The sequence below is a fragment of the Gottfriedia luciferensis genome, assembly GCF_002156865.1.
Classification (GTDB): domain Bacteria; phylum Bacillota; class Bacilli; order Bacillales; family Bacillaceae_G; genus Gottfriedia; species Gottfriedia luciferensis.
The window spans coordinates 1-187,075 of record NZ_NCTA01000014.1; the positions used below are offsets into that span (position 1 = coordinate 1).

Sequence of the window (187,075 nt, forward strand, 5' to 3'; positions counted from 1 at the left end):
CGAGCATCCTTTCGTTCCAATCAACTCATTCACCAATACGAGTATTCATTAAAAAACGATTTAAATATCCTTTACTTAGAACAAGTTACTAAACAGTTGAATTCTTTTATCTAAAGATTAGTATTTAATATTTTAAACTAATGATAAAAATCAAAGAGATGATTTGAATTTGATGGTTTTATAAATACGATTAACATTTCTATTCATAAATAGATGCAAAAATACTAACTTTATTTTCAAAAATGTTCACTTAATGACATTTTTCATATTGACCGATATATATTTCAACACTCTGAAAAAAGTTACTACTTAAAATAGTAGCTTTTTTACTTCGTCGTTATTTATATTGGATATCATCTCTAAGTGATTCAACTTTTGCTAATGCTTGATCAATGTCAGCTTCAGTTACACCAAAATGAGCTAATGCATCATGAAGATGTGTAGCAATTGCATTAAAATGCTCGGGTTGAATATTCATTCCTTGGTGTGCTTTTGACATTGATTTGCCTGTGTATTGATTAGGTCCACCTAAAGCGAAACTAATAAATTTTGTTTGATGGCGGCGTTGCTTTTCCATATCAGTTTTTTCGAAAAAAGGGTTTACTGTTTCATCTTTTAGGACTAATTCATCGTAAAAATAATCTACTACTTTTCCAACTGTGTCTTCTCCACCATATTTTTCATATAAAGTTTGATCCATCATCTAACATCCTTTCATATTAGCCTAAAACTAGAATCCCCGAAGAAACCTGCAAATATTACTAAATTTTAACTGTATATAACTAGTTAATTTAGTAAGCTATGGCATTTATATCTTTATATTTAACTAAAATTTGGTAAGATGGCAATGCATTTCCTAGCATTTTTTAGTAGTAGAGAATGCATTTATGTATCGTTACTACTAAGAAGAAAATCGTGAAAAATGTCGTTTTAGTTCGAAAGATATATTTAGACTGTATTTTCTGAATATTATATAATTTAAATATTACGATTAAATTAGCAATTAATTTAAGTTTAGGAGAGATAAAATGAAGAAAAAAGGAAACAAATTGATGTTAACAATGTCAGCAGCATTAATTGCTTCTGCATTAGTTCCGACATTATCCAGCGCAGCTACAAAACTAGCGGTTAAAAAAGTAACATTTGTGAACTTAAAAACAGTAACTGTTGAATTTACTGGTGCCGTAGATAGCAAAACAGCGTTAAAAGTAGCTAACTATAAGTTTACAAGTGGTGTGACGGTTTCAAAAGTTGCATTATCAGGAAACAAAGCAACTTTATTCCTAAAAGGTGCTGAAAGTAAGACTACATCATTTAAGTCGACTTTAACTGTGTCGAATATAAAAGATAAAAAAGGAAACGCAGTCACTCCTTTTAAAACAACAGTTAATTTTGTCGTACCCTCTAAACCAGTCGTGTTTACGAAAGCTCAAACTTTGGATGTAAACAAAAACGGTAAAGTTGATGCAGTTGCTGTCACTTTAAATCAAAATGTAACTGGTGTCGATAAAACTGATTTTAATGTTGCTGGATACAAAGTAACAGGTGCTTCTACGAAAGGTTCAGTGGCAACGCTTACACTTGAAGAGCAAACGCCAACTATTGCAAACGTTAAACCAACCGTTTCGTTAGTTGGAGAAATAAAAGATTCAAGTGGTAAAGCAGTAAAATCGGTAAAACCTGTACAAGCTTCACTTGGGTTCTTATCGGTAAATTTAGGTGGAGAACGCTTTAATTTTAATCCAACTCAGCAATTTGCAGTAAAAATAAAGCTAGTTGATACATTTGAAAGACCGGCGGGTTCTCAACTAAGATTTAAAGTTGAAATTAAGAGAGATGGAAAACCAGTTAAAAATTTACCATTTAATTATGTTATTGATGATTCATCAACTGATGAAAATGGGGTTGCATACATACCAAATAATAGAGAAATAGAAGATATGTATTTATCGCTATTTAAAATTGGTGATGGATTCCCAGTTAATTTTACATTAGCACTAAAAACACCAGGACTATATGACATAAGTGTGGCACTAGTGGATCATAATAAAAATGATAGTTTGGTAGATGGTGCTTCTTATCAGTACTCAGTGACTAATTAAGTTAGGAAAGCTAAAGGTTGAAAAAATCTTTAGCTTTTTTCTTCATGAGATGAACTGAAATATTTACTAGTGGAATGACATATAAAGTGATCCCTCTAATATATTAATGATATAGAATCTATTATTTAGTGGTAGGGTGTGAAAATATGGGACAAAAAAAACAGAGGAAAAAAGGATTCTACATTGTTACTCTTGGATTATTGATTTTAATAATTAGCACATTGGCCTACTTCAAATTTTCTTCGACAGCTAGTACAGCTCCTCACATAACAACCGTACAGTTAGATTTATCCAATAAAGAACTGACAAAGACAACTGATTTAATCTATTTAAAGCAAAATGAAAAAAATGGTACACCGTTTGAGATAAAACATATTTTAGAAAATAGCGGAAATAAGGATATAACTAGAATTAATTTGGAAGGTCTACTTCTTCAAAAAAAGAATCAAAATGAAGCACAGTTTTTATCGATTAAAACGATTAAGTTTGGACATCAGCTTTACACTTTAAACGATTTAAAAAATCTTGGAATTGATTTAAATAAAGATGGTAAAGTTTCATTAGTTGAATTTTCGAGAAATCAGTTTCCTTTAGGTAGTTTAGTTAAGGGTAGTAAGCGGGAGTTTGTTCTTAATGGAGAATACTTAAAAGGTTTGCCACCATTTAATAGTGGGAATGAGGAAGCTAGGGTTATTTTGGATTTGTCTTATAAGATTGAGTAGGAATAAATCGCAATGAAAGTCACTACCTAGTCTAGTTATTTAGTGTTAAATTTTATCGTTAAAAAAATCTCTCTTTAATCGGAGATTTTTTTTGTTAAAACTGTATTATGTACGCCTAATCAATTCGTATTGAACAAATTGATTAGAACTTTAATCAGTTCAACTGTCTGAGAATGTCAGATAGTAACAAAGAAAAATTAATTACAGTTGAACTCAATTAGAAATTGCTATTTAAGAGACTGTGTTGTTTTTATTAATGTCTTTAGATGTTAGTGCAAGTGTGTTATTTATTAAAGTGTTGTTTTCAACATCATACGGAGGTGCACCAGTTCCACCATTCGTTGTGTCAATTCCAACTCTTTTTACTTTAGAAGTTAATTTGTTTCCGTTGATTGTAGCTCCTTTCACTTGGCTTGGGGAGTTTTTCCACGCGTCACGGCCAATTTGAATAATTGGATGATCTGCAGTAATTGTTACACTGTCGTTAATTGTGTTGTTAAGAAAGGCAAAATTTGTTGCATTATTGACTAAAATAATATTGCCAGGTACCGCTTTGTCAAAGTTAAATGTTGAATTTGAGATAGAGACATCTGGATATCCATTGTCATTATCAAGAACAAACGTAGCATTTTTAAACTGTCCTTGATTTATAGTCACTTTTCCAGTACTGAAATTTAAATTTCCATTTGTAATAACTGGATTATTATAAGTTCCAGCCGCTAAGCGAGATTCAACAGGATTCGTAAAAGTAACATTGGAATAGACATTCGATGCAAGACCAGTGCCAGCGATCGCATTGTTTCCTTCTATATTAATATTATTAATTGTTAATGGCTTGTCCCCCCATATAGCGAAACCATGAAGCTCTGTATCTTGTCCAGATGAAGTAAAGGATAGATTAGAAGCGTTTATACCATTTACAACCGTTTGGGTAAAACTTATATCCGAATCTATGCCAATAAATCCGTCTATTACTATATTTTCTCCACTATCAAATACTGCGCCGCCACTTGTAAATTTGTTATTCACAAAAGTAACATTAGATGAGCCATCACTACTTACAAAAGTTGAACCATCGAAATTATTATTAGAAGCAGAAACACCACCCCAGCTAGTTGATGCAAAACTAGCGCCAGGACCAAAGTAATTATTATTCGCAATTGCATGGCCACCATAAGCAAGTACCAAGTGAATTTTATTATTCAAAAACTGATTATTGCTAATTTCTGTATTTATGCCAGGGTAAAAACCTGGTTCCAAATCGACTCCACTACCTGGAGCAATTCCACCTATGTCATGAATTTTATTATTTAAGATTTTCACTCCATCTGTACCAACTAAACTAATACCTTGTCTACGGTTATTACCAATATCACAGTTTTGAATGAGTAAATTTTCCGTAACTGCAACGGTCATCATTTGGACGCCTACATTTGCAGTACTACTTGCGTTAAAGACTGCTCGCCAAGAAACTGCTTCGTCTGGTATTTTAGAATAACCAAATGATGAGTTAAAATCTTGATCCTTATCAACTTTAATTAAGCTTCCATCATTGCGGTAATAATATAGATCATATTTACCGTTTAATCCGTCTGGATTCCACATCATTATATTACGGTAATGAGGATTTTGATATGCTGGGTCGCTAAGTGCAATTTGCTTTGTGCGAATTTTTCCTGTTTGGCTAATAGGATTGCCATTTGCATCTAATCCACCTAGTTCTAAGTTTGTTGAATCAATTGACACACCTGTGATGGTTGTACCACCAGCTTGAATGCCATCACCTGTAAAATCTGAAAACTTAACACCATCGATTGTGACATTAAGGGCTCCTTCTGATAGAATCCCAAATCCCCATTCATGTGTACCTGTTGTATAAGGACCTACATAAGTGTAGTCATGAGTAGTTCGATCTCCTTTTAAAGTCCCACCCTTAATTGCTACATTGATAATTTCTCTACCAAGTGAAATAACTGCGTATTGTTCCCACTTATTTGTTTCTTTTTGAATAACTGTATCGGTGTCCATTAAGAATGTCATATTACTAACCATATTTATTTGGGCGTTATTATCTCGATCTTCTATCCCTTTTGCAATTAAATAGGTTCCACCAAGTACGTGGAAGGTAGAATAGCCGTTTGCTTGTGCCCATTGAAGTGCGCTATTAAAACCGTTCGTTGTTTCAATTGGATGAGTCCCATCATTATAGATTCCCCATCTAGTTCTTTCTGAAGAAGTTAGCTCATAGATTGTTCCTGGTGGAGTGACAATCGTAGTGTCTTTTTTAACAACTGTAGAATTAGTAGAAGAATTTCCGTATGCGTCTCTAGAAACGGCTTTAATTGTGATGTTCCCATCATTAAAAGTACTTACATTAAACGTAGCTGAGAAATTGCCACTTGAATCTGCAGTTGTATCTTTCGATAGAGAATGAGTGCCATCACTAACAGTGAGACTTACTTTTTGATTAGCTTCAACCTTTCCATTAACTTGATATGCACTCTGATTTTGTATTGTAACATTGGTGACACTAAATAGAATCGATGGCCCAATCGTATCTTTTAAAACAGAAAGCTTAGTTTTCCCACTTGTATTTCCTTTTGTATCCTTTTGATATGCTTCGAAACTTAGTTGTCCATCTTTTAAGCTGCTTAGATTTAATTTAGTAGAGAAGCTACCGCTTGAGTTTGCCTTTACAGTAGTAGATACCGTCTTGCTGTTTGAGTCTTTAAAAGTTAAATAGACTGTACCATTTGCTACGCCACTACCACTTACTGGGTATGAGTTAACATTTAAACTTGTTACAGTTAATAACTTATTAATGACAGGATTACTAATCGCCAAATAGCATTACACTCCTTATTAAAATAGAATATTTATAAAAATAGTATATTTTTTAGAGAACAGATTGCTTGTACAAATTAGTAGAAATAAAAAGATAGTGAAAGAATCTATTATAAAGAGGAGAATAGGAGATTATTACCCCGGTGTTCATTCAAGAGAACAACTTTAGTCACACTTTCATCTATTTACTTATACGGAGAGTGGTAACATTAATAGGGATTTCTAATTAAATAAGCACGAGTTAATGGTAGATTGAGTTAGTAAAAAAGATGTAAATTTACAGAAAATATTATTGACTTGTTCTTTATAAAGAATTAGAATTAAATTCATAATTAATGAAATTTTCAGTTTTTGTAAGAAAAAATGTCATATTAAATAAAAAGACCAAATAAATATAGTACAACTCATTTTTTTTTAGGGGAGTGTTCGTTATATAGAATCTAGCAGTTGTTTTTTAATAAAATAATTTAGTAAAGGTGGTTCCAATGAATTTAGGGAAACAGGACATTTCAATTAAAAATGTAAGAGCGAAGGAAATTGATGTAAGAGAGTACTTTGATGTCATTAAAAGTAGATTTTGGATAATTATTGTTTTTACACTTTTAACAACGTCAGCGGGCTACCTTTATCAAAAATATTATAGTAATTATATTCCAATTTATAAATCGTCTACGAGAATAATGATTAATGCAACCAATGATTTGAGTACGTTAGCCGTTATGATTAATGATCCAACCGTTTTAGATAAAGTTAATAATAATTTACAATTAAATCGTTCGACAGATGCCTTAGCAAATCAATTAGTAGTTGAAAGAATAGCAAATTCAACTGTTTTTAGTATTACAGCGCAAGATACAAATCCAGCTGTAGCGAGTGAGATTGCGAATGAAACGGCAAGAGTATTTAAAGAAGAAGTTAGTAATCTACTAAATTTTAAAAACGTCCAGTTATTAACACCTGCAAAAGAAAATCCTAATCCGATTAACCAGCAGAGTAATAAAATGATTATGATTGCGTTCGTACTAGGTATTGTTATTAGTATAGCTTTAGTATTTTTATTGGACTCATTAGACCAAACAATAAAAAGACAAGGTGAGGTTGAGGAAATTTTAGGAGTGCCTGTAATTGGTATTGTATCGAATATGAATAAGAGAAAGTTATTAAGTGAGAAAAAGAAATACAAATTCATACAGACTGCGGGTGAGAGTATTGATATTTAGTAAAAGAAAACCAACCCCAACAAGTAAGAAAAGAAATCTTGTAACTTTTACAAATCCAAATTCGCTAATATCTGACCAGTTTCGAACGATCCGAACAAACCTACACTTTTTAACCGAAGAAAGAAAGAATAAAGTCCTTTTAATTACTTCAACGGGTAAGGGAGAAGGTAAATCGACAATTACAGCTAACTTAGCTGTTTCAATGGCTCAACAAAAAGAGAGAGTTTTATTAATAGATGCTAACCTGAGAGAAGCTTCTATCCACAAAATTTTCAAAGTTTCAAACAATATTGGATTAACAGATTTGTTAACGAGACAGCTAAATCTTGAAGAAGTTGTGACAAAAACTGAATTTGGAAATTTAGATGTGCTGACTAGCGGTGCGATTTCATATAATCCAGTTGAGCTTTTGGCTAATTCTACAGTTAAAGAATTGTTTAAAAAAATAATGGATTCTTATGATATTGTCCTAATTGATTCACCTTCAATAAATGAATTTACAGAAACAAGAGTACTTGCAAATCAATGTGATGGCGTTGTTTTAGTATTAAATCGTGGTAAAACCGACATTGAAAATACAAACGAGGCAAGTAGAATCATTGAACTGTCTCACGGGAAATTAATCGGTGCAATCTTTAATGAGAAGTAAAAATTTTACTTCGTTGTTCTTTATTAAGAATCAAGATTTTTTTTACTAACTTAATAAATTTGGTGATGTCTACTTTCCGTTATCTATGTAGGCACTCGATCATGCTGTGGGTTGAAATAAACCTTAGACGCCGGTCGTCGAGAGTGTGGTGTGAGGATGGGTTAAATGCCCGTATTATTTAATTTACTTAAAGTACATATGTATGGGTTTTAAAAGAACCTATACATATGTATTTTAAAAAACTACTACTGGAGTGTTTTAATTATGGAAAATTATAATCCACCTAAATCAGTAAAAAAAGTGATTCGGTTTATTCATCAAGATGCTTCCAAGGATCAATTAATTGTCATTCAAAAATTACTGGAGTATGCGATTAATAGTCGAATAAAAAAATTAGACTCGATAAAAAGAATGATGGGTTAGAAAGGAGTAAACAAATGACTTATAAACAAAGGCTATCATTATTTTTAATCGTAGATTCCATTATTGTTTTAACTTCCGTATTTATAAGCTATTTTTTAGTCCAAGCAACAATCTATGTTTTTGAATCTGCAATTATTATGATTTCTTTAGCATTGCTTTTTAGCCATCATTTTTTTTCGATAAAGCTTAACCTATATAAGAAATCATGGGAATATGCAAGTATTGGAGAGTTAGTCATTATTTTAAAGGTTGTTTCATATTCAATCATAACAGCATACTTGGCCCAATATATTCTTTATCCAAAATCATACTTTCGACTTTTTGTCGTTACGTGGCTATTACATATGCTATTAATTGGCGGGTCAAGATTTATATGGAGAATGTACCGCGATTTCGTATTCAATAAAAAAGACCAAAAGAAAAGAACTTTAATCGTCGGCGCTGGATCGGCGGGTACGATGGTTGCAAGGCAATTGTTAAAAAATAGTGAAAGTGATCTTTTTCCAGTAGCTTTTATTGATGATAATGTAAAAAAACATGAACTACATATTCTTGGTATTCCGGTAAAAGGCGGAGTAGGAAATATTGTAGAGATTGTAAATGAGCTATCCATTGAAAATATCATTATCGCTATACCATCTTTAAGAAGAAGAGAATTAAATACGATTTACCAGGAGTGTGCAAAGACAAAAATTAGTACAAAAATTCTTCCGATGATTGAGGATTTAGTAACTGGAAAGGTTTCAGTTAATCAGTTTCGTGACGTACAGGTTGAAGACCTTTTAGGAAGAAATGAAGTAGATATGGATATCGAAAGCATTTCTGATTCGATTACAAATAAAGTTGTGTTAGTTTCTGGAGCAGGAGGATCAATTGGATCTGAAATATCTAGACAAGTATCACGTTTTAATCCAAAACAACTAATTTTATTAGGACATGGTGAAAATAGTATTTATTCAATCGAAATGGAGCTTAAAGAAAGATATAGCGGCTCAGATATACAATTTATAACTGAAATTGCTGATTTACAAGATGCTAAAAAAATGATGGCAGTTATGGAAAGATATAATCCGGATGTAGTATACCATGCAGCTGCACATAAGCATGTACCACTAATGGAGCGAAACCCGGAAGAGGCTTTTAAAAATAACGTAGTTGGAACGATGAACATTGCAAAAGCAGCAAGTTGGTATGGTGTAAAATCCTTTGTCATGATTTCTACTGATAAAGCCGTTAATCCAACTAGTGTAATGGGAGCATCTAAAAAACTCGCTGAAATGATCATTCAAGATATGGATACGAAAAGTGATACAAAATTTGTTGCTGTTCGATTTGGGAATGTTTTAGGAAGTCGTGGAAGTGTGATTCCATTATTTAAAAAGCAAATTGAAAAGGGTGGACCAGTAACAGTTACACACCCAGAAATGGTACGTTATTTTATGACAATCCCGGAAGCTTCAAAGCTTGTTATTCAAGCAGGTGCGTTGGCAAAGGGTGGAGAAATATTCATTCTTGATATGGGTGACCCGATAAAAATAGTCGATTTGGCAAAGAATCTAATTCTGTTATCAGGTAATTCTATTGAAGAAATTGGTGTGGAATTTACTGGTATGCGCCCAGGAGAAAAGCTATTTGAGGAACTCTTAAAAGCGGATGAAGTCCATGAAGAGCAAATTTATCCAAAAATATACATTGGAAAAACGACAGAATTATATACACAAGAAATTGAAGAGTTAATTAAAAATTATTCAACGTTAGATCAGGACACACTGAGAGAAAAATTATTGGATATCTCAAACTATCGAATAAAAGCTCAATCACCAACAGTTTTACCAATTTCAGGTTAAAAGGAGACCGTAAAAATGAAGGTAAGAAAAGCGATTATCCCTGCTGCTGGCCTAGGTACTAGATTTCTACCAGCAACAAAAGCAATGCCAAAAGAGATGTTACCAATTGTAGACAAACCTACAATTCAATATATTGTTGAAGAAGCAATTGAATCAGGTATTGAAGATATTATTATTGTAACTGGTAAAGGTAAAAGAGCAATTGAAGATCACTTTGATCATTCTTTTGAATTAGAACAAAATCTATTCGAAAAAGGTAAATTTGAATTATTAAATGCTGTTCAAAAATCATCAAAGCTTGTAGATATTCATTATATTCGTCAAAAAGAACCAAAAGGTTTAGGGCATGCAATTTGGTGTGCTCGTAAATTTATAGGAAATGAGCCGTTTGCAGTATTATTAGGGGATGATATTGTAAAGGCTGATACACCTTGCTTAAAGCAAATGATTGATCAGTACAATCGATATAACGCTTCAATCTTAGGGGTACAAACGGTAGATAAAAAGGATGTTTCTAGATATGGAATAGTAGATGGCAGTTTAATAGATAATCAGTTCTATAATGTTCACAGTCTAGTAGAAAAACCGAAACAAGAAGATGCACCATCAAACTTAGCGATTCTAGGTCGTTATATCTTAAGCCCGAGAATATTTGATATATTAAGTAATCAGAAGCCTGGAGCTGGAAATGAGATCCAACTGACTGATGCGATTGCAGAACTTAATAAATATGAAGCAGTTTATGCTTACAACTTTGAAGGAACTCGTTATGACGTAGGTGAAAAGTTAGGTTTTATTAAAACTACACTTGAGTTTGCCCTTAATCGAGCAGATTTGAGAGAAAGTGTACTAGATTATTTAACAGCGTTATTGAAAAATGAATTAATTTAGCAAACTAACTAGATAGAAAATTTTTGTTAATGGGTGAAAGAAATGGCTAAAAAAGTACTTTTTTGTGCAACTGTAGATTATCACTTTACTGCATTTCATATGCCGTATATAAAATGGTTCAAGGATAAGGGATGGGAAGTACATATAGCTGCAAAAGGAGATATACAAATCCCCTATGCAGACCAAAAGTTTAATCTATCCATTCAGAGATCTCCAATTAATTTAGGAAATATCAAGGCTCTAAAACAACTGAAAAAGATCATTGATCAAAATCATTACGATATCATACATTGTCATACACCAATGGGGGGCATTCTGACCCGTCTTGCAGCTCGTAAGGCTAGAGCTAATGGAACCAAAGTTATTTATACAGCCCATGGCTTCCATTTTTGTAAGGGTGCTCCAATGCTTAATTGGATAGTCTATTATCCAATTGAAAAAATCATGGCTCATTTTACTGATTGTTTAATAACAATTAATAAAGAAGATTATGAACTAGCTAAAAAAAGTTTGAAAGTAAAAAATATCGAACATATTCATGGAGTTGGAATCGATACGGAGATTTTTAAACCAATCGATGAACCGGATAAAAGAGTCTTAAAAAAGTCATTTGGTTACGATCCAGATGACTTTTTACTTTTTTATGCGGCCGAATTCAATAAAAACAAGAATCAACAATTTCTACTCAACTCATTGGCATTAATAAAAGATGAGTTACCGAATGTAAAGCTTTTACTCGCAGGCGAAGGAGCCTTACTAGATGAATGCAAAAAATTAGCAAATCGTCTCGGTATCTCCCATATGGTAGACTTTTTAGGCTTTAGAAAAGACATAAAGGAGATTCTACCAATGTGTGATGTTGCAGTCGGTTCAAGCCTACGTGAAGGATTACCAGTCAATATCATGGAGGCTATGGCATGCGGGTTACCGATTTTAGCTGTAGATAACAGAGGACATAGAGAACTTGTTATTAATAACAAAAATGGATGGATTGTCAGGAGAAATGACTTAAATGGCTTTTCGAATGCCCTTAAAGACCTCGTGAATAGAAAAAGTCTAAGAGAGAGATTAGGTTTTAGTAGTAGAAAAATTGTTCTGAGAAAATATAGCATCGAGAAAGTAATGATGAGAAAGAGTAGGGTTTATAAAAGCTATATGAATGAAACGGAGGATACTATGTGGGCTACCCTTTAAGAATCTTACATACGGTTGTTAATATGAACCGAGGTGGAGCAGAAACACTAATTATGAATTTGTATCGAAATATTGATCGAACGAAAATACAATTCGATTTTTTAACGTGTAAAGAAGGGGCATATGACGCTGAAATAATCGCTTTAGGAGGAAAGATTCATAGAATCCCTTATGTAACGGAAGTTGGCCATTTAGGCTATATAAAAAAGCTAGAAAAATTTTTTAGAATCAATTCAAATTATAAAATTGTCCACTCACATATGGACAAAATGAGCGGTCTAGTTTTAAGAGAAGCTAAGAAAGCAAATATTCCTACTCGAATTGCACATAGCCATAATACAAAAAGTGAAGGTGGAGTTGCATCCCAAATTTACAAATGGTATGCAGGAAAACAGATCGAGTCAAATGCTACACATTTGTTTGCTTGTTCTGAATCTGCAAGTAAGTGGTTATTTTCTAAACGCTCGAATGAATCACTAATTTTGAAAAATGGAATTGAATGTGAAAAGTTTCATTTTTCAATGCAGTTAAGAGAGCAAATTCGAGAGGAATTAACGATCTCAAGTGATTCTTATGTGATTGGACATATTGGCCGATTTAATCATCAAAAAAATCACCTTTATTTATTGGAGATATTTGCCGATCTACTGAAGAAAATGCCTAATGCAACATTAATTTTAGTTGGTGGAGGCACACTTCAAGCAAAGATCGAATCGAAAATAAAAGAACTGCAAATCGAGAAATATGTAAAGCTACTTGGGATTAGGGATGATATTCATAAGATTCTTCAAGCAATGGATGTTTTCGTTTTTCCATCCTTACATGAAGGTCTACCAGTAACTTTAATTGAAGCGCAAGGTGCTGGTTTACCTTGTATTATTTCAGATTCGATTACAGAAGAAGTAGATATGGGAATGGGATTAATACAGTTTTGCTCCTTGTCTGAAAAGGAAAAATGGATTGAGAAAATTTTAGACGGGGCAAAAAGAGAATTTCCACGTAAAAATGCTGAAAGTGCATTGAATCAAAAGGGATATAATATCCGAAGAACAGCCGAGATTACGGAAAAGACATATATCTCTCTAGGGCGTACGACATGAAGAAACTCACTGTATTTACGCCAACTTATAATCGAGCGTATTGTCTTCATAATTGTTACGAAAGCTTAAAAAATCAAACATGTAAAGAATTTGTGTGGTTAATTATTGATGATGGTTCATCTGATGAAACAAAGGAATTAGTTGAAGGATGGATTTTAGAAAATGTAGTGGAAATAAACTATGTTTGGCAAAAAAATCAAGGAATGCATGGGGCGCATAATACGGCTTACCAGCTAATAAAGACCGAATTAAATGTTTGCATTGATTCAGATGATTATATGCCAATAGATGCGGTGGAAAAAATTATTGGTTTTTGGAATCAATATGGTAACGATCACGTAAGTGGCATCATTGGTTTAGATGCATATACAGATGGCAGAGTAATTGGTACAACACTTCCGGTTGATAAGAAGCAATCGAGATTATTTGATTTATACAATAAATATGGTGTAACTGGCGATAAAAAGCTAGTTTATCGTACTGAACTAACAAGACAATTTCCATATCCACTATTTAAAGATGAGAGATACGTAGGCTTGGCATATAAATATCATATGCTTGATAAACAACATGAGATGCTGTTAATGAATGAAATTTTATGCTATGTCGAATACCTTGCTGATGGCTCATCATTAAATATGTTCAGTCAGTATATTAAAAACCCTAAAGGATTTGCATTTTATCGAAAAGAAATGATGAAATTACCGTTTGCGAGTCTATCATTTAAATTTCGGCAAGCTATTCATTATGTTTCTAGTAGCTTAATAAGTAGAAATTGGAATTTCTTAAGTGAAACACCGAATAAGAGTTTAACAGTTTTAGCCATACCATTAGGTGTGACGTTATATTTTTATATTACAACAAAAACAAAGACAAAAACCGCCTAATAGGAACGGTTTTGTTTTTTTGGAAGGATATTTGTGATATGACAATATTCTGGTTCAATCTTGCAATTGTATTTTTATTTTCATACATGGCTCGTGTTGCAGCAAGACCAACTTTCGCTAGTATGACAGCAATCACATCAGTCTATATAAAACCAAATAAAATGTTAGTATTCATTGGTCTATTAACATTAGTTTGTGTATCAGGCCTCAGATCTAATATAGGTGATACATTTGCATATATCGATATTTATAAAAGACATGATTTTACATGGAGTTATGTCGTTAGTACTAAGGATCTAGGATTTGGCATACTTCAAATGATTTTGAAACAATTTTCTTCAAATCCACAGATTATGATTTTTGCATCAGCTTTTATAACAAATGTATTAGTTATCTATACTTTATATAATTACTCAAGAATTTTTGAATTAAGCGTATATGTCTATATTACGGGTGGTTTATTTTTAGTCTCAATGAATGGGATTAGACAAATGCTTGCCGGAGCAATCGCTTTTACAGGCATACGGTTTCTATTAGAGGGAAGTTGGAAAGGATATATTTTCGTTATACTCATTGCTTCTCTATTCCATCAATCTGCACTAATCTTAATTCCAATTTATTTTCTTGTTCGTTTTAAAGCATGGTCGAAGGTAACTATTGCTCTTTTATTATTTGCGATTATATTCGTTATGGGATTTAATCAACTTTCGGTTTATTTATTTAATGCAATACAAGATACCCAGTATGCAGGCTATAAAAATTTCCAAGAAGGTGGCGCTAGCATTATAAGAGTTGCTGTAACTGCTGTTCCTCTGTTGCTTGCCTATCTAGGTAGAGATCGACTAAGAGAAATTAATCCAAAGAGTGATATTGTTGTAAACATGGCCTTGCTTGGATTTATCTTTATGTTAATCTCAACCCAAAACTGGATCTTTGCGAGAATCTCTCTTTATTTTAGTTTCTATCAATTAATCCTTATTTCATGGGTAGTAAAGTTATTTAAATTGAAAGATCAGAAACTTATATACTATGGCATATTAGTTTGTTACTTTTTCTATTACTACTATGAAAATGTAATTAGTTTACAAATAAATTATTTAAGCAACTATTTAAATATTAACTGGTAAAAGCAAAGGAGAAAAATATAAAAATCTAGAACGCATAGACTTATTTAGATTTTTTGGGAGGAAGAGAATATGACTATTCTTGTAACTGGAGGAGCTGGATACATAGGAAGTCACACATGCGTAGAGCTGTTACAAAGTGGATATGAAATTATCGTTTTAGATAATTTCTCAAATAGTAAGCCCAAATCATTAAAAAGGGTTTCAGAGATAACGGGTAAGTCCTTTAAAACGTATCAAATCGATTTAGTAAATAGAAATAAATTAGAAGATGTTTTCTCACAAAATAAGATAACAGCTGTCATCCATTTTGCCGGACTTAAAGCTGTCGGTGAGTCTGTTCAAATTCCACTTGAATACTATCATAACAATCTAACTGGTACGATTAATCTTTGTGAAATGATGAGAAAATATGAAGTGAAAAAACTCGTTTTTAGCTCTTCTGCTACTGTTTACGGGTCAACTGGTGATTTACCGATCGCCGAAAACAGCCGTTTAGGAGCAACGAATCCATACGGACGGACTAAGCTTATGATTGAGGAAATCTTAAGGGACTTATACGAATCCGATCATAATTGGAGTATAGCGTTATTAAGGTATTTTAATCCAATTGGTGCACATAGCAGCGGGCTAATCGGTGAAGATCCAAAAGGTATACCAAATAATTTAATGCCATTTATATCGCAAGTAGCTGTTGGTAAATTAGAATGTTTAAATATTTACGGGAATGATTATTCAACAAAAGATGGTACAGGAATAAGGGATTATATTCATGTAGTAGATTTAGCAATTGGACATATAAGAGCACTTGAGAACTTGGAAAATAACAATGGAATTGAAGCATTCAACCTTGGTACGGGCACAGGATACAGTGTGCTAGATCTTGTTAATGCGTTTGAGAAAGCAACTGGTGAAAGTATACCTTATGTAATGAAAGAAAGGCGTCCAGGTGATGCAGCCGTGTGCTTCGCAGACCCTACAAAAGCTATGGAGCAGCTTGGTTTTAAGGCAACTAGAAGCATTGAAATGATGTGTGAAGACACATGGAGATGGCAAAAAACGAATCCGAATGGATACACAGGAAATTTAGAATTAAACAGAAAAGATCAAGCTACGGTGCTATAATGCAGCGTTTTTTTTAATTTAGGAGGAAAGTATGGACTCAATAAATTTATCACAACAACAATTAATGGACATTCTCAATCTGTTTTATCAAAGAGGAATTCACTCCAACGAAGTAAACACTATTGAGTTTATAAATGAAATGAAAAAAACGATTTTAATGTTCAGTACAGATAATTTAGTAGAAACGAAGTAAATAATTTTTAGGAGTAAACGTCAAATGAAGAGAGTAATCGATTTAATCGTATCAGTATCTATCTTAATATTGCTATCCCCAATTCTAATCGTTACAGCGATCATGGTTAGGCTAAAATTGGGCGCTCCTATTTTGTTTACTCAACAACGCCCAGGATTGCATGGCAAACCATTTAATTTGTACAAATTTCGTACGATGAGTAATTTGCTTGATTCGAAAGGACAGCTTTTATCTGATGAGTTGCGTTTAACAAGCTTTGGAAAACTATTAAGAAAATATAGTCTGGATGAATTTCCTCAACTAATAAATGTGATTAGAGGTGAGATGAGTCTAGTCGGTCCGAGACCCTTTTTAATGGAATATTTGCCATTATATTCGAAAGAGCAAATGGCCAGACATAATGTAAAACCAGGAATAACTGGTTGGGCTCAAGTAAATGGACGGAATACACTGACATGGGAGGAGAAATTTAAAATGGACGTATGGTATGTGGAAAATCATAATCTACTTTTAGATTTAAAAATCCTTATGAAAACGGCAATTAAAGTTTTAAAGAAAGAAGGAATTTCACAGCAGGGACAAGTAACGATGGAAAAATTCACTGGCTCAAATGAAGTGATGTAAAATGAAAGTTATCATTTTAGGTAATGGAGGACACAGCAGAGTAATCCAGGAAATGCTTCTTTCGATACAGGGATATGAAATCATTGCAATCTTAGATGATAAATATCGTGACGAGGAGCAAGAGAACGGTGTTTACTATGCACCTTTTGCTTCTCTACAAAAATTTATCGCTAAGGATGTAAAAGTCATTATTGCAATCGGTGATAATAAACTTAGAAAAAAAATAGCTGGTTCAATTGATCTTAAAAAGGATCAGTACTTAACGATTGTTCATCCTTCTGCAGTAGTAAGTCATTCTTCTAAAATTGGGAATGGAACAGTCGTCATGCCAAATGCAGTGATTAATGCACATGCAGAAATAGGTGAGCATTGTATTATAAACACCGGAGCAATCATCGAACATGATAATCGAATCGGTGACTATACACATGTCTCCCCGAATGCTACTTTAACAGGAAATGTTTCTGTTGAAGAAGGTGTTCATATTGGTGCCTCCGCGACGATTATACCAGGTGTAAAGGTAGGTTATTGGTCGATCGTAGGAGCAGGTTCGACGGTTCTGCAGCACATTCCTTCTTTAAGTACAGTAGTAGGCTGTCCGGCGAAAATCATAAAAAATTTAAATTTAATTGTTTGAATATTTAGTAAAGGTGGTTAATGAGTTGTCATTTTCAAGAATTTATTTATCTCCTCCACATATGAGCGGGAATGAACAAAAATATATACAAGAAGCATTCGATACAAACTGGGTTGCACCACTTGGACCGAATGTCGATGAATTCGAAAGAGAGATTGTTAATTACATTGGAGCCAATGAAGCACTTGCTGTTAGTTCAGGCACAGCGGCGATTCATTTGGCTCTTTCTTTATTAAATATAGCAAAAGGAGATAGCGTATTTTGTTCTAGTCTTACTTTTGTAGCAAGTGCTAATCCAATTCTTTATCAAGGGGCCGAGCCAGTATTTATTGATTCAGAACCTGATACGTGGAATATGTCACCAGTAGCACTTGAAAGAGCATTAAAAGATGCATATTTAGAAGGAAATCTTCCAAAAGCAGTGATTGTTGTTAATTTATATGGTCAAGTTGCGAAGATGGATGAGATTCAATCCTTATGTGCTAGATATGATATTCCAATCATTGAAGATGCAGCGGAGTCATTAGGGTCTACATACAAGGGCAGGGTAAGTGGTACTTTTGGTGAATTTAGTATTTTTTCTTTTAATGGAAACAAAATTATCACGACATCCGGTGGTGGAGCACTCGTTTCACCGCATACTGAATTAATCCAAAGAGCTCGATTTTTAGCAACTCAGGCAAGAGATGTTGCTCCGCATTACCAGCATAGTGTAACAGGTTATAACTATCGAATGAGTAATATACTAGCGGGAATAGGGAGAGCACAATTACAAGTACTAACTGACCGAATAGAAGCTAGAAGAAAAATTTTTGAACGGTATGATCAGGAATTAAAGCAACTACCAGGTGTTACATTTATGCCCGAGCTTGTAAATACAAGAAGTAATCGATGGCTTACAGCATTAACAATTAATGAAGAAGAATCTGGCATAACTGTAAAAGAACTTTTAGAAACACTAGGAGAAAGTAATATAGAAGCAAGACCAGTATGGAAACCATTACATATGCAGCCTTTATTTAAAGGTAATCGTTATTATCCACATGATGAGAATAACCATGTTGCAAAAAGGCTATTCCAAACTGGGATCTGTTTACCGTCAGGATCAAATTTAACAGTTGAAGAACAGAATAGAGTTATAAACTGCATTAAAAAGACGTTTTTTAAAGTTACTAGCCAGGGAGGCATTCTATGATGGTTAAGGTTTCGAATGTGATTGGAAAAAACATTCAAGAAATTCGTATGAAAAAAGGACTAACTCTGTCAGAACTTGCCGAGCAAGCGAATATTTCAAAGTCTTATTTAAGTAATATTGAGCGTGAATTAAATGATAATCCTTCGATTCAAGTAGTTGAAAAAATTTCAAAAGTATTAGGGGTTGATTTCAGAACGTTACTCGGAACGAAACAAGAAAATTACAGCTTAGATAATGATTGGATTGATCTTGTGATGGAATTACAAGAAATTGGGATTAAAAAAGAAGAAATAGGTGAGTACAAAAAAGTTTTTGAATTTGTAAAATGGAACTTTGAAAAATCAAAATAATAATAAATTGATTGGTTAGAAAGATAAAAGGAGCTAAAGATGAGAAAAGCCAAGCATTTAAAGGTTCTTCATGTCGTGGGGGCAATGAATAGAGCGGGAACAGAAACAATGCTAATGAATATTTACCGAAACATCGATCGAAAAAAAATTCAATTTGATTTCATATCATATAGTCAAAATGAAGCACATTACGATCAGGAAATAGAAAGTTTAGGCGGGCGCGTTATCCGATTAACAAAAACACAATCAGTAAAAGAGATATATAATGCCATTAAAAAGTATGGCCCGTATGATGTGGTTCATTCGCATACTTTATTTCATTGTGGAATTGCTAATTTAGCAGCTCAATTAGCAGGAGTTAAAATTAGGATTGCACACGCACATACAACGCTAGATACAAATGAATCATTTATTAGAACAATTTACAAAAGTTTAATGCGAAAGCTAATTCATTTCACATCAACCAAATTATTAGCTTGCAGTAAAGGAGCAGCGCAGTATTTATTTGGAGATAAAGATTTAGTAAAAATAAAAGATTCATATTTTCCAAATGTAGTAGATTATACAAAGTTTCTAAAAAAACCTATTAACGAAGTGGTTGAATTCAAGAGAAAAGAAGACTTAGAAAATAAAATTGTGATCGGACATATTGGAAGGTTTATGGATGCAAAAAATCATTCGTTCTTAATTGAGACCATGAAATGCATTTTAAAAAAGGATAATCGATTTACATTGTTATTAGTAGGAGACGGTGAGTTAAGGGAAAGTATTGAAGATGAAGCCAAAAAGTCCGGAATCGATTCACATATAAGATTTGTTGGAATCAGGGATGATATTCCTACTCTATTACATAGTATGGACCTCTTTGTTTTTCCTTCATTATATGAGGGGTTGGGCTTAGTTCTTTTAGAGGCACAAGCTTGTGGGATACCTTGTATTGTATCAGAAGCGATTCAGCCTGAAGCCGATTTAAAGATTGGTCTGATGACGCAGCTGATGCTCAATAAAGGGCCTGAAGTATGGGCAGACACGATCCGAACTGGTTTCTACAAAAAAGAAGAAAATATAAAAAACATTCTAAATGGATTTGAAAAAGAAGGATATTCCCTTTCAAAAGGAATTTCCAATTTAATGGCTATTTATCAATTTTCTACGGGTGAGTCGAATGAAGAATATATTAGTAGCATCCTTTGATATGGAGATTGGCGGGGTTGAGAGAAGTTTAGTTAGCATGTTAAATAATTTTGACTATCAAACATATTCAGTTGATCTAATGCTTTATAGCCACACAGGTGAATTTATGAGATTACTACCTGAAAAGGCAAATTTACTTAAGGAAAATAAAGCTTATAAAACGTTTAGAATGCCTGTTTTAGAAGTCATTAAAAGTGGGAATTTTGGTCTTGGTTTCTCTAGGCTATTGGCAAAGTTTTTAGCTAACAAAGATCAATCTTCAGAAAATGGGTATAAACAAATGCAATATATGTGGAAATACGCGATTCCTTTACTTCCAAAAATGGATAAGGAATATGATGTTGCCATTAGCTATTTGTGGCCACATTATTTTGTTGCCGAGAAAGTAGAGGCAAAAACAAAAATTGCATGGATTCATACAGATTTTTCAACGGTCGAAACGGATATTGAAATGGACGTAAAAATGTGGAGTAAGTTTGACCATATAGTAGCCGTATCAGAAGAATGTAAAAAAGCATTTGTTCGTAAATATCCAGCTTTAGGGGAACGAGTTATTGTAATTGAAAATATAACGACTCCTGAACTCATTCATACATTAGCGACTGAAGGATCAAATAACCCAATGATAAATGATACAAGATTTAAAGTTATAACAGTCGCTAGACTTTCATATGCAAAAGGAATTGATACAGCGGTTAAGGCACTAAAAATATTAAAGGATAGAGGCTACGATCATATTTGTTGGTATGTTGTTGGCTATGGCGGGGACGAACAACAGATTAAAGAATTAATCGTCGAAAATAATGTAACGGACCAATTTATTCTTTTAGGAAAAAAAATTAATCCGTATCCTTTTATAAAAGAAGCTGATTTATATGTTCAGCCATCTAGGTATGAAGGAAAGGCAGTTACTGTAGTCGAGGCACAAATTCTTTCAAAGCCAGTTCTGATTACAAATTATCCAACAGCTAACAGCCAAGTTAAGGACGGTTTTGATGGAACAATTTGTGAGCTTTCAGCTAAAGGGATTGCGGATGGTATTGAAAAACTTTACCTTGATTCCCAGTTGAGAGAGCAGCTAGCAAATAACTGTACTAGTTCCGTTTATAGTAATTTAAATGAATTAAACAAGCTTTATAGCTTAATTTAATGAAAGTAGTATTGGAAACCTTTAGTAAGGAGGTTTTATATGACGAAAAAAAATATGCTCTTTGTAATCGATTCATTACATGTTGCAGGAGCAGAAAAAAGTTTAACAACGCTTTTAAATTTATTGGATTTCTCGAAGTACTCCGTCGATCTAATGCTATTTGCACACGGTGGTGAATTTGAGAAACTAGTCCCAAAAGAAGTAAATATATTGAGACCACTTAACTATACAAAATTTACTGAGTTAAGCTTTACTGACTCAGTAATTAATTCAATTAAGAAATTTCATTTTAAAATGCTGCGATCAAGACTAAAGTATTCTTTTAGAATAAGGAAAAAAAACTATAGTATAGCTGAAGAGGCGAGAATATTTTGGCAAAGCGTTTCAAATGTAATTGAAAAAAATGAAAAAAAATATGATATCGCCATTAGCTACGCACAAGGAATTCCTACTTATTATGTAGCAGATAAAGTAGACGCTACTGAGAAGTATGCTTGGGTGAATGCAAGTATTCGACTTAACGAAAAGGAAAAAAACTATCAAAAGTTGTTTTATAACAAATTTAAAAAGATTGTAGCTGTATCAGATTCAGCACATGAAATCTTCATAGAAACCTTTCCTGAATATTCGTCTAAAATGGAAGTCATCTACGATATAAATAATCCTGATTTTATCTTACAGATGGCACATAGTGGAGAGAGCTACGAGGATCAATTTAATGGAATTAAATTATTAACAATTGGAAGATTAGCATACGAAAAAGGCTACGAAATCGCATTAGAGGCATGTAAGAATTTAAAAGAACAGGGCATTAATTTTAGATGGTATGTTTTAGGTAAAGGCCCATTACAGCAGGAGATTGAGAAATATATAAAGGATCATGATTTACAATCAAACTTTATACTGTTAGGTGTAAAGTCAAACCCATATCCATATATAAAAGATGCAGACGTATATGTTCAAACTTCAAAGTTTGAGGGATTTGGACTTGCAATTGCCGAAGCGCGTATGTTAAATATCCCAGTCGTTACGACGAGATTTGATGCAGTTTATAACCAAATGATTGATGGGAAAAACGGACTGGTTGTTGATATGACAGCAGATGCTGTCACCGATGGAGTACTGAAATTAATAAAAAATAAAGAGTTAAAAGAGAGTATCGTAAGTTATCTACATGTAGAGAAAAAAGGAAATGTTGAAGAGTTAACAAAGTTTTATAAGTTAATAGGTTAATGTAAAGATGAGAGTGAGTGGCCTATGAAAATAAAGATTTTATTTATGGTAATCAATATGAATATTGGTGGGACTGAAAAAGCGCTACTAAATATGATTTCCGAAATGGATGAAGATAAGTACGAGATTACAATCCTAATGTTAGAAGAACTCGGTGGTTTTCTAAACGAGGTACCCAAAAACGTTAGAATTAAATATGTAAAAGGTTATGATGAGATGAAAGGTCTAGTAAACAATCCTCCATTAATGGAAGCAAAAGCTAGACTAAAGCAAGGTAAACCGATTCGGGCTATAAATATAATGTTTCATCAGTTACGATCAAAGATAATGAAAGATAGAAGTTCATTTTTTAAATATGTATTGAAAGACTATAGAATATCTGAGGACGAATACGATATTGCGGTAGCTTATGCAGGTCCAATGGATTTCATAAGCTATTTTATTATGCATAAAATAAATGCCAAAAAGAAAGTTCAATGGATTCATTTTGATATAACGAAAATATCCTTTAATCATAAACTTGCAATGAACCTATATAAAAAATTTGATCATATATTTGTAGTATCGAATGAAGGGAAGGAAAAGTTACTCTCAAGATTATCCCAATTTAGGAGTAAGATTGATACATTCGGTAATATTATTTCGTCTAGTTTAGTCGAGAAAATGGCTGAAAAGGGCTCAGGGTTTGAGGATGATTTTAAGGGAATAAAAATTCTCACTGTTGGAAGACTTTCAATTGAAAAAGGGCAGGATTTAGCAATTAAAGTATTATCAAAACTAAAAAATGAAGGATACAACGTAAGATGGTATTGTATCGGAGATGGGAATGCTAAATTAGAGTATCTCAAACTAATTGAGCAATATAATCTGTCAGAAGAGTTTAGATTGTTAGGGGCAAAAACAAATCCATATCCGTATATGAAGCAATGCGATTTATACGTTCAGCCATCACGACATGAAGGGTATTGTATTACACTTTCTGAAGCCAAGTGCTTTAATAATCCAATCATTACAACAAATTTTACTGGTGCAAAAGAGCAATTAAAGAATCGTGAGACAGGTTTAATTGTTAATTTTGACGAGGAAGAAATGTATAAAGCAATAAAAGAGTTAGTAGACAATGATCAGCTAAGAAATGAAATAAAAACAAATTTACAAAAAGAATGCGTAGACACCACAAAAGAAATCGGAAAATTAGATATAATCTTAAATGAAAAATTTACCTCATTTATTTCTTAACCTAGAAAAAATGAGGTTTTTTTATTCTCATTTTTTGGAGTGAATAATGTGAAGAAAAAAATCCTATTTATGCTCAGTAGTATGAATATAGGCGGCGTAGAAAAATCCTTTTTATCGTTATTATCGGTCATACCAAAGGATAAATATGACATAACCCTTTTACTTTTAGAGAAGAAAGGTGGGTTTTTAGGGAAGATTCCAGATTGGGTTAAAGTAGAAGAAGCTTCTTGGTATGCAAAAATTAAGGATATTATACTACAGGCACCGCACAAAACAGTAAGGAATTATCTAAAAAATAAACAGTACACAAAAATGGGATCTTTTCTAGGGGCATATTTAATTTCTAAACGACTTTCAGATCGAAATATTTTTTATGATCATATTTTTAAAGAAGTTCCAAAAAATATTACTAGCTACGATGTAGCAATTTCCTATCAAGGACCTACTGATATCATTGATTACTACATCGCTAAAAAGGTCAAAGCAAAGAAAAAAATATCATGGATTCATTTTGATGTTTCAAAACATCTAATTAATACAAAATTATATAAAAAGCTTCATAAAAAGTTTGATAAGATTTTTGCGGTTTCAGAAGAGGCAAAAAATAAATTAGTAGAAAAATTACCACAGGATCAAAATAAAGTAGAAGTTTTTAAAAACATCCTTTCATCTAGTGTAATTAATGATCTGTCACATGCTGAGGTTGACTTTGATAATAGTTTCATAGGAATAAAGATTTTGACAGTTGGAAGGCTAGCGAATGAAAAGGGGCAAGATGTAGCTATAAAAGTATTATCAAAATTAATTGAAAGTGGCTATAACGTGAGATGGTATTGCATAGGTGAGGGAGAAGATCGAAAACAGTATGAACAGTTAATTCGAGAACTGGGATTAGAATCTCAGTTTATTTTATTGGGTTCAAAACAGAATCCTTATCCGTACATAGCAAACTCTGATATTTATGTACAAACATCTAGGCATGAAGGATTTTGTCTTACTTTAGCTGAAGCAAGATGCTTGCATAAACCAATTATTACGACAAATTTTACAGCAGCATATGAACAAATTATTAATAATTACGATGGCTTTATTGTTGATTTCGACCAGGAACAATTATTTGAGAAAATAACCTATTTAATTGACAATCCTGAAAAAAGTAAAGATTTAACTAAAAATTTACTAAATAATAGCGTCGATACAACTTCAGAAATAGATAAGCTTTATCAATTTATTGGATAAAATGAGGTGAAGTAATGAATCCAAAAATAAGTATTATTGTACCTGTATATAAAGTAGAAGCATATATTCATCATTGTATCAATTCAATATTAACTCAAACTTTTACTGATTTTGAGGTTATTTTAATAAACGATGGCTCGCCAGATAAGTGCGGTGAAATTTGTGATTATTACGCAACGATTGATCCAAGAGTAATCGTAATTCATAAAGTGAACGGTGGGCAAGCTAGTGCAAGGAATGCTGGTTTGGATATAGCAAGGGGAGAATACATAGGGTTTGTCGATAGTGATGATTATATCGATCATGATATGTTCGAATTGCTATATAAAAATGCCAAACAGTATGATGCAGATGTTACTGAATGTGGCATAAATATTGTAAAGGATTGTAGTATAGAACCTATTCAAAATAATAACGAATTTGAGAATGGAGATAATTTAGTTGCATTAAAAGGCTATTTAAACAACGGTTATCGGAATTGTGTTTGGAATAAGCTGTATAAAAAAGAAATCTTTGAAACTTTGAGATTTCCTAATAAATTATATGAAGATGGTTTTTTAGCTTTTAAAATATACTATTTGACTAAGAAATACATATTCATTGGAAAAAGTAAGTATTACTATATTCAGAGAATTAACAGCACGATGTCAAAGCAAGAAAGCTTCTCTTTAAGGAATTTAGATGGGTTAGAGTGCCATGAGGAAAGATATCATTTTTTAAGAGAGCGGATTAACGAGCCATCAGTACTCACTTTATCTGAATTTCATTTTTTTCTAGCAATCTTAACAGCCTATCAAAATCTACTTAACAATACACAAATCGATCCGGATAAGAGATATAGAAATGATTTGAAGAACAAAATAGAAAAAAATTACGATGATTTTTTACTAAATCCAAACTTGAAGAAGTTTTATCCTCTAGTAAAATCTTCGAAATTAAGTATTAACGTGTTCAACTTCATTTTTATGAATTACATGAATGGGTTAAATTATCTTTTAAGAACGTACTCTACTTTTCGAGAATTATATAATTTTAAACTCAATAATAAAAGTTGAATAATTAATAGTGATAGAAAGGATAGGGTGTAAATGAATCCGAAAATAAGTATTATTGTACCGGTATATAAAGTAGAACGATATATTAATAAGTGCGTGGACTCGATTCTATCTCAAACGTTTACTGATTTTGAACTTATTCTTGTTGACGATGGTTCACCGGACCGATGTGGAATCATTTGTGATGAATATGCAAATAAGGACGAACGGGTAAAAGTCATTCATAAACAAAACGGTGGTCAAGCAAGTGCAAGAAATATGGCATTAGACATAGCAAGGGGAGATTATATAGGATTTGTTGATAGTGATGACTGGATTGAACCGGATATGTATGAATTACTATATGCAATTTCGATTGAGAATGATTGTGACATTGTAAATTGTACGGGAATTGTTCATTTTGAGGATAAAACAATCATAAAATCTTCACATCCATTAACGATCCATAACAGAAGCCAAGCGATGAAAGCTATTTTTGAAGGGGAATTATATGATGAGGTCGTTTGGAGCAAATTAATAAAGAGGGAGCTTCTAGAAAATCTTAGATTCCCCGAAGGAATAATGTACGAGGATACAGCCTTTACATATAAACTAATTAATAAGAGTAAAAAAGTAGGCTATATAGGTGAGGCAAAGTATCATTATATTAAACGGGAAAATAGTACGATGGATAGAGCAGTAAAGAATAAGAGTATTGATGCAGTACTAATCTATGATGAAATTTATCAGTTCATCAGTCAAAATTACCCGGAACTAAAACCAATTGTAACACTGAAATTAGCCAATAGCGCGATGGCCATTTTAAGCATCATTTCGCTAGATCCAAATAGCATGCTATATAAGAAAGAATACGATAAAGTTGCAATGATCTTAAATAACTATTTTACAAAAACAATGAAGCTCAAAGAGTTTGTCACTAATATAAAAATATTATTAATTGCAACAAGAATTCACCCAATATTTTATAGGTTAATAATAAACTTCTTATCAAGGAGAAGAAAAGCATGAAAAAACTATTTCAAAAAGGCTACGTTATGGGTTCAAAAGTTAAAAACAGAAGTATTGAACAGGTCACTATTCTATTTAATAGAATAGTTTTTTTATTATCTAGTCAACCGTTAGTTCGAACAACAGATGAAAGTTTAAATTTAATCGTACAAAATAAGTATTCAATCAGTAGATATGGTGATGGGGAATTTAACTTAATGAATGGAAAAAGTTTACGATTTCAGCCATATTCACAGGATTTAAGTAGTCGATTAAAAGAAATCATCAAGAGCAACCAGGAAAATCATGAAGTATTTATCCCAAATATTTTTAATAACGTCGATTGGTGTACTGATCGATCAAGAAACTATTGGATAAAGTACTTAAACTTAAATCGCTATAAAATCTATAAGTTACTACAAATGGACAAAGTTTATTATGATGCGCTAGTCACTCGCCTCTATATAGACTATAAAGATAAGAGTCAAGCCGAATTTAGGTTTAAGACGTTTAAAAAGCTGTGGGATAAAAAAGAAGTCATTATTGTTGAAGGAGAGCAAAGTAGATTAGGAATCGGAAATAACTTGTTTGATAATACAAAATCAATCGAAAGAATACTTTGCCCAGCTACTGATGCTTTTGCAAAATATGACCAAATACTTGAAGAAGTAAAAAAACATGACAATTCAAAATTAGTATTACTTGCACTTGGACCGACAGCCACTGTACTAGCTTACGACCTAGCAAAAATTGGTTATCATGCAGTCGATATTGGTCATATTGATGTTGAATACGAATGGTTTTTAAATAAAGCCTTAGAAAAGGAAGCTTTAAAAAATAAATATGTTAGTGAAGTTCCAGAAGGTACTGATGTTCAAGTGGTGAAAGACAAAAAATACGAAAGCGAAATTATCACTAGAATATCGTAATTCTTAAGTAGGAGGATATGGTATGAATTGTGAAATATCAATAATCGTTCCTGTCTATAAAGTAGAACAGTATTTGAAAAAATGTATTGATTCAATACTTGGTCAAACATTTAAGGACTTCGAATTAATACTTGTAGACGATGGATCTCCAGATCTTTGTGGGAAAATATGTGATGAATATGCAGAGCTAGATAATAGGGTAAAGGTAATTCATAAAGAAAATGGAGGATTATCATCAGCAAGAAATGCAGGGATTAAAATAGCAAAAGGCAAATACATTGCGTTCGTAGATAGTGATGACTTCATCCATTTAAAAATGTATGAAATTTTACATAACTATGCTGAGAAACATTCATCAGATATTGTGATCTGTGATTACTTGGAAGTAGATGAAGATGAGGTAATTGATACAACTAGTTTGAATGAGCAGTTTAATGAAGAAAACTATACGAACATCGAAGCGCTATACGAATTATACACAAACATGGGAGTCCAATTTGTTGTTGTTTGGAATAAATTGTTCAAAAGACACTTATTTGACAATCTAAATTTTGAGGAAAATAAAATCCATGAGGATGAGTTTATTGCACATAGATTACTTTATAACTGTTCAAAGATAACATACCTTCCTATTAAATTGCACTATTACCTACAAAGAACAAATAGTATTACACAGGCTAAATTTAATATTAAACACCTCGACTTTATTAAAGCTTATAAAGAGAGAGTTAATTTTTTTAGGAAGATCGAGCAGTTTGAATTACAAAAGAAAGCGGAATATCGGTATATACCTTTATTTTTTAAATATTATTTTAAAGCAAAAAATGAAGTTCCAAATAGTCATCGCGAATTAAGGAAGTTAAAAGTGGAATTCTTCCTGAGTTTATTTTCATATTTAAATAATCCGCATTTTATAACAAAAGAAAAAATAAGTTGGTTTATTTTTATGATTAACTCGAACTTATTCGATATGTTAGTTCAAAAAAGACTTAGTAATCCTTTATAAGTTGTATGGGTTACTGAGTCTTATTTTATTAAAAGGGTGATCAATTTGAAGTATTCATTAAAAAAATTATTAGTGCTATTTAATAAAAGAGAAAAGAAAAAATTACTATTACTATTTCTTATGATGATCGCTGCAGCGGTATTTGAAACGCTTGGGATAGGGGCAATTTTCCCGTTTGTAGGCATTTTAACTGATCCTGGTGTAATTAAAGAACAAGCAATTTTATCGTTCGTATATAAATTTTTAAACTTCCATTCTATAAATGGATTCATCATTTTTGCAGGAATCGCATTATTAGGAGTCTTTTTTATTAAAAACATTTATTTATTGTTTTTTAACTATTTACAAGTGCGTGTCATTCTTAATCAACAAGTCAAATTATCTAGAAGCTTGTTTAAAGAGTATTTAACGAAACCATATGAATTCCATTTGCAAAGAAACACATCAGAATTACTTCGCAATATTAATTCAGAAGTTACAAAGATCTTTCAAGGCATTATCATATCAGGTTTTCAATTATTAACAGAAATACTTGTTACTTCGTTCATCTTGGTTTTGTTAATTGTTACGGCGCCTATAGCGACAATCATCGCTTCAACATTATTAGGAGGAAGTGTTTTTCTGTTTTTTAGATTCTTTCGTAAAAAAATTAGCCATTTAGGTACCGAACAACAAATAGTAAATGCTGCAATGATTAAATGGGTAAATCAAGGACTAGGAGCTAGTAAAGAGGTTAAAGTATCGGGTAAAGAGGATTTCTTCGTTAATGCCTTTACGAATCAAAGTCAAATAAGCGCAAAAAATAGTCGTCAAATAGGCATGCTAAACCTAGTTCCAAGGTATTTTATTGAAACAATTATGGTAACAATCGTTTTAATTACGATGTTATTTATTGTCATTCAAGGTAGTAATACGACTAGCCTAGTATCAACAATGGCACTATTTGCTATGGCAGCATTTCGTCTAATGCCATCAATCACTCGCATTGTGGGACTAGTAACAACAATTCGTTATTCACAACCGGCATTATCGATTATTCATGAAGATCTGTTTTTAAATAATGATCAACAAATCAATCGAAGTAATCCAGTTGTTGAGAATTTCCCACTACAAGCAACGGATGAAAAAGTTTATACCGACTCAATAAAATTGAATGAAGTCTCTTATCGATATCCTGGTCAAAAGGATTTTTCAGTGAAAGATGTATCCTTAACGATTCCGATTGGTCAGTCTGTTGCGTTTATTGGGGAATCTGGTGCAGGAAAAACAACATTAGCTGATATCATTCTTGGCTTATTTCAACCCGAAAAAGGAGAAATAGTAGTTGATGGAAAAAATTTAAATGAGCAAATGGCTTTATGGAAGCAGAAAATTGGATATATCCCGCAATCGATCTTTTTATCAGACGATACGATTCGAGGCAACATCGCTTTTGGTTTAGAGGAACATCAAATTGATGATAAAGCGGTATGGAGAGCACTAGAACAAGCGCAATTAAAGGAATTTGTCGAGTCGCTACCTGATAAATTAAATACAACAGTCGGAGAACGGGGTGTAAGACTCTCAGGTGGACAACGTCAACGAATTGGAATTGCTAGAGCTTTATATAACAACCCAGAAATAATCTTCATGGATGAGGCAACATCAGCGCTAGATAATGAAACTGAAAAGGAAATTATGAAGGCGATTGATGGTTTAAAAGGTGAGAAAACATTAATTATTATTGCACACCGTTTAACGACAATCGAAAATTGCGACATTGTTTTCAAAATGAATAAAGGTAGACTAGTAGCGGTTGACCATAAGTTAAAGCACTCAGTTATTTAAGATAATCATTTTAGTGAGGATGGGAAATTTATGATAAGGAGAACAGTAGGAAGAATAAAACATAAAGCTGCTAAAGCTTGGTATTGGAACAGATTCTATGCCAAATTAATTAAGGAAATGGAAAAGAAAGCAAAAGCAAATAACGGTCAGATTGAACACCCGTTTAGTAATAAACCTGGTATTGCATTTTCGTTTGATGATAGTTTTAGGGTAGAGCAATGGCATAAATACGGAATGAAAATGTTTGGTTATTATGATGTGAAAGCAACGTTTAATATCAATGCTTTTCATCATTTTGAAGGGAAAAGAGAGCATACTCAAAAAGAAATTGATCTGTTACTCGAGTTACAAGCAAACGGTCATGAAATTGCCCATCATGGTTTAAATCACGAAAACGCAAAATCTTATTCTAGCTTTCATGGCATATCAAGGTGGATTGAAGATGAAATTGAATCTTTATTTCAGTGGATGGAATCGCAAGCTCATTCTAAAACGAAAGAAAAATTTAAAGTACCCGTTACATTTGCATTTCCATTTGCTGAGTACAACGAAAAATTAGTAGACGCCTTAGTTTCTAAATTTTTTAAAATAGTAAGAGGACATTTGCATGATAGCTATTTAACGCCTTTTAATCATACTGGTTTTGCTTCTTCTATTTGCATCGATCGTACATTTTTAACAAATGAAAAATATATAAAAAGAATTCTGAGGGTCGCAAAAAAAACGGGTTGCAACTTAATTTTAATGTGTCATTCAATCTTGCCAGAAGAGGAAAATTGGGAAGATTTTGGGTGGGGAAGTGAATCAATACCCGCAGGAGAATGGAGAACCTCTCCTAAAATGATTGAAGGAATTATTCAAGAAGCTAGAAAACTAGGGATGGAATTTTATACAACAGCGGAACTAGCTGGAGTTGCTACTTTCATCGATAAGAACTTAGAGAATTGTATAAGAAAACAACTTTTGAATCCAAATGAAAAGTGGATCTCTATTTCTGAATTGAAATCAATTAAAGAATTAGATTTAAGTGGGCAAAACATCTCAAATCTAGATGGAATACAATATCTTTCTAATTTAGAAAGGATTAATTTAATTGACAATCAGATAACAGATTTTAGGTTGTTAGAAAAACTAGAAAATTTAAAAGAAATAGAGATAGGGAATGAAAAAGTTTCTTCTAGGACAGGATCATGATTGAAAGAAACGCCAGCCAATTGAAAAATTTCACTAAAGAGGTTGAGGAGACATGACAATAAAGGACATCTTAAAGAGTAATAAGGTCACATTTTTCTTTTATGATCACATTAGGAGATTAAGATATGATTTTATTCCTATGATTCGACCAGTCTATAAACCAATCATTCTATTTAACTTTAAAAAGGTATTAAGGGTAACTCGTATTAATAGAAGAAGCAAATTTGAAAAGTTAAGAAACATAAAGAATAAGCATTTAGGTGAAAGGTGTTTTATTGTCGCAACAGGTCCGAGTTTAAAAATTGAGGATTTAGATAAATTACATGGTGAGATTACGTTCAGTATGAATTCCATCTGTCTTGCCTTTGACGAAACAGACTGGAGACCAACATATTACGGTATCCAAGATATTGGTAACTATTTGGAATTTGAAGAATGCATTAAAAACTTGGATTTAGAATGCAAATTCATCGGTGAGCCTATTTTAAAGCATACAAATGTACCAAATGAATTTTATATTTACCCAATGAATATGCTTAATCATTATTGGATGCATAAAGAATATAATACAAAGTTTAGTGATGATGCATTTGCAGTTGTATACGATGGCTATACAATTACTTATTCGCTGATTCAAATAGCAGTTTATATGGGATTTAAAGAAATTTATTTACTTGGAACGGATTGTAATTACTCGAGTGATTTGAATCATCACTTTAAAAATTACAGCTACTTTGATCCGTCTTATTCCGTTGCAGGATTAAAAATGATTCATGCATTCAAAGTAGCAAAGGAATATGCGGATTCAAATAACATTAAAATTTATAATGCTACTAGAGGAGGAATGCTAGAAGTATTTGAAAGAGTGGATCTTGATACAGTAGTAGGAAAAGTGAACAAAGATGAAAACTTATATTCGTTAACTTAATGGATATTAGTAATGTAGATCGTATCAAAAAAAGAATAATTGACACATTTTTAAAAAGATGATAATTTTTGAGGTAAGACGTTCATTATTAAGAATATTTTGAACAGTTTATTTTCAATCTCCTTATTTAAATGATCGTGTCTGTTCAATATAATGAACAGAACCTTTCATAACCTTAAAATAGTCGTCATATCAAAGAAGGGGTGCTAAATGGAGGAGTGGACCTATATTTATTTAGATAATTTCCTATATAGCTCACTTTATATTAATTTAGATCAAGGTTTAGTAAGTCTTATGTATTTTCTCTATTTTTATGGTAAACCATTTGGATTTCTTGAGAGGAAAACAAATCGTCATTTTATGAATCGTTTCCTACCATTTGTTAGACTCATGCGAGTTTTACAATTTACTTATGTATTTTATCGAAAGAAGAAAATATATAAAAAGTCTAACAGCTCTTTTCCAATCCTGTCTTCATCTCATTACGGGAATTGTTTAATTTTAGTAGGTGATGGTGAGCATAAAATTGTCAATTTTAAAAAGAAGAATGTAACAACTGTTTTCCCACACTATTTTTCAACTTCCGAGATGAATGATCGAATAAATAAGCTAAGAGATGCACAAAGTTGTCATTTATCTCCTAAATTGCTTGATTCGGATCTTCACAAAAGATTCATGAAGGAAAGTTATTTGAATTTAAAACCTGCATCTTGGGAATCAAACGACCTAAAAGATTTTTATCTCGATATTCTACCTATATTAAAAGAGATTTTAGTAAGTAAAGAACATCAAGTGATTACACTAAGACAACATAGAAAGAGTGTTATAAAAAGAATAGAATTGTTGTTAAATCCTTTTATACTAGAAGATTCTAAATCTATTCATAGCATAAAAGTGATTATGGAGTTTATTTCGAATATACATCAAGAGCTTCAAAAAGAATGCCCAAAAGTAGAAATTCTTTTAGGATTTACACACGGAGATTTTTGGGAAGGAAATATTCTTAAGAATAAAAAAATAACAAAGGTAATCGATTGGAATACTTTAGGAACTAGAAGTTCTTTTTTTGATTTTTACTTTATTACGTTTGATAAGATTTCCAAATTGAAGGAGCCAGACTTCAGTTTATTGACGAAAGAAATCGAAATCGCATTTAAAACATTTACAAATCGTTATTTAGAAGAAGATTACGTAAACGCTAGGATGGCAGAAGAAATGGTAAAACAGTCAGACATATATAGACAGATATTTTACTTAGAATTCATTCTTCAAAGATTAAAGGAAAATCCTTTGAGAGAACAGAAGTATTTAGAGTATCTCGTAAATCGAATTAACTTCTTTCAAAAGTTTGAAAGAAATAAGAGTGAATTAGAGCATGTTGACCATTTAGTTGGAAAAGTACAATAAAATTTTTTGTAGTGTTGTTCTTTAAAACGAACAATTAGTTGGATATCTTGTTCGCTAAAATAGATTGGAGGAATAAGTAGTATGAAAATAATCGGTGTCATCCCAGCTAGATATAATTCGTCAAGATTTCCAGGTAAACCACTAGCAGATATTAGCGGAAAACCAATGATCTGGTGGGTTCATGATCAACTAAAAAGAATAGAGGAATTAAGTGAAGTATTTGTAGCGACTGATGATCTACGAATACAAGAGGTTTGTGAGAACTATGGTATAAAAACGATTATGACATCGGATCAACATAAAACACACCTGGACAGACTGTATGAAGTTTCTACAAAGATTGATGCTGATTTTTATATTAACGTAAATGGTGATGAGCCATTAATTGAGCCAGAAGCTATTAGAAGGATATTACCTGTTGCTATTGATCCAAATTCTACTTATGTATCAAACCTAATGACTGAATTAAAGAATCCATTAGAAGCGGTTGATTTTTCAAAAATCAAAATTGCAACCGATGTGTATGGTTACGGATTATATTTGGCGAGAAGTCCAATTCCATATCCAAAAGGTACATATGATTTTTATTTTAAAAAATTCGTAGGTGTGCAGTGTTTTACGAAAAGTGCACTTGAGTTTTGTTATGCTGCTCCAAGAGGACCTTTAGAAGCGGCTGAAGACATTGATGAATTTAGATTTTTAGAAAATGGACAGAAAATAAAGTTTATCGAAGCAAATGTCATGACACTATCAGTAGATACTCCAAAAGATTTAGAAAAAGTTAGAGAGATCATAAAAAATCGTGTAGAAAGTGTGGTATTAGAGTGAACAATATAAAACTGCTCGACTGTACTTTACGTGACGGTGGTTATATTAATAACTGGAATTTTGGAGAAAGAACGATAAAAAAAATAATTGAAAAGTTAGCACAATCCAACATTGATATTATAGAATGTGGATTTATTAGAGAGGTAGATTACGATAACGATACATCGATCTTTAACGAGGTTGAGAAGATAAAAGAATTGATTGAGCCAAAGAACAAAAATATTACGTATGTCGCTATGATTGATCAACCATTTATCTCAATCGACAAGATTAAAGAGTACGATGGAACTTCAATTGATGGAATACGTTTAACATTTCACGATAATGCGAAGGAAATTGCTGAAGCATTAGAATATGGAAAAAGGTTAATCGAAAAAGGATACAAAGTTTTTATCCAACCAGTTGGTACGACTAGTTATACCGATGCAAGTCTAATCGCTTTAATTGAAAAAGTAAATGAATTAAAACCATATGCATTTTATCTAGTTGATACACTTGGGATTATGTATAAAAACAATCTCCTAAGAATGTATCATCTCCTAGACCACAATCTCGATAAATCAATTAGCATCGGATTTCATTCTCATAATAATTTACAATTATCCTTTTCAAACGCGCAAGAATTACTAATGCTACACACTAAAAGAAATATCATTATTGATTCTTCGGTTTTTGGAATGGGAAGAGGAGCAGGAAATTTATGTACAGAGTTAATAACTGGGTACATCAATGAGAATATAGAAGAAAAATATAAAATTGTCCCGTTATTAGAAATTGTCGATGAGCAGTTAAGTAGATTTCTTAACGAACCTAAATGGGGGTATTCCGTACCTTATTTCATCGCAGCGGTTAATAACTGTCATCCGAACTATGCTTCGTACTTAATGAATAAACAAACGATATCCGTTAAGTCAATCAACACAATCTTAAAACAAATCCCAAGTAAAAAGCGCGACATTTACGATGAAAATTACATTGAAGATTTATATATTAACCATCAAATGCAATTGGTTGATGATATGGAAGCTTTGATGAGGTTAAGAAAACTGATCGCAAATAAAAAGGTACTGATCGTCGCACCGGGTAAATCGATTGAAAAAGAATTTGAGAATATTGGAGCATTTATATGTGACAAAGATCCTTTTGTAATTAGTGTGAACTTTATTCCGAGTGTTTTTAAATGTGATGCTGTTTTTATTAGTAATAATAAACGATTTAAAAACATAGCTGACGCGATAAATGATATACCACCCACGACTTCTATCATAACAACATCGAATATACCAAACGAAGAAATGAATTCCTCATTCGTTATTAATTATTCTGATTTACTACTAGATAATCCGATCATTTCAGATAATGCTGGATTAATGTCGATTAATTTACTAAACCGTTTATCAATTGAGAATGTGTATCTCGCTGGATTTGATGGTTTCAGCTTAAATAAGACTAAAAACTATTATTCAACTGAATTAATTAATCATATTGAAATGGCAGAGCTTGTAAAAAAAAATGAAGGAATTGAAAAGCATTTGAATTTCTTAAAAAAGAGCATGAACATTCATTTTATAACGTCGACTATATACAGTGACGTTCATTTGTATAGCAGGACACATTAATTGGAGGAAATATGAAATATTCTACAGTTATTTTTGACTTAGATGGAACAGTACTAGATACAGCCGAAGGGATTATGATTGGTGCAAACTACACTGCAATTCAAATGGGAGTACCAGAATTAACAGTAGAACAGCAAAGAAGTTTCATTGGTCCACCACCTTTAAAATCGTTTATGAGGGAATGTGGTTTTACAGAAGATGTAGCAAGAGAAGCAGTAAAAATCTACAGAAACAGATACAAAGAAAAAGGTAAATTTGAAGCTAAGCACTATCAAAATATAAAAGAGCTACTAGCTGCTTTAAAAGAGAAAAATTGTACAACAGCGGTTGCTACACTAAAAAGAGACGATTTAGCTAAAGAGATTTTGGAAAATTTTGAACTAAAACCGTATTTTGATTCGATTAATGGAGTCGATGATGCAGATACGCTTAGTAAATCAGATCTCATCTTAATGTGTTTAAAAGAACTAGGGCAGAGTGATTTGTCTAAAGTAGTATTAATAGGAGATAGTATCCACGATGCTACAGGTGCTGAGAAAGTAGGAATTGATTTTATTGCTGTAACTTATGGTTACGGTTTTGAAAATAAAATCGAAGCGAGTAAATGTAAACACGTTAGTATAGCTGAAAATGTTGAAGACCTATTTAAATTCTTTGAAATAAAGGAGACGGTTAAGTAGTGATAACTGTCCCTATTTTTTCTATATAAAGAGCAATGGAGAGATCGCTTTGAGGATTAAAAACATCATGGTAGTTGTAGGATTGATTATTTTGATAGGAGCGCTTGTAGTCTATACAATCCGGGACAACAACCATCTAACTATCGCAAAACAAGATATCATAATAGACCATTTACCAAAAGAATTCGATGGGTATAAAATTCTTCAAATCACAGATTTACACGGTAAAGAGTTTGGTAAAAATCAAAGTCAATTACTTAAATCGATTAATTCGATTGATTACGATGCCATTGTTTTCACTGGAGATATGGTTCTGAAAGGTGAAAGTAATAGTAGTAAGCCTTTTTATCAATTATTAAAAGGAATACGGAATAAAAAGACCGCTATTTATATACCTGGGAATGAAGATCCTGAGGCATATCAGCTAACTTCAAGTGGAGTTTTAGTAAAAAGTGGATTTGTGAAGGGAATCGAAAAAAGTGGTGTTAAATTCTTAGAATCTGTTTATTCGGTTAGGAAAAACAACGCCTCTATTAACTTTGTTGATTTTGAGACATCGATTCTGAACCCATCTGAAAGTGAAAAACAAACGAGTGGAATCTACTTACCAGAATATGCTCAAACAAAGCAGTACATTGAACACCGTAAAATATTATTGAAAGAGATGGCCAGTATTGACCATTTAAAGAAACGTGATGTTTTAATTGCACTTAACCATTATCCAGTTGTTGATGCAAGAATAGACACACTTTTAAATGATTCAAGTTTGAAGTTTAAAGATCGAAAATATGATTTAATTCTCGCGGGACATTATCACGGCGGCCAAATCCGTTTGCCATTGATCGGAGCGTTATTTGTACCAGAAGCATGGTATAAACGAAATGGTCTATTTCCACCTCAAAATCGTGTGAAAGGGCTATGGAAATACAAACAGATAAAGCAATATGTCAGTACAGGTCTAGGAAGCAGTAATTTTGTTCCGTTTTTAAAGTTTCGATTCGATAATCCACCAGAGTTGAATGTGTTAACGTTGAAACAAAAAAATAAATGAAAGTAAATCCGTAAAAATTGTCTCTCGGTTAAACATTTAATGATTACTATTTTTATTAAAAGGAGCTATTCCTGTGAGCTGGAAAATATTATTGTTACGCATTGGTTTAGTTGTGTTGGGTTTAGTTGTAATAGTTGGAGGAACTGGGTTTTATATTTACCATGATGTAGTACAAACGACAAGTACGATTTATCATCCAATTAAAACGACTAAGAAAAGAGAAGAGCCAGTAAGTGTTCAAGGAAAAGACCCATTCTCTGTTCTATTGCTAGGTGTAGACAAACGACCAGGCGATAAAGGGCGCTCGGATTCATTAATGGTAGTAACAGTCAATCCGACTAAACATACAACAAAAATTATTAGTATTCCGCGGGATACCCGAACAGAAATAGTAGGGAAAAACACGACTGATAAAATTAATCATGCATTTGCCTTTGGTGGCGTTCAAATGACTGTTAACACTGTTGAAAAATTCTTAAATATACCGATTGACTACTATTTAGAAGTAAATATGGAAGGGTTTCAAGACATAGTGGATGCGATTGGTGGAGTAGAAGTGAATAACTCACTAGACTTTACGAATGATGGTTTTCATTTTAAAAAAGGATTATTGTTTTTAAATGGTAAACAGGCACTGAGCTTTTCTCGTATGCGCTATGAAGATCCACAAGGTGACTTTGGACGAGAAGCTAGGCAGCGTCAAATTATTCAAGAAGTCATTAATAAAGGGACAAAAATTCAAAGTTTAGTTAGTTACAAAGAGATATTAAAGTCAATTAGTAAAAATTTAGAAACGAACTTTACGATCCAGGAAATGTTTGATATTCAGAAAGATTACCGTAGTGCGACGGAAAATTTAGATCAACAGCAATTACAAGGAAGCGGAAAAATGATTAATGGGATCTATTACTATTTAGTGCCAGAACAAAATCGTTTAGCACTTTCAAATGAATTAAGAGAACAATTAGGGTTAGCACAGTAATCCCCATTTAGACCAATCCTCTAGTAGACTCAAAAAAACACCTATACTGTTTTATAGTTGAACTATATTACAGTATAGGTGTTTTTTTATTTGGACTTTTGCTGGAAAGAGAAAAATCCTCAAATTAAGAAATTTCACCCTTAATTTGAAGATTTATTTTCCTTGCTTATACTTATTAAATTCAATAAACTTTAGTAATTCTTCTTTAGCAATACCTGAATTAATTGCTTCTTGAAGGATGTTCATCCATTCAGAATCAATAGCTTTCGTGGGATCACTGTCTTCTTTTAGGAGGCTTTCTGCCGTCGTGTTAAAGACTCCTGCAATTTTTTCCAATACTTGAATTGAAGGATTGCTCTGTAAATTTCGTTCAATTGAGCTGATGTAAGATTTTGCAATACCTGCACGTTCTGCAAGTTCCGTAAGTGACATGCCATGTTGTAAACGTAGTTTTTTTATGCGTTCTCCTATCATATAAGCTACTCCATATCTTTTTGACTATTACAAAAAGTATATCATAGTCTTGAGCAATTCTCCTAGTTTTGACATGAATCTTTAACGGAATTGTAAAGAAATGATCGTACTTCTTCAGGACTAATCCCTACTTCGATACATTCTAATAGTAAGTCGATCCAGTTTAACTCAGTAGAATCTTTTTCTAAGTCTGCCTGCATGGATAATAGCCTCCCAAAAATTAAGGTATATCATACCTAGGTAACCCTGCTATCTTTGTTCTTAAACTGGTTAAAAACTGTACTATCACCATATTTTTGAACGTAAGACCAGTGGCTTTGCGTCCCAATCTCTCAATTGGTTTGCCTTTTTCTAGAGAGTGTTTAATTGATCCGTTTAAATTTATAAAGTAATTATATAATGAACAAAGTTCGTAGTTTGTAGGAATTTGTAGCTATCACTACTAGAACGGTAATGTTTCAGAATTATTAAAAACATTAGATAAATCAAAGGTTTTTTTTACAATTGAAATAATCACTAAAAAATTTATTGAAAATACTTTTCGACAATGGCAGAAAATTTGCTCGAAATTAGAAAAATTAGTGAAATAGTAGTAAGTTTTATACAGAACATATTATTTGTGAAATGATATTATTAGACTATTGTAAAAAGAAAGAAAATTTTTAAAAAGGTGCCGATATAATAATTAAATACTAGTAGATTAAAATTACCAGGTAAAAAGTTCTAGTTAATAGGGAGGAAAATATGAGTGATTCACTGATTATAACGAAACTACTTAATAGCGCAATTCAATCAATAAAAACAGTCGTTCCACTAGGTTTTACTTTAGGTCAACCTAAGATGCTAAAGGGAAATATTGTTGAAGGTCATTTAGGGGTTTTAGTTGGCATGACAGGAAATTGTAAAGGTCAAACTGTTTTAAAAGGATCATCTAGTACTTTTAGCCAGCTTGCCCAATCTATGTTTGGAATGCCAGTAGAAAATGAGATATTAATTTCATTTACTGGTGAGTTAGGAAATATGATTGCGGGGAACTTAACTACATTTGCTGCTGAACAAGGCATCGAAATGGATATTACGCCTCCGACAGTATGGGAAGGAAATACGACTCTTCACAACTTTAAAGCACCAGTTGAATTAACGATGAATTTTGATGGAATAGGCGAGATGTCTTTAATTATCTCGATTGCTTAATATAAACAGATAATAGAGTAATCAAATAGATGATTACTAAAAAATCTTGTTTAAATAATTTGAGTGATGTTTATTTCCACTACAGGATTCTCACTTTCCATGGGGCGAAACCTGAGCCTCCTCGGCAAGCCTGCGGGGTCTTTAGCCTTTCCGCATTTCCCATAGGAGTCGAGCATCCTTTCGTTGGAATCAACTTATTCTTCAAAAAAAGTATTCATGAAAAAAATTTAAACATCCTTTACTTATAACAAATTATGAATCATAAAAACAAAATTTTTAACTTAATGACCTTTTATCATCTTGAACAATATATAATTCAACAATCTGAATAGAGTAATCAACTAGATGATTACTCTATATTTTGTGAGTTTTATTTTATTTTAATTCTCTTAATCTCTTTAATGCATAGCGATAGCTTGAGCGTACACTAGATTCATTCATTTTTAGCTTTTTTGCGATTTGAGAAAATTCTCGATGATAATAAAAGCGTTCGACTAGAATTTGTTTCTGAAGTGGGGATATGCCCTTAAGCAGGATCATAAAATCTTCCAACAGAAAGACTTCATCACAATAGACAGCTTCTTCTAATTGTTGATCAATCAATACATTTCTATCATCGTATTTAACCGTTTTGGATAATTCATTGAGTAAGTGTCCTCTAACGGTCAGAAATGCATAATTAGAGAAGCTTCCTTTTTCACTTTCATAATGCTGATAAGCCATCCATAAAGCGATTTGTCCAACTTGATAATACTCCTCATAATTTTTGTAGATTTGGAGCTTTTTCATAATTGTTTTAATCATACGTGCGTATTGATTTACACAATCTTCAAATGTATCAGGCTTTGTTTTCCCTGAAAAAAATTCGTATTTTACATGCTCTCCATTACACATTTTTTTGCCTTTCATAAGGCATGCCTTTTTCGTTTATTCCGCGGTGGAATAACTATATTGAAATAATGGGAAAAACGCATTATTCAAAAGCTTAAGATAAGTACATAATGTGAACGAGAAAATGAAGTATTGATACGAAAACATCAAGTTTAGGTAAATTTATTTAAAGTAACTTCATGTATTAATACATTTTGAAAGGTAAATTTTACTAAAATACTAGTTTTGTGGTCATAGAAGTTTCAAAAATATGGAAAGAAAACTCTGATATAATCGGTTATGTATAAATTCTTCAGGGAGGCACATATGTCAAAATTAGATTATGTAATTTCATATGAAACAATGATGATTGAAACTGCAGACCACCCAGAGTATTCAACAAAAATTATCGATAAAAACAAAGGCATCATCTATTCAAAAAGGCCGGCAAAAACGCTAATAAAAGAATCAGCACTCTACCATAATCAATCAATAAAAGGTCACATTGAAGTCGTAAAAAGCAAATACCCAAGTATGAAAAAGATTCCGCTTATGATTAACTCCACATTATCAATTATTATGATTCCTACATCTTCACAAAGTAACAACACATGTAAATGGCTAAACTTTATCCAAATTAACAAGTATTTAAAAGAAAAAAAGCAAACGAAAATACAATTTCGGAATGGAGAAGAAACGATTCTTCCGATTTCTTACTATATATTTGATAAACAAATGAGCAAAGCAACGAAGATTATTAGTATGTATTTAAGTCAGAAGGTTGAATATAAATTGAAGTCAGAGGAAGAGAGACTAAAGATGATTAAGGAGTTATTGGAAGAGTATATTGAGGAAGAGAAGAATAGAGAGAGAAAATTTAAAACTTAAAATAGATAACCTGTTGATTTCCACTGCAGTATACTCGCTTTCCATGGGGCGTGAGCTGAGCTTCCTTCCGTTCCAATCTGTTTCGTTTTATAAAAACATATTCTTAAAAGAACATCTTTAGCAACTTCACAATAATTACTACTTTAGATAAATAAACTTATACATAAAAAGCTAGAGAATGATTATTCTCTAGCTTTTCTTTGTTTAAACCATTTCTTGGTTCGGTATTTTTACGCTCCAACGATCGAATGCTGGAATTTGCACTAGTTCTTTCGGGAAGATGAATGTCCATGGTTTGCTTGTGTTTGCTTGAATTAATAACGGTGGTAATGTAAAAGAACCACGCGCAATTGTTTCACCATTTTCATTTAATAGTTCTAGTGGCAATACTTCAAGATTTACTGCTTGTTTCGATCCGTTACGAACAAGTAGCGTTGCTGCTAGCGTACCATCTTCGTTTGAGTTTGCTCCTAATGGGTGTATACTTACTTCATTTTCACCTAATTTAGGTAACGTATTTACTAGATTACTTAGTTCTACTATTTGTTCTTCAGAAAGACGACCTTCCCATGTTGGATCTATATCTAATCGATGTACATTTTTTGATAAATCAAATGCTAGTTGGAAGCCTTGGGTTGGTAAGTCTTCTTTGAGTAAAAACTCGTGTTCAAATACGAAACGCCATGGGCGACTACTACATGCAGGTAGTTCGCCAAGTTCTTCCAAACTAAATGCTTTTTTAGCTAAAAGCTCATTTTCTTCACTAATAAGTAATAACACTGCATCTTGTAAACGAACTGATTTAGGTAAACTGTTTCGAACAAATGCTGAAACGGTTGCTCCTTCTTCATTTACTTCAAGGTCAATTGCAGATAATGACAATTGATTTGGTTTTAAAGGAGGAAGCTCATTGTTTAAAAACTGATAAACATAGCGGCTTTCATCTTCAATATACATTAGTGGATGAAATGAAATTTTTGGATGAATTTCGCTTTCCTCATTTTCTTCAACTTGTTCGGCTTGTTCAGTAGTTGGTTGCTGCAATAAGTCATTCGATGAAACTGTTGAATCTTTACCTTTTTGTAAAAAACGCTTAATCGATGATAACATGTTGTTCTTCTACCCCCTGTGGACAAGATAATTCTTGGAATGTTGAAGCAAGACTTGCTGCTATATCTTGTTGAATTGATTGATAAGTATGTTCGAACAATTTAAATCCATCAAATTCATATAAACGAATCGGATCTTCTTGCTGATACTGTCTTAAATGAATCCCTTCAATTAATTGCTGTAAGTGCTCTAAATGTTCAGTCCAATACAGATCAACTGTACTTAGTGCTGAATATTTCATGATACTAATTAATTCGGTCTTTTTCTCATCTTCCAAGTTGTTTAGTAGACCTTTATAAACTGAAAGTGCTTCTTTTACGGTATTCCAAATTTCTTCTTCATTATCGAAATGTTCAACATCAATTCGAAGTGGTGGAATTAGCTGTTCTAAAGCAGTTTTTCCTTCTGATTGAATCCATTCTTCAGGAACACTATTTTCAGGATAATATTGTTTTAATAATTTCTCGATAATTTCTTCTACATGCAAGATAAACCATTCTATATTTACTTCGCTTAATAATAAGTTATTTCGCAATTCGTACATTACATGACGATGCTCATTTGCAACGCCGTCCAATTTAAGTTGCCATTCACGAATTGAATACTGATTACCCTCGCAAAGTTTCTGTGTATTTGTTACAAATTCTTGAACGGATGAATTTAACACTTTTCCAGATTGATCCACTTGAAGGTTTTTCATTAATTTCTCAAGTTTTTCTGGGTTATAACGGACAAATAACTCATCTTCTAATGATAAATAGAACTGAGATGAACCCGCGTCTCCTTGTCGTCCAGCACGTCCTCTTAACTGTAGATCAATACGCTCACTTTCATGGCGCTCAGTTCCGATCACGTGAAGACCACCTAATTCAGATACGCCTTCACCTAATAAAATGTCGGTTCCTCGTCCTGCCATATTTGTCGAAATGGTGATCATCCCTTTTTGGCCCGCGATTGCAATCATTTCTGCTTCTTTTTCAACGTGCTTTGCATTTAAAAGCTGGAAGCTTAACGATTCTTTTTCCAATAATTCAGCTACAACCTCAGACTGACGAATTGAAGTTGTTCCAATTAAAATTGGTTGTCCTTTTTCATGTCGTATTTTTACGTCTGCTAAAACTGCTTGAAGCTTTTGCTCTGTTTTTTCAAAGACAACATCTTCATGGTCAATACGAATAACTGGTTTATTTGTAGGAATTCGAATAACTTCCATGTTATAAACTTGTAAAAATTCTTTTTCTTCCGTTTTTCCTGTTCCTGTCATACCAGAAAGAATTGGATACATACGGAAATAATTTTGAATTGTGACAGATGCAACCGTGTGATTTTCTTCTGTTGATTTTAAACCTTCTTTTGCTTCAATTGCTTGATGTAGTCCATTACTTAGTGAACGACCTTCCATAATTCGACCTGTAAATAAGTCAATTAATTGAATCTCGCCTTCATGAACAATGTAATCAACATCGCGTTGGAATAATACCTCAGCGCGTAAAGCATTATGTACATAATGGAAAAGCGTTGTATGTTCTAAATCGAATAAATTTTCAATTGAAAATGCTTGTTCAATCTTTGAAATTCCTTCTTCCGTTAAAGCGATTGCCTTAGATTCTTCATCATATAAGTAATCTGCCTCTTTTTTAAAAGTTCGAATAAAACGTGCACATAGTAAATATAAATGTGATTGTGCTGATTTTTTACCTGCAATAATTAATGGTGTCTTAGCTTCGTCAATTAAAACAGAATCAATTTCATCAATAATCGAATAATGATATGGACGTTGAACTTGTTCGCTAGGAGTAGTCACCATATTGTCACGTAAATAGTCAAAACCAAATTCAGTTCCGATTCCATACGTTATGTCAGAGTTGTATGCGGCTTTCTTTTCTTCTATAGAAAGATCTGGAATGTTTAAGCCGACAGTAAGACCTAAAAACTGATGGATTTGGCCAATTTGCTCAGCATCGCGTCGAGCTAAATACTCATTAACCGTAATAATATGTACACCTTTTCCTTCAAGTGCACGAGTAAATGCAGGTAATGAAGAAACTAATGTTTTCCCTTCACCTGTTGGCATTTCAGCAATATTTCCATCTAATAACGTAAGTCCGCCAATTAATTGAACATCATAATGGCGCATGCCAAGTACACGTTTCGCTGCTTCACGTACTAATGCAAACGCGTCAATTTTTATTTCTTCAATTGTTAATTCATTATTAGAAAATTTTTGCTTCCATGTATGAGTATACTCTCGCAATGTTTCATCTGTTTGATTTTCATAGAATGATTCTTTTTCGTTTATCTCTAAAACTATTTTTTCATATTCCTTTAATTTTCGATTGCTAATCATTTTTTGCAATGACTGTATCAAGGGTGTTCCCTCCTAAGATGGTAATCTATCATTTCTTTCTTTAAATGTACCATAAGTTATGTATAACTCGAACTATTAAAAGTGTGAATTAATCGAAAAGAGTGAAAAACGGAACTGTTTACACAAATACTTTTCGACAAAAGTAGGATAATTGGCTTATATTTTAGAATTTAATAAAAAAAGTTAAAAATAAGCTATAAATTTGTCATATTTGTGACGAAGAAATAGGTGTACGACAAGCAGATGTAATATATCTGAAAAGTTTGTAATTAAAAAATTATAAAAAGATTTAAAATTTTTGTACAAATTTTGACGCTCTTGTTGTATACTAGCGATGTTAACCATTTAGAAAAATTTGTCAAAAATTACAACTTTTGTAAATTAAACATCCTGGAAGATAGAGATATTTTCCTAATTTGAGTTAATACCTAGAGTAGGAGAATGCATCTTTTATTCTAGTAAAATACTACATAAGATCTCAGGGAGGAACACTAGAATGGCATTTAACAAAAACAAAAAAATCGTTACTACTGCACTTACTGCTGCAATGGTAGCGTCTGCGGTATCTCCAGTAGCTGCTGCTGCTGCAAAATTAACACCAGCTCAAACTGCTTCAAACGCAGTAAAAGCTTACAACAACTTCAAAGTTACAACTAAGGATGAATTTAAGAAATCTGAAGCTCTTAAAAAGACTGCTCAATCTGCAGTTGCAAAATTAACAAGTAAAAAAGATGCTTCAACAAAAAAATCTTTAACAACTACAATTAATAACAAATATAAAGCAAACAGCGCTGTAGTAGCTAACATCACTAAAGCAGAAACTGCTGTAGCTACTTACGTAAATACTAAAGTAGTTAAAGTAACTGATTTTGCTGGAAGTGAAAAGAAAAAAGTGGCTGCACAAAATGCGGTTAAACTTTTAGTGAACACAGGTTTAAAAAATACTTTAAATGGTAAAATCACAGCTAAATACAATGAATTAAATACTTATTATAAAAATGAAGTAGCTGCTGAGGCTAATGTAGAAAAAGGATTAAAAGCAATCGAGGCTTTCCAACCTACAGCTAACACAACTCAAGCTGAAGTTGATAACTTATTTAAAGATGCTCCAACATTATTAGCTGCAGTAAAAGATCCTGCTAAAAAGGATGAATTTACTAAACGCGGTTTAGCTCTTAAATCTCAAATTGAACAAAAAATTAAAGATTTAAAATTTAAAGCAGAAACAAAAGTAGCTAATGTAAGTGCAATTAACTCAACTGATGCTACAGTAAAAGTAACTTTTGAAAACGCAGTTGACGGAGCAAAACTTACTGGCAAGAAAATCACTTTAAAAGGATCTCAAACTTTAACAGCTACTTTCGTAAAAGTTGATGGAAATGTTGCAACGTTTAAAGTAGATCAAGATATTTTAAATAAAGCTGCTTACAACGGCGATTACACAGTATCAATTGACTGGGCTACTGCTGATGCAGGTTTAAAAACAACTTATAGTGCAATTGTTGCTGGTACATTTGTAGAAGGTTTCGTAGTTAGTGGTACACCTGCAGTTGCAGTTGCAAACGCAACAGTAACAGCTGGAGGAAATTCAGTTAAAACTGACGCATACGGATACTACCGCATTCCAGTTAATGCTGGTGAAGTTTCAGTAAAAGTAGAAAATGGTGCTGACTACTTTATTAAAACAGCAAAAGCGGACGTTCAACGTAATTTCTCTACTGTAGTAAACACTGCGATTAACAAAATTGTAGTATCGGAATTAGCGATTGATGGTCATGCTGTAGATGCAGCTACAGGTACAAATGAAGCTGGCGTAAAAGCTGATTTACAAAAGAAAGTTAACGGCAAATGGGTAACAATCTCTACTGCTACTACAGATTCAACAGGTTCTTATTCTTTCGGTAACACGGGTTCAAGTTTAACTGATACTGCTGATGTAACAGGTCCTGTTCAAAAACTTGCTACTGATGAAATTACTTTTAATTCAGAATTACAAGTAGTTCTTTCTAAAGCTTTATCTTCTACAAATTTATCTGATGTATATGAGACTAAAACTGTTGCTGTGAATTTATCTAAAGAACAATCTCATACAGCTCAATTAACAGAATTACGTCCAATCAAGAAAATTGAAGAAATCAAATTAGGCGTAAAATGGAACGACCCAACAGGTACTGACAATGATGCAGATTTCACAACTACTACTGGACTTAAAGCAAAATTAGTAGGTACAGATGGTGTAACTGAAATCGTTGCAGAAAAAACATTTGCAACTAGCAATGCAGTAAAAGCATCTGGCGAAAAAGAGTTAACTAACAAAATTAGTCTAGTAGATGCTACTGAAAAATTCTTTGCTGAAGGTGGAAACGCTGTTATCCCAACATTACCAACAGGTACTTACTACCTTGTTCTTAATGATGGTGTAAATGCAAAGACTATCGTTCCTGTAAGTGTAACTGAGGGACAAAATCTAACTGTTGATGGTGTAATTGAAAAAGAACGTACTTTAAAAACAACAACTAAATACGGATCATTCAAATACAATGAATCAGTTGCTACTCAATCTGGTACATTAAAAGTTAATGCTGACTCAAATGCGTCTAAACCAGTAGCAGCTTCAAGTACTGAAGTAACAGCTACAGTTACAGCTTACAAAGTTGTTAATGGTGTAGATGTGAAAGTTGATTCTGTTAATGATAAATTTACTATTGATGCTACTACAAAAGCTATCCAACTTTCTAAAGATTTAACTAAATTACCAACAGGTAATTATAAAATTGTAGTTGAAAGTGACTACATTAAAGGTGGAAAAGTTGAAGGTACTGCAACAGTTAGTGACAATGCTGTAAGCACGAAAGATCTTAACGTTGAAGCAGCGAGTACTTTAACAGTTGATCTTAAAGATGAAAAAGGAAATTCAGTTGCTACAACTGCGTTAGCTACAGCTGATTTATTAGATGAAAATGGTAATGTTATTTCTACTCAAAAAGATTTAGCAGTTACTGCAGGAAGTATTAAACTTACTGGTTTAGTTGCTGGCGTTCAAAAAGTACGTGTAACATTAGCTGGTTATGAAACAAACACTAGTGATGCTATCAAAGTTTACGATATTCAAGATCAAAAAGGTTCACTTACTCTAAAATCAATCAAAGCACCTACATTATCTGGTTATGTTAAAACTGCAGATGATTTCGTAAACGTTGCAGATGGTAAAGCTACTGTAATGGTATATGACGAAAAAGGTATGCCAGTAACATACTATGACGTTGAAGGTGGAAACTATTCATTTACAAGTGGATTAGTAGCAGGGAAAACTTATACATTTGTTGTGCGTGGTGAAGGAATTGAAACTGCAACTGCTACTGTAACAGTTAAAGCAGGGGCTAACGATCCTATAAACTTTAAAGTTGTTAAAGGTGCAAAAGGTCAATCACGTTACGTTGCAACTGACTCAATGTTTAATGTCCTAGATGCAAATAAAGTGAAATTTACTGCAACTGACAACAAATTCGCTTCTGACTATCAAGGTTTCAAGCAATATACAACAAGTTCACCTACAGTATTAGTTGCAGCTTTAGGACATGATGCAACTGGTGATGGAGGTAGTGCGGTAAAAGCTCCAAACTATTACGGTACGTTTGATTTCACTCAACAAACTGACAAAAAAGTTTGGACTACTGCAACAGCTTTACCAACAGGTGATTACAAAGTATTAATTACAGAAGGTAACGCTACTCCTGTAGTTTATAAAGATTTTGCAACAACATTCACAATTAAAGATATCAATGCTAATTTCGACGGTCCAGCGATTCAAGTTCAACTTGTATCTGGTGCTTTAACAAGTACTATTTCTGGTACAGTTAATGCTGATTCAGTTGCTGATTATGTTGTTGTATTTGATAACAATGGTAAGATTGTTGCAAAAACTGCTGATATTGCTGCGGGAACAGGAACATTCTCTGTAGCAGTACAAAATAATGCTACTTACACAGTTGCATACTATGCAAATGGTAAGTTTGTAACATCTAAAGTAGTAACTGTTCAAGATTACAACGTAACAGGTGTAACTTTAACAGCAGATACTGCATCTCGCTAATTAAATATAAATTAGGTGCCAATTGCCAATTCATTTTATTGATAAACGGCGATTGTAACATTTGGAAGCCCATTAAAGAGAATTCTTTAATGGGCTTTTCTTTGTAATCCTAGAGCGATTTAAAAAGCAAGTGCACCCTTCTAATAGAAGAGCTAACATTGGAACATTGTAATAAAAAAAGGTGGCGAACAAAAATATCCAAGTACTTTCCTAAATACCTAAATCAATGAGAATATGCACGTGGCTAATCAGCCACAGAAAATTTATCTCTTCGAAATCATGCACTTTTTTGTTTCTCTTCTCTTAAGATAGCCAAAGATAAGAAATTTCTAATATAAACATACAAGTTATTGATCTTGAACACCGAGCTGCGGAAGTGAAATACGATCCATGGGGAAATCTCATTAAAGTTGAAGCTAAATCTGAAGTAGCCGAAATTATTTGAAAACTGAACCCGTACATGTATGCTAGTTATCGACCTTCGATGATCTAAAGTCCATATTTCCCCCCATCATCCTTCCAAACATTAATTGTTTTTAAATCGCTAGGTGATAGAGTACCTGCTTTTAATGTACTTGCATTTCCTATTATAGACAAATTGGCTTTCAGGAGATGTTAAAGTATCTCATTTTTTTTGAAAACTCTACAAATATATTAAAAATTTTACATATTTCGACAAATAGGACTTTTTTAATATTTATTACTATTTTTTATGTGATAATATTTTAATATGAGTAGGCTTTAATCTTAAATATATTGGAGATGATATTTTGGCCATTGAAACAGATAAAAAAGGAATGGGTTGGTTTAAAGGCGTTTTGTCTAATCAAAACCAATTGAAGAAAAATAGTGCAGTACAGCAGGGAGAAGTATTGGAGATGACTGGAGAAGAACCGTCTTATCCCGCGGGGAATTCTGAGCAGCCTGTTACTAATAGTAATGCCCAGCTATTCCAAAAAGATAATCAGGATAAAATTGCATCGGATGTAATCGCTTCTATTGAAAATATGCTTAAGGACCGTCAATTACTGTCTTATAAGAATGTAGGCCTTGAGGATCAATTATATTCAGCAAATGAAGCAATTAATCGTTTTAAGCATGATTTAATTAAGAAAGACCAACTTTTACAAGGAAAAAATAAAGAAATTCGTGACTTAGAAAACAGCTTGACGAGCAAACAATTGTTATACGATCAGCTCCTTGAAGATTATAAGGAATTTCAAATGAAATCCAACTTGGAAAATGAAGAGATTTCAAATCAACTTGAAAAAGAAACAGCCAAATACAATAATCTTTATGAAGAATCTACTAATGTTCAATATCAAAATATTTTAACAATTAATAAACTTGAGGATAAAATTAGAAACCTAGAAATAGAGAATAATAATTATGTTGAGCAATATCAAAAAATTGTAAATGAGAAGAAAGAATTAATGAAAACAATCAATGACTTTACCGATAGAATGTCCTTCTCTTTCTCAACAAAGACTACTACTTCAAATCCATTAGAATCAGAATAAATCCAATAATTGCTTGTTTAGAGAAGTAGAGGTAATGAAACTAATTTTTACTACAAAAATTGATCCTATTAGACGATGAATTCCGTTGCTCTAAAGGGATCTATTTTTTATATTCTATATGTACAAATAAAACCTCAATTACTTATGATACGGTTCACCGTAAAGTATCTAAATGAGGTCTTACAAATACTATTTGCTCTTAATTTTTTCTTTTAGTAATCAATTATTATTCCTTAAATATTACCTCTTTCCTCTATAATCGGTATATAGAAGTATACCTATTCTGTCTCCCTCTCTACATTTGTATCATTTTTTCAAACATAAACCCTTTATAAGTTGAGGTTTGAAAAAAAAGGCAGTCAGTATCACCCATATATTTATTAACAAGTTGTCTTATGCAATAACCATTTCTTACTTTTAGGCACTCGCTTATTTATCATATTTAATATCCATTACAAAACCCGATACCTCTTCATTTTTCATTAATATTATTTGGACTATAATTTGTATTTTTATATTATTTAAGAAAAGATACTCTTTAGCCTCATCTATTGAAAAAGGTAAATATATATCATTTGTTACATTAATAAGGTACATTTCGTTTTCTTCATCTAATTTTAATAATTGTTCTTGTATTTCAGATTCGCTCATTTTAATCAGTTTTACTTCACAATCTACTACATTAATAGAAATGGTATTATTATCAATTCCAAGCCAATATCTATTGTTCGTTAATAAATATTTTTCTACTTCCTTAGTTAATTCTTCATATAACTTTTTAGATTCTTCATCCTCTAAATAAAGGAATGTTGAATTTGGTTCTATACCTGAAATAAAAACATTTATTTTGCTAGAATCTTTTTTATATCCTTTTACTAAGTCCAGTAAGGACTTTATTTTTTGTCTATCTTGAATTAATAACGATTTATAGATAACTCCAGATTGAATTAAATATTTTAAAAACATACCCTCATAATATTTTAAGATATTATCTATAAAACTGTTAAAACTAAAGCTATTCTTTTTAGATAAAAAAATTATTGGGATATTAATATTATATGTAAGAAAATGAGTTTCTTCTTGTCCTTTTAAAATTTCTTTCATACCTTGTACTACCGGAATTTCTTTAATTCTTTTTCTTACTTCTTTAAGAATAATTTCTAAATTATTTTTTATTTGAGATTCCTTTTGAGATTCTTCCTTAACATCTTTGAATCGGAAATATTTGTAAATTACAAATATCTCGTCTTTAAGTTTTTCCATATCGTTCATAATATTTCTATTTTCATTACTAAAGCCTTCAACAAATTTTTGGTATTGGGATACTAAAGATTCACTAATTTTATTACGGTTAAAATAAGTATTTATAACATTAAATACTTCTTCTTCAGTTAATATTTCTTTGTCTATTTCCGTTATTTCCAGGTCATTAACAACTGTCAAAAATAGGAAGTATTCAATTATTACACTCTCCATCATCAACCACTTTACATCTAACCCAATTATTTCCCATCTTCTTAATTCATCTTTTACTTCCTTATAATGAGTCCAAAAATCTGTATTATAATAGAATGTTAGGTTTTCTATTAAATTATTTTTCATTATAGTTAAAATACTTTTATATTTTTCTCTTTCATTATCATCAATACTTTCTTTATAAACTAAATAATATAAGTATGATGACATTGTAAGAAAGATTTTGCTGATAAGCTGATCTTCCACATGAATTTTTCTAATTTTAATTATTTCTATCGCGCTACGTAAACTCAGCATATCCTTTTTCATTATCATTTTAAGTAAAATATTTATTAGAGTTTTATAGATTACTTGCTCTATAGATCCCGATTTATTATAGGCTTGGAAATAAAAAACATCTTCTAAAATTCTATCTAATAAATATTTCTGTTCCGTATTTTCTAAAATTTTGTTCGAAATAATAGAATCATACATATTACCAATAAGGTAAGAAATATTATTATCTATTAGTATTTCCCCATCTTTTAGACCTATATTAGCTACTATTTGATAAATTAATGTATTCAAAGGTAATTGTAATAGTTGGCTAAACCGGTACTCTTTCATATTCTGAATAAAAATATTCATGGATTCGGAAAAATATAAGAATAGATTATTATGATTACTGGAATTAACAATGTTATAAACTTTATTTATATTGTCTATTGCCTTTTCTTCTTGACCAATCTGAATTAATTTTGCATAAATTAAATCAAGGTAGTTTAAAAGACTCTTATATATTTCTGATTCTGAAGGAGAATGACTCTCGTTTATTACTTTTTTTAATACTTCATACTTAATAAAAATATTTTCCTCAAATATGTTAAAATTCTGACTCTCTAATGCTAAAATTGTATCCTTATATAAATTATTTAATACTTTATCCATTTCTTGGGTTCCCCGTGTTTTTTAATTTTATATTTTCTATTTCAATAGCAGACCTGCATTTCTCTAAAATAAAATTTTTTATTTCGTCATTAACTTTTTCCTCAAACAGTGTTATTTTAATGCTACAGTAAAATAATCTCAAAATGAAATATCCTGCAACAGAAAACAAAAAAACAGAACCAGCGAGGGCAAGAGTTGCGACAAACAAATATTGAATGAACAGAAGTAGTAGTGTAATGATAATCTCTTCATGAAACCTAAAACTAAATTTACTTCTATTAATATTTAACATGAAGTCTAATGTCTTATATCCGTATTTTTTTTCTTTATTTAAACCTGTAATTAATGCAAGAATTGCTATACTAGTCGTTGCAACTCCAGCATGTACCTGCCATATAGTGTTAATTAACGATGCTATATCCTCCTGTTTAATTGGAAAAATATCAAACTGTTCTGCTAGAATGGTAAGGCTGGCACCAATTATTAAACAAAAAAGAATAAAACCTATTACCTTGTATAAATTTGTCATCCAATAACACCTCATTTGCGAGTTTTACATAACTCAATTATAACAAAATTATCCATTAGAAATAACTTCATAAAAAACTACCTTAATTGATTAAAATATAAAAATAATTTTTACTCGTTGTTAAACATTTAATAAGGATGATAACAATTAGTCATCACCCCAACATTAAATGGAGAATCATTTTTTATAATTTATGCCAACTTAAAAACCTCATTTACTTATGATGTGGTTACCCACTATTAATTCTAAAAAAATTCCTTTTTGTTCATTTAAAAGAAATTTTAAGTATGACTTGTTCTAATACCTAAATTCAACAGCACCAATAATGTTTGATAATTTTGGACAAAAAATATTCAAAAATAATAAAATCCCTTGATACGTATGGCATTCTATTAAATTAAAAAATGCTAATTCTTCATTTTTGTGAAGTCTGTAACAATATCGTCGTATTTCCAAAAAAAATCCCATTTCCCCCGTTGTATACTAGCCTTGTAAAAGAAACTAGAAAAAAAAGCTATTTTATCCTTATTTTTACAATTATAAAATTTGGATAACTAATCATCCCAGTATAGTTTTACAGCAACAAGAGCAAGTGAATACTTTTTTATTCTAGAAAAATATTACAAAGCTTAGGGAGGAACTCTGGAATGGCATTTACAAAAAATAAAAAAATTATTACTTCTACATTAACGGCTGCAATGGTAGCATCGGCCGTTGCTCCTGTTGCTGCTGCAACACAAACTGTAACGCAAGCTGCAGAGAAAGCTGTCAAAACATACGAGGGTGTATACGTTACAAATCCAACAAATGCTAAATCTGCAGAATCTAAAGAAAAAGCTGCTAGAGCTGCGGTTGCAAAATTAACCTCTGCAAAATACAAAGCAACAAAAGCTAAATTATTAACACGTATTGAAAACAAGAAAAAAGGGATTCAAGGTGTTGTAACAAAATATAACGCTGCAGTTGCGGCTGTAAAAAAATATGAAGGTTTTTATGCAACAAATCCTAAAGACGCTGAAAAATCCGTTAGTTTAAAAAAATCAGCATTAAATGCAGTTGCACAATTGCGTGATTTAAATAAAAAAGCATCTTTAACAACTTCAATTGTGAATAAGGAAAAAGGGATCCAGGGTGTAGTAGCGAAATATCATGCTGCAACAGCTGCAGTTGTAGCTTATGAAGCTTTAACTTCTGACGATGCTACTAAATTAAAAGCTGCCCAAGACGCAGTGGCTGTTTTACGCGACAAGGTTTACAAAGAAGAATTAAGCAAAAGAATAGTAGCACAACAAGCCAAATTAGCTGTGCCTACAATTGAAAGTGCAATTGCTGTTAACGCTTCACAAATTCAAATTTCCTTTAACAAAGCTGTAGACTCTTCAACGATCTTTGATTTAAATGGAAACTTAAATTCAGGTGTTATCACAGTTAATAGCCTTGATTCAATTGGCGCAGGTTCGCTTACAGGTGAGCTTAGCGCAGATGGAAAAACGTTAACGGTTACCTCTTCTAGTAAGTTAGATAAACGTTACGATGTAATTGTTGATAAAGTTAAAACTGCTGATAAGGCTGATTTCCCTAAAAAAACATTCACGATTTCGGTTTCAGATCAAACTCGTCCGACTTTTAGTGGTGTCACATATTTACCGAATGGAAATGCATCATTTACATTTAGTGAGCCAATCGATGCAACACCTTTACAGATTGCATCAGCAATTTCGGTTGCAGGTCCTACAAATGTAACAATCTCGGCTAGTGATGTTACATTATCAACAAATAAAAAATCTTTTTCTGTTGCTCTACCAACTTCAATGAATAAAGATCAAAATTATACATTTACTCTTACAGGTCTAAAAGACTTCGCAGGAAATCTGTTAACACCGAATCCGGTTTCAGTAACAGTTGCCAAAAAAGATGTTGATTCAATTAAGCCAACAGTCACATCAGTTGCATCGGTTGGAGTAGGAAAAGTTGCTGTTACATTCTCTGAACAAGTAAGTGCAGCAAGTGCTACATTAACTGTAAATGGTGTATCAGCAGCAGGCTTAACGACTTCGATCGATAATAGTAAAACAGTCGTTACATTTAATACTTCGAGTTTAACAGCGGGTGTGCAAAGTCTGGTCATTGGCGGAGTGAAAGACCTTGCAGGCAACACAATGGATGCTGTAACAAAGGTTGTTGAAATTACAGCTGATACAACAGCTCCATTATTTGTTAGCCAGAGCATTAAAACTGTTTCAGGCGTACAATATTTAGTTTTAAATTACAATGAGGATGTAACGGTTGATACTACGAAGTCAATTACAGGTACTTACGTAGGTGCAGACTACATTACTAGAACACTTACACCTATTACTGGTGGTACGAATTTAGTAAATGGAGCAGATGGTAAGTCAATTGAAGTTAAATTACCAGCATTAACTGGAGATTTCTCATTAAACTTACCAGTTGGAATTGTTAAGGATACTGCATCAAATGCGACTGCAGCAAGAACTGTAACATTTAAACTAGGCACAACAGTAGATACAACTAAGCCGGTGGTTTCTAATGTTGTACAAACTAATAGCAAAGTTTTAGTAAGTTTTGACCGAGAAGTTTCAGCTTCATCTGCATTAAATCTTTCAAATTATGCTATAGAAGGAATTTCTTCACCATTTGAAGGAACTGCAATTTTTAAAGGTGATGCAAGAACAGTTGAACTTACGTTAAGACCTGATGCAATAACGACTACTGGAGCTCGTATTTTCACAGTTCAAAATGTTTCTACTGGTGCTGGAGCAATAATGGTTGCTGATGTAAAAGCTCGTAACTTTGTAGAAACAGTACGCCCAACAGTTGTTTCAGCAAGAGTACTTGACTCAAAAACAATTGAGGTAACATTTAGTGAGGCAGTAAAAGATGGAGCTAACGCTGGTGCGGATTTAGCAGTATTCCAAGGAACTAGTACATCTGCATTAGCGGAAACATCTGAGGTCATTTCAGGGAATAAAATCCTAATTACACTTGCTAACACACTTACTACACTAAATGGTCTTCAAGTTAAGGCTCAGAGTACAATTGACTTAACAGATCTTAATAATAATGCAGTGAACTTTACAGGCATTGCAGTTCAATAATCCTTTAGAATCCGTGTATTTACGCAAGAGAATATAATGATAGTAAGCCCTATTGAGATCTAACTCAGTAGGGTTTTTCTTTTCATAACGATTAAAAACTATATGAATGTAATTTTTCAGTAAATATAACTATGCACTTTCATAATATGACAAATTACTCACCTCACATTATATATAATCTTAGTAGTTTCATAGTAGTAGTCTACTAAGATAAGAGGGAGAGAAACTAAATGAAGAAAAAGATGGGCATTATCTTTTCTACCGCAATATTGTTATCCGGAATATTTATTTCACCATCGATTAAACATAGTAATTCAAATAAGGTCACAAACATAATACATACAAATGAAGTAAAAGCCGCAACAAATACATGGGAGCCACTACAGTTAAATCAACTCCCAAGCAGCAAAAACTTATCCTACAATTTTAGCAACAGCAACAAAATCTTTACGAAACCATTTCCAGAACAATATCAAACCGTAAACGGAATATTAAGCTTTAGAGGTGGACCATCCCGAAATAATGCTTTTATGGGGAATCCAGTTATTACAAAGCAAAAATTAGTGAAAGGCTGGTCATTCCAAACTTCTTCCTCACCTGGATGGGGCGGAGGATCAGGCTGGACGGGGCAACCGAGTGTAATTGAATGGAAACCACAAGAGCAAAAGATTATGAATTTATACTTTCAATTTAAGTCAAAGTCTAATTTTAAAGAAGTAGTTTATGGTTCATTAGATGGAAAGGTTTATTTTTTAGATTTGGCAACGGGTAAGAAAACGAGAAATCCAATTGATATTAAGAATCCAATAAAAGGTAGCGTAGCGCTTGATCCTAGAGGTTATCCGCTTTTATACGTTGGACAAGGCATACCTCAAACTGGAAAAATTGGAATGCGAATTTATAGTCTAATAGACGGTTCTTTATTAGCGTTCATTCCAGGGATTGATTCATATTCTTACCGTGGTTGGGGAGCGTTTGATGGTTCGGCGTTATTTCATCGAGAAGATGATGCGATGCTAGTCGGTGGAGAAAATGGGCTAGTCTATTTTATAAAATTAAATACGAAATATGATCCTAGAGCTAAAAGGATTAAACTATCTCCAGTTATTTCAAAATATCGATACAAACTAAAAGGTAATGCATATCAAGGTATTGAAAACTCTGTTGCGGTATTTAAAAACATTGCTTATTTTGCTGATAATGGTGGTGGCATACAGGCTTTGGATATTATTAAGAAAAGACCGGTTTGGGCAAACAATGCTTATGATGATACAGATGCTTCAATTGTTGTTGAAAATTCAAATGGTACACCATATATATATACCGGTTCTGAAATCGACAAACAAGGAACAAAAGGCTTAGCTCGACTTCAAAAGTTAAACGGATTAACTGGTAAAGTAGTTTGGGAGAAGAAAATTCCTGGATTCTCTGTAAAAGGTGATCATCCAGTAAATGGTGGATTGTTAGCTACTCCAATTGTTGGAACAGGTCCATTAAAAGGTCAGGTAATATTTAATATCTCAAGATATAAAACGATGAGCGGTGGTTTGTTAATTAGTTATGATACGGCTACAGGGAAAGAAAAATGGCATCTACAATTACCAAATTACGCATGGTCTTCAACTGTCGCTGTTTATACTAAAAATAATAAAGCATATTTAATTCAAGGTGACTCTGTTGGTAATCTATATTTAATTAATGGTAGTGGAAAAATTGTTAATAAGATTAATTTAGGCGCAAATATTGAAGCTTCACCAGTGGTGGTGGGTCAACAAGTAATTGTTGGTACAAGAGGCGGTAAATACATTAGTGTTACAATACAATAAAGAGACAATAAATCCCTAATTTCTTCCTTTTAGAGTTAGGGATTTTACTCTGTAAAAGAGAATGTTCATAAATTTAAACAAGAATGCCATTTTTTAACGGATTTTTCAATTGTATTAATATCATATTAAGCTTCTATTAAAGGTAAAGGATTTACGGAAATTAATTAGATAATATGATGAACCTACTATTTAGTTACTTGATTAGAGGAGTGAAAAGGTTTGGCTAATAAGGAAGTACATAAAGCTGAAAGTCGATCAGAACATAGAAAACAAAAACAGTTTAGTGAAATGATCGGTAAACGATATGTAACATTAATAATTTCGATAGCTGGAGGATTAATATTAGGAGCCACAGCGATTTTTTATGTTTATCCAAAAATAATGAACGAAGGTAAGATACCACCAAATGTTACGACAAAGACTGTAGCTGTTAAGGAAGTTAAAAAAGATTCAAAAGAAGAAAAGTCAGTTGAAACTAAAACTGAAAAACCTGCAGAAGAACCTACTAAAAATGAAACAAAAGCAACTGAAAAAGAAAAGCAATCAAATGAATTTCTTTTACCGGTAAGTAATCAAAGAAAATTAACAGATGCCGATATCAAAGGACTATCGCCAAGTGATTTACGTTTAGCAAGAAATGAAATCTATGCAAGGCATGGCTTTGTGTTTAAGTCTAGCGATTTGACAATCTATTTTACGGCAAAGTCATGGTATCATCCAAATCCAGCTTATAATGGTGCTTTAAATGATGTTGAAAAATACAATCTAAACTTTATTAAGGCAAGAGAGTAGTTACACTAATAAGGCAAAAAAGAGGTAGAGAGTTAAAATTTAACTCTCTACCTCTTTTTTCATGAATAAACCAGATATTTTTAATTTCGTTTTGAAATCATAATCTCGCAAAAGAAATTCCCATTATTTTATTAAATAGATTACATTTTAATACCAACTATTTTAAAAATACATTAAAATAGTATTGCATTAAATAATTTAAAACAACTTAGGGAGAGCACAGCATGAAGAAATTATTATCTTACTTAACTGCGTTTGTAATTGCTTTGGCAGCATTCGCGGGATTTGCTAAAGTAGGTTTTGCCGAAATGAATTCTGAAGTGGAAAAGAACGATACGATTCAAACGGCAACACCAATTAATTTTAGCCCAACAAATGATTTAATTTATACTTTTTCAAATGATAGCCAGGGGACATTTGAGGATAAAACCGATGTGGATTATTATAAATTCATATTAGCTAAAAATGGAGCAATTAAGGTCAATTTATCACAATTAAGCACTGCAAACATCGCAATTGCCTTATATAATGATAAAAATGAAGAATTGCAGAGTGAGATTTTAACTGATGGTAGAAATTCAGTAGAGGCATTTAATGAAGGTTTAAAAGCTGGTACATATTATTTAAAGGTTTATGTTTATGAAGGTACGATTACTGATACGACTAATTCTTATCATTTAGGAATTTCTGGTTTAAGTAATGATTATTATGAAAAAGAATCAAACGACAGTCCGACGACTGCAACTCCATTGACATTAAATAAATATTATACTGGTTATACAGATGCAGATGCAGATGATATTTTTAAATTCAATACAACAACTAAAGGTAAGATTACAGTACGTGGTACGTATTCACCAAATGTAGAATTAAATTATCTATTAGTTGATTCAAAATATAATGTAGTTGAGGATTGGACATTAGAGGCCGATCCAGAAGCAGATGATTCTGTATATAATATTTTTTCAGTTGGTGTTAAACCGGGCACGTATTATCTAGTTGTTACACATGATTATGAGAACGATGAAGATTATAATGAGTTTTACCGAACACAAGTAAACTTTACTGCGGATAATTACTCAGAACTAGAATTAAATGATACAGCTTCAACTGCAACACCTATTAATCTTAAAACTACTTACAATGGAATCATGTCATGGAAAGATGATGTAGATACATATAAAGTTAGTTTACCTGTAAATGCAAACATTACACTGAATATGTCTCAAGCACCATCAACAATTTTTAAAGCTACTATTGTTGATAGTAATAATAAAACGGTAAAAACAGTCTATACAAAAAAAGGTAAGAGCCAGGCGGTATCACTTGGTAACGTAAACCTTGTTAAAGGCACTTATTACGTAAAAGTACAATACTCTAGTGGAGATTTTGAGCAAGTACCATATAAATTACAAGTACAACCAAAAATCTTCTGGGGTAAAGTAGAATATAAACCTGGAATGAAGGGTAAAACAACTGCTGTAAGCAGTGCAAAAATCTACAAGTTAAAATCTGGTAAACTTTATTATTATAAAACAGTAGTAAAAGGAACAGAAACGGCTGTTTATGGTATCGATAAATACGGATATAATCTAGGCGGCGGACTATATATGAAGAAAGATCGTACAGTAAAATACGTTACAGTTCCTTCTTCAATTATCTCAAGCTATAATGCAATAAAATAATTAAGCTTATTAGTAAAAAAAAGCAAAGTTCATTTAACTGAACTTTGCTTTTTTTAAAATCAACTGAAATTTTATCCAAAACGATGAGGTGTGAACTATATAGTTTTAGTAAAAATTAACATCTGCGTTAAGCCTGCACCTATAGTTTTAACTCACTTTTATTATCAAACCATTTTAAAATTTTCTTAGCGCCATTGTCTTTTGCAACTTCATTTACAGTCATTCCATCGGCATTCTTTATGGTTAAGTCTGCTCCTTTATCAACTAGATATTGGAATGTCTTTACATCATCTACCTCATAAGTTGTTTCGAAAATTGGTGTTTCTCCGTAAATATCTTGCTGATTAATATTTGCACCGTATTTTAATAACAGGTCAATTGCGTCCTTGTCTCCCATTGAAACAGCCGCATGTAAAACAGTCCAATCGTCTTGATCTCCAATGGAAGGATCAGCTCCACTATCAAGTAATAACTTAAGCATGTTTAAGTCTATATGGTCATCATTAAGATAAGTTGTTGTAAAAAGCGGTGATTCTGAGTCTCCATTTAATTCATTTACGTCTGCGCCATCTTTAATCAATTTCTTAACCTTTTCAATATCATTATCAAGAACGGCTGCTGTTAATGGGGTATCCTTTGGCATTTCACTTTCTGCCTCATAACCATCAACAAATGATTTGGCCATTGGGATTGCTTTATCAGCTAGTGCTCCAATACCAATTAAAGCTCCAACTGACAGTACGATTAGTATTGCTGCGATTCCGTAAACTCGTTTTGGTGTTTTAAACTCAACTGTGTTTTCTATGTTATGAAAACGGTAGAGAGCATCAATTCGTTTAGGAAGTGTCGGATGTGACATGAATTTCTCACTTAACCAAATAACAAATCCTTTTTCACGGCTACTATTTAACATATATTCATGCTGATCAATTGTTTGGAAGTACTTACGTCCGACAGCAAGCATTGTTAGTGCCTGAGTTGAAGCTTCAAAATTATTAATATAATGACTTGCCATTCGATCACTAGTATATTCACACGCACGTGAATAAGCAGAGCCTAAAAATGGAATCCAATTTGCCGGTAATACTAAGGCTTGTTTCATAATATGGTTTCGTTTAATATGAGCAAGCTCGTGAGCGATTACGAAATCAACGATTGTTGGATTTGTCTCAATCTCTTCAAAAAGATCTGAATATAAAACGACCATATTTCGGCCGAAAAAACGTGTAGCAAACGCATTTAATAGTCCACCAGATTGGATGACATAAACATCCGGTAGAAAATAAAAGCCCATGTCTTTTGAAATCTCTCTTGTTCTAAAATAAACTTCTGGAAATTGTCTTTCAGTAATCTTTACTCCATTTACTCGAATATGAGCAGTGAAAACTAAATGAGCAATGATTGGTAAAATAACTAAAATTCCTAAAACAATCAGTCCAACACCACTTAAAATAAGTAATAAATAAAGTGGAATGCTAGTTATTAATAGTAAAATAAAATAAATCGTTTCTTTTCGATTAACTAGTGCCTTCAAGTATGTTCCTCCTATGTCTCAATTCTTATAGTTTACCAAGGAAGAACTAACACTGTCATTCAAAAATATAAGTAAAAACAGAGGCAATTAATTCCTCCAAAATTTGTAATAAAAATTTCTTTTTACCGATTAAACAAAAAATAGTATGATAGAGTATAGTTTATTTATTTTAAAGTTTAAGGCTCTCATTCGTAAGATTGTTGATTAACTCCAAAAAATTGCGTCAACAAACCTTTAAAATGAGCCTTTTTTTGTATAGTTAGGGAAAAATGCTAGCAAACATGCTGAATGAAAAATTAAGGGGAAAATAACGATAAATGAATACTCAATTGGAAGACAAAAGCTCTTTATCAAGAGCGAGTATACGAACAAATCGAACGAAACGAATACCGAACTTAAATCGAAAATGGTTAATGATTTTAATTCCTATTATCGTCATTTTAGTTACCCATTTTACGTTTAGTTATTTAAATTCACCTGGAAAATTAGTGAAAACTTTTGATAAAGCTGTTTCAGACAATAACTATAAAGAAGTTACGCATATACTCCAAAAAGGTGGTACACAAGCATCTTTAGACGAAGAGTCTGTCATCGCATTTATGGATTATATGAATAGCTCTGATTTAGTAAATCCAGTTGGAGATATGGTTCAAAATAACAAAGTAGTTAACAGCCAATTAATCGATAAAAATGGAAACCATGTACTTACGATTAAAAAAGGTAGTAAATTTTTAGGAATTTATCAAACGTATGTCATAAGTGCAGAACCATTTGATTTAAAGATTACATCACCGATTGATAAAATTGAACTAAAATTAATCAATCAAATTACTCATTTGAAGAAAGAAGAATACGAAAAGACTTATCATAAAATCTTACCGGGTAAATATACATTAGCTGTTTCTTACAAAGGTACGTATAGTGATGTTGAAGATGCAGTAGATATCGATTTTTCATCTGCTAAAAAAAATAAATTAACACAGGAATTAACCTTTAATGTTAGTTATGTCCAAATTTATTCAAATGAACCAGACGCAGAACTATTCGTAAATGGAAAAGATACAGGTAAAAAAATTAGCGAACTAGATCGTTTTGGGCCGTTTTTATTAAATGGTCAAACAGTTGTTCACGCTGAAATCGAAAAAGATGGTGAGTTAATAAAAACTGACGATATTCCAGTTACAGGAAAATATGTCGATTTAATGTTTGATACACCAATCGAAACGCCTGATCCTCAAAAAGAAGATGGTGGGGGATTCTTCGCTGGACTGAAACGCTTTTTTGATAAGTATTTACCAAGTCCAAAGCCTTCTTCTGATCTAGAAGAAAAGCAACTAATCAACGGTTTATTCAATCAAAATGGTCAAGCCTTCTTAGAGTCTAAGGACTACCAAGATAAAGTAAGGGAAAAAGATACAACTCAAAAGCTTGTAAGTTTTGCAATGAAAAATTCAAAGCAAGATGACTCAGGCATGATTATTACAACAAATGAAACGTATGAAATAACTGATAAAAATGGTCAAACAAACACAAAATCCTTTGAAATAACATATCACTTCTCAAGAGAAAAAAATGAACTAAAAATGGATCGCATCGAAGAAGTGAAAGAATTAAAGTAGAAAAGAGCCCTAAAGGAGGGCTCTTTTCTTTATGTAGACAAATTTTATGAACGAACAACTAAGTTTAGAGGTTCGTAACGCATGGACTAAGTGTGAATAGTAAAAAGGGTTAGTGTTTATTAAAATTTAGTAAAAAAAAATATTTCTTTTTTCTCATTTTTATGTCAAATATATGTAGTTTTAGCACATTGCTTTTTAAATTGAAAATATTCGATATAATGAATAAAGGATGAATAGTTTGGAGGTAATGAAAAAGAATAAAAATGTGGAAATTTATTAAAAGACTTCTTTTGTTTACACTTCTAATGTCAGTCATAAGTTTATTTGCGATCTATCGTTACTATTTTGAAAATGTGTTAAAGTATGAATCACAAGTTTATACCGAATTAAAAGCGTATAATTTAGAAGAATACACTCCTTTATTACTAGGTCTTATGATGCAAGAAACAAAAGGTAAAGGGAAAGATCCGATGCAGGCATCAGAATCACTAGGTCTTGCAAAAGATAGTATTCAAGATTCTTCCAAAAGCATACAACAAGGAGTAGCTCACTTTAAAGATGTGTATTCCTACGGTAAAAAACAGGGTGTTGATCTAGAAACGATTGTACAAAGCTATAATATGGGGATCTCCTATATAAAATTTGTAAAAGCACATGGTGGTAAACATTCTACTCAGCTTGCAAAAACTTATTCTTTATCAATGGTAGATACAAACCCGAAGCTTTATACTTGTAATAATAATAAGAAAAATTTCCGATATCCATATTGTTATGGTGATTTCACATATAGTGAGAAAGTTCTAAAGAAAACAAAGTTTTTTGAGTTCTTCGTACCACTAAAACATAATATTGAAGGGAAATTATAGTCCATTTAGAAGAGGAAAATGTCTTCTTTATGGACTTTTTTGCATTTTTTATTACATTGTGTCAATTCCGTTACAAATTAATATACATTTCGATAAAACGAAACAATTTCCTATTTTTACCGATATAATTATTGTATAAACTTACATATATAGACATTTTTATTTTATAATTATATTTTAAAGTGTAATTTTGCTACATGATTTTGCAATTATTTTATTCTTTCGTTTTGTTAGTTTAATATTTTTCTATTTTACACTTAATGAAAACGTATAACTTGCGATTAATTATGTCTTTTTTAATGAAAAGCTCTGTTCATTTAAGGTGCAAGATCTGCGTCAATTCTACCGGAAAAACGAGTGGATTATACATAATCTTCTTTGACGGAGACAAAAAATTAGTAGGAAAGGAATAAAGAAACATGAAAAAAATGGGAAAAGTACTTTTAGTATCAACTGGTATATTAGTAGGGACCTCCACCATTTCCTATCCTAAAATTGGTCTAGAAACAACAAAAGCGAGTGCAGCGGTCGTAAACATTAAAATTAATTATCAAACAACTGCAAATCTAACATTAAGACAAGGTGCAGGTACATCGTATAAAGCATTAACGACGATTCCAAAAGGAAAAGTCATTACTGCAACGCAACGAAATGGTAATTGGTATAAAGTTACTTATAGTTCGAAAACTGGATGGGTAAGTGGTTCTTATTTAAAGGAATACTATAAATATACTACTCAGACCACAGCTTATTATTTTACAAATAAAACTGCAAAATTGTATTCAACACCTGATACAAAGAAAGCTGCAGTCTATTCAGTTATAGCGAATAACGGATTTAGCAGCACGCAAAACGTTGTCAATAGCGTTGGGCAAACATGGTTCCGTGTAAGTTATAACGGAAAAACTTTATACGTAAATAGCGCAGATGTAACAAAAGGTGCAACATCATCATTCGCGCAAACAAAATATAAAGCTACTAAAAATACAGCTCTATACCAGTCATATGGTGCTTCATCTAAAGTACTAGTAAGTATTCCAGCGGGTACAACCGTTTCATCAACAAGCCGAATCGGAAATTGGTATAAAGTTACGTTAAGTGGCAAAACAGGGTATATCTATATTGGTAACTTTGCAAAAGTAAATTACATTCAAATAGTATATACACCGACAAGTACTGCGTATTATTTTACGAAAGACGTAACGAAATTATACTCTACTCCAGACGCAACAAAACCAGAAGTGGACACAGTTGACGGAGATAATGGATTTGCTTCGACTCAAAAAGCGACAGATCTAGTAGGTAAGACATGGTACAGAGTTACTTATAATGGAAAAAACCTTTATGTAAAGAGTGAAGATGTAACGGCAAATAGTTTAACGGAATTTAATCCAACAAATTATAAGACCATTAACACTACTAAAGTATATAAAACGTTCAATAATTTTGAAAAGTTAGATGAAATTCCGGGGAATACTGTTCTTCAAGTTAGTGCGAAAATTGGTGATTGGTATAGGGTTTCATATAACGGTGGAAATGGATATGGTTATGTAAGCGCTAGTGATGTTGCGAAATATGATGATGTAACAGTTTCTGATATAACTGACACAACCTATATTACGACGTCAGAGTTAAATGTACGTCAAACGTATGATGCGTCTTCATCTCTAATTACAACGATACCAGTTAATAAAGTAATCGTAGCAACTGAAAAGGCTTCAAACAATTGGTACAAGGTTAGCTATAATGGGAAAACGGGATTTGTTTCTGGAACTTACTTGAAACAAGTGAAAACGGGTGACCCAATTACTACTAGAAACAGTTACCAATTTATTGATTTACGTACACCATCACCTGTAACAGCTGCTCAAATTAACACTTACATTGCGAATTATATAAATGCTAAAAGTGGCGTAAAGAGTGTTTTGACTGGCCAAGGACAGTTATTTGTTGATGCTGGAAAACAATATGGTGTAAATGCACTTTATTTAGCAGCTCACGCAATCCATGAAAGTGGATTCGGTACTTCACAAATTTCTTTAGGGAAGTCTAACTTATTTGGCTTTGGTTCATACGATGCAACGCCGTTTGTGGCTTCATATCGTTTTATGAGTGTACAAGAAAATATAAATTATATTGCACGTACAATTAAATCTACTTACTTAAATCCAAGTAACTGGAAGTATAAAGGACCATACCTTGGTTTTAGTACGAAAGATATGTCTGGCAATCGAATTAATGAAGCTAGTGAAGGTATGAATTTCTATTATGCAAGTGATTATAATTGGGGAAATGCAATTGCTCAACATATGCAAAAAATTCTTCCATATGATAAAGCATACTATGACAAAGCACAACCAAACACATCGATTCCTGGTAGCCCGCCTACACCAGTTGGAAGTGATGTGTTCCCAGCAAATATCCAAGCAGTTGCAAAAGGAAATATCGATCTGTTCAATGCAAAAGGAGATTCAACGAAAGCATTATCAATCGCTGCAGGAAAGAACTTCCTTCTACTTGAAAAGGCAAATGACTATTGGGTTAAATTATCAGTTGATGGACAAGTTTATTGGACAAACAGTATCAAATTTGATGTTTATACTCGTACGATTGCTGTTAAGAACTTAGGTAGAATTACATCGGATAGTTTAAACGTTCGTTCATCTGCAACTACAAGTGCAGATAATGTAATCGGTGTATTAAATCTAAACGATTACGTAAGCATTAACCTTCAAGCAGACGGTACATTGAAAATGGATAGTACGAAAAAATGGTATGAAATCACATTAGCTAATGGCAAAATTGGATGGATTTCAGCATCATATGTGAAGCAAGAACTTAAATAAAAACGAAAGTGGCTCAGTTTTCTGAGTCACTTTTTTAATAGATTAATTGTTTAACAATTTTAAGGTCTAATAAGTTTATATGGTACAATTAAAAATAGATTAAAAATTAACTAGATTGGAGAGGAGTAAAATTTTGAAATCAACATTATTGAAAGTAGGATTATTAACAACTCTATCGATTGGTTTAGTTGCCGGAAAAGCTTCTGCTGCAACGACAGATTGGTCTTCGAAATGTTCGTCAATGGGGGAGATCAAATCAAATGATAATCCATCTAATCAGCAAATTAATTGTTTATTAATTAATGCAGCTCTAAGTAAGAACATTCCACCTGAAGTTGTAATTGGAGTTGCTGGGCAGGAATCTAGTTGGAGACAGTTCGCTGCAAAAGACCAGCCTTATATTTCAACGGATAATGGATACGGTATTATGCAAGTTACTGACAAAGGCTACGATACTGTAAAATTAAAAACTGACATCGTTTATAATATTGAAACTGGTGTTAACATTTTAAATCAAAAGTATGGATTATCTACGCTTCCTAAAATTAAAGGAGCAGGGCGAGATAGCATTGAAAACTGGTATTTTCCTGTTATGGCATACAATGGTACGATGCCTGTGAATAGTCCGTTAATAAGAAATGATGATCATGCAATTATTAGAAATTGGAAAACTTATCAAGATAAAGTATTTACTCACATTGAGCAGGATAGTTATTTAGTTGAAGATCAAAATTTGCACACATATCTTGCTCAATATCCATTTAAATATGATGATTTTGAATACGATCCAAATGTTGCTGAAAGCATTGAGTTTAAACAGCCACTATATGATATTCCGGGTGGGTTACACGAATCTAATTATTTATTAAAAAAATGGGATATTGTTAAAGTAACCAAGGATAATGCAAATTTACGAACTCAGCCTACTACTTCATCCTCTAGTACAGCTCAAAAAATAAATACTGTATTTGTGATTGATGGAGATTTCAAATACACTATGCCATATGACAGTAAAAATCGATTTGTATGGTTCCCGGTTAAATCAATTGATGGAAAAACTTCAGGGTATATCGCTTCTGCTTATATAACAAAAGTGAAGGAAGCTACTGTAATCGGAGTAAAAAACAATACTGCTTACAATAAAGATGTGAAAATTGTTTTTAATAAAGGTCCAGCATTATTAAATGGAGTAGTAATTAATAACGGCCAAACCGTAAGTAAAGAAGGCAAATACACTTTAGTTGTGAAGGATGGAGCAACTACTATATCAACAATTAACTTTACAATTGATAAAACAAAACCAGGTAAGCCTTCAATGAATCAAGTTTCGGATCATTCGACTAGTGTTTATGGGAAAGCTGAAACAGGATCTACAGTTAAGCTTTACTTTAATAACAAGTATCAAAAGAGTGTAACTGCTAAAAATGGAAGTTATAGTTTTCCGATTTCAAAGCAAAAAGTTGGCACTTCAGTTAGCGTAACAGCTACGGATAACGCTGGAAACGTGAGTCCACAGAATAGTTTTAAAGTAGCTGATAAAACGCCACCAGCTACTCCAAAAATTAAATCAGTAACATCTACGAAAGTCGTAGGGACTGCTGAAAAAGGAGCTACTATAAGAGTCTATAAAGGAAGTACTCAAATTGGTAGTGGAAAAGTAAGTTCGAATGGGCAATTTACCGTTTATTTTAAACCAACACAAAAGGCTAAAACTAAATTAGTCTTAAATGTATATGACCAAGCGAACAATAAAACAGGTGTAAACATTACGGTACGTTAATGATAGATACGATGTGATAAGAAGCGTTTCTTATTGCATCGTATTTTTTTGTAGGTAGTACATTTCAAATAAACAAGTTGAATTTAGAATTAATCTGGTGAGTGCAAATAAAAATGTAGAATCTGCAAATAAAGCAGGGGAAAGTGTAAATAAATAGACTAGAGCTGCAATAAAAATGGCCAAAACTGCAATTAAATCAGGGGGAGTGCAAATAAAAAAGCTAAGAAAACATCCTCAAATTACACACTAACCTGCAATTTCCACCCAAAAATCACATAAAAAAGAGAAGGATCTAAAAATCCTTCTCTTTTATAACGTATTAATTCTTCGTAATTGTTAATTGGTACTGATCGTAATCAGAAATACCGTTAGTCTCTTCTACTCGAATGTAGTAAGTTCCCTTCTTCAACCAAATTTGGCCGACTTCTGGGTCGTTATATGTGTAGCGGTTGAAGCTGCCTAAATTTTTTCCGTTAGGATCAAAGAATGTTACTTTGCCGTTCATTCCAGCCATTGGCATTTCTAATCTGAATGAAACGTTGCGGTCTTTATCGTTTACAAATTTAAAATAATCTTTATCACCATTTGCGACATTTGCGTTTAAATAGCCTAAACCAAGATACGTGCTGTTACCAACATATTTTAATGGTGGTTGAATCGAAGGAATACCATTTTTGTATTTTGCTTTTGCATCTTCATCAGCTCTGTTCAATGAATAGAATCGGAACGCATAATCATGAAGGTTTGGAACTTCTGGTGTCGCATTTGCTACTTCAAAGAAATAGCCATGATTTGGTTTAGCTTGGAATGAACCTTTTGTGATGTCACCATAGTTTTGATAGAAGGTTGCTTTTTCACGTTCAGTTCCATCTAATTTTTTGTTACCATTTGAGTCTTCGTAAACTGTAATGTTTATTGGTAGATCATCCGTTAGACTAGTTGGAAGTCGATCGTCTTGGTCAAGTCCCATCGCTGCAAATTCAAAGCCTTTTAGAACGGTTGATGAACTATTGTTTTTAAAGTAATAATAATCTACGTCAGATGAAGTTGTGAAATTACCGTATAACTCATCATAGCTTTTAAGTGTTTTAGCAGCTCCAAATGAATTATTTGGTTCAAATTCATCTCTTTCAATCTCACCGTGAGATATTAATTTTAATCCATAAGGTACATCTGATACTCCATTAAATGAAGAAACTCGAATGTAATAAGTTACGTTTCGTTCAAGTCCAGCGAATAAGTCTTTATTTTTCGCTAAATAATCGCGATCAGTGAAATAATTTAGTGTTGATGTTACATACTCAAAAGCATCTTCGCTTTGATTGTACACATACACTTGAGCATAATACTGTTGATCTTTACTCGCATTAATATTTACTTGATCTATTTCATTTCTAGTTGGTGTGTACTTAAACCAATCCACATCCTGGTTATCTTGCATATGTGCATTGATTGTTTGACCAGATGTAACTGGAAGTGCTTTATCTAGCACTTGATGTACATCCGCAGAATCCATGCTGACAGTATCATCATCAATTGGCGTTGAATCTTCTAATTGGTTTACTAAACCATTTGTTAAATCGATTTGTTTAGAAGTGTTTGTTAAACCATCTTCATCAGGTGGTAAGTTTAACTTGTCCATCGTAAATTGGACTTTTTCAAACGATCCTGGAATTGTATTTGGTCGATCTGGTTGTGCTTCATATAAAGGTAAAGAAAAGACTGAAACTGGTGCACTTGATAGTTCAATAATATAATCTGTGTCTTTTTTTAATGTAACTGTCCCTTTTTCAGCCTCGCTTTTTCCGTTATGATCGATTGAAACGTAAGGTAACGGCTGCTTTGCATTAGGTGTGTTAACATACTGGTCCCACTTATCTTTTGTGTATACATTAATCGAAGTATTTAGACCTGGTAGTGCACCCATTGAAAATAGATCTGTTTCATCATCGGTTGGTCTGTATGAAAGATATCTAGCACCTGTATCTCCTTTATTAAATAAAAGGAATGAGTCATCATTTAAATTAGTTGTATCAAAACGAAGAGATGTAACTGGGATTGGGTTCGTTTTTGATCCAGTTTCTTCATTAATATTAAGTTTCTTTTTAATTGATAAATTAAAATTAGAGCTTCCATTTAAGTTGTATCTTGCGTTTTTGTCCATTACTTCAATAACAAGTGTGCCATCCTTTGGCGCATTGTAAATGGTTCCTTCATCCATTCCAGCAAGGACATCGTCAATTACTAATGGTTTCGAAGATGTTTTACTATTTCCTTCGTAGAATCGAAGTGAAAGCTGGTCATCATAATTTTTTGCCATTTTTAATGTAAGTCCAATAGAATCTCCGGCTTTTACACTTATTTTATAGCGATCAATTTGATGTGGTTTTGTCATTTTATCAGAATAGGATGCTTCTCCGTTATCTGAAAGCTGAACATTCGACGCACCATCAAATATCGCTGCATCAGAAGCCTTTTTATATGAGACTAGTTTTTTAAGATCATAGTTTAATGCTTTTACTGGATCAACTAGGCCATAACCGTATTTAATATCGTATCCTTTTGTGCCTCGATCAGTAGCAGTTTCTTCAAGAATTTGTTCTACATCGTAAGAAGATAGATTTGGATATTTCGTTTTTAATAGAGAAGCAATTCCAGATACAATCGGTGTTGCCATTGATGTACCACTTAAATAATAGTATGTACTTCCAATTGATGGAGCGTAGATCGTACTATAAATAAATTCTCCTGGTGCAACAACATCTACTCCCGGACCGTACGTCGAGAACGTTGCTAAATTTTTCTCGCTATTTGTTGCTCCGACCGAAATAACACCATCATATGATGCAGGGTAGCTATATTCACTTATACCACTATTTCCAGCGGCTGCTACGACGACAACGCCTTTACTAATTGCATATTGAATCGTGTCGTCTAATATTTGACTATACATTGTCCCACCAAGGCTCATGTTGATCACTTTTGCCCCTTTGGAAACTGCATATAAAATTCCTTCTGAAATCGTGTAGTCGGAAGTATAATCATTTCCGTCAAATACATCAACAGAAAGAATTTTTGCATTTGGGTTTATACCATATGCTCCAATTTTATTATCTTTTTTGGCTGCAATCAGACCGGCAACATGAGTACCATGGAAATCTCTCACTGATTGGATAGCTGGATCAACTACGTTATATGTTCCAAGTATTTGACCAGTTAAGTCTGGATGACTCGTATCTACACCTTGGTCAATGACAGCAACTGTAATTGGCTTTTTAGCAACTAGTTTTTGAGCGCTTGAAATTTTAAGCTGGCTTAAATGATAAGCCTCATCTTCTTTCGGATTTGCTGCACTCGACATTAATTTATATTGCACGCTCGGAGAAACTGAGTTAATCGTAGAGTATTGATTGTAAACATTCAACGCGCCTGTTAATTTTTTACCACTTTTTAACTTAACAATATCATAGCCTAGTGAAGGAAAAGACTTTACAACGCTCATTCCTGCACGATCATGAATCGATTTCGAAACAGAGCTTTTGTATTTCACAACATATGTAGAGTCGCTTATTTGATTTTGATTAGTAAAGAAAGGTAACGGAGCATGTGCGTTTAAAAAGTTTGTTTTTCTTATGCTCTTAACTGCTGCATCGGTTGAAGTAGGTGATAGTAAGCTAGCTGCCAAAGAAAGTACAGCGCTGTATTTCATAAATTTTTTCAAGCAGACCCCTCATTTCTAATATTCGATAGATTAGTAGATTAATCATACTAAAAAATGGTAAAAGATGAAATAGTATGTGTAGATAAGTCTTAACTATCATCGGCTAAATACATTATACCGTTAAAAGAATCGAATATTTTGTCGGATGGTGGGCCAGTGCAAAGAAAAAAATTAGGGAATAATATGAATTTAGGCGAATAAAGACATACACTTCATTCATAAAATTAATTTAAGAAGACTTTAATCAATTATTAAGGAAAATATGTGGATAACTTGTGAGTAACTTATTAAGTTATCGACAGGGAAATTGGATTATTAAATTTATGTAAAGGAGAAATTTGTCGTATCTAGTAGATTTCTTGTTGGACGATTTTTATTTGTAAACAACTAATTGTGGATAATCTTTAAATGTTATCCACAAATTGTTAATAACCTATTGATAACTCGCAAAATTGTGGGTAACTTTTCTGAAAATAAAAAAAGAGAACAAATTTGTTCTCTTTTAACGTGCACCTTCACCTGTTAAAACAACAGCAACTGTTTTAAACATGATTTGGAAATCAAGTCCAAGTGATTGGTTATCAATATAATATAAGTCTAAGTCTAATTTTTCTTTTGGTGTTAATTCATATCCACCATTTACTTGTGCCCATCCAGTTAAACCAGGTTTAACAACTAAACGGTTCGTAAATCCAGGAACTTCATGATTAAACTTTACAATAAAGAAAGCACGTTCAGGACGTGGTCCAACAATACTCATATCTCCACGGATCACATTAATAAATTGAGGAAGTTCATCGATACGTGTTTTACGTAAAAATTTTCCTAATTTCGTAATACGAGGATCATCAGTTGTTGCCCATTGTGGTCCATTTGCTTCTGCATCAGAACGCATTGTTCTTAATTTGTAAATTTTAAACGTTTTGCCATTTAATCCTACACGCTCTTGTATAAATAGCGCTGGGCCTGGCGATTCTAATTTAATCAATAAGATAAACAACAATACAAAAGGTAAAGTGACAATGAACGCTGCTAAAGAAAAAACTAAATCCAGTGTTCGTTTTATAAATCTAAATACAAGACTTTTTTTGTTAGATATTTCTATCTCTTTAATAGCTGCATTAAATTTTGCTACTTGTTGAGTATTCTGTAAGGCCATTTTAACACCTCAGTTTATAGTTTACATCATTTTATTCAATTATTAAGTCTTATCAAACATAGTAACCAAATAATTATTCACGATATCAATTATAATACCTTATAAAAATAAATCAATTATTTTTATAAAATGTAATAGAAAGTTTAACAAATAGAGGTTTTGTATTAATTATAATAATTTTGTAATATTTTGTAGAATGGTCAGACATGGACATAATATGTTTAATGTCTTATGTTTATCATTCCAGAGTAACTAGCATATCATACATCACTTTTTTTATGAATGGTAATTAGTAGAAAAGTTATATCGACATAACTTTATTGCAGACGATACATAGAAACATCTGCACCTTTTAACTCAAAATAATCAAGAATACCTGTGTAAATAGCCTCTGCAGCAATTTGACGCCAATAAGGTGAAGCTAATTTTTCAGCATCATTTTTGTTTGTAATAAAGCCAATTTCCGTTAAAACTGCAGGTAATCGATTTGCACGAATAACTTGGAAGTTACCATGCTTTGCTCCTCGATCTTGTAGTTCAAACGCACTAACCATTTGTTCCTGAATGCATTTTGCTAATAACTTACTATCATCTATATATGGATTTGTTTTACTAGCGAGTACTGATGAATTTGAACCATTATTTAAAAATGAATTATGTACAGTACCTGGTGGGGCCGCATTCTTATTTAATGAAGAACTTGACGATTTTATTCCATAATAATACGTTTCAAGACCACTTGCAGATGGACTAGCTGCATTTGCATGAATACTAACAAATGCGTTTGCTTTCTTATTAATAGCGAAAGAAGGACGTTGCGCAAGTGGAATAAAAATATCTGTGGATCTTGTTAAATAAACTTTATAAGGCGTAAGGTCTTTAAATAACGTTTCTACTCGTTTTCCAACATCTAAAACGACATTTTTCTCTCTTAGTCCTCCTACACCGATTGCACCAGTATCACTTCCACCATGTCCTGGATCAATCACAACGGTTTTAATATTCGAACTAGCGATTTTTTTAACTGGACGAATCGATACTAATAAATTTTCTGGATTTTTTGTTTTATTAGCTGTTACTGTGATTTGATGAATGTCATTAGCTTGATTAGAAGTGATATTCACCTCGACCTTTTTTAAAGCCTTCTGACCATCCTTCCAATTATTTATTATTTGTTTATTATCTAGCCATATACCAATTCCATCACCAGCTTTATAAACTAGTTCATACTTACCAGCAGGAAGACGTTTATACGTAACATATTTAACACTATAATTACTCGTCAAAATTTTAGTCGGTACTGGACTAACATATTCATTATTAGCTCGAATTAATACACTATTTTCTGGTCCATAGTAAATCTCTTGCGTAACAGGATGACCTAAAAGGCTAGGGTTATTGTAATAATACGCAACCCAGTTAGAAAATGGAATGACGGAAGAGTAGATAAATGCTTCTCCGCCCCTTGAATCTGTATAATTCGTTTTGATTGTATGGTCACCTTGTTTTACGTTTTCAATGACTGCAGTTTTAAATATTTTTGTTTCAGTTGGTTTTTTCGTTAAAATCAATTTGTCATCAAAGAAAATTTGAGCATCATCATCTGCATATAATGAAGCAAAATAATCACCTTCTAATAAAAAAGAAGTATAACGAAATGGTAATGTGAATTTGTCACTTGGATACCCTAATGGTGAATAGTAACCCCAGTTATAAGAGATATTTTCGTCGTTTAAATTGACTTTACTAAGAACAGGAGTAAGTGTAAACGAAAATGTTGAACTTTGATTCGCATTGAGTTGCTCGATTCGAATCGTGTGTAAGTCGCTTGATGAATTAGTTGTGTCATTAACTTGAAGTGATTTCTGGATGGTTTTCAAAGAGGTTGTTGATTCATCATTTGCGATCAGCTTATTATCGAAATAAAATTTAAATTGACCGGTAAATTTAATTGACAACTTATACTGCCTTGCCTGAATAACGGTACTAGTCGTTGATCGAATACTTTTTATTGAATCATTTAGATCATTTCCATTTGGAGCTGTGAATGAAATTGGTGCAGAGCTTGTTGTTAATTTTGAGGTATTGATTGGATTACCGCTTAGAGTCGAATTGTTATAAAAGCTCAGATCCCAAGTTGTTTTTGGCTTCTGGTTTTTCTGTGTAGAATTACTTTGCAATGAATCCGCATATGTGTAAGTTGGATAAATAGTAGCAATCATTAAAATCATGAAATAAAGTGTGAATTGTAGTATTTTATTTTTCATAGTAATTTTATTAATTGAGAATAAATTATGTGGTTTTCTTCAGATGTTTCTCCTCTAAATTTCTCCCTTCAAATTATTTTATTATTGAAACTTCTAATTTAATGTTACTCTATTCACACAGTCCCGTAAATAACAACTTTAGTCGATTCTTAGTGTTTTTTAAGGAATGGAATCAATAATTGTAGTAATATAGTGAAGTGTGACAAGATAGTAAAAAATTTAGAAAATAAGGTCGAGAATAATTCGCCTTATGTACTGAAAGGTTAGGTGTTAGATGCTAACAAAATATTATACAATTAGTGGTTTTGGAAGCCATGAAATTGAAATCGAAAAATCTAGATTTATTTGTTATATAGATGAAGTAAAAACGGAAAGTGAAGCTCAACAGTTTATTGCAGACATTAAAAAGAAGCATCACGATGCAAATCATAATTGCTCGGCGTATTTAATTGGTGAACATGATGAAATTCAGAAGGCCAATGATGATGGCGAGCCAAGTGGAACAGCTGGCGTTCCAATGTTGGAAGTATTAAAAAAACGTGGTTTAAAAGATATTGTAGTTGTTGTAACTAGATATTTCGGCGGAAAAAAATTAGGTGCAGGTGGACTAATTCGTGCATACGGACAATCTGTCAGCGAGGGATTAAATGCGGTTGGTGTCGTAGAACGAACATTAATCAAAGTAGTTAATGTGAAAATAAGCTATAAGTTATTAGGAAAAGTTGAACATGCTTTACGTAGTTCACATTACCATTTAGAAAATGTAACACATTTAGAAGAAGTAGACTTTGAGTTGTGGATAAAATTTGAAGAAATTGAAACTTTTAACAATTGGATGGTTGAACTGACAAATGGTAGTTGCCAGATAACGGAAAGTGTTGTTAAATACATGTAGTAGTCTATAATTCGTGTTATAATGACAATTTCTGACTAATTTTAGATAAAACAATCATACTAACGTTAAAGGAGGTCTCTTCGAACCGATGAATCAGTCTCGAAAAATGGCCAAAAAGAAAAGAAAACGTAAAAAGCGTTTTTTTACTAAATTTTTGTTATTTATTATCGTCCTTGTCTTAATCTTTGTAGGTTATAAAGGAGTTAGAACATATCTTGAATTAAATAAAGCTACAAAAGGTGAACAAATTTCATCTAAACTTCGTAAAGAAGAAGTGAAAATTTCAAAAGACCCAATTTCTATTTTGTTCTTAGGGATTGAAAATTATTCCTCTGGTGGTAAAGGTGGTCGTACTGACTCGATGATCCTTGCAACCTTCAATCCGAAAGATGAAACTGTAAAAACGATGAGTATTCCACGTGATACTTATGTAAATATACCTGGACATGCTGAAAAAACGAAAATAAACCACGCTTATGCATATGGTGGACTACAATTAACAGTTGATACTGTAGAAGATTTCTTAAATGTACCAATTGATTACTATGTAACAGTTGATTTTAAAGGATTTAAAAATATTGTAGATGCAGTTGGTGGAATTGATGTAGATGTTCCATTTGATTTTTGGGAATATACAGATACAAAACCAAGGAAAAAAATCTATTTTACACAAGGTAAAATGCATTTAAATGGTAAAGAGGCTTTAGCATATTCTCGTATGCGTAAACGCGATCCAAGAGGCGATTTTGGACGTGAAGAACGTCAGCAACAAGTAATGCAAGCTATTTTAGCTGAAATGAAATCACCAGAAACAATCATAAAAATGGATGATTACGCAAAAGTAGTTAGTGATAATGTTCGTACAAACATGAATATTGGTGGCGGATTATCACTTGCAAAACATTTACCGAACTTAAATAAAGAAGATTTTGAAACACTTAAGTTACAAGGTCATGATGATACGATAAACGGTATTTATTACTATGTTCCGGAAGAAGAAAGTGTAAATGAAATTTCTAGCAAATTCCGTGTACATTTAGATTTAGATCAATCTTCTACTACAAACACAACGAATACAGAAAGTAATTTGAATAGTAGTAGTGGTAGTAGTACTGAAAATAATACTGGTCAATAGTTGTTAAAGAAAGCTGATTCTGTTGTGGAATCAGCTTTTTTTTTAGGCCTTTTGTAATGATTATGTAATGATTGTGAACTTTGTGTTAAGAAAGTCATAGAAACATTTGAATTTTTTAAAACTTATAATAGAATAACAATATTAGATGGGAATTATTGGTTGGAGTCTAAAAATATAAAAATTTTAGCTTATTTTAAATTTTTGTACAATTGTAATACTAATTTGATTATAATGAATACATATACAGAAAATTGTTAGTCTTATCGTAAAAGGCTAATGGGGGAACAAGTGAATGACAACTAGGAAAATAGACAAACAAACATTGGATGAAGTAATGAATAACATGATTACAACCGTTATAGATAGTAAGTCCCAAGTGTTTGAGATTGTTGAAGATACTCGCACTGAGTATGAAAGATTAAGAATAGAACTTGAAGAAGTTAAAGTACAAGTGGTGGAGAAGATTGAAAATTCCGCAAGATTAGATCTACTAGTTAGAGCAGCTCGTCAAAAATTAATGGAAGTAGATGGAGATTTTAAGAGATATACAGAGGTTCAGGTTAAAGATGCCTACGAGATGGCTCAAAATATCCAAGAACAACATATCCTTTCGTTAAAAGAAGAGAAACAACTAATTCAACGTCGAAACGAATTAGAACGAAGACTGCAAAATTTGCTAGATCAGGTACAAAGAGCGGAGTTATTAGTTGCTCGTATTTCAATCATATTAAATTATCTTAATACTGATTTTCAGCAAGTTAGTCAACTACTTGATGATGCAAAACAAAAACAAGCATTTGGGTTTCAATTGATACAGGCTCAGGAAGAAGAGCGATTAAAATTGTCTCGCGAAATTCATGATGGTCCTGCACAAATGCTAGCAAATATATTAATGCGTTCAGATTTTTTAATTAAAACATATCGTCAAAGACCTCAAGAGGAAGCGATAAAAGAATTAAGTGATATGAAGGAACAGGTCCGTAGTGCACTAGGTGAGGTAAGAAGAATTATTTACGATTTACGCCCAATGGCATTAGATGATTTAGGTTTAGTTCCTACTCTAAGTAAATATTTAAAATCACTTGAAGAATATAATCATATTGAAATTAGTTTTGATTACTACGGTAATAATGAAAAACGACTCAATACGAAATTAGAGGTAGCTCTTTTCCGATTAATTCAAGAAGCAGTTCAAAATGCTTGTAAACATGCTAAACCATCAACTATTTTTGTAAAATTAGAATTTTTAAGAGATAAAATCAATGTTCTAGTTAAAGATGATGGAGTCGGTTTTACAATGGAAGAAGGAAAGAGTGAAAACTCTTTTGGATTAATTGGTATGAAAGAGCGCGTTGAACTTTTAAACGGTGACCTCAAAATCGAATCAAAATTAAATGTTGGTACGAAAATTCAAATCACTTTAGAGATGGAAGTCGAGACTGAATTTGCAGTACAAATGTAATGTAAGCGTCTGAAAATTTCTAAAAATAAAATTTTATTTCATATTTTGTTGGATTACATCGAAATAATTGTTAAAATATGTTAAAATATACTAGATTTTAGTAAAAAATACCAATTTACATATTAATAATAGATTAGCAAACTAGAATATATAGCAGAGGAGTATTGTAATGAAAACTAGAATTGCAATTGTAGATGATCATAAACTATTTCGAGAAGGAATTAAGAGAATACTAGATTTTGAAGAAAGTTTCGATGTTGTTGCTGAAGGTTCAGACGGTACAGAAGTAGTTGGTATCATGGATCAACATCAAGTTGATGTATTTATTATTGATATCAACATGCCGACAATGAACGGAGTAACTGCTACAAAGGCATTACTAGAAAAGTACCCAGATGCTAAAGTAATTATCCTATCAATTCATGATGACGAGTCTTATGTAACTCATGTTCTGAAAGTAGGGGCAAGAGGCTACTTATTAAAAGAGATGGATTCAGATACACTAATTGAAGCAATCAAAGTTGTAACAAAAGGTGGATGCTACTTACATCCGAAGATTACTCATAACCTAGTTGAAGAATTTAGACGTCTATCATTAAAAGAGCAATTATTCAAATCTCGTGAAGTGGAAGTACGACGTCCATTACATTTACTTACAAGAAGAGAATGCGAAGTTCTACAAATGTTAGCTGACGGTAAAAGTAACCGTGCAATCGGTGAAGCACTATTCATCAGTGAAAAAACAGTCAAAAACCACGTAAGTAATATTTTACAAAAACTAGAAGTAAATGACCGTACTCACGCTGTAGTTACGGCAATTCGTAATGCTTGGGTAGAAGTAAAATAATAAATGAAAATAAAACAGAGTATCATGTAGATGCTCTGTTTTTCTTTTCAACCTATACTCTTTTAAGTATAATAGTTCTTCCTAAGCTAAGTAGCATTGTCGAATTGGCTCAGAGTAAAGAGAATAAAATACAATGAATTTACCAATTTAGTTGTGTAAAATGAAACTAGTAAATACATAGTTGTTACTATTTGTAAGAAAGGATATGACAATGAGAACTGCAATCGTTACAGACAGTACATCTTATATACCTCAAGAAATAAGAGATTCTTTAGATATTCATATGTTACCTCTTAATGTAATCTTCGGAGATGCATCCTACCAAGAAGAAGTGGAAATTACAGCCGAACAATTTTTCTTAAAGGTACGTGAACAAAAGGACTTACCAAAAACATCACAACCAGCTTACGGTACAATTATTGATAAATTTGAACAGTTGTCAAAAGAATATGACGCTGTAGTTGCCATTACGTTATCAAGTGGTATTAGTGGAACATATCAAAGCATCGTATCTGCGGGTACAATGATTGATAACTTAGATGTAGTTACCTTCGATTCAGAAATTAGCTGCATGGTCCAAGGATTTTACGTTATTGAGGCAGCAAAAATGGCTCGAAATGGAGCGGGACCATCTGAAATCATTGCTCGTCTAGACGAAATAAAACAAACGGCAAATGCCTACTTCATGGTTTATGACCTAGACCATCTGCAGCGTGGAGGAAGACTTTCAAGTGCACAAGCATTTGTAGGAAGCCTGTTGCAAGTAAAACCAATCCTAACATTCGAAAATAAACAAATCGTAGCCTTTGAAAAAATTCGTACTGAAAAAAGAGCTATGAAACGAATTACCGATCTATTCGGAGAAGTTGCATCAAAAGGTGAAAAAATGAAAGCAGTTGTTATCCACTCAAATCGCGAAGACGACGCGAGAGAACTAGCAAGACAGCTTGCTGAAACTTACCCTAATGTTGAAATGGATATTTCATACTTTGGCCCAGTTATTGGAACGCATCTTGGTGAAGGCGCGTTAGGATTGGGTTGGTATGTTGTTTGATAGGAGAGTCCCTGTGATTGGGGACTTTTTTTTGTGGATCGCAAATAAATCTCGTAATCACAATTAAAAGTGTGGAACGCAAATAAATCCTCGTAATCGCAAATAAAAAGTGGAAATCGCAAATAAATCCTCGTAATCGCAATTAAAAATGTGGAACGCAAATAAATTCTCGTAATCGCAATTAAAATGTGGGAATCGCAAATGAAATCCAGTAATCGCAATTAAAAAGTGAGAATCGTAAATAAAATCCAGTAATCGCAATTAAAAATGAAATATCGCAATTAAATTTCTGAAATCGCAATTAAAAATGCCAAAATCGCAAATAAGATAATAAAATTACCTGAAATAGATTAGATTTTGGGTGTTTTGCTCTTAAATTAGAAAGTTTTATATCAAAATGACTAACAAACTAGCTGAAATTGTACACTTTTATCCCAATCCATCCCAATAATTTAATCAAAAATACAATTTTCCCCCAACATATTTATCTATCATAGAAATCATGCTACATTTCAAGTAAATCTAATGAAAGCAGGTACACAAAATTGCTTATAGGAAGAAAACTCCCAATCACCTCTTTAACCAACCTTCAAGAAATCCCTCCATCAAGCCAGATCATTCAAGCGGTTCAAAAAATCAAATCTCGATATGAGTGTTTCCGTTGTGGTAATCAAGACCAACACTTTTTTGCTACTCATTATTGTGCAAAATGTTCTTCACATTGTACGTATTGCCGGAAGTGTATTGTAATGGGGAAGATGTCGACTTGTACAATGCTCGCCATAAATGAAACTGATATGAAATTTGAAGATTCATTATCTGGTCTCGTATGGAATGGAAAGCTTTCCCCTCAACAAAAAGAAGCCTCACTGAAAGTAGTTGAAGCTGTTCATAGAAATCATGATTTGCTGCTGTGGGCAGTTTGTGGCGCGGGTAAAACTGAAATGTTATTTGAAGGAATTGAGGCTGCACTGCAACAAGGTAAATTTGTATGCATTACAACCCCACGAGTAGATGTTGTTTTAGAGCTCGCAAACCGATTTCGGCAAGCTTTTCCTACAGTTTCAATTGCTGTCCTTTATGGTGGGAGCGGTGAAGAGTGGAATCGTAATAGATTGACAATTTGTACTGTACATCAGCTTATGAAATTCAGACATATGTTCCATTTATTGATTATCGATGAGGTTGATGCGTTCCCATACAATATTGAAAAACATTTGCACTGGGTAGCTAGTGAAGCTAGAACAGAAACTGGTTCTACAATTCAATTAACTGCAACTCCTTCTTCTGATCAACAACAGCTAGCGCTTAAAGGTAAAATCCACAATGTTATGGTCCCCGCACGCTATCATCGGCAACCTCTGCCAGTTCCAAGCTTTGAGTGGGTTGGAAATTGGCGAAAAGCTATCCACAAAAAACAAAAACTCCCAAATCAATTAGAAAAATGGCTAAAAAAATTCCTTCAAGATAACTGTCCGATCTTCTTATTCACCCCAACAATTAAAGATTGTGTTTTTATAGAAGAAGCTGTTAAAAAGGTAACAACTAATTCCGCATCTGTTCATAGTCAAGATCCATTACGTCATGAAAAAGTAAGTGCTTTTCGAAAAGGGGATATACAAGTATTGATCACGACTACTATTTTAGAAAGGGGAGTAACAATCCCAAATAGTCAAATTGCAGTGTTAGGTGCAGACGAAGAGATTTTTACTGAAAGTGCTCTTGTTCAGATTTCTGGTAGAGCGGGTAGACAGTTGGAGTATGCAAACGGTGAAGTTATCTTATTTCATAACGGGATTAGCGAAGAAATGGTTAGAGCTAAAAAACAAATCCTTTTAATGAATCATTTAGGATATGAGAAGGGTTGGTTAGATGAAAAATGATCTGTTTGTATTGTGGAGGAGATTTTATTGAGCCGTTTTCGCTACATAAAATGTTTTTTAAAGAAAGAGAAACAGCTTGCTCACAATGTTTAGCGCAATTTGAAAGAATAAAAGACCCCGCCTGTGAAATTTGTTGCGGAACAATTTTAGAAAACCAAAAACTTTGTCAAAATTGCAAAGAATATATAAAATTAAATCCGAATCAGCCGATTATTGTTAATAAATCTATTTTTCAATATACAAATGAGATGAAAGAATGGCTAAATCGTTATAAATTTTACGGTGATGTTACATTAGCATCACTATTTATTACAGATTTGAAGGAATACTATCAAAAATCTTTCAGAAACTTTAAAATAGTTCCAATCCCCTTAAGTAAAGAAAGGCTAAAAGAAAGAGGTTTTAATCAAGTAGAAATCCTTGCACAACAGGCTGGTTTACCTTTTATAAAATGTTTACAACGTGTTCATACTGAAAAACAAAGTAAATTAAGCCGATATGAAAGACTGAGCAGAGAACAAGTATTTTCTTTTTGTGGAGATGAAAAATTTAAAAACGTGCCGATATTAATTTTAGATGACGTCTATACAACTGGTAAAACAGTCCGAGATGCTGCAATCATTTTGTTACAAAATGGTGCTACCGAGGTATATTCACTAACTTTAATTCGTGCATAAAAATTGGTAATTTGTCATGTGTAAAAGGACTTAATTTTGTGGCTAATTTCGCCGATATAAGTTATGTAACATTCGAAAATGGGGTGAAATTAGTGGGAGAATTACGTAATTGTCCTAATTGCAATAGCTTATTTTTAAAAACAAATCTTCGTGATGTATGTGAAAATTGTTATAAAACAGAACAAAAGCAGTTCGATGTTGTTTATAATTTTATCCGTAAAAGCGAAAATCGAATGGCAACGATGGATCAAATCGTAACTGCGACCGATGTCGATGAAGATTTAATTATCAAATGGATTCGCAGTGGGAAACTTCGTGTAGCTGGCCTTCCAAATTTAGGATATCCATGTGACAGTTGTGGAACACTAATTCAAAAAGGTTCTGTCTGTCCAAATTGCGCAACGAACATAAAACAAGATTTATATAAAGCTGAAGAAGAAAAAAGACGAATTCAAGAGCTTAGAAAAAAAGATAGAACATACTTCCTTGAAGGTAATAAAAGGAAGTGATGGAGTACGAAACGATTGACGATGAGGTGAGAAAAATGAAGGTTAATACATCAAGCGTAGATAGAATTCAATTATACCAAAATAACGTTAAAAAAATCGAACAAGAGAAACCACAGCAACGGGAAGATAAAGTAGAAATTTCCTCTCAGGCAAAAGATCTTCAAATGGCTTCACAGTTAATCGCAGACCGTGAAGAACGTGTACAGCAATTAAAAAAGCAAGTTGAAGAAGGCTCCTACAAAGTACAACCAACATTAGTAGCCGAGAAAATGCTTCAATATTTCAACAAGAAATAACATCGTAGGAAGAAGGATCGGCATGAACACAACAACTTTACTTACTACACTCCAACAACAACTCAAAGAATATACAGAGCTTTATGATTTATCTGTTGCAAAAACAGATATGATAAAGAAAAATGATATAGCTAATTTAAACGAAATCATTAATAAAGAAGCAAAATGCTTACTTTCAATTGACGTTTTAGAAAAGAACCGAATTGAAGCAGTTTATTCAGTACTAAGTGGACATGAATGGAGTGGGGATATCCCTACTCTTTCAGACTGCTTAAAAGTTGTAACTAAAGAAGAAGCTATGAAACTTCAATCTATTCAATCTGAATTAGTTATTAAAATAGAAGAATTAAAAGAACGTAATTACTTAAATCAAGAACTTATCTATCAATCTATGCAGTTTGTTTCAATGTCTCTATCAATGGTAAAACCTAAACAAACAGCGCCAAACTATGGACCATCTGCTAAACAAATACAGAAAAAAGATATTTTATTCGACTCACAAGTATAGATTATGTAAGGAGGTTTCACATTATGCGCCCTACATTTATGGGATTAGAAACGGCTAAGAGAGGTATGTTTACGCAGCAAGCTGCGATTAGTGTGTTAGGACATAATATTGCTAATGCGAATACAGATGGATATACACGTCAACGCGTGAATATGCAACAAACGTCACCATTTCCTTCTATAGGAATGGAAAGACCTTATATACCAGGATTAATTGGGACGGGTGTTGAAGCTACGTCTGTTCAACGAGTACGTGAATCTTTTTTAGATATCCAATATAGAAACAATAATAGCCAGCTTGGTTATTATGCTAGCCGAAGTGATGCACTTCAAAAAATGGAAGAAATTATGAATGAACCTTCTGAACAAGGACTAGCGAAAACATTAGATCGTTTTTGGCAATCATTACAAGATTTATCTTTAAATCCTAGTAACTCAGGCGCTAGATCAGTTGTTTTAGAACGTGGGAAAGCAGTTGCTGAAACGTTTAATTATTTATCAAAATCATTAAAAACAGTGCAAAGTGATCAAAAAAACCAAATAGAAGTTGAAACACAAAATGTTAATTCACTTTTAAATCAAATACAAAATGTAAACCGCAAAATTGCTGATGTTGAGCCTCATGGTGTATTACCGAATGATTTGTACGATGAGCGCGATCGATTAATTGATAAATTATCTAATCTAGTTAATATTAAAGTTACCTATACTTCAAGTGGTGGACAATCTCTTCCAGCAGCCGAAGGAAAAGCCACAATTGACTTAGTTACTGAAGATGGAAGTGTTATTGAATCAGGTCGAGTTATTGACGGAACAGATATAAAAGCAGATCCAAAATATTTAAAAGTAAACTATGACACTACTACTGGATTAGTAGATACAGTCTCGATTGGAAATAATACAATTGACGTAGAAAACTTTAAATCCATGGGTAAACTTAATAGTTTAATTAAATCATTTGGTTATTTAGATAGCACAAATGCTCAAGTTGGTACCTACCCGGAAATGCTTAAGAATTTAGATGACATAGCTAATACATTTGCTACTACTTTTAATACGGTGCATGCTTCTGGTATTACATTAAATGATGTGAATGGTGGGAACTTCTTCGGTTCAACTTCAGGACCTATTAGTGCAAGTACTATTAATGTAGTAATTTCAAATCTTAATGACATTGCTGCTGGTTCAACTACTAGTGATGGTGATGGGAAAAACGCATTAGCATTAGCAGATGTTATGAGAAGAACTGATTTAACAATCGGTTCTACAACTAATACAAGTATTACAGCTTTTTATCAAGGCGTAATTGGTGGGATGGGTGTACAATCTCAGGAAGCTGAGCGATTAATGACAAATAGTGGGATATTAGTAGACTCAGTGGATCAAAACCGCAAATCAGTAAGTAGTGTATCTCTAGATGAAGAAATGACAGACATGGTGAAATTCCAACATGCTTACAACGCTGCAGCGCGTAATATCACAGCAATTGATGAAATGTTAGATAAAATTATTAATGGTATGGGAATTGTTGGGAGGTAATGAATAATGCGTGTTACGCAAACGATGATTAGTAATAATATGCTTCGAAATCTAGGTAATAGTTATTCGAAACTTGACAAATACAATGACCAACTTGCTTCTGGTAAAAAAATTAGCCGTCCATCAGATGATCCGGTTATAGCAATGAAGGGGATTTATTATCGTTCAGATGTTACACAAGTTGAACAATATAAACGTAATTTATCTGAAGGATATTCTTGGATTGAGTCAAGTGATGATTCACTTGACAAAGTAACACAAGCGCTTCAACGTATGAGAGAATTAGCGGTTAACGGCGGGAACGAAGCAAATAGTGCAAGCTCCCGTCAGGCTTTAGCTGCAGAAGTTAAACAGTTAATTGGACATATAGGTTCTCTTGCTAATACACAAGTTGGAGATAAATATATTTTTAATGGATTAGATACTAATAAACAACCAGTAGATATGACAGTAACGACCGCGGCTGATGGACAAATTTCATTAAGTGGAACATACCCAACTAGTACAACTTATAAACCATTTGATATGCAAGTATCAAAAGGGGTAAATGTACCTATAAATGCTGATCCGGATAATATTTTTGACATAACGACTTTAAATAAATTAGTATCTCTTCATAATGGATTACAAACGGATAAAACAGCTGATATTGAGGCTGGGATAGCAGATTTGGATAATATTCTCAAAAGTGTTCTAGATGCTCGAACTAAAATTGGAGCAACACAAAATCGTATTGAAATGATTGATGACCGTTTAGGAACACAAGAAATTATCGCGAACAGAATTATGTCTGATAATGAGGATGCTAACATTGAAAAGGTTATTACAGATTTAAAAACACAAGAGAGTGTGCATAATGCGGCTTTGGGTGTTGGGGCACGTATTATTCAACCAACTTTATTAGACTTCTTACGTTAAGCTATCAATTTTTGATAGCTTTTCTTATAGGAAATTTAGAGTGAGAGGAAGAGGAGTATGCAATTTCCTCAAATACGATTACAAACTACTATTGCTAAATTAGGTATAAATATTGAAAAAATGATGCTAGAATATGAACAACCAAGAGCAGAAATGACAATTCACCAACAAAATGCAGAAATGGATGTTCAAAGAGTAGCACCTACATTAGAAATGGATTCAACTGAGGCGAGAGCAGATCTTGATTTGAAAAGTGCTCGTCGCCGGATAGAAGATGCCGCTACTGATGGCTATCAAGCATGGCTAGACGGTCTTGCAAGGATGTCACAGCAAGGTGATCAGATGATGATGGTCCAGAATAATAGAAATGCGATTTCAGATATAGCTAAAGCGAATAGCTCACATCCAATCTATGATTTTAATATCGCTTTCGTACCAAGATGGGGTAGTTTTAAAATGTCCTATGATCCAGGAAGCTTTAACATTAACTGGACTACTCATAAGCCAGAAATAGAAGTTACACCACAAAAAGCCATTACAAATATTACTCCAGGTAAAGTAGGTTATTATATGAGTACTTGGAATAGCTTGAAAATTGATTATACTGGATTAACAATAGATCAAAAAGGGTAAGGTGAAAGGTATGAACATTCAAACAAAATATCATGGTGAAGTAGTTATTCAACAAGAAAATATACTAACCTTCCCAAAAGGGATCCCCGCCTTTGAAGATGAAAAACAGTTTATTATTCTACCCCTTGATGAAAAAACGCCATTCTCAATCTTGCAATCTACCAAAACTTCAAATTTGGCATTTGTAATTGGGGATGTATTTTCATTATTTCCAGAGTATGATATTGAACTATCACAAAATGCAGTTGAAGTTTTGGAATTATCGAACTCTGAAGATGCTATTGTGTACTGTATTATTACTGTCAAAGAACCTTTTATGCAATCAACTGCAAACTTACAAGGGCCTATAGTCATTAACTCAGTTAAAAAGATTGGTAAGCAGGTTGTATTGAATCAATCGAATTATAAAACAAAACATGAACTAGTTGGATCACCAGCTCTTTCTAAGTAGGGGTGATGAAATGTTAGTGCTAACTAGAAAACTTAAAGAAGCAATTATGATTGGTGATGATATTGAAATCTCAATAGCTTCAATTGAGGGTGATCAAGTGAAGCTTGCGATATCAGCACCAAAACACATCGATATACATCGGAAAGAAATCTATTTGTCTATTAAAGAAGAAAATAAACAAGCAGCTTCTGGATCCAATAATATGGCGGAAGTACTTAAACAAATGAGTAAAACGATCGAATAAATAAATTAAAAGAACAATAAAAATGTATCTCTCTAGAAAATGAGGGGTACATTTTTGTGTTTTTAGCCTATATTTATAAAAAATTATTATGTTGATTAAGTGTTAATAAATAAAATGCGCAATTTCATCGATATCCTTTCTTTGTGGTGCTTTTACATCGCGTTCTGGAACTCCGAGAGCTAAAACAAGATTAATAGTTATATCACTCTAGATCTCGAGAAGTCCTGCGATTTCTTTAAAAAATAACTTTCAAGAAAATAGAATAATAATAAAACAAAATAAAATATAAGAAAAACGCATACTTTTCAACATTCAATAAGTTTTTATTTAGGAGGATACTAGCCAAAATGTTATTAATAATTAGATGATAGGATAAAAGGGCAGTTATTCAATTTGTCGAAAAATCTTTTTTTAAAATAGACTAAAATCTACAAAAAAACAGTCGATATAATTTATGTAAAGGAACACGTTAGAAAAGCTCAAGTTTTTCAAATAGGTTCCTAAATAAAATGAGTGTTCACATGGAAGTGGACATACATATTCAAGGAGGAAATTTAAATGATTATCAATCACAACATCGCTGCAGCAAATGCACACCGTAATTTAATGACAAACAATGTAAATGCAAACAAAAACATGGAAAAATTATCTTCAGGTTTACGTATTAACCGTGCTGGTGATGATGCTGCAGGTCTTTCAATCTCTGAAAAAATGCGTGGGCAAATTCGCGGTTTAGATCAAGCTTCTCGTAATGCTCAAGACGGAATTTCTTTAATCCAAACTGCTGAGGGTGCATTAGGGGAAACTCATTCAATTTTACAACGTATGCGTGAATTAGCAGTACAATCAGCAAATGATACAAATAATGATACTGAAGATCGAGTAGCTATCACAACTGAAATGGATCAATTAGCTAAGGATATTAACAGAATTTCTAATAACACAGAGTTTAATACTAAAAAATTATTAGATGGTTCTCAAACAGCTCAAGGATTAATATTCCATATCGGTGCTAATAAAGATCAAGAATTAACTCTTAAAATTAATTCAATGGATGCTCTTTCACTTGGAGTAGGTACTGATAATAAAGAAACAACTAGTGGTATCGACGTTTCAACACAAACGGCTGCAAATACAGCAATCGATACAATTGACACAGCTATCAAAAATGTTTCAGCTGAACGTTCAAACTTAGGTGCATACCAAAACCGTTTAGAACACACTATCAACAACTTAGGCAATGCTTCAGAGAACTTAACTGCTGCTGAATCTCGTGTCCGTGACGTTGATATGGCGAAAGAAATGATGGAATTTACTAAAAATAACATCTTAAGTCAAGCTTCACAAGCTATGCTAGCTCAAGCAAACCAACAACCTCAAGGTGTATTACAACTTCTTCGTTAATTTTAAAAGAGCGAGCATCCTATTTTGGGATGCTCTTTTTTTAGATAGTTTACTAGTTCAAATTTCGTGTGTTTATCTAGTGTTACCAACTATTTTCATATTAGGATGGAGTGAGTATATGAGCAAAATTTGGAAGTTAAGTACTGTGCTAGTTTTAATAATTGGTATATTATATCCTTTTAGTGTTAATGCAGAAACAATAGATTATGTGACTGCTACTAGAACGGTAAATCCTACATCAATATTCTCAGATGAAGAAGCTGAAGTTACGTTAAATATTAATGGAACGCCTCCAGTTAATGTTGTTAAACCAAACGACGTTGTTCTAATTCTCGATAAGTCAGGTAGTATGCAAAACGATAACCGTTTTAATGCAATGATATCTGCATCTAAAAGTTTTGTTGATTTAATTGATTTCACAAAACATCAAGTTGGCGTAGTAGATTTTAGTACTTCTGCAAATATATTTGGATTAAGTACTGATCCAGTTGCTATTAAAAATTATTTAGGTAAAGTTGCGTTAGGCGGTAGTACCAATACAGCTGCAGCAATTAATCAAGCTACTAGTATTCTTAGTAAACACCGTCCAGATGCACAACCAGTAATTGTATTGTTGACGGACGGACAAGCAGATAATACTGATGCAGCTTTACAAGCGGCAAAAGCTGCAAAGGATGCAGGAATCGTATTTTATACAGTGGCATTATTAGGACCCACTGAAGACCCGAAAACAAGTGCTCCGAATTTATTATTAGGCCAAATGGCAACATCAGAGGATCATCATCACTTCGTTTTAGGTTCTGTTGGATTAGCAGATGTGTATAAAGCGATTGTTCAGGAAATTGGATTGGCTACTGCATATAATGTTGAAATTACAGAAAATGTTTCTCCGCAGTTTGAAATTGTTCCTGGTTCATATAATTCAAGTATTCCACAGCCTACAGTTACAGGAAATACATTAAAATGGAATATTACGGAACTGAAAAATAATTTACAATTAAAGTATAAGGTTCGCTTGAAAAAAGGTGAAAAAGCCGGGACTTATAATATAGCTGATAACACCCTTATTACTTATAAGGATTACACAAATGCAAGCCGAACGTATACAATTGAAAATACAAATTTGGAAGTAAAACATCACGCTCCAACGATAACTGATATAACTCCAACAAAAGGTATTGTTCAAGGTGGAGAAACAGTTACAATTAAAGGAACTTACTTTAGAAGTGGAGTAAAAGTATATTTTGGTTCAGCGGAAGCTACTAATGTAGTCGTTAATGATGACCAAACGATAACTGTTACAACTCCACCTGGAGTACAAGGGGATACTAAAGTTACAGTAACAAATGATGATAACCAATCAGCAACAGGTAACTTCACATATTATGCAAATCCTGAAGTAACGTCAATTACACCGAATAGTGGACCTTTTAAAGGTGGTAATACAGTTACCATAAATGGTAAATATTTCATGCCAGGTGTAAAAGTAATGTTTGGCTCAAATGCAGCAGTAGTAACAAATAATACTGCAAATCAACTAACAGTTACAGTTCCAACTGCAACAGTTGAAGGGTTAACAGATGTGTACATTGAAAATCCAGATGGCACAAAAGTTACTGCTTCAAAAGCTTACTCTTATGACAAAGAACTTCCTGTTGTAACGGAGATCAATCCATCTAAGGGCATTATTCAAGGTGGAGAAACAGTTACAATCAAAGGAGATAAGTTTAGAAGTGGAGCGAAGGTATACTTTGGTACAACGGAAGCTACTAATGTAGTTGTTGTTGATCGACAAACGATAACTGTTACAACTCCACCAGGAGTACTAGGGAATACAACAGTTAAAGTAATAAATGATGATAACCAATCAGCAACAGGTAACTTTACGTATTATGTAAATCCTGAAGTAACGTCAATTACACCGAATAGTGGACCTTTTAAAGGTGGTAATACAGTTACCATAAATGGTAAATATTTTACGACGGGTGTAAAAGTAAAGTTTGGTTCAAATGCAGCAGTAGTAACATATAAAAATGCAAACCAACTAACAGTAACTGTTCCAACTGCAACAGCGGAGGGGTTAACAGATGTGTACATTGAAAATCCAGATGGCACAAAAGTTATTGCTTCAAAAGCTTACTCTTATGACCCGGAAATAAAAGCACCTGTTATAACAGAGATCAATCCATCTAAGGGGATTGTTCAAGGTGGAGAAACAATTACAATCAAAGGAAATTACTTTAGAAGTGGTGCAAAGGTTTATTTTGGAACAACGGCAGCTTCAAATGTAGTTGTAGTTGATGGACAAACGATAACGGTAACAACTCCACCCGGAGCACAAGGGAATACAACCGTTAAAGTAACAAATGATGATAACCAATCAGGGACAGGTATATTTGCATATTATGCAAATCCTGAAGTAACTTCGTTAACAGTAAAAAGTGGCCCGTTTTTAGGCGGAAATTCAACAATTATTAATGGTAAGTACTTTATGCCAGGAATAAAAGTGAAGTTTGGAGATAATGAAGCGGCAGTTACTTATGTTAATAGTTTGCAGCTTAATATAAAAGTTCCAGCTGCAGCTAAAGAAGGATTGACAAGCATTACACTGGAAAATCCAGATGGTTCTAAACTAACCTTAAATGATGCATATACTTATGACCCTCCAATTAAAACTGATGTTCAATTGGATTCGATTTCACCAGCTGATGGTCCTTTAAGTGGAGGGACGATTGTATACCTAACTGGTAAAAACATAGATCCAAATGTAAAAGTATATGTAGGAACAAAATTAGTTCCTTTAAACGCTTATTATTCAAATACTAGTGCTCGTATTGCGATGCCTATAAGTAGTACTGCAGGTGCTGTAGATATTACTTTAGAAAATCCAGACGGTACACGTTCGACATTAACTAATGCATTCACATATAATGCTCCACCACCAGCAAAAGCTCCAGTTGTTACTAGTCTTAGTCAAACAGAAGGATATTTAGCAGGAGGAGATTCTATATACGTAACTGGAGCAAATTTTGTAGATAAACTTTCTGTTACAGTAGGTGGCAAAGTTGCTACTGTATTGAATTATTATTCTGCGACTTCAATTAGAATAAAGATTCCAGCAGGAACACAATTAGGTTCGGTGGATGTAGTTGTTACAAATCCTGATGGACAGACAGGTAGCTTACCAAATGCATATACTTATATTGAACCACCTAAACCACCGGCACCTACTGTTACGTCAATTACGCCAAATTCTGGTTTGAAAATAGGTGGAGAAAGTATCACTATTAATGGAACTAACTTAGTTAGCGGACTTAAAGTTACATTTAATGGTGTAGATGCAAAAGTTTTAAATTATTATAGCGCTACCCAAATACGTGTTCAGGCACCGGCATCATCTGTATTAGGACCTGTAGATGTAGTAGTAACCAATCCGGATGGACAATCTGTTACAGTAACACAAGGTTATACTTATAATGCTGCCGTACCTACTATTACAAGTCTTTCTCCAAACTATGGTTCACTTGCAGGAGGAGATGCTATTGTTGTAACTGGTACGAATTTTGTGACAGGTCTAACTGTTACTGTTGGAGGGAAGAATGCAAGTGTATTAAACTACTATTCTTCAACAAGTATACGTATTCAGATTCCAGCTGGAAGTACACCGGGGGTAGTTCCTTTAGTTATAACAAATCCGGATGGAACATCAGGAACTACTGATTTTACTTATAATGCCCCGCCGGCTTTACCTGCACCAACAATTACTAGCCTATTAAATAGTAATGGAACAGCTGTTACAGGTACGGTCATTGGAGGAGCTATACTTTTTATTAATGGTAAGGATATGGTTTCGGGCGTAAAAATCGATGTAGGCGGAACGCTTGTAACACCATTGAATTTTTATAGTAGTACCAGTATCCGATTTGTAGTACCAAAAGGGTTACCAGCAGGCGCATTAAATATTAAGTTGGTAAACCCTGATAATCAAGTTTCAAATACGATTACTATAGATTATAAGCCTAGCTAGTAAATTTTTATTAGTAAAACTTTTTTTAAATAAGTACTATAGTTCCTTATTAATTATATTAAATCAACTATAGTGAAATAGAAAAGAGACTGAGATTTGTTTTGATTCTCGGTCTCTTTCTTATTGCAATTAAGATAATTTACTAAGTTATTTTTAGGGGGACATAAAATGAATAATCAACAAAAACAGATGCTAGTTCCTCAGTACATGAATAAATTTTCATGTATTGGATCAGAGTGTGAAGATACTTGTTGTAATGGCTGGACAATATCGATAGATAAAGCCACCTATAAAAAATATAAAAAATTGAGCAATCAAAAGATTAAAACAGAAATTGAAAATAGTATGCAAAGAAACAAAAAATCAAGTTCTGATAAAAACTATGCTAAATTTATATTAAATAGTAATGGATGTTCAATGCAATCAGAAGAAGGATTGTGTTGCGTCCATAGAGATTTAGGAGCAAGTTATTTATCGAATACTTGTTTTAGTTATCCACGTATGTTTAATAAAGTCGATAATATTACAGAAATGGGAGGGACAATGTCCTGTCCTGAAATAGCCCGTTTAGCTTTATTTAATCCAAAGGGAATTGAATTTGATATGAAAGTTCAAGAAGAAAATACAAGGGGATATACAAAATATTCGATTGATTCTACTAATGATAAGAATAAATTGTTTTGGGAGATTAGAGCATTTGCAATTTTTATTTTACAAGATCGAAGATATAGTGTTGATAATCGTCTTATTAATCTAGGGATGTGGATTAATAAGTTAACAGACAAAAATAAGCAATACAACATGAACGAACTTTTACATAATATAGGAGAATATAAAAAATCATTAACTAATAGTCAATTAGAAGAATCCTTAAATAATATAAAACCAAATTATAGTTTAAATGCGAAAATATGCTATGAAATCTTAGAAGTGAGAAAACAATTAGTAATACAAAGTGATCGATTTAAACAATTACTCTGTGATATTGCAGATGGTTTAAATTTGGAAAAAGAAAATTTTGATCATAAATTTAATGATTTAATTACTGATATAAAAAGAGAGTTTTATTCACCTTATTTTGATAATCATGAATACGTTTTAGAGAATTATTTGGTAAATGATTTATTTATTAATTGTTTTGGCTACGATTTTGAAAAATTACATGAACAATATAATTTACTCGTACTGAAGTATTCGCTAATAAAGTTACATTTATTTGGAGTAGCTTCTAAATACGAGGGTTTAACTGATGAATTAGTCGTATATGTTATTCAAACTTTCTCAAAGGGTATAGAACATAATCACTTATATTTAAAAATTATTTTAGACTTAGTAGTTACTAATAACTTTAATTCTCTTGCTCATATGGCCATTTTAATTAAAAGTTAAAAGAAAAAAGAAAGATATATCTCATCTAGTGAAAAGTGTAGGTTGTAATAAAAAGGCTATCTCACAAATAAAGTGTACCCTTTGTAAAAGACATTGAAAAAAATTCTATGTAAATTTAAGGAGATGATTTCTGTATTGAACAGGGGTCATCTTCTTTTAATTTCCACTGATATCTATATTAGTTGTAATACTTAATGTAATTGGCGATTTTCTTTTTTTGAGGTCATCTCCATTTTTATATTGCATCTGAAGTAAACTGGAATATATTTACAATCTGCTATTGTATAAAACTACACAACTCCGATTTCTGACCGATATAAGATTTGATGATGTATTTATAAAGGGAGGAAGTCGAATGATAAGAAGTGTTTCAAAATCGACTTTGGCTAAGAGTGTCCCAAACATCCCTGTTCAGCAACAAAGCCAAGAAGTTTATGAGTCTTTAGGTAAAGAAAAAGTGCCGGAAGATGTAATAGTTCCAAAAAAGGATTTAGAAAAAATAATTGATGGCATGAACAAATTGTTAGAACCAAAGCAAACAACATTAGAATTTAAATTACATGAAGAAACGAATAGATATTATGCTGTTATAGTTGATGCAAATACAAAAGAGGTAGTAAAAGAAATTCCTGCAAAAAAATTGCTAGATTTTTACGCAGCAATGGAAGAATTTCTAGGTTTAATGTTCGATAAAAAAATATAAGGGGGAAAGTTTATGGTAAATAGAATTAATGGTTTTTCAGGTGTTCTTGATATTGATGGTACAGTAAAAAAATTAATGGATGCAGAACGACTTCCTTTAGATAAATTAAAAGCTCAAAAGCAAATAAATGAGTGGCAAACTCAACAATATCGTGATTTGAACTTAATGATGGACGATTTTCGTAAACAAATTGTAGACGGAATTGGTTTAAATTCTTCTTTTAACCCTAAGTTAGTATCTAGTTCCAATGAAAGTGTTGTAAGTGCAACTACTAAAGGGACATCAAGCAATACAGTTAATACAATTGATCAAATTACTGCCTTAGCTACTAGTTCTCGTTGGACTTCAAATGCAGTCGTAAATAACGGTGGAGGGGCAATTGATGCAAATGCACTTTTAAATACTGTTACATTTAGTAATGGTTATCAACTTGGTGTACAAAAATTGCAATTTGATGTAACGAAACCAGATGGTACAACGTCAACAGTTTCAGTTGATATTGATGGAACAAAAGATTCACTTAATAGTGTAATTACAAAAATAAATAATTCAGGAGTTGGTGTTTCGGCATTTTATGATACAACAACTCAAAAAATCGTATTTACAAACAAAGCAACTGGTACAGGAGCGAATATTAAAATCAATGAGTCGGGCTCAGGTGCAGGTACGACAAACTTCATGCAAGCAATAGGCTTTACAGTTGATGGTTCAAATAATTTGGTACCTTCTACTAATGGTAGTGATGCAAGTTTTAAAATAAATGGACTTACAACAACTCGTAAATCCAATACATTTACAGTTGGAGATATTACTTATACACTAAAGCAAACTTCAACAGCACCAACGACTATTTCAAGTTCTACAGATACAGATAAAGTTTTTGATACTATTAAAGCTTTTGTTGATAAATATAATGATCTTATTGCAAAGGTAAACGATAGAGTAACGCAAAAAAAATATCGTGATTACCAGCCATTAACAGATGATCAAAGGGCAACGATGAAGGATGACCAAATTAAAAAATGGGAAGATAAAGCTTCGAGCGGTCTTTTACGTGGAGATGGTATCTTAATAGGTGTTCTAAATAAAATGCGTTCTGCTTTAGGTAGTCCTGTATCTGGTGCATCACCTAATTTATTAAGTAGCATTGGAATAACTACTGGAGATTGGCGAGATGGTGGAAAGCTAAATATTGATGAAGCAAAGTTAAAAAAGGCACTTCAAGATGACCCTAATGCTGTTGCTAAATTATTTACTCAATCTGGTTCTGGGACAGATAGTAGTGACCAAGGTATAGCTGTTAGATTAAAAAATACATTAAAACAAGCAATCGATGATGTGACAAAAAAAGCAGGGAAAGCTACTTATGCTTCAACGCAATTTACTTTAGGTAAAAGTTTACTAGATTTAGATACGCGTATTAGTAATTTTGAGGATCGTTTAACTCAAATTGAAGATCGATATTATCGTCAATTTAATGCAATGGATCAAGCAGTACAAAAAGCAAACTCTCAAAGTGCACAACTTATGCAATCCTTTGGTGGACAACAATAATCGGTGAGGTGGACAAAAAATGGCATTGAAAAACCCTTATGAACAATACCAACAAAACTCAGTAAATACAGCATCTCCAGGTGAATTAACGTTGATGTTATATAATGGGTGTCTAAAATTTATTCACTTAGCAAAGGGTGCAATTGCACAACAAAACTTTGAAGAACGAAATAAGAATATAACAAAAGCACAAAACATCATCCGTGAGTTAATGGTTACCTTGAATATGGATATTGAAGTTTCTGATCAACTTATGCAAATGTATGATTATATGAATCGACGTTTAGTTGAAGCGAATATTAAAAATGATCCTTCTATTTTAGATGAAGTAGAGGGCTTTGTTACAGAGTTTAGAGATACGTGGAGAGAAGTTATCCAAGTGAATCGTCAAAGAACGTTTACTAATGGTGGACAAGCTTAATGGATATCAATCAGACACTTTTTTCTGTTACTAAACAGCTTGCGGAATTAGCTTCGAATGTACCGTCACAGGAAAAGCGTGATGAAGTCATCGATCAGATTTTCACTTTATTAGAGGAAAGGGATACTTTACTTCCACAAGTAGAGCCTCCTAAAAATGAGAATGAACGATTAATAATGAACAAAGTGGTTGAGTTAAACAGCCAGATTAATGTTTCAATGAATCGCATTTTAGCTGATATTAAGAAGGATTTAACTGGATTAAAGGAGCAAAAGAAGGCTCATACCCAATATATTAATCCGTATAAGTCATTAAATAATGTTTCAGCATTTTTCGATAAAAAAGAATGATTCAGCGAGGTACTCTGTTGAAAAGCAGGGTACTTTCTTTTTGTTGTATTTTATTTGAGATTAGAGGAAAGTTATTATTAATTATTTTGACAAAAAGTAATTAAATTTATTGGAAAGATTTTCTTAATATATCACACAATTTTTTCTAATAATGTGATAAACTCAAATGGTTTAGTTTTTTACTTTTTATGTAGAGGTGTACATATGTTATCGATTTTAAAACGATACTTAATTGGTAAACCACTTAAGTCGACAGAGTTAAGTGAGCAAAAGTTATCGAATACGAAGGCGTTAGCAATCCTTTCTTCGGATGCACTTTCTTCTGTAGCTTACGGTCCAGAGCAAATTTTGATCGTATTAACTACAGTTGGGGCAGTAGCATATTGGTATTCGGTTCCGATTGGTATTGGCGTATTGATTTTATTATTAGCTTTAATATTATCTTATCGTCAGATTATTTTTAGTTATCCTCATGGTGGGGGCGCGTATGTCGTTTCGAAACAAAACCTCGGAGTTGTTCCAGGTTTAGTTGCTGGGGGTTCATTACTTGTAGATTATATTTTGACAGTAGCGGTTAGTGTGTCGGCGGGAACGGATGCCATTACATCTGCTATTCCAGCTTTGCATGCTCATACCGTCTTTATTGCAGTCATTTTGGTTATGTGTATTACAATTTTAAACTTGCGTGGATTAACTGAATCTGCTTCAATTTTGGCATATCCGGTTTATCTATTTGTTGTAGCACTTGTCATTATCATCATCGTAGGTTTATATAATGTGTTTACTGGCCATGCTCCACAAACAGCCCATTCACCAATTGGTACGGTTGTTCCTGGAATTTCACTGTTTATCTTATTAAAAGCATTTTCTTCAGGATGTTCGGCATTAACTGGTGTAGAAGCAATATCGAATGCGATTCCGAATTTTAAAGTTCCATCTGATAAAAATGCAGCAAAAACATTAGTAATGATGGGGTCAATTTTAGCGGTTCTTTTCTCAGGTATCATGTTTTTAGCATATTGGTATGGAATTATGCCAAATGCAGAAGAAACAGTTATGTCACAATTAGGTTCACATATTTTCGGACGAAATGTGATTTATTACTTTATCCAAGGTACAACAGCATTAATCCTTGTTTTGGCAGCTAACACAGGATTTTCAGCTTTCCCATTACTTGCTTATAACTTAGCGAGTGACAAATTTATGCCAAGAATGTACTTACTTCGAGGAGATCGTTTAGGTTATTCAAATGGTATTATCACACTTGGTGTAGCATCAATTCTTTTAATTATTGCGTTCCAAGGTAAGACTGAGCAATTAATTCCACTTTATGCCGTTGGTGTATTCGTTCCGTTTACACTTTCTCAGACAGGTATGGTTATAAAATGGATCAGAGAAAAGCCAGCAGGCTGGTTCCCTAAATTGATTGCAAACTTCGTAGGAGCATTTATTTCTGCAATAGTTTCAATTATTTTCTTAACAACTAAATTTACTCAAGTTTGGTCAATCTTAGTTTTCTTACCGATCATAGTAATTTTATTCTTAAGAATCCGTAAGCATTATGAAGCAGTAGGCGATCAATTAAGATTAAATAATGATATTCCTGATAAAATTAGTGGAAATATCATGATAGTTCCAGTTGCGGGTATTACAAAAGTAGTTGAACGCACAATGCAATATGCTCAAGGAATTGCAGATGAAGTTTATGCTGTCTATATTTCTTTCGACAAAGAAAGCGAAGAGCAAATGAGAGTGAAGTGGGAAGCGTGGAATCCGAATGTAAAACTAATTGTAGTCCATTCGGAATATCGAGAAATTACTAGACCACTTCTAAAAGTAATCGATGAAATGGAAGAAAAAGCCCATGCACAAGGCTTTGAAATTACAGTTTTAATCCCACAATTTATTACAAAGAAAAACTGGCATAATATCTTACACAATCAATCAAGTCTATTATTAAGAGCGTATTTACTACATAAACGAAGCGTAATTGTAACGACTGTACCTTATAAATTTAAGGTTTAATAGCGAGAGCAGGGATTAGGAGACAAGAGCCTAATCCCTGCTTTTTTGTTTAGGTTTTGTTAATGTACAAAAGACATTTTAGAAAAAGATTTTACAGAAAATAAAATAATGGAATATATAAAGACATTGATTGGAGTGGAAGGTTAAAAAGCAGGAAAGGCAGGGAAAGCAGGGAAAGCATATAGGACAGGAGTAATTAAGGGAATCATGGAAATTTCTTTTAACCTCTTTTCCCTTGATCCTGCTCTTAAGAGCATCCTGTAACGGAAATCAACCTTTTTTAACAGAGATTATTATCTAAGAAAATGGTTCAAAATAAATTAGTAAAAAAGTAATAGGGACAAGTTTAAGGTTTGTGAATATGATAAAAAATAAAGTAATTAGAATTTTTCGTTATTTGTCGAAATCGTGAAAAAAAAGGCGATAAGCTACTTTTGACTTGCCCTAGTTTTATAATGTATAGTTGAAATGTGGAGAAGATTCACAAAAGTTTTCGACTGAAGGGAATGGATTTGAATGCAAGGTAAAGTAAAATGGTTTAATGCTGAAAAAGGTTTTGGTTTTATCGAGCGCGAAGATGGAGACGATGTATTCGTACATTTCTCAGCTATTAACGCTGATGGTTACAAATCTTTAGAAGAAGGCCAAGCAGTTAGCTTCGAAATCGTTGAAGGTAACCGTGGACCTCAAGCTGCTAACGTTACTAAAATCTAATTATCCGTTAATAAGTAAATAGTTGCTTATATAGATTCGGAACACGAGGGCTTGCTCATTTGAGTAAGCCTTTGTTTGTTTTTGGAAAAAAATACAGTGTATCTTTATGCCTGCTTGTAAATATACTTTGATATAAATGTAAAATATTCATTAATTAGACACAGAATTATCTAATAATGGACACATCTGACAAGGAGGAATTTTTAATAGTAGTGTAGAATATAAGTATGACAGCTTTCACTTTTTGGAGCTTGATGAAGGAGGAAACCCATATGATGCTAAACATCCGAGGCGAAAATATTGAAATTACTCCAGCAATTCGTGATTACGTAGATAAAAAATTATCACGATTTGACCGGTACTTTGATGAAGAGTTAACAGCCAGAGTTAATGCTAAGGTATTCCACGACAAGCAAAGAATTGAAGTAACTATTCCTGGAACGTATATGTTATTACGTGCAGAAGAAGAGCATGCTGATTTGTATGCAGCTGTCGATTTAGTTATTGATAAACTAGATCGTCAAATTAGAAAACACAAAACTAAAGTAAATCGTAAACTACGAGAAAAAGGTTCATTAAAATTCATGTTTGCATCAAATGCCGAAGCTGCAGTTGCAGTTGAAGATCATGAACCTGAAATTGAATTAGTTAAAACAAAGCAATTTGATTTAAAACCGATGGATGCTGAAGAAGCAGTATTACAAATGAATATGTTAGGCCATAACTTCTTTGTATTCTTAAATGGAGAAACGAATAAAACGAACATCGTTTATGCTAGAAAAGATGGTCGTTATGGTTTAATTGAAGCGAAATAACATCGACAACTAAATAAAAAATAATAAAAGGACTAAGCTAGTTAAATAGCTTAGTCCTTTTTTGGTTTTATCTCGATTATTTTCAAAACTATTAAACAATTCTAATTGAACATTCTTTACAAGAGGTTGTCACTTTTCTTCATTTAATGATAAAATTAGAATTAGTATCTAATTAATCTATGACATTTTCGTTTATGACTTTAAAATAGAGGAGCGTTACGAATGCTTGGAATGTTAAAAAAGGTTTTTGACCTTAATCAAAGACAATTAAATAGAATGCAAAAACAGGTTGATCAAGTACTAGCTTTACAAGATCAGTATACAAAGTTATCTGATGAAGATCTTAGAGCTAAAACATTTGAGTTTAAAGAACGTATTCAAAAAGGCGAAACACTTGACGATATTTTAGTTGAGGCGTTTGCTGTAGTTCGTGAAGGCGCTACTCGTGTGCTTGGTATGACTCCATACCCTGTACAGATATTAGGTGGAATCTCTTTACATGAAGGTAATATTTCAGAAATGAAAACTGGGGAAGGTAAAACATTAACTTCTACTTTACCGGTTTACCTAAATGCATTAAGCGGTGAGGGTGTTCACGTAGTTACTGTTAACGAATACTTAGCTAGCCGTGATGCTCGTGAAATGGGTCAATTATATGAATTCTTAGGACTGACAGTTGGTCTAAATTTAAATAGTATGGAACCTGATGAGAAGCGTGAAGCGTATGCTTGTGATATTACGTATAGTACGAATAACGAATTAGGTTTCGACTACTTACGTGATAACATGGTTGTTTATGCTGAACAACGCGTACAACGTCCATTAAACTATGCAATTATCGATGAGGTTGACTCAATCCTTATTGACGAAGCACGTACGCCATTAATTATTTCTGGTCAAGCAAAGCAATCTGCTCAATCTTATATTGCAGCTAATGCATTTGTTGGAATGCTTCAATTAGACAAAGATTATACGTATGATGTTAAAACGAAATCAGTTTTATTAACTGAAGAAGGTATTTCACGTGCTGAGAAAGCTTTCGGCGTAGAAAACCTATTTGATCTGAAAAATGTAAACTTAAACCATCATATTAATCAAGCATTACGTGCTCACGTAACAATGACACATGATGTTGATTATGTTGTTCAAGATGGGGAAATTGTAATCGTTGACCAATTTACTGGTCGTTTAATGAAAGGTCGTCGTTATAGTGAAGGTCTTCACCAAGCGATTGAAGCAAAAGAAGGATTAAAAATCCAAAATGAAAGTATGACGCTTGCTACAATTACTTTCCAAAACTATTTCCGTATGTATAAAAAGTTATCTGGTATGACAGGTACTGCAAAAACAGAGGAAGAAGAGTTCAGAAATATTTACAATATGAACGTTCTTGTTATTCCTACGAACCGTCCTATTGCACGTAATGATAAACCGGATCTTGTTTATAAATCAATGAATGGTAAATTTAACGCTGTTGTTGACGAAATCGTTGAACGCCATAAAGCTGGTCAACCAGTTCTTGTTGGTACAGTTGCAATTGAAACATCAGAGTTAATTTCTCAATTGTTAAAACGTAAAGGTGTTAAACATGAAGTATTAAATGCGAAAAACCATGAGCGTGAAGCTGATATTATCGCATTAGCTGGTCATCGTGGAGCAGTAACAATTGCGACAAACATGGCTGGTCGTGGTACGGATATTAAATTAGGTGAAGGTGTTCGTGAACTTGGTGGTTTAGCTGTAATTGGTACAGAGCGCCATGAAAGCCGTCGTATTGATAATCAGTTGCGTGGTCGTTCTGGTCGTCAAGGTGATCCAGGGGTAACAACATTCTATTTATCAATGGAAGATGAGTTAATGCGCCGTTTCGGTTCAGATAATTTATCAGTCATGATGGACCGTCTTGGATTAGACGACTCACAACCGATTGAAAGTAAAATGGTTTCTCGTGCAGTAGAATCTGCTCAAAAACGTGTTGAAGGGAATAACTTCGATGCTCGTAAACAATTACTTCAATATGATGACGTATTACGTCAACAACGTGAAGTTATCTATGCTCAACGTTCTGAAGTTATTGATTCAGCTGACTTACAACCAATCGTTAAGAGTATGATTGAAGGGACTATTAATCGTGTAGTTCAAGCACATACACCAAATGAGCAAATTCAAGAAGAGTGGAACTTAGAAGGAATCATTGATTTCTTAGAAGCGAACCTAATTAATGAAGATGAAATCACTGTTGAACAATTACGTGTTATTGAACCTGATGAAATGGTGGAGTTAATTCAAAAAGTTGTATTTGATCGTTATGAAGAAAAACAAGAAGTTCTACCTGCTGACCAAATGCGTGAGTTTGAAAAAGTAGTATTATTACGTACTGTTGATAGCAAGTGGATGGCACATATCGACTCAATGGATCAACTTCGTGAAGGTATCCATTTACGTGCATATGCACAAATCGATCCATTACGTGAGTACCAAATGGAAGGTTTCGCAATGTTCGAAGAGATGATTGCTTCAATTGAAGAAGAAGTATCTCGAATCATTATGAAAGCTGAAATTGAAGCTGATGTAGAGCGTGAGGCTGTACAAGGTGAAGCAATTCATGTAAGTAATGATGGCGAAGGTGAAGTAAAGAAAAAGCCGATCGTTAAAGGCGAAGAAATTGGTCGTAATGAAGATTGTCCTTGTGGATCAGGTAAGAAGTATAAAAACTGCCACGGTAAAGGAATCTAATAAAATAGAAACTAAATGAAAAAGGGGCAAGGGCAAGCAGTATAAGGGAATCTCCTTACTACTTGTCTTTACCTGCTTTTTAATGTTCGTAAAATTTAATCGAGGTGTTATGTAATGGAATTAGTAGAAGTAAAGCAAGAACTAGAAAAGATGGCGAAACGCCTTCAAGCATTTAGGGGGTCTCTTTGACGTCGAAACAAAACAAGCAAGATTAGAAGAGCTTGAAGCGTTCATGTCAGAGCCAACTTTTTGGGATGATCAAAAAGCTGCACAAGTTGTAATTAGCGAAGTAAGTGGGTTAAAAGAAGTAATCAATGAATTCAATGATTTAAATGATGGCTATGAAAATCTTGAATTAACTTATGAATTAGTTAAAGAAGAAGATGATCAAGAGTTATTTGAAGAATTGGTTTCAGAAGTGAAAGTTTTAACAGTTAAGTTAAATGACTTTGAACTTCAACTACTTTTAAGCGAACCATATGATAAGAATAATGCAATTTTAGAATTGCACCCAGGAGCGGGTGGAACAGAGTCACAAGACTGGGGTTCTATGCTTTTACGTATGTATACGAGATGGGCGGAAAAACGTGGTTTTAAAGTAGAAACTTTAGACTACTTACCGGGTGATGAGGCTGGTATTAAAAGTGTAACTTTAGCGATTAAAGGACATAATGCTTATGGTTATTTAAAAGCTGAAAAAGGTGTACACCGTTTAGTTCGTATTTCACCATTCGATTCATCTGGTCGTCGTCATACTTCATTCGTTTCATGTGAAGTTATGCCTGAGTTTAATGAAGAGATTGAAATTGAAGTTCGTACTGAAGATTTAAAAATTGATACGTACCGTGCAAGTGGAGCAGGTGGACAGCATATCAATACAACTGATTCAGCAGTTCGTATTACACATACTCCAACAAATACGGTTGTTACATGTCAGTCAGAACGTTCACAGATTAAAAACCGTGAATCTGCAATGAAAATGTTGAAAGCAAAATTATATCAACGTAAATTAGACGAACAACAAGCTCAACTAGATGAAATTCGTGGAGAGCAAAAAGAAATTGGTTGGGGAAGTCAAATACGTTCGTATGTATTCCATCCATATTCAATGGTTAAAGATCACCGTACAAATGCTGAGGTAGGAAATGTTCAAGCAGTAATGGATGGTGGACTTGATCCATTTATTGATGCTTACTTACGTTCTAAGATTTAATTTTGAAAATGGGCTGATAAGATGGAGGAAGTATCTTCATTCTTAACAGCCTTAATCTTTGGGGATAAAGGGGTATTATTCCTAAACATCAGTATTTTTCTCTAGGTAGGTAGCTAGTATCAAGACTTGCTTATGTGAGGGAATTACTTGAATTTTATTTATTTTTTTGCCGTTTTACAAATGTAAGAAAGTTAATTTTGTTTAACAAGTTATGAAATCTTCTTGTATTTTTTCATAATAAAAAAAGAGATATAGTCCTTTTAAAAGGATAGAAAATAGAAAGTTATCATCTAGAGAGAAATATTGAGGGGGATCTTCTTGAAAAAGGTAAGGTATTCTACTGCTCTTACTGTAGGGTGGGGAAAAACGTTTTTTGATTATTTATTTGTAGTAATTGGTTCAGCAATTATCGCAATTGCATTTTGTGTATTTTTATTACCAAATCATATTGCTTCAGGTGGAGTAAGTGGTATTTCTACAATTTTAAAAAGTACGATGGGATATAACCCAGCGTTTGTACAGTGGGCATTTAATATTCCTTTGTTTATTGCTGGTGTTATTTTCTTAGGTCGTCAATTTGGTGTTAAAACGTTAGTTGGTACGATATTTATTCCGTTTGTAGTTTATTTAATTACGGTTGTATACAAATTGGAGCCTGCAACTGATAATCCACTATTAGCTTCAATATTTGGTGGTCTTTTTATTGGGTTAGGTTTAGGAATTGTGTTCCGTGGAAAAGCTTCAACTGGTGGAACAGATTTGGCAGCTCAAATTGTTCATAAATATACTGGTTTATCTCTAGGGATTTGTGTAGCGTTTATTGATGGTTTAATCGTTCTTACTTCTGCAATTGTATTTAATTTAGAAAGTGGTATGTATGCACTTATCGCACTTTTTGTTACGAGTAAAACAATTGACTTAGTTCAAATTGGACTAGCTAGGTCAAAAATGGCACTTATTATTACTTCTGAAGTTGAACTTGTAACGAATGCGATTGTTCATGAATTAGATCGTGGTGTAACTAAATTAACTGGTATTGGTGGATACACGAACGAAGACCGATTAGTATTGATGTGTGTACTAGATCAAACTGAATTTTCTTCTTTACGTGATATTGTAAAGTCTATTGATCGTCATGCGTTCATTACGGTTGTAGATGCAACTGAAGTTCTTGGAGAAGGTTTCACAAATTTGACATAAAAAGGAAAAATAAATCTTTTCATAAGTAGTAGACTATAATTATGGGAGTTTTTAAAGGGGCGATATTTGTGAAAAAGCTACTTCTTGCTATCGTAACTGGTAGTATGCTGTTAACGATTACAGCATGTGGTTCAAATAATAATTCAAGTAAAAAAGATTCTGGTGAGCCTGTTTCAGCAGCAAATGGTGAAAAGTTATTTAAACAAAGCTGTGCAAGCTGCCATGGCGGTGAATTAGAAGGAATCATTGGACCAAGTTTAAAAAAAGTCGGAGCAAAGTACTCTGAAAAAGATATAGAAAAAATAATTCATGACGGTAGAGGATCAATGCCGAGCGGAGTTCTTCAAGGTAATGACGCGAAAAGTGTGGCAGCATGGTTAGCTACTAAAAAATAAGATTCTGCTTAACGGTAGCGTTTCTTGCATAACAACAATCTTATTTTACTGTTCAAATGAACTACGTCTTTTATTAAATGGAAAAAGTTGATTGGAACAAGGGAGTTTGACGCCTATGGGAATCAGCTCATGCCTCAAGCAGCAAAAAATAAGAAACAGACAATTTTCTATTAATTAGAAAAGGTCTGTTTCTTTTCATTTATGTTACAATTTTCCACTTATTGTAAAAGGTTTACAGAAATAGGTCGAAATGAATATTGACTGTTATTCAAAATGTAACATAAATTTATCAGTTTTGACATTTTTTTAGTGTTATAATAGAGGAGCTTAGCCAAAATTATCGAAATATGTAATTAATGGGCCATAATATATGATCAAGGTTAAGATAAATAATAAATCTTCCAAAATGGATCTTATTTGGTTCAATTGAAGAAATAGGAACAAAATTTAAGGAGAATGTCATGATTGAGTTAAAAGATGTATATAAGACCTATCCTAATGGTGTTCTTGCGGTAAATGGTATTAATGTAAAAATTCGCCAAGGTGAATTTGTATATGTCGTAGGACCAAGTGGTGCCGGTAAGTCGACGTTCATTAAAATGATGTACCGTGAAGAAAAACCGTCAAAGGGTACGATTTTAATTAATGGAATTGATTTAGGCCATATGAAAAATAAAAAGGTTCCATTACTACGTAGAAATATTGGAGTAGTTTTCCAAGATTATAAGCTATTACCGACTTTATCTGTTTATGAAAATGTTGCATTTGCTCTTGAAGTTATTGAAGAAAATCCGAAAACAATAAAGAAAAGAGTTATGGAAGTACTTGACCTTGTTAAGTTAAAGCATAAAGCTCGATTCTTACCAACGGAGCTTTCTGGTGGTGAGCAGCAACGTGTTTCGATTGCTCGTTCGATCGTAAATAAACCAAAAGTTGTGATTGCCGATGAGCCAACAGGGAACCTGGATCCTGAGACTACTATGGAGATTATGGATATCTTTAAAGAAATCAATGATCGCGGTACAACTGTAGTAATGGCAACACATAATAAAGATATCGTAAATAATATAAAGCGACGTGTTATTGCAATAGAAGGCGGAAAAATCGTACGCGACCAAGCGAGAGGAGTGTACGGATATGAAGGCTAGGACTGCAAGACGACATGTTCGTGAAGGACTGCGTAGTTTACAAAGAAATGGTTGGATGACATTTGCATCAGTAAGTGCTGTTGCAGTTACTCTAATGCTTGTAGGTGTATTTTTAACCGTAATTTTGAATGTTAATCACATTGGGACTACTTTAGAAAAAGACGTTGAAGTTCGTGTATTAGTTGATTTAACAGCAAGCAAAGAACAGCAAGCTAGTTTGAAAAATGAAATTAAAAATTTAGATCATGTAAAATCTGTTAGATTCTCTTCAAAAGATCAAGAATTAAACAATCTAATTAAAAGTATGGGTGAAGATGGGAAAGCATTCCAACTGTTCGAACAACAAAACCCATTAAATGATACGTATATCGTTAAAACAGATTCACCAGAACAAATTGCGCCTATCGCGAAAAAAATCGAAGGCTTTAAATATATCGACGAAGTAATTTATGGTAAAAAACAAGTGCAAAAATTATTTAATGCAGTATCTGTAGGTAGAAATATTGGTTTAGTACTGATTTTTGGATTATTATTTACTGCAATGTTCTTAATCTCAAATACAATCAAAATTACGATTATGGCAAGACGTCGTGAAATCGAGATTATGAGATTAGTAGGGGCAACAAATAACTTTATTCGTTGGCCATTCTTATTGGAAGGGTTGCTACTAGGTGTACTAGGGTCAATTATTCCAATTGCTGTATTATTTACTGGCTATAGCGTCATTTATAATATGCTAATGCCAAAATTAGCAGGAACAATGTTTACATTACTTCCATTTTCACCATTTGTGTACCAACTATCTGCAATCTTGATCGGTATTGGTGCCGTAATCGGTATGTGGGGTTCTGTTATGTCTATTCGTAAGTTTTTACGTAAATAAGCGTAAATTCCCATTTAAAGTTTTAAAGTTTTAATAATGAAATGCGAATGATGAGCTCTAGTCCCCAATTTAACGTCTGTCTGAGTTGATACAGGTACTAGAGCTTTTCTATATACATACAAGGAGGGATCTTAGATGAATAAGAGAAAAGCATCGAAAGTAATGTCAATTATGCTATGCAGTACTTTCATCATCGGGGCTATCCCATCCGTTTCTTTTGCTGAAAGTAAGTACCAATCTGAAATTGACCGCATCAAAAAGAAACGTAGTGAGGTTAAGGAAAAAACGAACGCAACAAATAACAAAATTGCGGACTTAAAACAAGACCAAAAAAATGTTGTTGCAGAGCTTGAAAAACTTGATGCTCAGATGAAAACAACTAAGCTGAAAGTTAACCAAACGCAAGATGCAGTTAGTAATGGTAAAAAGCAAATTTCAAAACTAAAAGCAGAAATTAAGTTTATTGAAGAACGTATCAAGTCACGCCAAGAATTATTAAAAAACCGCATGCGTTCACTTCAAAAATCAGGTGGAATGGTATCTTACATTGATGTCATTTTAGGCTCTAATAGTTTCGGTGATTTAGTTCAACGAATGAGTGCTGTACAAATTATTATGAAAGCAGACGAAGACATTATTAAACAGCAAAACCTGGATTTAAACGATGTCAGTGCGAAAAAAGATGAAATGACTGTAAAGCAAGCTAAAATAGAAAGAGATTTAGTGAACTTAAAAAGTCTAAATAACCAACTTACAGCTCAAGTAAGTGAAAAGAACAAATTAATGGCTTCCTTGAAAGTACAAGAAAAAGAAGCTCATGAAGATGCTTTAAGTTTAGCAGAGCAAGATGATATTTTAGCTAGCCAACAAGCTGCAATGCAAAAAGCGCTTGAACTAGCTAAGAAACAAGCAGCTGCAAGAGCTGCCGCAGAAGCTAAACGTAAGGCAGAAGCAGCCAAAAATAAGAACAAGCCATCTTCAGGTTCTGGTGGATCAAGCAATTCCGGTGGTTCTGGAAACTCAGGTGGCTCGACGCCAACTGTATCTAGTGGTAACTTTACAAGACCAGCAAACGGTTATATTTCATCTGGATTTGGGCAACGCTCATTTGAAGGTGGAGAATTCCACGAAGGTGTTGATATTGCCGCAGCGGGTAGTGTACCAGTTGTAGCAGCTGGTGACGGAGTAGTTATTCGTGCATACGTTTCATCTAGTTATGGTAACTGTGTATTCATTACACATAATATTGATGGACAAGTATGGACAACCGTATATGCTCACTTAGATAGCTTTAATGTATCAACTGGACAAGCTGTTTCAAAAGGTATGAAGATTGGTTATATGGGAAATACAGGTCACTCAACTGGACAACATTTACATTTTGAGTTACATAAAGGTGAATGGAATATCAACAAGACTAACGCTGTAGACCCTATGAGATATATTAATTTCTAATCTATTAAAAACCTATCCTATTTTATTGGGATAGGTTTTTTGTGATTTGGGAACGTTGTTAAAGGAAGCCTATCGGTATTAAGGGCTACCTCACAGATGAAAAATGGACTACCGCAAATAAACTGGGAGAATCGCAATAAAAATTGGCCATCGCAAATAAAATTGAGGAATCGCAAATAAAAATAGCTTATCGCAAATAAAAACAGCTTATCGCAAATAAAAACAGCTTATCGCAAATAAAAATGGAAAATCGCAATTAAAAACCGCATAATCGCAAATAAAAGTTAGTAAACATGAAAATAAATTAAAATACTGATCGAAATCTCATAAAATCGTTTGATTTTTAATAGATTACACAAAAAAATAAGTTATTTAATAAAAAAATCAATAAAATAGAGAAAAAAACTCACAATAGGACTGAGTTTCCAAAAGAAAGCCCGCAGAGAAATACAACTGTCTCTGTGGGCTTTCTGTATTCATTGAAAGTAGTAGCCACAACAATTTATTATTATTCTTTATTACGATTTAATATATTTTAATGCTAAATGAGGATAAAACGAAATAAACATTAATAGACGAGGTTTTTACAGACAAGTAATATCTAGGAAAGTCGTTAAGAGGTGATAAATTTAGAATAAAAAGAATAATAGTTTATAATAATTATAATTTGATATTGATTTTCATTTAGTTTTATTTTACTATATAGTTATTACTAAATTATAATCATTCTAATTAAGGAGAATTGATATGACAAATAACCGTTTAACAACAAATCAAGGCGTACCAATTGGGGATAATCAAAATTCACTTACAGCAGGACGTAGAGGTCCAACTTTATTGGAGGACTATCAATTAATTGAAAAATTAGCTCATTTTGATCGTGAAAGAGTACCGGAACGAGTAGTGCATGCTCGTGGAGCTGGAGCACATGGTGTATTCATTACGAAAACTAGTATGAAGAAATATACTAAGGCTAAGTTTTTACAAGATCCTGGAACTGAAACGCCAGTATTTGCTCGTTTTTCAACAGTTGTTCATGGAATGCATTCTCCTGAAACACTACGCGATCCCCGTGGATTTGCAGTTAAATTCTATACTGAAGATGGAAATTATGATTTTGTAGGGAATAACCTGCCTGTTTTCTTTATAAGAGATGCAATGAAATTCCCTGATATGGTTCATTCTTTAAAACCAGATCCAAGAACAAATCTACAAACACCTAATCGTTACTGGGACTTTATGTCATTAACACCAGAGTCAACTAATATGTTATTACATGTATTTTCAGATGAAGGTATTCCTGCGAACTATCGTCAAATGAGAGGTTCAAGTGTTCACGCCTATAAATGGGTAAATGAGTATGGGAATACAGTTTATGTTAAACTTAAATGGGTACCAAAGCAAGGTATTGAAAATCTTTCAATGGAAGAAGCTAGCGAGGTACAAGGAAAAGATTTCAACCATGCAACTCGTGACTTATACGATTCAATTGAAAATGGAGATTTTCCTGAGTGGGACTTATATGTTCAAGTATTAAATCCTGCAGATATGGACGATTTTGATTTTGATCCATTAGATCCTACAAAAGATTGGTTTGAAGAGGTCATTCCTCGTCAATTAGTTGGTACAATGATATTAAATAGGAACCCTGAAAATGTATTTGCTGAAACAGAATCAGTTGGATTTAATCCAGGTGTATTAGTTCCTGGTATGCTGCCATCTGAAGATAAGCTATTACAAGGTAGACTTTTCTCTTATTCAGATACACAACGCTATCGTATAGGAGCAAATTATTTGCAACTTCCTATTAACTGTCCTTTTGCAAAAGTAGCGAATGGTCAACGAGATGGTCATATGCCTTTTGGTCAACAAACACATCAAATTAATTTTGAGCCTAATAGTTATTCAGATACACCAAAAGAAGATGCTAATTATGTTGAGGTTGCACAGCCACTTAACGGCGTTTCAGAACGTAAAAAAATCGAGAAAACAAATGACTTTGGTCATGCCGGAGAAGTTTGGAATCGTTATAGTAAAGCAGAGCAAGATGCAGTTATTAAAAATATTAGCGCGGACATCGAAAGCGTAGATGAAAAAATTAAGCTTCGTGCAGTTTGCAACTTCTATCGTGCAGATGCAAAATTAGGTGAAAGACTTGCAAACAAACTAGGATTAGATTTAACTCCTTACTTACAACATCTACCAAAATAAATTAAACTCTTCTAATAAAAATTTATTAAATTGTGTTCTACTTGCAAACATAAGTGATACAGGCTTATCATATAATAGAACAGAAAGAGCATCGCACGTCTGTGTGATGCTTTTTCGATACATACACTATTTAATAGATGGGTACGTCTCAAGGGGCGGATAATGGGAGGTTCTGTATGAATCGTAAAACAACAGCACTACTTGCATCGGCAACATTCGTTGTTGGTATTGGAGTGGGTTCATTTGCATTCAATGATGGTACAAGTACTATCGTATCAAAATTTACACAAAGCAAAGAAGTTAAGGCATCAGAAGATGAAAATATAGCTAAAATACAAAAGGCTTATGAAATTATTGCGAATCAATATGTGAAAAAAATTGATCCTGATAAATTGACTGAAGGTGCAATCCAAGGAATGGTTACAACTTTAGATGATCCATTCTCTACTTATATGGATGGCAGAACAGCAAAACAATTCCACGAATCATTAGGTTCATCTTTCCAAGGGATTGGAGCAGAAGTTTCAAAAGATGGAGAGAAATTAATCATTGTTTCGCCAATCAAAAATTCTCCTGCTGAAAAAGCTGGCTTAAAACCAAAAGATGAAATTTTATCAGTTGATGGCAAGAGCGTAAAAGGTCTATCTCAATATGATGCTGTACTGAAAATTCGCGGTAAAAAAGGAACAAATGTGACGCTTGAAGTTCAACGTCCGGGCGTTTCAGAGCCAATTAAATTTACAATTAAACGTGATGATATTCCGATGTACACTGTTTTCGGCTCAGTTAAAAACGTAAACAATGAAAAGATTGGTTATCTTCACATCACTTCATTTAACGAAAAAACAGCTGATGAGTTTAAGAAAGAACTGAAAAAGCTTGAAGACCAACATATCCAAGGCTTAACAATAGACGTTCGAGGAAATCCTGGCGGTTATTTACAAGCCGTTGAAGGCGTTCTTGCAGAATTAGTCGTAAAAAATGAACCATACTTACAAGTTGAAAATAGAAATGGACAACGTGAAAAGTACTACACTAAATTAACGAAGGCTAAGCCATATCCAATTGATGTGTTAATTGACAAAGGTAGCGCATCAGCAGCTGAAATTCTTGCAGCTGCATTAAGTGAAGCTGGAGACTATGAATTAATTGGTGAAAAATCATTTGGTAAAGGTACTGTGCAATCAACACTGGATTTCAAAGATGGAAGTAATATTAAGTTAACTCAATTTAAGTGGTTAACTCCTAATGGTACTTGGATTCATAAAAAAGGTATTAAACCAGATGTTGCAGTAAAACAACCTGACTATTTCTACGTAACACCAATCGATAAAAAGAAAACATTTAAATTCGACGACAATGATGACAATATTAAACAAGCTCAAATTATGTTAAAAGGTTTAGGATATGATCCAGGCCGTAAAGATGGATATTTCAGCAAACAAACAGAAAATGCGCTGAAAGACTATCAAAGAGCTGTTGGTATTACAGTTAACGGTAAGCTTGATCCACTAACATCAGATAAGCTTGAATCATCATTAATTGACAAAATTAAAGATGAAAAGAATGATCTTCAGTTAGAGAAAGCTTTAGACATCGTTGCTAAATAAAATAAAAGGAGGGCGAAGTTATTCGCCCTCTTTTTGTTTAACATTAACTCAATAATATGATGACCAGACTGATTGAAAACGTTTGTCTTTCAAAGCGCTAAGGCAAATGAGGAGCGAAGCACAGCAAGCAGGAGTAGTTATTCGTCCTCTTTTGACATAATTCCCGGGAAATAGATACAAAATAACAATCCATGCAGGAGTTTCTATTTTTGATGTCGAAAGTACACTTTAAGGAAAAGTGTGCTTTTTTAATTGTTAAATAACATATTCTCTTTGAAAAAAGATCAATAAACCGATAACATAAGTATATCAATCTATTAATTCAAAAAAGGTGGTGAATGTTATGTGGTCAAATTTATTTTCAGAGCTCTTATTTGGATTAGGTAAGTTATTTTTGAATCCATTTACTTATATATTTTTTATCGCATCAATTTTATGTGGCTATTTACGTGTTAAACGAGAGCGTAAGCATTTTTCAGTTCGAAATTACAATGTAACGTTCGAATGGAAGACTTCAATATGGTCTGGATTATTGATTGGAGCGATTTTCTCAGTTATTACGTTAGTGGCTGGGATTAGTATTCCGATTGAGATGGTCTATTTAGTAAGTGTTTTTACAATTGTTTTTGCACTTATTTTACAATTTAGATGGATGTCTCCAGCGTATCTTTTCGGTTTAGCATTAGTCGCTTTGCCTTTAATTAATAGAGGAAAAGATTCATTGCCACTTTTAGATCACTTTGTTCCAAATGATATGAGTGCTATGTTACCTGCTATAACAATCCTACTAGCCGTATTATTGTTGGCAGAAGGAATATTAGTTCAGCGTAATGCAGCAAATCATACAACGCCTTTATTTATTGAAAGTAAACGTGGAAAAAGAGTCGGTGCCCATGAGGCGAATAAATTATGGATGGTACCGCTATTCTTGTTAATACCAAATGGTCCAATTATAAGTGATTATTCATGGTGGCCAACAATCACATTAGGTCACAGTGGTTACTCAATCCTTTTCGTGCCATTTGGAATTGGATTTTACCAACTAGTTCAAGGCATGCTTCCAAAAGAATCGGTTAAACTTGTGGGTAAACAAATTGTTTCATTAGCAATCCTAGTAAGTATTGGAGCAATCATAAGTTACTTTGTCGGATTTGTCGCATTTATAACTGTTGCAATTGCAGTAGTAGGTCGCGAAGCAATTAACTATATTCATAAAAATAGAGATTTCAATACACCATCATATTTCACTACAAAAGCAGTTGGCCTAACTGTATTAGGAATTTTACCAAACTCAGTAGCTGATAAAATGAATATAAAAGTAGGCGAAAGTATTACAAAAGTTAATGGACAAAACGTCTCGACAGTTAATGAATTTTACGAAGCACTACAAATTAATCGAGCTTACTGTAAACTAGAAGTTATTGATTTAAATGCCGAAATCCGTATTGCCCAATCTTCTGTATATGAAGGCGAGCACCATGAATTAGGGTTCCTATTTCCAGAAGAAGAATCAAAGTATAGTGGCCAGGTTGGTTAACGATTGTGATTTTTAATAATCAACCGGAATGAATTAAAAATAATATTAATGAACATATTCTTTTATCAGGATATGTTCATTTTTTTATAAGTAAAATGAAAATCCTCATTGTGCTCCATGACAGTTCAGTTCAATAAGCAAGGAGTATTAATCATTTAAAAAGAATAGATATAAATAGACAAGTTGGAGTGATTTATGAATTGAAAGGAGTTTTTAAATGTATAAACGCTTAACTTTAAGTGTACTGTTTCTCTTTTTTATTCTTCTTACGAGTGGGTGTTTGAAAGGAGATAAGCCTCCGAAAACGATGATATAGATTGGCAAGCAAACTTATGAAACGATGCTGGGGAGTTATTGTTGGAATGATGGATGTGCTGATACAGCTGGACCAGTAGATCTATTAAAAGGAACAACAACGATTAAAGTGAAACCTAGCGAAGATATAACTGTAAAGATGAATTATCATCCAAAATCAAGTAAGGTTCAATTATCTCAGATTGATCATAATAAGGAAATTAAAGTAGAAATAGAAAAGAATCATTTTAAAGCACCTTTACATAAAGGGATTTATTATTATGCATACTCAGTATGGTGGATGGATAAAAAGAAAGAAAATACTTCAAACGGAGATGCCTTTTATGCGTTTGCTCTAGAGGTAAAGTAACATAAAGTGTAACTCTTTCTATGGAAACTACATGCGTTTGCTGAGTAGCAAGTTTGTAGTTACTTTTTTTCATTTGAAGTACCATTTGCTGAAGCTGTAAAAGGGTTAATTTCGTAGGATAGGTCTCTGCCAGCTTCTTTTTCTTCTTGGTGAATTCTTTTTCCCAAAGATGCATAATACCAAATCCATGCAGCCAATGCTAAAAAACCACCGATTGTTAAAATCCAAAAAGCCATTACTATTCCCTCCAAAAAGTTCCAAATGTGAAACATGAATATGTATATTCTTTTAAAACTATATTCTTTTTATGCTTTAAAAAATCCTCTTCTACCTTCGTTACTTGAAAAACCGGTGCTTTACTTATTATTTAAAGTAAAGCACTAGTTATTTGTTCACGAACAATTTAAATTAGATTATCACTTCAATTAGTTTTTGTTTAGGCGTATTTTCCATAAATACGTTAAGGTAATAAAGGTGTAAATGCAAAGTGTAATGATCGTTATGATGATTGGCGTCGTGAAAATGATACCGATTAAAATCGCAATTAAAGAGATGATCGCAGCCCAAGTCGTATACGGAAACCATTTAACTGAATAGGCACTTGTTTTTACAGATGGTTGTTTACGTGATTTTAAATGGGCGAAGGCGATAATCAGCCAGATGAATAATACGGTATATCCTAGCGAACCCATCAGGAAATCGAAGGTCTTGCTTCCGGCAAATAAGGAAATCAGTACACCGCCAAATAAAGTGGAAGTACACATTAATATTGCGTAAATAGGCACTTTTTTCTTGGATAATCTCGAAAAGATTTTCGGAATGCGACCGTCCACGGCTTGTGTATACAGAACGCGAGAAGAGCCATACAATCCAGAGTTCATTGATGAAATAATCGCTATTAGTACAACGGCGTTCATAATATGGTCAGCACCTGGAATCCCTATCATTTTAAAAACCATCACAAACGGACTTTCAGGCACCCCGTTTACTTCGTTCCAAGGAATTAAACTAACAATGATGAAAAATGGAATAATGTAGAAAGAAATAATTCTGACCAATGTACTACGAACGGCTTTTGGAACCACTTTTTCGGGATTTTTTGTTTCTGCTAGTGTGACCCCTATAATTTCAGTACCGCCATATGAATAAATTACGACTAACATCGCTGTGATTAATCCTCTTGGTCCATTTGGAAAGAAACCGCCATGGTCAGTCAAGTTAGAGAAACCGACTGCTTTATGATCACCAAAATTTACAAGAAGCAACAATAATCCAGCCAAGATGAACACAATGATGACAGTAATTTTAATTAAAGCAAGCCAGTATTCTGTTTCAGCAAAAACCTTTACTGATAATAAGTTGATTGTTGTTACTAACACCGAAACAGCTAATGCAAGTATCCAGATTGGATATTCAGGCACCCAATATTGAATGAAAATAGCTGCTACGACTGATTCAGCCGCGATGTTCAAAACCCACATTTTCCAATAAATCCAATCAAGGAAATAGGCAGGATACTTTCCTAAAATAGATTGGACAAGATCCCTGAATGTTCTTGCGTCACTATTGCGGACCGCCATTTCAGCTAAACCTTGCATGATGAATAATAGGATGATGCCTCCTATCAAGTAAGCGATTAGTATGGAAGGGCCAGCCATATCAATTGCTGAGCTACTTCCTTTAAATAAACCTGCTCCAATGGCACCACCTAATGCCATCATCGTAATATGTCTTGATGACATTGTCCTCTGTAAATTGCGTTTGTCCTTTTCCATGTCCCTAACCCCCTCAAAAATCAAAAAAGGCATGTCGTCTCTTTTCCTCATAATCAAATGAGGAAAAGAGACGACATGCCTTAAGCTTACCGCGGTACCACTCTTATTGGTTCTGTTCGAACCCTACTTAAAAACCTTGTAACGAAGGTCAATCGTTAAAACAAGAGAATAGAATAAACCTATTCTTTCGCGTTACCACTCCCAGGCAAGTTCAAAGTATCATTGGACTGCGTTTCACCAACCCGCAGCTCTCTTTACCGAATAATTAGCTTTTACTACTCCTGATCTTTGCGTTTCGAAAAATATATCTGAATATTTTTTATAATGAATAATAATTACTATACGGATGAGATGAAAATTTGTCAATAACTTTCTCGGGATAATAATTTAGGAAACAAATCCTAGGCTTATGATGTAAAATAACTATTTAATGTACGCCAAGATGCCAAAAACCCTTATAAAATAAGAGATATTTAACACGTGGAGGAAACTAATAATTTGGTTTTGGATTCGTTTTCATTGTTCAATTTCTTTATTCAATTAATAACAAATTCATGCTTTAATTGAATAGGAGTTTTATTGAAAAGGGGGAAGTTTTGATGTTAAATCGTGTCATTCAACAGTTTGGATTGCAGGTAAGATCAATTAATGAGGTTGAAGACTCCTTTAGTTCAAGCGTTTATAAATGTACTTTATCTAATAGTGAAAATGTGTTTTTAAAGATTCCTTTTTCAAAATTAAAGTTTCAGAGAGAGTTAGAAGCCTATGAGATTCTAAAAGGAAGTGTTGCCATTCCTGAAATCCTAGATTATTGGACTGGTGATGAGGAATGTGTTGGTGCTTTTTTATTATCTGAATTAAAAGGAAAACCGTTAACATCTAAGTCTACCCCAACAGTTGCGTACCAAGTCGGTGTTCTTCATGCTGAAATGCATTCTATTCAACCTCCTGCAAATAAAGTATTAACAAGTATACAAAATGAATTTTCGAACTGGTCAAACTTTATTGAAAACCAATTTTATAGTTTTGCTGAAGACGTAAAGGATATTCTGGATGAACAATTATATAATAAATCGATTGAAAAATTTGAAAAGATGAAAAAACGGCTCCCATCTCCAGATGGACCAAGTTTTGTACATATGGATTTTCGTCCAGCAAATATAATTATTTATAATGAAAAAGTATCGGGAATAATTGATTTTGAAAGCGTAAGATTTGGTTCAACAGAAATCGATTTTACCAAACTGTATCGCGATTTTTTAAGTGTAGATATTAGTTTGTATAATGCATATCAAGCGGGCTATAACAGTATCAGACCTATAATTGATCTAGAAAATGTATTACCTTTCTATCGGTTTACAGATGCCTTTAATAGTATCGGCTGGTGTAAACGTCGTGGAATGAAAGAAAATGCTTTATTTTTAGAAGAAAATTTAACCAGATTAAAAAAGTGGCTGCTATAAAAATATAGTTTATCCGTAGAAAATCCATTAAATAATACAAAGAAACTAACCCTGGTGTACACACAGGGTTAGTTTTGTAAATGATTTTATTTTTTATCATTATCATTCTTATACGGAGTCAGTTCTTCAGAAGCCTCTGTTTGATATCGTAAATTACCAGAATTTATACCTTCAGATCTTTCCTCTTGTGTATGATTAATAACGTGATTATATACATATTTATGGAAAAAGTATTCAAATACCCCTAAAACAATTGCTGAAATCAAAGCTGGCTTAAACATACTACCACCGTATGTTAACTTGGATCCCATATACCAAATAATAACAAATGCTAATACTGCATCTGCAATTGTAGCGATTGTATTATTTGTTTTTGGTAAAATTAACAGATCACCAATGATGTAAGAAATGATTCCCAATACCAAAGTTATCATAAATACATTTCTAAATGCCATATCATAACCGACACCTAGAACGATGTATAATATTGCAAGACTAGCGATAAATTTTATAATTAATGCCTTTATATGCTTCATAATTCATCCCTCCTAAACTTATTATGAGAAATTCCTTCATATCTATTCTTGTTAAGTGATAAATAAATATTTCAAAAATTAATTTATGGAAAAATGTTCTTGTCATAATTTAGATGGATTCTTCAAAATTTATAAATGTTCCTTATGAGGTTTAACACTGACTACAACATTTTAATTTAAATTAATCACAATACTATAGCCAACTCTTTTGGAATTAAAATGTTTATCCATCAAATTGGAACGAAGACTGTCCTTAAATTGTTTCCCTTAGCTTGTCCCTATAATCTTTGGGTTATGGGGATATTACTAGGTGAATTTCAAACGTCAAAGTCCATGTAAAATCAATCTTTGCGTAATGATTTAATGGCTCCTAATAGGGTATTTTTGACCACCTGTATTTTTTCGTACAGGTGGTTTTTTTAATAATTCTCATCATTAAAGTATTAAAAATTTATATTGGTAAATAATAACTTTCGTACTACCTCTAGTAAGGAGTTTAAGTATGAATTTAGTTGAGAAAGGAAGTAAACTTTTAATGGGTATATTAAGTGGAAATCCTACAAATGAACCTTTACATTATGGAGAAGTTTTTGGAGTTTGGAGTCATTTAGCAGCAACAAAAGCAGGCGTAGATACTTATCAAGTTTATATGAATCATACCGGTGATGATGATTTAAAACAATTCTTAAAACAAGTTATTGAAAATTCAATGAAACCAGCTATCAAAGAAATGGAAGAAGTTCTATTACATAATGATATTGCTGTACCTCCAACTCCAGCAGAACGACCAGAAGCAGATTTAGAGCAAATCCCTGCAGGTGCAAGATTACAGGATGCTCAAATTGCATATATGGTTTCAGCTGAAATTGCGGCTGGAATTACAGCTAATGCTGCATTAGTTAGCCAGTCAATTCGTGAAGATATTGGCTTAATGTTTGCTGGTTTTGGTGCAAAAAAAGCAAAAGATGGTGCTGCTCTTCTTCAAATTATGAAAACTAAAGGATGGTTGATTCCACCACCTCTTCATTTTGATACGAAACAACCAAAATAAAATTAATTAATGTCTAATTAAAGGGAATCTGCTAATAAGATTCTCTTTTGTTTTATTTAGGTTGAAAGTACTGTTTTAAGAGATTCCTTGTTAAGTACCCCAATCTTCATCGGAATACGTCCACCTTCTTGACAAAGACACTTTCCTATTCATTTAAAAATTTTGGCCAAATATTTATATACTACGGAGAATGTTGAAATGATATATCAATAAAATTTCTATATTAAAATAGTAAGTTTGTCCAATCTCATTTCTATATTTCGCATAATTTATATCAATACTACTTTAGGAGGTGATTCACATGTCACTTGATCCAATCCGTCGTGTTTCTCATATTAGTGAAAAACAAAGAGTTTCTAATAGATTAGAAAATGCACAAGCAGAATTACAAAGTTTAGTAATTCGTGATTCACACAACATTGAGGTTGTTCAGACTGAAGCTCAAGCTCTACTTTTAGTACAACTTTCATTAGTAGCTTCAATTCAAGCTATCATTCTTCTATTTGGCGATGATCCTAGAATTGAACAATTACAAAAAGTTGCTCAATCCTTAGAAAACCTTCAATTACAATCACAATCAATTTACATTGAAAAAGCAGATGGAATTATCGTAGCACAAACTGAACTACAACTTGAAGCAGTTGTACAAGCTACAATCACTCTACTAGCACAAATTGCTGCAAAAGTCGGCTAATAATTTGAATGAAAAGGAATTTAGAGCAATTCTTAGTTTATTTCAAATTTGTTAGATGATTTTTAATTGATAAATTGATTTTTTTGAAGCTGTAAGTGGCCACTTTTCTTCAAAAAGGTTATCCTGATTTTAATTAATTTTTTGCTTTTTTTTTGATATCATCTTTTTTGTCATTGCTATAAAAAAGATGGTATTTTATAAAGCCTAAAAGTAGTTCTATTAAATCAAAAAAATAACCCCGTCCATTTTGTGGGAGGGGTTATTTGTCATTTGAATCTCTTAAATAGTTAAGCTACCAAAGAGCATAAGTGCAAAAATGAGATATGGAAATAAGATTAAAAACAAGATAAAAGGCCTTTTCCAAGTATCGAGCCTATTATATATTGCTATAGTAATTAACAGGATAACTCCAAGTGGAATGAATAAAAAGCTATACATCCCAGTGTATGGGATTATCTGTAAAACAAAAGATAGAATGAATAGTCCAATACAGCTAGTAAGCTTAAAGATTGTACTTTTATTAATGATTAGTTTGATAATAATACATGCAATCAGTAAGAGCGCGATAAAATAACCTAATAAATACATTGTAAAATAAAAGGAACCTGATAATTCTCCTCCAGCCTCAGTACCGTCGGCGTCAGTAGACATCCCAAATAAAAAAAACAACATTGGAAAGATGATGGGACTTGTAACTAGCATTGTAAAACCAATTGCTGCAGACACTTTCTTAATTAATTCTTTCAAAATGAACACTCCTAATTTAAATCTCTAGATTATCTTACGAAATTGAACTAGGAAAATATATAGGAGAAATGATTGAAACTTTCTATTGTATAAATAAATTGTAAACCTATTAATAGAGTATTTTTTTGGCCGCCAAAGTAAAACCCGTTTAGGAAAAAATGATTATTTCTCCTACCAAAAACGTAGACTACATAAATTTGTGCTATGTAATAATAAGAATTTATTAAATATTAATTATTTTTTTATTAATAATTGTGTAAAACGTTCTAACCAAGTTATAATCTAATTCGGTGGGGAGATAGAGAAAATCACTAAATAATAAGAGGGATGTGTAAGAATGGGTAAAGATGTAAGCGTTTTTAAATTTAGTAAGATCATTGCTACTACTTTAGCATTTGCTACGATTGCTACACCGTTTACTAATGCAAAAGCGGAAGAATCAAATACTACAGCGACTGCTGCAATAGACTTGCAGATTTTAGAAACAACTGATTTACATGATAACGTCATGGGGTATGACTATTACAAAGATACTGAAGCATTGGATTATGGGTTTGCAAGAACTGCAACATTAATTAACCAAGCAAGACAAGAAAGTGAAAATAATCTTCTTTTTGACGCTGGTGATACGATTCAAGGTAATCCAATGGCAGATTATGTAGCAAAAGTAAAAGGATTATCAGATACTGAAGTTCATCCGATGATTAAATCTATGAACATAGAAAACTATGATGTTGCTACATTTGGTAACCATGAGTTTAACTATGGCTTAGATTATGCAAAAAAAGTAACTGGTAAAGCACAATTTCCATATGTAAATGCTAATATTTACAACGCTAAAACTGGTGAAAATGAATTTACACCTTATGTAATTTTAGATAAAACGTTTAAAGATCAAAATGGTAATTCTCAAAAAGTTAAAGTTGGTGTTATCGGATTTGCACCTCCTCAAATTATGGATTGGGACAAAGATAACTTAACTGGCAAAGTGGTAGCTAAAGATATGGTTAAAACAGCTCAGGAATTTATTCCTAAAGTAAAAGCTGCTGGCGCTGATATCGTTGTTGCATTAGTTCACTCTGGTTGTGATGTAGCGACTACTGGTCTTGAAAATGCTGAAAATGCAGTATATGACTTAAGTAAAGTTGAAGGAATTAATGCGATTCTTTTCGGTCATAAACACACTAACTTCCCTGGAGCTGCTGAATTTAATAAAGTTGAAGGGATCGATAATACAATCGGTACGATTAATGGCGTACCAGCTGTTGAAGCTGGATTCTGGGGTAACAACCTTGGCGTTATGAAATTAACGTTAACTGCAGATGAGAATGGCAAATATACGAAAGTTGAATCAAAAGGATCACAATTACGTCCTGTTTATGATGCAACTAACAAGAAAAGCTTAGCAGAAGAAAATCCAACTATCGTAGAAGCTGTAAAACAGTATCATGATGGAACACTGAATTACGTACGTGGAAAAATTGGTGTGACAAGTGCACCAATGTATAGCTATTTTGCTCGTGTACAAGATGATCCAACCATTCAAATTGTAAATAATGCACAAACTTGGTTTGCAAAGGATTTCATTGCTAAAAACCTACCTGAATACAAAGACGTACCTGTTTTATCTGCAGCTGCACCTTTTAAATCAGGACGCGGTGGAGCAAGTGACTACACAAGTATTGGTACAGGGGTACTTTCAATTAAATCTGCAAATGATCTATATTTATTCCCTAATACTTTAAAAGCAGTTGAATTAACTGGTGCTCAAGTAAAAGAATGGTTAGAAATGAGTGCAGGACAATTTAAACAAATTGATCCAGCGGTTGAAACGGCTCAAGAGTTGGTAGATAATTCATTCCCAGGTTACAACTACGATGTAATTGACGGAGTAACTTATCAAGTTGATGTAACAAAACCAGCTAAATATAAGTCAAATGGAGACTTATTAAATGCTGATGCAAGCCGTATTGTTAATTTAGAGTATAATGGTCAACCAATTAAAGAAGATCAAAAATTTATTATCGTAACAAATAACTACCGTGCAAGTGGTGGAGGAAATTTCCCTGGCTTAAAAGGCGGAAAAGCAAAAGTAGTAATCGATACAATTGAAGAAAACCGTACTGTTTTAATGAATTACATTCAAAATCAAGGTGTAGTAAATCCTACAGCTGATAAAAACTGGATGATCGCACCAATCGCTGGTAACCCAGAAGTAATCTTTAAATCTTCAACAGATGCAAAAAAAGTATTATCTGACTCTGCTCATATTACGTTCAAAGGCGAAGCAAATGAATTAGGCGTAACATGGGGCGTATATGCTTATAACACAAATTTAACTGTTGATTCAATTAGCGATAAAGCAACTTCAATTACAGGTAAAACAATTGCAGGTGCAACTGTAACAGTTAAAGCGGGTAATACAACGGTAGGAACTGGAACTGCTGATTCAAAAGGCGTTTTCACTATCACAATTGCTAAACAAAAAGCAGGCACTACTCTAGTAATAACTGCTACAAGTGAGGGGAAAGATACATCGGTAACAGCTACTGTAATCGATCGTACTGCACCAACACCTGTTGTAGCACCAGTAAGTAATATGTCTACTACTATTTCTGGTACTACTGAAGCAAATGCAAAAGTTGAAGTATTAAAAGGCTCTACAGTATTAGTAAGTGGTAATGCAGATTCACAAGGTAAGTTTACGTTAGACATTGCTAAGCAAGTAGCTGGGACAATTCTATCAGTTGTTTCAACAGATACAGCTGGAAACATTAGTAATAAGATAAATGTAACTGTAATTGATAAAATAGCTCCTGTTAAGCCTGTTGTAAATACGGTAAACTCAAAATCTACAACTATATCAGGTTCAACTGAAAAGGATGCTACGATTACAGTTAAATCTGGTAAGAAAGTAATTGCAACTGGTAAAGCAACATCTACTGGAAACTTTACGATCAAAATTAAAGCACAATCTCCTGGAACTGTGTTAGCTATCACAGCTACTGATTTAGCTAAAAATGAAAGTCAAATAACTTATGTAGTCGTTAAAGATGCAACACCTCCAGCAAAACCAGTTATAACAGGAAATCTAACAAGCAAATCTACTACAATTTCTGGTAGAGGAGAAGCTGGAACAACTGTAACTGTAAAAGTTGGATCAAAAGTAATTGGTACTGGAAAAGTATCAAGTAAAGGTACTTTCAACGTAAAAATTTCACGTCAAAAACGTGGTACAACTGTTGTGGTTTATTTAACAGATGGAGCAAAAAACGTAAGTGAAGGTCAGAAAAAAGTAGTTAAATAATAATGATTTAAGTCGATTCCATTAAATGTAACCCGAATAATAGACTCTTAAAAAAAGTCTATTATTCGGGTATTTTTTATGTGTATCGATTTCGCAGGGTAGTTAAAGAAGGAGATTTCTAACTTAGATTGAAAGATAATAAGGGAATATGATTAGAAAGTGGGGGTTATATGGTAAGGAATGAACTAATTTCAGAAATAGCAAATAGAATCCTAAGTTTAAAACTACCTCATCCTATTAGAGTAGGGGTTAGTGGTATAACGGCATCTGGTAAGACCACATTTGCTAATGAACTGATGGAAGAACTTCGGGTTAGAAACATGGAAGTGGTTCGGACAAGCATAGACAATTTCCATCATCCTAGAGTGGTTCGATATAGACAAGGTAAGGAATCAGCTATTGGTTATTATGAGGATGCCCACGATTACAATTCCTTTAAGCAGAAACTTTTAATCCCTTTAGGGCCAGGGGGTGACCTTCATTATCAAACAATTTCTTTCGATTTAGATAAAGATGAATTTGTAAATACGGAATCAAAAGTAGCAAAAAGAGATTCGATTTTTATTATTGATGGTACTTTTCTTTTTAAAAAGGATCTAAGCAATTTATATGATTATAAAATTTTTGTTGATACAGATTTTGAGTTAGCGAGAAAAAGAGGGGCTAAGAGGGAAGAAGGTAATTTTGGGAGCTATGAAAAAGCTGAAAAAATGTTTATTAATAGATATCACGCTGCTTCTAAACTGTATATAGAGCAACATTTGCCTCAATTAAAAGCCGATGTGGTCATTAATAATGATGATTTGGATAATCCATATTTTGTATAAACGAAATTTCTTATTGTAGTAGTTAGGACAAAATGGAATTTATCTATTGCGATAATATTAAATTGAATCCACAACATTTATGGATGCCTAAAGAGACATCAGCCTTTCATTCCCTTCATAAGATACAGTGTAAAGTATTTAAATGATGAAGGGAGCTATGAATTTGTCAAGTTGTCAAAGACTTGCTGATTTAATCGGAGGAGAGGTTGTTCAAGCTGCACCGGTTTGTGTAATTATGCGTCTCCGTGATATTAATGCAACGATTTTAGGTCGTCGCACGCGTTCTCCACTAGCACTTCCATTCATGTTATCCTTTTAAGAAAATGGTCTTAACCTTGGCGAATCGGTTGTTCGTCAGAAAGAGATTAACCCATTAATGACTGCTTTACGAAAAAGAGGAATTATCGTGACGGCTGTTCATAACCACTGGTTGTTTGATAAGCCAAGATTAATGTACATGCATTGGGAGAATGTCGATATGGATCCTTTTGACTTTACAAGAGTTAGTTTTGTAGCAGCAAACGAAGCAGGTCTTTTTTAGGTTAGTATAAGGTTGGAATAATAGGTTAATTCTGCTTCCATCACTATCTCAAAACTGAAAATTACACAAGAAAATGTTAAAAAAAAATGCTTTTTGAACGGAAAAATAGCTCGGTTTTCACCGAGCTATCATTATCTACCCACAACTTTTGTTAGTTCTCTATTATCTAAATATCGAATAGAACTTATTTTTCCATCCTTGCTAAAATTTACTCTACCTGAGACTTCAGCACTCTTTTGTTTTTCTCCATCTTTTTCGTATAGAACGTTTACTTATGATGCGTTTGTTTTTTCATCTTCTTTTATTTCAATATCTCCTGCTTTTATTTTTCTCTTTTTATACTGGGTTAATTTTCAATGATTTACTACTTCTCTAAACTATCTTAAAATCCCTTTAGATTTAAATACAATAAAGTTCAACATGGTAACATAACTTAGAAATATAGTAGGGTTTATGATTCTCTTTTTCTAAAAAGGAGGCAATACAATGAATAAAAAAGAAATCTTGCAAAATGGAGTTAAGCAAGTTTTTTATGAAGAAGAATGGTACCCACCGATATCAGATGCGTTAAAGAATCTTACCGCTGCGCAAGCATGTTGGCAACCAGAAGGAATGGCCTGTAATACGATTTGGGAAAATGTAAACCATTTATTAATCTTTAAAGAGCGCTTACTTTCTCGCATACGACAAGATCATACCTTTGTTGCTCCAAAAAATAATGATGATACGTTTTTCCAAGGTGGACCTAATGATGATGATGCTTGGCAACAAACTGTGAAGCGAACACTTCAAGTACACGATGCCTTACAATCTTCATTAACATCCCTTCAAGAATCAGAACTGGATCAACTTAGTCCTTCACTACCAGTTTGGCAGCAATATCTAAATATCCTATTGCACGATGCTTATCATACAGGACAAATTGTACAACTTCGTAAACTCCAAGGTTCATGGCCTGCTCAGCGCTCTTATTTATAAAAGATGATTAAAATTGTTTTGTGTTTTAAACTGAAGTTAACTGTTACACCAAATTAAAAACCCAAATTCTCAGTTAAATTGAGAAATTGGGTTTTCTTGTACTCCATTTTTCATAAAACAATAGTGAACTAAACTACTATTTTGATTAATGAACTCTATTTAGTTGTTCAGATTAGTTAAACGAGAACAAATATATTTATGGTAAATGAACAGATTTTATATGATTTAGCCTTAAATAAACAATCTCTCCACTCGCAACCGATAATTCTATTACGTTATTATGAATTGTATTTAGCAATCCAATTTTCATTGGATCGTTCCCACCATCAAAGATTACTAGCTTACCTTCTTCCTTTTTTAATTGAGATTCAAAGGAACGAACAAAAGAGATATTTGTTGGATTAATTGGAAAGTTAGCATTGTCAATAGAATATGGTGTTACATTATCATTGTAAGGTGTGAGCCACTTCAAGTGAGATAATGATATAAACATTATTTTAAATACAGGTGAATAAAAAACAACATAATCACTTAGGACATTCGTTATATAACCATGAAAAGTTAGATTACCAGTTACATAAATTTCGGAGAATATCCCTCTCGCATTTGTTAAGACTTTTCTGTAGGAGATCGATTCAATTTCTGTTGCAATAGATGGCTCAATTGGTTTTTGAATCTTCTCTTTTGAATGCTCACTTAAATGAACTCGATGAACGTGAAGCCACGGTATATAGAAATATTTGTGACCGTTATATAGTACAAGTATGTCTTGTCCAACATCTGTTAAAATACCTTCAAAAGTTATATCACCAGATAAAAGCACAAATACTTGTTTGCCTAGCAATGAGTCGATACTACTCAATTCTTATTCCCCCTTAGTAATCCTTTTACAATCTTATGCAAATACTAGTTGTACCCAGTAATATAGTAAAAATAACGTAACGATTGTTGTTATTGGAATAACAATTAATGATACACTTAGATAATCCTTCCATTTAACTTTTATTCTATTTTGTTTTAAGATATGCATCCAAATAAGAGATGCTAATGTACCTACAGGAAGTAATAAGGAACCAATATCACTACCAATAATATTAGCCAGATAAATGGTTTTTAAGGTAATTGGATCAAGTCCCATTTCAGTTAAAGTAATTGTTCCAACCATTAAAGCTGGATGATTGTTAAACAAGTTAGACAGAATTGAAACCAATCCACCCATAATAAAGCTTGCTTGAAGTAATCCTTGATTTACAATTGGTTCGCAAAATTTTACTAGAGCTGCAGTTAATCCAGCGTTGTGAAGCCCATAAATAATCACATACATAGAAAAAGCAAAGACTAAAATATGCCAAGGTGTCTTTTTCAATATATCAACTGGGCTTGTACGTAAGTGATACCATCTCCATGCAAGTAAAACGAGCGATCCTAAAACTGCCACATATTGAATCGGGATTCCTAGAAACGAAGCGACAAATAACAAACAACGCATTAGGAACACAAAGCCTAGTACTTTAAGCATAAATTTTGTACGTTTTTGTTTCGTTTCTACTGAAATTTTTCCTTTTAACGGATGAAAATTTTTAATAAAGAATGCCTCTTCAATGTCATCAGTTGAGACTGGTAAACGTTCCGGTAATTTATTTTTTAATACCATGTACATAAGCCATGACATAAACAATAATCCTGTACTTGCAGGGACAAACATCATAGCTGTGTGCATATAGAGAGTCATATGGACAATTTTTAATGCGATTAAGTTTACGATATTACTTACACCAATTGGTGCACTTGAAGCTGTAGCAATTAACGCTCCGCTAAGAAGATATGGAATTTGTTGATGAGGTTTTAAACGTAGATTTTTTAATAGAAGAATTAAAATTGGAGTAGTAATTAAAATACTACCATCATTGTTAAATAGTAATGTCATTAAAAAGCATAAAAGTTGGATATACCAGTATAATCGTTTCCCTGAGCCTCTCGCTAATCCTGCTAGTCTAGCTGCAGACCAATGAAAAAAACCAAAACTTTCTAATATAATCGCCATTACAATCGTAGCGATAATCGTAATAGAAGCTTCGCCTATTTTGTGAATGATATCAATCAAATTACTTTTTGTAACAATTCCAGTTATTAAAATGATACCTGCTCCTACTGCAGCTGGCCATGCTTCATTTAAACCTTTTGGTCTCCAAAAAATGACTGCCATTGTTAAAAGAAAGATAGAAGTACTCATTAAAATATCAAAATTCAATTCAACCACCTTCAAAGTATTTTATTAATGAAACTTGTCCATTTGTTATATTAATATTCTAATATAATAAATATGTTTTAGTTTATTTCACTATTTTATTGAATATGGTCATTTTGCCTAAATAGTGCAAATATCCCCTAAAGATAAACAACTACCGTGACGAATGCTTATGAATTCTTGACTTAAGAGACAAAGCCCTATTTATCTGATTTTCAGACAGTTGAAAATAGATAATAGTCAATATGGAAAAAGATCAATAATTGAACAGTATATTGAATAAGCGGAAAGACTGAGACCCCGCCACCTTGACGAGGAGGCTCAGGTTTCGCTCCATGGAAAGTGAACACATACTGTAGGGGAAATTAACATCACTCAACTTCCTTTAAAAATTATTTCTGTGAACTAGTTTTGGATCATATTCACATGAATAATCTTGTCCATTTCCACTACTATGAATAGAATAAGTTAACTTTTATAAGTGAATAATATACAAAGCGATGAAAAACTGCTTAATTTTCTATATGAAAATAATTTTGATTCGATTGATCAGATAAAAGAAGGTAATAAATATGAATAGAAAATTAACAATAAGTGGATTTCAATTTTTTGTATAATAGTTATGTTCCAAATAAGTATGACAGGTATTTTACCTTATGCTATTAATTCGAAACAAGATGCATGGATTAGTGCAATGGTAGCCCTAATATTAGTTTTTTCAGGATTTTTATTAATTTTATTTATCGTCATAAATATATCAATATTAGGTGTTTCTGAATACGAAAGAAGCAATTATCCTCTTTTAGTGTCAGTTGGCTATATTAATATTGTTGATTTTATTCAACGATTGGATTCTTTTATTGTAATATTCATGGTTTGCGGAGTTTTCATAAAAATTGCGATCTTTTTATATTGTGTAATTTTCAACACTGCTGAAATATTCAACGTTAAAAAAAGTGACCAACTAATTTATCCAATCAGTTTAATAATAGTAATCTGTTCAATCATAATGGCAAGAAATTACGCCGAACACATCCATAAAAGAATTGAAATTATTCCCTATCTATTACACGTGCCGATTCAGATCATAATTCCTATATGTTTATTAATCATTGCTTTAATTCAAAAGAAAATGAAAGCAAAAATTTAAAAAGAGCAGGGGGATATGAATGCTTGACCATTGCATAAAGATCATAATTGCTCCTATAACTATTTTTTGTATCATGATAGGCTTAATCGATAAAAACATACAAATTGTACTCTTTGGCATTGCTCTTTTATTAATTGCATTCTTATCTGATTATTTTATATATGGAAGAGATTTAAAGTAAAACACCTGAATCCTTATAGATCCAACCAGCCATTTCCAATAGCTTTGTCTTTTCATCTAACTTACATCATTCTTTAGCTAAAATTTATTTTGTAATGATGGAATTATATTACTCATAAAAATAAAAGAGCGATAAGAAAGAATTGAATTACATGAATTCAATTTTATGTAAGGAGGGAAGTAGTTCATGAAACAAGTTCTCCTTTTTACAGATTTAGGTATTGATGACGCTTTTACAATTTTATATATATTATTTCGGGATGATATTCAATTGGTAGGAATTGTAGCTGATTATGGAAATGTAACAAGGGATAAGGCTATGTGGAACATCAATTATTTAAAATACATTACTGGAAGACATGAGATTCCTGTATTTCTAGGAGCATCGATTCCACTAACTGGAAAAGGAATTAAAACTTTTCCAGAGGTCCATGGCGAGGCGGGGTTAGGTCCAATTATTCCTCCTAAAATTAATTATCCTGTTTATCCATTAGGCCACATCCATTATATGAAAAATATAGATTTTAAAAATGTGACAATCATTAATCTAGGTAGGCTTTCTTCTTTGGCAACAGCATTTGTTTTAAAAATAGAAGAGATGGAAAATGTAAAAGAATATATTTGTATGGGAGGATCATTTTTTTATCCAGGAAATGTGACTGCAGTTGCAGAAGCGAATTTCCATTCAGATCCGTATGCAGCGAATTTAATTGTACAGTATGCAAAGAACTTAACAATTATCCCTTTGAATGTTACTCAGAATGCAATTGTCACACCTGACATGGTTAATCAAATTGATGAATTTCATCAAATTACGCGCGATCCAGCAGGATTGATTATTAAGCCAATGTTAGACTATTATTATAACTTTTATTCTCATTCGAACCCAGGAATCGAAGGAAGTCCAATTCATGACTTTTTAACAGTGTGGTACTTATTACATCCTAATTCTGTTGAGCTTTCTAAGGTTCCTATAAAAGTGATACCTGATCAAGGAGATGGGTTTGGGCAAAGTATTGTTGACCTACGAGCAAAGCCAGATCCAGATTTCAAAATGCATAATGTGGCATTTCAGTTCAATTATGAATTATTTAAGAATGACATTATTAATACATTTTTAAAGAAACGATTTACTTAAAACAAACTGTTAACAAAGAAAAAATATGAATTCTACTTTATCGACTATTATGTCGGACTTTTTTGTGTGACTAGCAAACTAATCGAGTTTAAACTAGTAGATTGGTTAAAGAAGGATTTTGTTTTTATTTCTTGAATGTCTAAGTGATTAGTAAAAATATGAAATTAGAGAAGTGAAGGAGAAAATTTTTATGATTAAAGGTTTCGGTGGCATATTCTGGAGAACTAAAAATCTAGATGCTATAAAAAAATGGTACAGTGAAGTGTTGAAGATTGAAATCAATAATTGGAATGGGACGATTATCAAATCCGAATCAGGAAATGAAACAATTTTTTCTTTCTTTGCTGAGGATGACAACTATTTTCCAACAGAACAGCAAGTGATGTTGAATTTCGAAGTTTTTAATCTAGACGAAACGATTAAACATCTTGAACAAATCGGTGTACCTCTTGCTAAGGAAAAAGAGGTTAGTGACTATGGTAAGTTTGCCTGGATTAAAGATCCTGAAGGTAGACTAGTTGAATTGTGGGAGAGATAACGGGTGAAATAAGGAGTTGAGACTCCTTTTTTTTGTACAATTAATTAGAGGAAATTATTTCATGGAATGGTTAATTATTGTTGTGATAGCGTATTTACCTATTGTATATAAAATCCATAAACGTATTAATTACTTAGAAAATGAAGTCAAAAGAAGGAGATTTATAATTGTTCAAATAACTCATGTATTAGCTATTCCTCATCCTATTTATCTACTAAAAATAATTTATCACGACATTCCGTGGTGTGCTAAACTTTATAGTTGTGTAGAAAAAAAGGATGGGTGAAGCAATGAAGTTTTTAATATTTACTTGTAGTTTAGTATTTATTTATTTTAATCATTTTGTTTCAAAGAATTTACGGGCAGAAAATCCTAAATCACATGAATTAAATAAACGTTTATTTAGGCTTTTAAAGTTAGTTAAATTTGCCCCAGTTATTGCATTTTTCATTTTAATCGTTTTAGTTTCAATTACTCTCCATACCAAACCGGGAATTAGGCTGTCGCACGCTTGGTTTGTTTCACAATTTTGGGCTTATTCTACTCTTTTATATTCCATCTATAAAATAACTAAAAATAAATTAAGTCTTGTGTTTGTTTTACTATCAATTATCATTGCCATTTACAATACGCCATTATTTCATTATGAACATTTATTTTTAGGTCATAGTGTCATAGTTTCTGACATTTTTGGAACATTACTGTTTCTTTCTATGTGGTTAACAGTTTCTAAAATGAATACATATTACAGCACACTGAGAGCTTGAAATTTCAAGCTCTTCTTAATTTATGGCTTATTAATAAACATATCTCCTGTCTGTACTGCTTTTTTAAATTGTTCCGTTTTAACATAATAGTTATAAAGTAATTTTGCATATTTATTTGCATGCGTTACATGGTGGTGAGACTTAAAGAAAAAAAAAAAGGATGGGTGAAGCAATGAAGTTTTTAATATTTACTTGTAGTTTAGTATTTATTTATTTTAATCATTTTGTTTCAAAGAATTTACGGGCAGAAAATCCTAAATCACATGAATTAAATAAACGTTTATTTAGGCTTTTAAAGTTAGTTAAATTTGCCCCAGTTATTGCATTTTTCATTTTAATCGTTTTAGTTTCAATTACTCTCCATACCAAACCGGGAATTAGGCTGTCGCACGCTTGGTTTGTTTCACAATTTTGGGCTTATTCTACTCTTTTATATTCCATCTATAAAATAACTAAAAATAAATTAAGTCTTGTGTTTGTTTTACTATCAATTATCATTGCCATTTACAATACGCCATTATTTCATTATGAACATTTATTTTTAGGTCATAGTGTCATAGTTTCTGACATTTTTGGAACATTACTGTTTCTTTCTATGTGGTTAACAGTTTCTAAAATGAATACATATTACAGCACACTGAGAGCTTGAAATTTCAAGCTCTCAGTGTGTAGACAAAGTCCTATTTATCTGATTTTCAGACTGATTGAAAACGCTTGTCTTTCGAGGCGCGAAGCCTGGCGAGGAGCGGAGTTACCTTTAGACGGTAATGAGCACCGCAGGCAGGCGAAGCAACGAAGAAAGCGAGCGTTTGTCAACAGTCTGAAAGCTTGAAATTTCAAGCTCTTCTTAATTTATGGCTTATTAATAAACATATCTCCTGTCTGTACTGCTTTTTTAAATTGTTCCGTTTTAACATAATAGTTATAAAGTAATTTTGCATATTTATTTGCATGCGTTACATGGTGGTGAGACTTAAAGAATGGTAGTGCAGTTTGATCGATATAAAGATAGTATTCATCAAATTGGTTGTTAAATCGGAAAATGAGGAGGTTAAAAAGAATCTTATATAAATCATTCGTTGCTTTTTCCGAAAGAGCAAGTCCTTCATTTGCTTGTTTTAGTAGCTCGTTTGTTGATAAGAGCTTTCCTTCTTCGGCGTTATCTAGATAGTTATACAAACGATTTAAATATGGCAGTGATTGTTTATCTGCTTCTTTAACCGATTTATCATAATAAACATGAGCATTTTTAAAGTCTTGCTTCCAAAAATACATAAGTCCTAAATTATGTAAGATCATTCCTCTTTTATCTAAAAGACCTAAGGATTCACTAAGTTCGATCAAACTCTCATACCTGACTACAATTTCTTCAAAATCTAGCTGGGTACTTTCTTTTAATTGAACTAGCATTAACGATTCTGCTAAAATCGCTCTTGCGTAATTATTCGTTTTCTTGAAATATCTAAAAGCTTTTTCACCATAGAAATATGCCATAACTTTCGATTGTGTCCAATGATAAGCTACGCCAAGGTGATAGTAATATTCTCGATTTCCATATTCCTCTATATTAATCTTCTTTAATTCTTGCAATGCGCTTTGTCTATTTACATTGTTCAAACGAGTATATTGATCTAAATAGTAGATTCCTCTCACATGGTAATACAAATTTTTTTCATAAGTTGACATAGGAGGAGATTCTTTTTCGATCCGTTTAAGAATACGTTCAGTTTTATCGATATTTTTACGTAATATAAAATATCGAGCTAATAAAAGCTGGTAATAGATTGCGTAGTTGGAAGCATTAATATATTGTATATTTTCCAATTCCTCTTTTATCTTTGTTACTTCATTCATTCGCTCTAGAATGATCGAGTTGTGCCATTTTTGAAGCTTTATTTCGATATTTTTGACAGCGGTTATTTCTTTCTCGATGTCAATTTGAAGTCGTTGAGAGAACAGTTTAATAATCTCAGCAGAATAGCGAGTTTCTCCTCTTTCAATTCTACTAACGTGAGTAGCCGTACAAATGTCTTTCCCTAAATCCTCCTGGGTTAGACCAGCTTTTTTACGATAAAACTTTATAATTTCTCCCTCCAGCATACGTTCTCTCCCTTTCTAATCTCAGTTGATTCACTATGAAGTAGTATTGCAGTATAGCGTTTTGTGAGTAATATTCAAGTATGCAAATTACGAAATCTAAGAAACTAGATCGTGCAAAGGCTCTTAAGTACTTACTAGTTTTATATAAATAGAATCAGACAAAGTCAAATAGTTTCAATTTAAAATAAAAATAACACAAGTTTTTTAGAGTAATTTCATGCTTTTTTTTATATTTAATGAAATTTTCTTTCAAATTTCAAGGCTTTTAGTAAAAAATCCTTACAAAATGTCCTAAATTTCGATTATTAATAACACAATATGCTTTTTCTAGAAATGAGATACTATTAAATAGTGAGAATTTTTCAATAATACACAGAAAATGGGGGATGAAGATTATGAAGACAACAACTTTGATAAAGCACTCAGCAGTAATTGCTCTTTCTACAAGTTTGCTAATTTCACCTTTCAGTACAAAATCATATGTAACAGCAAAAGCAGCAACCTCAAAAGCAGAAGAAATTTTAGCATCAATTACACCTGAGCAAAGACAGGCGTTAAATCAATTACAATTAAACGACCAAGAAGGCTTACAAGGCTTTAAAGATGGCGAATTAGATTCTGACAATGACATCTCTGTAATAGTACAGTTCAAATCGGATCCAAGTAACGTTGCTGTTTTAGAAGCGGCAGTTGATGGAAAGTCTTTAACAAAAGAAGCAGCACAAGCAGAAGTAGATAACGAGCACAACGTTTTTAAAGAAGATGTTGGAAAACTAACAGGTAAAGGAAAGAAAAAGGCACCTGCCATTACAAGGACATATAAAACAGCATTTAACGGTGCGGCTATTACACTTCCTGAAAACGAAGTAAAGGAACTATTAAAATCCGAGGCTGTTAAATCAGTTTATAAAGATATTACTTATAACGTAGACCCAATTAAAGAAGATGTTCCAACAGATATAGGACGTAAAACTACTACATCTGTCGATAGTATTCCATATTTAAATGTGGACAAGCTTCATAAAGAAGGAATAACAGGTAAAGGGATAAAGGTAGGCGTTTTAGATACAGGTATTGACTATAATCATCCAGATTTAAAAGACGCTTTTAAAGGCGGATATGATTTCGTAAATAATGACAGCGATCCAATGGAAACTACCTACAAAGATTGGCAAGCATCAAAACAGCCTGAAATGAACGGTAGCAGTCAATACTATACAGCTCATGGTACACATGTTTCAGGAACAATTGTAGGACAAAATAAAAATGATAGTGAAGTATCGGTAGAAGGTGTTGCTCCAGATGCAGATTTATATATGTACCGTGTTCTAGGTCCATATGGTAGTGGTTCAACTGAAAATGTAATCGCAGGTATTGATAAAGCTGTTCAAGATGGTATGGACGTGATTAACCTTTCATTAGGTGCAACGGTCAATGATCCTTATTATCCAACTAGTACCGCAATTAATTATGCAGTATTAAATGGAGTAACAGCAGTAGTTGCAGCTGGAAATAATGGACCGAATGATTTTACATTGGGCTCACCTGGCACAGCCGCATTAGCATTAACTGTTGGAGCAAGTGATGTACCAACTTCGATTGCTACATTTAACGGAAAAGCAGCAGGTGATTGGTCAACTGAAATTATTGGCATGGCAAGAAACTTCTCTGAAAATTTTACTAGTTTAGAAGGCAAATCTCTTGAACTAGTAGATGTTGGTTTAGGGACGTTAGTTGATTATAAAAATAAAAATGTTAATGGAAAGATTGCTTTCGTTCAACGTGGGAACTTTGCTCTAGTAGATAAAGTGAAATATGCAAAGCAAAATGGCGCAAAAGCGGTTATTATGTATAACAATGGTGATGGACAGATTGGTTATAATTTAGGCGAATCAACTGACTATGTTCCAGCTTTCTCAATGACGATGAAAGCAGGGGAAGAATTAAAAGCAAAAATTTCCACAGGTGATACAACATTTACTTTTGCAGATTTGAAGAATCGTACGACAGCAGGAGATAAATTAGCAGACTTCAGCTCAAGAGGACCAGTTAATGGAAATTTTGAAATGAAGCCAGAGGTAACAGCACCAGGTGTGAGTGTTCTTTCTACGGTTCCTTCATACATCACAAATCATGATACACCAGAGAACTATAAATATGCATATGAAAGAATGGATGGTACATCAATGGCTACTCCATTTGCAGCAGGTGTGGCAGCTCTATTATTAGGAGAAAATCACCAACTGAAACCAGCAGATGTGAAAGCGATTTTGATGAATACTGCAGATAAACTAAATGGAGACTATAGTGTGTTTGAAGTAGGGGCTGGCCGTATTGATCCATACCAAGCTCTTCACACACAATCAGAGATACAAGTAGAAGATGAAGCGTTAATTCCTTTCGGCGACCAATTAGTTAAAGAAGCGAATCAAACGGGTGGATTAAGTTTCGATAAACAAGTTGTCCGAGATGACTCACAAGTAAAAGTGAAGAAGGACATTGAAATTAGAAACGACAGTAACAAAATGAAAACATTTGATGTGAAAGTAGTAGATAACGCTCAACTTGGATCAAATAGGCTACAAGAAAACGGTGTAGTAGTAGATGTAGATAGTTCAATCAATGTAAATAAGAACTCGGTTAAGAATATAAAAGCAGCATTAACTGTTCCATCTACAGCAAAAAAAGGGTTTTATGAAGGGTATCTTCTAATTACGAACTCAGATGATAAAACAGAACAGTACCGTGTACCATTCAGCTTTAAGAAATCTGATGAAGGATTTGATTCATTTAATTTATTGTCTCACGCAATCAGTCCAAACTATTTAAATCATGGATATGATGGTTTCCGTACAGCAACGGCATTAACAAAGTACAATTTAGGTTCTCCAATTGATACACTTGATGTAGTATTACAGGATGGAAATACAAATGAAGATTTAGGTCTTGTCGGTACACTAAATTTAACTGGTGCAGCAACGGATAAAGATTACTTCCTTCAAACATTTAATGGACTTTACTACTCGCTTACAGGTGATAAAAAACATCCTGTTTCTACAGAGACAAGCAAGGCTATGCCAGGGCATTATAAGCTAAAGTACATCGCAACATTACCAAGTGGTAAAAAAATAACAAAAATTGAAGACGTATTTATTGATATTGATACTCCTACTGTGAAAAGTTCATTAGATGGAGATTCACCTTTCATTGAGTATAAGCCAGGACAAAAAACGTATCCTTTTGAAATGGATGTAACGGATGAGGCAATTACAGAGATGCAAAAGGCTGGTCTTAAAATAGATCAATCAGCTAACTTTGCGATCTATACTTATGGGCTCCCATTCCCTCAAGGTCCAGTACATATGGACAAAGACGGTAAATGGATTGACGAATTTGATATCGTTGAGTCTCAAAAATATCAAGCATTTAATTTAATTGGTTACGACGCTGCTGGAAATCAAGCAAATTGGAAGGAATACTTCTTCGTAAAAGAAGGAACACCAGTTGCATATGCTAAACATAATGTAGAGCTTGCTCGTACTGGAGACATACTTTCTGCTTCATTAGTTTTAGATAACCTACAAGGTGTAAAAGAAGCAACGTGGAACTTTGATGATGCACAAGCTGCAGGTATTCCTTATGTAAATCTTGTAGATGCAGCTTTAACGGATCAATTTAAGGACAAAGCTAGTATTCAAGTAAATGGTAATAAGATTAAAGTTACGTTTAAAGAATCAATGGCGTTTGACCATGCAGAAGTAGTTAACGTAAAAGTAAAAGTGCAAGATGAATTCTTCTATCCAATTGGTTATATCAACCCATCAACTAATATAGTAGATGCTAACGGCCAATCGGTGAAGTTATTAAATGCTGGTAAACGATTCCAATTAAAACCAAGATTTAACCGAGTTCAAGGAAATATTCTTCCAGAAGGTTATATGGTTCAAAATGGAGATCAATTACCGTATTTGGGCTACCGTGACTGGAATAAAGTTGGGACAAAATTCAATGTTACAAATGGGGATTTTAGTTTAGATGGTACTAATTTGATTAGTAGTGGTGGCAAATTTAACATTGAACCACTACCGTTAAATAAGGACGCTTATACATTTGAAGTAAATGTTCCAGGTCACTTTATCACTAAAAAGACTCAGAAATTTGGTTTTGAATATAAAGGTGAATCATATGGTAAATCAGATTCAATCAATATTAATTTAGTTGCTGGTGATGTGAACCAAGACAACGTAATTGACGTTCTAGACGCATTAGCTATTCAAACTTATTGGGGAACAAACAATCGAAGTGCTGATATCAATTTTGATGGAAAAGTAGATGCAAAAGATTTTGCATTCGTAGAGAAAAATTACTTAAAACAAAATGCATCAGTACAAAATGCACCAACTCCGAAAACAATTTCCGATAATCAAACATTAGAAACGATTAAAAGCCAATTAGGTTTATAAAAAATGTAAGAAGCTGCTATAAAGCATTTATCATGCTTTATAGTAGCTTCTTTTTGTACGAAGACGAAAGTTATTAATTGTAGCTTTTTCACGTAATCGATCTTCGCCCATAAACTGAAACTAGGGTGAGGAATGTGATAAGAAATCAATTAGATCTAAATACGTTTCATCAAAAATACTTTCGACCTTCTTGTTTACAAGCTTTAAACTTAAGACTCAATTCATATAAGTTCTTTGAGCCTTTTTATCATCAAACGTATGATCAAATTCAATTACCTTCTTATTTGACGGAAAAACCTGATGAAACACTTATCAACTATTTTAGTATTCTACGAGAAGCCGAAAATCTGCTTGGGCGTTCTTGTGGAACGGTTGGTGAAGCACGATTACCATTTCCAATTGCCTATAATTTTTTATCAAAGGAGTATCAAAAAAGATATAGCTATGAAGCCTATTTAAATTCGTTCGCTGGAATCGGTCATACAAGTTTGATAAAACTTTGTCGTGTACCAGATATTAAAGGGGCAAAAAAGTTTTTTTATGAAATTGAAACAATTGTGTCATTTAAAGGCAGTAGTGCAGAGTATTTTGGTTATTCATATGGTTTTATGAAATTAATTCATCAACAAGATGGGTATCGAATATCAGATATTCATCAAATTTCAGAGGATTTCTTATGTGCACCATATCATGGCTGGGATCATGATGGTGAAGCAATTGTAGATGTTAAATTTGGAAATTGGTGCAAATTAGTTAAAAAGAGACATCCGACAATAAAAGATGGGTTTATAAAACATATCTATTTTGAGGGGAATGATGGAGCGGATTATTGCCTTATTTTCTTTACACTAACAAATGGTACCGATATCGAAATTGCCCAATTCCGTAAAAGTGGGAATGAAAATTGGAAGCAGATTGACTTTAAACCAGAGGAAAATTGTTTAACCAATTAATTTAAGATTTTTGAAAATATCCCATTAAAAAAACTGATTCAATCGAATCAGTTTTTTTTGAATTTACCATTCATTAGGTTCATAATTTAATTCTCTAAAAAGCTGTGTTTTTTCTTTCTTAGTTAAGTCTCTCCATTGGCCGACTGGTAGATTCCCTAACGTTATATTCATAATTCGAGTTCTTTGTAGTCGATATACCTCATATCCAAGAGCTTCACACATACGACGGATTTGGCGATTTAATCCTTGTGTTAAGATAATTTGAAAATCGAATTTTGAAATCTGTCTTACTTCACAAGGTAATGTTTTTGTGCCTAAAATCTTAACTCCTTCAGACATTTTCTTTAAAAACTCCGGAGTAATAGGCTTGTCTACTGAAACAATATACTCTTTTTCATGTTTGTTTTCAGCTCGCAAAATTTCATTTACAATATCACCATCGTTTGTAAGGAGTATTAAACCATCAGAATCTTTATCTAGTCTTCCAATATTAAAGATACGTAATGGATGATTTACTAAATCAACAATATTTCCTTTAACTCCTTTTTCAGTTGTACTTGTAATGCCGATTGGCTTGTTTAAAGCAATATATACATGATTTCTAGCTAAACGGATTCGTTCACCATTAACAATAACCTCGTCGCCAGGTTCAACTTGGTCACCAATTTTGGCAACTTTACCATTTAATTTAACTCTTCCTTCACTAATTAACTTATCTGCAGCACGTCTGGATGCTTTACCAGACTCGCTTATAAATTTATTTAAACGAATGATAAACAACTCCTTAAATTCAAAATGATATTTTCAGAATAACATAAATGTCATTTTATGTAGAATAGCATTTGGAGATTAATAAAAAACCGGATGCTCGCTAGCCACAAACAACCGAAAACATTCAGAATACAGATTTGTGTGTTATCTATTATTTTAACCATTTTATACAAATTATTTTCTAAAGCATAGTTAAACTTAATTATTTTTTATTGACAGATTGTAGGCTCAGTCGTATGATGAGAAAATATATTAATATACTCTCATATAAACTTGAAAATAAGGTTCAAGAGTTTCTACCTAGCGCCCGTAAATTGCTAGACTATGAGAAAAGGCTTTGGTTATTTTTTTGCTATTACACGTAAAACTGTCTGCTTTTTCTCATGAAAAGCGGGCAGTTTTTTTTTGTAAAGAAATCGGCGGAAACTAATGGGTTTTATTAAATATCAAAAATTAATTATTTCAATATAGCGAAAAGGAGTCTTCAAATGTTTCAACTTAAAGAACGTAATACTTCATTTAAAATTGAAGTATTAGCTGGTTTTACAACATTTTTAACATTGGCGTACATTATTATCGTCAATCCAATGATCCTAAAGGATGCTGGTGTACCATTTAACCAAGCGTTTTTAGCTACAATTCTAGCAACAATTATTGGGACATTAACAATGTCGTTGATTGCTAATTATCCCATAGTCATTGCACCTGCGATGGGGTTAAATGCATATTTTACTTATTCAGTCATTGGAGGACATAATCTTCCATATACAGTTGGTTTTTCTGCTGTTTTTATTACTGGACTTTTATTTTTGTTATTATCTTTAACATCATTTCGTACTAAATTAATCCAAGCTATTCCAACTAATTTAAAGCATGCAATTGCTGCTGGGATTGGATTATTTATTACGTTTATTGGTTTACGTCTATCTGGAATCGTTACAGATCATCCTACAAATCTAGTAACAATTGGTGACTTTACTTCTCCTAAAGTAGCACTTACATTAATTGGTCTTTTAATAACGATTATATTTATGGCTCTTAATATAAACGGTGCATTATTCTTAGGGATGATAACGACAGGTATCATTGCGTACTTATCAGGGCATTTGAGCTTTACAAATGGCTTTGTTGCAATGCCTCATTTACCAAAGGGCGTATTGGTCTACAACCCAATTCATTCAATCAAGGATATTATTGAATATGGACTTTATAGTGTAATTTTCTCATTCCTACTTGTTATGTTATTTGATACGACAGGTGCTTTATTAGCAATTGTTAAACAAGCAGGCCTTTTAAAAAATGGTAAACTAGAAAAGGGTGGAAGTGCATTCACTGCTGACTCAATTGGTACAATTGTTGGTGCAATGCTAGGAACAAGTCCTACTGCAGCAACTGTAGAATCTTCTGCGGGTGTTGGTGCTGGTGGAAAAACTGGTTTAACATCACTTACTGTTGTATTTTTATTTATTATTGCAGCTTTCTTTGGACCACTAATTGGATCAGTATCAGAAGTTGCTGCAATAACAGCGCCTAGTCTAATTATCGTTGGCTGTTTCATGATTAAAAGTATTTCTGAAATTAAGTGGGATGATTTTGAAGAAGCATTCCCAGCATTTCTAGTTATTGTTAGTATGCCACTAACATCAAGCATTGCAAACGGTATTGCATTAGGCTTTATTGCTTACCCTGTAATGAAAATCGTAAAACGTAAATTTAACGAAGTACATCCATTCGTTTACTTATTTGCTGTTTTATTCTTAGTTCAATTAGTGTTTTTTGCGCATAAATAAATTATGGCTTGGGTGGGGAGAACACTGTGTGAACTTTATTGATAAAGTGGTGAAATTTATTGATAAAGTACTGATTTTTGTTGATATATGACTAGAGTTTGTTGATATATGACTAGTATTTATTGATAAGCATCAAATTTGCTCCGGAATTATACTCATGATGAAAAAAACCTCAAGGATTATATCATCCTTGAGGTTTTTCATCATTCTGCTTTAATCAGCTTGCCTTATATTCTTCATCACTTTTAAAGTTAGATTTTAGTTTCATATAAACCGGTAAACCAATGATGGCAATTCCGATTGATACTAGTGCATCTATCGGTGAATTTAGTATAGTACTACCTACGATGTATAGTGTACCTAAAATTGCAACTATAGGAGTTATTGGATATAAAGGTACTTTATATAAAGATTTTTCAACCTTTTCTTTTTTACGTAATATGAAAATAGCGTTAAAAGCCAAACCGTAGAATAAAAAGACAGCAAAGATTGCCATGTCAGAAAGACGATCTGGGTTCCAGAATATCATAAATGCTAATGCGATAATGATTTGAAAAATTGTAGAGCCTATTGGCGTATTAAATTTTGGATGGATACTAGATAATACTTTTGATCCTGGAAGAAAGTTTCTTTCAGCCATTGCGTAAGTAATCCTTGGGAAAGTAAGAATTTTACCATTCAAGCAACCGAAAATAGAAATTAAAATTCCGATGGCTAAAATTTTTCCTCCAATATTACCAAATAATGATGAAGCTGCTGCAGTTGCTGCATTAGGCCCTAATTGAACTATTTTACTAGCAGGTAAAACGTGTAGCATTGCAATATTTACAGAAAGATAAGCTAAAATAACAATAAGAATACCAGAAATAATTGCTCTTGGAAGTGTTTTTGATGGGTTTTTCATTTCGCCGGCCATAAAACCTACATTCATCCAGCCGTCGTATGCCCATAGTGTTGCTAATACTGCTGCTCCCATACTAATTGTTTGAGTTGAACTACCACTCTCTGCATTAAAAACGGAAACATCCCCTTGAAAAATACCAAAAACTGCAATAAGAATAATAGGAACAAGTTTCCCCACAGTAGAGATTGTTTGAATTAACCCACCGAATTGTGTACCTAATATGTTCAGGCCGCCAAGTAGTAAGATTGTAATAATACCAATTAAAAGTTTAGAACTTTGGTGAAATCCGAAAAAATCTGCAAATAATGAGCCGAAATAAAGACTAAGAGCGCCCATTACAGCGGGTCCGTAGACGAGGGTTTGTACCCAACCGCATAAAAATCCCCACATCTCGCCATAAACTTCTTCTATGTAAGCATATAATCCACCTGTTCTTGGGATTTTTACACTTACTTCAGCGATCGTTAATCCACTTGCTAGTGTAATAACGCCACCGATAATCCATGCTAAAAGAGCCATAGTAGAGTTAGCTGTTGAGGACAGTACGATTCCAGGTTTCATAAAGATACCAGAGCCGATTACTGTACCGATTACTAAAGACGTTGATACGAAAAAGCCAATATTTTTCTTTAAATTTACTTCTTTTTCCACGTTTTACTCTCCCTCCAGGATTATATTTATAAAATTAAAAAGATTATATCACAGCAAATTTCTAATCTTATTTTTTCTGAAAAGTTAAATATTAACTCTTGATGAAGCGAAAGGAGCTAATAATATGAACAAAAAGAAGTATATAATTGCTACGCTAACAACACTTTTTATCGCGATTTTTTCATTTATCTCTTACCGAATCGTTGATAATTATCAAGATTTAGGTAGAACACTAAAAGGCTACGAAATAACGCTCGGGTACCACGAAAATGATGCGAATGGAGAATTCACTGATTCAAATACTAAATTTAAAAGTAGAAATGGACTTAAAATTCAAGTGCGTTATCCTATGAATACAAAAGAAACGAAAACAGCTCGGTTAACAATAATTGAAATGAAAACATCAACAATTGTGAAAGAAGAAGACTTTAATATAGGTAAAAATGACTCCGGTCAAACTTATGAATTAAATGCCGACAAATGGTCACCCGGAAATTACAAAAGTGTTTTAGTTATTAATGGAAAAGAAGTTAAAGCTAAAAAATTCGAATTAAAATAAGTGCTTTTTGCGATAGTTTTTGTAGTCCTTTTAATGGGGGGAAAGAAGGTATTTAGTAAAATCACTAGAATAATAAAATGCAAGAATAATAGAACTTTAATTGGAAGAATGATGATGAGTTTATAGGGGGGAGAAATAATGGATTATCTTTTTGAAAAAGTAAAAGAAAATATATATGTACTAGCAGTATGGGATTCGGAGTGGAAATCATACAATAATTGTTATTTTATTGTTAATGATGAAGGAGTAACCCTAATTGATTCAGGGAAAAAAGTGCACGCAATTTACTTAGAAAAAGCTTTGAATGAATTAGGCAAATCTTTAGAAGATGTAAATCTCTTTTTGGCTACACATGGACATGAGGACCATGTTGAAGGTTCAGCAATTTTAAAACATGCTAAAAAATTCCTGCATTCAAATGATAATGACTTACTTGAACAACTTGATAAAATGCAGTTTAGCAATGATTTGAAAGCCAATGAAGTGGTACAAGAATTTGATTATGAGCTAGTTGGCTATCATACTTCAGGTTCAGTTGTATTTTATCATCGCCCGTCAAAAATTATTTTTACAGGAGATTTCTTATGCTTTTTCGGCGATCCTTTATCAAAGGAAGGGTTAGTCTCCGAAGGACATGATCTTAGATATGAATGGGCTAAATATTTAAGAGATGGCGGAGTCCCAAAGGATCATTTAGAAAGTTTTCTTGATGGGCTTAAACTAATTAATCAATTTGATAATAGTGTAATGTGTACGGGACATGGTGGTGTCCTAGTTGGGGATATTCAAGATTTTATAAGTGAGCTAATAAAAGTAGGAGAAGTAAGTAAAATTAAGTAAATCTCCTTCTGAAAGGAAAGAAGAGGAGCTCTAAGATTTCTCTCAGACTGTTGACAAACGCTCGCTTTCTTCGTTGCTTCGCCCGCCTGCGGTGCTCATTACCGTTTAAGGGTAACTCCGCTCCTCGAAAGACAAACGTTTTCAATCAGTCTGAAAATCAGATAAAAGACTTTGTCTACAAACTGGAGGAAATCTAAGATTTCCCTTTCTTCAAAGATGAATAAATCATGTAACCAATAGTGGCAATTATAATGCCAAGGATAAATTTGTTTATTAATAAGCCGTTTTCAAAGTTTCTATTATTAAAATAAAAAGGTCTTGCCATTTTCAGACCGTTATCCATTTGGACAATAAAACCATTATATTTTGAGCTATTTACTAATTCTGTATTAGTAGCAGAATATATTTTTGTACCTATAGGTAAAATATTGGATTCTCCGTTAGCTTTCGGTAGATCCCACTTATTTTTAGTTTTTTTTAGGATGATTCCTACTTCTTTGATTATATCTAAATTTTTAGCAGGTTCATTTGTAATTAAATATGTATGACCTTTTATATAAAATAGAGGAGATAATGCCTTTGTAGGATTCACTATATTATTAAAAATTAAAAATCCTAGCAAAGTTAGAATAATAAAAAATGATACTTTTATTAGCTTACAATTTCTCATAATATTCCCCTCTATTCTACATTTCAAAGTTTATTTAAGATTTTATAAGTTCGTAGATTTTAATGAAATTAATTTGCTTTTTTACAATTTAACATTTTTGATTAATGCATTTTTAATGAATAATCGACAATTTAGTGAAATTGTTCACAAGTGAGATGAGAGCATTTTATTAAGGCTAGAAATGAATATTTGAACCTTAATGAATTATATAATTTTTAAAAGGATTAATTAGAATTTAAAAATGGGAGTGGAAGTTATGAAGTTGAAAACTTTTATTGGGTTATTCATTGGTTCATTAACAACCTTCTTTCTATTAAGTCTTTTAAGTAATAAATTAAATGATAAGGAATATTGGTTTCATGCAGTAATTTATTTGCTATTCATGAGTTTAACGTTTTTAATAATTCATTTTGTTCAAAAAGGAAAAGCATCAAAAAAGACTGATTCATTTTGAATCAGTCTTTAGTGTGTATGCAAAGACCCATAAATCAGATCATCAGTCTGAAATTTGGAACAAAATTATAAGAGACTAAAACTCAGATAAGTTAAAACAGAAAGTAAAATTGAAGTAATGGTTAATGCGATTAGTGGGCGCAATGCTTTTGTTCGTAGTTCTTTTAAATTTATATTCAGGCCCAGTCCGGTCATTGCCATGGTTAGGATGAATGTCGTTAATTGATTGATCGATGTTAGAAAGCCTGTTGAAACTGGAATCGTGCGACCTAAAATGTAACTTCCGAAAAAGCTCATGATGATGAATCCAATAAGAAACCACGGAAAGTCGATTTTTGGTGCGTTTTCCATGTTACCTTTCTTTTTCATCCAGAGCATAAACAGAAAACAGACAGGAACTAAGAGGAAAACACGCGTTAATTTTGAAAGTAATGCAACTGCAAGTGCATCTTGACCTGCTGGAGCAGCGGCTAATGCTACATTTGCAATTTCATGAAGACTAATTCCAGCCCATGCCCCGTATTTTGAAGTACTTATTGGCAGGAAAGGTATTAGGAATGTATAGGCAATCGAAAAAATTGTACCTACTAGTGCGATCATTCCAATTGCCATTGCGGTATCCTTCTCTTTTGCTTTAACAATTGGAGAGATTGCTGCTATTGCAGCTGCACCACATATCCCAGTACCGATACTTAGTAGTAAAGAAAGGGATAAATCTGCTTTCAACCGTTTTGCAATAAACATGAACACAAGTATTGAAAATATGACTGTTGCTACACTTCTTAGCAATAGCGGTAAACCATTGTGGAAAATAACGTCCATATTGAGCTTTAATCCATATAAAATAATTGAAAATTTTAGTAATGCTTTTGAGGAGAATTGAATTCCGTTTCGAAACTTTCCTGGATATCCAAAAAATTGGCGATAGATGACTGATAAAAGGATGGCACATGCTAGTTGGCCAATATGGTCGAAACCAGGTAATTTAGATAAAACCAAACCTAGTAAGGCAAAAAGTATTGTAAATCCAATCCCAAGGAAGAAAGCAGTGTTTATTTTACGCTTTAATTTTGGCTCATTAGGATTAGGTGATGACATAAGTTGTTGTTCCATTTGCATTATCCTCTCTTTCATTTCTATCCTAATCGTAACGAATTTTTTACTATAAGAAAAATAAATGATTATAATAATGATAATAAGTAAATACGATACATAGAGGTGGAAATGTGGATCAAATACTGTTAGTTTTTATGGCCGTTGCTGATAAAAGAAATTTTTCTAGAGCAGCAGAAGAACTACATATGACTCAACCTTCTGTGAGTCAACAAATTCAACTACTTGAAAAATACATTGGTGCAAAGCTTTTTATTAGAACGAATAAATTTGTCCAGTTAACAAAAGCTGGGGAAATTGTTTACTTACACGCTAAGGAAATAACTAGTCTATATAAGCGTATGTCGACTTTAGTAAATGATCTAATGAACGAGGCTAGTGGTCATCTTAAAATAGGCGCAAGTTATACTTTTGGTGAATATGTCTTGCCACAAATTTTGGCGAAAATGAAAAGATTCTATCCAAATGTGATCCCATCCGTTCAAATAGGTAATACAAGAGAAATCATTCAAGCAGTATTAAATCATCAAATTGACGTTGGTATTGTTGAAGGCGAAGTTGCTAACAATCTTTTAAATATTAATCCGGTCGCAAATGATGAAATGTATATTATTGCCGGAACGAACAATGAGATTTTAATGAAAGATGTGACTAGTGAACAATTAGAAAATCAGACATGGATTGTTCGTGAGAAAGGTTCTGGAACGAGAGAAGCTACAGAAAAATTATTTGATACTTTAAATATAAGACCAACTAATTTAATCGAGTTTGGTAGTACACAGTTAATTAAAGAAGCTGTAGAAGCTGGAATGGGAATAACGTATTTATCTGAGCTTACGGTAAAAAAAGAAAAGCTCTTGAATACAATCGATTACCTTAAGGTAGAAGGGACACCAATCAGACGCAATTTTACAGTCATCATAGATTCGATCGAACTTCAAACTAAATCGATGGAAGTATTTATAGAACTAATTGAAAATCATTATGAAAAATAAAGTGTAAATCCTTTTTTTAACGATTCGAACATATAGTAAAACGAAAACTAATTGTTCTTAAAAAAGGATAGATCATGATGACTTACAAAAAACAAAGAAATAAAACAGTGTTGATTACAGGACCAACAAACGGGATTGGTTACGAATTAACAAAACGATTTGCAAAAGATGGCTTTAATCTAATTTTAGTATCAAGAAATAAACCGAAATTAGAAGAATTGGCCAATTTGTTAACGAATCAATTTAATAACAAAGTGTTGGTTATTTCAGAAGATCTTTCTCAAGCAAATTCGGCTAAGTCTATATTTGAACAAGTATCTAAATCTCAGATGGAGGTTGATATTCTTGTAAATAATGCTGGAGTTGCACTGTATGGCGAATATAGGAAGATTGACTTAAAAACAGAGTTAAGCATGATCCAACTCAATATTGTTACATTAACAGAATTAGTTAAATATTTTTTACCGAATATGCTTCAAAAAAATGAAGGTCAGATTATTAATATTGCATCTACGGCAGCTTTTCAACCGGTACCAATGATGTCGATTTATGCTGCATCTAAAGCTTATGTACTTTCATTTAGTGAAGCGTTATCGGAAGAACTAAAACAGACTGGAATTTATGTAACTGCCGTTTGTCCAGGACCCACTAATACAGGGATTATTGATGCATCAGGCGGGAGCAATTCAAAGCTATTTCAGGGTAAAATTATGACACCAAATAAAGTTGCTGAATTGGCTTATAAAGCTGTAAATAAGAAGAAAACTGTTGTAGTAACAGGGATGAAAAATAAAATTTTATCGGAAGGTGTTCGATTGATTCCACGCTCAATCGTTAGAAAAATTTCTAAAAAATTTTTAGAAGAAAAGTAAGTAAAAAGCAGTTGAATCTTAAACATGGAAATACAGTCTATCATATTTAGACTGTATTTTTTAGTATACCCACTATAAAAACAATTTTAATAATTGATAAAGAATGGCAGAAATCGTAGCAGAGATTGGAATGGTAATGAGCCAAGTAATGACCATTCTTCTTGCAGTTCCCCAATTAACATCTTTAACATGTTGTGCGGATCCAACTCCTATGATGGATGATGAAATGACATGTGTTGTACTGACTGGTAAATGTAACGTGGTAAACGTGAAAATAATTGCAGCAGAAGATAGATCTGCCGCGGCTCCGTTAACGGGGCGTATTTTCATGATTTTACCGCTGACTTTCTTAATAATTTTCCATCCGCCAATTGATGTTCCTAATGCCATTGCGGTTGCAGAAGAGATTCTTACCCAAAGGGGGATTTCTTTAAGCGTTACCCATAATGATTGACTCAAGTGTATTTGCTACATCCTGTGCACTATCAGAAACAGCTTCCAACATTTCATAAATCTCTTTAAACTGGATGATTTTTATCGGATCTTGTTCATTTTTAAATAACTCTTTTATGGAAGTTCGTAATAAAGTATCACATTGCGACTCGTAATCTTTTACTTTAATTGCATGAACACGCATTTCTAATAATTTCTTTCTTGAAAGTAATTGAATGGCTTTTAAAATTTCATCTGCCGCGCTCCGGATATTCTTTACAAATTTGATCATAAAATCGTCAATTTGTACAATTGAGTACATTTCAAAAGTCGCTGAACATTGCTCCATTCCGTCTAAAACATCATCCATCTTATTAGCAAGTTCTAGTATATCTTCACGTTCAATCGGTGTAATAAACGTCTTATTCAACTCAACAATGATTTTATGAATATATGTATCACCTTTTGTTTCATATGCTTTCATTTCTTCAGAAAAGGTTTTTAAATCACTAGCATTTTTTATTTTAAAATCATCAAAATACTTTGCGGATGCATCTACATTATTTGCGATATTTAAAAGCATTTCAAAGAATGCATCATTTTTTTTACCGAATCTCAATCTAATTCCTCCTAAAAACAAATAGTTTTTAATCCTTACATTATGATGTGCAAGAGAAATTAATTTTATTGATATTATCTTTAAAAAATCAGTTAGTTCTATTAACTTTTTAAGCAGGTTTGGATTAAAATGAAAAGAAAAAAAATCGAATCTTGTAAATTAAAACATGTTGACTTTTTTTTTTGCGCATAATAATATTAGAACAATTAATTTAAACGAACATAAATAATTACTTTGCGTTGACGAAGAGTAGTAACGATTACGGAAACTTAAGAGAGCTGATGGATGGTGCGAATCAGTGTGAAAGTAATCGCGAATGGACTTCCGAGCATCCAAACCGAACCTTAGGTGAGCAGTAGGCTTTGGCGAGTAGTCTTCTCGTTACAAAAGACGGGTATTCAATCGGATTCAGAATGGATACTGACAAAGTGAGCTGTTAAATCAGCTAATGAAGGTGGCACCACGGGTCTCTCGTCCTTTTTTAAGACGGGGGGCCCTTTTTGTATTTTCTTTTAAATTTAATATTGATAAATCGCTGAGTAAGAAGAGTAAATATTGGTGAATGTCACAGAGAGTTAGACGTTGGTGAGAGTCTAATACGGGAACCTTTATCGAATGGGCTTACGAGATGCATCTTGAAAAATAGAGTAGGGATGCACGGACTTCCACCGTTAAAAGGATAGGGTATCGGAATATTAAGGATTCAAATCATCCAATTAATTCCCGTATCTGAAAAGTGGGATTCAGTTTAATCTGATCCAATCGAGGTGGTACCGCGGTAACTATTAATCGTCCTCTATATGCACAATCTTTGTGCGTATAGGGGACTTTTTTATTTTCAAATTTAGTTTGGAGGTAGAGCAATGACAATACAAAACAAAGTAGAAGTAATCATTGAAACAATACATGGAGATTTATATACACCTATTTCGTTATTTAAGAAGCTGACTGGGAGCAAAAAGTTTCTTTTTGAAAGTTCATTTAAGCATCAAGATTCTGGGCGCTTTTCGTTTATCGGTTCAAAACCAGCCTTTGAACTAATTGGAACAAATCAAGAAGGTGAAATCATCTATCAAAATGGTCCAAAAGTAGAGTTTACTGGAAATCCATTATTGAAGCTAAAGGAGCTTCTTCCAATTCATGAATCTTTCGAAGCATTTGATATTCCTTTCATAGGGGGAGGAATTGGGTATGTCGGATATGATATGATTCGCCAATTTGAAGAAATAGGTGATGAATTAGATGACTTAATTGGAATGCCAGATCTTCATCTAATGTTTTTTGAAATCATTATTGCATTTGATCACTTAGAGCAAAAAATTTATTTAATTGGTATGAAGCTAACGAATGATACAACGTTAGAAGACTTAAGAAGCCAAATTCAAAACCTGAAACAAGAAATTCTAGCTGAATCAAAACAGGAAGAAGAAAATCCAGTCGTCTTTTCAAATTTTGAATCAGAAATAAGTAAAGCTGACTATCTGTCAAAGGTTGAAAAAGCAAAACAATTTATACAAAAAGGAGATATTTTTCAGGTAGTTCTATCTCATCGGATGGGAGCTAGTTTTGAAGGGAAACCATTTGATTATTATCGAAAATTACGTATTAAAAATCCTTCGCCTTATATGTATTTTATCGATTTTGGAGATAGCGCTGTTGCTGGGACTTCACCGGAGAGCTTGATTAAAGTAAAAGGGAATCAAGTCATAACGAATCCAATTGCTGGCACGAAGCGAAGAGGAAGAACTAATGAAGAAGATTTCAGTATCGAAAAAGACTTATTACAAGATGAAAAGGAACTTGCTGAACATAAAATGCTCGTTGATTTAGGTAGAAATGATCTTGGTAAAGTGTGTGAGTTCGGATCAGTCAAATTAGAAAAATATATGAACGTTGAAAAATACAAATATGTAATGCATATCGTCTCAGAAGTTAGTGGGCAATTAAAAAAGCCATATACAGCGTTGGACGCATTGATATCTTGCTTACCTGCTGGAACAGTATCGGGTGCACCAAAAATTAGAGCGATGGAAATCATCAATGAATTAGAAGTATCGAAACGTGGAGTATACTCAGGCGCGGTCGGGTATGTATCTGCTAATGGAAATCTTGATTTTGCATTAGCTATACGAACGATGGTTTTAAAGAATCAAATGGCATACATTCAAGCAGGTGCAGGCATTGTATATGACAGTAAGCCTGAACAGGAATATGAGGAAACCATTAATAAACTAAAAGCTTTTTTGGAGGATCGTCATGATATTACTAATTGATCACTATGACTCGTTTACTTACAATCTTTATCAATATTTAGGTGAGCTCGGAAACGAAATCCATGTAGCTCGATATGACAAAATCTCGATTGAAGAAATAAAAAAAATGAGTCCAAAAGCAATCATACTATCACCTGGTCCAGGTAAACCAGAAGAGAAAAAAGAAACGAATGAGCTGATTCAATTCTTTTACAAAACAGTACCAATCCTAGGGATTTGCTTAGGACATCAAGCAATCGGTTATGCATTTGGGGCAAAAATCAAGAGTGCTAAACAAATCAAACATGGAAAAACCTCAAAGATAAAACACGATGGAAGCAATCTTTTTGCATACATGACTCAGCCGTTAGAGGTGATGAGGTACCACTCGTTAGTTATTGAAAAGGGAAGTCTACCACCTTTTTTTGAAATAGTAGCAATGTCCTTGGACGATCAAGAAATTATGGCTATTAAGCATCGCAAGTACCCAGTTTACGGAATGCAATTTCATCCAGAATCAATCGGAACAGAACAAGGAAAACAGATTTTATTAAATTTTTTACGCGAAATAAAGGAGGAATCAAGTGATGAGAGAGTACCTTCAACGATTGGCTAATCGTGAATCATTTACAGAAGATGAAATGCAAGTAGCAGTTCAACGGATTTTACAAGACGATCAAATATCAGATAGCGAAATCGCTGCATTTTTAGTCGCTTTAAAAACAAAGGGTGAAACGGTTAATGAAATCGCAGGACTAGTAAATGCCATTAGAAATAATACGGTTGGTTTTACCCGAAAGTTTCAACATGTCATTGATAACTGTGGAACTGGTGGAGATAATTCTTCAAGCTTTAATGTTAGTACAACCTCGGCATTTGTAATCGCAGGAAGTGGAATTCCAATTGCAAAGCACGGCAATAGAAGCATATCCAGTAAGACAGGAAGCGCCGATGTTTTGGAACAATTAGGCATCGAATTATCGATTCCAATCCAATCTTCTGAAGAACTGTTAGAGGAAGTAGGTATTGCCTTTTTGTTTGCTCCATATGTCCATCCAAGACTGAAAAAGGTAATGAAAGTAAGACGTGAGCTTCAAATTCCAACTATTTTTAACTTGATTGGACCATTAACAAACCCAGTCGAGTTAGAAACACAATTATTAGGAATTTATCGACGCGATTATTTAGAAATTTTTGCAGAAGTCCTTAAAAAACTAGGACGAAAACGAGCGATTGTAATCAACGGTGCGGGACATTTAGATGAAGCCTCTTTAGCAGGTGAAAATCATATCGTTCTATTAGAAAATAATGAATTTAAAAAAATGACACTTCATCCTGAAGAAGTTGGATTATCTTGTTACCCAAATGAAGCAATCAAAGGCGGGGACTCAAAGATGAATGCTGAAATTCTTCTTAGAGTTTTAAAAGGAGAAAAAGGGGCCTTTCGAGACACGGTTTTATTAAATTCAGGTTTAGCGATTTACACTTCTGGCATTGTAAATGAATTCTCCGAAGGAATTAAGAAAGCTGAAGAAAGCATCGATTCTGGTGCTGCTTACGAGAAACTTCAAAAACTTGTCGAGAGAACTAGCAAATTAAAAAGAGAGGTTATTTAAATGGAAACGATTTTAGATCGAATTATTTCTCAAAAACAATTAGAGGTTGAAAACTTGAAAGAGATAGTTAGAAAATCAGCCAATTATGATACGAATAGATCATTTATTAATCACTTGAAAAATGCAGATAAAATATCAATTATAGCGGAATTTAAACGAGCTTCTCCTTCTAAAGGTGAAATTAATATGAATGTAAATCCAGCTGAACAAGCAAAGAAATACGAAGAAAATGGCGCAGCTGCAATATCTGTTTTAACAGATACAACATTCTTTAAAGGTTCATTTAATGATTTGAAGATTGTAAGGAATGCAGTCGACATTCCAATTTTATGTAAAGATTTTATCATTGATCCAGTTCAAATTGATATTGCTAAGGAGCATGGTGCAAACATCGTTTTATTAATTGCTGCGGCCCTTTCTTTTTCAGAGCTAAATAATCTATACGAATACGCCAAACAACAAAATCTTGAAGTATTAATGGAAATTCATGATGAAGATGACCTAGAGAAGGCATTGAAAATTGGCCCACAACTGTATGGAATCAATAATCGAAACTTAAAAACTTTTGAAGTGAATTTAGACGTAACAGAACGACTAGCTCCTATCATTCAATCAGCGGGAGGTTTCATTATAAGCGAAAGTGGCATTTTTAATCAGGTTGATGCAAAACGCGTTCGCAATGCTGGTGTACATGGCGTATTAGTCGGTGAAGCCTTAATGAGAAGCAATGACTTATCTACAAATATGAGTGAGCTTATGGTTCCAATTCTGAAGGGGGCTAAAAGGTGAAAGTGAAAATCTGTGGCATTACAGATTTAAAAACAGCCCAACTTGCAGTTGAAGCAGGAGCAGATGCTGTTGGATTTGTTTTCGCCGAAAGTAAGCGTCAAATCGACATTTTGGAAGCAAAGAAAATTATTAAGTCATTACCGGAATCTATTTTGAAAATTGGCGTGTTTGTAAATGAAACTAAGGAACGTCTAGAATCCATATTTGAGGAAGTTGGTTTAACTCATTTGCAGTTACATGGTGATGAAACGCCTGAATTTTGTCGGTCATTACGCTATCCAGTCATTAAGGCAATCAGAGTAAAATCCGAATTAGACATAGCGCAAATCACTCAATACGATTGCGATTATATTTTAGTAGATAGTCCAAGTGGAAAATATCGTGGTGGTAATGGTACGACCTTTGACTGGGAGTTACTTAGCACCCAAAAAATAGATAACTTGATTTTAGCTGGAGGATTAACACTCGATAATGTTTTACTAGCCTCCGACATTGTGAAACCACTAATGGTTGATGTGAGTAGTGGTGTTGAAACGAACGGAATAAAAGATGAGAAAAAAATAAAAGCATTTATTAAAAAAGTAAAATTAGGAGGAATTTAATATGACTACGTACACATTTCCAGATGTAAAAGGCCACTTTGGTATGTATGGAGGAAAATATATACCTGAAACACTAGTTCAAGCAATAACAGAATTAGAGGAAGCATATGCAAATGCAAAAAATGATCCAGAATTTAATGAAGAAGTTGAGAAACTATTAAAAGATTATGTCGGTCGTGAAACGCCTTTATATTTCGCAGAGAATTTAACAAAGCATGCAAAAGGAGCAAAAATCTATTTAAAAAGGGAAGATTTAAATCACACTGGCGCTCACAAAATTAATAACACAATTGGTCAGGCCTTACTTGCTTTACGTATGGGGAAACGAAAAATCGTTGCTGAAACAGGAGCAGGCCAGCATGGAGTAGCAACTGCAACAGTTTGTGCATTATTAAATCTTGATTGTGTCATCTTCATGGGAGCTGAAGATGTTCGAAGACAAGAACTAAACGTTTTCCGAATGGAACTTCTCGGTGCAAAAGTAATCAGTGTAGACTCTGGAAGTGCAACTCTAAAAGATGCAGTAAATGAAGCGCTTCGTTACTGGGTTGCAAATGTCGACGATACTCACTATTTATTAGGCTCAGTAATGGGGCCACATCCTTTCCCAATGATGGTTCGTGATTTCCAAAGTGTAATCGGAAAAGAAACAAGAAAACAATTTTTAGCTAAAAGTGGAAAACTACCTGATGCAGTCGTTGCTTGTATCGGTGGCGGAAGTAATGCGATCGGTATGTTCCATCCATTTATTGAAGACGAAGGTGTAAAGTTATTTGGTGTTGAAGCGGCAGGTCACGGAATTAATACAGATAAACAAGCAGCTTCATTAACGAAGGGGGTACCTGGCGTATTACATGGTGCATTAATGTACTTACTTCAAGATGAGCACGGTCAAATACAAGAGGCACATTCGGTATCAGCCGGGCTTGATTATCCTGGAGTAGGACCTGAGCACTGTTATTTGAAAGATATTGGTCGTGTAAAATACGAATCAATTACCGATGAGGAAGCGCTGGACGCATTCCAATTACTAGCTAGATTAGAAGGAATTATTCCAGCATTAGAAAGCGCACATGCCGTTGCGTATGCAATTAAACAAGCTGCAACAATGAAGGAAGATGAAAACTTAGTGATTTGTTTATCAGGTAGAGGCGATAAAGATGTTCACACTGTTCGTGATCTTTTAAAGGGGGAAAACTAATCATGAATCGAATCGAAAATCAATTTTCAGAGCGACTAAATAAAGGTGAAAAGTTATTTATTTCTTATGTAATGGCAGGTGATGGTGGACTGGAAGTACTAGGAGGCCGTCTTGCCCTATTAGAAAAATTTGGTGCATCAGCAATTGAAATAGGCATACCATTTTCAGATCCAGTCGCTGATGGACCAGTAATACAACAAGCAGGAATTCGCGCACTACAAGAAGGTACTACTTTAAAAGGTGTTCTAGAAAAAATCAAAGAAATTCGTCAATTAATCTCTGTCCCTTTAATTATGATGACGTATATGAATCCAATATTAGCTTATGGAATAGATAAATTTATATCAGACCTTGAACAATCAGGAATAGATGGCTGTATCATTCCTGACTTGCCAATTGAAGAAGAAGAAATTATCTCATTCAAACTTGAAAAAATTGGAGTTGAACTAATCCGACTAGTGACGATGGCTACACCAAAGGACAGAATTGAAAAAATAGCAGAAAAAGGACGCGGTTTCCTATACACTGTTACAGTAAAAGGAATAACCGGTGTGCGAAACGAATTAGACAACAGCCTATCTTCATTTCTAAAAAGTGTCAAAGAAGTTAGTAATAAACCAGTAGTTGCTGGATTTGGTGTATCTAGCCCAGAACAAGTTAAAGAACTATGCCAAGACTGCGATGGTGTCGTCGTTGGAAGCAAAATAGTCGATTTATTTAACGAAAACAAAATAAATGAAATTAAACATTTAGTAGAATCGATTTTAATAAAGGAAGAAGCAATATAATAGGATGAAAAGAGATCAGGCTAACGTGTTAGCCTGATTTTTTAGGGTATATTTTGTGATTTTGAATGAGTTGAGGTGAAAAACAGGGTGATTTTGTTAAAAAACGGCTCATTTTGAGATGAAAGTGAGCTGAATTGATGGGAAACATTTACTTAGTCAGCGGTATTCATAGGTTTCTGAGGGGAAAATAGTGTGAAATACAGAAAGGGGTATAGGTATAAAAAGCATTTATTTGCGATTTTCCTATTTTTAATTGCAGATATGGTTAATTTATTTGCGATTTCCTAATTTTAATTGCGATTATGCTATTTTTATTTGCGATTTCCACAATTTATTTGCAGTTACCCACATAATTGCAGCAAATCTATGATTATTTGCACTCCAACATACTTTATTTGCACTGTATCCACATTTATTTGCGATGTTACCCACACTACATTTGCACTTACCCACATATTTGCAGCGATTATATGATTATTTGCACTCCTACATTTTTTATTTGCACTGTATCCACATTTATTTGCGATGTTACCCACACTACATTTGCACTTACCCACATATTTGCAGCGATTATATGATTATTTGCACTCCAGCATTTTTTATTTGCACAGTATCCACATTTATTTGCGATGCTACCCACACTACATTTGCACTTACCCACACATTTGCAGCGAATTTATGATTAATTTCACTTTTGACTTTTTTAATTGCAGCTCCTTGACCCATGCACCCACCATAAAAAAAACAGCCCCGTCCCCAGGGCTGCTCCACAATCACTTATACCGGATATACACCATGCTTCTTCGTACTTGGAGTTTCATATGACTCAGAGTAATAAGCAAAGCGTTTAACTAACTCAGAACGTAGCTCTTCAGGTTGAATAACTACATCTACAATTAGTTCAGATGCTAATCGGTAAATGTCTATATCTTCAGCGTATTCTTTACGTTTTTCTTGAATGAATGCAGCTTGTTCTTCTTTTGGCAGACTTGCAATTTTGTTTGCATATACTGCGTTAACTGCTGCTTCTGGTCCCATTACGGCGATTTGCGCAGATGGGAATGCGATTACGCAGTCTGTTTCGAATGCTGGGCCAGCCATTGCGTAAAGTCCAGCACCATAGGCTTTGCGGACAATAACAGAGATTTTTGGAACGGTAGCATTACTCATGCTATAAAGCATTTTTGCACCGTGACGGATAATTCCTGCACGCTCTACTTTTGTCCCAATCATGAAGCCAGGTACGTCCATTAAGAATAATAAAGGAATATGGTACGCATCACATAAATTAATAAATTTAGCAGCTTTATCCGCTGAATCGTGGAATAATACGCCACCTTTAACTCTTGGTTGGTTCGCAATAATTCCTACGCTTCGTCCATCTAATCTAGCAAAACCAGTTACTAGCTCAGGAGCAAATAGCTTTTTAATTTCAAAGAATGAATCTTCATCCACTACGCGATCAATAAATTCATAAATTGAAAATGGAACGTTTTGATTTCCAGGAATAATTTCTGATAAAGACTTCTCTTTTTGTGTTGGGTTTTTAGCCTCAACAACAGGAGCGCCTTGTTTAAAGTTTGTTGGTAAATAAGATAAATAATCTTTTAATTTAGCAATTGCTTCTTCTTCAGTCTCACATAAAACATCTCCGCAACCTGAAACAGAACAGTGCATTCTAGCTCCACCCATTTCTTCGAGTGTTACTTTTTCACCGATTACCATTTCAGCCATACGAGGAGAACCTAAGTACATTGAAGAGTTTCCTTCGACCATGAATACAGAATCACAGAATGCAGGAATATAAGCTCCACCTGCAGCAGAAGGACCAAATAATAAGCATATTTGAGGTACTTGACCTGATAACTTAATTTGGTTGTGGAATATACGTCCAGCACCACGTCTACCAGGGAACATGAAAACTTGGTCAGTAATACGCGCCCCAGCAGAGTCAACTAAATAAATTAGAGGTACTAGCATTTTTAAACATGTTTCTTGGATACGGATAATTTTTTCTACTGTCTTTTCGCCCCATGAACCTGCTTTTACTGTAGAGTCATTTGCCATGACACAAACAGAACGACCATTTATTTTTCCAATACCTGTAACGATTCCATCTGCTGGAAATTCATCGTTCATACAGTTTGCAAAAAAACCGTCTTCTACAAAGCTATCTTTATCTAAAAGTTGATTAATTCTTTCACGTGCAAAAAGCTTTCCAACTTTCGCATTACTTTCATGATACTTTTCTTTCCCACCAGAAAGTATTTGGTCTTTTCGAGCTTGATATGTTGCTTCGTTTTGCATGCAATTACTCTCCTTTATATTGCGGCTTACGCTTTTCTTGAAATGCTACTAAACCTTCCATACGATCATTTGTATGTAGTAAAGTTTCATATTCATAAGTTTCTAATCTTAGTCCTAAATCTAGAGGAAGATCGAAACCGCGTTGAATTGCTTTTTTTGCTGCTCGAATTGCAAGAGGTCCTTTACTTGCAATCGTTTCACAAATTTCAAGCGCCTTATTTTGTAAATCATCTATTTCAACTACATGTTCTAGAATTCCATAGCCTTCAGCCTCAAGTGCATTTAGACGTTTACCAGTAAAAATTAATTCCTTTGCTCTTCCAAGGCCAATTAATCGCGGAAGTCTTTGTGTACCTCCAGCGCCTGGAATAATTGCCAATGATGTTTCAGGCAAACCGACAATTGCTTCTTTATGAGCAATTCTTAGGTCACACGCTAAAGCAAGCTCTAGTCCTCCACCTAATGCAACTCCATTAATTGCAGCTATTGTTGGCATTGGTAATCTTTCAACCTTTTCAAAAAGTGTCCCTATTTTTTCAACTGTCTCTCGCGCTTCACTCTCTGTCATGCCTCTTCTTTCTTTTAAATCAGCACCACTACAGAAATATGAAGAACCACTACCAGTGAATATGACTGCACGTACAGATGATTTTTTCAACTCATCCATTTGACTATGAAGAGCATCCAATAACTCACGTGATAATGAATTTGCTGCATTCGTACGATTTAATGTAAGAATTCGGATATGACCAATATCACTCACTAATAAACTTGCTTCCATTTAAATACTCTCCTTTGAACCATTCCATACGGAAAATAGCTTACTAACTGGTGTTAAGTTCATTTGTTCAGAGATATAGGATGTAGCTTGATGAAGTTTCTTTTCATCTACTCCCGTTGAAATACCTAAACGGTGAAGTAAGGAAACAACATCCTCAGTTGCTACATTTCCACTAGCTCCTGGTGCATATGGACAACCGCCTAATCCACCATTTGAAGAATCAAATTTTTCAATTCCAAATAATAAAGAAGTATATAAATTTGCGATAGCACGGCCATATGTATCATGGAAATGCATGGCTATTTGATTAACAGGTACTTCTTTAACAAGCAGTTCTAAAAAATTATTTACTTGAAGTGGATTCGCAATTCCGATTGTGTCGCCTAATGAGATTTCATCTACACCACATTCTAATAATTGGTTTACTAGATGAATAACCTTCATCTGATCGACTGCACCTTCATAAGGACAACCAAATACAGTTGAAACATAGGCTCTAGTCGTCTTATTATTGCTATTACATTCAGTAATCATTGAACGGATATCGTTCATTGAATGCTCGATACTCGCGTTTTTGTTTTTTAAATTATGCGTTTCGCTAGCGGATACAAAGAAATTAATCTCATCTGCATCTACTTCAAATGCACTCATTAATCCTCTTTTATTAGGGACAAGAGCTGCATATGTAACCCCATCTTTTTTCTTAAGCTTCGTAAATAAATCTACAGAGTCACTTAATTGAGGAATCCAGTCAGGTCTCACAAAAGAAGAAACTTCAATATAAGTTAATCCACTTTCAACTAATAAATTGATCCATTCAAGCTTCTGTTCAGTTGAAACGAACTGTTTTTCATTTTGTAAACCATCACGTGGTCCTACTTCTCTTATAAGAGCCGATTGAGGTAGCTTCATCACTTATAACTCCTAACCTAGTTTTTCAACTTGAATTAATGAGTCACCTTCATTTACAAAGTCACCTTCTTGAACAAATACATTTACGACTTTGCATTTATATGGTGCTGCATGAGGAATCTCCATTTTCATAGATTCTAAGATTACATAATCTTGATCACTACTAATTTCATCACCAACAGACACAAGACATTTCCATACGCTTCCAGCCATCATTGCAGTTAAATTTTCCATATCTAATTACCTCATTTCACCTTTTGATATTCACTAATAAAGCTCGTTGTATAATCGCCTTCTTGGAATGCATTCGTTGATAGAATATCAATCAAAAATGGCACATTTGTTTTGATTCCTTCGATTTGTACGTTTTTTAAATAGTTATGCAGTTGATTTACTGCTTCTTTTCTAGAATTAGCTGTAACAATTACTTTCGCTAAAAGTGGATCATAAAATGGTGATACAACCCACCCATCATAAAGATGCGTATCAATTCTTACTCCAAACTCCTCTGGGAAGTTACAGTGTTGAATCGTTCCTGGAGAAGGGAAGAAAGTTTTTGGATCCTCAGCATATATTCTTACTTCGATAGAGTGTCCATTCATTTCCACATGAGTAGGACGAACTGGAAGTGTTTCACCAAATGTAATACGGAATTGCCATTCAACTAAGTCAATTCCAGTAATACCTTCCGTTACTCCATGTTCTACTTGTAATCTAGTATTCATTTCTAAGAAATATATATTTTCATTTTCATCAACTAAAAACTCAATTGTACCGACATTTACATACTTCATTTGGTTAGCAATAGTAAGAGCATATTCCTTAAGCTTATTTCGACCTTGCACAGAAAGGAAAGGCGATGGAGCTTCCTCAACTACTTTTTGATTTCTTCTTTGAATTGAACAATCTCTTTCAAATAAGAAAACAGCATTTCCATGCGTATCAGCAGCAATTTGGGCCTCAATATGTCTAGGCTTTAAAATTGCTTTTTCAATGAATACATCATCATTCGCAAAAAATTGAAGTGCTCTTGTTTGTGTAGTTAAAAACTCTTTTTCAAGCTGAGCTTCATCTTCAATTAGTTTCATACCGATTCCGCCGCCACCACTTGAAGCTTTTAACATAACAGGATAGCCAATTTGTTCTGCAATCTCTTTTGCTTCATCAACCGACTGAATCGGATGAGAATTCCCTTTAATAACTGGGATGTTTAATTGCTCCATTAATTGTCTAGCTCTAATTTTTTCGCCCATCATCTCTAAGTGTTCAGGCATAGGTCCGACGAAAAGAATACCTGCTTCCTTACATTTTCTAGCAAAATCGCTATTCTCTGATAAGAAGCCATATCCAGGATGAATCGCAGTTACATTATTTTCTTTTGCGATTTTTATTATTAAATCAGCATTTAAATACGTATCTTTTGTATGATTTCCTTTAAGAGAAAAAGCTTCATCACTTAACTTAACATGCAAACTTTCTTTATCAGCGTCTGAATAAACAGCTACAGTTTGATAACGAAGTTTTTTACATGTCTCAATGATTCTACATGCGATTTCCCCGCGGTTTGCAATAAGTATTTTGATCATTATTCTCTCTCCTTATCGGCATCCAAATTGACGTGCAATTACCATACGTTGAATTTCTGATGTACCTTCACCAATTTCAAGTAACTTAGCATCACGAACTAAACGTTCAATACCGTACTCCTTCATGTAGCCATATCCGCCATGAATTTGCAGTGATTCATTCGCAATTTTGGAAGCGATTTCAGATGCGTATAACTTAGCGTATGCCGCTTCTTTTGTAAAAGGTTTTCCATTATCTTTTAACCATGCAGCTTTGTGTACCATATTTCTCGCCAATTCAATTCCCATTGCCATATCAGCCAATTTAAACTGAATCGCTTGGAAACTTGATAAAGGCTGTCTGAATTGTTTACGTTCTTTAGCATAAGCTAAAGCTTTATCAAAAGCTTTTTGTGCAATCCCTACAGCAAGTGCAGCGATTGAAATTCTTCCACCATCTAATGTATATAAGAATTGGCCAAATCCTTTTTCTGGATTACCAAGAATGTTCTCTTTTGGAACACGTACTCCATCCAATACGATTTGTGTTGTATTTGAAGCACGAACTCCCATTTTGTCGTAAGGTTCTGTGATTGTTAATCCCTCTGAATCTGTCGGAACGATAAACGCGCAAATGTTTTTCTTTCCTTTTTCATCAATTGAAGTATACGCAGTTACGATCAATGTATTAGAATACTGAGCATTTGTAATCCAGCATTTTTCACCAGTAATTACATACTCATCACCTTCTAAAACCGCTTTTGTTTGTGTTCCTCCAGCATCAGAACCTGCATTTGGCTCAGTTAAACCGAAAGCTCCAAGCGTTTTTCCTTGTGCCATTGGAACTAAATATTTTTGCTTTTGTTCTTCAGTACCAAAATAATAAATTGGAGAAGCTCCTAATGAACATGTTGCAGCAAAACTTAAACCAGTTCCACCACATGCACGACCAATTTCTTCTACAGCTAATGCATAACTGATCGTATCTCCACCGCTTCCGCCGTATTCTTCAGGAAATGGAATACCTAATAAACCTAATTCACCCATTTTTTTGAACGTTTCGATTGGGAATCTGCTGTCACGATCAAGCTCTTCTGCAAAAGGCTCAATTTCTTTTGCCGCGAAATCTCGTACCATTTCTTGAATCATTTGCTGTTCTTTAGATAATAAAAAATCCATGTGTTAGTCACTCTCCTTTTAATATTAAGGTACGTTATGAAAAACGTAAGAATGTCTCCAACTGCAATAAATAGCAGTGGAGTCGAGATATTTCTATGTGTAAAGAAACACTTATGTCTTACTATTGATAATATTCGATATTTTCTACCATTTACCTTTATTCTCCTTTCGACAAATTGAGACAAAAGCTGGTAAACCTTGGGAAATAAAGGAGTTATAGGGCAGAAAGAACAAGGAATAGCAAATACATGGATAGAGTTTTAAGGATGATAGAAAGATGCTGTTTTCGCTAATGTTCAACTATTTAGCTATTAGCTAAACAAGAAATGATATAATACTATTTAAAATTTGATTTATAATATTTTAGACTTTCTACTGGAGCAATATAATGAAAAAGATATTTTTACTTGGTTTACTATTAATTTTAATTCCTTTTGGATGCGAAAAAGGGAAGGAAAATTCGTTAGATACTTCTAAATTAAAAAAGATTAAACAACCACATCTTACGAAGGAGCAAAGAAAAGTGTTTCCTATGAGATATGAGTCGTCTACGCTAAAAGAAGGATTAAGGGCACTTCCTTTTAAAATTAATATCCCTAATAAGTTGCCTTTTAAGTTTGATCCAATAGATTCTTTATTAATTGATGATATTGATCATAATGGAGAAAAGTTGGGTGTGCATTATGGTCTTACTCATTTTGGCAAATCAACCCTATTTATAGTGGATGTTTCAATTTATAATTACAAACCTGAACTTGAATTTGATTTAGAATACGATGAACCTGAACAAATTGTTGAATTAAAGGATGGAGTTAAAGGAACTTACACAGGAAAATCAACTTTAGGCGTTTCATATAACCTAAATAATACTAATGAGATTGATAATTTAATAGAAAACACACTTATTTTTACAAAAGATGGCATGTATTATGAACTTACTTTTGTAGCAAATGTTGATACTTCTGAAAAGATTAAACAATACGTCAATAATATTGCAAATCAAATGTTGTAAATAGAGTAAAAACTGAAAATGTTGACTAGTTCACCAACCATGAATAAACGTGTTTATAATGAAACAGAAGACAACAAGAGTTAGAGGAGAAATTTATGATTAAGTCGGTTAATATTGGATTTTTATATGGAATGGTTATTGGACTAACAATAGGTCTATTTAAAGTACCGTACAAAATTGTTGAGTCTGGTGATGGAGTATCAATTTCACAAAATGTTGATTTTATTGAATACATTATTCCGCTTCTTAGAGTGTCTTTAGTAATTGGAATAGTTGGTGCGATTGTTGGTTTAGGAATATTTATAAAGAATAAAAAAAATATGGATAAACCATGAGAAAAAACCTTACAACTAATAATGCAGTAGTTAGGCAGTTAACTAAAAAAAACAGTTTCGTCATAAATAAACCGCTAAGAGTAAATTCTCCTAACGGTTACTTAATCAACAGCTTAATTTTATATTTTCGATGGTTAATCACAGTATGATCAAAATCATAATATTTCTGATGGTTATGATCGCCTGTCATGTCAACAATTACTGAATTTGCTAATACCTTTTTAACAGTACCTTGTATTAACATTGGCTTTATATTTTTATCTTTGTTTTGGGAAGCCATAAATTCGATAATGTCACCTGGCTTAACATTTTTATTAGCATTTTGGTACGTGTTTTTACTGTTTTCCATATGAAGTACCTCACCTTTTAATTATAATTTAATATTACAGGCAAATAATGGAAAATTCAACTATGTATCAACCTTTCTCATACACAATAAAGAGTTCAAAGTTACCGCATAGAAAATGTTGGAAATTGCACACTCATTAAAATAATTTTGTTTAACTAACGCATGCGATCGTAAAATAAGGTATATTATATTTGTTGAATAGATTCTCTTTAAAGACAGAAAAGTAGGTGAACAAAGTGGGAAAATATCAATTGGATACAAAAGGTCAGTTAGCTGTAACAAAGTTTCATGAAAAACAGACACCTGCCAAATTCGATAAAAAGACGCAACTTGAAAAAATGCGTGCGGAGTATTTGAAAAATAAGCAAAAACCAACAGATAAATAATATGAATGAAAACATAGGAAGACTTAAATCTCCCTATGTTTTTCTTTTTTGGAAGTTCTTTTTTATTCCAATTTCAGATTCGATGACAAAAAATTCGTAAGCACTTACCCATTCCTCACTAATAGCTTCAGTAGCCTAGTCGTTTTTTTGGTACAGCAGGTATTTAAAGGATTTGGATACGATTACTTTTACTTTTTTTGCCTATTTTCGCATTACATACTCATAAAAATTAAACACTTGTCCATTTCTTTTTACTTGTCCAATCATAGAATGTTGAGAAGAAATTAAAAGAAAAGGTGTTGTTAAAATGGGTTGCAACTGTAACAATGAAAGAAATAACGAAAGAAATAATGAGTGGAATAATAATAGAAACAGAAGAAGAGATAGGGATATTACGTTTAATGCAAAAGTTACGATTGATAAAGAGGACTTCTGCAGAGCAGTAGATCGTTGCGACGATGACAGACGCGATATTTTCGGCCGTCGTATTTGTGACAGAGGTAGTTGGTGGTAAGTTAAAAAAGCAAAAAAAGAAACTTCAATTAAAGAAGATCATTCTTTTCTTGCCGATAGTTTCACCTAGATCTATTTTTGTGATGAATGTTCAATTAAGCTATAAAATTAAATAATAAAAGATTTAATCCAATACATTATTCTAAGAATGACATTATCGTCATTCTTTTTTTATGGCCGATGCTATTAAATTGTTTAATGTAAGTTAGGGGGTATCTCATGGAAACTTCTCATTTGCACTGGATATTCCGATCCTTTTTATTGATTATTAGCAGATTTTTATCAAGTTATTAAGGGATTTTGAAAGAATTAGAGCAAAATTTACTATTTTTCCTTTGAGAGAATCTAGATTGGACGCTATAAAGACAATAATACTCAAACGGGTATCAGTAATTTTTTACTTTATTTGCGATTCTATAGATTTTAATTGCAGTTTTACTAATTTTAATTGCGATTCTCAAAATTTATTTGCGATTTTGCCAATTTTAATTGCGATTTTGGGAATTTATTTGCAGTACACCGATCTTTATAGACAATTCATCATTTAATCACAGAGAAATACTTCTTAATTGCGATTCTTTTAGACTTAATTGCAGTTCCAACGATATTCACCACTACACTTAATTCAAACACACATGCCTTTCTTGTTTAATTTATATTTAAGATGATTTTGCCAGTACTTTGTCTGTTCTCTATTAAACTATGAGCTTCAACGGCATCTTCTAATTGAAAATGATGCCCTATCTTCATTTCTAAATCTCCATCGTCTATTAATTTAAACACTTTTTCAGCTGTTTCCCTTAGTAGATCTGGTCTTTCTTTTCTTGTTGTTCCTAAACTGAATCCAAGTATTGATCGGCAGCTTGAATGCAGTTGGTTTGTTTTGAAATTACCTACTTCTCCGCTTGAATTTCCAAAATGAATTAATCGTCCGTATAAAGCTAAGCAATCTAAGCTTTGTTCTGAAACTTTGCCAGCAATTGAATCTAAGATAATATTTGCGCCTTTACCATCTGTTAATTCATTTACTATTTCTGCAAAGTTTTCATTTTCATAGCATATCACATGGTCTGCTCCAGCTTTTCGTGCAAATGAAGCTTTCTTTTCATTACCAACCGTACCAATTATTTTTCCAGCACCTAAAATTTTTGCGATTTGAATGGCAGTTGTACCTACTCCACCAGCAGCTGAATGAATTAAAACTGTTTCCCCTTTTTCAATTTTAGCTAAATCTGCTAGCAGCTTATATGCAAGAAATGAAACAGTTGGACAGGCTGCTGCGACATCAAATCCTACTGAATCCGGTAGTTGAAAAGTTAAATTTTCATTTGCCACGATATATTCGGCATACGAACCGCCTGTTGGGAATGCTACTACCCTTTGACCGACTTTAAACTGTTCAATGTTTGATCCAACGGCAACAATAACGCCAGCAGCATCAAGTCCAGGAATAAACGGAAACTGGCCCTTACCTTTTTTTCCGTATCTTGATTTTATATCTGCAAAATTAACACTAGCTTTCTCTACCTTGATTAATACTTGATTCCCATTGTATTTTGGTATTTCCACATCGACATATTTGAGAACTTCTGGTTTTCCAAACTCTGTTACAACAACTGCCTTCACTATGCTCACCTTCCCAAAATTAGTTTAATTTTATTTTACGGTTAGCGTAAATGAACGAGTAGTATTGATTTATTATGAGTTTCTATAAGAAAAACTTATGACAAAAAAACTACCTTAATTAATAAGGTAGTTTCAGTGTTTATTATTTATTAATATTCCCAATAAATTTTTCAGCAGCTTCTTTAATATCTTCTTTTCCTAAAATCGCGGATACAATTGCAACGCCATCAATATTCGTTTCCATCAATTCAGAAACATTATCTGCAGTGATACCGCCGATTCCGACAATCGGAATTTTTACTGCTTTACGAATGGCACGTAAATCATCAAACGTCACGGGTTTAGCGTCTAGTTTTGTACTTGTTGGATACATTGAGCCTATTCCAACATAGTCTGCTCCTTGCTCCTGGGCAAGAACCGCTTCTTCTAAAGTAGTTGCAGAGACGCCTATAATCATGTCTTCTCCAACTATTTTTCTAACTACAGTTAATGGTAAGTCCTCTTGACCAATATGCAATCCATCAGCTTTAATTGCTAAAGCGATGTCTAAGCGGTCATTTATGATTAAAGGTACATTGTACTTTGTCGTGACTTCTTTTACTTGCATCGCTACTTGATAGAAATCAAGACTACTACAGTTCTTTTCTCTTATTTGAACGATTGTTGTTCCACCTTTTATTGCTTCTTCAACAGCGTTAACAAGATTTCTTGACCCTAATACATCTCGATCAGTTACTAGGTAAAGTTTATAATCGATTTTATTTTTTGTTACAGCCATTCAATTTTACCTCCGCTTTGAAGCGTATTAACAGATGCTTTAGAAACCTCATCGAATAAATACACTTTAAATGAGCCAATTCCTTGCTCAGCCGTTAAACGAGCTTTTGCAAGTTCTCCGCATAGACCCATTGTCGTAATGCCAGCAACAGCAGCAAGGAAATAATCATTTGTTGCTCCAGCATAAGTTCCAATTAAAGAAGTGCTCATACATCCCGTACCAGTAACATCCGCTAGCATTTTATCCCCATTTGAAATGGTACATACTCGATCTTGTTCCGCAACAATATCTACTGCTCCTGTAATTGCTACTACAGACCCTAATTTTGCTGAAAGTGTCTTAGCAATTTCAACACCATCTTCTCCATCAGCAACAGAATCCACGCCCTTTATTTTAACGTTTAGACCAGCAATCATTTTAATTTCAGACATATTTCCACGAACAACAGCAAATCGTACTTCTTTTAATAATTTAGCAGCAGTTTCTGTGCGTAGGGTAGTTGCACCAACGCCAACTGGATCTAAAATCACAGGCACTCCTAGTTGATTCGCTTTTTTACCCGCTGTGATCATTGATTGGATTGTTCTTTCATTTAGTGTTCCAATATTAATTACAAGAGCAGAAGCAAATGAAACCATTTCCTCAACCTCAGCTAAGTCATCAGCCATAACTGGTGATCCACCTAAAGCTAATACCATATTTGCACAATCATTTACGGTTACGTAGTTTGTAATGTGATGTACTAATGGCTTTTTCTCTTTTACACTTTCTAATACTTGGCACAATTCATTCATAATTAACATGCTTATTACCCCCTACTTGTTTTGAAATCACTTTATTAATGATCAATTGGACTACAATATAAATAACACAAATTACGATCATACTTGGAACAGTAGCCCCAAGGAAGAAATCTAGTTGGACAAATTTACGATAGATAAATACACCTAAAATCCATGTAATAAATGCTAACCAATCAATTTTTAGTGATTTGCTTATATTTGTTCTTCTTAAAATAAAATAGTCCGTTAATAAGATTGCGTATAACGGTGCAAAAAATGATCCTATTGTGTATAAGAATCCTTCATATTTTTCAATTGGGAAAATAACGGCCAATACTGTTCCTATCGCCGTAATGATAAGTGCTATGTGTTTACCATTCAGTTTTGGAAACATTGTAGTAACTGAAATCCCTGCAGAGTATGCGTCCATGAAAGTTGTCGTAACTGTCGCTAAAACAACAATCCCTACAGCAAATAAACCTAAATTTGCACTCATTAAAACAGCTACAGGATCGATCTCATTAAATGCTAATGCAGCTCCTAGACCAATAATATACATCCATGAACTACCAAACATATAACCTATAAAACTACCTATTGCCCCATCTTTTGTAGTTTTAGCAAATCGAGTATAATCACTAATTAATGGAAGCCAAGATAGTGGCATAATGACCGATAATTCAACCGCTCCTCCGAAAGATAAACCAGTTGTACTCGGTTGAGTAAGAATTTTATCACTTTTAAAAATGACGAAACATAGGACAATCGTTAATGCAAATAACAATCCTACTGCTACACTATTAAGCTTTTTCGATGCATTCTGCCCAAAGTATAACCAAATTGCGATTAATACACCGATCACAAGGCACCAAACCCAAAGATGATCAAAGTGATAATCCTTTATTGTGACTAAATTAATTGAACGAGCACCTGTTAAAATCATAATGGCCGTCCAACCAAGTAGCTGAAGTACATTTAAGATTGAAAATAAATAACTACCATAGCTTCCAAAGGAAATTTTAGTCGATTCCATTGCCGTTATTCTTTGCTGAGAACCAATGACACCACCAAAAATAAGTAAAAGTGTACCTAGTAAATGACCTACTAAAATAGCTGTTAAACCTTTCTTAAAACCTAACGGTGCTACTAATGCACCCGTCATAATTTCTGCTACAGAAACTGCCGCGCCAAACCAAAGTGTCGTAAAGTTCCACTTTGTCATTTTTACGTTATTATTTGTCATGTTAAACTCCTGCCTTTTCATACAGTGAGTAGAAATGATGAACAGGACCTACACCTTTACCAATTGAAAAAGAATGTTGAATTGCTTTCGTTATATAGTTTTTCGCTTCTCCAATTGCCTCGCTTAACTCAAGCTCATTTGCTAAATTCGAAGTAATTGCTGAAGATAACGTACAACCTGTTCCATGTGTATTAATTGTATTGATTCTCACGCTATTAAAGCTTGTAAACTCTTCTCCATTAAAACAAATATCCGTTGCTTCACCCTCAAGGTGCCCACCTTTTACAAGAACGGCTTTTGCCCCTAGTGAGTGGATTTGGATAGCAGCTTCTTTCATTTCATCAATTGTCTCGATTTTTTGACCGGTTATAACCTCTGCTTCTGGCAGATTTGGTGTAATAACTGTTGCTAACGGAATTAGTTCTTGAATTAAAGCCTCCTTAGCATCATGACTTAATAAATCAAATCCACTTTTAGAAACCATAACGGGGTCTACCACAATTTGCTTTGGTTTATATTGTTTTAATTTCTCTGCAATAACTTTAATTGTTTCAATTTTCGATACCATTCCAATTTTTACTGCATCTACCTCAATATCACTAAAAATGGCATCTAATTGACTTGCTATTATGTCTGGAGTCATGTCTTGAACTGCGAATACACCTTGTGTATTTTGTGCAGTTACTGCAGTAATGACACTCATTCCGAAGACACCATGGGCTGAAAATGTCTTTAAATCAGCTTGAATACCAGCGCCACCACTTGAATCCGAGCCTGCTATCGTTAATACTTTTTTCACTTCTCTTCCCCCTATTTAATGAATAGAACAATTTTGATCTTACAGAATAGAAGATGAAACTTGATTTAAAAACAAAAAAGCACAAATCCCATAGGGACTTGTGCTCGAACAAATCAATGTTAAGAATACAAAGACGTATTCTACCGTTCACTTTCCTACGCTGGCATTATCCAGATCAGGTTAAAGGGTCAAAGACTATTGTGTCTTAATCTCAGCCGACCATTTACGGCACCCCTAGTACTATTCAATTATTTAATCATATTACTTTATCATCTTAATTAATACTTATATTTTATTCAAGTATTTAATTTCATTTTCATTAAAACTAATCATTCAAAATAGACCATACATTATTTTGAATAATTAACTGAATCACAATTTGAACTGCAAGTTTTTGCGATTGAGCAAGAGCCACATTTACCTTTTTTCGTTTTCTTTACATAACGGAATAGTGTCCACCCTGCGTATCCAAAAATAAGAGCCCCTATTATAATATTAGTAATCATAAGTAGATACTCCTTTCTTTAGTAGCCTAGTAATTTTCCAACTTGATAGAATATAAGCGCTAATACATATGCGATCACTAATGCATATCCAATTGAGAAATACGTCCATTTTACTGAACCTGATTCTTTACGAATCGTCGCAACAGTTGCAAGACAAGGTACGTATAATAAGACAAAAACCATAAAGCTAAACGCGGAAAGCGCAGTAAAGTGTGTTGACATAATGCCTTGTAAAGAATCTGCATTTGGCGCATGATAAATGATATTCATCGCAGATACTACTACCTCTTTCGCTAAAAATCCTGTAAGTAAAGAAGCACCTGCTTGCCAAGTACCGAATCCTAATGGAGCAAGAATTGGCGCTAATAGGCCTCCAATCATCGCTAAAAAGCTATCATCCATTGAGACATTAAAACCGCCTGGTCCCATATAAGATAATAACCAGATCGCTACAGAACCACCAAAAATAAATGTACCAGCTTTTCGAACAAATCCTTTTCCTTTATCCCATGTACTTCTAAATAATGCCTTTCCTTGAGGCATACGATATGGAGGAAGTTCAACGACAAATAATGAAAATTCACCTTTTAAAATCGTAGAAGAAAAGACTTTCGCTAAAATTAAAGCAACTACGATACCTAATACATAAAGTGAAAATACTACGATTGCTTGATTTTTCGCAAAAAACGCACCAACGAATAATGCATATACTGGTAAACGTGCTGAACATGACATTAAAGGTGTTAATAAAATAGTTAATAACCTCTCTCTTGGCTGTTCAATCGTTCTAGCAGCCATTACTCCAGGTACATTACAACCAAATCCAATGATCATTGGAATAAATGCTTTTCCAGTTAAACCAACCATTTCCATCGCTCGATCCATTACGAGAGCCGCACGAGACATATATCCAAAGTCCTCAAGAAATGAAATTAACAAGAATAAAATAAATATTTGTGGAACAAAGACTAATACCCCACCAACACCAGCAACAATTCCATCGAGAACAACTGCTCTAATAAACTCAGATGCGTGAATGGCTGTTAAACCACTCGTAATCCATTCAGTTACAGGACCCGATAAAAAACCATCAAATGCATCAGATAATGGTAAACCTAACCAATCAAAAGTTAGTTTAAACATTAAAAACATTGTCACTAAGAAAATTGGGATTCCTAAAATTGGATGTGTCACATATCGATCAATTCGATCTGTTACAGTAATTGCTTCGTTCGTTTCCTTCACTACAGCTTTACCAATTAATTGAGAAATCACTTCTTTTCTTATAGAATAAATCCATTTTGAAGGTGATATGCTATGCTCGTTTTTTAATTGATCTTTTGTTTCTTCGAGAACTTGGTTAATTTTACTAAAATCGTTAAAAGATGAAATATATTCTAATACTTCTTTATTACCTTCTATTAGCTGTATAGCTGTCCATCTTTTCGGTATCGATAATGTTGAAGGTAATAAAGCTATAATGTTTTCAATACTAGCTTCAATCCTATTTCCATAATCAATTTTAAAATCAACGTCTGATTGGGGAATTGTTGCTAATAATTCATTCACTTCCTCTGTTCCTTTACCTGACCTAGCGTCAATTGGAACAACTGGAACTTTTAGTATATTAGAAATACTCGTAGGATCAATCAATATACCTCTTCTTTTCGCAACATCCACCATGTTTAGCCCAATAATCATTGATTTTTTGAATTCAAGTAATTGAAGTGTCAGCATTAAATTTCGTTCTAATTGAGCAGCATCAACAATATTAATCATGCCATCAAATGATTCATTTACAAAAAAATGAGAAACAACAGCCTCATCCTTTGAAAGAGGACTTAAAGAATAGATACCTGGTAAATCAATTAGATTACCACGTTTATTTTTAATCGTTCCTACTTTTTTCTCAACAGTAACTCCGCTCCAATTTCCTACATATTGGTAAGTACCTGTTAAATTATTAAAAAGAGATGTTTTACCTGTATTTGGATTTCCGATTAGTGCTATATTTAACATAATTTCTCTACCTTTATCCCAGATGCATCGTGAAATCGAATTCCTAGTGATTGACCACAATTTTCAATCATGCAAGGTCCTTTGAATGGCATTGTACATTGTAAACAAACCATCGACCCTTCACTAATGCCTAAATCTAATAGACGTCGCTTCACTTCTTCACCTAATGTAGATAAATCAGTTATTTTTGCCTTCTCGCCTTTTTTTAATTCCGAAAGTAGCATCAATGATTCCCCCGAATCAAAATTAATATATATAAACAATCAAGAATGATAATCCTTATCAACTATTTCTATTTTAATGTAATTATCTTATTTTGTCTATGAACCTCAAGGAAAAGGTTTACATTAGAAGAAGTTACCATACAAAGAAAACTCGATGATTTGTAAGTATTTAAGGGAAGTAAACGGCTTAGTTGCACTTCTACTTAATCCTTAAAATTGCAACTACGTCGAGTTTTCTACACCGCTGCCAATTTATATACAAAAAAACCTACTTAGAAAATACATTCTATGTAGGTTTTTTTAAGTAGCAGCGTTTAATTGCTTCTATATTATTTTAATTTTTTAACATCCTTTAGTACATTTTCTAATTCGTCACCAGCTTGGTTAAGTGTATCTGCATTTAATGGAGATACTTTTACTCCTGCTTCAATAATGTGAAGTGGCGTTTCAACTTTTTCATAAAGATCCTTATCTTTATCTTTTACTGAGTCTTCGAATTTTTCCCATGATTTTTCAAGCGCTTCTCCGCTTTCTTTTGCTTTTGCTTCGTCATTATTTTTAACTTGTGTTTTTAATTCTGAAATTGTTTTGATCATATCGTCAGAACCAGTTTTAATTGCATTGTCCGTTTTAGTGCCACAAGCAGATAAAGTTAAAGTTAATCCTAATGCCATAGTTGCGATAAGTTTTTTATTAGATAACATTTTTCTTTTCCTCCGAATTTTTGCTACTTTTATTATGTGAAAATCGATTATATAAAACAGTAATACAAGCTAGTAGTAATAATATCATCTGAGGTATAAAGCTCTCCCAAGTTGAATAAATCGCGAAGAAATCATTTGTTGGGATTGGTGCTTGAGTTGCTGGAAGTAATCCAGACAGTTGTAAGCCATGAATACCCATACCTGCAAATTTAAAGCATAAGTAGAACATTAAAATACTTGAGATAAGGAAAAACGGTCTCATCGGAATTTTCAAACCAACTTTTAATATTAAGAAACTTAGTATCGCCAATATCGCAAGACCTAATCCAATTCCTATTAATAAAGTAGGTAATTTAATAGATGATGCCATTCCAATAAAGAATAAAACTGTTTCTGTTCCTTCTCGGAATACTGCTAAAAATGCAAGAATTGATAATGATAATAAGCTACCAGTATTTAATGCTTTATCACTCTTAGTTTTAATATAATTTTGCCATTGCTTCGTATTAGATTTACTATGTAACCAGTAGCTCATATATAGAAGCATTACAGCTGCAAATACTCCAGTCCATCCAGCAATTAAGAAGTTATTGCTTCCAAATGCACCTGCGGAGAATAACATGTTCACAATTACACCTAGTATGATACTGACGCCTAAACCAGCCCCTACACCAAACCAGATCCACTTACTCTTCTCTTCTTGACCCGATTTTTTAATAAAGCCTAATAATCCAACAACAACTAGTAGCGCTTCCAGACCTTCTCTAAGCAAAATCGTTACTGCATCTAGCATTGTGTAGCTAGTTTTAGAAGCTAATGGTAACAGGTAATCGCGCATATTTGTTATCGTTTTAGTAGCTGCTTTCACATCAGGTGTTTTAGCAGTAAGCATTGCATAAGAAGTTACCATGTCTCTTTCAGCATCAGTGTAAACTGTCTGTGACTGAGTTAATACAACACCTTCAATATTAATCCATGATTTTCTAAACTGTTCAATTTGAGATGTAGCGCCTGAAACATTATTATTTTTTAAATCTGATAGTGCATTATTTAAAATTTGAATTAAATCTTCAACACTACCAGTATTCTTTGAATTTAACTTTGAACTCGCGAATTGATGAGAAATAAACTTTTCATTTACTCCTTCTAATTCTTTAAGTGAAGTAACAAGTGCATCTTGATTCATCGTTTTTTGGATTAGGTTATATTGAACCATTCCCATTGCTTCCTCGATTTTGCCGTAAGCCTCAATCGATTTATTTTTAATGCCATCTTCTTTCGCTAACCATTCATCATTAAATTGTTTATATTGCTGCTCGGCCGATTTATAATCACCTTTTTGTGCAGCCTGAATTGCATTTTCTATAAATGAATTTGCATGCGTTAAATCTTCTTCTGGACTAGCTGCAAATGTCTTTATTGGTATACTTAAAAATAGTAACATTGGTAGAATTAATTTAATAAGAGTTTGCTTCATGTTTGATTTTCCCCTTAATTATAAATGATAATCATTATCACCATTTGATAATAAGCTTATTTCGGATTATAGTCAATTATAATTTTATTAACTATCTTTAATATTATCTTCCATTTTCGATTAAATAAAAAAATAAGCCGAGGAATTCCCCCAGCTTAAACTGCTTTATAATCAGGCTTCGTTATAAAAAAGTTGATTTTCGAACGCTCTCTTTAAAGAGCTAATTTAAGAAAAACTTGGTAATTTAATTTTTTCTATATTTAAAATTTTGTAAAGCTCATCAAGTTTTTTTATTTCATAAGTCGGTACAATATCCGAGTCATTTGATAACATTTTTGGATTTACCCAACAAGTATCGATCCCAGAATTCGCTCCTCCAACTATATCTGCACTAAATGAATCTCCAATAATTAATGTCTTATCTAATTCAAAATTTGGAATTCGTGCAAACACATAGTTAAAATATTCCTTCATTGGTTTTTGAAAACCTGTATCTTCAGAAACGAAAATATCTTTAAAATAAGGAAAAATTCCGGCAGCATTTAAGCGTTTATACTGTGTTTTTGAAACTCCATTGGTAACAATATATAAGTCAAACTGTTGCTGAAGACTTTTAATTAATTCAAATGCACCTTCAACAAATTGATTTCCTTCACCTAAGAAATTTTGATAAGTTTCTTCAAGTAACAAGCCGTCGACTTCTCTACCGAACTCTTTGAATAAAGTAGAAAAACGAGTATTTACTACTGCATCTCGACTTATTTCACCTTTTTCATAAGACTTCCAAAGTCCATGATTGATCTCTTTATACCTTGCTTTCATTTCAGGTGTTAATGATATATTTTGCTCATTAAATAGCTTCTGTAATGCTACTTTTTCTGCAGCTTGAAAATCTAATAATGTGTCATCTACATCTAATAATAATGTTTCATACTTTTTCATAACAATTCCCCAAATCAATTTTAATTAATTCGTATTTTACTAGATTCATCCAAAGTTAAATCATTTTCTCTTTTTGATTTAACATTATTACCTTTCAATTTAAAAACTAATATACCACTAATAATTAATAACACGCCAATTAATTGCTTAGAAGTAAACGGTACTTTCTCTAGCCCTAGCCAACCTTGCGTATCAAACAATAGTGCAGATATTAATTGAGATGTTAGAACAATTGAAATCGCAAAAGTAGGACCAAGTTTACTAACTCCTTTTGTGATGCAAAATACAACTCCTACTCCAAGTATACCGCTAAACCAATACCAATTTTTCATATTATGCAGATCAAAAAATTGATTTCCTTCTACTATAAGACCCGTTACAAAGGAAGCTAAAAAACCCATTCCTAATACAAATGTAGTTGTTACCCAAATTCCAGTCATTTGATTGACTTTACTATTAAATACATTTTGCAATCCAACTAGTGAACCTGAGATTAAAGATAAGATTAACGCTTGTAACAAATCATACACCTCCGTTTTTAACTCTATTTGTTAAAATGACAAAACAAATAGCGTAATCATTCATAAATATTATTACCTGCTAGAATACTCAAACCTTCTCGATCTTTTATAAGGACCCCTCTTTTATCCCGCTCAACTAAACCATCCTTACAAAACTGTTGAATAACTCGATTAATATGCCGGTAACTCGATCCAATCATATTTGCTGCGTCTTTAAGATTAATCGTACTTAATTGTTCATTTAGTAAAGCATCCATATCATCAGAAGAAACTGATAATAAATAACTCGCTAATCGTACCTCTACTGGATGTAACAAATTAAAACTCAAAGAATTAGACTTTATATGAAATTTTTCCGTAATAGTCCTAAGTAAAAATTGGAGAAACGGCGGATAATCTTTCCCAAATTCGTGTAAATGACGATGATCAATTGCAATCACTTCAACTACCGAAACTGCTTCAACTGTATTTAAAATATCTGATCCTCTGACATATTCAATATCACCTAACAAATCTAGGGGCTTTTTAAATGAAAGAACCAATGTTTTTCCTTCTGCTGAAGTTGTATAAACCTTGACCTTCCCTTTGACTAAAACATATAAATTACGTGGTGAGTCTCCTTGTGAACAAATAAGCTCTCCTTGTTCAAATCGATGAATTGTCATATGATCTTTTAATTCTTCCTTAAAAACGGCCTCGATTTTATGTTCACTTAAATACTGATCAACTTGTTTATGATCGTTAATTACCTTCAAGTCAACTTCACCCCCCAACAATTTACTATTAATATCCTAACACGATTACACCAAGCACCATCATTCCAATCCCAATAAATTGGGCGGAACTAATAGTCAATCTTTCTACCCCAAACCAACCTCTACTATCAATCATAAAAGTTAAACATAGCTGGGAAATTAAAAGCACCGAAATCGAAAAAGTAACACCGATCAGATGAATTGCAGTCACGTTACCAAAAATAATAAATGCTCCATACGCTCCACTAGTCAAATAAAGTGGATTAACTTTTCTTAGACCGGCCAACTTTTTATCTTTTATCATTAATAAGACTAAAAATGCAACAACGAATCCCGTAAACTGCGTAATGGTCGCTGCTTGCCAAGTCCCAATATCACTACTTATTTTAGAATTAGCAACACCTTGTATCGTAATGAAAGCACCGCCTATAATTGCTAATAAAATCCCCTTCATTGTTTTCACTCCAGACATAATGAATTCCTCATAATTAAACGATACTCGTAGGTTATTTGGAAAGGACATATGTCCTAAAGTGCATTATGTTGTTATTTCAATGTTTTCCTATTACGGGAAGATTAGTCATTGTTGGGGATTTGTGGATAGTTTAGTGATTTTACGTTGGGCAATTACGGGGTGAAGTATGATTATTTGTGGATATTTTGTATTTTTGTGGGTAAGTGGGAGTATTTTTTTGGAGACGTTTCGTATTTGTTTGTGGATAAGAGCAGTATTTTTAGGGAAGCATCGCAATTAATTGTGGATATTCTGCAATTAAATTGAGGTGGAGTGTAAATAACATTGGATTTGCTGCAATTATGTGGGTAACTGCAAATAAATTGTGGAAATCGCAAATAAAAATAGCATAATCGCAATTAAAATTAGGAAATCGCAAATAAATTAACCATATCTGCAATTAAAAATAGGAAAATCGCAAATAAATGCTTTTTATACCTATACCCCTTTCTGTATTTCACACTATTTTCGCTCAGAAACCTATGATTACCGCTGACTAAGTCGATTTTCCCCATCAATTTAGCATACTTTTATCTCAAAATAGCCGTTTTTTAACAAAATCACTCTGTTTTTCACCCCATCTTAATCTAAATCACAAAATATACCCCTAAAAGATCTGCTAGTCTGTTAGTATGATCCAGTTATCCTATTTATGTGGATATATTCTGCAATTAAATTGGATTAGAGTGCAAATAATCTTAGATTTACCGCAAATATGTGGGTAACTGGCAAAATTGTTTGGGCAGCACGGCAATTATTTGGGGATATTCTGCAATTAAATTGGATTGGAGTGCAAATAACATTAGATTTGCTGCAATTATGTGGGTAACTGCAAATAAATTGTGGAAATCGCAAATAAAAATAGCATAATCGCAATTAAAATTAGGAAATCGCGGAAATCGCAAATAAATTAACCATATCTGCAATTAAAAATAGGAAAATCGCAAATAAATGCTTTTTATACCTATACCCCTTTCTGTATTTAACAGTGTTTTCGCTTAGAAAACCACGTTTACCGCTGACTAATTGGTTGTTTCACATCAATTCAGCTTACTTTCAACTCAAAATTAGTCGATTTTTAACAAAATCACTCTGTTTTTTACCTCTTCTCATTCAAAATCACAAAATATACCCCTAAAAGATCTACTAGCCTGTGAGTATCATCCAGTTATTCTATTTATGTGGATATATTCTGCAATTAAATTGGATTAGAGTGCAAATAATCTTAGATTTACCGCAAATATGTGGGTAACTGGCAAAATTGTTTGGGCAGCACAACAATTATTTGGGGATATTCTGCAATTAAATTGGATTGGAGTGCAAATAACATTAGATTTGCTGCAATTATGTGGGTAACTGCAAATAAATTGTGGAAATCGCAAATAAAAATAGCATAATCGCAATTAAAATTAGGAAATCGCAAATAAATTAACCATATCTGCAATTAAAAATAGGAAAATCGCAAATAAATGCTTTTTATACCTATACCCCTTTCTGTATTTCACACTATTTTCGCTCAGAAACCTATGATTACCGCTGACTAAGTCGATTTTCCCCATCAATTTAGCATACTTTTATCTCAAAATAGCCGTTTTTTAACAAAATCACTCTGTTTTTCACCCCATCTTAAT

Annotated in this window: 162 protein-coding genes, 2 pseudogenes, 3 riboswitches and 3 other annotated features; of the genes and pseudogenes, 116 read left to right on the forward strand and 48 right to left on the reverse strand. The window is 33.1% G+C overall.

The features are described 5' to 3' along the window. Positions 1 to 337: 337 nt before the first annotated feature. Positions 338 to 700 carry a group I truncated hemoglobin gene (locus tag B7R67_RS11225; protein ID WP_208615648.1) on the reverse strand — a complete coding sequence of 121 codons (363 nt, stop codon included), beginning with the start codon at positions 698 to 700 and terminating at the stop codon, positions 338 to 340. 328 nt (positions 701 to 1,028) lie between these two features. Here B7R67_RS11225 and B7R67_RS11230 point away from each other — a divergent pair, with 328 nt between their 5' ends. Both B7R67_RS11230 and B7R67_RS11235 read left to right on the forward strand, forming a co-directional pair. After that, positions 1,029 to 2,102 carry a hypothetical protein gene (locus tag B7R67_RS11230; RefSeq protein ID WP_088070464.1) on the forward strand — a complete coding sequence of 358 codons (1,074 nt, stop codon included), beginning with the start codon at positions 1,029 to 1,031 and terminating at the stop codon, positions 2,100 to 2,102. A gap of 146 nt (positions 2,103 to 2,248) precedes the next feature. Then, complete coding sequence (locus tag B7R67_RS11235) at positions 2,249 to 2,824, forward strand: hypothetical protein (protein WP_088070466.1); 576 nt, start codon at positions 2,249 to 2,251, stop codon at positions 2,822 to 2,824. 231 nt (positions 2,825 to 3,055) lie between these two features. Here B7R67_RS11235 and B7R67_RS11240 read toward each other — a convergent pair whose 3' ends face one another. Further along, a complete protein-coding gene (locus tag B7R67_RS11240) occupies positions 3,056 to 5,668 on the reverse strand; it encodes a right-handed parallel beta-helix repeat-containing protein (RefSeq protein ID WP_088070468.1) in 2,613 nt (870 codons plus the stop codon). A 485-nt stretch (positions 5,669 to 6,153) separates the two neighbouring features. Here B7R67_RS11240 and B7R67_RS11245 point away from each other — a divergent pair, with 485 nt between their 5' ends. The 33 genes from B7R67_RS11245 (at position 6,154) to B7R67_RS11395 (ending at position 39,675) form a co-directional block, all read left to right on the forward strand. After that, positions 6,154 to 6,888 (forward strand): YveK family protein, encoded by a 735-nt coding sequence (locus tag B7R67_RS11245; protein ID WP_088070470.1) that lies wholly within the window; start codon positions 6,154 to 6,156, stop codon positions 6,886 to 6,888. Next, positions 6,878 to 7,537, forward strand: a complete 660-nt coding sequence (locus B7R67_RS11250) for a CpsD/CapB family tyrosine-protein kinase (protein WP_088070472.1) — start codon at positions 6,878 to 6,880, stop codon at positions 7,535 to 7,537. Before B7R67_RS11245 ends, B7R67_RS11250 begins: the two co-directional genes overlap by 11 nt. A 264-nt stretch (positions 7,538 to 7,801) precedes the next feature. Next, a complete protein-coding gene (locus tag B7R67_RS22305; RefSeq protein ID WP_167374911.1) occupies positions 7,802 to 7,960 on the forward strand; it encodes a hypothetical protein in 159 nt (52 codons plus the stop codon). A gap of 14 nt (positions 7,961 to 7,974) precedes the next feature. Then, positions 7,975 to 9,807: a polysaccharide biosynthesis protein gene (locus tag B7R67_RS11255; RefSeq protein ID WP_088070474.1), complete on the forward strand. Its 1,833-nt coding sequence runs from the start codon at positions 7,975 to 7,977 to the stop codon at positions 9,805 to 9,807. Positions 9,808 to 9,822: 15 nt separating this feature from the next. Further along, positions 9,823 to 10,698 carry a UTP--glucose-1-phosphate uridylyltransferase GalU gene (gene galU, locus B7R67_RS11260; protein ID WP_088070476.1) on the forward strand — a complete coding sequence of 292 codons (876 nt, stop codon included), beginning with the start codon at positions 9,823 to 9,825 and terminating at the stop codon, positions 10,696 to 10,698. A gap of 42 nt (positions 10,699 to 10,740) precedes the next feature. After that, positions 10,741 to 11,892: a glycosyltransferase family 4 protein gene (locus B7R67_RS11265; protein ID WP_088070478.1), complete on the forward strand. Its 1,152-nt coding sequence runs from the start codon at positions 10,741 to 10,743 to the stop codon at positions 11,890 to 11,892. Beyond that, positions 11,877 to 12,992 (forward strand): glycosyltransferase family 1 protein, encoded by a 1,116-nt coding sequence (locus tag B7R67_RS11270; protein WP_088070480.1) that lies wholly within the window; start codon positions 11,877 to 11,879, stop codon positions 12,990 to 12,992. Before B7R67_RS11265 ends, B7R67_RS11270 begins: the two co-directional genes overlap by 16 nt. Next, a complete protein-coding gene (locus B7R67_RS11275) occupies positions 12,989 to 13,879 on the forward strand; it encodes a glycosyltransferase family 2 protein (RefSeq protein ID WP_088070482.1) in 891 nt (296 codons plus the stop codon). The genes B7R67_RS11270 and B7R67_RS11275 overlap by 4 nt, the downstream gene beginning before the upstream one ends. Positions 13,880 to 13,917: 38 nt before the next feature. After that, positions 13,918 to 15,006, forward strand: a complete 1,089-nt coding sequence (locus tag B7R67_RS11280) for an EpsG family protein (RefSeq protein ID WP_088070484.1) — start codon at positions 13,918 to 13,920, stop codon at positions 15,004 to 15,006. A gap of 69 nt (positions 15,007 to 15,075) precedes the next feature. Beyond that, entirely contained in the window at positions 15,076 to 16,128 is a 1,053-nt protein-coding gene (gene galE, locus B7R67_RS11285; protein WP_088070486.1) for a UDP-glucose 4-epimerase GalE, read from the forward strand. 31 nt (positions 16,129 to 16,159) lie between these two features. Continuing rightward, positions 16,160 to 16,321, forward strand: a complete 162-nt coding sequence (locus B7R67_RS22130) for a hypothetical protein (RefSeq protein ID WP_158095080.1) — start codon at positions 16,160 to 16,162, stop codon at positions 16,319 to 16,321. Between the two features lie 24 nt (positions 16,322 to 16,345). Continuing rightward, a complete protein-coding gene (locus B7R67_RS11290; protein ID WP_088070488.1) occupies positions 16,346 to 16,945 on the forward strand; it encodes a sugar transferase in 600 nt (199 codons plus the stop codon). A 1-nt stretch (position 16,946) separates the two neighbouring features. Next, a complete protein-coding gene (locus B7R67_RS11295; protein ID WP_088070490.1) occupies positions 16,947 to 17,582 on the forward strand; it encodes an acetyltransferase in 636 nt (211 codons plus the stop codon). A 61-nt stretch (positions 17,583 to 17,643) separates the two neighbouring features. Continuing rightward, the gene (locus tag B7R67_RS11300; RefSeq protein WP_088070732.1) at positions 17,644 to 18,777 is read left to right on the forward strand and encodes a DegT/DnrJ/EryC1/StrS family aminotransferase; all 1,134 of its coding nucleotides are present in this window, start codon (positions 17,644 to 17,646) and stop codon (positions 18,775 to 18,777) included. Continuing rightward, a complete protein-coding gene (locus B7R67_RS11305; protein ID WP_235822139.1) occupies positions 18,774 to 19,127 on the forward strand; it encodes a helix-turn-helix domain-containing protein in 354 nt (117 codons plus the stop codon). The genes B7R67_RS11300 and B7R67_RS11305 overlap by 4 nt, the downstream gene beginning before the upstream one ends. Positions 19,128 to 19,166: 39 nt before the next feature. Beyond that, positions 19,167 to 20,321, forward strand: a complete 1,155-nt coding sequence (locus B7R67_RS11310; RefSeq protein WP_088070492.1) for a glycosyltransferase family 1 protein — start codon at positions 19,167 to 19,169, stop codon at positions 20,319 to 20,321. Further along, the gene (locus tag B7R67_RS11315) at positions 20,293 to 21,471 is read left to right on the forward strand and encodes a glycosyltransferase (protein WP_088070494.1); all 1,179 of its coding nucleotides are present in this window, start codon (positions 20,293 to 20,295) and stop codon (positions 21,469 to 21,471) included. Before B7R67_RS11310 ends, B7R67_RS11315 begins: the two co-directional genes overlap by 29 nt. Positions 21,472 to 21,510: 39 nt before the next feature. Continuing rightward, complete coding sequence (locus B7R67_RS11320; protein ID WP_088070496.1) at positions 21,511 to 22,704, forward strand: glycosyltransferase; 1,194 nt, start codon at positions 21,511 to 21,513, stop codon at positions 22,702 to 22,704. A 24-nt stretch (positions 22,705 to 22,728) separates the two neighbouring features. Then, positions 22,729 to 23,943 (forward strand): glycosyltransferase, encoded by a 1,215-nt coding sequence (locus tag B7R67_RS11325; protein WP_088070498.1) that lies wholly within the window; start codon positions 22,729 to 22,731, stop codon positions 23,941 to 23,943. A 48-nt stretch (positions 23,944 to 23,991) separates the two neighbouring features. Further along, a complete protein-coding gene (locus B7R67_RS11330) occupies positions 23,992 to 25,182 on the forward strand; it encodes a glycosyltransferase (RefSeq protein WP_235822140.1) in 1,191 nt (396 codons plus the stop codon). A gap of 14 nt (positions 25,183 to 25,196) precedes the next feature. Continuing rightward, positions 25,197 to 26,237 carry a glycosyltransferase family 2 protein gene (locus tag B7R67_RS11335; RefSeq protein WP_088070500.1) on the forward strand — a complete coding sequence of 347 codons (1,041 nt, stop codon included), beginning with the start codon at positions 25,197 to 25,199 and terminating at the stop codon, positions 26,235 to 26,237. Positions 26,238 to 26,270: 33 nt separating this feature from the next. Further along, on the forward strand, positions 26,271 to 27,245 hold the full coding sequence (locus B7R67_RS11340) for a glycosyltransferase family 2 protein (RefSeq protein WP_088070502.1): 975 nt from the start codon (positions 26,271 to 26,273) through the stop codon (positions 27,243 to 27,245). Beyond that, complete coding sequence (locus B7R67_RS11345) at positions 27,242 to 28,153, forward strand: SP_1767 family glycosyltransferase (RefSeq protein WP_088070504.1); 912 nt, start codon at positions 27,242 to 27,244, stop codon at positions 28,151 to 28,153. The genes B7R67_RS11340 and B7R67_RS11345 overlap by 4 nt, the downstream gene beginning before the upstream one ends. Positions 28,154 to 28,175: 22 nt before the next feature. Beyond that, positions 28,176 to 29,159, forward strand: a complete 984-nt coding sequence (locus B7R67_RS11350) for a glycosyltransferase family 2 protein (protein WP_088070505.1) — start codon at positions 28,176 to 28,178, stop codon at positions 29,157 to 29,159. A gap of 36 nt (positions 29,160 to 29,195) precedes the next feature. Continuing rightward, positions 29,196 to 30,986, forward strand: coding sequence for an ABC transporter ATP-binding protein (locus B7R67_RS11355; RefSeq protein WP_407920394.1), 1,791 nt, complete (start codon positions 29,196 to 29,198; stop codon positions 30,984 to 30,986). A 30-nt stretch (positions 30,987 to 31,016) separates the two neighbouring features. Then, positions 31,017 to 32,180: a polysaccharide deacetylase family protein gene (locus B7R67_RS11360; RefSeq protein WP_088070509.1), complete on the forward strand. Its 1,164-nt coding sequence runs from the start codon at positions 31,017 to 31,019 to the stop codon at positions 32,178 to 32,180. A 52-nt stretch (positions 32,181 to 32,232) separates the two neighbouring features. After that, positions 32,233 to 33,108, forward strand: a complete 876-nt coding sequence (locus tag B7R67_RS11365) for a 6-hydroxymethylpterin diphosphokinase MptE-like protein (protein ID WP_088070511.1) — start codon at positions 32,233 to 32,235, stop codon at positions 33,106 to 33,108. Between the two features lie 210 nt (positions 33,109 to 33,318). Continuing rightward, positions 33,319 to 34,515, forward strand: coding sequence for a protein kinase family protein (locus B7R67_RS11370; protein ID WP_088070513.1), 1,197 nt, complete (start codon positions 33,319 to 33,321; stop codon positions 34,513 to 34,515). An 81-nt stretch (positions 34,516 to 34,596) separates the two neighbouring features. After that, complete coding sequence (locus tag B7R67_RS11375; RefSeq protein WP_088070515.1) at positions 34,597 to 35,343, forward strand: 3-deoxy-manno-octulosonate cytidylyltransferase; 747 nt, start codon at positions 34,597 to 34,599, stop codon at positions 35,341 to 35,343. After that, on the forward strand, positions 35,340 to 36,962 hold the full coding sequence (locus B7R67_RS11380) for an aldolase catalytic domain-containing protein (RefSeq protein WP_158095081.1): 1,623 nt from the start codon (positions 35,340 to 35,342) through the stop codon (positions 36,960 to 36,962). The genes B7R67_RS11375 and B7R67_RS11380 overlap by 4 nt, the downstream gene beginning before the upstream one ends. A gap of 11 nt (positions 36,963 to 36,973) precedes the next feature. Beyond that, entirely contained in the window at positions 36,974 to 37,642 is a 669-nt protein-coding gene (locus tag B7R67_RS11385) for an HAD hydrolase-like protein (RefSeq protein ID WP_088070518.1), read from the forward strand. 49 nt (positions 37,643 to 37,691) lie between these two features. Further along, positions 37,692 to 38,693: a metallophosphoesterase gene (locus tag B7R67_RS11390; protein ID WP_088070520.1), complete on the forward strand. Its 1,002-nt coding sequence runs from the start codon at positions 37,692 to 37,694 to the stop codon at positions 38,691 to 38,693. A gap of 73 nt (positions 38,694 to 38,766) precedes the next feature. Further along, positions 38,767 to 39,675 carry an LCP family glycopolymer transferase gene (locus tag B7R67_RS11395; protein ID WP_142289546.1) on the forward strand — a complete coding sequence of 303 codons (909 nt, stop codon included), beginning with the start codon at positions 38,767 to 38,769 and terminating at the stop codon, positions 39,673 to 39,675. A gap of 153 nt (positions 39,676 to 39,828) precedes the next feature. Here the strand turns inward: B7R67_RS11395 and B7R67_RS11400 are convergent, their stop codons facing one another. Together B7R67_RS11400 and sinI are read right to left on the reverse strand one after the other, a co-directional pair. Further along, the gene (locus tag B7R67_RS11400) at positions 39,829 to 40,149 is read right to left on the reverse strand and encodes a helix-turn-helix domain-containing protein (RefSeq protein ID WP_088070524.1); all 321 of its coding nucleotides are present in this window, start codon (positions 40,147 to 40,149) and stop codon (positions 39,829 to 39,831) included. Between the two features lie 62 nt (positions 40,150 to 40,211). Further along, on the reverse strand, positions 40,212 to 40,349 hold the full coding sequence (gene sinI / locus B7R67_RS21895) for a DNA-binding anti-repressor SinI (protein ID WP_142289547.1): 138 nt from the start codon (positions 40,347 to 40,349) through the stop codon (positions 40,212 to 40,214). Positions 40,350 to 40,385: 36 nt separating this feature from the next. Beyond that, positions 40,386 to 40,505: riboswitch (cyclic di-GMP riboswitch) on the reverse strand. 388 nt (positions 40,506 to 40,893) lie between these two features. Between sinI and B7R67_RS11405 the strand changes: the two genes are divergently transcribed. Then, positions 40,894 to 41,343, forward strand: coding sequence for a chemotaxis protein CheX (locus tag B7R67_RS11405; RefSeq protein ID WP_088070526.1), 450 nt, complete (start codon positions 40,894 to 40,896; stop codon positions 41,341 to 41,343). A 375-nt stretch (positions 41,344 to 41,718) separates the two neighbouring features. Here B7R67_RS11405 and B7R67_RS11410 read toward each other — a convergent pair whose 3' ends face one another. Continuing rightward, positions 41,719 to 42,252: a sigma-70 family RNA polymerase sigma factor gene (locus tag B7R67_RS11410; RefSeq protein ID WP_088070528.1), complete on the reverse strand. Its 534-nt coding sequence runs from the start codon at positions 42,250 to 42,252 to the stop codon at positions 41,719 to 41,721. A 288-nt stretch (positions 42,253 to 42,540) separates the two neighbouring features. Here B7R67_RS11410 and B7R67_RS11415 point away from each other — a divergent pair, with 288 nt between their 5' ends. Next, positions 42,541 to 43,101 (forward strand): competence protein ComK, encoded by a 561-nt coding sequence (locus B7R67_RS11415; protein WP_158095082.1) that lies wholly within the window; start codon positions 42,541 to 42,543, stop codon positions 43,099 to 43,101. A 204-nt stretch (positions 43,102 to 43,305) separates the two neighbouring features. Here the strand turns inward: B7R67_RS11415 and B7R67_RS11420 are convergent, their stop codons facing one another. Both B7R67_RS11420 and secA2 read right to left on the reverse strand, forming a co-directional pair. After that, positions 43,306 to 44,211, reverse strand: coding sequence for an accessory Sec system S-layer assembly protein (locus tag B7R67_RS11420; RefSeq protein ID WP_088070532.1), 906 nt, complete (start codon positions 44,209 to 44,211; stop codon positions 43,306 to 43,308). Beyond that, a complete protein-coding gene (secA2, locus tag B7R67_RS11425; protein WP_088070534.1) occupies positions 44,195 to 46,579 on the reverse strand; it encodes an accessory Sec system translocase SecA2 in 2,385 nt (794 codons plus the stop codon). The genes B7R67_RS11420 and secA2 overlap by 17 nt, the downstream gene beginning before the upstream one ends. 496 nt (positions 46,580 to 47,075) lie before the next feature. On the opposite strand from secA2, the gene B7R67_RS11430 reads away from it, so the two are divergent. Together B7R67_RS11430 and B7R67_RS11435 are read left to right on the forward strand one after the other, a co-directional pair. Next, positions 47,076 to 50,672, forward strand: coding sequence for a hypothetical protein (locus B7R67_RS11430; RefSeq protein WP_088070536.1), 3,597 nt, complete (start codon positions 47,076 to 47,078; stop codon positions 50,670 to 50,672). A gap of 770 nt (positions 50,673 to 51,442) precedes the next feature. After that, positions 51,443 to 52,192 carry a coiled-coil domain-containing protein gene (locus tag B7R67_RS11435; protein WP_088070538.1) on the forward strand — a complete coding sequence of 250 codons (750 nt, stop codon included), beginning with the start codon at positions 51,443 to 51,445 and terminating at the stop codon, positions 52,190 to 52,192. Positions 52,193 to 52,621: 429 nt separating this feature from the next. Here B7R67_RS11435 and B7R67_RS11440 read toward each other — a convergent pair whose 3' ends face one another. Together B7R67_RS11440 and B7R67_RS11445 are read right to left on the reverse strand one after the other, a co-directional pair. Further along, positions 52,622 to 54,595, reverse strand: coding sequence for a hypothetical protein (locus B7R67_RS11440; protein ID WP_088070540.1), 1,974 nt, complete (start codon positions 54,593 to 54,595; stop codon positions 52,622 to 52,624). Beyond that, positions 54,588 to 55,124 carry a hypothetical protein gene (locus tag B7R67_RS11445; RefSeq protein ID WP_088070542.1) on the reverse strand — a complete coding sequence of 179 codons (537 nt, stop codon included), beginning with the start codon at positions 55,122 to 55,124 and terminating at the stop codon, positions 54,588 to 54,590. Before B7R67_RS11445 ends, B7R67_RS11440 begins: the two co-directional genes overlap by 8 nt. Positions 55,125 to 55,771: 647 nt before the next feature. Here B7R67_RS11445 and B7R67_RS11450 point away from each other — a divergent pair. The 4 genes from B7R67_RS11450 (at position 55,772) to B7R67_RS11465 (ending at position 62,546) form a co-directional block, all read left to right on the forward strand. Further along, entirely contained in the window at positions 55,772 to 58,243 is a 2,472-nt protein-coding gene (locus B7R67_RS11450) for an Ig-like domain-containing protein (RefSeq protein ID WP_088070544.1), read from the forward strand. 230 nt (positions 58,244 to 58,473) lie between these two features. Beyond that, positions 58,474 to 60,069: an outer membrane protein assembly factor BamB family protein gene (locus B7R67_RS11455; protein ID WP_088070546.1), complete on the forward strand. Its 1,596-nt coding sequence runs from the start codon at positions 58,474 to 58,476 to the stop codon at positions 60,067 to 60,069. 219 nt (positions 60,070 to 60,288) lie between these two features. Then, positions 60,289 to 60,861 (forward strand): YARHG domain-containing protein, encoded by a 573-nt coding sequence (locus tag B7R67_RS11460; protein WP_088070547.1) that lies wholly within the window; start codon positions 60,289 to 60,291, stop codon positions 60,859 to 60,861. Between the two features lie 224 nt (positions 60,862 to 61,085). Further along, positions 61,086 to 62,546, forward strand: a complete 1,461-nt coding sequence (locus B7R67_RS11465; RefSeq protein ID WP_088070549.1) for a pre-peptidase C-terminal domain-containing protein — start codon at positions 61,086 to 61,088, stop codon at positions 62,544 to 62,546. A 139-nt stretch (positions 62,547 to 62,685) separates the two neighbouring features. Here B7R67_RS11465 and B7R67_RS11470 read toward each other — a convergent pair whose 3' ends face one another. Continuing rightward, positions 62,686 to 64,080, reverse strand: a complete 1,395-nt coding sequence (locus tag B7R67_RS11470) for a M48 family metallopeptidase (RefSeq protein WP_088070551.1) — start codon at positions 64,078 to 64,080, stop codon at positions 62,686 to 62,688. Between the two features lie 317 nt (positions 64,081 to 64,397). Between B7R67_RS11470 and B7R67_RS11475 the strand changes: the two genes are divergently transcribed. The 4 genes from B7R67_RS11475 (at position 64,398) to B7R67_RS11490 (ending at position 71,191) form a co-directional block, all read left to right on the forward strand. Beyond that, a complete protein-coding gene (locus tag B7R67_RS11475) occupies positions 64,398 to 65,699 on the forward strand; it encodes a TcaA 3rd/4th domain-containing protein (RefSeq protein WP_088070553.1) in 1,302 nt (433 codons plus the stop codon). Positions 65,700 to 65,962: 263 nt separating this feature from the next. Beyond that, positions 65,963 to 66,565: a lysozyme family protein gene (locus B7R67_RS11480; RefSeq protein ID WP_088070555.1), complete on the forward strand. Its 603-nt coding sequence runs from the start codon at positions 65,963 to 65,965 to the stop codon at positions 66,563 to 66,565. 419 nt (positions 66,566 to 66,984) lie between these two features. Next, positions 66,985 to 69,411 (forward strand): SH3 domain-containing protein, encoded by a 2,427-nt coding sequence (locus B7R67_RS11485; protein WP_088070557.1) that lies wholly within the window; start codon positions 66,985 to 66,987, stop codon positions 69,409 to 69,411. 133 nt (positions 69,412 to 69,544) lie between these two features. Further along, entirely contained in the window at positions 69,545 to 71,191 is a 1,647-nt protein-coding gene (locus B7R67_RS11490) for an Ig-like domain-containing protein (protein ID WP_158095083.1), read from the forward strand. A 319-nt stretch (positions 71,192 to 71,510) separates the two neighbouring features. Here B7R67_RS11490 and B7R67_RS11495 read toward each other — a convergent pair whose 3' ends face one another. The 3 genes from B7R67_RS11495 to B7R67_RS11505 all read right to left on the reverse strand — a co-directional run bounded on the left by B7R67_RS11495 (position 71,511) and on the right by B7R67_RS11505 (position 78,338). Continuing rightward, positions 71,511 to 74,912, reverse strand: coding sequence for a S8 family peptidase (locus B7R67_RS11495; RefSeq protein ID WP_088070559.1), 3,402 nt, complete (start codon positions 74,910 to 74,912; stop codon positions 71,511 to 71,513). A gap of 502 nt (positions 74,913 to 75,414) precedes the next feature. Continuing rightward, on the reverse strand, positions 75,415 to 76,071 hold the full coding sequence (locus B7R67_RS11500; RefSeq protein ID WP_088070561.1) for a sugar transferase: 657 nt from the start codon (positions 76,069 to 76,071) through the stop codon (positions 75,415 to 75,417). Between the two features lie 317 nt (positions 76,072 to 76,388). After that, positions 76,389 to 78,338, reverse strand: a complete 1,950-nt coding sequence (locus B7R67_RS11505) for an N-acetylmuramoyl-L-alanine amidase (RefSeq protein ID WP_142289548.1) — start codon at positions 78,336 to 78,338, stop codon at positions 76,389 to 76,391. A gap of 274 nt (positions 78,339 to 78,612) precedes the next feature. Between B7R67_RS11505 and B7R67_RS11510 the strand changes: the two genes are divergently transcribed. The 36 genes from B7R67_RS11510 (at position 78,613) to B7R67_RS11685 (ending at position 119,842) form a co-directional block, all read left to right on the forward strand. After that, positions 78,613 to 79,233: a YigZ family protein gene (locus B7R67_RS11510; protein WP_088070563.1), complete on the forward strand. Its 621-nt coding sequence runs from the start codon at positions 78,613 to 78,615 to the stop codon at positions 79,231 to 79,233. Between the two features lie 88 nt (positions 79,234 to 79,321). Beyond that, on the forward strand, positions 79,322 to 80,368 hold the full coding sequence (locus B7R67_RS11515; protein WP_088070565.1) for an LCP family protein: 1,047 nt from the start codon (positions 79,322 to 79,324) through the stop codon (positions 80,366 to 80,368). A gap of 292 nt (positions 80,369 to 80,660) precedes the next feature. After that, complete coding sequence (locus B7R67_RS11520; protein ID WP_088070567.1) at positions 80,661 to 81,830, forward strand: sensor histidine kinase; 1,170 nt, start codon at positions 80,661 to 80,663, stop codon at positions 81,828 to 81,830. Positions 81,831 to 81,999: 169 nt separating this feature from the next. Continuing rightward, positions 82,000 to 82,677 (forward strand): response regulator, encoded by a 678-nt coding sequence (locus B7R67_RS11525; RefSeq protein ID WP_088070569.1) that lies wholly within the window; start codon positions 82,000 to 82,002, stop codon positions 82,675 to 82,677. A 211-nt stretch (positions 82,678 to 82,888) separates the two neighbouring features. Continuing rightward, the gene (locus tag B7R67_RS11530) at positions 82,889 to 83,731 is read left to right on the forward strand and encodes a DegV family protein (protein WP_088070571.1); all 843 of its coding nucleotides are present in this window, start codon (positions 82,889 to 82,891) and stop codon (positions 83,729 to 83,731) included. A gap of 749 nt (positions 83,732 to 84,480) precedes the next feature. Next, positions 84,481 to 85,614 carry a DEAD/DEAH box helicase gene (locus B7R67_RS11535; protein ID WP_088070574.1) on the forward strand — a complete coding sequence of 378 codons (1,134 nt, stop codon included), beginning with the start codon at positions 84,481 to 84,483 and terminating at the stop codon, positions 85,612 to 85,614. Further along, the gene (locus tag B7R67_RS11540) at positions 85,611 to 86,291 is read left to right on the forward strand and encodes a ComF family protein (RefSeq protein ID WP_142289549.1); all 681 of its coding nucleotides are present in this window, start codon (positions 85,611 to 85,613) and stop codon (positions 86,289 to 86,291) included. The genes B7R67_RS11535 and B7R67_RS11540 overlap by 4 nt, the downstream gene beginning before the upstream one ends. A gap of 92 nt (positions 86,292 to 86,383) precedes the next feature. Next, complete coding sequence (locus B7R67_RS11545) at positions 86,384 to 86,800, forward strand: TIGR03826 family flagellar region protein (RefSeq protein ID WP_088070578.1); 417 nt, start codon at positions 86,384 to 86,386, stop codon at positions 86,798 to 86,800. Next, entirely contained in the window at positions 86,800 to 87,096 is a 297-nt protein-coding gene (flgM, locus tag B7R67_RS11550) for a flagellar biosynthesis anti-sigma factor FlgM (RefSeq protein ID WP_235822144.1), read from the forward strand. Before B7R67_RS11545 ends, flgM begins: the two co-directional genes overlap by 1 nt. A gap of 22 nt (positions 87,097 to 87,118) precedes the next feature. After that, positions 87,119 to 87,604, forward strand: coding sequence for a flagellar protein FlgN (locus B7R67_RS11555; protein ID WP_088070580.1), 486 nt, complete (start codon positions 87,119 to 87,121; stop codon positions 87,602 to 87,604). 23 nt (positions 87,605 to 87,627) lie between these two features. Then, positions 87,628 to 89,142, forward strand: a complete 1,515-nt coding sequence (gene flgK / locus B7R67_RS11560; protein ID WP_088070582.1) for a flagellar hook-associated protein FlgK — start codon at positions 87,628 to 87,630, stop codon at positions 89,140 to 89,142. Between the two features lie 6 nt (positions 89,143 to 89,148). Next, positions 89,149 to 90,060, forward strand: a complete 912-nt coding sequence (gene flgL, locus B7R67_RS11565) for a flagellar hook-associated protein FlgL (RefSeq protein WP_088070584.1) — start codon at positions 89,149 to 89,151, stop codon at positions 90,058 to 90,060. A gap of 57 nt (positions 90,061 to 90,117) precedes the next feature. Further along, positions 90,118 to 90,693 (forward strand): DUF6470 family protein, encoded by a 576-nt coding sequence (locus B7R67_RS11570; RefSeq protein ID WP_088070586.1) that lies wholly within the window; start codon positions 90,118 to 90,120, stop codon positions 90,691 to 90,693. 10 nt (positions 90,694 to 90,703) lie between these two features. After that, complete coding sequence (fliW, locus tag B7R67_RS11575) at positions 90,704 to 91,144, forward strand: flagellar assembly protein FliW (RefSeq protein ID WP_088070588.1); 441 nt, start codon at positions 90,704 to 90,706, stop codon at positions 91,142 to 91,144. Between the two features lie 10 nt (positions 91,145 to 91,154). Further along, positions 91,155 to 91,388: a carbon storage regulator CsrA gene (gene csrA, locus B7R67_RS11580; RefSeq protein ID WP_088070590.1), complete on the forward strand. Its 234-nt coding sequence runs from the start codon at positions 91,155 to 91,157 to the stop codon at positions 91,386 to 91,388. 558 nt (positions 91,389 to 91,946) lie between these two features. Continuing rightward, positions 91,947 to 92,792, forward strand: coding sequence for a flagellin Hag (gene hag / locus B7R67_RS11585; RefSeq protein WP_088070591.1), 846 nt, complete (start codon positions 91,947 to 91,949; stop codon positions 92,790 to 92,792). A 118-nt stretch (positions 92,793 to 92,910) separates the two neighbouring features. Continuing rightward, complete coding sequence (locus B7R67_RS11590) at positions 92,911 to 96,819, forward strand: IPT/TIG domain-containing protein (RefSeq protein ID WP_088070592.1); 3,909 nt, start codon at positions 92,911 to 92,913, stop codon at positions 96,817 to 96,819. Between the two features lie 168 nt (positions 96,820 to 96,987). Then, complete coding sequence (fliB, locus tag B7R67_RS11595; protein ID WP_088070593.1) at positions 96,988 to 98,208, forward strand: flagellin lysine-N-methylase; 1,221 nt, start codon at positions 96,988 to 96,990, stop codon at positions 98,206 to 98,208. A 355-nt stretch (positions 98,209 to 98,563) separates the two neighbouring features. Further along, a complete protein-coding gene (gene flaG, locus B7R67_RS11600; protein ID WP_088070594.1) occupies positions 98,564 to 98,911 on the forward strand; it encodes a flagellar protein FlaG in 348 nt (115 codons plus the stop codon). 12 nt (positions 98,912 to 98,923) lie between these two features. Next, positions 98,924 to 100,465 carry a flagellar hook-associated protein 2 gene (locus B7R67_RS11605; protein ID WP_088070595.1) on the forward strand — a complete coding sequence of 514 codons (1,542 nt, stop codon included), beginning with the start codon at positions 98,924 to 98,926 and terminating at the stop codon, positions 100,463 to 100,465. 19 nt (positions 100,466 to 100,484) lie between these two features. Then, positions 100,485 to 100,886, forward strand: a complete 402-nt coding sequence (gene fliS / locus B7R67_RS11610) for a flagellar export chaperone FliS (protein WP_088070596.1) — start codon at positions 100,485 to 100,487, stop codon at positions 100,884 to 100,886. Beyond that, on the forward strand, positions 100,886 to 101,236 hold the full coding sequence (locus tag B7R67_RS11615) for a hypothetical protein (protein WP_088070597.1): 351 nt from the start codon (positions 100,886 to 100,888) through the stop codon (positions 101,234 to 101,236). The genes fliS and B7R67_RS11615 overlap by 1 nt, the downstream gene beginning before the upstream one ends. 204 nt (positions 101,237 to 101,440) lie before the next feature. Next, a complete protein-coding gene (locus B7R67_RS11620; RefSeq protein ID WP_088070598.1) occupies positions 101,441 to 103,261 on the forward strand; it encodes an APC family permease in 1,821 nt (606 codons plus the stop codon). Between the two features lie 516 nt (positions 103,262 to 103,777). Continuing rightward, positions 103,778 to 103,975 carry a cold-shock protein CspD gene (gene cspD / locus B7R67_RS11625; RefSeq protein ID WP_088001105.1) on the forward strand — a complete coding sequence of 66 codons (198 nt, stop codon included), beginning with the start codon at positions 103,778 to 103,780 and terminating at the stop codon, positions 103,973 to 103,975. A 272-nt stretch (positions 103,976 to 104,247) separates the two neighbouring features. Continuing rightward, positions 104,248 to 104,790, forward strand: coding sequence for a ribosome hibernation-promoting factor, HPF/YfiA family (gene hpf, locus B7R67_RS11630; RefSeq protein ID WP_088070599.1), 543 nt, complete (start codon positions 104,248 to 104,250; stop codon positions 104,788 to 104,790). 222 nt (positions 104,791 to 105,012) lie between these two features. Then, positions 105,013 to 107,526: a preprotein translocase subunit SecA gene (secA, locus tag B7R67_RS11635; RefSeq protein ID WP_088070600.1), complete on the forward strand. Its 2,514-nt coding sequence runs from the start codon at positions 105,013 to 105,015 to the stop codon at positions 107,524 to 107,526. A gap of 114 nt (positions 107,527 to 107,640) precedes the next feature. After that, positions 107,641 to 108,739, forward strand: a protein-coding gene (gene prfB, locus B7R67_RS11640; protein ID WP_142289550.1) for a peptide chain release factor 2 whose coding sequence is annotated in 2 segments (ribosomal slippage) — positions 107,641 to 107,712 and positions 107,714 to 108,739 — 1,098 coding nt in all. Because the reading frame shifts where the segments join, the coding sequence is not laid out codon by codon here. Between the two features lie 318 nt (positions 108,740 to 109,057). Beyond that, a complete protein-coding gene (locus B7R67_RS11645; protein WP_088070604.1) occupies positions 109,058 to 109,939 on the forward strand; it encodes a YitT family protein in 882 nt (293 codons plus the stop codon). Between the two features lie 68 nt (positions 109,940 to 110,007). Next, complete coding sequence (gene cccB, locus B7R67_RS11650) at positions 110,008 to 110,334, forward strand: cytochrome c551 (RefSeq protein WP_088070606.1); 327 nt, start codon at positions 110,008 to 110,010, stop codon at positions 110,332 to 110,334. A 461-nt stretch (positions 110,335 to 110,795) separates the two neighbouring features. Then, on the forward strand, positions 110,796 to 111,482 hold the full coding sequence (gene ftsE / locus B7R67_RS11655; RefSeq protein WP_088070608.1) for a cell division ATP-binding protein FtsE: 687 nt from the start codon (positions 110,796 to 110,798) through the stop codon (positions 111,480 to 111,482). Then, positions 111,472 to 112,365 carry a permease-like cell division protein FtsX gene (gene ftsX / locus B7R67_RS11660; protein WP_088070610.1) on the forward strand — a complete coding sequence of 298 codons (894 nt, stop codon included), beginning with the start codon at positions 111,472 to 111,474 and terminating at the stop codon, positions 112,363 to 112,365. Before ftsE ends, ftsX begins: the two co-directional genes overlap by 11 nt. A 135-nt stretch (positions 112,366 to 112,500) precedes the next feature. Beyond that, on the forward strand, positions 112,501 to 113,820 hold the full coding sequence (locus tag B7R67_RS11665; protein WP_088070612.1) for a murein hydrolase activator EnvC family protein: 1,320 nt from the start codon (positions 112,501 to 112,503) through the stop codon (positions 113,818 to 113,820). A gap of 747 nt (positions 113,821 to 114,567) precedes the next feature. Further along, positions 114,568 to 116,031, forward strand: a complete 1,464-nt coding sequence (locus B7R67_RS11670) for a catalase (protein ID WP_088070614.1) — start codon at positions 114,568 to 114,570, stop codon at positions 116,029 to 116,031. 176 nt (positions 116,032 to 116,207) lie between these two features. Continuing rightward, entirely contained in the window at positions 116,208 to 117,641 is a 1,434-nt protein-coding gene (locus B7R67_RS11675) for a S41 family peptidase (RefSeq protein ID WP_088070616.1), read from the forward strand. A gap of 343 nt (positions 117,642 to 117,984) precedes the next feature. Further along, positions 117,985 to 119,178 (forward strand): PDZ domain-containing protein, encoded by a 1,194-nt coding sequence (locus B7R67_RS11680; RefSeq protein ID WP_088070618.1) that lies wholly within the window; start codon positions 117,985 to 117,987, stop codon positions 119,176 to 119,178. 340 nt (positions 119,179 to 119,518) lie between these two features. Beyond that, entirely contained in the window at positions 119,519 to 119,842 is a 324-nt protein-coding gene (locus B7R67_RS11685; protein ID WP_235822141.1) for a hypothetical protein, read from the forward strand. Positions 119,843 to 119,901: 59 nt separating this feature from the next. Here B7R67_RS11685 and B7R67_RS22135 read toward each other — a convergent pair whose 3' ends face one another. Beyond that, entirely contained in the window at positions 119,902 to 120,078 is a 177-nt protein-coding gene (locus B7R67_RS22135) for a hypothetical protein (RefSeq protein WP_158095084.1), read from the reverse strand. 189 nt (positions 120,079 to 120,267) lie between these two features. Beyond that, positions 120,268 to 121,617 (reverse strand): amino acid permease, encoded by a 1,350-nt coding sequence (locus B7R67_RS11690; RefSeq protein WP_088070620.1) that lies wholly within the window; start codon positions 121,615 to 121,617, stop codon positions 120,268 to 120,270. A gap of 63 nt (positions 121,618 to 121,680) precedes the next feature. Further along, positions 121,681 to 121,915 (reverse strand) — a binding site (T-box leader). A 301-nt stretch (positions 121,916 to 122,216) separates the two neighbouring features. Here B7R67_RS11690 and B7R67_RS11695 point away from each other — a divergent pair. Beyond that, complete coding sequence (locus B7R67_RS11695) at positions 122,217 to 123,080, forward strand: aminoglycoside phosphotransferase family protein (RefSeq protein WP_088070622.1); 864 nt, start codon at positions 122,217 to 122,219, stop codon at positions 123,078 to 123,080. A gap of 86 nt (positions 123,081 to 123,166) precedes the next feature. Here the strand turns inward: B7R67_RS11695 and B7R67_RS11700 are convergent, their stop codons facing one another. Beyond that, positions 123,167 to 123,616 (reverse strand): YndM family protein, encoded by a 450-nt coding sequence (locus B7R67_RS11700; protein WP_088070623.1) that lies wholly within the window; start codon positions 123,614 to 123,616, stop codon positions 123,167 to 123,169. Positions 123,617 to 124,151: 535 nt separating this feature from the next. Here B7R67_RS11700 and B7R67_RS11705 point away from each other — a divergent pair. Next, positions 124,152 to 124,667, forward strand: coding sequence for a DUF3231 family protein (locus B7R67_RS11705; protein WP_088070744.1), 516 nt, complete (start codon positions 124,152 to 124,154; stop codon positions 124,665 to 124,667). 301 nt (positions 124,668 to 124,968) lie between these two features. Next, positions 124,969 to 125,361, forward strand: a complete 393-nt coding sequence (locus B7R67_RS11710; protein ID WP_088070625.1) for a spore coat protein — start codon at positions 124,969 to 124,971, stop codon at positions 125,359 to 125,361. A gap of 279 nt (positions 125,362 to 125,640) precedes the next feature. Here the strand turns inward: B7R67_RS11710 and B7R67_RS11715 are convergent, their stop codons facing one another. Further along, entirely contained in the window at positions 125,641 to 126,108 is a 468-nt protein-coding gene (locus B7R67_RS11715) for a hypothetical protein (RefSeq protein WP_088070627.1), read from the reverse strand. Positions 126,109 to 126,445: 337 nt separating this feature from the next. Here B7R67_RS11715 and B7R67_RS11720 point away from each other — a divergent pair, with 337 nt between their 5' ends. From B7R67_RS11720 to B7R67_RS11735, 5 genes and pseudogenes are all read left to right on the forward strand, one after another. Beyond that, the gene (locus B7R67_RS11720) at positions 126,446 to 129,415 is read left to right on the forward strand and encodes a bifunctional 2',3'-cyclic-nucleotide 2'-phosphodiesterase/3'-nucleotidase (RefSeq protein ID WP_088070629.1); all 2,970 of its coding nucleotides are present in this window, start codon (positions 126,446 to 126,448) and stop codon (positions 129,413 to 129,415) included. 170 nt (positions 129,416 to 129,585) lie between these two features. Next, the gene (locus B7R67_RS11725; RefSeq protein WP_088070631.1) at positions 129,586 to 130,242 is read left to right on the forward strand and encodes a nucleoside/nucleotide kinase family protein; all 657 of its coding nucleotides are present in this window, start codon (positions 129,586 to 129,588) and stop codon (positions 130,240 to 130,242) included. 157 nt (positions 130,243 to 130,399) lie between these two features. Beyond that, entirely contained in the window at positions 130,400 to 130,561 is a 162-nt protein-coding gene (locus B7R67_RS22755; protein WP_328587373.1) for a hypothetical protein, read from the forward strand. Between the two features lie 21 nt (positions 130,562 to 130,582). Next, a pseudogene (locus B7R67_RS22760) lies at positions 130,583 to 130,783 on the forward strand (DUF1259 domain-containing protein); the annotation flags it as partial. A 486-nt stretch (positions 130,784 to 131,269) separates the two neighbouring features. Continuing rightward, the gene (locus tag B7R67_RS11735; protein ID WP_088070633.1) at positions 131,270 to 131,761 is read left to right on the forward strand and encodes a DinB family protein; all 492 of its coding nucleotides are present in this window, start codon (positions 131,270 to 131,272) and stop codon (positions 131,759 to 131,761) included. A 196-nt stretch (positions 131,762 to 131,957) separates the two neighbouring features. Here B7R67_RS11735 and B7R67_RS11740 read toward each other — a convergent pair whose 3' ends face one another. Both B7R67_RS11740 and B7R67_RS11745 read right to left on the reverse strand, forming a co-directional pair. Continuing rightward, positions 131,958 to 132,623 (reverse strand): DUF2642 domain-containing protein, encoded by a 666-nt coding sequence (locus B7R67_RS11740; RefSeq protein WP_088070635.1) that lies wholly within the window; start codon positions 132,621 to 132,623, stop codon positions 131,958 to 131,960. A gap of 33 nt (positions 132,624 to 132,656) precedes the next feature. Beyond that, the gene (locus B7R67_RS11745) at positions 132,657 to 133,994 is read right to left on the reverse strand and encodes an arsenic transporter (RefSeq protein ID WP_407920395.1); all 1,338 of its coding nucleotides are present in this window, start codon (positions 133,992 to 133,994) and stop codon (positions 132,657 to 132,659) included. Between the two features lie 637 nt (positions 133,995 to 134,631). Here B7R67_RS11745 and B7R67_RS11750 point away from each other — a divergent pair. From B7R67_RS11750 to B7R67_RS11775, 6 genes are all read left to right on the forward strand, one after another. Further along, complete coding sequence (locus B7R67_RS11750; RefSeq protein WP_088070639.1) at positions 134,632 to 135,159, forward strand: GerAB/ArcD/ProY family transporter; 528 nt, start codon at positions 134,632 to 134,634, stop codon at positions 135,157 to 135,159. 19 nt (positions 135,160 to 135,178) lie between these two features. Continuing rightward, complete coding sequence (locus B7R67_RS22140; RefSeq protein ID WP_158095085.1) at positions 135,179 to 135,340, forward strand: hypothetical protein; 162 nt, start codon at positions 135,179 to 135,181, stop codon at positions 135,338 to 135,340. Between the two features lie 186 nt (positions 135,341 to 135,526). Then, complete coding sequence (locus B7R67_RS11755) at positions 135,527 to 136,477, forward strand: nucleoside hydrolase (RefSeq protein WP_088070641.1); 951 nt, start codon at positions 135,527 to 135,529, stop codon at positions 136,475 to 136,477. Between the two features lie 190 nt (positions 136,478 to 136,667). Beyond that, positions 136,668 to 137,015, forward strand: coding sequence for a VOC family protein (locus B7R67_RS11760; protein ID WP_088070643.1), 348 nt, complete (start codon positions 136,668 to 136,670; stop codon positions 137,013 to 137,015). A gap of 290 nt (positions 137,016 to 137,305) precedes the next feature. Then, entirely contained in the window at positions 137,306 to 137,782 is a 477-nt protein-coding gene (locus tag B7R67_RS11770; protein ID WP_088070647.1) for a hypothetical protein, read from the forward strand. 172 nt (positions 137,783 to 137,954) lie between these two features. Continuing rightward, on the forward strand, positions 137,955 to 138,431 hold the full coding sequence (locus tag B7R67_RS11775; RefSeq protein WP_088070647.1) for a hypothetical protein: 477 nt from the start codon (positions 137,955 to 137,957) through the stop codon (positions 138,429 to 138,431). 203 nt (positions 138,432 to 138,634) lie between these two features. On the opposite strand, the gene B7R67_RS11780 is transcribed toward B7R67_RS11775, so the two are convergent. After that, a complete protein-coding gene (locus tag B7R67_RS11780) occupies positions 138,635 to 139,882 on the reverse strand; it encodes a helix-turn-helix domain-containing protein (protein ID WP_088070649.1) in 1,248 nt (415 codons plus the stop codon). A 395-nt stretch (positions 139,883 to 140,277) separates the two neighbouring features. Here B7R67_RS11780 and B7R67_RS11785 point away from each other — a divergent pair, with 395 nt between their 5' ends. Both B7R67_RS11785 and B7R67_RS11790 read left to right on the forward strand, forming a co-directional pair. Further along, the gene (locus B7R67_RS11785; protein ID WP_088070652.1) at positions 140,278 to 144,345 is read left to right on the forward strand and encodes a S8 family serine peptidase; all 4,068 of its coding nucleotides are present in this window, start codon (positions 140,278 to 140,280) and stop codon (positions 144,343 to 144,345) included. A gap of 134 nt (positions 144,346 to 144,479) precedes the next feature. Further along, entirely contained in the window at positions 144,480 to 145,298 is an 819-nt protein-coding gene (locus B7R67_RS11790) for a hypothetical protein (protein ID WP_088070653.1), read from the forward strand. A gap of 63 nt (positions 145,299 to 145,361) precedes the next feature. Here B7R67_RS11790 and rluF read toward each other — a convergent pair whose 3' ends face one another. After that, positions 145,362 to 146,069, reverse strand: coding sequence for a 23S rRNA pseudouridine(2604) synthase RluF (rluF, locus tag B7R67_RS11795; protein ID WP_088070746.1), 708 nt, complete (start codon positions 146,067 to 146,069; stop codon positions 145,362 to 145,364). Positions 146,070 to 146,312: 243 nt separating this feature from the next. Next, positions 146,313 to 146,414: riboswitch (purine riboswitch) on the forward strand. A 143-nt stretch (positions 146,415 to 146,557) separates the two neighbouring features. Here rluF and B7R67_RS11800 point away from each other — a divergent pair. Beyond that, positions 146,558 to 147,859: an NCS2 family permease gene (locus tag B7R67_RS11800; RefSeq protein ID WP_088070655.1), complete on the forward strand. Its 1,302-nt coding sequence runs from the start codon at positions 146,558 to 146,560 to the stop codon at positions 147,857 to 147,859. Between the two features lie 217 nt (positions 147,860 to 148,076). On the opposite strand, the gene B7R67_RS11805 is transcribed toward B7R67_RS11800, so the two are convergent. After that, on the reverse strand, positions 148,077 to 149,414 hold the full coding sequence (locus B7R67_RS11805) for an APC family permease (protein WP_088070657.1): 1,338 nt from the start codon (positions 149,412 to 149,414) through the stop codon (positions 148,077 to 148,079). Between the two features lie 124 nt (positions 149,415 to 149,538). Between B7R67_RS11805 and B7R67_RS11810 the strand changes: the two genes are divergently transcribed. Continuing rightward, on the forward strand, positions 149,539 to 149,973 hold the full coding sequence (locus tag B7R67_RS11810) for a hypothetical protein (protein ID WP_088070659.1): 435 nt from the start codon (positions 149,539 to 149,541) through the stop codon (positions 149,971 to 149,973). Positions 149,974 to 150,111: 138 nt separating this feature from the next. Next, complete coding sequence (locus B7R67_RS11815) at positions 150,112 to 150,813, forward strand: MBL fold metallo-hydrolase (RefSeq protein WP_088070661.1); 702 nt, start codon at positions 150,112 to 150,114, stop codon at positions 150,811 to 150,813. 193 nt (positions 150,814 to 151,006) lie between these two features. Here B7R67_RS11815 and B7R67_RS11820 read toward each other — a convergent pair whose 3' ends face one another. Continuing rightward, entirely contained in the window at positions 151,007 to 151,483 is a 477-nt protein-coding gene (locus tag B7R67_RS11820; protein WP_088070663.1) for a hypothetical protein, read from the reverse strand. A gap of 256 nt (positions 151,484 to 151,739) precedes the next feature. Here B7R67_RS11820 and B7R67_RS11825 point away from each other — a divergent pair, with 256 nt between their 5' ends. Then, positions 151,740 to 151,937: a hypothetical protein gene (locus tag B7R67_RS11825; RefSeq protein ID WP_088070665.1), complete on the forward strand. Its 198-nt coding sequence runs from the start codon at positions 151,740 to 151,742 to the stop codon at positions 151,935 to 151,937. A gap of 65 nt (positions 151,938 to 152,002) precedes the next feature. On the opposite strand, the gene B7R67_RS11830 is transcribed toward B7R67_RS11825, so the two are convergent. Continuing rightward, positions 152,003 to 153,049, reverse strand: a complete 1,047-nt coding sequence (locus B7R67_RS11830) for a YeiH family protein (RefSeq protein WP_088070667.1) — start codon at positions 153,047 to 153,049, stop codon at positions 152,003 to 152,005. A 113-nt stretch (positions 153,050 to 153,162) separates the two neighbouring features. On the opposite strand from B7R67_RS11830, the gene B7R67_RS11835 reads away from it, so the two are divergent. Both B7R67_RS11835 and B7R67_RS11840 read left to right on the forward strand, forming a co-directional pair. Continuing rightward, positions 153,163 to 154,044, forward strand: coding sequence for a LysR family transcriptional regulator (locus B7R67_RS11835; RefSeq protein ID WP_088070668.1), 882 nt, complete (start codon positions 153,163 to 153,165; stop codon positions 154,042 to 154,044). 77 nt (positions 154,045 to 154,121) lie between these two features. Further along, positions 154,122 to 154,916, forward strand: a complete 795-nt coding sequence (locus B7R67_RS11840; RefSeq protein WP_088070670.1) for an SDR family NAD(P)-dependent oxidoreductase — start codon at positions 154,122 to 154,124, stop codon at positions 154,914 to 154,916. Positions 154,917 to 154,988: 72 nt separating this feature from the next. Here B7R67_RS11840 and B7R67_RS11845 read toward each other — a convergent pair. Together B7R67_RS11845 and B7R67_RS11850 are read right to left on the reverse strand one after the other, a co-directional pair. Then, positions 154,989 to 155,360 (reverse strand): annotated as a pseudogene (locus B7R67_RS11845) (anion permease); the annotation flags it as partial. Next, positions 155,347 to 155,967 carry a DUF47 domain-containing protein gene (locus tag B7R67_RS11850; protein ID WP_088070672.1) on the reverse strand — a complete coding sequence of 207 codons (621 nt, stop codon included), beginning with the start codon at positions 155,965 to 155,967 and terminating at the stop codon, positions 155,347 to 155,349. The pseudogene B7R67_RS11845 and the gene B7R67_RS11850, both read right to left, overlap by 14 nt. A gap of 230 nt (positions 155,968 to 156,197) precedes the next feature. Beyond that, positions 156,198 to 156,449, forward strand: a binding site (T-box leader). A 44-nt stretch (positions 156,450 to 156,493) separates the two neighbouring features. Further along, positions 156,494 to 156,767 (forward strand) — a binding site (T-box leader). Positions 156,768 to 156,830: 63 nt separating this feature from the next. On the opposite strand from B7R67_RS11850, the gene trpE reads away from it, so the two are divergent. The 7 genes from trpE to trpA are packed head-to-tail and all read left to right on the forward strand — an operon-like array spanning position 156,831 to position 163,215. Continuing rightward, the gene (trpE, locus tag B7R67_RS11855; RefSeq protein WP_088070674.1) at positions 156,831 to 158,240 is read left to right on the forward strand and encodes an anthranilate synthase component I; all 1,410 of its coding nucleotides are present in this window, start codon (positions 156,831 to 156,833) and stop codon (positions 158,238 to 158,240) included. After that, on the forward strand, positions 158,224 to 158,835 hold the full coding sequence (locus B7R67_RS11860) for an anthranilate synthase component II (protein ID WP_088070676.1): 612 nt from the start codon (positions 158,224 to 158,226) through the stop codon (positions 158,833 to 158,835). The genes trpE and B7R67_RS11860 overlap by 17 nt, the downstream gene beginning before the upstream one ends. Beyond that, a complete protein-coding gene (gene trpD, locus B7R67_RS11865; protein WP_088070677.1) occupies positions 158,807 to 159,835 on the forward strand; it encodes an anthranilate phosphoribosyltransferase in 1,029 nt (342 codons plus the stop codon). The genes B7R67_RS11860 and trpD overlap by 29 nt, the downstream gene beginning before the upstream one ends. Beyond that, positions 159,836 to 160,624 (forward strand): indole-3-glycerol phosphate synthase TrpC, encoded by a 789-nt coding sequence (gene trpC, locus B7R67_RS11870; RefSeq protein WP_088070678.1) that lies wholly within the window; start codon positions 159,836 to 159,838, stop codon positions 160,622 to 160,624. After that, a complete protein-coding gene (locus B7R67_RS11875) occupies positions 160,621 to 161,226 on the forward strand; it encodes a phosphoribosylanthranilate isomerase (RefSeq protein ID WP_088070680.1) in 606 nt (201 codons plus the stop codon). Before trpC ends, B7R67_RS11875 begins: the two co-directional genes overlap by 4 nt. 1 nt (position 161,227) lies before the next feature. Next, on the forward strand, positions 161,228 to 162,427 hold the full coding sequence (gene trpB, locus B7R67_RS11880; protein WP_088070682.1) for a tryptophan synthase subunit beta: 1,200 nt from the start codon (positions 161,228 to 161,230) through the stop codon (positions 162,425 to 162,427). A 2-nt stretch (positions 162,428 to 162,429) separates the two neighbouring features. Further along, on the forward strand, positions 162,430 to 163,215 hold the full coding sequence (gene trpA, locus B7R67_RS11885; protein WP_088070683.1) for a tryptophan synthase subunit alpha: 786 nt from the start codon (positions 162,430 to 162,432) through the stop codon (positions 163,213 to 163,215). A 570-nt stretch (positions 163,216 to 163,785) separates the two neighbouring features. Here trpA and B7R67_RS22145 read toward each other — a convergent pair. Genes B7R67_RS22145 through B7R67_RS11920 form a run of 7 tightly spaced genes read right to left on the reverse strand, consistent with a single transcriptional unit; the run spans position 163,786 to position 169,959 of the window. Next, positions 163,786 to 163,941, reverse strand: a complete 156-nt coding sequence (locus B7R67_RS22145; protein WP_158095086.1) for a hypothetical protein — start codon at positions 163,939 to 163,941, stop codon at positions 163,786 to 163,788. A 51-nt stretch (positions 163,942 to 163,992) separates the two neighbouring features. Continuing rightward, positions 163,993 to 165,522, reverse strand: coding sequence for an acyl-CoA carboxylase subunit beta (locus B7R67_RS11895; protein WP_088070688.1), 1,530 nt, complete (start codon positions 165,520 to 165,522; stop codon positions 163,993 to 163,995). Between the two features lie 4 nt (positions 165,523 to 165,526). After that, positions 165,527 to 166,303: an enoyl-CoA hydratase-related protein gene (locus B7R67_RS11900; protein WP_088070690.1), complete on the reverse strand. Its 777-nt coding sequence runs from the start codon at positions 166,301 to 166,303 to the stop codon at positions 165,527 to 165,529. Beyond that, positions 166,304 to 167,215: a hydroxymethylglutaryl-CoA lyase gene (locus tag B7R67_RS11905; RefSeq protein ID WP_088070691.1), complete on the reverse strand. Its 912-nt coding sequence runs from the start codon at positions 167,213 to 167,215 to the stop codon at positions 166,304 to 166,306. Positions 167,216 to 167,227: 12 nt separating this feature from the next. Next, positions 167,228 to 167,449 (reverse strand): acetyl-CoA carboxylase biotin carboxyl carrier protein subunit, encoded by a 222-nt coding sequence (locus B7R67_RS11910; RefSeq protein WP_088070693.1) that lies wholly within the window; start codon positions 167,447 to 167,449, stop codon positions 167,228 to 167,230. Between the two features lie 11 nt (positions 167,450 to 167,460). Then, entirely contained in the window at positions 167,461 to 168,804 is a 1,344-nt protein-coding gene (locus B7R67_RS11915; RefSeq protein ID WP_088070695.1) for an acetyl-CoA carboxylase biotin carboxylase subunit, read from the reverse strand. Between the two features lie 9 nt (positions 168,805 to 168,813). After that, positions 168,814 to 169,959 (reverse strand): acyl-CoA dehydrogenase family protein, encoded by a 1,146-nt coding sequence (locus B7R67_RS11920; RefSeq protein WP_088070698.1) that lies wholly within the window; start codon positions 169,957 to 169,959, stop codon positions 168,814 to 168,816. 388 nt (positions 169,960 to 170,347) lie between these two features. Between B7R67_RS11920 and B7R67_RS11925 the strand changes: the two genes are divergently transcribed. Both B7R67_RS11925 and B7R67_RS11930 read left to right on the forward strand, forming a co-directional pair. Further along, positions 170,348 to 170,971: a hypothetical protein gene (locus tag B7R67_RS11925; protein ID WP_088070700.1), complete on the forward strand. Its 624-nt coding sequence runs from the start codon at positions 170,348 to 170,350 to the stop codon at positions 170,969 to 170,971. 95 nt (positions 170,972 to 171,066) lie between these two features. Next, on the forward strand, positions 171,067 to 171,306 hold the full coding sequence (locus tag B7R67_RS11930; RefSeq protein ID WP_088070702.1) for a hypothetical protein: 240 nt from the start codon (positions 171,067 to 171,069) through the stop codon (positions 171,304 to 171,306). 97 nt (positions 171,307 to 171,403) lie between these two features. Here B7R67_RS11930 and B7R67_RS11935 read toward each other — a convergent pair whose 3' ends face one another. Next, positions 171,404 to 171,655 carry a DUF2187 family protein gene (locus B7R67_RS11935; protein ID WP_088070704.1) on the reverse strand — a complete coding sequence of 84 codons (252 nt, stop codon included), beginning with the start codon at positions 171,653 to 171,655 and terminating at the stop codon, positions 171,404 to 171,406. 236 nt (positions 171,656 to 171,891) lie between these two features. Between B7R67_RS11935 and B7R67_RS22310 the strand changes: the two genes are divergently transcribed. After that, entirely contained in the window at positions 171,892 to 172,041 is a 150-nt protein-coding gene (locus B7R67_RS22310) for a hypothetical protein (protein WP_088070706.1), read from the forward strand. A gap of 307 nt (positions 172,042 to 172,348) precedes the next feature. Then, a complete protein-coding gene (locus tag B7R67_RS21900) occupies positions 172,349 to 172,555 on the forward strand; it encodes a hypothetical protein (protein ID WP_142289551.1) in 207 nt (68 codons plus the stop codon). A gap of 647 nt (positions 172,556 to 173,202) precedes the next feature. On the opposite strand, the gene B7R67_RS11945 is transcribed toward B7R67_RS21900, so the two are convergent. The 14 genes from B7R67_RS11945 to B7R67_RS12010 all read right to left on the reverse strand — a co-directional run bounded on the left by B7R67_RS11945 (position 173,203) and on the right by B7R67_RS12010 (position 185,384). Then, entirely contained in the window at positions 173,203 to 174,180 is a 978-nt protein-coding gene (locus B7R67_RS11945) for a quinone oxidoreductase family protein (RefSeq protein ID WP_088070708.1), read from the reverse strand. A 142-nt stretch (positions 174,181 to 174,322) separates the two neighbouring features. Further along, positions 174,323 to 174,958 (reverse strand): thiamine phosphate synthase, encoded by a 636-nt coding sequence (thiE, locus tag B7R67_RS11950; protein WP_088070710.1) that lies wholly within the window; start codon positions 174,956 to 174,958, stop codon positions 174,323 to 174,325. Continuing rightward, positions 174,949 to 175,761 (reverse strand): hydroxyethylthiazole kinase, encoded by an 813-nt coding sequence (thiM, locus tag B7R67_RS11955; RefSeq protein ID WP_088070712.1) that lies wholly within the window; start codon positions 175,759 to 175,761, stop codon positions 174,949 to 174,951. Before thiM ends, thiE begins: the two co-directional genes overlap by 10 nt. Next, positions 175,745 to 176,983, reverse strand: a complete 1,239-nt coding sequence (cytX, locus tag B7R67_RS11960) for a putative hydroxymethylpyrimidine transporter CytX (RefSeq protein ID WP_088070714.1) — start codon at positions 176,981 to 176,983, stop codon at positions 175,745 to 175,747. Before cytX ends, thiM begins: the two co-directional genes overlap by 17 nt. A 1-nt stretch (position 176,984) precedes the next feature. Next, complete coding sequence (gene thiD / locus B7R67_RS11965; RefSeq protein ID WP_088070716.1) at positions 176,985 to 177,782, reverse strand: bifunctional hydroxymethylpyrimidine kinase/phosphomethylpyrimidine kinase; 798 nt, start codon at positions 177,780 to 177,782, stop codon at positions 176,985 to 176,987. Between the two features lie 135 nt (positions 177,783 to 177,917). Next, positions 177,918 to 178,028, reverse strand: a riboswitch (TPP riboswitch). A gap of 104 nt (positions 178,029 to 178,132) precedes the next feature. Continuing rightward, positions 178,133 to 178,288: a FeoB-associated Cys-rich membrane protein gene (locus B7R67_RS11970; protein ID WP_088070717.1), complete on the reverse strand. Its 156-nt coding sequence runs from the start codon at positions 178,286 to 178,288 to the stop codon at positions 178,133 to 178,135. Positions 178,289 to 178,306: 18 nt separating this feature from the next. After that, complete coding sequence (gene feoB, locus B7R67_RS11975; RefSeq protein WP_088070719.1) at positions 178,307 to 180,307, reverse strand: ferrous iron transport protein B; 2,001 nt, start codon at positions 180,305 to 180,307, stop codon at positions 178,307 to 178,309. Next, positions 180,301 to 180,531: a FeoA family protein gene (locus B7R67_RS11980; protein WP_208615651.1), complete on the reverse strand. Its 231-nt coding sequence runs from the start codon at positions 180,529 to 180,531 to the stop codon at positions 180,301 to 180,303. The genes feoB and B7R67_RS11980 overlap by 7 nt, the downstream gene beginning before the upstream one ends. A gap of 329 nt (positions 180,532 to 180,860) precedes the next feature. After that, positions 180,861 to 181,235: a hypothetical protein gene (locus tag B7R67_RS11985; protein ID WP_088070722.1), complete on the reverse strand. Its 375-nt coding sequence runs from the start codon at positions 181,233 to 181,235 to the stop codon at positions 180,861 to 180,863. Continuing rightward, positions 181,225 to 182,712: an FTR1 family iron permease gene (locus tag B7R67_RS11990; protein ID WP_088070724.1), complete on the reverse strand. Its 1,488-nt coding sequence runs from the start codon at positions 182,710 to 182,712 to the stop codon at positions 181,225 to 181,227. Before B7R67_RS11990 ends, B7R67_RS11985 begins: the two co-directional genes overlap by 11 nt. A gap of 225 nt (positions 182,713 to 182,937) precedes the next feature. Beyond that, positions 182,938 to 183,654 (reverse strand): YjjG family noncanonical pyrimidine nucleotidase, encoded by a 717-nt coding sequence (locus B7R67_RS11995; protein WP_088070726.1) that lies wholly within the window; start codon positions 183,652 to 183,654, stop codon positions 182,938 to 182,940. A 20-nt stretch (positions 183,655 to 183,674) separates the two neighbouring features. Continuing rightward, on the reverse strand, positions 183,675 to 184,175 hold the full coding sequence (locus B7R67_RS12000; protein ID WP_088070728.1) for a DMT family transporter: 501 nt from the start codon (positions 184,173 to 184,175) through the stop codon (positions 183,675 to 183,677). Positions 184,176 to 184,231: 56 nt separating this feature from the next. Beyond that, a complete protein-coding gene (locus tag B7R67_RS12005; RefSeq protein WP_088070730.1) occupies positions 184,232 to 184,930 on the reverse strand; it encodes a Crp/Fnr family transcriptional regulator in 699 nt (232 codons plus the stop codon). Between the two features lie 28 nt (positions 184,931 to 184,958). Then, entirely contained in the window at positions 184,959 to 185,384 is a 426-nt protein-coding gene (locus B7R67_RS12010; RefSeq protein WP_088070750.1) for a DMT family transporter, read from the reverse strand. Between the last annotated feature and the right edge of the window lie 1,691 nt (positions 185,385 to 187,075).

What these genes read in the sequence shown, in the direction of transcription:
- B7R67_RS11225 (WP_208615648.1), bottom strand. Translation starts at nt 700, where the DNA reads ATGGATCAAACTTTATATGAAAAATATGGTGGAGAAGACACAGTTGGA.
- B7R67_RS11230 (WP_088070464.1), top strand. Translation starts at nt 1,029, where the DNA reads ATGAAGAAAAAAGGAAACAAATTGATGTTAACAATGTCAGCAGCATTA.
- B7R67_RS11235 (WP_088070466.1), top strand. Translation starts at nt 2,249, where the DNA reads ATGGGACAAAAAAAACAGAGGAAAAAAGGATTCTACATTGTTACTCTT.
- B7R67_RS11245 (WP_088070470.1), top strand. Translation starts at nt 6,154, where the DNA reads ATGAATTTAGGGAAACAGGACATTTCAATTAAAAATGTAAGAGCGAAG.
- B7R67_RS22305 (WP_167374911.1), top strand. Translation starts at nt 7,802, where the DNA reads ATGGAAAATTATAATCCACCTAAATCAGTAAAAAAAGTGATTCGGTTT.
- B7R67_RS11255 (WP_088070474.1), top strand. Translation starts at nt 7,975, where the DNA reads ATGACTTATAAACAAAGGCTATCATTATTTTTAATCGTAGATTCCATT.
- galU (WP_088070476.1), top strand. Translation starts at nt 9,823, where the DNA reads ATGAAGGTAAGAAAAGCGATTATCCCTGCTGCTGGCCTAGGTACTAGA.
- B7R67_RS11265 (WP_088070478.1), top strand. Translation starts at nt 10,741, where the DNA reads ATGGCTAAAAAAGTACTTTTTTGTGCAACTGTAGATTATCACTTTACT.
- B7R67_RS11275 (WP_088070482.1), top strand. Translation starts at nt 12,989, where the DNA reads ATGAAGAAACTCACTGTATTTACGCCAACTTATAATCGAGCGTATTGT.
- B7R67_RS11280 (WP_088070484.1), top strand. Translation starts at nt 13,918, where the DNA reads ATGACAATATTCTGGTTCAATCTTGCAATTGTATTTTTATTTTCATAC.
- galE (WP_088070486.1), top strand. Translation starts at nt 15,076, where the DNA reads ATGACTATTCTTGTAACTGGAGGAGCTGGATACATAGGAAGTCACACA.
- B7R67_RS22130 (WP_158095080.1), top strand. Translation starts at nt 16,160, where the DNA reads ATGGACTCAATAAATTTATCACAACAACAATTAATGGACATTCTCAAT.
- B7R67_RS11290 (WP_088070488.1), top strand. Translation starts at nt 16,346, where the DNA reads ATGAAGAGAGTAATCGATTTAATCGTATCAGTATCTATCTTAATATTG.
- B7R67_RS11295 (WP_088070490.1), top strand. Translation starts at nt 16,947, where the DNA reads ATGAAAGTTATCATTTTAGGTAATGGAGGACACAGCAGAGTAATCCAG.
- B7R67_RS11300 (WP_088070732.1), top strand. Translation starts at nt 17,644, where the DNA reads ATGAGCGGGAATGAACAAAAATATATACAAGAAGCATTCGATACAAAC.
- B7R67_RS11305 (WP_235822139.1), top strand. Translation starts at nt 18,774, where the DNA reads ATGATGGTTAAGGTTTCGAATGTGATTGGAAAAAACATTCAAGAAATT.
- B7R67_RS11310 (WP_088070492.1), top strand. Translation starts at nt 19,167, where the DNA reads ATGAGAAAAGCCAAGCATTTAAAGGTTCTTCATGTCGTGGGGGCAATG.
- B7R67_RS11315 (WP_088070494.1), top strand. Translation starts at nt 20,293, where the DNA reads ATGAAGAATATATTAGTAGCATCCTTTGATATGGAGATTGGCGGGGTT.
- B7R67_RS11320 (WP_088070496.1), top strand. Translation starts at nt 21,511, where the DNA reads ATGACGAAAAAAAATATGCTCTTTGTAATCGATTCATTACATGTTGCA.
- B7R67_RS11325 (WP_088070498.1), top strand. Translation starts at nt 22,729, where the DNA reads ATGAAAATAAAGATTTTATTTATGGTAATCAATATGAATATTGGTGGG.
- B7R67_RS11335 (WP_088070500.1), top strand. Translation starts at nt 25,197, where the DNA reads ATGAATCCAAAAATAAGTATTATTGTACCTGTATATAAAGTAGAAGCA.
- B7R67_RS11340 (WP_088070502.1), top strand. Translation starts at nt 26,271, where the DNA reads ATGAATCCGAAAATAAGTATTATTGTACCGGTATATAAAGTAGAACGA.
- B7R67_RS11345 (WP_088070504.1), top strand. Translation starts at nt 27,242, where the DNA reads ATGAAAAAACTATTTCAAAAAGGCTACGTTATGGGTTCAAAAGTTAAA.
- B7R67_RS11350 (WP_088070505.1), top strand. Translation starts at nt 28,176, where the DNA reads ATGAATTGTGAAATATCAATAATCGTTCCTGTCTATAAAGTAGAACAG.
- B7R67_RS11360 (WP_088070509.1), top strand. Translation starts at nt 31,017, where the DNA reads ATGATAAGGAGAACAGTAGGAAGAATAAAACATAAAGCTGCTAAAGCT.
- B7R67_RS11365 (WP_088070511.1), top strand. Translation starts at nt 32,233, where the DNA reads ATGACAATAAAGGACATCTTAAAGAGTAATAAGGTCACATTTTTCTTT.
- B7R67_RS11370 (WP_088070513.1), top strand. Translation starts at nt 33,319, where the DNA reads ATGGAGGAGTGGACCTATATTTATTTAGATAATTTCCTATATAGCTCA.
- B7R67_RS11375 (WP_088070515.1), top strand. Translation starts at nt 34,597, where the DNA reads ATGAAAATAATCGGTGTCATCCCAGCTAGATATAATTCGTCAAGATTT.
- B7R67_RS11385 (WP_088070518.1), top strand. Translation starts at nt 36,974, where the DNA reads ATGAAATATTCTACAGTTATTTTTGACTTAGATGGAACAGTACTAGAT.
- B7R67_RS11400 (WP_088070524.1), bottom strand. Translation starts at nt 40,149, where the DNA reads ATGATAGGAGAACGCATAAAAAAACTACGTTTACAACATGGCATGTCA.
- sinI (WP_142289547.1), bottom strand. Translation starts at nt 40,349, where the DNA reads ATGCAGGCAGACTTAGAAAAAGATTCTACTGAGTTAAACTGGATCGAC.
- B7R67_RS11405 (WP_088070526.1), top strand. Translation starts at nt 40,894, where the DNA reads ATGAGTGATTCACTGATTATAACGAAACTACTTAATAGCGCAATTCAA.
- B7R67_RS11410 (WP_088070528.1), bottom strand. Translation starts at nt 42,252, where the DNA reads ATGAAAGGCAAAAAAATGTGTAATGGAGAGCATGTAAAATACGAATTT.
- B7R67_RS11415 (WP_158095082.1), top strand. Translation starts at nt 42,541, where the DNA reads ATGTCAAAATTAGATTATGTAATTTCATATGAAACAATGATGATTGAA.
- B7R67_RS11420 (WP_088070532.1), bottom strand. Translation starts at nt 44,211, where the DNA reads ATGTTATCATCGATTAAGCGTTTTTTACAAAAAGGTAAAGATTCAACA.
- B7R67_RS11430 (WP_088070536.1), top strand. Translation starts at nt 47,076, where the DNA reads ATGGCATTTAACAAAAACAAAAAAATCGTTACTACTGCACTTACTGCT.
- B7R67_RS11440 (WP_088070540.1), bottom strand. Translation starts at nt 54,595, where the DNA reads ATGGATAAAGTATTAAATAATTTATATAAGGATACAATTTTAGCATTA.
- B7R67_RS11445 (WP_088070542.1), bottom strand. Translation starts at nt 55,124, where the DNA reads ATGACAAATTTATACAAGGTAATAGGTTTTATTCTTTTTTGTTTAATA.
- B7R67_RS11450 (WP_088070544.1), top strand. Translation starts at nt 55,772, where the DNA reads ATGGCATTTACAAAAAATAAAAAAATTATTACTTCTACATTAACGGCT.
- B7R67_RS11455 (WP_088070546.1), top strand. Translation starts at nt 58,474, where the DNA reads ATGAAGAAAAAGATGGGCATTATCTTTTCTACCGCAATATTGTTATCC.
- B7R67_RS11465 (WP_088070549.1), top strand. Translation starts at nt 61,086, where the DNA reads ATGAAGAAATTATTATCTTACTTAACTGCGTTTGTAATTGCTTTGGCA.
- B7R67_RS11475 (WP_088070553.1), top strand. Translation starts at nt 64,398, where the DNA reads ATGAATACTCAATTGGAAGACAAAAGCTCTTTATCAAGAGCGAGTATA.
- B7R67_RS11480 (WP_088070555.1), top strand. Translation starts at nt 65,963, where the DNA reads ATGTGGAAATTTATTAAAAGACTTCTTTTGTTTACACTTCTAATGTCA.
- B7R67_RS11485 (WP_088070557.1), top strand. Translation starts at nt 66,985, where the DNA reads ATGAAAAAAATGGGAAAAGTACTTTTAGTATCAACTGGTATATTAGTA.
- B7R67_RS11500 (WP_088070561.1), bottom strand. Translation starts at nt 76,071, where the DNA reads ATGGCCTTACAGAATACTCAACAAGTAGCAAAATTTAATGCAGCTATT.
- B7R67_RS11505 (WP_142289548.1), bottom strand. Translation starts at nt 78,338, where the DNA reads ATGAAAAATAAAATACTACAATTCACACTTTATTTCATGATTTTAATG.
- B7R67_RS11510 (WP_088070563.1), top strand. Translation starts at nt 78,613, where the DNA reads ATGCTAACAAAATATTATACAATTAGTGGTTTTGGAAGCCATGAAATT.
- B7R67_RS11515 (WP_088070565.1), top strand. Translation starts at nt 79,322, where the DNA reads ATGAATCAGTCTCGAAAAATGGCCAAAAAGAAAAGAAAACGTAAAAAG.
- B7R67_RS11520 (WP_088070567.1), top strand. Translation starts at nt 80,661, where the DNA reads ATGACAACTAGGAAAATAGACAAACAAACATTGGATGAAGTAATGAAT.
- B7R67_RS11525 (WP_088070569.1), top strand. Translation starts at nt 82,000, where the DNA reads ATGAAAACTAGAATTGCAATTGTAGATGATCATAAACTATTTCGAGAA.
- B7R67_RS11530 (WP_088070571.1), top strand. Translation starts at nt 82,889, where the DNA reads ATGAGAACTGCAATCGTTACAGACAGTACATCTTATATACCTCAAGAA.
- B7R67_RS11535 (WP_088070574.1), top strand. Translation starts at nt 84,481, where the DNA reads ATGGGGAAGATGTCGACTTGTACAATGCTCGCCATAAATGAAACTGAT.
- B7R67_RS11540 (WP_142289549.1), top strand. Translation starts at nt 85,611, where the DNA reads ATGATCTGTTTGTATTGTGGAGGAGATTTTATTGAGCCGTTTTCGCTA.
- flgM (WP_235822144.1), top strand. Translation starts at nt 86,800, where the DNA reads ATGGAGTACGAAACGATTGACGATGAGGTGAGAAAAATGAAGGTTAAT.
- B7R67_RS11555 (WP_088070580.1), top strand. Translation starts at nt 87,119, where the DNA reads ATGAACACAACAACTTTACTTACTACACTCCAACAACAACTCAAAGAA.
- flgK (WP_088070582.1), top strand. Translation starts at nt 87,628, where the DNA reads ATGCGCCCTACATTTATGGGATTAGAAACGGCTAAGAGAGGTATGTTT.
- flgL (WP_088070584.1), top strand. Translation starts at nt 89,149, where the DNA reads ATGCGTGTTACGCAAACGATGATTAGTAATAATATGCTTCGAAATCTA.
- B7R67_RS11570 (WP_088070586.1), top strand. Translation starts at nt 90,118, where the DNA reads ATGCAATTTCCTCAAATACGATTACAAACTACTATTGCTAAATTAGGT.
- fliW (WP_088070588.1), top strand. Translation starts at nt 90,704, where the DNA reads ATGAACATTCAAACAAAATATCATGGTGAAGTAGTTATTCAACAAGAA.
- csrA (WP_088070590.1), top strand. Translation starts at nt 91,155, where the DNA reads ATGTTAGTGCTAACTAGAAAACTTAAAGAAGCAATTATGATTGGTGAT.
- hag (WP_088070591.1), top strand. Translation starts at nt 91,947, where the DNA reads ATGATTATCAATCACAACATCGCTGCAGCAAATGCACACCGTAATTTA.
- B7R67_RS11590 (WP_088070592.1), top strand. Translation starts at nt 92,911, where the DNA reads ATGAGCAAAATTTGGAAGTTAAGTACTGTGCTAGTTTTAATAATTGGT.
- fliB (WP_088070593.1), top strand. Translation starts at nt 96,988, where the DNA reads ATGAATAATCAACAAAAACAGATGCTAGTTCCTCAGTACATGAATAAA.
- flaG (WP_088070594.1), top strand. Translation starts at nt 98,564, where the DNA reads ATGATAAGAAGTGTTTCAAAATCGACTTTGGCTAAGAGTGTCCCAAAC.
- B7R67_RS11605 (WP_088070595.1), top strand. Translation starts at nt 98,924, where the DNA reads ATGGTAAATAGAATTAATGGTTTTTCAGGTGTTCTTGATATTGATGGT.
- fliS (WP_088070596.1), top strand. Translation starts at nt 100,485, where the DNA reads ATGGCATTGAAAAACCCTTATGAACAATACCAACAAAACTCAGTAAAT.
- B7R67_RS11615 (WP_088070597.1), top strand. Translation starts at nt 100,886, where the DNA reads ATGGATATCAATCAGACACTTTTTTCTGTTACTAAACAGCTTGCGGAA.
- B7R67_RS11620 (WP_088070598.1), top strand. Translation starts at nt 101,441, where the DNA reads ATGTTATCGATTTTAAAACGATACTTAATTGGTAAACCACTTAAGTCG.
- cspD (WP_088001105.1), top strand. Translation starts at nt 103,778, where the DNA reads ATGCAAGGTAAAGTAAAATGGTTTAATGCTGAAAAAGGTTTTGGTTTT.
- hpf (WP_088070599.1), top strand. Translation starts at nt 104,248, where the DNA reads ATGATGCTAAACATCCGAGGCGAAAATATTGAAATTACTCCAGCAATT.
- secA (WP_088070600.1), top strand. Translation starts at nt 105,013, where the DNA reads ATGCTTGGAATGTTAAAAAAGGTTTTTGACCTTAATCAAAGACAATTA.
- ftsE (WP_088070608.1), top strand. Translation starts at nt 110,796, where the DNA reads ATGATTGAGTTAAAAGATGTATATAAGACCTATCCTAATGGTGTTCTT.
- ftsX (WP_088070610.1), top strand. Translation starts at nt 111,472, where the DNA reads ATGAAGGCTAGGACTGCAAGACGACATGTTCGTGAAGGACTGCGTAGT.
- B7R67_RS11665 (WP_088070612.1), top strand. Translation starts at nt 112,501, where the DNA reads ATGAATAAGAGAAAAGCATCGAAAGTAATGTCAATTATGCTATGCAGT.
- B7R67_RS11670 (WP_088070614.1), top strand. Translation starts at nt 114,568, where the DNA reads ATGACAAATAACCGTTTAACAACAAATCAAGGCGTACCAATTGGGGAT.
- B7R67_RS11675 (WP_088070616.1), top strand. Translation starts at nt 116,208, where the DNA reads ATGAATCGTAAAACAACAGCACTACTTGCATCGGCAACATTCGTTGTT.
- B7R67_RS11680 (WP_088070618.1), top strand. Translation starts at nt 117,985, where the DNA reads ATGTGGTCAAATTTATTTTCAGAGCTCTTATTTGGATTAGGTAAGTTA.
- B7R67_RS11685 (WP_235822141.1), top strand. Translation starts at nt 119,519, where the DNA reads ATGCTGGGGAGTTATTGTTGGAATGATGGATGTGCTGATACAGCTGGA.
- B7R67_RS22135 (WP_158095084.1), bottom strand. Translation starts at nt 120,078, where the DNA reads ATGGCTTTTTGGATTTTAACAATCGGTGGTTTTTTAGCATTGGCTGCA.
- B7R67_RS11690 (WP_088070620.1), bottom strand. Translation starts at nt 121,617, where the DNA reads ATGGAAAAGGACAAACGCAATTTACAGAGGACAATGTCATCAAGACAT.
- B7R67_RS11695 (WP_088070622.1), top strand. Translation starts at nt 122,217, where the DNA reads ATGTTAAATCGTGTCATTCAACAGTTTGGATTGCAGGTAAGATCAATT.
- B7R67_RS11700 (WP_088070623.1), bottom strand. Translation starts at nt 123,616, where the DNA reads ATGAAGCATATAAAGGCATTAATTATAAAATTTATCGCTAGTCTTGCA.
- B7R67_RS11705 (WP_088070744.1), top strand. Translation starts at nt 124,152, where the DNA reads ATGGGTATATTAAGTGGAAATCCTACAAATGAACCTTTACATTATGGA.
- B7R67_RS11710 (WP_088070625.1), top strand. Translation starts at nt 124,969, where the DNA reads ATGTCACTTGATCCAATCCGTCGTGTTTCTCATATTAGTGAAAAACAA.
- B7R67_RS11720 (WP_088070629.1), top strand. Translation starts at nt 126,446, where the DNA reads ATGGGTAAAGATGTAAGCGTTTTTAAATTTAGTAAGATCATTGCTACT.
- B7R67_RS11725 (WP_088070631.1), top strand. Translation starts at nt 129,586, where the DNA reads ATGGTAAGGAATGAACTAATTTCAGAAATAGCAAATAGAATCCTAAGT.
- B7R67_RS22755 (WP_328587373.1), top strand. Translation starts at nt 130,400, where the DNA reads ATGAATTTGTCAAGTTGTCAAAGACTTGCTGATTTAATCGGAGGAGAG.
- B7R67_RS11735 (WP_088070633.1), top strand. Translation starts at nt 131,270, where the DNA reads ATGAATAAAAAAGAAATCTTGCAAAATGGAGTTAAGCAAGTTTTTTAT.
- B7R67_RS11745 (WP_407920395.1), bottom strand. Translation starts at nt 133,994, where the DNA reads ATGAGTACTTCTATCTTTCTTTTAACAATGGCAGTCATTTTTTGGAGA.
- B7R67_RS11750 (WP_088070639.1), top strand. Translation starts at nt 134,632, where the DNA reads ATGTTCCAAATAAGTATGACAGGTATTTTACCTTATGCTATTAATTCG.
- B7R67_RS22140 (WP_158095085.1), top strand. Translation starts at nt 135,179, where the DNA reads ATGCTTGACCATTGCATAAAGATCATAATTGCTCCTATAACTATTTTT.
- B7R67_RS11755 (WP_088070641.1), top strand. Translation starts at nt 135,527, where the DNA reads ATGAAACAAGTTCTCCTTTTTACAGATTTAGGTATTGATGACGCTTTT.
- B7R67_RS11760 (WP_088070643.1), top strand. Translation starts at nt 136,668, where the DNA reads ATGATTAAAGGTTTCGGTGGCATATTCTGGAGAACTAAAAATCTAGAT.
- B7R67_RS11770 (WP_088070647.1), top strand. Translation starts at nt 137,306, where the DNA reads ATGAAGTTTTTAATATTTACTTGTAGTTTAGTATTTATTTATTTTAAT.
- B7R67_RS11775 (WP_088070647.1), top strand. Translation starts at nt 137,955, where the DNA reads ATGAAGTTTTTAATATTTACTTGTAGTTTAGTATTTATTTATTTTAAT.
- B7R67_RS11780 (WP_088070649.1), bottom strand. Translation starts at nt 139,882, where the DNA reads ATGCTGGAGGGAGAAATTATAAAGTTTTATCGTAAAAAAGCTGGTCTA.
- B7R67_RS11785 (WP_088070652.1), top strand. Translation starts at nt 140,278, where the DNA reads ATGAAGACAACAACTTTGATAAAGCACTCAGCAGTAATTGCTCTTTCT.
- B7R67_RS11800 (WP_088070655.1), top strand. Translation starts at nt 146,558, where the DNA reads ATGTTTCAACTTAAAGAACGTAATACTTCATTTAAAATTGAAGTATTA.
- B7R67_RS11810 (WP_088070659.1), top strand. Translation starts at nt 149,539, where the DNA reads ATGAACAAAAAGAAGTATATAATTGCTACGCTAACAACACTTTTTATC.
- B7R67_RS11815 (WP_088070661.1), top strand. Translation starts at nt 150,112, where the DNA reads ATGGATTATCTTTTTGAAAAAGTAAAAGAAAATATATATGTACTAGCA.
- B7R67_RS11820 (WP_088070663.1), bottom strand. Translation starts at nt 151,483, where the DNA reads ATGAGAAATTGTAAGCTAATAAAAGTATCATTTTTTATTATTCTAACT.
- B7R67_RS11825 (WP_088070665.1), top strand. Translation starts at nt 151,740, where the DNA reads ATGAAGTTGAAAACTTTTATTGGGTTATTCATTGGTTCATTAACAACC.
- B7R67_RS11830 (WP_088070667.1), bottom strand. Translation starts at nt 153,049, where the DNA reads ATGGAACAACAACTTATGTCATCACCTAATCCTAATGAGCCAAAATTA.
- B7R67_RS11840 (WP_088070670.1), top strand. Translation starts at nt 154,122, where the DNA reads ATGACTTACAAAAAACAAAGAAATAAAACAGTGTTGATTACAGGACCA.
- trpE (WP_088070674.1), top strand. Translation starts at nt 156,831, where the DNA reads ATGACAATACAAAACAAAGTAGAAGTAATCATTGAAACAATACATGGA.
- B7R67_RS11860 (WP_088070676.1), top strand. Translation starts at nt 158,224, where the DNA reads ATGATATTACTAATTGATCACTATGACTCGTTTACTTACAATCTTTAT.
- trpD (WP_088070677.1), top strand. Translation starts at nt 158,807, where the DNA reads ATGAGAGAGTACCTTCAACGATTGGCTAATCGTGAATCATTTACAGAA.
- trpC (WP_088070678.1), top strand. Translation starts at nt 159,836, where the DNA reads ATGGAAACGATTTTAGATCGAATTATTTCTCAAAAACAATTAGAGGTT.
- trpB (WP_088070682.1), top strand. Translation starts at nt 161,228, where the DNA reads ATGACTACGTACACATTTCCAGATGTAAAAGGCCACTTTGGTATGTAT.
- trpA (WP_088070683.1), top strand. Translation starts at nt 162,430, where the DNA reads ATGAATCGAATCGAAAATCAATTTTCAGAGCGACTAAATAAAGGTGAA.
- B7R67_RS22145 (WP_158095086.1), bottom strand. Translation starts at nt 163,941, where the DNA reads ATGGGTCAAGGAGCTGCAATTAAAAAAGTCAAAAGTGAAATTAATCAT.
- B7R67_RS11895 (WP_088070688.1), bottom strand. Translation starts at nt 165,522, where the DNA reads ATGCAAAACGAAGCAACATATCAAGCTCGAAAAGACCAAATACTTTCT.
- B7R67_RS11900 (WP_088070690.1), bottom strand. Translation starts at nt 166,303, where the DNA reads ATGGAAGCAAGTTTATTAGTGAGTGATATTGGTCATATCCGAATTCTT.
- B7R67_RS11905 (WP_088070691.1), bottom strand. Translation starts at nt 167,215, where the DNA reads ATGAAGCTACCTCAATCGGCTCTTATAAGAGAAGTAGGACCACGTGAT.
- B7R67_RS11910 (WP_088070693.1), bottom strand. Translation starts at nt 167,449, where the DNA reads ATGGAAAATTTAACTGCAATGATGGCTGGAAGCGTATGGAAATGTCTT.
- B7R67_RS11920 (WP_088070698.1), bottom strand. Translation starts at nt 169,959, where the DNA reads ATGGATTTTTTATTATCTAAAGAACAGCAAATGATTCAAGAAATGGTA.
- B7R67_RS11925 (WP_088070700.1), top strand. Translation starts at nt 170,348, where the DNA reads ATGAAAAAGATATTTTTACTTGGTTTACTATTAATTTTAATTCCTTTT.
- B7R67_RS11930 (WP_088070702.1), top strand. Translation starts at nt 171,067, where the DNA reads ATGATTAAGTCGGTTAATATTGGATTTTTATATGGAATGGTTATTGGA.
- B7R67_RS11935 (WP_088070704.1), bottom strand. Translation starts at nt 171,655, where the DNA reads ATGGAAAACAGTAAAAACACGTACCAAAATGCTAATAAAAATGTTAAG.
- B7R67_RS21900 (WP_142289551.1), top strand. Translation starts at nt 172,349, where the DNA reads ATGGGTTGCAACTGTAACAATGAAAGAAATAACGAAAGAAATAATGAG.
- thiE (WP_088070710.1), bottom strand. Translation starts at nt 174,958, where the DNA reads ATGGCTGTAACAAAAAATAAAATCGATTATAAACTTTACCTAGTAACT.
- thiM (WP_088070712.1), bottom strand. Translation starts at nt 175,761, where the DNA reads ATGTTAATTATGAATGAATTGTGCCAAGTATTAGAAAGTGTAAAAGAG.
- cytX (WP_088070714.1), bottom strand. Translation starts at nt 176,983, where the DNA reads ATGACAAATAATAACGTAAAAATGACAAAGTGGAACTTTACGACACTT.
- B7R67_RS11970 (WP_088070717.1), bottom strand. Translation starts at nt 178,288, where the DNA reads ATGATTACTAATATTATAATAGGGGCTCTTATTTTTGGATACGCAGGG.
- feoB (WP_088070719.1), bottom strand. Translation starts at nt 180,307, where the DNA reads ATGTTAAATATAGCACTAATCGGAAATCCAAATACAGGTAAAACATCT.
- B7R67_RS11980 (WP_208615651.1), bottom strand. Translation starts at nt 180,531, where the DNA reads ATGCTACTTTCGGAATTAAAAAAAGGCGAGAAGGCAAAAATAACTGAT.
- B7R67_RS11985 (WP_088070722.1), bottom strand. Translation starts at nt 181,235, where the DNA reads ATGTTATCTAATAAAAAACTTATCGCAACTATGGCATTAGGATTAACT.
- B7R67_RS11990 (WP_088070724.1), bottom strand. Translation starts at nt 182,712, where the DNA reads ATGAAGCAAACTCTTATTAAATTAATTCTACCAATGTTACTATTTTTA.
- B7R67_RS11995 (WP_088070726.1), bottom strand. Translation starts at nt 183,654, where the DNA reads ATGAAAAAGTATGAAACATTATTATTAGATGTAGATGACACATTATTA.
- B7R67_RS12010 (WP_088070750.1), bottom strand. Translation starts at nt 185,384, where the DNA reads ATGAAGGGGATTTTATTAGCAATTATAGGCGGTGCTTTCATTACGATA.